At 62.4% G+C, this 225,228-nt stretch carries 211 protein-coding genes, 3 tRNA genes, 1 pseudogene and 2 riboswitches (2 of these 217 cut by a window edge); of the genes and pseudogenes, 125 read left to right on the forward strand and 90 right to left on the reverse strand.

Annotated features, from left to right (window positions below; genetic code table 11):
- The 4 genes from LSG43_RS03605 to LSG43_RS03620 all read right to left on the reverse strand — a co-directional run.
- Positions 1-763 carry the 5' portion of a DMT family transporter gene (locus tag LSG43_RS03605; protein WP_231801348.1) on the reverse strand. 125 nt of this gene lie to the left of the window's left edge, so the window shows 763 of its 888 coding nt (coding positions 1-763); it begins with the start codon at positions 761-763; its stop codon lies beyond the left edge, outside the window.
- Between the two features lie 95 nt (positions 764-858).
- Positions 859-1,009: riboswitch (FMN riboswitch) on the reverse strand.
- Positions 1,010-1,429: 420 nt separating this feature from the next.
- A complete protein-coding gene (locus LSG43_RS03610) occupies positions 1,430-2,314 on the reverse strand; it encodes a hypothetical protein (protein ID WP_231801350.1) in 885 nt (294 codons plus the stop codon).
- Positions 2,314-3,195, reverse strand: a complete 882-nt coding sequence (locus tag LSG43_RS03615) for an ABC transporter ATP-binding protein (RefSeq protein WP_231801352.1) — start codon at positions 3,193-3,195, stop codon at positions 2,314-2,316. Before LSG43_RS03615 ends, LSG43_RS03610 begins: the two co-directional genes overlap by 1 nt.
- The gene (locus tag LSG43_RS03620; protein WP_231801360.1) at positions 3,188-3,550 is read right to left on the reverse strand and encodes a GntR family transcriptional regulator; all 363 of its coding nucleotides are present in this window, start codon (positions 3,548-3,550) and stop codon (positions 3,188-3,190) included. The genes LSG43_RS03615 and LSG43_RS03620 overlap by 8 nt, the downstream gene beginning before the upstream one ends.
- A gap of 139 nt (positions 3,551-3,689) precedes the next feature.
- Here LSG43_RS03620 and LSG43_RS03625 point away from each other — a divergent pair, with 139 nt between their 5' ends.
- Entirely contained in the window at positions 3,690-5,573 is a 1,884-nt protein-coding gene (locus tag LSG43_RS03625) for a monovalent cation:proton antiporter-2 (CPA2) family protein (RefSeq protein WP_231801361.1), read from the forward strand.
- A gap of 7 nt (positions 5,574-5,580) precedes the next feature.
- On the opposite strand, the gene LSG43_RS03630 is transcribed toward LSG43_RS03625, so the two are convergent.
- Positions 5,581-6,678: an ATP-dependent DNA helicase gene (locus LSG43_RS03630; protein ID WP_231801372.1), complete on the reverse strand. Its 1,098-nt coding sequence runs from the start codon at positions 6,676-6,678 to the stop codon at positions 5,581-5,583.
- A 102-nt stretch (positions 6,679-6,780) separates the two neighbouring features.
- On the opposite strand from LSG43_RS03630, the gene LSG43_RS03635 reads away from it, so the two are divergent.
- Both LSG43_RS03635 and LSG43_RS03640 read left to right on the forward strand, forming a co-directional pair.
- Positions 6,781-7,323 (forward strand): DUF924 family protein, encoded by a 543-nt coding sequence (locus tag LSG43_RS03635; protein ID WP_231801373.1) that lies wholly within the window; start codon positions 6,781-6,783, stop codon positions 7,321-7,323.
- An 89-nt stretch (positions 7,324-7,412) separates the two neighbouring features.
- A complete protein-coding gene (locus LSG43_RS03640; protein WP_231801374.1) occupies positions 7,413-8,669 on the forward strand; it encodes a DUF3422 family protein in 1,257 nt (418 codons plus the stop codon).
- Here the strand turns inward: LSG43_RS03640 and LSG43_RS03645 are convergent.
- Positions 8,666-9,598: a sugar kinase gene (locus LSG43_RS03645; protein WP_231801375.1), complete on the reverse strand. Its 933-nt coding sequence runs from the start codon at positions 9,596-9,598 to the stop codon at positions 8,666-8,668. The genes LSG43_RS03640 and LSG43_RS03645 overlap by 4 nt on opposite strands.
- Positions 9,595-10,437: a polyphosphate kinase 2 gene (gene ppk2, locus LSG43_RS03650; RefSeq protein WP_231801376.1), complete on the reverse strand. Its 843-nt coding sequence runs from the start codon at positions 10,435-10,437 to the stop codon at positions 9,595-9,597. Before ppk2 ends, LSG43_RS03645 begins: the two co-directional genes overlap by 4 nt.
- Positions 10,438-10,573: 136 nt before the next feature.
- On the opposite strand from ppk2, the gene LSG43_RS03655 reads away from it, so the two are divergent.
- The 8 genes from LSG43_RS03655 to LSG43_RS03690 all read left to right on the forward strand — a co-directional run bounded on the left by LSG43_RS03655 (position 10,574) and on the right by LSG43_RS03690 (position 19,575).
- Entirely contained in the window at positions 10,574-11,845 is a 1,272-nt protein-coding gene (locus tag LSG43_RS03655; protein ID WP_231801377.1) for a sensor histidine kinase, read from the forward strand.
- Positions 11,846-12,143: 298 nt separating this feature from the next.
- On the forward strand, positions 12,144-13,175 hold the full coding sequence (locus LSG43_RS03660; RefSeq protein WP_231801379.1) for a PstS family phosphate ABC transporter substrate-binding protein: 1,032 nt from the start codon (positions 12,144-12,146) through the stop codon (positions 13,173-13,175).
- Between the two features lie 129 nt (positions 13,176-13,304).
- A complete protein-coding gene (gene pstC, locus LSG43_RS03665; protein WP_231801381.1) occupies positions 13,305-14,681 on the forward strand; it encodes a phosphate ABC transporter permease subunit PstC in 1,377 nt (458 codons plus the stop codon).
- A 2-nt stretch (positions 14,682-14,683) separates the two neighbouring features.
- On the forward strand, positions 14,684-16,051 hold the full coding sequence (pstA, locus tag LSG43_RS03670; protein WP_231801383.1) for a phosphate ABC transporter permease PstA: 1,368 nt from the start codon (positions 14,684-14,686) through the stop codon (positions 16,049-16,051).
- Between the two features lie 38 nt (positions 16,052-16,089).
- Entirely contained in the window at positions 16,090-16,917 is an 828-nt protein-coding gene (gene pstB, locus LSG43_RS03675; RefSeq protein WP_369412457.1) for a phosphate ABC transporter ATP-binding protein PstB, read from the forward strand.
- Between the two features lie 13 nt (positions 16,918-16,930).
- The gene (gene phoU / locus LSG43_RS03680; RefSeq protein WP_231801387.1) at positions 16,931-17,635 is read left to right on the forward strand and encodes a phosphate signaling complex protein PhoU; all 705 of its coding nucleotides are present in this window, start codon (positions 16,931-16,933) and stop codon (positions 17,633-17,635) included.
- A gap of 65 nt (positions 17,636-17,700) precedes the next feature.
- Positions 17,701-18,399, forward strand: coding sequence for a phosphate regulon transcriptional regulator PhoB (phoB, locus tag LSG43_RS03685; protein ID WP_231801388.1), 699 nt, complete (start codon positions 17,701-17,703; stop codon positions 18,397-18,399).
- A gap of 669 nt (positions 18,400-19,068) precedes the next feature.
- Positions 19,069-19,575, forward strand: coding sequence for an SRPBCC family protein (locus tag LSG43_RS03690; RefSeq protein ID WP_231801389.1), 507 nt, complete (start codon positions 19,069-19,071; stop codon positions 19,573-19,575).
- On the opposite strand, the gene LSG43_RS03695 is transcribed toward LSG43_RS03690, so the two are convergent.
- The 3 genes from LSG43_RS03695 to LSG43_RS03705 all read right to left on the reverse strand — a co-directional run bounded on the left by LSG43_RS03695 (position 19,556) and on the right by LSG43_RS03705 (position 21,005).
- Positions 19,556-19,963 carry a fluoride efflux transporter FluC gene (locus LSG43_RS03695; RefSeq protein ID WP_231801390.1) on the reverse strand — a complete coding sequence of 136 codons (408 nt, stop codon included), beginning with the start codon at positions 19,961-19,963 and terminating at the stop codon, positions 19,556-19,558. The genes LSG43_RS03690 and LSG43_RS03695 overlap by 20 nt on opposite strands.
- Entirely contained in the window at positions 19,960-20,352 is a 393-nt protein-coding gene (locus LSG43_RS03700; protein ID WP_231801391.1) for a fluoride efflux transporter FluC, read from the reverse strand. The genes LSG43_RS03695 and LSG43_RS03700 overlap by 4 nt, the downstream gene beginning before the upstream one ends.
- A 95-nt stretch (positions 20,353-20,447) precedes the next feature.
- The gene (locus tag LSG43_RS03705) at positions 20,448-21,005 is read right to left on the reverse strand and encodes a GcrA family cell cycle regulator (protein WP_231801392.1); all 558 of its coding nucleotides are present in this window, start codon (positions 21,003-21,005) and stop codon (positions 20,448-20,450) included.
- Between the two features lie 514 nt (positions 21,006-21,519).
- Between LSG43_RS03705 and LSG43_RS03710 the strand changes: the two genes are divergently transcribed.
- From LSG43_RS03710 to LSG43_RS03730, 5 genes are all read left to right on the forward strand, one after another.
- The gene (locus tag LSG43_RS03710) at positions 21,520-22,710 is read left to right on the forward strand and encodes an aspartate aminotransferase family protein (protein ID WP_231801393.1); all 1,191 of its coding nucleotides are present in this window, start codon (positions 21,520-21,522) and stop codon (positions 22,708-22,710) included.
- Positions 22,711-22,749: 39 nt separating this feature from the next.
- Positions 22,750-23,676, forward strand: coding sequence for an ornithine carbamoyltransferase (gene argF, locus LSG43_RS03715; RefSeq protein WP_231801394.1), 927 nt, complete (start codon positions 22,750-22,752; stop codon positions 23,674-23,676).
- A 63-nt stretch (positions 23,677-23,739) separates the two neighbouring features.
- Positions 23,740-24,726, forward strand: coding sequence for an Hsp33 family molecular chaperone (locus LSG43_RS03720; protein WP_231801395.1), 987 nt, complete (start codon positions 23,740-23,742; stop codon positions 24,724-24,726).
- A gap of 172 nt (positions 24,727-24,898) precedes the next feature.
- On the forward strand, positions 24,899-26,302 hold the full coding sequence (locus LSG43_RS03725; RefSeq protein ID WP_231801397.1) for an efflux RND transporter periplasmic adaptor subunit: 1,404 nt from the start codon (positions 24,899-24,901) through the stop codon (positions 26,300-26,302).
- A 2-nt stretch (positions 26,303-26,304) separates the two neighbouring features.
- The gene (locus LSG43_RS03730; protein ID WP_231801399.1) at positions 26,305-29,460 is read left to right on the forward strand and encodes an efflux RND transporter permease subunit; all 3,156 of its coding nucleotides are present in this window, start codon (positions 26,305-26,307) and stop codon (positions 29,458-29,460) included.
- Here the strand turns inward: LSG43_RS03730 and LSG43_RS03735 are convergent, their stop codons facing one another.
- A complete protein-coding gene (locus LSG43_RS03735; RefSeq protein WP_231801401.1) occupies positions 29,461-30,903 on the reverse strand; it encodes a TrkH family potassium uptake protein in 1,443 nt (480 codons plus the stop codon).
- Between the two features lie 34 nt (positions 30,904-30,937).
- Complete coding sequence (metZ, locus tag LSG43_RS03740) at positions 30,938-32,143, reverse strand: O-succinylhomoserine sulfhydrylase (protein ID WP_231801403.1); 1,206 nt, start codon at positions 32,141-32,143, stop codon at positions 30,938-30,940.
- A 38-nt stretch (positions 32,144-32,181) separates the two neighbouring features.
- A riboswitch (SAM riboswitch) is annotated at positions 32,182-32,262 on the reverse strand.
- Between the two features lie 104 nt (positions 32,263-32,366).
- Between metZ and LSG43_RS03745 the strand changes: the two genes are divergently transcribed.
- The 3 genes from LSG43_RS03745 to LSG43_RS03755 all read left to right on the forward strand — a co-directional run bounded on the left by LSG43_RS03745 (position 32,367) and on the right by LSG43_RS03755 (position 34,565).
- Complete coding sequence (locus LSG43_RS03745; protein WP_231801405.1) at positions 32,367-33,497, forward strand: 2'-deoxycytidine 5'-triphosphate deaminase; 1,131 nt, start codon at positions 32,367-32,369, stop codon at positions 33,495-33,497.
- 84 nt (positions 33,498-33,581) lie between these two features.
- Positions 33,582-34,103 (forward strand): hypothetical protein, encoded by a 522-nt coding sequence (locus LSG43_RS03750; RefSeq protein WP_231801407.1) that lies wholly within the window; start codon positions 33,582-33,584, stop codon positions 34,101-34,103.
- Between the two features lie 9 nt (positions 34,104-34,112).
- The gene (locus LSG43_RS03755) at positions 34,113-34,565 is read left to right on the forward strand and encodes a DUF421 domain-containing protein (protein WP_231801409.1); all 453 of its coding nucleotides are present in this window, start codon (positions 34,113-34,115) and stop codon (positions 34,563-34,565) included.
- A 68-nt stretch (positions 34,566-34,633) separates the two neighbouring features.
- Here the strand turns inward: LSG43_RS03755 and proX are convergent, their stop codons facing one another.
- The 3 genes from proX to LSG43_RS03770 all read right to left on the reverse strand — a co-directional run bounded on the left by proX (position 34,634) and on the right by LSG43_RS03770 (position 37,927).
- A complete protein-coding gene (gene proX, locus LSG43_RS03760) occupies positions 34,634-35,647 on the reverse strand; it encodes a glycine betaine/L-proline ABC transporter substrate-binding protein ProX (RefSeq protein WP_231801410.1) in 1,014 nt (337 codons plus the stop codon).
- Positions 35,648-35,748: 101 nt separating this feature from the next.
- On the reverse strand, positions 35,749-36,681 hold the full coding sequence (locus tag LSG43_RS03765; RefSeq protein ID WP_231801411.1) for an ABC transporter permease: 933 nt from the start codon (positions 36,679-36,681) through the stop codon (positions 35,749-35,751).
- Positions 36,674-37,927 carry a quaternary amine ABC transporter ATP-binding protein gene (locus LSG43_RS03770; protein ID WP_231801412.1) on the reverse strand — a complete coding sequence of 418 codons (1,254 nt, stop codon included), beginning with the start codon at positions 37,925-37,927 and terminating at the stop codon, positions 36,674-36,676. Before LSG43_RS03770 ends, LSG43_RS03765 begins: the two co-directional genes overlap by 8 nt.
- Positions 37,928-38,293: 366 nt before the next feature.
- Here LSG43_RS03770 and LSG43_RS03775 point away from each other — a divergent pair.
- Positions 38,294-38,367, forward strand: a tRNA-Gly gene (locus tag LSG43_RS03775).
- A 60-nt stretch (positions 38,368-38,427) separates the two neighbouring features.
- On the opposite strand, the gene LSG43_RS03780 is transcribed toward LSG43_RS03775, so the two are convergent.
- The gene (locus LSG43_RS03780; protein ID WP_231801413.1) at positions 38,428-40,458 is read right to left on the reverse strand and encodes an acyl-CoA dehydrogenase family protein; all 2,031 of its coding nucleotides are present in this window, start codon (positions 40,456-40,458) and stop codon (positions 38,428-38,430) included.
- A 94-nt stretch (positions 40,459-40,552) separates the two neighbouring features.
- Between LSG43_RS03780 and LSG43_RS03785 the strand changes: the two genes are divergently transcribed.
- The 4 genes from LSG43_RS03785 to LSG43_RS03800 are packed head-to-tail and all read left to right on the forward strand — an operon-like array spanning position 40,553 to position 44,857.
- The gene (locus LSG43_RS03785; RefSeq protein WP_231801414.1) at positions 40,553-42,412 is read left to right on the forward strand and encodes a feruloyl-CoA synthase; all 1,860 of its coding nucleotides are present in this window, start codon (positions 40,553-40,555) and stop codon (positions 42,410-42,412) included.
- A gap of 1 nt (position 42,413) precedes the next feature.
- Positions 42,414-43,661, forward strand: a complete 1,248-nt coding sequence (locus LSG43_RS03790) for a thiolase family protein (protein ID WP_231801415.1) — start codon at positions 42,414-42,416, stop codon at positions 43,659-43,661.
- 3 nt (positions 43,662-43,664) lie between these two features.
- Positions 43,665-44,426: an SDR family NAD(P)-dependent oxidoreductase gene (locus LSG43_RS03795; RefSeq protein WP_231801416.1), complete on the forward strand. Its 762-nt coding sequence runs from the start codon at positions 43,665-43,667 to the stop codon at positions 44,424-44,426.
- A gap of 8 nt (positions 44,427-44,434) precedes the next feature.
- Positions 44,435-44,857 (forward strand): acyl-CoA thioesterase, encoded by a 423-nt coding sequence (locus tag LSG43_RS03800; protein ID WP_231801418.1) that lies wholly within the window; start codon positions 44,435-44,437, stop codon positions 44,855-44,857.
- A 1-nt stretch (position 44,858) separates the two neighbouring features.
- On the opposite strand, the gene LSG43_RS03805 is transcribed toward LSG43_RS03800, so the two are convergent.
- Positions 44,859-45,329 (reverse strand): MarR family winged helix-turn-helix transcriptional regulator, encoded by a 471-nt coding sequence (locus tag LSG43_RS03805; protein WP_231801420.1) that lies wholly within the window; start codon positions 45,327-45,329, stop codon positions 44,859-44,861.
- A gap of 195 nt (positions 45,330-45,524) precedes the next feature.
- Here LSG43_RS03805 and LSG43_RS03810 point away from each other — a divergent pair, with 195 nt between their 5' ends.
- The 4 genes from LSG43_RS03810 to LSG43_RS03825 all read left to right on the forward strand — a co-directional run bounded on the left by LSG43_RS03810 (position 45,525) and on the right by LSG43_RS03825 (position 49,529).
- Positions 45,525-46,325: a crotonase/enoyl-CoA hydratase family protein gene (locus tag LSG43_RS03810; RefSeq protein WP_231801422.1), complete on the forward strand. Its 801-nt coding sequence runs from the start codon at positions 45,525-45,527 to the stop codon at positions 46,323-46,325.
- Positions 46,326-46,555: 230 nt separating this feature from the next.
- Positions 46,556-47,095: a TRAP transporter small permease gene (locus tag LSG43_RS03815; RefSeq protein ID WP_231801424.1), complete on the forward strand. Its 540-nt coding sequence runs from the start codon at positions 46,556-46,558 to the stop codon at positions 47,093-47,095.
- Positions 47,092-48,414, forward strand: a complete 1,323-nt coding sequence (locus LSG43_RS03820; protein ID WP_231801426.1) for a TRAP transporter large permease — start codon at positions 47,092-47,094, stop codon at positions 48,412-48,414. Before LSG43_RS03815 ends, LSG43_RS03820 begins: the two co-directional genes overlap by 4 nt.
- Positions 48,415-48,503: 89 nt before the next feature.
- Positions 48,504-49,529, forward strand: coding sequence for a TRAP transporter substrate-binding protein (locus tag LSG43_RS03825; RefSeq protein WP_231801428.1), 1,026 nt, complete (start codon positions 48,504-48,506; stop codon positions 49,527-49,529).
- Between the two features lie 67 nt (positions 49,530-49,596).
- Here LSG43_RS03825 and LSG43_RS03830 read toward each other — a convergent pair whose 3' ends face one another.
- Genes LSG43_RS03830 through LSG43_RS03840 form a run of 3 tightly spaced genes read right to left on the reverse strand, consistent with a single transcriptional unit; the run spans position 49,597 to position 52,373 of the window.
- Positions 49,597-50,568 carry a PDR/VanB family oxidoreductase gene (locus LSG43_RS03830; RefSeq protein WP_231801429.1) on the reverse strand — a complete coding sequence of 324 codons (972 nt, stop codon included), beginning with the start codon at positions 50,566-50,568 and terminating at the stop codon, positions 49,597-49,599.
- Positions 50,569-50,580: 12 nt separating this feature from the next.
- Positions 50,581-51,324: a GntR family transcriptional regulator gene (locus LSG43_RS03835; protein ID WP_231801430.1), complete on the reverse strand. Its 744-nt coding sequence runs from the start codon at positions 51,322-51,324 to the stop codon at positions 50,581-50,583.
- Positions 51,325-51,326: 2 nt separating this feature from the next.
- Positions 51,327-52,373 carry an aromatic ring-hydroxylating dioxygenase subunit alpha gene (locus tag LSG43_RS03840; protein ID WP_231801432.1) on the reverse strand — a complete coding sequence of 349 codons (1,047 nt, stop codon included), beginning with the start codon at positions 52,371-52,373 and terminating at the stop codon, positions 51,327-51,329.
- 209 nt (positions 52,374-52,582) lie between these two features.
- Here LSG43_RS03840 and LSG43_RS03845 point away from each other — a divergent pair, with 209 nt between their 5' ends.
- The 11 genes from LSG43_RS03845 (at position 52,583) to LSG43_RS03895 (ending at position 68,579) form a co-directional block, all read left to right on the forward strand.
- Entirely contained in the window at positions 52,583-53,170 is a 588-nt protein-coding gene (locus tag LSG43_RS03845) for an ANTAR domain-containing response regulator (RefSeq protein ID WP_231801433.1), read from the forward strand.
- Between the two features lie 16 nt (positions 53,171-53,186).
- On the forward strand, positions 53,187-54,419 hold the full coding sequence (locus LSG43_RS03850) for a CmpA/NrtA family ABC transporter substrate-binding protein (protein WP_231801434.1): 1,233 nt from the start codon (positions 53,187-53,189) through the stop codon (positions 54,417-54,419).
- 382 nt (positions 54,420-54,801) lie between these two features.
- Entirely contained in the window at positions 54,802-56,196 is a 1,395-nt protein-coding gene (locus LSG43_RS03855) for a CmpA/NrtA family ABC transporter substrate-binding protein (protein WP_231801435.1), read from the forward strand.
- Between the two features lie 68 nt (positions 56,197-56,264).
- Positions 56,265-57,341, forward strand: a complete 1,077-nt coding sequence (locus tag LSG43_RS03860; RefSeq protein WP_231801436.1) for an ABC transporter permease — start codon at positions 56,265-56,267, stop codon at positions 57,339-57,341.
- A gap of 9 nt (positions 57,342-57,350) precedes the next feature.
- Positions 57,351-59,084, forward strand: a complete 1,734-nt coding sequence (locus LSG43_RS03865) for an ABC transporter ATP-binding protein (protein WP_231801437.1) — start codon at positions 57,351-57,353, stop codon at positions 59,082-59,084.
- Between the two features lie 362 nt (positions 59,085-59,446).
- Positions 59,447-60,730, forward strand: a complete 1,284-nt coding sequence (locus LSG43_RS03870; RefSeq protein ID WP_231801438.1) for an MFS transporter — start codon at positions 59,447-59,449, stop codon at positions 60,728-60,730.
- A gap of 28 nt (positions 60,731-60,758) precedes the next feature.
- Positions 60,759-63,206: a nitrite reductase large subunit NirB gene (gene nirB, locus LSG43_RS03875; RefSeq protein WP_231801440.1), complete on the forward strand. Its 2,448-nt coding sequence runs from the start codon at positions 60,759-60,761 to the stop codon at positions 63,204-63,206.
- 5 nt (positions 63,207-63,211) lie between these two features.
- On the forward strand, positions 63,212-63,547 hold the full coding sequence (gene nirD, locus LSG43_RS03880) for a nitrite reductase small subunit NirD (protein ID WP_231801442.1): 336 nt from the start codon (positions 63,212-63,214) through the stop codon (positions 63,545-63,547).
- Between the two features lie 3 nt (positions 63,548-63,550).
- On the forward strand, positions 63,551-66,190 hold the full coding sequence (locus LSG43_RS03885) for a nitrate reductase (RefSeq protein ID WP_231801444.1): 2,640 nt from the start codon (positions 63,551-63,553) through the stop codon (positions 66,188-66,190).
- Entirely contained in the window at positions 66,162-67,598 is a 1,437-nt protein-coding gene (gene cysG / locus LSG43_RS03890) for a siroheme synthase CysG (protein ID WP_231801446.1), read from the forward strand. The genes LSG43_RS03885 and cysG overlap by 29 nt, the downstream gene beginning before the upstream one ends.
- 66 nt (positions 67,599-67,664) lie before the next feature.
- Entirely contained in the window at positions 67,665-68,579 is a 915-nt protein-coding gene (locus LSG43_RS03895; protein WP_231801447.1) for a LysR family transcriptional regulator, read from the forward strand.
- Positions 68,580-68,583: 4 nt separating this feature from the next.
- Here LSG43_RS03895 and LSG43_RS03900 read toward each other — a convergent pair whose 3' ends face one another.
- Positions 68,584-69,219 carry an NrsF family protein gene (locus tag LSG43_RS03900; RefSeq protein WP_231801448.1) on the reverse strand — a complete coding sequence of 212 codons (636 nt, stop codon included), beginning with the start codon at positions 69,217-69,219 and terminating at the stop codon, positions 68,584-68,586.
- Entirely contained in the window at positions 69,219-69,761 is a 543-nt protein-coding gene (locus LSG43_RS03905; RefSeq protein ID WP_231801449.1) for a sigma-70 family RNA polymerase sigma factor, read from the reverse strand. The genes LSG43_RS03900 and LSG43_RS03905 overlap by 1 nt, the downstream gene beginning before the upstream one ends.
- 212 nt (positions 69,762-69,973) lie before the next feature.
- Between LSG43_RS03905 and LSG43_RS03910 the strand changes: the two genes are divergently transcribed.
- From LSG43_RS03910 to LSG43_RS03935, 6 genes are all read left to right on the forward strand, one after another.
- Positions 69,974-70,285 (forward strand): BufA1 family periplasmic bufferin-type metallophore, encoded by a 312-nt coding sequence (locus tag LSG43_RS03910; protein WP_231801450.1) that lies wholly within the window; start codon positions 69,974-69,976, stop codon positions 70,283-70,285.
- 80 nt (positions 70,286-70,365) lie between these two features.
- Positions 70,366-71,232: an MNIO family bufferin maturase gene (gene bufB / locus LSG43_RS03915; protein WP_231801451.1), complete on the forward strand. Its 867-nt coding sequence runs from the start codon at positions 70,366-70,368 to the stop codon at positions 71,230-71,232.
- Entirely contained in the window at positions 71,229-71,999 is a 771-nt protein-coding gene (locus LSG43_RS03920) for an HvfC/BufC N-terminal domain-containing protein (protein ID WP_231801452.1), read from the forward strand. Before bufB ends, LSG43_RS03920 begins: the two co-directional genes overlap by 4 nt.
- Complete coding sequence (locus tag LSG43_RS03925) at positions 71,996-72,478, forward strand: DoxX family protein (RefSeq protein ID WP_231801453.1); 483 nt, start codon at positions 71,996-71,998, stop codon at positions 72,476-72,478. The genes LSG43_RS03920 and LSG43_RS03925 overlap by 4 nt, the downstream gene beginning before the upstream one ends.
- Positions 72,479-72,648: 170 nt before the next feature.
- Positions 72,649-73,083: an FKBP-type peptidyl-prolyl cis-trans isomerase gene (locus LSG43_RS03930; RefSeq protein ID WP_231801454.1), complete on the forward strand. Its 435-nt coding sequence runs from the start codon at positions 72,649-72,651 to the stop codon at positions 73,081-73,083.
- A 224-nt stretch (positions 73,084-73,307) separates the two neighbouring features.
- On the forward strand, positions 73,308-74,510 hold the full coding sequence (locus LSG43_RS03935) for a GNAT family N-acetyltransferase (protein ID WP_231801455.1): 1,203 nt from the start codon (positions 73,308-73,310) through the stop codon (positions 74,508-74,510).
- Positions 74,511-74,516: 6 nt separating this feature from the next.
- Here the strand turns inward: LSG43_RS03935 and LSG43_RS03940 are convergent, their stop codons facing one another.
- Positions 74,517-75,473 (reverse strand): helix-turn-helix domain-containing protein, encoded by a 957-nt coding sequence (locus LSG43_RS03940; RefSeq protein WP_231801456.1) that lies wholly within the window; start codon positions 75,471-75,473, stop codon positions 74,517-74,519.
- A gap of 138 nt (positions 75,474-75,611) precedes the next feature.
- Here LSG43_RS03940 and LSG43_RS03945 point away from each other — a divergent pair, with 138 nt between their 5' ends.
- From LSG43_RS03945 to LSG43_RS03965, 5 genes are all read left to right on the forward strand, one after another.
- Positions 75,612-77,696 carry an ABC transporter substrate-binding protein gene (locus LSG43_RS03945; RefSeq protein ID WP_231801458.1) on the forward strand — a complete coding sequence of 695 codons (2,085 nt, stop codon included), beginning with the start codon at positions 75,612-75,614 and terminating at the stop codon, positions 77,694-77,696.
- 65 nt (positions 77,697-77,761) lie between these two features.
- The gene (locus LSG43_RS03950) at positions 77,762-78,775 is read left to right on the forward strand and encodes an ABC transporter permease (protein WP_231801459.1); all 1,014 of its coding nucleotides are present in this window, start codon (positions 77,762-77,764) and stop codon (positions 78,773-78,775) included.
- On the forward strand, positions 78,768-79,955 hold the full coding sequence (locus LSG43_RS03955) for an ABC transporter permease (protein WP_231801461.1): 1,188 nt from the start codon (positions 78,768-78,770) through the stop codon (positions 79,953-79,955). The genes LSG43_RS03950 and LSG43_RS03955 overlap by 8 nt, the downstream gene beginning before the upstream one ends.
- Positions 79,956-79,968: 13 nt before the next feature.
- Positions 79,969-81,630, forward strand: a complete 1,662-nt coding sequence (locus tag LSG43_RS03960; RefSeq protein WP_231801463.1) for an ABC transporter ATP-binding protein — start codon at positions 79,969-79,971, stop codon at positions 81,628-81,630.
- Positions 81,631-81,648: 18 nt separating this feature from the next.
- A complete protein-coding gene (locus LSG43_RS03965; protein ID WP_231801465.1) occupies positions 81,649-83,013 on the forward strand; it encodes an alpha-glucosidase/alpha-galactosidase in 1,365 nt (454 codons plus the stop codon).
- A gap of 168 nt (positions 83,014-83,181) precedes the next feature.
- On the opposite strand, the gene LSG43_RS03970 is transcribed toward LSG43_RS03965, so the two are convergent.
- The 6 genes and pseudogenes from LSG43_RS03970 to LSG43_RS03995 all read right to left on the reverse strand — a co-directional run bounded on the left by LSG43_RS03970 (position 83,182) and on the right by LSG43_RS03995 (position 87,589).
- On the reverse strand, positions 83,182-84,723 hold the full coding sequence (locus LSG43_RS03970; protein ID WP_231801467.1) for a tryptophan halogenase family protein: 1,542 nt from the start codon (positions 84,721-84,723) through the stop codon (positions 83,182-83,184).
- 115 nt (positions 84,724-84,838) lie between these two features.
- The gene (locus tag LSG43_RS03975; protein WP_231801469.1) at positions 84,839-85,132 is read right to left on the reverse strand and encodes a type II toxin-antitoxin system RelE/ParE family toxin; all 294 of its coding nucleotides are present in this window, start codon (positions 85,130-85,132) and stop codon (positions 84,839-84,841) included.
- Positions 85,120-85,392 (reverse strand): CopG family ribbon-helix-helix protein, encoded by a 273-nt coding sequence (locus tag LSG43_RS03980; protein ID WP_231801471.1) that lies wholly within the window; start codon positions 85,390-85,392, stop codon positions 85,120-85,122. Before LSG43_RS03980 ends, LSG43_RS03975 begins: the two co-directional genes overlap by 13 nt.
- 103 nt (positions 85,393-85,495) lie before the next feature.
- Positions 85,496-85,789, reverse strand: coding sequence for a HigA family addiction module antitoxin (locus LSG43_RS03985; RefSeq protein ID WP_231801472.1), 294 nt, complete (start codon positions 85,787-85,789; stop codon positions 85,496-85,498).
- Between the two features lie 8 nt (positions 85,790-85,797).
- Positions 85,798-86,080 (reverse strand): annotated as a pseudogene (locus LSG43_RS03990) (type II toxin-antitoxin system RelE/ParE family toxin).
- A 66-nt stretch (positions 86,081-86,146) separates the two neighbouring features.
- Positions 86,147-87,589 carry an alpha-glucosidase/alpha-galactosidase gene (locus LSG43_RS03995; RefSeq protein WP_231801473.1) on the reverse strand — a complete coding sequence of 481 codons (1,443 nt, stop codon included), beginning with the start codon at positions 87,587-87,589 and terminating at the stop codon, positions 86,147-86,149.
- Between the two features lie 104 nt (positions 87,590-87,693).
- On the opposite strand from LSG43_RS03995, the gene LSG43_RS04000 reads away from it, so the two are divergent.
- The 8 genes from LSG43_RS04000 to LSG43_RS04035 all read left to right on the forward strand — a co-directional run bounded on the left by LSG43_RS04000 (position 87,694) and on the right by LSG43_RS04035 (position 97,458).
- Entirely contained in the window at positions 87,694-88,563 is an 870-nt protein-coding gene (locus LSG43_RS04000) for a helix-turn-helix domain-containing protein (RefSeq protein ID WP_231801474.1), read from the forward strand.
- A 110-nt stretch (positions 88,564-88,673) separates the two neighbouring features.
- A complete protein-coding gene (locus LSG43_RS04005; protein WP_231801475.1) occupies positions 88,674-89,603 on the forward strand; it encodes an ArsR/SmtB family transcription factor in 930 nt (309 codons plus the stop codon).
- Between the two features lie 119 nt (positions 89,604-89,722).
- Positions 89,723-91,234 (forward strand): arabinosylfuranosidase ArfA, encoded by a 1,512-nt coding sequence (gene arfA, locus LSG43_RS04010; protein WP_231801476.1) that lies wholly within the window; start codon positions 89,723-89,725, stop codon positions 91,232-91,234.
- A gap of 402 nt (positions 91,235-91,636) precedes the next feature.
- A complete protein-coding gene (locus tag LSG43_RS04015; RefSeq protein ID WP_231801477.1) occupies positions 91,637-93,547 on the forward strand; it encodes an ABC transporter substrate-binding protein in 1,911 nt (636 codons plus the stop codon).
- Between the two features lie 106 nt (positions 93,548-93,653).
- On the forward strand, positions 93,654-94,658 hold the full coding sequence (locus LSG43_RS04020) for an ABC transporter permease (protein WP_231801478.1): 1,005 nt from the start codon (positions 93,654-93,656) through the stop codon (positions 94,656-94,658).
- Between the two features lie 3 nt (positions 94,659-94,661).
- A complete protein-coding gene (locus LSG43_RS04025; protein ID WP_231801479.1) occupies positions 94,662-95,522 on the forward strand; it encodes an ABC transporter permease in 861 nt (286 codons plus the stop codon).
- On the forward strand, positions 95,522-96,550 hold the full coding sequence (locus LSG43_RS04030) for an ABC transporter ATP-binding protein (protein ID WP_231801481.1): 1,029 nt from the start codon (positions 95,522-95,524) through the stop codon (positions 96,548-96,550). The genes LSG43_RS04025 and LSG43_RS04030 overlap by 1 nt, the downstream gene beginning before the upstream one ends.
- Positions 96,547-97,458 carry an ABC transporter ATP-binding protein gene (locus LSG43_RS04035; RefSeq protein ID WP_231801484.1) on the forward strand — a complete coding sequence of 304 codons (912 nt, stop codon included), beginning with the start codon at positions 96,547-96,549 and terminating at the stop codon, positions 97,456-97,458. The genes LSG43_RS04030 and LSG43_RS04035 overlap by 4 nt, the downstream gene beginning before the upstream one ends.
- On the opposite strand, the gene LSG43_RS04040 is transcribed toward LSG43_RS04035, so the two are convergent.
- Both LSG43_RS04040 and LSG43_RS04045 read right to left on the reverse strand, forming a co-directional pair.
- Positions 97,455-97,763: a hypothetical protein gene (locus LSG43_RS04040; RefSeq protein WP_231801489.1), complete on the reverse strand. Its 309-nt coding sequence runs from the start codon at positions 97,761-97,763 to the stop codon at positions 97,455-97,457. The two genes, LSG43_RS04035 and LSG43_RS04040, sit on opposite strands and share 4 nt — an antisense overlap.
- 107 nt (positions 97,764-97,870) lie before the next feature.
- Positions 97,871-99,721 (reverse strand): glycosyltransferase, encoded by a 1,851-nt coding sequence (locus LSG43_RS04045; RefSeq protein ID WP_231801491.1) that lies wholly within the window; start codon positions 99,719-99,721, stop codon positions 97,871-97,873.
- Between the two features lie 105 nt (positions 99,722-99,826).
- Between LSG43_RS04045 and LSG43_RS04050 the strand changes: the two genes are divergently transcribed.
- Positions 99,827-100,645: a transporter substrate-binding domain-containing protein gene (locus LSG43_RS04050; protein WP_231801493.1), complete on the forward strand. Its 819-nt coding sequence runs from the start codon at positions 99,827-99,829 to the stop codon at positions 100,643-100,645.
- Between the two features lie 16 nt (positions 100,646-100,661).
- Here the strand turns inward: LSG43_RS04050 and LSG43_RS04055 are convergent, their stop codons facing one another.
- Positions 100,662-101,066 (reverse strand): tellurite resistance TerB family protein, encoded by a 405-nt coding sequence (locus LSG43_RS04055; protein ID WP_231801495.1) that lies wholly within the window; start codon positions 101,064-101,066, stop codon positions 100,662-100,664.
- 125 nt (positions 101,067-101,191) lie between these two features.
- Positions 101,192-101,851, reverse strand: a complete 660-nt coding sequence (locus LSG43_RS04060) for an NAD(P)-dependent oxidoreductase (RefSeq protein WP_231801497.1) — start codon at positions 101,849-101,851, stop codon at positions 101,192-101,194.
- 142 nt (positions 101,852-101,993) lie between these two features.
- Between LSG43_RS04060 and LSG43_RS04065 the strand changes: the two genes are divergently transcribed.
- Complete coding sequence (locus tag LSG43_RS04065; RefSeq protein WP_231801499.1) at positions 101,994-102,860, forward strand: LysR family transcriptional regulator; 867 nt, start codon at positions 101,994-101,996, stop codon at positions 102,858-102,860.
- Positions 102,861-102,957: 97 nt separating this feature from the next.
- Positions 102,958-104,568 carry a lysine--tRNA ligase gene (locus LSG43_RS04070; protein ID WP_231801500.1) on the forward strand — a complete coding sequence of 537 codons (1,611 nt, stop codon included), beginning with the start codon at positions 102,958-102,960 and terminating at the stop codon, positions 104,566-104,568.
- 125 nt (positions 104,569-104,693) lie between these two features.
- Here the strand turns inward: LSG43_RS04070 and LSG43_RS04075 are convergent, their stop codons facing one another.
- Together LSG43_RS04075 and LSG43_RS04080 are read right to left on the reverse strand one after the other, a co-directional pair.
- Positions 104,694-104,900 (reverse strand): helix-turn-helix domain-containing protein, encoded by a 207-nt coding sequence (locus LSG43_RS04075; RefSeq protein WP_231801501.1) that lies wholly within the window; start codon positions 104,898-104,900, stop codon positions 104,694-104,696.
- Between the two features lie 10 nt (positions 104,901-104,910).
- Entirely contained in the window at positions 104,911-105,468 is a 558-nt protein-coding gene (locus LSG43_RS04080; RefSeq protein ID WP_231801502.1) for a DUF2975 domain-containing protein, read from the reverse strand.
- Positions 105,469-105,592: 124 nt separating this feature from the next.
- On the opposite strand from LSG43_RS04080, the gene LSG43_RS04085 reads away from it, so the two are divergent.
- Positions 105,593-106,006 (forward strand): hypothetical protein, encoded by a 414-nt coding sequence (locus LSG43_RS04085; RefSeq protein ID WP_231801503.1) that lies wholly within the window; start codon positions 105,593-105,595, stop codon positions 106,004-106,006.
- 22 nt (positions 106,007-106,028) lie between these two features.
- Here the strand turns inward: LSG43_RS04085 and LSG43_RS04090 are convergent, their stop codons facing one another.
- The gene (locus LSG43_RS04090) at positions 106,029-106,670 is read right to left on the reverse strand and encodes a S24 family peptidase (RefSeq protein ID WP_231801507.1); all 642 of its coding nucleotides are present in this window, start codon (positions 106,668-106,670) and stop codon (positions 106,029-106,031) included.
- 137 nt (positions 106,671-106,807) lie between these two features.
- Between LSG43_RS04090 and LSG43_RS04095 the strand changes: the two genes are divergently transcribed.
- Positions 106,808-107,152 carry a DUF952 domain-containing protein gene (locus tag LSG43_RS04095; protein WP_231801514.1) on the forward strand — a complete coding sequence of 115 codons (345 nt, stop codon included), beginning with the start codon at positions 106,808-106,810 and terminating at the stop codon, positions 107,150-107,152.
- Positions 107,152-108,252 (forward strand): quinone-dependent dihydroorotate dehydrogenase, encoded by a 1,101-nt coding sequence (locus LSG43_RS04100; protein ID WP_255713985.1) that lies wholly within the window; start codon positions 107,152-107,154, stop codon positions 108,250-108,252. Before LSG43_RS04095 ends, LSG43_RS04100 begins: the two co-directional genes overlap by 1 nt.
- Here the strand turns inward: LSG43_RS04100 and LSG43_RS04105 are convergent.
- The 5 genes from LSG43_RS04105 to LSG43_RS04125 form a co-directional block, all read right to left on the reverse strand.
- Positions 108,249-109,586, reverse strand: a complete 1,338-nt coding sequence (locus LSG43_RS04105) for an MATE family efflux transporter (RefSeq protein WP_231801516.1) — start codon at positions 109,584-109,586, stop codon at positions 108,249-108,251. The genes LSG43_RS04100 and LSG43_RS04105 overlap by 4 nt on opposite strands.
- A gap of 117 nt (positions 109,587-109,703) precedes the next feature.
- Positions 109,704-111,641 (reverse strand): methyl-accepting chemotaxis protein, encoded by a 1,938-nt coding sequence (locus tag LSG43_RS04110; protein ID WP_231801519.1) that lies wholly within the window; start codon positions 111,639-111,641, stop codon positions 109,704-109,706.
- A 99-nt stretch (positions 111,642-111,740) separates the two neighbouring features.
- A complete protein-coding gene (locus tag LSG43_RS04115; protein WP_231801522.1) occupies positions 111,741-112,508 on the reverse strand; it encodes an SDR family NAD(P)-dependent oxidoreductase in 768 nt (255 codons plus the stop codon).
- Positions 112,509-112,616: 108 nt separating this feature from the next.
- The gene (locus LSG43_RS04120) at positions 112,617-112,820 is read right to left on the reverse strand and encodes a dodecin family protein (protein WP_231801524.1); all 204 of its coding nucleotides are present in this window, start codon (positions 112,818-112,820) and stop codon (positions 112,617-112,619) included.
- 69 nt (positions 112,821-112,889) lie between these two features.
- A complete protein-coding gene (locus tag LSG43_RS04125; RefSeq protein ID WP_231801526.1) occupies positions 112,890-113,201 on the reverse strand; it encodes a DUF6460 domain-containing protein in 312 nt (103 codons plus the stop codon).
- A gap of 76 nt (positions 113,202-113,277) precedes the next feature.
- Here LSG43_RS04125 and LSG43_RS04130 point away from each other — a divergent pair, with 76 nt between their 5' ends.
- On the forward strand, positions 113,278-115,779 hold the full coding sequence (locus LSG43_RS04130; protein WP_231801527.1) for a ligase-associated DNA damage response DEXH box helicase: 2,502 nt from the start codon (positions 113,278-113,280) through the stop codon (positions 115,777-115,779).
- A gap of 7 nt (positions 115,780-115,786) precedes the next feature.
- Positions 115,787-116,461, forward strand: coding sequence for a ligase-associated DNA damage response endonuclease PdeM (gene pdeM, locus LSG43_RS04135; protein WP_231801528.1), 675 nt, complete (start codon positions 115,787-115,789; stop codon positions 116,459-116,461).
- Here the strand turns inward: pdeM and LSG43_RS04140 are convergent.
- From LSG43_RS04140 to LSG43_RS04155, 4 genes are all read right to left on the reverse strand, one after another.
- Positions 116,458-116,907: a DUF3429 domain-containing protein gene (locus LSG43_RS04140; RefSeq protein ID WP_231801529.1), complete on the reverse strand. Its 450-nt coding sequence runs from the start codon at positions 116,905-116,907 to the stop codon at positions 116,458-116,460. The genes pdeM and LSG43_RS04140 overlap by 4 nt on opposite strands.
- Before the next feature lie 11 nt (positions 116,908-116,918).
- Positions 116,919-117,677 (reverse strand): TIGR02186 family protein, encoded by a 759-nt coding sequence (locus tag LSG43_RS04145; protein WP_231801530.1) that lies wholly within the window; start codon positions 117,675-117,677, stop codon positions 116,919-116,921.
- Positions 117,674-118,606, reverse strand: a complete 933-nt coding sequence (locus LSG43_RS04150) for a sulfite exporter TauE/SafE family protein (protein ID WP_231801531.1) — start codon at positions 118,604-118,606, stop codon at positions 117,674-117,676. The genes LSG43_RS04145 and LSG43_RS04150 overlap by 4 nt, the downstream gene beginning before the upstream one ends.
- A gap of 79 nt (positions 118,607-118,685) precedes the next feature.
- Positions 118,686-122,117, reverse strand: coding sequence for an SEL1-like repeat protein (locus tag LSG43_RS04155; protein WP_231801532.1), 3,432 nt, complete (start codon positions 122,115-122,117; stop codon positions 118,686-118,688).
- 225 nt (positions 122,118-122,342) lie between these two features.
- Between LSG43_RS04155 and LSG43_RS04160 the strand changes: the two genes are divergently transcribed.
- Positions 122,343-123,116, forward strand: a complete 774-nt coding sequence (locus tag LSG43_RS04160) for a DeoR/GlpR family DNA-binding transcription regulator (protein ID WP_231801533.1) — start codon at positions 122,343-122,345, stop codon at positions 123,114-123,116.
- A gap of 63 nt (positions 123,117-123,179) precedes the next feature.
- Positions 123,180-124,667, forward strand: a complete 1,488-nt coding sequence (glpK, locus tag LSG43_RS04165) for a glycerol kinase GlpK (protein ID WP_231801534.1) — start codon at positions 123,180-123,182, stop codon at positions 124,665-124,667.
- A 57-nt stretch (positions 124,668-124,724) separates the two neighbouring features.
- Here the strand turns inward: glpK and LSG43_RS04170 are convergent, their stop codons facing one another.
- Entirely contained in the window at positions 124,725-125,237 is a 513-nt protein-coding gene (locus LSG43_RS04170; protein ID WP_231801536.1) for a cytochrome P460 family protein, read from the reverse strand.
- Positions 125,238-125,445: 208 nt separating this feature from the next.
- Between LSG43_RS04170 and LSG43_RS04175 the strand changes: the two genes are divergently transcribed.
- On the forward strand, positions 125,446-125,895 hold the full coding sequence (locus LSG43_RS04175) for a MerR family transcriptional regulator (protein WP_231801537.1): 450 nt from the start codon (positions 125,446-125,448) through the stop codon (positions 125,893-125,895).
- A gap of 114 nt (positions 125,896-126,009) precedes the next feature.
- The gene (locus LSG43_RS04180; protein ID WP_231801538.1) at positions 126,010-126,666 is read left to right on the forward strand and encodes a response regulator; all 657 of its coding nucleotides are present in this window, start codon (positions 126,010-126,012) and stop codon (positions 126,664-126,666) included.
- A 5-nt stretch (positions 126,667-126,671) separates the two neighbouring features.
- Here the strand turns inward: LSG43_RS04180 and LSG43_RS04185 are convergent, their stop codons facing one another.
- Positions 126,672-127,097 (reverse strand): VOC family protein, encoded by a 426-nt coding sequence (locus tag LSG43_RS04185; protein ID WP_231801539.1) that lies wholly within the window; start codon positions 127,095-127,097, stop codon positions 126,672-126,674.
- Positions 127,098-127,166: 69 nt separating this feature from the next.
- Between LSG43_RS04185 and LSG43_RS04190 the strand changes: the two genes are divergently transcribed.
- Positions 127,167-127,766: a TetR/AcrR family transcriptional regulator gene (locus LSG43_RS04190; protein WP_231801540.1), complete on the forward strand. Its 600-nt coding sequence runs from the start codon at positions 127,167-127,169 to the stop codon at positions 127,764-127,766.
- Here the strand turns inward: LSG43_RS04190 and LSG43_RS04195 are convergent.
- Positions 127,763-129,376: an ATP-binding response regulator gene (locus tag LSG43_RS04195; protein WP_231801541.1), complete on the reverse strand. Its 1,614-nt coding sequence runs from the start codon at positions 129,374-129,376 to the stop codon at positions 127,763-127,765. The genes LSG43_RS04190 and LSG43_RS04195 overlap by 4 nt on opposite strands.
- A 156-nt stretch (positions 129,377-129,532) precedes the next feature.
- Here LSG43_RS04195 and mscL point away from each other — a divergent pair, with 156 nt between their 5' ends.
- On the forward strand, positions 129,533-129,970 hold the full coding sequence (mscL, locus tag LSG43_RS04200; protein ID WP_231801542.1) for a large conductance mechanosensitive channel protein MscL: 438 nt from the start codon (positions 129,533-129,535) through the stop codon (positions 129,968-129,970).
- A 456-nt stretch (positions 129,971-130,426) separates the two neighbouring features.
- A complete protein-coding gene (locus LSG43_RS04205) occupies positions 130,427-131,062 on the forward strand; it encodes a response regulator transcription factor (protein WP_231801543.1) in 636 nt (211 codons plus the stop codon).
- A gap of 4 nt (positions 131,063-131,066) precedes the next feature.
- Here the strand turns inward: LSG43_RS04205 and LSG43_RS04210 are convergent, their stop codons facing one another.
- Positions 131,067-131,711, reverse strand: coding sequence for a cation efflux transmembrane domain-containing protein (locus LSG43_RS04210; protein ID WP_231801544.1), 645 nt, complete (start codon positions 131,709-131,711; stop codon positions 131,067-131,069).
- 67 nt (positions 131,712-131,778) lie between these two features.
- Between LSG43_RS04210 and LSG43_RS04215 the strand changes: the two genes are divergently transcribed.
- Positions 131,779-132,177, forward strand: a complete 399-nt coding sequence (locus LSG43_RS04215; protein WP_231801546.1) for a MerR family transcriptional regulator — start codon at positions 131,779-131,781, stop codon at positions 132,175-132,177.
- Positions 132,178-132,185: 8 nt separating this feature from the next.
- Here LSG43_RS04215 and LSG43_RS04220 read toward each other — a convergent pair whose 3' ends face one another.
- Together LSG43_RS04220 and hemA are read right to left on the reverse strand one after the other, a co-directional pair.
- Positions 132,186-132,677: an HIT family protein gene (locus tag LSG43_RS04220; protein ID WP_231801548.1), complete on the reverse strand. Its 492-nt coding sequence runs from the start codon at positions 132,675-132,677 to the stop codon at positions 132,186-132,188.
- Between the two features lie 18 nt (positions 132,678-132,695).
- Positions 132,696-133,976, reverse strand: a complete 1,281-nt coding sequence (gene hemA, locus LSG43_RS04225; protein ID WP_231801550.1) for a 5-aminolevulinate synthase — start codon at positions 133,974-133,976, stop codon at positions 132,696-132,698.
- Between the two features lie 542 nt (positions 133,977-134,518).
- On the opposite strand from hemA, the gene LSG43_RS04230 reads away from it, so the two are divergent.
- The gene (locus LSG43_RS04230) at positions 134,519-135,184 is read left to right on the forward strand and encodes a YiaD family glycine zipper/OmpA-like lipoprotein (protein ID WP_255713989.1); all 666 of its coding nucleotides are present in this window, start codon (positions 134,519-134,521) and stop codon (positions 135,182-135,184) included.
- A gap of 64 nt (positions 135,185-135,248) precedes the next feature.
- Here LSG43_RS04230 and LSG43_RS04235 read toward each other — a convergent pair whose 3' ends face one another.
- On the reverse strand, positions 135,249-135,962 hold the full coding sequence (locus LSG43_RS04235; RefSeq protein ID WP_231801552.1) for a L,D-transpeptidase: 714 nt from the start codon (positions 135,960-135,962) through the stop codon (positions 135,249-135,251).
- 601 nt (positions 135,963-136,563) lie between these two features.
- On the opposite strand from LSG43_RS04235, the gene LSG43_RS04240 reads away from it, so the two are divergent.
- On the forward strand, positions 136,564-138,861 hold the full coding sequence (locus LSG43_RS04240; protein WP_231801554.1) for a Tex family protein: 2,298 nt from the start codon (positions 136,564-136,566) through the stop codon (positions 138,859-138,861).
- Positions 138,862-138,983: 122 nt separating this feature from the next.
- Entirely contained in the window at positions 138,984-139,745 is a 762-nt protein-coding gene (locus LSG43_RS04245) for a hypothetical protein (RefSeq protein ID WP_231801556.1), read from the forward strand.
- Between the two features lie 58 nt (positions 139,746-139,803).
- Here the strand turns inward: LSG43_RS04245 and LSG43_RS04250 are convergent, their stop codons facing one another.
- Complete coding sequence (locus LSG43_RS04250; protein WP_231801558.1) at positions 139,804-140,274, reverse strand: hypothetical protein; 471 nt, start codon at positions 140,272-140,274, stop codon at positions 139,804-139,806.
- Between the two features lie 587 nt (positions 140,275-140,861).
- Here LSG43_RS04250 and LSG43_RS04255 point away from each other — a divergent pair.
- Positions 140,862-141,254: a septal ring lytic transglycosylase RlpA family protein gene (locus LSG43_RS04255; RefSeq protein WP_231801560.1), complete on the forward strand. Its 393-nt coding sequence runs from the start codon at positions 140,862-140,864 to the stop codon at positions 141,252-141,254.
- 121 nt (positions 141,255-141,375) lie between these two features.
- On the opposite strand, the gene LSG43_RS04260 is transcribed toward LSG43_RS04255, so the two are convergent.
- Positions 141,376-141,450, reverse strand: a tRNA-Thr gene (locus LSG43_RS04260).
- A 427-nt stretch (positions 141,451-141,877) separates the two neighbouring features.
- On the opposite strand from LSG43_RS04260, the gene murA reads away from it, so the two are divergent.
- The 8 genes from murA (at position 141,878) to LSG43_RS04305 (ending at position 147,518) form a co-directional block, all read left to right on the forward strand.
- Entirely contained in the window at positions 141,878-143,170 is a 1,293-nt protein-coding gene (murA, locus tag LSG43_RS04265) for a UDP-N-acetylglucosamine 1-carboxyvinyltransferase (protein WP_231801562.1), read from the forward strand.
- Positions 143,171-143,277: 107 nt separating this feature from the next.
- Positions 143,278-143,730, forward strand: coding sequence for a DUF2948 family protein (locus tag LSG43_RS04270; protein ID WP_231801564.1), 453 nt, complete (start codon positions 143,278-143,280; stop codon positions 143,728-143,730).
- Between the two features lie 32 nt (positions 143,731-143,762).
- Positions 143,763-145,055, forward strand: coding sequence for a histidinol dehydrogenase (gene hisD / locus LSG43_RS04275; RefSeq protein WP_231801566.1), 1,293 nt, complete (start codon positions 143,763-143,765; stop codon positions 145,053-145,055).
- A gap of 6 nt (positions 145,056-145,061) precedes the next feature.
- Positions 145,062-146,021 carry a UPF0262 family protein gene (locus tag LSG43_RS16675; protein WP_439651996.1) on the forward strand — a complete coding sequence of 320 codons (960 nt, stop codon included), beginning with the start codon at positions 145,062-145,064 and terminating at the stop codon, positions 146,019-146,021.
- A gap of 173 nt (positions 146,022-146,194) precedes the next feature.
- Positions 146,195-146,413: a translation initiation factor IF-1 gene (infA, locus tag LSG43_RS04290; RefSeq protein WP_231801568.1), complete on the forward strand. Its 219-nt coding sequence runs from the start codon at positions 146,195-146,197 to the stop codon at positions 146,411-146,413.
- A 19-nt stretch (positions 146,414-146,432) separates the two neighbouring features.
- Entirely contained in the window at positions 146,433-147,071 is a 639-nt protein-coding gene (locus tag LSG43_RS04295; RefSeq protein ID WP_231801570.1) for a Maf-like protein, read from the forward strand.
- Between the two features lie 3 nt (positions 147,072-147,074).
- Positions 147,075-147,287 carry a DNA gyrase inhibitor YacG gene (yacG, locus tag LSG43_RS04300; protein ID WP_231801571.1) on the forward strand — a complete coding sequence of 71 codons (213 nt, stop codon included), beginning with the start codon at positions 147,075-147,077 and terminating at the stop codon, positions 147,285-147,287.
- 155 nt (positions 147,288-147,442) lie between these two features.
- Positions 147,443-147,518, forward strand: a tRNA-Phe gene (locus LSG43_RS04305).
- 159 nt (positions 147,519-147,677) lie between these two features.
- Here the strand turns inward: LSG43_RS04305 and LSG43_RS04310 are convergent.
- The gene (locus LSG43_RS04310) at positions 147,678-148,262 is read right to left on the reverse strand and encodes an ImmA/IrrE family metallo-endopeptidase (RefSeq protein ID WP_231801572.1); all 585 of its coding nucleotides are present in this window, start codon (positions 148,260-148,262) and stop codon (positions 147,678-147,680) included.
- The gene (locus LSG43_RS04315; RefSeq protein ID WP_231801573.1) at positions 148,246-148,611 is read right to left on the reverse strand and encodes a helix-turn-helix domain-containing protein; all 366 of its coding nucleotides are present in this window, start codon (positions 148,609-148,611) and stop codon (positions 148,246-148,248) included. Before LSG43_RS04315 ends, LSG43_RS04310 begins: the two co-directional genes overlap by 17 nt.
- 128 nt (positions 148,612-148,739) lie before the next feature.
- Here LSG43_RS04315 and LSG43_RS04320 point away from each other — a divergent pair, with 128 nt between their 5' ends.
- The 8 genes from LSG43_RS04320 to LSG43_RS04350 all read left to right on the forward strand — a co-directional run bounded on the left by LSG43_RS04320 (position 148,740) and on the right by LSG43_RS04350 (position 161,350).
- Positions 148,740-148,964: a DUF2188 domain-containing protein gene (locus LSG43_RS04320; RefSeq protein WP_231801574.1), complete on the forward strand. Its 225-nt coding sequence runs from the start codon at positions 148,740-148,742 to the stop codon at positions 148,962-148,964.
- A 36-nt stretch (positions 148,965-149,000) separates the two neighbouring features.
- Positions 149,001-149,252, forward strand: coding sequence for a multiubiquitin domain-containing protein (locus tag LSG43_RS04325; protein ID WP_231801575.1), 252 nt, complete (start codon positions 149,001-149,003; stop codon positions 149,250-149,252).
- On the forward strand, positions 149,212-150,417 hold the full coding sequence (locus LSG43_RS04330) for a ThiF family adenylyltransferase (protein ID WP_231801576.1): 1,206 nt from the start codon (positions 149,212-149,214) through the stop codon (positions 150,415-150,417). Before LSG43_RS04325 ends, LSG43_RS04330 begins: the two co-directional genes overlap by 41 nt.
- Positions 150,414-150,821 (forward strand): ubiquitination-like system serine protease family protein, encoded by a 408-nt coding sequence (locus LSG43_RS16580; RefSeq protein ID WP_500797058.1) that lies wholly within the window; start codon positions 150,414-150,416, stop codon positions 150,819-150,821. The genes LSG43_RS04330 and LSG43_RS16580 overlap by 4 nt, the downstream gene beginning before the upstream one ends.
- A gap of 244 nt (positions 150,822-151,065) precedes the next feature.
- Positions 151,066-153,915, forward strand: coding sequence for an SNF2-related protein (locus LSG43_RS04335; protein WP_231801577.1), 2,850 nt, complete (start codon positions 151,066-151,068; stop codon positions 153,913-153,915).
- A 27-nt stretch (positions 153,916-153,942) separates the two neighbouring features.
- A complete protein-coding gene (locus LSG43_RS04340) occupies positions 153,943-157,422 on the forward strand; it encodes a site-specific DNA-methyltransferase (RefSeq protein WP_231801578.1) in 3,480 nt (1,159 codons plus the stop codon).
- A gap of 3 nt (positions 157,423-157,425) precedes the next feature.
- On the forward strand, positions 157,426-158,079 hold the full coding sequence (locus LSG43_RS04345) for a hypothetical protein (protein WP_231801580.1): 654 nt from the start codon (positions 157,426-157,428) through the stop codon (positions 158,077-158,079).
- Entirely contained in the window at positions 158,072-161,350 is a 3,279-nt protein-coding gene (locus LSG43_RS04350; protein WP_231801581.1) for a DEAD/DEAH box helicase family protein, read from the forward strand. The genes LSG43_RS04345 and LSG43_RS04350 overlap by 8 nt, the downstream gene beginning before the upstream one ends.
- Positions 161,351-161,432: 82 nt before the next feature.
- Here LSG43_RS04350 and LSG43_RS04355 read toward each other — a convergent pair whose 3' ends face one another.
- Together LSG43_RS04355 and LSG43_RS04360 are read right to left on the reverse strand one after the other, a co-directional pair.
- The gene (locus tag LSG43_RS04355; RefSeq protein WP_231801582.1) at positions 161,433-161,645 is read right to left on the reverse strand and encodes a hypothetical protein; all 213 of its coding nucleotides are present in this window, start codon (positions 161,643-161,645) and stop codon (positions 161,433-161,435) included.
- A 75-nt stretch (positions 161,646-161,720) separates the two neighbouring features.
- Positions 161,721-162,047 (reverse strand): helix-turn-helix domain-containing protein, encoded by a 327-nt coding sequence (locus LSG43_RS04360; protein WP_231801583.1) that lies wholly within the window; start codon positions 162,045-162,047, stop codon positions 161,721-161,723.
- Between the two features lie 86 nt (positions 162,048-162,133).
- Here LSG43_RS04360 and LSG43_RS04365 point away from each other — a divergent pair, with 86 nt between their 5' ends.
- A complete protein-coding gene (locus LSG43_RS04365) occupies positions 162,134-162,424 on the forward strand; it encodes a hypothetical protein (RefSeq protein ID WP_231801584.1) in 291 nt (96 codons plus the stop codon).
- A gap of 456 nt (positions 162,425-162,880) precedes the next feature.
- On the opposite strand, the gene LSG43_RS04370 is transcribed toward LSG43_RS04365, so the two are convergent.
- The 5 genes from LSG43_RS04370 to LSG43_RS04385 all read right to left on the reverse strand — a co-directional run bounded on the left by LSG43_RS04370 (position 162,881) and on the right by LSG43_RS04385 (position 166,350).
- Positions 162,881-163,186 (reverse strand): HigA family addiction module antitoxin, encoded by a 306-nt coding sequence (locus tag LSG43_RS04370; protein WP_231801585.1) that lies wholly within the window; start codon positions 163,184-163,186, stop codon positions 162,881-162,883.
- Positions 163,152-163,418, reverse strand: coding sequence for a helix-turn-helix transcriptional regulator (locus LSG43_RS16435; protein ID WP_369412440.1), 267 nt, complete (start codon positions 163,416-163,418; stop codon positions 163,152-163,154). Before LSG43_RS16435 ends, LSG43_RS04370 begins: the two co-directional genes overlap by 35 nt.
- Positions 163,419-163,562: 144 nt before the next feature.
- The gene (locus tag LSG43_RS04375) at positions 163,563-165,368 is read right to left on the reverse strand and encodes a bifunctional DNA primase/polymerase (RefSeq protein WP_231801586.1); all 1,806 of its coding nucleotides are present in this window, start codon (positions 165,366-165,368) and stop codon (positions 163,563-163,565) included.
- A 53-nt stretch (positions 165,369-165,421) separates the two neighbouring features.
- The gene (locus tag LSG43_RS04380; protein WP_231801587.1) at positions 165,422-165,655 is read right to left on the reverse strand and encodes a helix-turn-helix transcriptional regulator; all 234 of its coding nucleotides are present in this window, start codon (positions 165,653-165,655) and stop codon (positions 165,422-165,424) included.
- 194 nt (positions 165,656-165,849) lie between these two features.
- On the reverse strand, positions 165,850-166,350 hold the full coding sequence (locus LSG43_RS04385) for a hypothetical protein (protein ID WP_231801588.1): 501 nt from the start codon (positions 166,348-166,350) through the stop codon (positions 165,850-165,852).
- 173 nt (positions 166,351-166,523) lie between these two features.
- Between LSG43_RS04385 and LSG43_RS04390 the strand changes: the two genes are divergently transcribed.
- Positions 166,524-166,814 (forward strand): addiction module antidote protein, encoded by a 291-nt coding sequence (locus tag LSG43_RS04390; RefSeq protein WP_231801590.1) that lies wholly within the window; start codon positions 166,524-166,526, stop codon positions 166,812-166,814.
- Between the two features lie 21 nt (positions 166,815-166,835).
- Here the strand turns inward: LSG43_RS04390 and LSG43_RS04395 are convergent, their stop codons facing one another.
- The 5 genes from LSG43_RS04395 to LSG43_RS04415 form a co-directional block, all read right to left on the reverse strand.
- On the reverse strand, positions 166,836-168,032 hold the full coding sequence (locus LSG43_RS04395) for a tyrosine-type recombinase/integrase (RefSeq protein WP_231801591.1): 1,197 nt from the start codon (positions 168,030-168,032) through the stop codon (positions 166,836-166,838).
- Between the two features lie 84 nt (positions 168,033-168,116).
- Positions 168,117-169,421, reverse strand: coding sequence for a TIR domain-containing protein (locus LSG43_RS04400; RefSeq protein WP_231801592.1), 1,305 nt, complete (start codon positions 169,419-169,421; stop codon positions 168,117-168,119).
- Positions 169,422-169,531: 110 nt separating this feature from the next.
- Positions 169,532-170,593 carry an ABC transporter substrate-binding protein gene (locus LSG43_RS04405; RefSeq protein ID WP_231801593.1) on the reverse strand — a complete coding sequence of 354 codons (1,062 nt, stop codon included), beginning with the start codon at positions 170,591-170,593 and terminating at the stop codon, positions 169,532-169,534.
- Positions 170,590-171,984, reverse strand: coding sequence for a sensor histidine kinase (locus LSG43_RS04410; RefSeq protein ID WP_231801594.1), 1,395 nt, complete (start codon positions 171,982-171,984; stop codon positions 170,590-170,592). Before LSG43_RS04410 ends, LSG43_RS04405 begins: the two co-directional genes overlap by 4 nt.
- Positions 171,981-172,661 (reverse strand): response regulator transcription factor, encoded by a 681-nt coding sequence (locus LSG43_RS04415; protein WP_231802789.1) that lies wholly within the window; start codon positions 172,659-172,661, stop codon positions 171,981-171,983. Before LSG43_RS04415 ends, LSG43_RS04410 begins: the two co-directional genes overlap by 4 nt.
- 287 nt (positions 172,662-172,948) lie before the next feature.
- Here LSG43_RS04415 and LSG43_RS04420 point away from each other — a divergent pair, with 287 nt between their 5' ends.
- Genes LSG43_RS04420 through LSG43_RS04430 form a run of 3 tightly spaced genes read left to right on the forward strand, consistent with a single transcriptional unit; the run spans position 172,949 to position 175,983 of the window.
- Positions 172,949-173,905 carry a Bug family tripartite tricarboxylate transporter substrate binding protein gene (locus tag LSG43_RS04420; RefSeq protein ID WP_231802791.1) on the forward strand — a complete coding sequence of 319 codons (957 nt, stop codon included), beginning with the start codon at positions 172,949-172,951 and terminating at the stop codon, positions 173,903-173,905.
- Positions 173,902-174,441 carry a tripartite tricarboxylate transporter TctB family protein gene (locus LSG43_RS04425; protein ID WP_231801595.1) on the forward strand — a complete coding sequence of 180 codons (540 nt, stop codon included), beginning with the start codon at positions 173,902-173,904 and terminating at the stop codon, positions 174,439-174,441. The genes LSG43_RS04420 and LSG43_RS04425 overlap by 4 nt, the downstream gene beginning before the upstream one ends.
- Before the next feature lie 12 nt (positions 174,442-174,453).
- Positions 174,454-175,983 carry a tripartite tricarboxylate transporter permease gene (locus tag LSG43_RS04430; protein WP_231801596.1) on the forward strand — a complete coding sequence of 510 codons (1,530 nt, stop codon included), beginning with the start codon at positions 174,454-174,456 and terminating at the stop codon, positions 175,981-175,983.
- A 73-nt stretch (positions 175,984-176,056) separates the two neighbouring features.
- Here LSG43_RS04430 and LSG43_RS04435 read toward each other — a convergent pair whose 3' ends face one another.
- Genes LSG43_RS04435 through LSG43_RS04455 form a run of 5 tightly spaced genes read right to left on the reverse strand, consistent with a single transcriptional unit; the run spans position 176,057 to position 181,549 of the window.
- A complete protein-coding gene (locus LSG43_RS04435) occupies positions 176,057-177,496 on the reverse strand; it encodes a M81 family metallopeptidase (RefSeq protein WP_231801597.1) in 1,440 nt (479 codons plus the stop codon).
- A gap of 10 nt (positions 177,497-177,506) precedes the next feature.
- Complete coding sequence (locus LSG43_RS04440) at positions 177,507-179,426, reverse strand: beta-N-acetylhexosaminidase (protein WP_231801598.1); 1,920 nt, start codon at positions 179,424-179,426, stop codon at positions 177,507-177,509.
- Between the two features lie 8 nt (positions 179,427-179,434).
- Entirely contained in the window at positions 179,435-180,211 is a 777-nt protein-coding gene (locus LSG43_RS04445; RefSeq protein ID WP_231801599.1) for an SDR family oxidoreductase, read from the reverse strand.
- 56 nt (positions 180,212-180,267) lie between these two features.
- Positions 180,268-181,131 carry a MurR/RpiR family transcriptional regulator gene (locus tag LSG43_RS04450; protein ID WP_231801600.1) on the reverse strand — a complete coding sequence of 288 codons (864 nt, stop codon included), beginning with the start codon at positions 181,129-181,131 and terminating at the stop codon, positions 180,268-180,270.
- Positions 181,132-181,159: 28 nt separating this feature from the next.
- On the reverse strand, positions 181,160-181,549 hold the full coding sequence (locus tag LSG43_RS04455; protein ID WP_231801602.1) for a RidA family protein: 390 nt from the start codon (positions 181,547-181,549) through the stop codon (positions 181,160-181,162).
- A gap of 112 nt (positions 181,550-181,661) precedes the next feature.
- On the opposite strand from LSG43_RS04455, the gene LSG43_RS04460 reads away from it, so the two are divergent.
- Genes LSG43_RS04460 through LSG43_RS04470 form a run of 3 tightly spaced genes read left to right on the forward strand, consistent with a single transcriptional unit; the run spans position 181,662 to position 184,788 of the window.
- Positions 181,662-182,165, forward strand: a complete 504-nt coding sequence (locus tag LSG43_RS04460) for a hypothetical protein (protein WP_231801603.1) — start codon at positions 181,662-181,664, stop codon at positions 182,163-182,165.
- Between the two features lie 36 nt (positions 182,166-182,201).
- Positions 182,202-183,692, forward strand: coding sequence for a M81 family metallopeptidase (locus LSG43_RS04465; protein WP_231801604.1), 1,491 nt, complete (start codon positions 182,202-182,204; stop codon positions 183,690-183,692).
- A 28-nt stretch (positions 183,693-183,720) separates the two neighbouring features.
- Entirely contained in the window at positions 183,721-184,788 is a 1,068-nt protein-coding gene (locus LSG43_RS04470) for a D-TA family PLP-dependent enzyme (protein WP_231801605.1), read from the forward strand.
- Between the two features lie 4 nt (positions 184,789-184,792).
- On the opposite strand, the gene LSG43_RS04475 is transcribed toward LSG43_RS04470, so the two are convergent.
- The 5 genes from LSG43_RS04475 to LSG43_RS04495 all read right to left on the reverse strand — a co-directional run bounded on the left by LSG43_RS04475 (position 184,793) and on the right by LSG43_RS04495 (position 190,301).
- Positions 184,793-185,932 carry an ABC transporter ATP-binding protein gene (locus LSG43_RS04475; RefSeq protein WP_231801606.1) on the reverse strand — a complete coding sequence of 380 codons (1,140 nt, stop codon included), beginning with the start codon at positions 185,930-185,932 and terminating at the stop codon, positions 184,793-184,795.
- A gap of 104 nt (positions 185,933-186,036) precedes the next feature.
- Complete coding sequence (locus LSG43_RS04480) at positions 186,037-187,266, reverse strand: ABC transporter substrate-binding protein (RefSeq protein ID WP_231801607.1); 1,230 nt, start codon at positions 187,264-187,266, stop codon at positions 186,037-186,039.
- A 45-nt stretch (positions 187,267-187,311) separates the two neighbouring features.
- Positions 187,312-188,154 carry a carbohydrate ABC transporter permease gene (locus LSG43_RS04485; protein ID WP_231802793.1) on the reverse strand — a complete coding sequence of 281 codons (843 nt, stop codon included), beginning with the start codon at positions 188,152-188,154 and terminating at the stop codon, positions 187,312-187,314.
- A 92-nt stretch (positions 188,155-188,246) separates the two neighbouring features.
- Positions 188,247-189,128, reverse strand: coding sequence for a carbohydrate ABC transporter permease (locus LSG43_RS04490; RefSeq protein WP_231801609.1), 882 nt, complete (start codon positions 189,126-189,128; stop codon positions 188,247-188,249).
- 12 nt (positions 189,129-189,140) lie between these two features.
- Positions 189,141-190,301: a Gfo/Idh/MocA family protein gene (locus tag LSG43_RS04495; protein ID WP_231801611.1), complete on the reverse strand. Its 1,161-nt coding sequence runs from the start codon at positions 190,299-190,301 to the stop codon at positions 189,141-189,143.
- 422 nt (positions 190,302-190,723) lie between these two features.
- On the opposite strand from LSG43_RS04495, the gene LSG43_RS04500 reads away from it, so the two are divergent.
- The 6 genes from LSG43_RS04500 to LSG43_RS04525 all read left to right on the forward strand — a co-directional run bounded on the left by LSG43_RS04500 (position 190,724) and on the right by LSG43_RS04525 (position 197,415).
- A complete protein-coding gene (locus tag LSG43_RS04500) occupies positions 190,724-192,340 on the forward strand; it encodes an OpgD/OpgG family glucan biosynthesis protein (protein WP_231801613.1) in 1,617 nt (538 codons plus the stop codon).
- Complete coding sequence (locus LSG43_RS04505) at positions 192,337-192,516, forward strand: hypothetical protein (protein ID WP_231801615.1); 180 nt, start codon at positions 192,337-192,339, stop codon at positions 192,514-192,516. Before LSG43_RS04500 ends, LSG43_RS04505 begins: the two co-directional genes overlap by 4 nt.
- A gap of 4 nt (positions 192,517-192,520) precedes the next feature.
- The gene (gene mdoH, locus LSG43_RS04510; protein ID WP_231801617.1) at positions 192,521-194,314 is read left to right on the forward strand and encodes a glucans biosynthesis glucosyltransferase MdoH; all 1,794 of its coding nucleotides are present in this window, start codon (positions 192,521-192,523) and stop codon (positions 194,312-194,314) included.
- A complete protein-coding gene (locus LSG43_RS04515) occupies positions 194,307-195,488 on the forward strand; it encodes an OpgC family protein (protein WP_231801619.1) in 1,182 nt (393 codons plus the stop codon). Before mdoH ends, LSG43_RS04515 begins: the two co-directional genes overlap by 8 nt.
- Positions 195,489-195,566: 78 nt before the next feature.
- On the forward strand, positions 195,567-196,676 hold the full coding sequence (locus LSG43_RS04520; protein ID WP_231801621.1) for a DUF4432 family protein: 1,110 nt from the start codon (positions 195,567-195,569) through the stop codon (positions 196,674-196,676).
- A 97-nt stretch (positions 196,677-196,773) separates the two neighbouring features.
- Positions 196,774-197,415: a TetR/AcrR family transcriptional regulator gene (locus LSG43_RS04525; protein ID WP_231802795.1), complete on the forward strand. Its 642-nt coding sequence runs from the start codon at positions 196,774-196,776 to the stop codon at positions 197,413-197,415.
- On the opposite strand, the gene LSG43_RS04530 is transcribed toward LSG43_RS04525, so the two are convergent.
- The 5 genes from LSG43_RS04530 to LSG43_RS04550 all read right to left on the reverse strand — a co-directional run bounded on the left by LSG43_RS04530 (position 197,405) and on the right by LSG43_RS04550 (position 202,218).
- On the reverse strand, positions 197,405-198,103 hold the full coding sequence (locus LSG43_RS04530; RefSeq protein ID WP_231801623.1) for a TetR/AcrR family transcriptional regulator: 699 nt from the start codon (positions 198,101-198,103) through the stop codon (positions 197,405-197,407). The genes LSG43_RS04525 and LSG43_RS04530 overlap by 11 nt on opposite strands.
- The gene (locus tag LSG43_RS04535) at positions 198,054-199,577 is read right to left on the reverse strand and encodes a tripartite tricarboxylate transporter permease (RefSeq protein ID WP_231801625.1); all 1,524 of its coding nucleotides are present in this window, start codon (positions 199,575-199,577) and stop codon (positions 198,054-198,056) included. Before LSG43_RS04535 ends, LSG43_RS04530 begins: the two co-directional genes overlap by 50 nt.
- 17 nt (positions 199,578-199,594) lie before the next feature.
- The gene (locus tag LSG43_RS04540; protein WP_231801626.1) at positions 199,595-200,131 is read right to left on the reverse strand and encodes a tripartite tricarboxylate transporter TctB family protein; all 537 of its coding nucleotides are present in this window, start codon (positions 200,129-200,131) and stop codon (positions 199,595-199,597) included.
- A gap of 75 nt (positions 200,132-200,206) precedes the next feature.
- Positions 200,207-201,244: a Bug family tripartite tricarboxylate transporter substrate binding protein gene (locus tag LSG43_RS04545; RefSeq protein WP_231801627.1), complete on the reverse strand. Its 1,038-nt coding sequence runs from the start codon at positions 201,242-201,244 to the stop codon at positions 200,207-200,209.
- A gap of 119 nt (positions 201,245-201,363) precedes the next feature.
- Complete coding sequence (locus LSG43_RS04550) at positions 201,364-202,218, reverse strand: sugar phosphate isomerase/epimerase family protein (RefSeq protein ID WP_231801628.1); 855 nt, start codon at positions 202,216-202,218, stop codon at positions 201,364-201,366.
- A gap of 125 nt (positions 202,219-202,343) precedes the next feature.
- Between LSG43_RS04550 and LSG43_RS04555 the strand changes: the two genes are divergently transcribed.
- From LSG43_RS04555 to LSG43_RS04590, 8 genes are all read left to right on the forward strand, one after another.
- Positions 202,344-203,495, forward strand: a complete 1,152-nt coding sequence (locus LSG43_RS04555; RefSeq protein ID WP_231801629.1) for a Gfo/Idh/MocA family protein — start codon at positions 202,344-202,346, stop codon at positions 203,493-203,495.
- Positions 203,496-203,508: 13 nt separating this feature from the next.
- Complete coding sequence (locus LSG43_RS04560; protein WP_231801630.1) at positions 203,509-204,675, forward strand: dihydrodipicolinate synthase family protein; 1,167 nt, start codon at positions 203,509-203,511, stop codon at positions 204,673-204,675.
- 4 nt (positions 204,676-204,679) lie between these two features.
- A complete protein-coding gene (locus LSG43_RS04565; protein ID WP_231801631.1) occupies positions 204,680-206,113 on the forward strand; it encodes an enolase C-terminal domain-like protein in 1,434 nt (477 codons plus the stop codon).
- The gene (locus LSG43_RS04570) at positions 206,110-206,937 is read left to right on the forward strand and encodes a sugar phosphate isomerase/epimerase family protein (RefSeq protein ID WP_231801632.1); all 828 of its coding nucleotides are present in this window, start codon (positions 206,110-206,112) and stop codon (positions 206,935-206,937) included. The genes LSG43_RS04565 and LSG43_RS04570 overlap by 4 nt, the downstream gene beginning before the upstream one ends.
- A gap of 133 nt (positions 206,938-207,070) precedes the next feature.
- Positions 207,071-207,862 (forward strand): 3'(2'),5'-bisphosphate nucleotidase CysQ, encoded by a 792-nt coding sequence (gene cysQ, locus LSG43_RS04575; protein ID WP_231801633.1) that lies wholly within the window; start codon positions 207,071-207,073, stop codon positions 207,860-207,862.
- A gap of 94 nt (positions 207,863-207,956) precedes the next feature.
- Complete coding sequence (locus LSG43_RS04580) at positions 207,957-209,753, forward strand: sodium:proton antiporter (RefSeq protein WP_231801634.1); 1,797 nt, start codon at positions 207,957-207,959, stop codon at positions 209,751-209,753.
- A gap of 60 nt (positions 209,754-209,813) precedes the next feature.
- Positions 209,814-210,296 carry an MgtC/SapB family protein gene (locus LSG43_RS04585; protein WP_231801636.1) on the forward strand — a complete coding sequence of 161 codons (483 nt, stop codon included), beginning with the start codon at positions 209,814-209,816 and terminating at the stop codon, positions 210,294-210,296.
- A 59-nt stretch (positions 210,297-210,355) separates the two neighbouring features.
- Positions 210,356-210,538, forward strand: a complete 183-nt coding sequence (locus LSG43_RS04590; RefSeq protein ID WP_231801638.1) for a DUF3008 family protein — start codon at positions 210,356-210,358, stop codon at positions 210,536-210,538.
- 9 nt (positions 210,539-210,547) lie between these two features.
- On the opposite strand, the gene LSG43_RS04595 is transcribed toward LSG43_RS04590, so the two are convergent.
- Entirely contained in the window at positions 210,548-210,925 is a 378-nt protein-coding gene (locus tag LSG43_RS04595) for a response regulator (protein WP_231801640.1), read from the reverse strand.
- Between the two features lie 226 nt (positions 210,926-211,151).
- Here LSG43_RS04595 and LSG43_RS04600 point away from each other — a divergent pair, with 226 nt between their 5' ends.
- The 3 genes from LSG43_RS04600 (at position 211,152) to LSG43_RS04610 (ending at position 213,361) form a co-directional block, all read left to right on the forward strand.
- Positions 211,152-211,376 (forward strand): hypothetical protein, encoded by a 225-nt coding sequence (locus tag LSG43_RS04600; protein ID WP_231801642.1) that lies wholly within the window; start codon positions 211,152-211,154, stop codon positions 211,374-211,376.
- Between the two features lie 177 nt (positions 211,377-211,553).
- Positions 211,554-212,360, forward strand: coding sequence for an aminoglycoside phosphotransferase family protein (locus LSG43_RS04605; protein ID WP_231802797.1), 807 nt, complete (start codon positions 211,554-211,556; stop codon positions 212,358-212,360).
- Positions 212,361-212,425: 65 nt separating this feature from the next.
- Positions 212,426-213,361: an AEC family transporter gene (locus tag LSG43_RS04610; protein ID WP_231801644.1), complete on the forward strand. Its 936-nt coding sequence runs from the start codon at positions 212,426-212,428 to the stop codon at positions 213,359-213,361.
- Positions 213,362-213,364: 3 nt separating this feature from the next.
- On the opposite strand, the gene LSG43_RS04615 is transcribed toward LSG43_RS04610, so the two are convergent.
- From LSG43_RS04615 to LSG43_RS04630, 4 genes are all read right to left on the reverse strand, one after another.
- Positions 213,365-214,159, reverse strand: a complete 795-nt coding sequence (locus LSG43_RS04615) for a transglutaminase family protein (RefSeq protein WP_231801646.1) — start codon at positions 214,157-214,159, stop codon at positions 213,365-213,367.
- A gap of 12 nt (positions 214,160-214,171) precedes the next feature.
- Positions 214,172-215,116, reverse strand: coding sequence for an alpha-E domain-containing protein (locus tag LSG43_RS04620; protein ID WP_231801648.1), 945 nt, complete (start codon positions 215,114-215,116; stop codon positions 214,172-214,174).
- Positions 215,117-215,382: 266 nt separating this feature from the next.
- Positions 215,383-216,804 carry a circularly permuted type 2 ATP-grasp protein gene (locus LSG43_RS04625; RefSeq protein ID WP_231801650.1) on the reverse strand — a complete coding sequence of 474 codons (1,422 nt, stop codon included), beginning with the start codon at positions 216,802-216,804 and terminating at the stop codon, positions 215,383-215,385.
- 106 nt (positions 216,805-216,910) lie between these two features.
- Positions 216,911-217,261: a cupin domain-containing protein gene (locus tag LSG43_RS04630; protein WP_231801652.1), complete on the reverse strand. Its 351-nt coding sequence runs from the start codon at positions 217,259-217,261 to the stop codon at positions 216,911-216,913.
- 152 nt (positions 217,262-217,413) lie between these two features.
- On the opposite strand from LSG43_RS04630, the gene LSG43_RS04635 reads away from it, so the two are divergent.
- Positions 217,414-219,051 carry an alpha-glucosidase family protein gene (locus LSG43_RS04635; RefSeq protein WP_231801654.1) on the forward strand — a complete coding sequence of 546 codons (1,638 nt, stop codon included), beginning with the start codon at positions 217,414-217,416 and terminating at the stop codon, positions 219,049-219,051.
- On the opposite strand, the gene LSG43_RS04640 is transcribed toward LSG43_RS04635, so the two are convergent.
- Together LSG43_RS04640 and LSG43_RS04645 are read right to left on the reverse strand one after the other, a co-directional pair.
- Positions 219,048-220,082: an AbrB family transcriptional regulator gene (locus LSG43_RS04640; RefSeq protein ID WP_231801656.1), complete on the reverse strand. Its 1,035-nt coding sequence runs from the start codon at positions 220,080-220,082 to the stop codon at positions 219,048-219,050. The two genes, LSG43_RS04635 and LSG43_RS04640, sit on opposite strands and share 4 nt — an antisense overlap.
- A 12-nt stretch (positions 220,083-220,094) precedes the next feature.
- Positions 220,095-221,264, reverse strand: coding sequence for a M20 aminoacylase family protein (locus tag LSG43_RS04645; protein WP_231801658.1), 1,170 nt, complete (start codon positions 221,262-221,264; stop codon positions 220,095-220,097).
- A 123-nt stretch (positions 221,265-221,387) separates the two neighbouring features.
- On the opposite strand from LSG43_RS04645, the gene LSG43_RS04650 reads away from it, so the two are divergent.
- The 5 genes from LSG43_RS04650 to LSG43_RS04670 all read left to right on the forward strand — a co-directional run.
- Positions 221,388-222,014, forward strand: coding sequence for a class I SAM-dependent methyltransferase (locus tag LSG43_RS04650; protein ID WP_231801660.1), 627 nt, complete (start codon positions 221,388-221,390; stop codon positions 222,012-222,014).
- 64 nt (positions 222,015-222,078) lie between these two features.
- Positions 222,079-222,534: a DoxX family protein gene (locus LSG43_RS04655; protein WP_231801661.1), complete on the forward strand. Its 456-nt coding sequence runs from the start codon at positions 222,079-222,081 to the stop codon at positions 222,532-222,534.
- A gap of 153 nt (positions 222,535-222,687) precedes the next feature.
- Positions 222,688-223,446 carry an electron transfer flavoprotein subunit beta/FixA family protein gene (locus tag LSG43_RS04660; RefSeq protein WP_231801663.1) on the forward strand — a complete coding sequence of 253 codons (759 nt, stop codon included), beginning with the start codon at positions 222,688-222,690 and terminating at the stop codon, positions 223,444-223,446.
- Positions 223,446-224,396, forward strand: coding sequence for an electron transfer flavoprotein subunit alpha/FixB family protein (locus LSG43_RS04665; RefSeq protein WP_231801664.1), 951 nt, complete (start codon positions 223,446-223,448; stop codon positions 224,394-224,396). The genes LSG43_RS04660 and LSG43_RS04665 overlap by 1 nt, the downstream gene beginning before the upstream one ends.
- A gap of 76 nt (positions 224,397-224,472) precedes the next feature.
- On the forward strand, positions 224,473-225,228 hold the 5' portion of the coding sequence (locus LSG43_RS04670) for an amino acid aminotransferase (protein ID WP_231801665.1). It continues 429 nt past the right edge of the window; the window shows 756 of its 1,185 coding nt (coding positions 1-756); the start codon lies at positions 224,473-224,475; its stop codon lies off the right edge, out of view.

Raw genomic sequence — 225,228 nt, forward strand, 5'->3', positions numbered from 1 at the left:
GCAGCTTCAGATCCTCGAACGGCTGAAGGTAGGCAGCGTCGGCTGCTGCATAAGCACGCGTCAGAAGATATTGTGCCGCCGCGGTCAAAACGCCGGCAGTCAGCAATATCGTCCAGCCCTCGATCGCCGGCACTTCGAGGCCCGCGCCCAGATAAAGCGCGAAATTGATCGGCGAGAGAAGGAAAAGAAGGTAGAGCGCGATCGACTCCGGACGCTCACTCCTGGTCAGTTCCTTGGTGATCAGCGAAGCGCCGGCCCAAAGCGCCGCGGCAACGACCGGCAGTAGGGAAAACGCAGTGAATGCTTCCGACCAAGGCGCGATGATGATCAGCGCGCCGATGAAGCCTACGAGCGTAGCGCCGACCCGCTGCAGCGTGACGCGTTCACGCAGGAACAGCGACGCGCCCGCGAGCACGAAAAAGGGCGAGGTCATCGAAAGCGCGATCGCCTGCCACAATGGCACATGCGCGAGCGCAAACACCCAGACTTGGACGCCGGCGGCCGACAAAGCGACACGGGCAAGGTGCAGAACCGGCCGCTGGGTACGCATGGCCCCGAAGCCGCGCCGCCACACGAGCGGCAACGCGAAAAGAAAGGCGAGGAAATACTGCCAGAACGCGATCGTGGTCGAGGATAGCCCGCTGACTATTCCGGCCCATTGAACGGTGATGTTGATGCCGGCAAAGGCAATGCCGGCCAAAAGCATCAGCCCCGCGCCCGTAAGCGCCGAACCGTGGGGAAGTGAGGAGGTCGTCTGGCTCATCTGTCGATCCTTTCGCATGCCACCAGTGACCTCAGGGGATGCGGGATCGACGGCACGACGCCTCCGCTAGCGCGGAGCACGTGCCTTAATGTCATTCCCGTTCTCTTCCATCCGGACTGTGACCGTCGGCTTCGGAATTGCACCGAATCTGCTGACCTTCATGTCGGGGACATGAAGCGCTCGCGGGCTTCGGACCTGTGGTCCGTTACCGCCGGTGGGGACTTTCACCCCGCCCTGAGAACATTATCGTCGACAGTCCATCGTGAAATGCCGATGGGACAGAGATAGAGCGCTCCGTGCGCCGATGCAAGCGCGAACGGAAAGAAAAAAGGACCGCCCAAGCTGAGCGGTCCTTCCATGAAATCGCCACAGCGAGTGGCCTGAACCCCTTGCAACCAAGTGGTTCGGAGAGGAGATCTATTTCAGCGAGGGCTGCCTCGCCAAAATCACCTCACACCCAAAGCCGCTCCCGCATGCGCGGATCTCACTAGACATTGGATCACCTCCTTTCACTTGGTTGAAACCACCTCGATGGTGCATGGCTTTGCTCGATTTGGCAAGCCGGGCCCACTCCCCAACCCACGCAAACTAATGTGAGTGGGTATCCGATATCGATGGCTTCTCAAGCCCTTAGAGATGATTCATACTTCGCCGTCCGTCGAATCGTCAGGTAAGGACGCACCGCCGCCGGTATTCGCTTGCGGCGTAAATCAGCAGCACGGCGACGGCCAGTCCGCCAGCCATCGCGATCCAGTCGATCTGCATGAGCATCTGCGTAATCACTGGCCCCGCTTGAAGGCGGGCCTGTCCTTCCCAGACGGCTTCAAGATCGATCGCATCGACGTTGAAGGTCAGCCTGTTCTCAAGGAACCGCCACACATAGCCGCCGCTGCGCTCGAAATTGCGCATTGCGATCGCTTCAAACAGCGATATGACGCCGGGGATGAGGACCGACAACGGGATCGACCAGCGGCCGAAAACCGTGCCCAGCAATCCGATCCAGCCGTAGAACGGCAGGTACCATAGCAACGATGTGACAAACAGCATTGTCGCGATGGCGACGACGTTGAGGAGCGTTACGGCAACCTCTGCCGCCGACGGTGGGCTGAAGCCTGCCAGGAGGTTGGCCACGGTGTAGGTGGGCAGATAGGCGATCAGTGCCGTAAGCACCGTCGCAACAAGGATCGCCGCGGGGAAGATCGTCAGCCCCGCAGCAACCTTGCTCGAGAGGATCTTGAGGTCCGACTGCGGCATGGACTTCCAGAACAGCATCGCATTGTTGCGGCTGTCCGCGGAAAAGGCGTTGGCATAGTAAAACATCAGCGTGACGAGCAGATACAGCCACCAGCCTGCCACGGTTACCGAAAGCAGAGCCTCATAGAGCCGCAACGCGCTCGAGGGCCCGTCCGAAAAGCTTGCGTCGACCGAGTGACCGACCATGCCGTAAAGCGCCGCAGCGAGCATGAGGCCGATCAGCACCATCGGCGCAACGACGAACGCGAGCCTGTGTTCGAGATATTCGCGCTTGATAAGAGCTACAAAGGCGCGCATCAGGCGGCTCCCGCGTTGAACGTTTCGCGCTGCATCAACGCAACGAAAAGGTCCGACAACGTCGGGGTCGACACCTGCCCCAGGGCCTTGAGTTTGGCACGGTCCACGCCATCGAAAATCATTACCGTCTGGCCGAACCGGCCTTCGAGGTAAATCGGGCCCAGCGCCTTGGCGCTTTCGGCATGCGCGGCGTTGGAAACGACAAGCTGGGCGTATTTCTCATTTACCGTTTCCATTTGCATGTGCACGATCAATTCGCCGTCGCGGATGAACATGATGTCCGAAAGCATGAATTCGATCTCGTCCACCTGGTGGGTGGTGATCAAGAGCGTACGCTCTTCGGTCATGTAGTCTTCCAGCAGCCGGCGGTAGAACCGTTTGCGGTAGGTGATGTCGAGCCCCAGCGTCGGTTCATCGAGCACCAGAAGTTTCGCATCGATCGCCATCACCACGGCGAGGTGAAGCTGCGCGATCATGCCCTTGGAGAGGTTCTTGATCTTCGCTTCGGGCCGGATGTCGGTTCCAGAAAGGAACTCGCGTGCCTTGTCCTGGCTGAAGTTGGGATGAATGTTCGAAAGAAGTGCAAACAGCTCGCGCACTCTCAAAAACCGGGGCAACGACGCGACGTCCGAAATGAACGCGACGTTATTCATCAGCTGCGTCCGGCTTGCGAACGGATCGACCCCGAGAACCTCGATCTTCCCTTCGCACTGGGTCAGACCCAGGAGCGCGTTGAGGGTTGTGGTCTTGCCTGCCCCGTTATGCCCGACGAGCCCGTAGATGCGGCCCGCAGGGATGTCGAAATCCAGCCCATGCAGAATCTCGGTCTTGCCGAAGCGTTTGCGGAGTCCCCGTGCCGAAACGATTGGCTGTTCACTCATCACCCTTGCCCTCACGCTTGAGAAGATCGTCGAGGCTCAGCCCGAGCGACGCTATGCGCTCCTTGATCACAGGCCAATCCTCCTCGAGAAATTTTTGACGTTCATATGTGCGCAGCTTTTCGCGCGCGCCTGCGAGAACGAACATGCCGAGGCCCCTCCGCTTTTCCACGATTTCCAGATCGACGAGAGACTGATAGGCCTTGGTAACGGTCAGGGGGTTGACCGACAGGTCGGTCGCCACCTGCCGGACGGAGGGCAGGGGATCGCCCTCGCCTATCGTCCCGCCAAGGATCATCCCGATCATCTGCTGCCGGATTTGGATGAAGATCGGCGTATCGTCTCGCCATTGTGTCATGCATTAACTCTCATAGTGTGTTACATGAGTAGTACACTAAATTGAATTTGACAAGCGATATTTGCGAAGGGGTCACTTGCCCGGTGTATGGGCCCGTTCTACGGTCGCGGGCGAGACGTTGCAATTCATCGGAGGACGCATGGCAGGCGACGCAGCACACGCAGCGGGAGAAGCCGCTGCGCATGGGTTTGATCTGTTCCCCGTCGTTGCCATTCTGGCCGCCGGTGTCATTGCCGTGCCCATTTTCAAACGGTTCGGGCTGGGTTCGGTTCTCGGCTATCTCGCCGCAGGGCTCGCCATTGGCCCATTCGGCCTGCGCATCGTCAGCGAGCCCGAAACCATCCTTCACACGGCCGAACTGGGCGTCGTGATGTTCCTGTTTGTGATCGGGCTCGAAATGCAGCCGCGACGGCTTTGGAGCCTGCGCAAGGAGATATTCGGGCTGGGTGTGCTCCAGGTCGCGACCTGCGCCGCGCTGCTGACGGGGGCCGGTGTTGTCATCGGCCTGCCGCCACTCGTCGCGCTCATTGCCGGTCTGGGGTTCGTTCTCACCTCCACCGCCATCGTCTTCCAGGTCCTTGAGGAGCGCGGCGAGATCGCTGCGCCACCGGGTCAAAAGATGGTTTCCGTGTTGTTGCTCGAGGACCTTGCCATTGTCCCGCTCCTGGCCTTCGTGGCGTTTATCGCCCCGCAGGCGGAGGATGTCTCGTTCGTCGAGCGGGTGACGGGGATCGCTATCGCCATCGCTGCTATTGCAGGGCTCGTGATCGTTGGGCGGTTCCTCCTCAACCCGCTGTTCCGCATCCTCGCCAACGCGCACGCTCGCGAGGTGATGACCGCCGCAGCACTGCTTGTCGTGCTCGGTGCAGCCCTCGCAATGGATATGTCCGGTCTCTCCATGGCCATGGGCGCTTTCCTGGCTGGCGTTCTGCTTTCCGAATCCACTTTCCGGCACCAACTCGAAGCCGATATCGAACCGTTCCGCGGCATTCTCCTGGGACTGTTCTTCATCGCGGTCGGCATGTCGCTGGACCTTGGTGTGATCGCCCAGAGCTATCCACTGATTTTGCTCGCGGTGGTTGCCTACATGATCGTCAAATCGGCCGGCATTTACGCCGTCGCGCGGTTTCTGCGCTCCTCGCATTCCGAAGCCGTCGAGCGCGCTGTGCTGATGGCGCAGGGGGGCGAGTTTGCTTTCGTGCTCTTTTCCTCGGCGCTGTCGGTCGGGATTTTGGACGCCGAGATTGCGGCCATCCTCAACGCCACCGTCATCGTTTCGATGATATTGACCCCATTGGCAATCATGGCGATGACGCGGATGCTGCCCAAACCCAAGGCCAACCTCGAGGGTGTCGAGGAGGTTCCCGATGGGCTGTCGGGCTCCGTGCTGATGATCGGCTTTGGCCGTTTCGCGCAACTGGTCAGCCAGCCGCTGCTCGCCAAGGGTGTCGACGTCTCGATCATCGATAACGACGTCGAGATGATCCGGGCTGCCGCCGACTTCGGCTTCAAGGTGTATTATGGCGACGGTACGCGTCCAGACATTCTCCACGCCGCTGGAGCGGGTAATGCAACGGCGATCCTGGTGTGCATCGACAAGCCCGACGATGCGACCCGGATTGCCGAACACGTCAAGTCCGAATATCCGCTCGCCAAGCTCTACGTCCGGGCCTTCGACCGGCAGCACGCGCTCGAACTTGTTCGGCTCGGCGTGGACTATCAGATCCGCGAAACCCTCGAATCCGCTCTCGTCTTCGGCACCGAGGCCCTGATGGCACTTGGTGTTGATGCCGGCGAGGCCCGTGAAATCGTGGACGATGTCCGCTTGCGCGACGCCGAACGTCTCGAGATGCAGATGGCTGGTGGCTTCATGGCCGGCGCCGATCTGCTCCAGGGCAATACGGGCGTTCCCAAGCCTTCGCCATTGACCAAGCCGCGCCGCCAGGGCGCGGCGATCAATCCCGAAGCCGAGGAGATCGTCTCAGCGCGGGAGCGCGGGACGGCAAAGGAAGAACGGGCGTGAGCGCTTCTCACCGCACGACGGTGATCCGCTCCGCAGCGCGTGTGATACCGGTATAAAGCCACCGCTGCGCCTCCTCGCGGAAGACGAAGCTCTCATCGAAGAGATAGACGTGGTCCCACTGGCTGCCTTGCGCCTTGTGGACCGTCAGGCAGTAGCCATAAGTGAATTCGTCGTATTGCCGGCGGAGTTGCCAGCTCATCTCCGCATCGTCGCCGGTAAAAAAGCCCAGGTGCGTGCGTACTTTGGTCTGGACCGAGGTGCGGTCGCTGTCCTCGGGATCGATGGTGAGTTCGAGCGTGCCGCCGGCGCGCTTCTTGATTTCGGCGACGGACCAGATTTGCCCGTTCAATAGCTTTTTCTGCGGATTGTTCCGCAGGCATACGAGCCTGTCGCCCTTGACCGGTATGTTCGCCGGCAAGCCCTTAAGCTCGCGAATGCGGTTGTTGTAGTGCAGCCGCGTCTTGTTGCGCCCCACGAGCACCTGATCGGCGGCGAGAACTTCCGCCTGATCGACATCCCGGCGCGACACGACCTTGCTCTCGCCATATAGGCCATAGTCGAGACCACGCCCTTCGCGGATGTCGAGCGAGAGCCGCACAATAGGATTGTCGCGCGCCTGGCGGTGGATTTCGGTGAGCATGACGTCGGGTTCTTCGGCCGTGAAGAAGCCCTGGCCCTGCACCGGCGGCAATTGAAAGGGATCGCCGAGGACGAGAATCTTGGTTCCGAAGCTCAAGAGATCCTGTCCGAGCGCCTCGTCCACCATCGAAACCTCGTCGATGACGATGAGGTCGGCGTCTGCCGCGGGCGATTCGGGATCGAGCACGAAGCGCGGCTCGCCTTCTTTCTCGCTTACGCGCGTATAGATCAGCGAATGGATGGTCGAGGCGCCTTTGCAGCCGCGCTTGCGCATGACAAGCGCTGCCTTGCCAGTGAACGCGGCGTATTTGACCGTGTCGACGTCCTGCGCCAGATGACGCGCCAAGGTCGATTTGCCGGTGCCGGCCCATCCGAAGAGCCGGAAAACCTGCTTGCCATTGGGATCGTTGAGCCAGTCCGAAACCGCCTTGAGCGCATCGTCCTGCTGGGTGGACCAGACAACCATTTATGCGCGACACTCCGGGCGGACAATGCAAAGAATCATCGAGGCGAGCCGTGACATTAGCGCGGCATCGGCATGACTGACCAGTTTGGATGAGGAACGACGATGCAACCCAAGGACGTCCTGGACTTCTGGTTCGAACAATACGGCCCGGATGACTGGTTCGGCGGCGACCGCGCGTTCGATCGTGCGTGTCACGAGGCCCTCTCGGAAGTTCATGCGAAGGCGGTCCGGGCCGAACTTTGGACCTGGCGCGAAACGCCCGAGGGGCGCCTCGCCGAAATCATCCTGCTCGATCAGCTTTCGCGGCAGCTCTATCGCGGCCAGCCGCAGGCCTTTGCATCCGACACCATGGCGGTAAGCCTTGCGCAGGAAATCGTCTATCGCGGGCTCGACACCGGGTTTGACGCGCACCAGCGGCTCTTTGCCTATATGCCCTTCCAACACGCGGAGTCGCTTGTCATCCAGGAGGAGTCGGTGAGGCTGTTCAAGTCGCTCGACAATGAAGACCTACTCAAATATGCGCTCGACCACCGCGACGTCATCGCCCGCTTCGGGCGCTTCCCCAAGCGCAATGCCGCCTTGGGCCGCGTTTCAACGCCTGAGGAAGAGGCCTATATCGCGGAGCGGTCCGAAAGCGTCTTCTGAGCCGCCGAACGCACAGGACCAAAGGCGCATTTGTCGCAGCATCCCCAAGCGCTAGAGTGCCCGCCGAACCGGATACAGGGGAAACATCCGTGGGCACGCCTTATCCCGACCTCCACCCCGATCGAGACGCGGCGCTCTCCGAGTTACACGCGCGTCCGCTGCAACTCGTCGACGCCGGCATCCGTGTGCGGCGGATCGTATTGGCGGTCGCGCCGGTGGCCGGAGCGATGCAGGCGGCCATCGAGCGCTTCCGGGACTTCGCCGCGCCACTCGGAATCGATTGCGGGCACCACGGGGCACGTCAGTACAGCTTCGAAACCGAAGAACGCCATGTCACCTGGGAATTTCATACCGAGTTCATCACCGTCACCTGGCGCGCCTCGCTCGCTGACAACGAGAATTGGCCCGACGATGTGGGGCTCGACGCTTTGGGCGGCGCCAGGCTCGTCGGCGCGACCCGGGTCGATCTGATTGAAGCGGCAACTCTGCCCGGGCCGCTTCTGGCAACATTCCGCCCCGAAAGCCTGTGCGCCGCGGCCGTGGAGGCTGGCAAGGCGCAGGTGGCGACCGATTTTGTGCCCGACGCCGACGGCTTCACGCGTTTCGAATTCGCCTCGGGCGGCCTGTCGGCCTTCCGCCGCTCGATCACCTTGCGCCGCCTGCTCGAAATCGAAACCTATCGCACCATGGCGCTCCTCGCTCTGCCCCTGGCGCGCACAACCGCCCCCTCCCTGAGGGCCGTCGAAACGGACCTGGCAGGTCTGATCGAAGGGCTTTCAGATGCAACGACGCCGGAACAGATCCAGGAGCGGCTCGCCGGTCTGCACGCTTTGTCGGTACGTTCGGGCCAGATTTCTGAAAAACTCGGCTACCGCTTCGCGGCGGCCGAGGCGTACGGGGAAATCCTGCGGATGCGGTTGGCGAAGCTGCGCGAAGTGGCGCTGGGACAGGGCTCGTCGCTGACCACGTTTATCGGCAATCGCGTTGAGCCCGCGCTGGCCACCTGCGAAGCGCTCAACAAGCGGATCGCGGTGCTTTCGGCCAAGATCGAGCGCGGCATCGAGCTGTTGAATTTGCGCATCGGGCTCGACATGCAGATCCAGAACACCAAGGTGCTCGAAACCATCGCCGAAACCGCCAAGAGCCAGTTCCGTCTGCAGCGGACGGTCGAAGGGCTCTCGACGATCGCGATCACCTACTACCTGCTCGGCATCATAGGTTACGCGCTGGCCGGACCGCTTTCGATGCTGGATTGGGACAAGACCCTGACGCTATCCATCGCCGCGCCATTCGCGCTTCTGGGTGTCTGGCTCGCGATGCGGGCAATCCGCAAGAAGGCGCATTAACCGCCTAGCGATTGGGCGTTCAGGGCGAACGCGTCCCGCGGCACGAGTGCGCCATGATGGCCGATAACCACGCCTGCCGTCGCATGGCCCTGGCGCGCTGCCGCCTCGGGGTCGGCGCCGCAGAGCCTTGCGGCAATATATCCGCCATTGAAGCTGTCGCCCGCGCCGGTAGCATCGACCACGCTGTCGACGCTGTCCGCCGGCACGCTGACGCGCCGCTCCCGCGTGACGACCAATGCAGGGTCGCCCCCGTTTTTGACCACGACTTCGTCGGCGCCGCCGGCAAGGTAGCGGTCGGCCGTAGCGCTCGCATCCGTGTCGCCGAAATAGCGGACTTCGTCGGCATGGGTGGGCAGGACGAGGCTCGCAACGCGCGCCGCGGCCGTAAGGGCGTCCCGCACGGCATCGTCGTTTGACCAGAGCGCGGGCCGGATATTTGGATCGAACGCCACCATCGCGCCGGCGCGCCGGCGTGCGCCGATCGCGGCGATGAGGCGCTCCCGGGCTTCGGGCGCAAGGATCGCAAGCGTGATCCCTGAAAAGTAGATGACCTGCGCGTTTCCGAGCGCGGCGTCGAGCCGATCTTTGTCGTCCGCCAGCAATTTGGCGGCGGACGTATCGCGCCAGTAGGTAAAGTGCCGGTCGCCATCGGCCTGGTGGATCATATAGAGGCCGGCACGCTTGCCGGCGATCCTGGTGATAAGTTCGGTACCGACGCCGCTTGCGGCGATATGGGCGACCATCCGTTCGGAGTAGATATCGTCCCCGACCGCCGTGAAATAGTCCACCTGCCAGTCGGCGGCCAGCGCGAGCCTGAGGTAATAGGCGGTGTTAAGGGTGTCCCCGGCGAACCCCAGCCGGTAGGTGTCCTGCTGTCCGCCGCTCAGCTCCACCATGGCCTCGCCGACCGAAATGATAAGTTTGCTCATTGCGCCGCCGAAGCGAGATAGGCTTCGGGCGACATGACGATCTTGTCGTCGATGTCTCCGATCGCGCCGAAATCCTTGCCTTCGTAGGAGATCGCCCAAAGTACGGACTGGATCGCGGCAAGCCGCGCGCGTTTCTTGTCATTGGCCCGAATGACCGTCCAGGGCGTATCCGGCGTGTCGGTCGCGGTGAACATCGCATTACGCCGCTCAGTGTATTCTGACCACATGTCGAGCGCGCGCAGATCGACGGGCGACAGCTTCCAGACCTTCACCGGATCGTGCCGCCGCTCGTGAAAGCGCTTCAACTGCATCTCGCGCCCGATCTCGAGCCAGAATTTGAACAAGTGGATGCCGTCATACTTGATCATGCGCTCGAATTGGGGCGCCTCTCGCAGGAATGCTTCGGTTTGCGCTTCCGTGGAAAAGCCCATGACCGGTTCAACGACGGCGCGGTTGTACCAGCTGCGGTCGTAAAGCACGATTTCGCCCCCTGCCGGAAGATGGGCGACATAGCGCTGGAAATACCATTGCGAGGCTTCGCGGTCGGACGGCTTGGGCAGGGCCACCGTGCGCGCGTTGCGCGGATTAAGGTTTTCAAGGATCCGCTTGATCGTCCCGCCCTTGCCCGCCGCGTCGCGGCCTTCGAACAGCGCGAGCACCCGCTCGCCGGTTTCGTGAAGATGGCGCTGGAGCTTGACCAACTCGATCTGCAAGGCTCGCAGCCGATCGTCGTAGTCGTCGCCATCCAGAGTTTCGTCGTACGGATAGCCGCCACTCTTCAAGGCGTTCTTTTTGATCGACTTGGGGAGGTTGGGGTCGTCGAGATCGAATTCTGGCATGAAACGCGTCCGTTGCTCGTCAGGGTGTGGATATCTTTGTACATCTCGCACGTGGGTCTGGTCTTCCCGGACCAATATCATGGCAATGTCATATGGCCACGATAAGCGCAATGACACTATGGATGAGTCTGTTGCAATGAACCGGAACCGGACCGACAGGGCAAAGCTGCGCTCCCATTTCGGAGGGCCTGTCAGCCCTGAGCACGCCATTGGCCTCGGGGCCTCGGCGATCGTTCTGCTGCTGGCGTTCTTTGGGCGCCTTGCCTGGTCCGATGCGGTTCTGGGCGTTCTTGCCGTTATTGCGATAACGCTGGTGGCGACACGCCTCGTTGTGCGGCCTGCAGCGGAAAACGAGGATGCGAACGACAAACCGGGCATCGCGCCGCCGGTCGCCCACTTCGCCGATACGCTCACCCAGCCCTGTCTGGTCATCAACGATCGGGCAGTCCTGATCTATCACAACCCGGCCGCGGCGCAGCAGTTTCCGCGCGCGCGGGCCGGCGATCCGCTTGCCTTCACGCTGCGCGATCCCGACCTCGTCGAAGCTATCGACAGGGCACTGCTGACCGGCGCGGCCCAGCACGTTGAAGTGCACCTGACGGTACCCAACGACACTTGGTACCGCGCCGCCGTCGTGCCGTATCGCACCGAGGGCGATGACGGCGAAGACTATGTCACGATTACGCTTTTCGACTTCACCGAGCAAAAACGCACCGACCGGATGCGCGCTGACTTCGTCGCCAATGCGAGCCACGAATTGCGCACGCCGCTAACCTCGCTGATGGGGTTCATCGACACATTGCAAGGATCTGCCGCCAAGGATGAGGCGGCCCGCGCCCGGTTCCTCGGCATCATGCGCAATCAGGCCGAGCGGATGTCCGGACTGATCGACGACCTGCTCTCGCTCTCGCGCATCGAATTGCGCCAGCACGTCAAGCCGACCACCGAAGTCAATCTCAACCTGCTGCTGCGCGAGGTCGCCGAAGGCCTTGAGCCGCGTCTGGAGGATGCTGGCATCAAGCTCAGTCTCGACATACCGGACGAGCCGATTACGGTGATCGGCGACCGCCAGGAACTGTTCGAAGTCCTTGAGAACCTTGCGGACAACGCCATTAAGTATGGCGGGGACGGCGGGCGGATCGACATCGGGCTGACCCCCGGTGCGAGCCGTACGGGAGCCCATCACGCCATTGCCGTTACCGACTACGGGCCCGGTATCGCGCAGGAGCACGTGCCGCGCCTGACGGAACGCTTTTACCGGGTCGACGCGGAATCGAGCCGCAAGAAGAAAGGCACCGGCCTGGGCCTTGCCATCGTCAAACACATCGTATCGCGCCATCACGGCGAGATGACGATCCGTTCGACGGTGGGCGAGGGGACGCGAGTCGAAATTCTCTTGCCGCGCTAGTAGCGCATCGCTGTGAGCGCGCGATCCGCCGGAGTCGGTCTTTGGCGGAATGCGTTGAAATTTCTGTAACAAAAGGCGGCATGTTCGCGCATCCGGTCCTGCGCGGATCGAGTTTGCCGTTATTTCCCAGTCGCTTAGATTGTCATCCAACTGTCACCTGAGTGACATAGAAGCGTTAGGGGCCGGTTTTAGGGTGCGCCTCCGTCAAGGGTCGAGATCATGCAAAATGCTGGTCTCGTCAGTTTTTCCAAAGGGGGCGCAAGGCCCTGAAATGCTTTTCAAAGGAAGGCAAGAGATCATGAAGACCGCACTTATGACGAGCGCCGCTGCACTCGTTGTCGCCACGCTCGGCGCGACCGCTGCGCAGGCGCAGAGCCGTGACACCATCCAGATCGCTGGTTCCTCCACGGTCCTCCCCTTCGCCTCGATCGTTGCTGAAGAATTCGGCGCCGCTTACCCCGAATTCAACACCCCGGTCGTCGGTTCGGGCGGTTCTTCGGGCGGTCTGCGCCAGTTCTGCGAAGGCGTCGGCGAAAACACCATCGACATCGCGAACGCGTCGCGCAAAATCCGTGAAGGCGAAATCGAGGCTTGCCACGCTGCAGGTGTTGAAGACATCCGTGAAATCGTGATCGGTTACGACGGCATCGTCTTCGCCGTTGGCGCCGACAAGGCCGATTTCGCTCTTGAGCCGATCCAGGTCTACAAGGCCCTGGCCGCTCAGGTCCCGATGGACGGCGAAATGGTCGACAATCCCTACACCAACTGGTCGGAAATCGACGCTTCCCTGCCTGATCAGGCGATCGCCCTCGCCATCCCGGCCTCCAACCACGGCACCCGCGAAGTGTTCGAGGAAAACGTCGTGCTGCCGGGCTGTGAAGCTGCCGAGCTGCCCGAAATGGGCGAAGACGAAATGGAAGCGGCTTGCCTTTCGTTCCGCCAGGACGTTGTGGTCGAGATCGCCGGTGACTACACCGAGACCCTCGCTCGCCTCGAAGCCAACCCCGACACCATGGGCGTCTTCGGTCTTTCGTTCTACGACCAGAACCGCGACACCCTGAAGGTTGCGACGGTTTCCGGCGTCGAGCCGACCATGGACACGATCGCTGCCGGCGAATACCCGGTGTCGCGTCCGCTCCAGTTCTACGTCAAGGGTCAGCACGTCGGCGTGATCCCGGGCATCGAAGAGTACGTTGCTTTCTTCCTTTCCGACGCGATCGCCGGTGCCGGCGGCCGTCTGGAGGAAGCTGGTCTGATCCCGGCCTCGGCTGATTTCCGCGCTCAGGAAGTTGCCAACTTCAACGAAGGCATCCAGGCTGGCGAAGAATAAGCCGCCGCTTGCATGACATAGCGGAAGCGCCCCGCGGCGCTTCCGCACCCCGCTTTTCTTAGAGCATTGCTCGAAACGCCATAATACAGGCCCGTGCCAAGGGCTGCGCACAACAGGAAGGCAAACGGAATGAATGCGTTCATCGTCGCAGCGGTGCTCCTTGTCCTGCTCGGTCTTTCCTATCAGATGGGCTGGTCGAAAAGCCGGGCCATCGCCGGCACGGGGCAGCGCCTGCATTCCCGTCCTGCCTATCACGGCGCTCGCGTCGCCATATGGGTTCTGGCGCCCGCCATCCTGATCGTCGGCCTCTGGGCCCTTTTCGGTCCGGGTGTGACCGACGGCTTCATCCGGTCGCAAATTCCGGCCGACATCGCCGCGACACTCGAGCCGGGCCAACTCGTCAATTCGGTCAATCGCATCAAGGCCATCGCGTCCGGCTATGGCATCATCGGCGAGCCACAGCCCTACGAGGCGGCCGCGGCCGACGCATTGGCCCAGTTCCAGCTCTACAGCTTCCTCGTCGTCATCATTGCGGCTGCCGGCATCGGCATCCTGGCGCTGCTTTATGCACGCAGCCGGATCGTGCCGGGCCTGCGCGCCCGTAACCAGGTCGAGCGCGTCGTAACGCTCGGCCTGCTATTGTGCTCGGCGGTTGCCATTCTCACCACTCTGGGCATTGTCGCCTCGCTGCTTGTCGAAGCGATCCGGTTCTTCACCTTCATCAATCCGCTGGACTTCTTCTTCGGGACGGTCTGGAACCCGCGCTTTTCCACAACGGGCACCGGCGGTGAAGGCGATTATGGCCTCATCCCGTTGCTCTGGGGCACGATCATGGTTGCGACGATCGCCATGCTCGTCGCTGTCCCGGTCGGACTTATGGCCGCGATCTATCTCTCGCAATATGCCCACCCCCGCTTGCGCAATGCGGTCAAGCCGATCATCGAAATTCTCGCGGGCATTCCGACCATCGTCTACGGCTTCTTCGCGCTAGTCACGGTTGGACCGTTCCTTTCGGGTCTGGGCGATGCTGTCGGGCTTGATATCCGCGCGACCAGCGCGGCGACGGCAGGCCTCGTGATGGGGATCATGATCATCCCCTTCATCTCCTCGCTTTCGGACGACATTCTGCGCCAGGTGCCGACGTCGCTTCGGGATGGCTCTTTCGGCCTGGGTGCCACGAAGTCCGAAACGATCCGCCGGGTCATCCTGCCCGCTGCCCTGCCAGGCATTGTCGGCGCGTTCCTGCTCGCGGTTTCGCGCGCTATCGGCGAAACGATGATCGTGGTTCTGGCGGCAGGTAACAGCCCGATCCTGCGGTTCAATCCTTTCGAGCCGACATCCACGGTTACCGTGACCATCGTGAACCAGCTGACCGGCGACAGCGACTTTGCCGGGCCTCAGTCGCTCGTGGCCTTTGCGCTGGGGCTGACGCTCTTTGTTCTGACCCTTATCCTCAACGTTGTCGCACTCTACATCGTGCGCCGCTTCCGGGAGCAGTACGACTAGCCATGACGGACGCAACCCAGACACTCACCGGCGACGCGGCGACACAGGCGCGTATTTCCGCGATCCGCTCAGGCCTTGCGAGGCGCCATCGTTCCGAAGCGATCTTCCGCGGACTTGGGATCGGGGCGATTCTCCTTGCGCTCGCTCTGGTCGGCACGCTGTTCTATCAGGTGTTTTCCAAGGGCACGCCGGCCTTTTTCCAGGCGACCTTGCATCTTGACGTGACCTTCTCCGAGGATGTCGTCACCGTCGGGCCGGCGCCGCAGCGGGAACAGGGTATGTCGAACGCCGAGTTCCAGGCGGCGATGCTCGATTGGCGGCGCGGGCTCGCGCTGGTCAACTGGAACGGGTTGATCGAAGGCGCCGTGCGCGAAAAGGCGCCCGGTTTCGAGATCGATGCAGGCGACATCCGGCAACTGGTGGATAACAATGCGGGACTGACCCTGCGCTCGATGTTCGAGAACGATCCAAGCCTATTGGGCCAAACCGTTCCCGTAAGCCTGCTGGCCTCGGCAAATACCGACAACTGGCTCAAAGGCACCATCGACCGCAGCCTGCCGGACGACCGGCAGCAGCTGTCCGCCCCCACCCGCGAACTCGCCGACAGGTTCCGCGCCAACGGCGTCATCGGCATGGATTTCGCCTGGCACATCTTCACCAATACCGACTCGCGCACCGCGCCGGCAGCGGCCGGTCTCGCCGGTGCCTTTGTCGGCTCGCTCTACATGATGGTGGTGGTGATCCTGCTCGCAGTGCCGATCGGGGTCGCAAGCGCGGTCTATCTCGAGGAGTTCGCGCCGCAGAACCGGGCGACGGACCTTATCGAGGTCAACATCAACAACCTCGCGGCCGTGCCCTCGATCGTATTCGGCCTGCTGGGCGCGGCGGTGTTTATCAACTATTTCCGCCTGCCGATCTCCGCACCCATCGTCGGCGGCCTCGTGCTCACGCTGATGACGCTGCCCACCATCATCATCGCGACCCGCTCCGCGCTGCGTCAGGTCTCGCCTTCGCTGCGTCAGGCCGCGCTCGGGCTCGGGGCCTCGCGCACGCAGATGGTGTTCCATCACGTGTTGCCGCTCACCTTTCCGGGCATCCTCACCGCGACCATCATCGGCGTCGCGCAGGCGCTGGGCGAAACCGCCCCGCTGCTTCTGATCGGCATGAACGCCTTCGTTGCCTCGATCCCCGCGACGCCATTCGACCAGTCCACGGCGCTGCCGGTGCAGATCTATCTCTGGCAAGGCAACGAAAACCGCAATTTCTTCGAGGCACGGACCTCGGCTGCGATTATGGTCCTTCTGGGCCTGATGATCCTCTTGAATGCCATCGCCATCTTCTTGCGCACACGATTGGAGCGCCAAAAATGACAGTCGAAACCACTATGGACAGGAGCGCCACGCCTCCGATGGACCAAAGCAACGCAGCGGTCGGTGAGACCGGCTATCAAACCGTGCGTACCCCCGACGATACCGGGCACCCCGCACGTCTCAAGGCGAACGGCGTTTCGGTTTTCTACGGTGAAAAGCAGGCGCTGTTCGACGTTTCGATCGACATTCCCGAAAAGGCCGTCAGCGCCTTTATCGGCCCCTCGGGTTGCGGCAAGTCCACCTTCCTGCGCTGCATCAACCGCATGAACGACACGATCGAGGGGTGCCGCGTGGCCGGCAGTGTTACCCTCGATGGCGAGAACCTCTACGATCCGAGCCTCGACGTTGTCGAACTGCGCGCACGGATCGGCATGGTGTTCCAGAAACCCAACCCGTTCCCCAAGTCGATCTTCGAGAACATCGCCTACGGTCCCAAGATCCACGGGCTCGTGCGCAACAAGACCGATCTTGAAGAGATCGTCGTCTCGTCCTTGCAGAAAGCCGGGCTCTTCAACGAGGTCAAGGATCGCCTGCATTCGCCGGGCACTGGGCTTTCCGGCGGTCAGCAGCAGCGCCTGTGCATCGCGCGCGCCATTGCGGTTGGTCCCGAAGTCATCCTGATGGACGAGCCTTGCTCGGCGCTCGACCCGATCGCCACCGCGGTCATCGAGGAACTGATCGACGAGCTGCGCGAGAATTATACGATCGTCATCGTCACTCACTCGATGCAGCAGGCCGCTCGCGTCTCGCAAAAGACCGCGTTCTTCCACCTGGGCAAGCTCATCGAAGAAGGGCCGACCGAAGGGATCTTCACCAATCCCAGGGACAAGAAGACCCAGGACTATATTACCGGCCGTATCGGTTAGCAGGGGAACCAACATGCCGACCAACGAACATATCGTCGCGTCCTACGAGGACGAACTGACCGAACTGGCCCGCTCGATCTCCGAGATGGGCGGCCTTGTCGAAAAGGCCATCGCCAACGCCGCCGAAGCCCTTGTCCGCAACGACAAGGAAGTCGCGCTCGCGACCGTCGCCGCCGACAAGAAGGTCGACGCGATGCAGCAGGAGATCGACGAGATGGCCGTGTCGATCATCGCACGCCGTCAGCCCATGGCCTCGGACTTGCGGCTCGTCATTGCCTCGATCCACGTGGCGAACGATCTCGAGCGCATCGGCGACATGGCCAAGTCGACGGCCCGCCGCTCGACTGAAATCGACGGGCTCGCCGCCTCGACCCAGTTCAAGAACGGCATGCGCCACATGTCCGAACTGGCGCTGCGTCAGGTCAAGCTCGCGCTCGATGCCTTTGCGTCCAAGGACAAGGACATGGCCATCGAGGTCGTTGAACGCGACACCGAGGTGGACGCGCTCTACGTCTCGCTGTTCCGCGAACTCCTCACGTACATGATGGAAGACCCGCGCAACATCACCATGTGCACCAATCTTCTGTTCTGCGGCAAGAACCTGGAACGTGTCGGCGATCACGCCACCAATATTGCCGAGCAGGCCTATTTCCTGGCCACCGGCAAAACGTTGACGGCGGATATCGAGGACCTCAAACGCGAGCAGATCAAGAGTTAGAGCGTTTTCGGGAAAAGTGAATACCGCTTTTCCGGTTCGAAAACGCACCCACGGATGGAATAACCATGGTGCCACACGTATTGGTCGTCGAGGACGAGACCGATCTCGTCGAACTGCTGCGTTACAATCTCGAAGCCGAGAATTTTGCAGTTTCGACGGCTGAAGATTCCGACGAAGCGATGCTGCGCATCGCCGAGAACCGCCCGGATCTGATCCTGCTCGACTGGATGCTGCCGGGGACATCGGGTATCGAGATCTGCCGCCGCCTGCGCGCCCGCGAGGAAACCGCGCGCGTGCCGATCATCATGCTCACCGCGCGCGGCGAGGAAGAAGAGCGCGTGCGCGGCCTGGCGACCGGGGCGGACGACTATGTGGTCAAGCCCTTCTCGCTGCCGGAACTGATGGCGCGCATCAATGCGCTCCTGCGCCGTTCCAACCCGCAATTGATCGCGGCGATCCTAAAGGCGGGGGACATCGAACTCGACCGCACCACGCACCGCGTGCGCCGTTCGGGCAAGGAAGTGCATCTGGGGCCGACCGAATACCGGTTGCTCGAATACCTGATGGGCAATCCCGGCCGCGTCTATTCACGCGAGCAACTGCTCGACGGCGTCTGGGGCACGGACGTCTATGTCGACGAACGCACGGTGGACGTCCATGTCGGCCGTCTGCGCAAGGCGATCAATCGGGGCCGGGCCAAGGACCCGATCCGGACGGTGCGCGGCGCGGGATATGCGTTCGATGAGAAGTTCGTCACGCCCTAACGCCAGGCGCGTTTCGAGCGTGCTCAATCGTCCGACGGCCGTGAAGCCTCGGTCTTTAGGGTAGGGCGGTATGCGGCGAGACGTGGCCTCATACTGAGTAGATATAGATGTGGGAGGCACGCCTCGCCGCATACATCCGGGATTTTCGGCTTATGGATACCCCGCCGGGGACGATCCCCTCCCTCTTTCGAGGGTATGGCGCGCTGATCCTGGCCCGACGCATCGGGGGACGTGTCGCCTTGGCGCGAGTGAGCACCCTTTGGGCCTCCGCTGGAGCGACCTCCATCGGACCCGAACCGGCCTGGCGGACAATCCCGGAGCGCCGCGGGATCAAATGAGGTCTCGGCTCAACCCCACGCATCCCGTCTCTCCAATCCTGCCCTCACCGGAAGCTCGTATGCATCCTCGCCCTTGGTGCGGCCGTGAGGAGAAGTATGGCAGGGGTTTTGGGGGCGGGGATAAGTTTGCGGCAAGGTGCTGGGATTGTTGCTGAAATCCCCGCATTTCCGTCTTGCGCCAGACGGAAGTGGGCCTGGTCAATCAAGGCGGTACCGAGGATATGGCCGAGGGTGTCGGCACATAATCGACGTTTGCGGTGCAACGCGATAGCCTGAGCGCCTGTTCCGATTCCATCGAACCGGAAATCTCCTGCGGGCAGGGAGCCCATCTATGGCTCATACGACTGTGACTCAAGCGATAGACATCGCCGCTTCTCCTCAAGCGGTATGGGACGCGCTGATTGACCGGGAGCGGGGCCTTGTCTGGCGCAATGCGGACTATGACACCGATTGGCAAGCGGGTTCTCCGATTGCAATATCGGCGCAGATCGGGCCCAAACGCTACCGGGACAAGGGGACCGTGCTGGCTGTAGAGGAGCCAGTGAGGCTCGTTTATACGTTTTGGCCGCGTGTTTCTGGCTTACCCGACAGCCCGGAGAACTATTCGGTCGTGACGCTGCAACTGGTCCCGCAGCTGGCCGCAACGACACTCAAGGTCGCGCACTCCGTCCCGCCTTCTCCGCCGCGCCGAGGCAAGGGGTTTGAAATCGGTCCCGAATCCGGTTGGAAACACGTTGAGTTCTACTGGCGCACGACCTTGCCGCTGCTGCGCGACCTCATTGAGGGTCGCGATAGTCCTGCGCTGCGTATTGCAAGGCTCAACGCCCGCGCCGATTGACCAGCGCGCCTGCCTGGGCGCCAAGCCATACCGTGCCAAGCCACGCCCCAAGTGAAAGCACGACATAGCCGAGCGCCATGCCGACAGCTCCGGCACGCGCCAAGGCAACGGTTTCGAGGCTGAAGACGGAAAACGTCGTGAACCCGCCGCAAAACCCGGTCATCCAAAAGTGCCGCCCGGTCGAATGGAGCGGCCAGCGTCCCGAAGGCGCGCCGATAACAGCGATGAAGCCGATAAGGAGCGAGCCCAGCCCGTTGACGATGAGCGTTGCCCAGGGCAATCCGGCACCGAACGGGACGGGGACGGCTAGCGAGATGAGCGCCCTGCACACCGCCCCGATAGCGCTCCCGGCGGCTATGGCCAGTGAAAACCGTGCCGCGGTCCTCACAACGCCCACCCGAGCCAAAGGCCAAGAGCAGCCCCCGAGATACAGGCGGCGAATGATGCCGCGATATATCCGAGCGCGTGGGCATACTTGCCCGAACCGGACAGTTCGAGCACCTGCAGCGAGAACGATGAAACGGTCGTATAGCTGCCCAGAGCCCCGGTCGCCAGCAGCGTCCAGTGCGCCTGTCCGCCGGTCGCCAGCGTGTCGGGGGCGAGCGTCAACCCGGCGATGAGGCCGATGGCGACAGTTCCGGTGGCATTGACGACAAGAAAACCCCAGCTTGCGTGTCCGAGCCAGTCTGTCGTCAGGCGCGCTACCCAGTAACGCAGCACTCCGCCCGCCGCCCCTCCGAACGCAACGAGCAGCAAAGAGGGGAGCAGGGTGATCATAGCAGTAGCCAGGCTGGGTTCGCCGTAAGCTAGTCGATTGTCTTGAAAAGAAAAACCCCGGCGGTGGCCGGGGTCAGGTTCGTCGGGAGGAACGATCAGCGCTTCTTGCGGTCGATCTGATGATAGGCGCGCCGCGAATGGAAATCGCAGTAGGGTTTGCCCTCGTCGGATTCGCGTCCGCAGAAATGGAAGTCGGAGTTCATCGGATCGCCGATCGGCCACTTGCAGGTCTTTTCCGACAGCTCGAGCAGCGAGATGCGCTCTTCGGGCGGGATGACCAGTTCGGCGACCTTGTTTTGAACCTCGACCTCGACTTCGAGGGTCTCTTCGATCTTGAGCGCGGTCGCGCCCATCACAGGCGCGGAGGTCGTGCGGCGCTGGCTGGCCGCATAGCTGGTGCCCGATCCGCCGCTTCGGCTGCTGCCACCTGATCCGCCCGAACCGGGCCGTCGCGGGGTGCTCGCGCGCGGTGCCTTGGCGCGCGGGGCGACATTGGTCGGCTTGGCCCGCGCCGACAGCTTAAGCCGGTGCACCTTGCCAATCACCGCGTTCCGCGTCACGCCATTGCTCAATTCAGCAGCGATCTGGCTCGCACTCAGCCCTTCCATCCAGAGCTTCTTGAGCAGCGCAACGCGCTCATCCGTCCAGGTCATGGTCTAGCTCCACCGCAATTAACTTTTATAGAGTCCGTTCCCGCACCGCCAATCGCCACTGGCAGTAAAAGCACTACGTGTCGTATGATGATGGGGTCCGCCACACGAGATGTCGTGTACCCAATGACTTCATCCTACACAGGCGGCGGAATCGGTTTCAAGTGAGAGAACCGAGTTTCCCCCGGGTTATCCCACCACAAAACGCACTGCCGTCGCCGAGAAGCCCTTCGCTGTTGCACGCGGTCCACAGCGCGCGACCGGGACGTGCTAAACTGCGAATGTGGCACCGATGAGTCGAGCCGGTGGCCGTGCTGCCCCAAACGCCGAAATCCGGGGCCCCACATTGACTTTTCACCCTCCGGGCAGCATAAGCAGGGCGATAACGGCGTACCTGAACGCTGGGCGGTTCCGTGATAGTGCGACGGGGCGGCGCCAGATAAAGGTGCGCGTTTTTCATTTGGGCCCGCACGGCCTCTCCCGCGTTTCCGAGACAAATAGAAAAGGTCCTCGTCCCATGTCTGCGCTCTATGGCACGTATGCCCGGTCCGAACTCGCTTTCGAGCGGGGCGAGGGCGTGCGATTGTTCACGGGCGACGGGACCGGCTACCTCGATTTCAACTCGGGAATTGCCGTCAATGCGCTCGGGCACGGGGACGCTCATGTCGTTGCGGCATTGAAGGCACAGGCCGACAAGGTCTGGCATGTCTCCAATATTTTCCGCATTCCCGAGCAGGAAAAGCTCGCCGAACGGCTGGTTGCATCGACCTTCGCCGATGCTGTCTTTTTCACCAATTCGGGCGCCGAGGCCGTCGAATGCGCTATCAAGACCGCCCGGCGCTATTTCTACGACAATGGTGAAAAGGACCGCTACGAGATCATCGCCTTTACCGGTTCGTTCCACGGCCGGACGATGGCGACCATCGCGGCTGGCGGCAACCCCGGCTATACCGAGGGTTTCGGCCCGGTCGTGCCCGGTTTCAAGCATACCGCGCCCGGCGATCTCGCCGCGGTCGAAGCGCTCATCGACGACAAGACCTGCGCGATCCTCATCGAACCGGTGCAGGGCGAGGGCGGCGTGACCGCGATGCCCGATGCGTATCTGAAGGGGCTTCGGGCGCTCTGCGACAAGCACGGCATGTTGCTGATTTTCGACGAGATCCAGTGCGGCTATGGCCGGACAGGCAAGTTCTTTGCCCATGAGTGGGCCGGTGTAACCCCCGACATCATGACCGTCGCCAAGGCGATCGGTGGCGGATTTCCTCTTGGTGCCTGCCTTGCGACCGAAGAGGTCGCCAAATGCATGGTGCCCGGCACGCACGGCTCGACTTATGGCGGCAATCCGCTCGCCTGCGCGGTGGGCAATGCCGTGCTCGACCGTATCCAGAGCCCCGGCTTTATCGAGCACGTTGAGGAGATGGGCAAGGTTCTCGCCTGGCATCTCCAGCAACTGGCGCAGAAATACCCGCAATACGTCACCGAGGTGCGCGGCAAGGGTCTGATCGCGGGGGTCAGGATTACCCCGCCGGTCCGCGATTTCGTCGCACGGCTGCGCAACCACAAGCTGCTTGCCGTGGCCGCCGGCGAGAACGTGCTGCGCCTTCTGCCGCCGCTCATCGTCGAAAAAGAGCATATCGAAGAAGCGATGGAAAAGATCGCCAACGCCTTCGAGGAACTCGACGCCGAAACGGCCAACGCGGCGCAATAGGCTTTTCATCTCCTCTTAATTTGCCAGGACCCTGTCGCAATGACCGGACAGCCAAGACATTTTCTCGATCTCAAGGACATGCCAGCCGAAACGCTGCGGGGCATCCTCGATTTCGCCCATGAACTCAAAGCAAAACTCAAGGAGGGCGAGCGTCCGGCGCTCTTGGAGAACAAGGTTCTCGCGATGATCTTCGAGCGCCAGTCGACGCGCACGCGCGTGTCCTTCGATGTCGGCATGCGCCAGCTCGGCGGCGAAACGCTGATGCTCACCGGCCAGGAAATGCAACTCGCCCGCGAGGAGACGATCGAGGACACGGCGCGGGTCATGAGCCGCTACGTCGATGCGATCATGATCCGCATCCTCTCGCACGACGATCTGACGGATCTGGCGGGCGCGTCCTCGGTTCCGGTCATCAATGGCCTGACGCGCCGCTCCCACCCCTGCCAGGTCATGGCCGATATCATGACCTACGAGGAACATAACGGCTCGCTCAAGGGCAAGAAGGTCGCCTGGATCGGTGACAGCAACAACGTGCTGGCGTCCTGGGTCCACGCGACGGCGAAGTTCGGCGCGACGCTCGCGATCGCCTGCCCCAAGGAGTACTGGCCCGACCAGGGGCTCCTGTCCGATATCGCGGAAGTCGGCGCATCCGTGACGCTGGGAACCGATCCGGTGGAGGCGATTTCGCACGCCGACCTCGTGATAACGGACACCTGGGTTTCGATGGGCGACACCGACGAGGGCGAGCGTCGCCGGATCTTGAAACCCTTCCAGGTCAACACCAGATTGTTTGCCAACGCCAAATCCGACGCGCTCTTCATGCATTGTCTGCCTGCCCACAGGGGCGACGAGGTCACCGACGAGGTGATCGACGGGCCGCAGTCGGTTGTCTTTGACGAAGCCGAAAACAGGCTTCACGTTCAGAAGGCCATACTGTGCTGGGCCTTCGGGATCGAAACGCTTTAGCGCTTTCAGGAAAAGTGGCCCCCACTTTTCCGGTTCGAAAGCGCGACAGATTAAGGAACCGCCATGAGCGAGACTTCCCTCGAACAGTTCGGGCTCGATAGGCCCGAAAGCGGTGACGATGTCGTCGTGCCGTTCACGCTTGAAACCCTCGACAGCCGCGGGCGTGTGGTAAGGCTCGGCGATGCCCTCGACACCATCATTAACCGTCACGGCTATCCCGAGCCGGTCGCACGGCTTCTGGGCGAGGCAATTACACTGACCGCGCTGATCGGCACCTCGCTCAAATTCGAGGGCCGGTTCATCCTGCAGTCGCGCACCGACGGCCCGGTGAACCTGCTCGTCGTCGACTACGATACGCCGGATGGCCTGCGGGCCTATGCCCGGTTCGACCAGGACCAGCTCGATGCGCTGATTGCCGAGGGCACCACCAAGCCCGAAGACCTTCTTGGCAAGGGTATCCTCGCCCTGACTGTCGATCAGGGCGTCCACATGGACCGCTATCAGGGCATTGTGGCGCTTGAGGGCGAGGGGCTCGAGGAGGTGGCGCATACCTACTTCCAGCAATCCGAGCAGATCCCGACACGGGTGAGGCTCGCCGTTGCCGAATACTCCGAACGCGGCCAGCCGCGCCCGAGTTGGCGCGCCGGTGGCGTGCTGCTCCAGCATTTGCCCGAGCATGGCGGCCGTACGATGCCGGACCTGCCCGGCGACGGCGATTTCGAGAACGACGAGACAGCGGACCGCGACTTCGTCGAGGATGACCGCTGGACCGAGGCCAAGGCACTCCTGGACACGCTTTCGGACGCCGAACTCGCCGATCCCGAGCTCTCTTCCGAGCGGATACTGTTCCGCCTCTACCACGAGACGGGCGTGCGCGTGTTCGAGCCGCAGATCCTCGTGGAGCGCTGCACCTGCTCTGCCGAGCGCGTCGAGCAGATGATCAACGACTTCACGCCCGAAGAACGCGACGACATGGTTGTGGAGGGAGAAATCGAAGTGGTGTGCGAGTTCTGCTCGACCCACTACAGTTTCAATCCGAACCAGTTCTGACCGGGTCGGCCACCGTCGGCTGGCTGCGCAAACCTTTCCAAGTCTTGCCAAAAGTTCATTTGAGCGGATGCGCGAGCGCGGCTAGTTTTAGCCGTGCTTCGCGCCGCGAACCTGTGTTCTCGCGCGATGGTGCCTCCCGAGATCCGCCCGGTGGCTGGCAAGGAACGGTCCGTTGGACAAGACAAACACACTCGAACTGGACCCTCCGCCCGACCGTCACGATGGGCTGCGTATTCAGGCGCGTCCGAAACGCCGCTTCGGGCTTGTGAGCGCGCTGGTGCGTATCGCGATCGCGATCGCGATCGTCGGTGCCGCTGGCTATGCGGTCTATCAGATGGTTTCAAGTCGGCCCGAGGCGCCCATGCGGCGCAATATCGAACGCACGTTCACGGTGAGTGCCGTGGAGCCCGTCTACGGCACCTATAGCGCCAGCGTTCTGACTTATGGCGTTGTCACTGCGGCACGCACGATCGATCTGCGGGCACAGGTCGAAGGCCAGGTCGTCGAAGTCTCGCCGGACTTTGCCGCCGGGCGTGAGGTCGACGAAGGACAGCTTCTCGTGCGCGTCGATCCCTATGCCTATGACGGCGCCGTCATCGAGGCCGAGGCGGCGCAGGCGGATGCCGAATTGGCGCTCGCCGAGGCCCGGCAGGCTTATGCGCTCGAACAGAGCAATCTGGAGGTCGCGCAGGCATCTCTCGCCGCCGCGCAGAACGATCTTGCGAACGCACGCCGTCTTCTCGAAAGCGGCGCGGCGACCCAGCAGAGCGTCGATACCGCCGAATTGACGGTCTCCGAACGCCAGCAGGCGGTAAACCAGAGCCAGACGGACCTCTTTACGCTCGAAGCGGGAATAACGCGCCAGCAGGCGGCCGTCGCACAAGCGCAATACAACGTCGAAACGGCCCGGCGCGACCGGGCCAATACCGAAGTCACCGCCCCATTTACCGGAATTGTCACAAGCGCCGCGGCAACGGAAAGCGGCTATATCAGCGCCAACGAGGTGCTTGGCACACTTTACGATACGAGTGCGCTCGAGGTGAGCTTTACCGTTTCCGACAGGGAATATGGCACGCTCGCCGGCGCGGGTCTCGCGGGCCGCCCGCTCTCTGTCACCTGGAACCTCGAAACCGCATCGGTCACCGTCCCCGGCACCATCAGCCGTTCTGCCCCGGAGGTCGACGCGGCAACGGGCGGGGTAACGCTCTATGCGCACCTCGATACCGACGCCGCGGCGCAACTACGCCCAGGTACCTTCGTCTCCGTGGAGATCGAAGGCGTTGCCCACGAAAATGCGCTGCGCATCCCCGAAACCGCCGTCTATGACGACGACCACCTTTATGTCATCCGCGACGGCCGAATGGCCGCCATCGACGTTACAATTCTCGAGCGCGACAATGCCGAATTGATCGTCGCCGCCGATATCCCCGAGGGCGAGCGCATCATCACGACCCGGCTGTCCCAGGCCGGTGAAGGCGTTGCCGTCGTTGTCGAGGGCGAGGAAGACGAGCAGTCGGCTGGCGGGTCTGGAGACGGTCCCGGCGGCGGTGCTGTCGTGCGCGGGCCGGGGGGCTAACCATGCGTCCGTCGCCCGAACAGTCGCGCGGCGTTCTGGCCGCTATGGTCCGGCACCGCAATGCCGCCAACCTCTTCATGCTGTTGTTCGTGCTGTTCGGTATCTGGGGCATCAATAGCCTCAACCGGCAGCTCATGCCGAACACCGAAGTGAAGTCGGTCAACATCTCCGTCGCCTGGAGCGGGGCGTCTGCCGAGGACGTAGAGGCCAATATTCTCACGCTGATCGAGCCTGTGGTCAGCGGGCTCGACGGCGTCACCTCGATGGAGTCGTACGCCCGGGAAGGCGGCGGCACGATCTCGCTCGATTTCGAGCGCACGACCGATATGGCCGACGCGGAGCGGCGCGTGCAGACGGCGGTCGACGGGGTCAACAATCTCCCCCAGAGCGCCGAAACCCCGTCTATCTCGGCTCCGCGTTTCTACGACCCCGTTGCCGCAATCGGCATATCCGGGCCGTTCCCCGAGGAAACGCTGCGTCGCTATGCGCGCGAAATCCGCGATGGCCTTCTCGACGCAGGCGTCGACAAGGTCGAATTCACCGGCTATCGCGACCGGCAACTGCTCATAGAGGTCGATGACGCGCGCCTGCGGCAACTTGGGCTGACGCTCACGGATCTTTCCGACGCGCTCGAGCCCAATTTCTCCGACCAGCCCTCCGGATCCCTCTCGGGCGACTTCGACGCCCAGATCCGCGCGGCCGCCAATGAACTGTCTGTCGCCGAGATCGAAAGCACCGAAATCCTGTCATCAGCCAACGGTGACTCGCTGACCTTCGGCGATATCGCAACGATCACAGATACCTACGCATCCGATACGCCGCTGGGTTATATGCGCGGCGAGCCCGCGATCAAGCTCCAGATCTCGCGCTCCGCGACCGCCGACACAGTGACGACTTACGAAACCGTCCGCAACTACGTGGATGCCCTGCAACCCAGGCTGCCGCAATCCCTGAACGTCGTGGTTTTCGATGCCGCAGCCGAGCAGGTCAATCAGCGCCTGGCGCTGCTGATTTCAAACGGCATCGCCGGATTTGTGCTCGTGCTTGTCGTGCTCTTCGTCTTCCTCGACGGCCGTGTCGCGTTCTGGGTCGCCATGGGGATCCCGGTCGCGATCCTCGGGACGCTCGGCGCGATGTATGTGATGGGCCTGACTATCGACATGATCTCGATGTTCGCCCTGATGATGGTGCTGGGCATCATAGTCGACGACGCCATTGTCGTGGGCGAGCACACGGCGACGCTCTATCGCGAAGGGGCATCGCGCGCCGAGGCTGCCATTCAGGCCGCCCAGCGCATGGCGGCGCCCGTCATCGCCTCGGCGCTGACCACGATGGCCGCTTTCGCGCCGATCTGGCTCGTCGGCGATGTGGTCGGACAGATCATGTCGCCGCTACCCATCGTCGTGGTCGCCGTGTTGGCGGCGAGCCTCATGGAGAGCTTCTTCATCCTCCCCGGACACCTCGCCCACGCCATGCCGCGCGAACGCAAGCGGCCCGGTCCCTTTCGCCGCCGCTTCGACGCGGGCTTCAATGTCTTCCGCGACAGGATTTTCGGCACGCTGGCGCAATGGTCCTACACCTGGCGTTATCTGACCGCGGCGATCGCAATCGCGATCACGCTCGGTGCGCTCGGGCTCATCATGTCCAACCAGCTGCGCTTCGAATTCTTCCCCACCTCCGAAGGCGAGAGCTTCAATGTCTCCGCACGGTTTCAAGCTGGAACACCCCAGTCGGAGATGGCCGCCATCGTTCACGACATCGAGGCCGCAGTCGGCGCCGTCGAGCGCAGCCTGACGCCCGATGGGGAACAACTGATCGTGACGACCTATGCGGGCCTCGATCTCGACGAGGGCGAGGCCGACTTCAACGTCTATCTCACCCCGTCCGAGGAGCGTTCGGTCCGGACATCCGTGATCACGCAGGCGCTCGAGGACAACCTTCCAGCGGTCGCCGGGGTCGAGAACATCGGCATCCGTGAGTTTCGAGGCGGACCTCCGGGCCGGGCGGTTGACGTGCGCTTTGTGGGCTCGGACGCAGCGACCCTCAAGCAGGCGTCCGAAGAGCTGCAGGATGTGCTCGAGGGCTTCCCCGAAGTCACCGGCACCTTCGATACGCTCTTCTACGGCAGCCCCGAGCTCGTGATGAACATCAACGACCGTGGCACGGCGCTCGGGTTCAATCTCACGACGCTGGGCACGCAAGTCCGTGACGCCTTCGAAGGGCGCGACGTCGGCACGGTCATAACCCAGGACGACGAAATCACCGTTGTGCTGCAACGCGTCAGCGACGTCTCCGGCTCTCAAGCCTTGCGGTCGATGTGGGTGCGCACGCCGGAGGGCACCTACGTGCCTTTAACCTCCGTCGTCGATTTCTCCGAGCGTGACGGCTTCCGTTTCATCGCGCGCGAGCAGGGCCGAACCGCGGTTTCCGTGCGCGCCGATGTGGACGACAGCGTCGATAGCGGTGAAATACTCTCGCGGCTGGAAAGCGACTACCTGCCCACGATCGCCGCGCAGTACGGTATTTCCTACGAACTCGGCGGCCGCCAGGCCGAGCAGAACGCCGCGTTCGCCGATCTGGGCGTTGGCGCGATCTTCGCCATTGCCGTGATGTACATCATCATCGCCTGGATTTTCGCGTCCTATTTCACGCCGATCGCGGTGATGGCGATCATCCCCTTCGGGCTGGCCGGTGCGGTGTGGGGGCACTATCTGCTGGGGCACAATCTCACCATCGTCTCGCTGATGGGCATGCTTGGCCTCGGCGGCATTCTGGTGAATTCCTCGATCGTCCTGATCGCCCGCATGAACGAAAGGCTCGCCGGCGGCGAGGGGCTGCGCGAAGCCGCACTCGGTGCCGCGCGCGACCGGTTGCGCGCCGTGATCCTGACGTCGCTGACGACAATTGGCGGGCTGACACCGCTTCTGTTCGAAAAGAGCCTTGTTGCGCAGTTCCTGATCCCCATGGCGGTAACCATCGTTTCGGGCCTGGCGCTCGCCACGCTGCTCGTCCTGTTCCTCGTGCCGGCGCTGCTGGGCATCGGCGCCGATGTCGGTGCCTTCCTGCGCTGGGTGTTCCTGACCCCCAACGCGCCGACCTTCAAAGAGCTTGTCGCAGGCCGCCATCACGACGTTCCGCCGCAGGCCCCGGCCGAATAGCTATGCCCGCCAGAACCGCGGCGTAAACAGTACGAGCACGACGAGGACTTCAAGCCGTCCCACAAGCATGCCGATGGTGAGGAGCCATTTGGATGTGTCATTGAGCCCCGCGAAATTGCCTGCAGGCCCGATCTCGCCAAGGCCGGGACCGACATTGGCGAGGGCCGTCGCGCTGCCGCTGATCGCCTCGAGCGGTGCCATTCCGCTTAGGGAGAGCAGCACCGCGAGGATCAGGAAGCTCGCGAAATAGACGAAGACGAAGCTTTGCACCGAGGTCGAGACGTTATCCGGCAGCGGGCGGCCATTATAGCGCTTCACGTATATCATCGACGGGAAAACGATTTGCCGCACGTGCTGGTAGAGATCGCGCGCAAGAACCTGAAACCGGAATATCTTGATACCGCAGGACGTCGAGCCGGTGCAGCCGCCGATGAACATGATGACAAAGAAGATGGCCATCGAAAGCGGTCCCCAGGCACCATAGTCTGCAATTCCGAACCCGGACCCTGTGATGACCGAGACGACGGAAAACAGCGCCTGCCGGAATGCGGTCTCGCCTTCATGATGGTTTCCCGCGATCTGAACCAGCGCGACAAGGACCGTCGCGGCCCCCACGAGGGCCAGGAACAGCCTGACCTGGGAATCGCGTACGAGTTGCACCACGCTGCCTTGCAGAACGCCAAGATAGAGGACGAAAGGCAGGGCGCCCAGAATCATGAAGACCGTCGACACATAGTGAACAGCCGGCTGGGGGAAAGCCGCAAGCGAGGCGTCGCGCGTCGAGAAGCCGCCCGTCGCCACTGTCGACAGCGCATGCGCAACGGCATCGAACGCCGGCATCCCCGCCACCCAGTAGCAGACCGCGCAGGCGAAGGTGAGGAGCACATAGATGACGGTCATTGCCGAGGCTATCTGGGCGGCCTGCGGCAGGATCTTGTCGGGTGTTTCGAAAGCCTCGGCGCGGAACATCTGCATGCCGCCCACGCGCAGCATGGGCAGGACCGCGATGGCCATGACGACGACGCCCAGGCCACCGAACCATTGCAGCAATCCCCGCCACAAAAGGATGCCCGGCGGCGCCGTGTCGAGCGTGGTGATAACCGTGGCGCCCGTCGTGGTTATTCCCGACATCGCCTCGAACATCGCATCGGTGAACGTCAACCGCAGGTTCGAAAGATAGATCGGCAATGCGCCGAATGTCGTCAGGACCACCCAGATAAGGGTGGTCATCAAGAAGGCCTGCCGCAGGCTCAATTCCGACGTGCCGCCGGTCGAAGCGGCCCACAGGCCTCCACCGAAGATCGTCGTGATCAGCGCCGAGGTGAGAAAGACGAGCCAGTCCTCGTTGCCGTAGACGAAATCGGCCAGCGCCGGCAGGAGCATGGATGCGCCCAGCGCCGCAGTCAGTGCGCCGATCGCTGAAAAGATAGTGCGGAAATCCATGCTCTGCCTGCGTGCGCCGACGTCGGAAGGAAAACTAGACTTGATCGAGCGCGAACGCCAGATCGGCGATGAGATCCTCGGCATCCTCGAGCCCGACCGAAAGCCGCAGCAACCCTTCGGTGATCCCCATCTCGAGCTTGTCCGCGTCGGAGAAGCGCTGGTGCGTCGTCGTCGAGGGGTGGGAGATGATCGACTTGGCATCCCCCAGGTTGTTGGAAATGGCAATGACCGCCAGCGCATCCGCGGCTTTGAAGGCAGCCGCCTTGCCGCCCTTGACCGAGAATGCGACCAGCGTCGAGCCCGCGCCCATCTGCCGTTTGGCGAGTTCATACTGCGGATGGCTCTTGTGCAATGGATAGCGCATCGTTTCGATCTTGGGGTGGTCGGCCAGGAAATCGGCGATCTTTGCGGCGCTCTCGGTCATGGCCTTGACGCGCAGCGGCAGCGTTTCGAGACCCTTGAGCATCACCCAGGCGTTGAACGGGCTTATCGAGGGCCCGGTCTGCCGGATGATGGTATGGATATCGGCTTCGATCAGCTCTTTCGACCCCAGGATGATGCCGCCCATCGCGCGTCCCTGACCGTCGATGTGCTTGGTCGCGGAATAGGTGACGATATCGGCACCGAGTTCCAGCGGCTTCTGCCAGATCGCGGTGGCAAAGACGTTGTCGACGATGAGCAGGGCGCCATGCGCATGCGCGATCTTTGCGACCGCCTCGATATCGACGAGTTCGAGTGTGGGGTTGGTCGGCGTTTCCACGAAAATGAGCTTGGTATTGGGCCGCATCGCCTTTTCGAAGTTGGCTGGATCGCGGCCGTCCACGAGCGTGGTGTCGACGCCCCAGCGCGGCAGGTAATCCTCGATCACGAACCGGCAGCCGCCGAAGAGCGCCCGCGCTGCGACCGCGTGGTCGCCGGCACGCACCTGCGCCATGACGGCGGTCGTTACCGCGGCCATGCCCGTTGCCGTGGCGCGGGCGGCCTCCGCGCCCTCCAGAAGCGCCATGCGCTGCTGGAACATTTCGACGGTCGGATTGGAAAAGCGCGAATAGATGTGTCCCGGCTCATCGCCTTTGAACCGCGCCTCGGCACCGGCGGAGGTGGGATAGACAAAACCGGAATTGAAGAAGATGGCTTCGGAGGTTTCCCCATGCTGGCTGCGCTCCATGCCACCGTGGACCAGCATCGTCTGCGCCTTGCGCTTCTTGGGGTCGGAGAGCGGATTGCCGGCGTGGGACATGGGATACCTCGAATACAAAAAAACCGGCGCGCGAAATGCGGCCGGTGCGGATGGTCGCTTTAGCAGTCTTGTTTAAGGTGGCCTGCAATCGGACCGGCCAAATCACCACCTGATTGCCGTTTTCCGGCAATCTCCTCTGACTTACCGCCAAAACGCGCTTGGCGTCAATCGCTGCGATTGCTAACCAGTCTGAAGCAGACTGTGTGGGAGGCGTCGCAGAACTATGAGCCAGACCTGGCCCCAGGGCATCTTCTCGGCCCGCCTTATCAAGGATCTGGCTAAAAGCGGCGCCATCGCCTCGGGCAAGAAGTTCGATGCGGACCAGATTCAGCCTGCCAGCCTCGATCTGCGCCTCGGCGAGAAGGCGCTGCGCGTGCGCTCGAGCTTCCTGCCCGGTCCCAACCGGACCGTTGCCGAGCGCGTGGAAAACCTCAAGCTCCATGAAATAGACCTCAAGAACGGCGCCGTGCTCGAACGTGGCTGCGTTTATATCGTGCCTTTGCTCGAAAGCCTGGCGCTGCCGCCGGAAGTCGCCGCCGCCGCCAATCCCAAAAGTTCGACCGGGCGCCTCGATATCTTCACGCGCGTCATCGCCGACAACGCCCGCGGCTTCGATATGGTCCCGGCCGGCTATCATGGCCCCCTCTATCTCGAGATTTCCCCGCGCACCTTCCCGGTACTCGTGCGCACCGGCTCGCGGCTTTCCCAGATGCGTTTCCGCGTCGGCAATCCGCGTTTGACCGCCGCCCAGCACAAGGCGGTGCATAAAAAGGAAACGCTGGTCTTCGATCCCAACATGGACGTCGGGGAGGGCGTTTCGCTCTCGATCGATCTGATGGGCGAGGGCCGGGGCGGGCTCATAGGCTTTCGCTCCAAGCGCCACACGGCGGTTGTCGACGTGGACAGGAAAGACGCGCTCGACGTGCTGGATTACTGGGAGCCGCTTTACAATCGCGGCGACAACGAGCTCATCCTCGACCCTGACGAGTTCTATATCCTCGTCTCGCGCGAAAGCGTCCACGTGCCGCCCGATTACGCCGCCGAAATGGTTCCGTTCGATCCGCTGGTCGGCGAATTCCGGGTCCACTATGCAGGATTTTTCGACCCCGGCTTCGGGCATACGGACGCCGGCGGCGAGGGCAGCCGCGCCGTACTCGAGGTCCGCAGCCGTGAGGTGCCTTTCCTCCTGGGACACGGCCAGACCATCGGGAGGCTTGTCTACGAAAAGATGGCCGAGCGCCCGCAAATGCTCTACGGGTCCGCGCTGGGTTCGAACTATCAGGCGCAAAGCCTCAAGCTCTCCAAGCATTTCAAGTCGTTTGAGGGTTTGCCGGGGGTCACGCGGAGCGACTGAGGCGCGCATATCCCCGGCATTGCCTTGCCGGTCGGGGAACTCCTGATATGCGACATCGTTACCTGCCTGAAGGCGGTTTGGCCGATGGGCAGGAAAAAGTACGGAATTGCGGTTCCGCGCGTGCGGGACGATGGATTGCAGGTGGAAGATTCGACCCGTGCGCAGCGCATCTTCTGGGTTGTCGAACGCTGCGGTTGGGCGCTCTTTGCGGCGCTTCTCCTTCTGGCCATGTTCGGGCTCACAGGCTCCGGTGGACCGTTCGCACGGGCCGTCGTGCAGGATGGCTCTGGCAGGGTGGACTATCCTGCCATTGCCCGTTGGCACACGTCTGACGATCTACGCGTGACATTCGCTGGCAATGCAACGACCCATACGCTGGAGGTCTCGCAGGCGTTTGTCGACGCATTCGAGATCGGCAGCATGCAGCCGCGGCCGGCGACCAGCACGACGTTGGCGGATGGTATGCGTTTTACTTTTGAGGCCGGGCCGGACGCCGGCGTATCCGCGTCCGTGTTCGTGACCCCTCTCAATGTTGGATGGATGGACTATGCGGTCCGAATCGACGGCGGTGCGTCGCAAGAGGTACGGACGCTCGTCCTGCCGTAGGAGGCGACGATGGAATCGGTATTCCGGGGTGCTGCCATTTACGTGATCATGCTGATCGTTGTCCGCCTTTCGGGACGCCGAACATTATCGCAGCTGACGGCATTTGACTTCGTGCTCCTGCTTATCGTGGCCGAAACCACGCAGCAGGCCTTGTTGGGAGACGACTTTTCCATCTCCAACGCGGTCATCCTGATCCTGACGCTCTTCGGTATCGATATCCTGCTTTCGCACGTCAAGCGGCACCTGCCCCTGGCCGGCATCGTGATCGACGGCACAACGACCGTTCTGATCAGCAAAGGAGAGCCGGACTGGCGTGCCATGGCGCGGGCGCGCGTGCAGATCGGCGACGTGCTGGAAGCAGCGCGCATTCAGCATGGCCTTGCGCGCCTCGATCAGATTGACTTCGCCGTGCTCGAGGCAAGCGGCAACATATCGATTATACCGGCAGGAGCCGGAAAGTAGATCGAGGCACAGTTCAACGAAAAAGGCCGGGGCGAACCCCGGCCTTCGTTTCCAAACGGATGATCCGTTTACATCGCAGCGGCCGCGCGGGCCTCTTCGAGCCAGCCGTCGACCATGTCGCGGTTGTCTTCGATCCAGGTGGAAGCCTGGGCCTCGATGTCGTCGTCGCCTTCATTCATCGCGGCATTCTGCTCGAAGATATCGCCGAGCGGAATCTCAACGGCGTTGAGCAGAGCGCCCACGGCAGGATTGGCCTCGAGGAATTCCGTGTTGGCGACCGGGACGATGTCGTTGGCAACAAAGCCCATCCGGCACGGATCGGAGACGCAGTTTTCGATGCCTGCAGCGGCCTCTGGCGTTTCGACGCCTTCAGCTTCCGGCACTTCGATCCACACAACGTCTTCGCCCGGCTGGAGCTCGTTCACGGTCCAGTTGGGGGTCCAGGTGTAGAACAGGATGTGGTCGCCCGAGTCATAGGCGGCGATGGCGTCTGCCATTGAGGCCGAATAGCCCGCCTTGATCGGGTTGATGTGATCGCGAAGATCGTAGTCATCGAGATGACCTTCGATCACGACTTCACAGCCCCAGCCCGGAGGACACGCAACAAGATCGGCCTTGCCGTCGCCGTTGCGGTCGAACGCTTCCTTGACTTCGTCACGCTTGAAGTCGTCGAGCGAAGTGATGCCGAATTCCTCGGCGGCAGCGGTATCGATGAGATAGCCCTGAAGCGCGCCGCCCCGTGCAACAGCACCGACGATCTCGGCGCCCTGGCTGAACACGTCTTCATACGTGCTGTGCAGCGGGAACCAGCCGTTCACCCAAAGCTGAACGTCGCCCTGGGAGACCGCCTGATAGAAGGCCGGCGCATCGAGCGTCGTGATCTGGGGCACGTCGTAGCCGAGCTCCTGGAGGAGCTGGCGATAGATCTCGGCGTGGAAGAAGCCGGTGTCCCAGGTGGCCTGGGCCATGTTGACCGTGGTGCCTTCGCCGGGGGTGTCCTGGGCGACGGCGGGTGCGAGTGCGCCGACACCGACAAGGGCGGCGACGCCGAGCGTTGCAAGGGAGGATTTGAGACTGAACATGATGATCGCGTCTCCTTTTTGTTTTCGACAATTTGGACGGGCATCGGGCCCGCCATGCGAAAGGCGTGGGGCCTCGGCCCCAGCCTCTGGTTCGGGCGGGCTTAACCCGCCTTCTTTGTTTCGCCCTCGGGCTGAGAGCCCCTGGAGCGAAAGAGGTTCATCAGCGTTTGCCGCAGTGAAACCGTGTTGACACCGTTGGCCTCGCCCATGCCCTGCGTGATGCGGTCGAGGATGATGGCGAGGATGACGATGCCCACGCCGCCCGCGGTCGCGCCCCCCACATCGAGGCGTCCCAGGCCGGTATTGACCACGAGGCCGAGCCCGCCGGCGCCGATAAGCGCCGCGATCACGACCATCGAAAGCGCCAGCATCAGCGTCTGGTTGAGCCCGGCCATGATCGTGCGCAGCGCCAGGGGAATTTGGACATCCCAGAGCATCTGCCAGCCCGTCGACCCGAACGCATTTGCCGCCTCGATCAGATCGCCCCGCACGTTGCGGATCCCCAAATTCGTGAGACGTACGATGGGCGGCAACGCGAAGATGATGGTCGCGATGATCCCCGGCGTCGTCCCGACGCCGAACAGCATGACGATCGGCACGAGATAAACGAAGGAGGGAATGGTCTGCATGATGTCGAGAATGGGCCGCGTCACGGTCCAGAGCTTGTTGCTCCGCGCCGCAAGAATGCCGAGCGGGACACCGATCACGGCACAGAACAAAACGGCCGTGATGATCATCGCAAGCGTCGTCATCGTCTCGGGCCAGAGTTCGATCATGTCGATAAAGAACAGGCCCAGAACTGCAAAAAGGGCGATGCCGCGGCCAGCCCATTTGAGCGCCGCGAGCGCAAGCAGTGCCGTTGTGACGAGCATGGGGATCCACTGAAAGAGCCCATCCAGCCCATTCAGTGTCGCAGTGATGGGTACCTGTGCGGCGCGGAATACATCGCGGAAATTGGGAACGAGGAAGCCGCGGACGAAGGTATTCACCCAGTCGTCGAACGGAATGACGAGAAGATCGGCGGGACTAAACATTGGCGTCCCCCTTGCGCTGCATGGCCGGATCGGATGGCTTGTCGGCGTCGGGTTCGGATGTCTCGTCGCCCGACAGCTGTGCGAAGACGGACTCCGGCTCGACGATGCCGATCAGCCGGTCCTTTTCGTCGGTGACCGCGATTGGCAGGCCGGCGCTGGCCGCCCCGTAAAGGTCCGCGAGCTGATGCTCGCTTTCGGCCGTGGGATAGTCGGTAATCAGCACTTTGCTCAAGATGTCTCCGTCGACGCCGTTCTCGCGTGTGGCCGTCGCGAGGTCCTGGTACGTGACGACCCCCGCCACCTTCTTGCCGTCGAGAACATAGAGCGCGTTGCGGTTGAGCTCTTCCATCCGCCGCATCGCGACATCCGCGGTGTCCTTGCCCAGAACGACGGCCTCGGGGTCGTTAAAGACCGTATCGGCCGTAAAGACCCGACCGCGGTCGATATCGGCCACGAACGCGGCGACATAATCGTCGGCGGGCTCGGAAACGATCTCCTGCGCGGTGCCGACCTGCACGAACCTGCCGTCCTGCATGATCGCGATGCGATCGCCCAGAAGCAGTGCCTCGTTGAGGTCGTGGGTGATGAAGACGATGGTCTTCTTGAGCGTTTTCTGCAGCTCGAGCAACTCATCCTGCATTTCGCGGCGAATAAGCGGATCGAGCGCGCCGAAGGGTTCGTCCATCAGGAGAATCTGCGCGTCGGTGGCCAGCCCGCGGGCCAGCCCCACGCGCTGCTGCATGCCGCCCGAAAGTTCGGATGGCTTGCTGTCGGCCCAGGCTGTGAGGCCCACCTGGCCGAGCGCCTTGAGCGCGCGTTCGCGGCGTTCGGAGGCGCCGACGCCCTTGATCTTGAGCCCATAGGCAGCATTCTCCGCCACGGTCCAATGCGGGAAGAGCGCGAAATGCTGGAAGACCATAGTGATCTTGGAGCGCCTGATGCGCCGCAGCGTTTCCGCATCGCAACTGGCGACGTCTTCGCCGTCGATCAGGATTTCTCCGGAGGTTGGTTTGATCAGGCCGTTGAGCATGCGCACGAGCGTGGATTTGCCCGAGCCCGAAAGTCCCATGACGACGAAGATCTCGCCTTCCCCGACATCGAAATTTGCATCCTGCACGCCCACGGTCGAGCCGGTCGCTTCGAAAATCTCTTCCTTGGTCTCGCCCCGTTCCAGCCGCTCACGGGCTTCATCGGGTGCGTCGCCGAAAATCTTGAAGACATTCCGGACGGATAACTTGGCTTGCATAAGCTCCCTTACAGTTGTTCGATCGTATTTAAAGACACGAATCGAGAAAAGCAGAAATAGTTATTCGGCACGAAACATCGCAAGGCCAGAATTCTTATGAATACCAGCCCGGCAACGCACGTGAAATGATGTTCTGAATGCACAATAAGGCTGCGCTTGACTCAATTCAACCGCCGAATGGTCAAAAATCTACATAGCGCGCAACCCGAAACGGCTCGAAACCCCCGGAAACTCTTCGATTGCGGAGCGCTTCGCATCCGCGCCGAGCCGCTGCCGGGCTGCCTTAACCCAACCATGAGAGCGATCTTGACGGCGCGCCGGATTTGCCGCAAACAAGGCGCGCTTCGTGCCGCGCACGCAGCCTGAGCGGGTGTAGCTCAATGGTAGAGCAGAAGCTTCCCAAGCTTACGACGAGGGTTCGATTCCCTTCACCCGCTCCAGTCCGCTCTCTGGCGCTATTCGATATAGCATTGACGTAGCCGATTTGGCGTTTCGCGTGCCTATTTGAAGGGATGCGCGTAGCCTTGCGGCTCGAGGGTGTTCAGCAGGCTGCTGCGGTTTTCCTGCGCGTCGAGGCCGACCTTGCCGATCGCCTGGCGTAGGGCTTTCAAATTGGCGCCACCCAATTCGAAAGAATTTGCCCGCACCCGCTCGCGCAGGAGCAGTGATTGCAGCGATGCGATGTGCCATTGGCTGCTGTCCTGAGTGGCGGCATGGTGGCAGATCGCGAGGATCGAGACGAGCCATTCGATGCGCTGTCCAAGCCGCTGCAGTGCCACTTGCGCCGTCGTCAGCTCGAGTTGCAGAGCCACGCTCAGGCGCAGATGGTGCCAGCGGATGCGGCGAAGCTCTCTTTCTGCAAAGCGGGCGTGCGGCCTGAGTTCTCGGGGCAGGGACCGATAGCGCGGGTGGACCGCCGCCGGTATGAGGCGGCCGGCTGCACGCAAGAGATCACCGCAGCCGTTGCGTGCAATCCAGCCAAGCAGTCTATAGGCGGCGCGCGAGGTGACGATGCTGAGAAGAAGCCGGAAGGCCGGGGCGGGGTGCTTGAGGAAGTCGCGCCAACCAAGGCGCAGGAGCCGCCGGTGCTCGGGGACCGCATTGCCGTCCGCGTCCGTATTGATGGCCTGCACCTCGCCAAGGAGCGGTGCGAGATAGGTTTCAACGAAGCGCTGCGTGACGTCGCGCACGGCGCCCATGCGGATCATCTCATCCTCGCCCTCGACCACACCGAACAGGTGCAGATTGGGCCGCGCGGCATTGATCCGGCTGTTGCGGTCGAACGCCCGGCCGCCAAGAACGTGCTCGCAGGCCACCATCGAGTCGAGCGCGGTTTGTGAGGCCGCGGATTTGGTGAAGTCACGGAGCCCGGCGAGGTCGGACCTGGCCTCGTCCTGGGAAAGCGCGAGGAAAGCGAGCGCGCGCGCCTGCAGCGAGCCGCCCAGCATGCGTCCAATGGCAAGCCGGGGCAGTTCGTGCCGGATCACGAGGCCGCCGACACCCTGGCGCTCTCTGGCGTAGTGGACGGCATCGCGCGCCAGCATGCGCTGGTATCCCGCCGACATCGCCGCAAGCATGCACCGGCCGAGCCGCAGGCAATAGAACAACACTTCGACGCCGTCGCCGGGGATGCGGTTTTGTGCCGGTATCGGATAGTTGGCGAAGTGCAGCCGCGAATTGTAGTTGGCCGTGAATGCGTCGACGCCCGAAGGTTCGCAGCGGAATTCCCAGCCATCCTCCTCGATGGCGACGTCCGCTTGGGGAAGCTGGGTGACGAAAAGTCCCAGTTCCTTTCCCGTCTTGCCGATGCGCGCGGCGATTGCGACGAGCCCGCCATGGGTGGCGTTGGTGATCCAGAGTTTGTTGCTCGCGCCTTCGGCAAAGAGGCGATAGTTCCCATCCGCATCGGTTTCGACATAGGCCCGGATCTTCTTGGCGTTGATGCCGGTTCCAACCTCCGTGAGGGCAAAGCCCATGAGCGCGCCCTCAGCGACAAGCGGCAGAAACGTGCTGCGCTGGGTTTCGCTGCCGTATCCGAGCAGCGCGCCGGCGCCGATGGTCAATTCGCCCGAGAGTTCGACGGCGAGCGGCCCCAACCCATTGGCCGCGAGCGCCTCTTCTATGCTGGCAAGGCGCAGATAGCTCGCTTCGGTCCCGCCATAGCTGCGCGGAATTGTGAGCCCATAGGCACCGGCCCTGGCGAGCGCGTCACGCAGTTCGCCCGAGAGCTTGCCGTCGGCGGTGAAGGCGACGCCTTTTTTCAACACCCCCATTGCAGCGGCAAGGACCGGATCCGTCTGCTTTTCGAGCGTAGCGCAGATGCGTCCGCCGGCTTGCAGTTCTTCGATCTCGGGCGGCGGTCCGTAGATCAGACGTTCGACGAGACCGGCCCGTTGCGCGGAGAGCTTCCGGCTCACCGCGCTTGCCGCATCGTCGAGCGCTCCGATGTCGCGTGCCCCTTCCGCGTCGCCCGCAGCACCAAAGGCCGCGGCGGTGGATGATATCTTCGTTTCTCGCGCCGGCTCTTGCATCCTATCCTCCCCGCTCCAAGCCATGCCGAAATAGCGGCTTGATCTGCGTATCCGATATTGTTATGAAATATAACAATTGGCAAGGGAGGAGAGCATGGCCAAGGCGTCAGGCTATCGGCATGTCCGGATGGGGCGGATGGACGTCACCCTTAAGAAGGGGGAAGGTGGCGTCATTTATGCGCGTTCCACAGAGCCGCTCCCGGCTGCGGCGCGGAGCATGACCGACCGGCTGGCCCATTGGGCTCGGGAAAGACCCGACGCCGTTTTTCTCGCCGACAGGGGCGAGGACTGGGCATGGCGGCGCCTGACATACGGCGAGGCCTGGGCAGCGATCCAGCCGATCGCGCAGCGACTGCTCGATGCAGGATTGAGTGCGGAACGGCCTCTCGTCATTCTTTCGGGCAACGAGATCGAGCATGCTCTGCTGGGCCTTGCCGCTATGCTTGTCGGCGTGCCCTACGCGCCACTCGCTCCGGCCTATTCCATCGTCTCCAAGGACTTCGCCAAGCTCCGGCACGTCGCCGACCTGCTCGAGCCGGGCATGATCTACGCAAGCGACGGCGAGCGCTTCGCGCCCGCAATCGATGCGGTATTTGATCGCGATATCCCGGTGATCGTACGCAAGAATCGTCTCCAGAACCGCCCGTGCGAACGTCTGGACGACATTCGGGCCGGGTCGGCGGCCGATGCCGTCGATGGGGCCAGTGCTGCCGTCGGTCCCGATACCATTGCGAAGTTCCTCTTCACCTCCGGTTCGACCGGCATGCCCAAGGCGGTTATCACCACCCAGCGCATGCTTACCTGCAATCAGGAAATGATCCGCTCCGCGCTCGCTTTTCTCGCGGACGAGCCGCCGGTCATGGTCGACTGGATGCCCTGGAACCACGTCGCCGCCGGCAGCCACAATTTCGGGATAGTGCTCTATAATGGCGGCACGTATTACATCGACGACGGCGTAGCGACCCCTGAGGGTATCTTGCGCACGGTCCGCAACCTTGAAGAGGTTTCGCCGACCTTTTACAGCAACGTCCCCAAGGGCTACGAGCTGCTGGTCGGGCACTTGAGCGACAACCCGCGCCTGCGCGAGAGCTTTTTCAAAGACCTCAAGGTACTCCAATACGCCGGGGCCAGCCTGGCCCAGCACGTATGGGATGGGCTCGACGCCGCCGCGACGTCGGCCACCGGCGAACGCATCATGATCATCACCGGATACGGCTCGACCGAAACGGCTCCCTTTGCGTTCACGACGACCTGGGCGGTCGACCGGGCCGGCCTTGTCGGGCTCCCCGCAGCCGGGCTTGAAATCAAGCTGGTGCCCAACGCCGAAAAGCTCGAACTGCGTCTCAAGGGGCCATCGATCACGCCGGGCTATTGGAAGCAGCCCGACAAGACCGCCGAGTCGTTCGACGAGGAAGGGTTCTACAAGATCGGTGATGCGCTCAAATTCGCCGATCCCGACGACGTCTCGCGTGGCTTTGTCTTCGACGGCCGGGTGACGGAGGATTTCAAGCTCTCCACCGGCACCTGGGTGAATACTGCCGGCGTGCGGAGTGCGGCCATTGCGGCGTGCAAACCGATGATCCGCGATATCGTTCTGACCGGCGCCGACAGGAATTACCTCGGCGGGTTGATTTTCCCGGACCTGGACGCCTGCCGGAGACACGCCGGGCTCAACGGAAGCGCCCGCGATGCGGAGGTGGTGACGCACCCCGAGGTCATCGCCTTTTTCCAGGATGCCTTGGATGCGCTCGCCGCGCAGGCTACCGGCAGCGCCAGCCACATAGCGCGGGCCGTGCTGCTTGATAGCCCGCCCAGCATGGAGGCCAGCGAAGTTACGGACAAAGGTTCGATCAACCAGCGCGCGGTGATGGCCGCCCGCGCCGACAAGTTCGAGGCACTCTACGCCGATCCCGCGCCGGAGTGTGTTCTCCAATTCAAAAGAAAGGGTGCCTAGGGTGACGACAGCATCGCACGGCCTGCACGCAAAGTTCGAAAACGCCTACCTCATAGATGGCGCCCGGACGCCGTTTGTCGATTATCGCGGTGCGCTCTCGATGATCTCGCCCATCGATCTGGGCATCAAGTCAGCCCGGGCGGCAATCGCCAAGGCCGGTGTGCCCCCCGAAGACGTGGGGACGACGATTGCCGGGTCGATGGCCCAGGCATCGTACGATGCCTACGTCACCCCGCGTCACATCGGGCTTTATGCCGGCGCGCCGGTCGAACGGCCCGCGCATCTCGTCCAACGCATCTGCGGCACGGGCATCGAGGTCCTGAGCCAGGCCGCGGACGCGGTTTCGCTCGGGCGCGTCGAGCTCGCTCTTGGCGTGGGCACCGAATCCATGAGCCGCAACCCGATCGCGGCCTATACTCACCGCAACGGCTTTGCCATGGGGCAGGTCGAATTCAAGGATTTCCTCTGGGAGGCCCTGCTTGATCCTGCCGCGCGCTGCTCGATGGGCGATACCGCCGAAAACCTCGCCCGCGATTACGGGATTTCGCGCGAGGAGGTTGACCGCTATGCCTCGCGCAGCTTCGAACGCGCCGTAGCGGCGCAGGAGCGCGGAATTCTGCGCGAGGAGATCGTTCCGGTCGAAAACGAGGCGTTCGAGCGGGAAGGGCTGGAACCGCGCGGCATCAAGCTTGGGCGGGGCGTCGAGACCGTCGATGCGGACAGCCATATCCGGCCCTCACCACTTGAAGTGCTCTCAAAGCTGCGCCCCGCTTTCGGCGGTGTCCAGACGGGCGGCAACTCCTCGGCGATTGTCGATGGCGCCGCCGGTGCTCTGGTTGGGTCCAAAGCCTATTGCGACCGCAATGGTATCAAGCCGCTTGCGCGCATGATCTGCAGCGCGGCCGTTGGCGTGCCGCCGCACATCATGGGTATCGGTCCGGCCCCGGCGATCCGCGCGGTGCTCGACGCCAGCGGGCTCAGCCTGGGCGAAATCGATCGCATCGAGATCAATGAAGCCTATGGCGCGCAGGTTCTCGCCTGCGTCCGAGAACTCGGGCTCGACGAAGACAAGCTCAACGTCAATGGCGGCGCCATCGCGCTCGGCCATCCGCTCGGCGCGACCGGGGTTCGTCTTACCCTCACGCTGGCCTATGAATTGCGCCGCACGGGGTTGCGGTACGGCATCGCTTCGGCGTGTATCGGGGGCGGGCAGGGCATTGCGTTGCTCATCGAGAACATGGAGGCCTAAGCGATGCAGGTTGAAAACCGTCTCGCCATAGTGACCGGCGGCGGATCCGGCCTTGGCGCTGCCACGGCGCGCGCGCTGGCCGCAAAGGGTGCCAAGGTCGCGGTTTTCGATCGCGATGCAGAAAAGGGTCAGGCTCTTGCTGACGACATCGGTGGCCTCTTGTGTGCATGCGACGTCGCCGATCCCGGCGGCGCAGAAGCTGCCATCGAGACCGCTACAGCGGCGTTCGGTCCACCAGCAGTGCTCGTCAACTGCGCCGGCATCGGCACCGCTGGCCGGGTGGTCGGTCGCGAGGGGCCGATGCCGCTTGAGAATTTCGAGCGCGTAATCCGGGTCAACCTCGTTGGGACGTTCAACATGATCCGGCTCGTCGCGGCACGCATGAGCCTTGCCGAACCCGACGCCGGGAATGCGCGCGGTGTCATCGTGTCGACTGCGTCGGTCGCTGCTTTCGAGGGGCAGATCGGGCAAGCCGCCTATGCCGCGTCGAAAGGCGGCATTGCCGCGCTCACCTTGCCGGTGGCGCGCGAACTGGCACGTTTCGGGATCCGTGTGCTGACCGTCGCGCCCGGGCTCTTCAAGACGCCATTGCTCGAAGAATTGCCCGAGGAGACCCAGGCGGCTCTCGGTGCCGCAATTCCATTCCCCGCGCGATTGGGCGATCCCGGAGAGTTCGCGGGTCTCGTCCTGGCGATGATCGATAACGACTATCTCAACGGCGAGACCGTGAGGCTCGACGGCGCCTTGCGGATGCAGCCCAAATAGGACGCCCGATGCTTGTTCATACGCGCACAGTCGAGATCGAATTCGGCGACTGCGATCCTGCCGGGATCGTCTATTATCCCAATTACTTCAGGTTGTTCGACGCATCCACCGCCCATCTTTTCGAGGCGGCCCTCGGGAAAAAGAAGATCGCATGGACCAAGGAATTCGGCATTGTGGGGATTCCGATGGTCGATACCGGCGCGTCGTTTTCCCGCCCCGCGCGCTATGGTGACGTGGTCTCGATCCAGTCGCGCATCAAGGAATTCAAGCGCTCGAGCTTTACGGTCGAGCACCGTCTCTTCCACGGCGACGACGAGGCCATCACGGCCCACGAGGTCCGGGTCTGGGCCGAACGTCACCCTGACAAGCCCGATGCGATCCGGGCCGCGCCGATCCCTGCCGAGGTGATCGCCGCATTCGAGGGGAAATGACCTACAGGTCGGCGAGTTTGCGCAGCAGAGCGACGAGCTTGTCCCGCTCGGCGTCTCCGCCAAGCCGGTCGACGCAGACCTGCTCGAACTCGGCCTGCAACGTGTCGAGTTCCGCGATGAGTTTTTCCCCTGCCGCGGTAAGAAACAGCGCCTGCGAGCGCTTGTCGCCTTCGGCCGCATGCCGCTCGGTCCAGCCGCGTGCATCGAGGCGGTTCATGAGCGCTGCGAAATTGGCGCGCTTGATCCCCAGGACCCGCGCAATGTCGATCTGCTTGCAGCCGGGGTTGTGTGCGATCAGCGTGAGCACCGAATATTCCGCCGGGCGGATGTCGTGCTCTTTGAAATGCTGCTGGAAGCGCTGGAAAACGCTCAGCTGCGCACGGCGGAGCTGGAACCCCAGGATCGAGGTGACCGGCGTTGCCGCAAACCCGCCTTTCGGCTTGCGTGCCGGACGATTTGCAACGTCTGTCATAAGCTCCGCTCCTGATCGATTCCATTCCCGGGACCAAGCTTATCCCGGCACGGGCGGGCAAAGGCAAGCAGCGCAAGGGAGATTGGGCGATCCGCCGCGTGCGCAAAGTCCCGACGGGGTACATTCATGACTGGCACTCTTTATTGTTATGTATTATAACATTCTCATAAACAGCCGCGCGGGTCAAAGCCGCATATGGACAAGAACGACGAGGAGAGGCGGGTGACCGAGAGCCAGCCGGTATTGGAAACGCGGATTGAAGGCGAGATTGCCTATCTCACCTTCAATCGGCCTGAAAAGCGCAACGCGGTCAACGATGCCGTTGTCGATGCCCTCCGTGCGTTCTTCTCTGACATTCCCACAGGCGTTCGCGTTGCGATCCTTTCGGGCAATGGGGGGCATTTCTCGGCGGGGCTGGACCTTTCCGAGCAGGTGCGCCGCGAACCGCTCGAAGTCATGCGCCACTCGCGCAACTGGCACGCGGTCGCCCAGCTCGTTCAGCTCGGCGGTATCCCGGTGGTCGCGGCCATGACTGGCGCGGTGATGGGCGGCGGGCTTGAGATCGCCGCGGCGTGTCACGTCCGGGTCGCCGAACCCGACGTCCGGTTCCGCATGCCCGAGGGGCAGCGCGGTATCTTCGTGGGGGGCGGCGCGTCGGTCCGCGTTGCCAGGATCATCGGCGCCGACCGGTTGACAGAGATGATGCTGACCGGCCGCGCCTATTCCGCCGAGGAAGGCGAACGCATCGGACTGGTGCACTATCTCGCCGAAAGCGGCGGCGCGCTTCAGAAGGCCGAGGAACTCGCGCGCCAGATCGCGTCCAATTCGCGCGCAGTCAACTACCTCGTCATCCAGTCGATAGCACGAATCGCCAACATGTCGGCCGAGGACGGTCTTTATACCGAGAGTCTTGCTGCCGCGTTGAGCCAGACCGGCGCGGATGCGGAGGAAGGGTTGCGGGCATTTCTGGAAAAGCGCCAGCCGAAGTTCGGATGATCCTTGCATGGCAGCGCCGCTTACCCGAGAGAGGACGGAACGGTGCGCCAAAAATGGAGGATGCGTGATAGCGCGAAGGCCGACTGTGGTTTCGGGCAAAAGAATAACGCTCAGGTTATCGTTCCTGCCGGATGTTTTCATTTTACGATACTGAGGGTTGCGAACACTATGAGGCGATTTCCGGTGGCCGAGGCACCGGTTGTTGTAATCGGGGAGGAACCATCGTGGAGATGGACCGAACAATCGTGGGACGCGCTGTCGCCGGGCTGGCGAAGCTGACCGCCATTGCCGGGGGGATCGTGCTTTTGCTGCTCGCGGTCCTCGTGGTTGTCAGCGTTACAGGACGGGCGCTGATCTGGGCCGGCCTGCGGCCTGTGACTGGAGATTATGAACTCGTTGCCGCCGGCGTTGGCTTCGCCGTTTTCGCGTTCCTGCCCTGGGCCCATCTCAATCGCGGGCATGCCGTCGTCACCATTTTGAGTGATACATTCGGTCCGCGCGTGAACGCATGGATTCTGGTCGTGACCGACTTTCTGATGCTCGCCGCTGCGATCTTTATCGCCTGGCGGCACGGGCTTGGGATGATCGACAAGTTCAACTACGGGGAAACCACGATCCTGCTGCGCATGCCCCTGGGCTGGGGCTACGCCTCCGGGCTGGTGGGTGCTGTGGTCTTCGTCATCGTCGCGTTTTACGTCCTTGTCCGCTCCATCGCAGACGCGCTCTCCGGCCGCGGACCGTCGGCCCATGAGGGAGGGGCGGGACATTGAGCAACGTCGAACTCGGTCTTTATGCCTTTCCCATCGTTCTCGCGCTGATCTTCCTGCGCGTACCCATTGGTCTTGCGATGCTCGGGGTCGGCGTTTTCGGATCCTATTTCATTCTCGGCTCGTTCAATTCGGTTCTCGCCCAGTTCAAGAACCTTACCTACGGCACCTTTGCCAGCGAGTCGCTTTCCGTTGTGCCGCTCTTTCTGCTCATGGGGCAGTTCGCGACCATTGGCGGCATGTCTTCGGCACTGTTCGAGGCGGCGTCAGGGTGGCTTGGACACAGGCGCGGCGGGGTTGCGATGGCCGCGGTCGGGGCTTGTGCGGGCTTCGGCGCCATCTGCGGGTCGTCTCTCGCGACAGCGGCCACGATGGGTCACGTCGCCCTGCCGGAAATGCGCAAGCACGGGTATTCGGGTGCGCTCGCCACGGGCGTCGTCGCCGCGGGCGGTACGCTCGGCATCCTCATTCCGCCCTCGGTCATCCTCGTCATCTTCGCGGTCCTGACCGAGCAGAACATCGCCAAGCTTTTCATGGCCGCCTTCATTCCGGGGATTCTCGCGGCCATCGGCTACATGATCGTTGCGGCGGTCTATGTGCGGGTCGACCCCAAATCCTCCGGGCTGCGCGAGCGCGTACCCTATTCCGAACGCTTCCGGCAGCTTCTGCGTATCTGGCCGGTACTTGTGATCTTCATTCTGGTGATCGGCGGCATCTATACGGGCATTTTCACCCCTACCGAAGCGGCTGCCATCGGCGCCGCGGGCACAGGGCTCATCGCGCTCGCATCGGGCAGCCTCAACCGTGAAAAACTGGTTGCCGCCCTCCTTGCCACGGCATCCTCGACCGCGATGATTTTTCTCATCGTTCTGGGAGCGGCTGCGCTCAACGGTTTTCTCGCACTCTCCCAACTGCCGCAATTCGCGTCGGGCTGGGTGGCCGAACAGGGCTTCAACCCGTGGCTCGTTCTCGTTGTGGTGCTGATCTTCTACCTCGTGATGGGCTGCGTCATGGATTCGCTCTCCATGATCCTTCTGACCGTCCCCATCATCTTTCCGATGATGACGGGCCTCGATTTCGGTTTGACGCCGGACGAATTCGCCATCTGGTTCGGAATTCTGGTTCTGATTGTCGTCGAGGTCGGGCTGATTACGCCGCCTGTGGGTATGAATCTGTTCATCATCTCGTCGATGGCGCGCGATACCAAACTGTCCGAGACGTTTCGCGGGGTATTGCCGTTCGTGGCGAGCGACATCGTCCGGACGGGCATTCTGATTGCGTTCCCGAGCCTCACGCTCGGGCTCGTATGGCTCTTGTATTGAGTAGGGAGACTTCGAAGCGCCGGGAAAAGCAATAGAACCGGTCTTCGGGACGATCGCAAAGCGACGCGATCAACAAAGGGAGAAAAGGCATGAAACTGTTCAAAACCATGACGGGCGGCGCGCTGGCGGCGGTGCTGCTTTCAACAACCGCTTTGGCGCAGGAGGTGACGCTACGCGTGCACCAGATGTTGCCCGCGCAGGCGACGATCCCCGCCCAGGCTATTGAGCCGTGGGCCGAGCGCGTCGAGGAGCAATCGGACGGACGCATCCAGGTCGAGCTCTATCCAGCCATGCAACTGGGCGGCACCCCGCCGAGCCTTTATGACCAAGCGCTCGATGGCGTTGTCGACGTCATCTGGACTGTGCTGGGCTACACGCCGGGCCGCTTCCCCAAATCGGAGGTGTTCGAGCTGCCCTTTATGCTCACCAATGGCGAAGAAACCTCCGCAGCGTTCTACAACTATGTCCAGGAAAACGCGATGGACGAGTTCGCTGGCGTCCACGTGATCGCGCTGCACACACATGGCCCCGGGCTTTTCCATACCGATGAGCCTATCGAGACGCTTGAAGACCTCGAGGGCATGAAGATCCGCGGCGGTTCGCGCATCATTTCCAACATGCTGGCAAGCCTCGGCGCCGAGCCCGTCGGCATGCCCGTACCGCAGGTTACCGAAGCGCTCTCGCGCGGCGTGATCAACGGCACCACTATCCCCTGGGAGGTGACGCCCGCGCTGCGCGTTTCCGAACTCGTCGACAATCACACCGAATTTTCGGGCGATCGCGGACTTTACACCCAGACGTTCGGGTTCGTCATGAACCAGGCGAGTTACGATAGCCTGCCGGACGATCTCAAAGCGGTCATCGACGCCAATTCGGGCCTGGAGACGTCACGCGAATTCGGTCGGGTCATGGATCAGGGCGATGTCGTCGGCCGCCAGATCGCCGAGGAAGGCGGCAACAACATCATCCTGCTCGATGACGAGGAAACCGCCCGCTGGCGCGAAGCAGCGCAGCCGACGATCGACCAGTGGTTTGCCGACATGGAAGCCGTCGGGATCGATGGCCACGCCCTTTATGAGGCGGCGCAGGCTGCGCTTGCCGCCGAAACCGAGTAAGCGGGCGTTCACCGCAAATGAAAGGGGCGCCGGTTTCGGCGCCCTTTTTGTATCCGCCATGGAAAAGCTACGGCCTGTAGCCGATGTCGATTGTCGCGCTGCCCGAGGCCAGACGTGATACGCAGGCGCACATGCGCTTGCCCTGCGCCTTTTCCTCGGCGCTGAAAAACACGTCGCGATGGTCGATCTCGCCGGTCCGCTCGATCACCTCGACCGCGCACAGTCCGCATTCGCCGCGCTGGCAGTCGTAGATCATGTCGATTCCCGCCCCCATCAGCGCCTCAAGCAAGCTCTGATCCGGCCGGACCGCAACGGTCATGTTCCGGTTGGCGACTGTAACCTCGAAGGCCTCCTCGGCGAAGGCGCCGCTATCGCCGAAAACCTCATAGCGTAGCCGGCCCAGCGGACGTCCGGCGTCCTCCCATGCGGCCTTTACGGCATTGAGCATCGGGATGGGGCCGCATACATAGAGTTCCCCGTTTTCCGGAAGCGCCGCGATTTCACCGGCGATATCGATGAACTCGTCCTTCTCGCCATCGCGGAGCACGACGGCATCGCCCAGCTCCGTCGCAAGATTGTCGGCATATGCCATCAACGCCTTGCTGCGGGCGCCGTAAACGAGCCGGAAGGGAATGCCGCGCTCCTTGAGCGTCAGGGCCATGCCGTAAATCGGTGTGATCCCGATCCCGCCGGCGAGCAAGAGGTAGTAAGGCGCGCGCCACGAGAGCTCGAACCGGTTCTCCGGCAGGCTCATGGTAACCGCGTCACCGGGCGCGAGGCCCCACATGAAGCGCGAGCCGCCCCGGCTTTTTTCGTGCAGTTTGACAGCAACCCGAATTTGCCCCGCATGCGGGGTGGGTACGCAGCTGTAGGTCCGCGTGACCGGCGCACCGGAAATCTCCGTCTGGAAATTGACATGCGAGCCGGGATCGAACCGCGGAACGAACCCTTCGACTGCGAAATCGATCTGCCGCACATCGGCCGCGACCTCGCAAACCGCTGCAACGCGCGCCTGGCGCCATTCAAGCTTGCTGCGCATGAGGTCTCCTCCTCACTCGTTGACCAGAGCCAGCGCGGGGACCCGCGCCAGCAGGCTCCGGTCCTCCTCCATGACATATTCGAGATTGGCGCGGGCCAGCCGCGCGTGTTCGCGCGCCAGCGCCTCGGCACGCGTGCCCTCGCGCATCTCGATCGCCTCGACGATGGCGCGGTGCTGTGCCTGGCCGGTGACAAGCGACCGCCGGAACGCGGGAACGTCCGCCTGCTTGTCGAGAAAGGCACTCGGCGATGCGAACGGCAGGTTCTTCACCCGCTCGACCTCCCGCCGGATCGTTTCGCTCCCCGATAGCCCCGCCAGTGTGTCGTGGAACGCGGCGTTGAGTTCGACATAGCGGTCGAAGTCAAGCGCTTCCGGCCAGTCCGCCACTGCGCCGTCCAGCTCTTCGACAATCGCCTTGAGCGCTGCGAGCCGGTCGGGCGGCGCGCCGCGTTCGGCGGCCAGTCGCGCCGCCGTGCCCTCGAGGACGCCTCGCAGCTCGATGGCATCGCTCACCTCGCTGCGCGAAAAGCGCCGCACGGCGTACCCGCCCGAGGGCAGGATCTCGACAAGACCTTCCTGCTCGAGCCGCGCGAGCGCCGCGCGGATCGGCGTACGCGAAATCCCCAGGCGTTCGGCGATCGCAACCTCGGAAAGGCGTGCGCCCGGCGTGACCGCGCCGCCGAGCACGAGGTCGCGGATGCCCATGAGGGCCTTGAGCGCCTGGGGCTGCTGGCGGAGTGGATGCGCTGCGCCCATCGCTATTCCGCCGCGTTCTGGACCGCCTGCTCCTCGGCGATCATCCGGTCGATCAGCTTGCGCGCCCACATCGATCCCGCGTCGATATTGAGGTTGTAGATGACGTGGTCGGGATTGGCGTCGATGGCGATCTGCTGGGCCTCGAGAATGGCCTCGTCCTCCCGGAAGATCGACGCCACACCCTCGCGCAGCTCGTGGGTGCGGCGCTGCTCGTCGAGCTTGTAGTTGCGCGCGAACGCCCAGAAATAGTGGCACGTCTTTTCGGTTTCCGGCGTGATCGTATTGAGCACGAACCCGTTGACCCCCTGACTGCGGTCGCCTTCGGGCGCGCCGGTGCCGTGCGGCGCTACACCAACGTCGATGGCGATGGTCGCCGGCGCCTCGAAATTGATGATCTGCCAGCGGTCGACATTGCCGGGCTTGCCCAACTGCGCGCGCCAGAACGGCGGCGGATCGATATCGGTCATCCAGCGTGTGATCGTCGCGGTTGTGTCCGAATGCGTTGCGGTGAACGGCGCTTCGGCCACGGCCCGGTTCCCGATCGACGATCCGTGCACATAGGTCTCGTGCGTCAGGTCCATCAGGTTGTCGATCACCAGCCGGTAGTCGCATTTGACATGGATGGTCTTGCCATCCGCCGCCCAATTTGGATCGTCGTTCCAATGAAGGTCCGGTACTTTGTCGGGGTCCGCCAGCGCCGGATCGCCCATCCAAAGCCAGATGAAGCGATGCTTTTCAACCAGCGGGTAGGCTTTGACGCAGGCTGACGGGTTTATCGTGTCCTGCGAGGGCATGTATACACAACGGCCCGTGTCGTCGAATTCGAGCCCGTGATAGCCGCAGATGACGTTGTCCCCGTAAAGCTCGCCCATCGAAAGCGGCAACAGCCGGTGCCAGCAAGCATCGGCCAGTGCGACGGCAGAGCCGTCTTGCCTGCGGTACAGAACCACGGGCTTTCCGCAGATTTTGCGCGGCAGTAGCGCACGTTTCACTTCGACGTCCCACGCCGCTGCATACCATGCGTTCAAGGGAAATGTCTGGTCGCTCATGCCCGGCCTCCTCTCCGATACATGCAAAATGTATTGCTACATAACAAAATGTATACATCGTCGATAGCTGGAATGCAATGGGCGCGGCGTCATCGGGAGTAGCTGCCGGGCAGGCCCCATCCTGGGCGGTCTGGCGGCAGGTTCGATTGCACAATAATTGTGCATGCAATTGCATTGCCTATCGGGTAAAGCTGCGTCATAAGGCGCGCATGCCTCACGAACTCTCGATATTGGTGGTCGACGATAATCGCATCCGGGCCTCGATCATCGAGGATGGGCTGCGCGAGGCAGGGCATGTCAACGTCGTCGTGATCACCGAGGTGAACGAGGTCGCTGCCCGGATCGGCGAGATTGCGCCGGACGTCGTGATCATCGACCTCGAAAACCCCAACCGCGACATGCTCGAGCATTTCTTTGCGCTCTCCCGGGCGCTTCAGCGCCCCATCGCGATGTTCGTCGACAAATCCGATATCGGCTCGATGGAAGCCGCCGTGGATGCCGGCGTCTCGGCCTATGTGGTCGACGGGCTGCGCAAGGAGCGGATCAAGCCGATCCTCGATATGGCCATCTCGCGGTTTCGCGCCTTCTCGCGTTTGCGGGACGAACTCGCCGCGGCCAAGTCCGAGCTCGAGGATCGCAAGACTATCGAGAAAGCCAAGGGCATTCTGATGAAGACCCGCGGGCTCTCGGAGGACGAGGCTTATACGCTGCTGCGCCGGACCGCGATGAACCAGAACCGCCGCGTCGTCGAGATCGCGCAGAGCCTCATCACCGCCGCCGGGCTGCTCGAGCCATGAGGGGAAAGGAAACGCAATGGGACTGACCCATATCTCCGTCGGCTACGTGCCTCTCCTCGATAGCGCTGTCTTGATCGCGGCGCAGGAAATGGGATTTGCCGAGACCGAAGGCCTTGCCCTGTCGCTGACTCGGGAGACTTCATGGGCCAACATCCGGGATCGCGTCGCCATCGGGCATTTCGATGTAGCGCATATGCTTGCGCCCATGCCGCTGAGTGTGAACCTCGGACTGGCACCTCTCGATGTTCCGATGGTTGCGCCGATGGCGCTGGGGCTCGGCGGCAATGCCGTCACGGTATCCGAGGCTTTGTGGTCAGCGATGAAAGAGCACGGTGTACCCGAGGGGGTCGATGCCGCCGCCGCCGGAGCCGCGCTCAAGCGCGTCATTGAGCGCCGGACCGCAACCGGCCAGCCGCCGCTGCGCTTCGGGGTCGTCCATCCCGAAAGTGGACATAACTATGAACTGCGCTACTGGCTTGCCGCGTCCGGTATCGATCCGGTCCGCGAAGTCGAAATCGTCATCGTGCCGCCGCCGTTCTTGCCCGACGCGCTGGGGGCAGGGCGGATCGATGGCTATTGCGTGGGCGAGCCGTTCAATTCGGTCGCTGTCGCGAGGGGGGGCGGGCGCATCGTCACCACCAAATCGGCGATCTGGCGCTCCAGTCCCGAAAAAGTCCTCGGCACGCGCGCGCAATGGGCCGAGCGCTATCCCGAGCAACTCTCTGCGCTCATTCGTGCAGTCACCCGTGCTGCCCGCTGGTGTGGCGATCCGGCCAATCACGACATGCTTGCCGGTATCCTCGCGCGCGAAGACCGGCTTGGCATCGGGGCCCCGGTCCTGACCCGGGCTCTTTCCGGCCGGCTTGATCTGGGAGGGGGTGAGACCTTCCTCGTCCCCGAATTCTTCATCCCGTTCGAGCGCGCCGCCAATTTCCCGTGGATATCCCACGCCCTCTGGTTCTACGCGCAGATGGTGCGCTGGGGGCAGGTGACCCATAGCGCAGAGAACGTCGCAAGGGTCACGGCGACCTACCGGCCAGACATCTACCGCGCGGCGCTTGCGGGGCAGGGCGTTCCCGTTCCTGCCGCCAACGCCAAGGTCGAAGGCGCCCTTACCGAACCGACGCCCCTTGGTGCGATGACGGGAACCCTGATCCTGGGGCCAGATGGGTTCTTCGATGGCACGCAGTTCGATCCCGACGCGATCGACAATTACATCGCGGCCCAGGCGTCGGGTGTCGCCGCCTAAGCGTCTGCCAACGCAATAATCATCGTGGCCTTTTGCGCAAAATATAGTCACCAAGCGTGAGTCTTGTGCGATAGCACGCATGACCAGGGCCAACGTGCTTTCCTGCCCACAATGACAGACGCTTGAAGTTCAAGCGTTTTCTGGCATGGCTCTGAATTGGCATGCTTCCTGCTTGGCTGTCGCCGAATGAGCTCCTCCCACGACGGCTCATGACAAATCTGGCGTCCAAGGGCGGGCGCCGCGAAATGGCAAAGCTGCCAACTGGTGCACGTGTCCGGGCCTTGGTGTCCGGTTCGCGCTTCGGTTGGTGGCTTTTTTGCGTTCTTCGCGGTGCGCTCCGGAAACCGCCGGAAAAATACGGTGCAAACGACGGAGACGACAAATGAACTGGACAAGGGGCAAGGCCGCAATCGCGGCGAGCGTGCTTCTGGCTGCCTCGGCGCTGGGCGCCGGGGGCGCCAACGCCGAAATGCTGGACCTCGAAAAGGACGAACTCACCTTCGGCTTTATCAAGCTGACCGATATGGCGCCGCTGGCGATCGCCTACGAGAACGGTTATTTCTGGGACGAGGGGCTTTATGTGACCCTTGAAGCCCAGGCCAATTGGAAGGTGTTGCTCGACGGCGTGATCACGGGCGAACTCGACGGCGCGCACATGCTCGCCGGCCAGCCGCTCGCCGCAACCATCGGTTATGGCACCGAGGCCCACATCATCACCCCCTTCTCGATGGACCTGAACGGCAACGGTATCACCGTTTCCAACGAAGTCTGGGAGTTGATGAGGCCGAACCTCGAAATGAACGAAGACGGCTTCCCGGTTCACCCGATCTCGGCCTCGGCACTTCAGCCGGTTATCGAGGAATACCGGACCAGCGGCCGCCCCTTCAACATGGGCATGGTTTTCCCGGTCTCGACCCATAACTACGAACTGCGCTACTGGCTGGCCGCCGGCGGCATCAACCCCGGATTCTATGCCGGCGGTGACGATGTCACCGGCCAGATCGGTGCCGAAGCCTATCTTTCGGTCACCCCTCCCCCGCAAATGCCAGCGACGCTGGAGGCCGGCACGATCGACGGCTATGCTGTCGGGGAGCCGTGGAACCAGGCCGCTGTCTTCAAGGGCATCGGTGTGCCGGTCATTACCGACTACGAGCTGTGGAAGAACAATCCCGAAAAGGTCTTCGGCATCACCGCCGAGTTCGCCGAGGAGAACCCCAACACCACCCTCGCCATCGTCAAGGCGCTGATCCGCGCGGCCCAATGGCTCGACGAGAACGACAACGCCAACCGCCAGGAAGCGGTCGAAATCCTCTCCGAGCCGCAATATGTCGGCGCGGACGCGGAAGTCATCGCGGCCTCGATGACGGGCACGTTCGAGTATGAAGCCGGCGACGTCCGCGAAATCCCGGATTTCAACGTCTTCTACCGCTACTACGCGACCTACCCCTATTACTCGGACGCCATCTGGTACCTCACGCAGATGCGCCGCTGGGGCCAGATCAACGAAGACAAGCCCGACGACTGGTACGCAGAGGTCGCCGCCTCCGTTTATCGCCCGGACATCTATCTCGAAGCGGCGCGGATGCTGGTCGAGGAAGGTTTGATCGACGAAGCCGACATTCCCTGGGAAACCGACGGCTATCGCGAACCCACCGACGCCTTCATCGACGGCATCATCTACGACGGCCGCCAGCCCAACGCCTACATCGACAGCCTCGAAATCGGGCTCAAAACCGGCGAAGTCGTCGAAGGTAACGAGATCGTCGCCGCCAACTAGTCGTTCCTCACCACTCCGGCGGCCGGGTTAAGACCGGCCGCCTTGCAACCGCAAAGGATGTTTCGACCATGAGCATCGCGAGTGACACTTCGGATAACGCAGGCGCGGGCCGCCGCGAGAAGCTCTTCGCGGCCATCAATCGCGCGTCGGCCTGGCTCGGCGCATTGGGCTTTGGCTGGCTCACCCCACTGCTCAAGATTGCCGCCGGCGACGATCCGCGCCAGCAGATGGGCGAATTGCGTGACACGCTTCTGTTCCCATTGATGGGCATCGCCATCTTTGTCGCCGGCTGGGCGATCCTTGCGCCGCAGGTTCAGACTTCGCTCGGCGCCATTCCGGGTCCTGTGCAAGTGTTCGAAGAGGCCGGGGGGCTCTGGGAGGACCACGTTGAAGAGCGCGAAAAGGCGGACCGGTTCTACCAGATGCAGGCCGAGCGTAACGCAGAGCTCGAGGCCGAAGGCGAAACCGACAGAATCAAGTGGCGCCAATATACCGGCAGTCCGACCTTCATCGACCAGATTTTCACATCGTTGAAAACCGTCGGCCTGGGCTTTCTGATCGCGACGATCGTTGCCGTGCCCCTCGGTATAGCCTCGGGGCTCAGCAAGCCCTTCAACGGTGCGCTGAACCCCATCGTTCAGCTTTTCAAACCGGTCTCCCCGCTTGCCTGGTTGCCGATCGTCACCATGGTGGTGTCGGCGGTTTATGTCGATGCATCCGAAGCGCTGCCCAAGTCGCTCGTGATTTCGGCGGTGACGGTGACGCTCTGCTCCCTGTGGCCGACGCTCATCAACACCGCGCTGGGCGTGGCATCCATCGACAAGGATCTGGTCAACGTTTCCAAGGTGCTGCGTCTTTCGACAGCGAAGACGGTCACCAAGCTGGTGCTCCCCTCCGCGCTGCCGCTGATCTTCACCGGGCTGCGCCTGTCGCTGGGGGTTGGCTGGATGGTGCTGATCGCGGCCGAAATGCTCGCGCAGAACCCGGGCCTGGGCAAGTTCGTCTGGGACGAATTCCAGAACGGCTCGTCCTCCTCTCTCGCCCGCATCATGGTCGCCGTGCTGACCATCGGCATCATCGGCTTTCTGCTCGATCGGGTGATGTTTACCCTGCAGACCGCCTTCACCTTCTCGTCCAAGCGCTAGGAGACACGGATGTCGATCATTCTCGAACTCTCCGACGTTGCCAAGCACTATGGCGAAGGCGCCAAGCGCAACGGCGTTCTGGACGGGCTGAACCTCAAGGTCGAGGACGGCGAATTCGTCGCCATCCTCGGCTTCTCGGGCGCCGGCAAGACGACCCTGATTTCGCTGATGGCCGGGCTTATCGAGCCCGACCGGGGTGGTGTGCTCTTTAAAGGCAAGGAGATCGACGGTCCCGGCCCCGAGCGCGGGGTGGTGTTCCAGTCCTATTCGCTCATGCCCTGGCTCACGGTGGCGGGCAATGTGGATCTCGCGGTCGATGCCGTGCACGCGAAAATGAATAAGGCCGAGCGGGTCGCGTTGCGCGAGCGCTACGTTGAAATGGTCGGCCTTTCCCACGCTGCGGACCGGCGTCCCGCGGAGCTTTCCGGCGGCATGCGCCAGCGCGTGGCGGTGGCCCGCGCGTTGGCCATGCAACCCGAAGTGCTGCTGCTGGACGAGCCGCTCTCGGCGCTCGACGCGCTCACGCGCTCCAAGCTCCAGGACGAATTCGCCGAGATCTCGCAGGCCGAGAAAAAGACCATCGTTCTCATCACCAATGACGTTGACGAGGCGATCCTTCTCGCCGACCGCGTCATCCCGCTCACCCCCGGGCCGGATGCAACGCTTGGCCCGTCCTTCGCGGTCGATATCGAGCGCCCCCGGGATCGTGGCGAACTCAACGGCGACGACCGCTTCATCGCGCTGCGCCGCGAGATTACCGAATATCTGATGGACGCGGGCGCTGAGCGCAATATTGCGGTCGAGCGCGAAATCCGGTTGCCCAACGTAGTGCCGATTTCCATCGGCAAGTCTCATCCGCCCAGGGCCTACACGGATGCTGCGGCCGGGCCGGCCTCCGAGCGGTACCTTGAGTTCGCCGAGGTCAAGAAAGTCTATCCCACGCCCAAGGGGCCCCTCACTGTCGTCGACGGGTTCGATCTCAAGATGAAGAAGGGCGAATTCGTCACGCTGATCGGCCATTCGGGTTGTGGCAAATCCACCGTGCTCTCGATGGTCGCTGGGCTCAATGAGATCTCCTCGGGCGGCATCATCCTCGATGGTACGGAAGTCGTTGGTGCGGGACCGGACCGGGCAGTCGTCTTCCAGGCGCCATCGCTGATGCCGTGGCTGACGGCGCGCGAAAACGTCGCGCTTGGCGTCGATCGCGTCTATCCCCAGGCCAGCGCCGCCGAGCGCCGCGATATCATCGAATACTATCTCACCCGGGTCGGGCTGGGCGACGCCATGGACCGCAGCGCCGGTGATCTCTCTAACGGCATGAAGCAGCGCGTGGGCATTGCGCGCGCCTTTGCGCTCTCGCCCAAGCTGCTCTTGCTCGACGAGCCCTTCGGCATGCTCGACAGCATCACCCGCTGGGAACTCCAGGACGTTCTGATGGATGTCTGGACCAAAACGCAGGTTACCGCGATCTGTGTCACGCACGACGTGGACGAGGCCATCCTTCTGGCCGACCGCGTGGTCATGATGTCGAACGGACCCAACGCCAAAATCGGCAACATCATGGACGTCGACCTGCCGCGCCCGCGCTCGCGCAAGGCCCTGCTCGCCCACAAGGACTACTACGCCTACCGTGAGGAGCTTTTCGACTTCCTCGAAGCCTATGAGGGCGGTGCCAATCCAGACGCCGAAACGCTCGACCGCATCCGGTCCAAACGCGCGCAACGCGCGATAGCGGCCGAGTAGGTGTGGGGCGACCAGATGGGTATGCGGCAACTCATGCCCAAAAATGCGTCAGAATGCGTGTCCCGTGTGCGGTCGCATCGGATCGGAATCGAGCGCCACCGGGCATTGGGAGCCGCTAAAAGACGATAAATAAAGGTTTTTCCGGGTCATCGAGAAACTGGCACGCTTCCTGCTAGGTATCTCGCAAATGAGCTCCTCCCAAGACGGCTCATAACATCAGGCGTCCAAAGACGGGCGCCACGATATTGGCAACGCCGCCAACCGCAAGGCACTCGTCTTTTTGGACTGAGGTCACCTTGAAGGTTGGCGGCGTTTTGTTTTTTGGCACCATCCCGGGTTCCGCCCGGACAAAGGAGAGCAAATTGGCATTGCCCTCGACCGAGAAAAACGCCGAAGCGACGCGGGCGTTGTCGCTTTCGACAATCGCCTTTACCGCCTGCTTTGCAGCGTGGACGATTTTTTCGATCATCGGTATCCGCATCAAGGGCGAGATGGGTCTCTCTGAGGCCGAATTCGGCCTGCTCGTCGGTACGCCCGTTCTGACCGGCTCGCTGGTCCGCCTCGTCCTTGGCGTCTGGACCGACCGTCTCGGTGGCCGTATCGTCTTTACCGGCACCATGCTTGCCGCTGCGCTGGCGACGTTTCTCCTCAGCCTGGCTCAAAGCTATCCGATGATGCTGATCGCCGCGCTCGGTGTTGGTCTGGCCGGCGGCTCGTTCGCTGTCGGTGTCGCCTATGTCTCGCGCTTTTATCCCGCCAACAAGCAGGGAACAGCACTCGGCGTCTTCGGTGTGGGCAATGTCGGAGCCTCCGTAACCACATTCCTCGCGCCGCTCGTCCTCGTGGCGTTTGGCTGGCAGGCGGTTGCCCAGATCTGGGCGGTTGCGCTCGCAGCGATCGCCATTGCGTTCTGGTTCCTGGCCAAGGACGATCCGGTCATCCGCGAGCGCAAGTCGACCGGCGGCAAGGTCCGCAGCTTCGCCGAGGAGTTCGCGCCGCTCAGGAACCTCCAGGTCTGGCGCTTCTCGCTCTATTATTTCTTCGCTTTCGGCGCGTTCGTCGCCCTGGCGCTGTGGCTGCCGCGCTACCTCATCGAAGTCTACGGCTTCGACATCCAGACCGCCGGCATCATTGCAGCCTTCTATTCCGTCCCCGCGTCGATCTTCCGGGCCCTTGGCGGGCACCTTTCCGACCGTTTCGGCGCGCGTGCGGTCATGTACTGGGTGCTTGTCGTGTCGGCGGTCGCGACCTTTCTGCTCGCCATCCCACAGACGGAAATCGTCATGTCCGGCGTCAACGGCCCGATCGTTTTCGATATTGCCATCGGTGCCGTCGGCTTCGTCGCGCTGATCTTCGTTCTGGGGTTCTTCATGAGCTTCGGCAAGGCCGCGGTCTACAAGCATATCCCCGTCTATTACCCCCAAAGCGTCGGCGCGGTCGGCGGCCTCGTGGGGATGATCGGCGGCCTCGGCGGCTTCATTCTGCCGATTCTTTTCGGTGTGCTCAACGACATCACGGGCGTCTGGACGAGCTGTTTCATGCTGCTTTTCGCGATCGTCCTCGGTGCGCTCGTGTGGATGCATCTTGCCGTTAGAAAAATCGAGGCGGACAGCGCCAGCGACGCTGTACCCGCACCGGCCCAGTAATGACCCTCACCCTAAGAGAGTTGATCCCATGACTGAGAAACTCGTTGTCATCGGTGCCGGCATGGCCTCAGGCCGCATGCTCGAGCACCTCTTTGACGCCGATCCCGGCGCCTACGACGTTACCCTCTTTGGCGCGGAACCCCGCGGCAATTACAACCGCATCATGCTTTCCCCTGTGCTTGCGGGTGAGAAGACCTATGAGGAAATCGTCACCCACGATGCGAACTGGTACGCCGAACACGGCGTCAATTGCCAGTTCGGCAAGACGGTCACCAAGATCGACCGCAACGCCAAGACGGTGTTCGCCGATGGCGTCGAAACGCCCTATGACAAGCTGGTGATTGCCACCGGATCGGCACCCTTCATCATTCCGATTGCGGGCAAGGACCTGCCGGGCGTTATGGCTTTCCGTGACCTCGACGACGTCAACAATATGGTCGCGGCGGCGGAAAAGCCCGGCGCCAAGGCCGTCGTCATCGGCGGCGGGCTGCTGGGGCTCGAAGCTGCCGCCGCACTCAACAATCGCGGCATGGACGTCGTTGTCCTGCACCTGATGGGCCATCTGATGGAGCGCCAGCTCGATCCTGCTGCCGGTTACCTGCTGGAAAAAGAACTCGAAAGCCGCGGCATCAAGATCCACTGCAAGGCGCAGACCAAAGCCATACTCGGGGAGGAGCGCGTCGAGGCGGTGCTGTTGGAGGACGGCACCGTCTACGACGCGGATCTCGTGGTTATGGCCGTCGGCATCCGGCCCGAAACACGCATCGCCACCGACGCCGGGATTGCGGTGGAGCGCGGTATCGTCGTCGACGACGCCATGCAAACATCGGATCCGGATATCCTCGCGCTCGGTGAATGCGTCGAACACAACGGTATGGTCTATGGCCTTGTTGCGCCCCTCTACGATATGGCCAAAGTCGCTGCAAAGACGCTGACGGGTGCCGAGGCAGCGTTCAAGCCGGTTCAGACCGCGACCCAGTTGAAGGTCACCGGCGTAAACCTCTACTCGGCAGGCGATTTCGCCGAAGCCGAGGATCGCGAGGAGATCGTGCTCCGCGACGCCGCAGCGGGCGTCTATAAGCGCGTGGTCCTAAAGGAAGACAAGATTGTCGGCGCCGTGCTCTACGGCGAGACCGGAGATGGCGCGTGGTTCTTCGATCTCTTGAAGCGCGCCGAACCGATTACGGAAATGCGCGACACGCTTATCTTTGGCCAAGCCTATCAGGGGGGTGCCCAACTGGACCCTACGGCGGCCGTTGCAGCCTTGCCGGATGATGCGGAAATCTGTGGCTGTAACGGCGTATGCAAATCCACGATCACCGGCGCGATCGCGGAAAAGGGTCTGACCAGCCTCGATGACGTCCGGGCGCACACCAAGGCTTCGGCCTCGTGCGGCTCGTGCACAGGGCTTGTCGAAAAGCTCCTCATGGCCACGCTCGGGGATGCCTATAACCCTGCTGCCATCCAGCCCATGTGCCCGTGCACCGAGCTTGGCCACGATGAGGTTCGCCGCCTGATCGTTGCCAAGGAGCTCAAATCCATCCCGGCGGTGATGCAGGAACTCGAATGGAAGACCTCCTGCGGCTGCGCCAAGTGCCGTCCGGCCTTGAACTACTATCTCGTGGCCACCTGGCCGGGTGAATACGAGGACGACAACCAGTCCCGTTTCATCAACGAGCGCGTCCACGCCAACATACAGAAGGACGGTACCTACTCGGTCGTCCCGCGCATGTTCGGTGGGCTCACCAACCCCAGGGAACTGCGCGCCATCGCCGACGTCGCGGACAAGTTCAACATCCCGACCGTCAAGGTCACCGGCGGCCAGCGCATCGACCTGCTCGGCGTCAAGAAAGAAGACCTCCCGGGCGTTTGGGCGGACCTGAACGCTGCCGGCATGGTCTCTGGCGCCGCCTATGCCAAAGGCCTGCGTACGGTGAAGACCTGCGTCGGCTCGGACTGGTGCCGCTTCGGCACGCAGGACTCCACCGGGTTGGGTGTTCGCATCGAAAAGTTCATGTGGGGCGCCTGGACCCCGGCCAAAGTCAAGATGGCGGTCTCGGGCTGTCCGCGCAATTGCGCGGAAGCCACCTGCAAGGACGTTGGCGTCGTGTGCGTGGATTCGGGCTACGAAATCCACTTCGCCGGGGCCGCGGGCCTCGACATCAAGGGCACTGAGGTTCTCTGTCACGCCAAGACCGAGGATGAGGCGATGGAGATCATCGTTGCCCTCGTCCAGCTTTATCGCGAGCAGGGCCGATACCTTGAGCGGATCTATAAATGGGCCAGGCGCGTGGGTTCGGACTCGATCAAGGCCAATATCGTCGAGGATACCGAAAAGCGCCGCTACTACTACGAGCGCTTCGTTTACTCCCAAAAGTTCGCGCAGGTCGATCCGTGGGAAGAGCGGGTCAATGGCAAGGACGCCCACGAATTCGCCGCCATGGCCGAGTTCGGCATGCCCCAGGCAGCGGAGTAAAGCGAATGAATGATTGGGTCGAAATCGGTAAGCTTTCCGACATTCCCCGGCGCGGCGCCCGCTGCGTCAAAACCCCCCTTGGCAAGATCGCGGTGTTCCGCACTGCAACCGACGAGGTGTTCGCAATCGACGACCAGTGTCCGCACAAGGGCGGTCCGCTGTCGCAGGGCATCGTCCACGGCGCACAGGTGACGTGTCCCCTGCACAACTGGGTGTTCTCGCTCGAAACCGGCGAAGCCCAGGGCGCGGATGAAGGCGCGGTGCGCACCTTTGCGCTCAGGCTCGATGGCGAGAAAATCTTCATGGACGCGAATATCCTGCTCGCGGTCGCGGCGGAGTAAGCCATGGCGGGCGAGACGATCCGGACCACCTGCCCCTATTGCGGCGTCGGCTGCGGGGTCCTCGCGACTCCTCAATCCGATGGCTCCGTAAAAATCGCGGGCGATCCGGATCATCCGGCCAATTTCGGACGGCTGTGCTCGAAGGGCTCCGCGCTTGGCGAGACGCTCTCGCTCGAGGGCCGGCAGTTGCGGCCCATGGTCGATGGGACCGAGGTCGATTGGGACACGGCGCTCGACGCGGTGGCCGACCGGCTTCAGGGTGTGATTTCCCAATACGGCCCTGATGCTGTTGGACTTTATGGCTCGGGCCAGTTGCTGACCGAGGACTATTACGTCGCCAACAAGCTGATGAAGGGCTTCATCGGCACAGCCAATATCGACACCAACTCGCGCCTGTGCATGGCCTCCTCGGTCGCCGGTCACAAGCGCGCTTTCGGGTCCGACACGGTCCCCGGCTGCTACGAGGATTTCGAACAGGCGGATCTCCTCGTTCTCGTCGGCTCCAACCTCGCCTGGTGCCACCCTGTCCTCTACCAGCGCATTCTTGCGGCCAAGGAAGCCCGGCCCGATATGCGCATCGTCGTTATCGATCCCCGCCGTACCAACGCCGCTGAGCAGGCCGACTTGCATCTGCCGATCGCGAATGATGGCGATGTGGCCTTGTTTTCGGGCCTTCTCGCGCACCTCGCGGCGGCCAATGCAGTTGATGGGCGGTTTGTCGAAAAGCACACCACGGGGTTCGATACCGCGCTTGAGATGGCCGAACCCTGGACGATCGCCCGCGTCGCCGAGGCCACGGGGCTTTCGACCGCCGATGTCGCTATGTTCTTTGACGTTTTTGCCGGTACCGAAAATGTCGTCACGATCTTCTCGCAGGGCGTGAACCAGTCGGTTTCGGGCACTGACAAGGCCAATGCCATCATCAATTGCCACCTTGCGACGGGTCGGATCGGGCGCCCGGGAATGGGGCCGTTCTCGATCACCGGCCAGCCCAACGCGATGGGCGGGCGCGAGGTGGGCGGGCTCGCCAACATGCTGGCCGCACACATGGATTTCGACAAGGCCGACATCGTCGAACGCTTTTGGGGTGCTCCGAATATTGCGCGAAAACAAGGCCTTAAGGCCGTCGAGCTTTTCGCGGCGCTTCAGGAAAAAAAGGTCAGGGCGGTCTGGATCATGGCCACCAATCCGGTGGTTTCGATGCCCGATGCCGACAAGGCCCGCGAAGCCCTTTTGGGGTGCCATACGGTTATCGTTTCGGACATGTATGCGACCACTGACACCGCGCGCTGCGCCGATATCTTCCTGCCTGCCTCCGGGTGGGGCGAGAAGGCCGGGACGGTCACGAATTCCGAACGTCGCATCTCGCGCCAACGGGCGTTTTTAGCTCATCCGGGCGACGCGCGGCCCGACTGGTGGATCATTTGCGAGGTCGCCAAGCGGCTCGGTTTCGGCGAGGCGTTCGCCTTTACATCGCCCGCGGAAATCTTCGCCGAGCACGCCGCGCTCTCGGGCTTCGAGAACGACGGAACGCGCGACTTCGACATCTCCGGTCTGGTGGAGATGGACTACGAAACGCTGGCTCCCGTTCAGTGGCCGGTCCGGGCCGGTTCGGCGCCCGTTTCCCGGCACTTTTCGGACGGCGGGTTCTTCACCCCCGACCGGCGCGCGCGCTTCGTCGCCACCCAGCCACCGCCGCCAAAATCGACAGCCCCGGGGCAGGTGATCCTTAATACCGGGCGCGTGCGCGATCATTGGCACACGATGACGCGCACCGGGAATACGCCAAGGCTTTCAGGCCATTACGCCGAGCCATTCGTTGAGATCCATCCCAGCGACGCCGATCATCTGGGCATTCGCGGCGCAACGCTCGTCCAGCTCGAAAACGCGCTCGGGCGCGCCATCGTGCGGGCCCAGGTGACCGACCGCCAGAGGCCCGGCACGGTCTTTGCGCCCATGCACTGGACCGGCGCCTACTCCTCCGAAGGGCGTGTGAACGCGCTCGTTAGGCCCCTGACCGACCCGGTTTCCGGGCAGCCTGGGCTCAAGATGAGCGCCGTGAGTCTCTATCCGGCCAAGGTCGCGCTTTACGGGTTCGCGGTGTCCGCCGAACGGCCCGATTGCGATGGTGCGGACTACTGGGCGGCGGCCCGCGCCGAGGGCGGATGGCGTACGGAACTGGCGCTTTTCGAACCTGTCGACGATGCCGCGGCCCTTGCCGCTGCGCTCTTTGGCGACACCGCTGGCCTCGACGTTCTCTCGTTTGCGGACGCCAAATCCGGACGCGCCAGCCTTGCCGGGTTTGCCGGGCCCCGGCTGGTTTTCGCGCTGTGGCTATCGCCCGATCCGGTGCTCGTTTCACGCCAATGGGCGACCGCGCAGCTGACCGAGACCCACGACATGCCGATGGCCCGAAACGCCGTGCTTTCCGGGCGTCCGGGGGCGGACAGGCCCGATCCCGGGCCGCTTGTGTGTTCGTGTTTCGGGGTGGGCGCCAACCAGATCGCGGCGCTTGCCGCGTCGGGTGAGGCGACGACGGTGGATGCTGTCGGAGCGGCGCTCAAGGCGGGGACCAATTGCGGCTCTTGCCGTACGGAAATCAGGAGAATCATCGATGCGCATCGTCTCCAGGCAGCCGAATGACCGACGCCGGATGGGCGAACTCGCCTGTCTGCCTGTCTTCTTTACGCTCAAGGGTAAATCTGTGCTCGTCGCCGGTGGTTCCGAGGCGGCGGCGTGGAAAGCCGAACTGCTCGCTGCGGCGGGCGCGAAGGTGCACGTTTTCGCTGACGACAATGAAACAATCGATGACATGCGCGAACTCGCAGACGCGGGCGTTGTCGCGCTTCACGATTCATCGTGGGAGGACGCTGACTGGTCGATTATGGCGCTTGCGGTCGGCGATTGCGGGGAGGAGGAGGCGCAGGGCTTCGTCGATCGCGCTTTTGCCGAAAGCGTGCCGGTCAACGTGATCGACAAGCCCGCCTTCTGCCAGTTTCAGTTCGGCTCCATCGTCAACCGCTCGCCGGTCGTCGTCGGCATTTCGACAAATGGTGCCGCGCCGATCCTGGGGCAGGCCGTCCGGCGCCGGATCGAGACGCTTCTGCCCAAAACGCTGGCGGCCTGGGCGCAACTCGCCCAGACGGTCCGCGCCCGCGTCACCGAAGCGCTCGCCCCCGGCGCCGAACGGCGCGCGTTCTGGGAACGGCTCTCCGATTATGCCTTCCGCGCGGACCCCGGGGATAACTCTCCCGAAGGCTGGATCGAAAAAGCCCAATCGGCGCCCGCAGGCCGGGTGACGCTCGTCGGAGCGGGGCCGGGAGATGCGGAATACCTCACCATCAAGGCGGTGCGCGCGCTGCAGGCGGCGGACGTGATCCTCTTTGACGATCTGGTCTCCGACGACGTCCTCGAACTTGCCCGGCGCGAGGCCAAGCGCATTCTCGTTGGCAAACGTGGCGGGCGCCAAAGCTGCAAGCAGGACGACATCAACGCCATGATGCTCTCGCTCGCGCGGCAGGGGCGCAATGTCGTGCGCCTGAAGTCCGGCGACCCGATGATCTTCGGGCGTGCGGGCGAGGAGATTGCCGCGCTCGAGGCGGCAGATATCCCCCTCGAGGTGGTGCCAGGGATCAGCACGGCTTTTGCGCTTGCGGCACAGCTTGGCATTTCGCTCACCCATCGCGACCACGCACAGTCGGTGCGGTTCGTCACCGGCCACGCGCGCAACGGCAGGCTGCCGGGCAATCTCGATTGGACCGCCTTGGCCGATCCGGCGACGACGCATGTCTATTATATGGCCGGGCGGACCTCGCGGGAGTTGGCCGGGAAGCTGGCGGAGGCCGGGTTGGCGTTATCGACGCCGCTCATTGTGGCGTCCTCGGTCTCGCGGCCGGAGCAAACCGTGGCCTTCGGTACGCTCGCCCAACTGCGGGACGGCGCGATCAATGTCGATTTCAGCCAGCCGACGATCATCGCCATTGGCGCTGCGGTGGCGCAAAGAGGCGCGGTGCTGGGCGATGCGCCGCAAACCGCGCGCCAGACTGCCTGAGATAGCGACCCCGACACCAATCGGGCTATAGTCCGGCATCTCACCGAGATTCGGAACGCCGCCCCCATGTCCCATTTCGACCCCGTCACCGCCCGCCTCGTCCTGGCTCTCGCGCGCGACGGGTCGATTGCCAGGGCTGCCGAGCATGAGGGAATTGCGCCGTCGGCGATTTCGCGCCGCATTGCCGATCTCGAGGCGCGGCTCGAGGTCGTGCTGTTCGACCGCTCGGCCTTCGGGGTGACGCCGACGGCGGCGGGAGAGGAGTATGCGCAGGGGTGCCGGCGGATCTTCCGGGAGATCGCGGACCTCGAAACCGCGATGGGCGGTTATGCCGACGGCAAGGCAGGGGAATTGCAGATCGCCTCGTCCTCCTCTGCGCTTTCGGGGCGGTTGCCCGAGCTTCTGGCCGAATATACCCGCGCCAATCCCGGCGTGGCGCTTGAAATCAAGGAAATGGCTGCACGGGCGTCGCTTTCGGCGCTCGAGGACGCGCAGGTGGATCTCGCCATCGTGGTGGACAGCTACGATTTTTCGCGCTTCGACGTTTCGCCCTTCGAGGACGACCACGTCTGGGTGATCGCCTCGCCCGATCATCCGCTCGCCGCGCGGATGGGGACGCGCAAGTCGCTGCGGTTCGCCGAAACCGTCGCGCATGAAGTGGTGCGCGTGCATCATACAGGAGCGCTCTACCGGCTTTTGAACGACGCGGCGCAGAAGGCGGGGCAACCGCTGCACGGGCGGGTGAACGTCGAAGGCTTTCCAGCCATGGTGCGCATGGTCGAGGCGGGGTTCGGAATCGGGTTCCTGCGCAATTCCTCGATCCACCTGCTGGCGGGAACCGATCTTGTTTACGCCCCGCTGGGGGAGGATTGGGCGAAGCGGCAATTGCTGATCGCGCGGCGGAAGAAAGGGCCGGTTTCCGCACCGGTCGAAGCGTTTCTGGAATTGAGCGCGAAAACGTATGCGCCGATGCCGGGGTGAACGGCTACCAGCGCGCGAAAATCCGCCCTAGGATCGCGCCCAGCGCCACCAGCATTGCAATCGCGATCGGATACCACGTCATGACGAACAGCGGGGAATCGTCCGTGCAGTGGGCGGCATAGAGCGTTGCGGCGATGCCGCCGGCCAGGAGCCCGGCGATCCCGCCCGCGAGCGCCGGGCGCGTGGGGGCGCCGCGGCGCAGGGCGAGGATGAGCGCCCCGACGGGGGCGAGGCCGATGAGCGGGATGTAGGTGAGGCAGACGAGCGCGTTCTTGCCCGTCTGCGCCATTTGCCAGGCGCCGGCAGGGAGAACGAACAGCTCGAGGAGGACCGCGCCGATGCCGAGCGCGGGCGCCAGGGCGAGGACGCTCCAGTGCGGGCGGTTGGCGCCAGGAACGGCGAGGGCGCGGAGCATAAGGAAGCTCGTAACCGCCAGAACGCCGGTCAGAACGAACTTGAAGTCGAAACGGACCGTCTGCGCCGCGCTCCAGAAATCCGCGCGCGGGCCGATGGTGCCGAAAAAGACCGCGGTCGCCAACACGCCCGCGCAGGCAAGCGCGACGGCCCATACGGTATCGAGGCGCGGCCCCGTCCGGGGCGCGTCGGCAGCCAGGGCAGCGATGAGATCCTCGGTCTTCATCAACTCGTCTTTCCAAACTTCGCCGCGATAGCCGCCAGCCCCCTGTGGAGCGCCACGCGGACCGCGGTTTCTTTCATTCCCAGCGCGTTTGCCGTCTCGGATATCGAGCGGCCCTCGACGCTGATGGCGGCAACGACCCGCCGCTGGCCCTCCGAAAGGCTCGCCAGCGCGCGTTCGATATCGCGCTCGCTGGCGGTTTCGGATTCCTCGGCGGCCAAAACGTCTGCGAAGGCGTCGATATCGAGGCTGATCCTTTGCCCGCGCCGCCGGAAGGCATCGATGACCTTGTAGCGCGCGATGGCGTAAATCCAGGGCAGGATCGGCGCTTCCGGACGCCATGTATGACGTTTGAGATGCACCGCCAAGAGCGTTTCCTGCACAATATCCTCGGCATCGACCGCCGATCCGGGCCCGAGCTTGCGGGCGACCAGGCCACGCACCAGCCCTGCGATGTCGCGCAGGAGCTGGTCATACCCCGTCGTGTCCCCGGCTATTGCCGCACGCATGCGTGCGGCCAGCTCTTTGTCCTTTTGCGGCGTCACCACCACTCCTCAATTCGTTCGCGTCCCAACCGATGTTACGCGGCGGCGTGCAAAATCGACGAAACCCCATTCACAAGGCAATCACAAGCCCGTGACGCGCGAAAGCGTGCCGTAACAAACGGCGGCGGGTTTCGAAATGGCGGGTATGGCGCCGGACTTCGCCGGTGGCCACTCATCGACAAACGTCAAATGCAGTCAAAGGAAGAGACCTCATGAACCGTCACATTACCTCGCTCGCCCTGGCAACGTCGCTGGCCGCCGCCATCGGCGCCGGTTCGGCCGTCGCGCAGGATTCGATGTCCTCTGATGCCATGGAAGGCGATATGGTGCAGTGCTACGGCGTGGCGATGGCCGGTCAGAACGACTGTGCCGCCGGCCCCGGCACGACCTGCGCCGGTACCTCCACCGTCGACTACCAGGGTAATGCCTGGAAATACGTGCCCGCCGGCACCTGCGAGACCATGGAACTCGACGGCGGCCGCATGGGCAGCCTCGAACCGCTCGACCGCGACCTGCCGGCCTAAGGCCCGGTTTCGAAGGGTGGAGCTGCGGGGCGTATCCGCGTGGCCCCACCCTGCCAACATCTTCGTCGGAGGGACGGATCATGCCGCTTTCAGCACCCTTGCCCCATAGGGCAGGGCTTGGATTGAAGCCTGAACACTACGCGCAGATCCTCGAACACAAGCCCGAACTGGGGTTCTTCGAGGTCCACGCAGAAAACTACATGGGCGCGGGCGGGCCGCCCCATCATTACCTCGAGGCGATCAGCGCGCATTATCCGCTGTCGCTCCATGGCGTGGGGCTCTCGATCGGCGGGGAAAACCCGCTCGATAAAGAGCACCTCAAGCGGCTGCGGTTCCTTATTGAAAAATACAGCCCCGCCTCGTTTTCCGAGCATCTGGCGTGGTCGACCCACGATTCGGGCTATTTCAACGATCTCCTGCCGCTGCCCTATACGCAGGCGACGCTCGATCAGGTCTGCGCTCATGTGAGCGAGGTGCAGGACGCGCTCGGGGTCAGGATGCTGCTCGAAAATCCCTCGACCTATGTGCTTTTCGAGGAAAGCACCATCGACGAGATCGACTTCATGGCGGCGATTGCCCAGCGGACGGGATGCGGGCTGCTGCTCGACGTCAACAACGTCATGGTCTCCGCGGTCAACCACAAGCGCGACCCCTATGCCTATATCGAGGCCTATCCCATCGACGAGGTGGGGGAGATCCACCTTGCGGGCTACGACGAGACCCAGGACAGTGCGGGGGAGCGGCTTCTGATCGACGCGCACGGGTCGGCGATCCGGCCCGATGTGTTCGAGCTGTTCGTCTTCACGCTCAAGCGGACGGGTCCCAAACCGGTGCTTGTCGAATGGGACAACGATGTGCCCGACTTCGATACCCTTTATGCTGAATCCCGGCGCGCGCAGGCCGCGCTCGATGCGGCCGCCGGGCCAGATGTGAAAGCTGCGCAATGAGTGCGGCAGTCTCCCAGGACGCGTTCGCCGCCGCGCTCGCGGACCCGGCGCGGGCGTTGCCGGCAGGGGTCACCTCGGCGCGCGGCGCGCCCGACCCGCTGCGCTTCGCCGTTTACCGCAACAACGTGCATGTGAGCCTCGTCGAGGCGCTCGCGAAAGGGTTTCCCGTCACGCGGCGGCTGGTCGGGGACGAATTCTTCAAGGCCATGGCGCGGGTCTATGTGGGAAAGACAAAACCCGCTTCGCCGGTCATGCTCTTTTATGGCGACAGCTTTCCCGATTTCATCGCCGGGTTCGAGCCCGCGGCGGGGCTGCCGTATCTGCCCGACGTGGCGCGGCTGGAATACGCATGGACGCAGAGCTACCACGCCGCCGATGCGCCGCCGCTGGGGCTGTCCGATGTCGCCCGGATCGCGCCGGACGCGCTGGCGGCCGCACGGCTCGAACCACACCCGGCGGCGCGCCTTGTCCGCTCGTCTTTTCCGGTGGGCGCCATATGGGCGGCGCATCAGGGCGATGCGGTGGGCAGGCTCGCCGAAAAAGCAGGGCAAACCGTGCTCGTTGCGCGCCCCGGGGCCGAGGTGCGGGTGACGGTGATCCCCGCCATCGACGCGGACTTTGCCGCCGCGCTTTTTGCCGGGTTTACGATCAACGACGCGAGCCTCACAGGAGCCGCAGCGGCGGGTTTCGACGCCGGGCGCGCGCTTGTCGGGCTGATCGGCCTTGGCGCATTCGGCGCCATTTCAAGGGAGCAGACAAGACGATGACCGCAGTTCATTCTTTCCGCCCGGGGCTTATCGGGCTCGTCCAGCGCGCCGACGCGCTTTTGGGTGCCATCCCGCTCTCGCTGTCGCTTCTTGCATTGCGCGTCGCGCTCGCGGTGCCGTTTTTCCGCTCGGGGCTGACCAAGTGGGACGGGTTCCTGGACCTCTCGGCGTCCGCGCGGCTGCTCTTTGCGCAGCACTTCAAGCTCCATATCTTCGGGGCGGCCTATGCCTATCCGTTTCCCGGGCTGATGGCGTGGGTGACCGCGATTGCCGAAATCGTCCTGCCGATCCTGTTGGTGCTGGGGCTCTTTACGCGGTTCTCGGCGCTGGGGATCCTGCTGATGACGGCGGTCATCCAGCTCACGGTGCCCGACGGTTGGGCGAATTTTCACCTGCCCTGGGCAGCCATGGCGCTGGCGCTTGTCACGCTCGGGGGCGGGAAAATTGCTGCCGACCGGGTCTGGAAGCAGGGAACTTAAGGCGCTCTGACGGTTTACATCTATATTCTGAGGCTTACAGTCAGAGGTATCGTCCGCGCTGGCGCCTCCAAGGTGCCATTGCGGACTTTCGCGGGAACCGGCCCGTTCTGGCGTGCGCGAAGCGCGCTGTGCCGGTCCCAAAACAAACGCAAGCACATAAAGGACACAGCATGACCCAGGCTAAGCACGGGGACACTGTGCGTATCCACTATACCGGCCGGTTGACCGACGGGACCGAGTTCGATTCCTCGGCGGGCCGCGAGCCGCTCGAGTTCCAGCTCGGGTCGGGCCAGATCATTACGGGCCTCGACAACCAGGTGCAGGGCATGAACGAGGGCGAATCAGCAACCGTGACGATCCCCGCCGACGAGGCCTATGGCCAACATCGGGCCGAGGGCGTCCAGACGGTGCCGCGCGAGCGCATCCCTGAAGGCGTGGACGTTTCCCCCGGCGCACGCCTGCAGGCAACCGGCGCGGACGGCCGCGCGATGACCCTTACGGTCGTCAATTCGAACGCCGAAGAGGTGACGGTCGACGCCAACCACCCGCTCGCGGGCAAGGACCTGGTGTTCGACGTCGAACTCGTCGAGGTCGTGAACGGCTGACCGCCGCCGGCCGGGCCCCGCGCCCGGCAAGGCATGCAAGGCCCGCCCGGCGTGCGCTCGGCGGGTCGTTGCGCCCGCGCTTGGGCTTTTGTTAACCACAAGGGCCGGTTTGCCCGTGGTTCATACAGCTGTTTTCAGCTTTCCCTAGCATTTGTCGTCCAGGATGCGCCCGCGATTCAATTTTGCGGTGCGGCAATTCCGGTTCGAACGGACAGGTGCAATCAATGGCCATGCAGGCGGCTTACGAGCAGACGGCAGCAGCCGGCTTCACGATCGACGCGGTCGAGGGACTGGACGTCGCGGTTTTCGACACGCTCGAGGCGGTCGAACCGATCTGGCGCGAACTCGAGACGCGGGCGGTCCTGACGCCCTACCAGACCTTCGACTGGATTAATGCCTACCAGGCCACGGGGTTTTCCCCCGAGGCCAGGATCCGCGTGATCGTCTGGACGGACAACGGCCGGCCGGTGGCCTTGCTGCCGCTGGCCATCGGGTCGCGTTTCGGCGTGCGGGTCGGCCAGGTCATCGGCATGGAGATCTCCAACGGCGACAGCCTCGTCTTCGATCCCGCCTATGCCGAGAAGATGACCCCGCGCGCGATCAGGGCCGCGCTCAAGGTCCTCGGCAAGACCGGCGCAGGCGTCGATATCGTCAACTTCCATTGCCTGTTCGCACACGAGCCCGACCAGCCCAACCCGCTGCTCGCCTTCCCGCACGCCCCCGCACCCGATCATTTCTACTGGTGCGCCTTCGAGGAGGCAGAGGGGTCCTATATCGACAAGGTCCTGCCCCATAAGCGCCGCACCAACATCCGGCGTTCGATGCGCCGGCTCCAGGAGGGTTTCGGGGAGCTGCAGTTGCGGCACGCTACGAGCGAGGAAGAGATCGCGGCGCTCCACGACGTTTTCGTCGCGCAACGCGGCAAGCGCTTCAAGCAGATGGGCGTCGAGAACATTTTCGCGCGTCCGCAATTTGCGACGCTGTTCAAGACCGCCGCGCGCACCGGCATCGAACGCGGAACGCCCGTGCTGCGCTATCACGCGCTTTACGCCGGCGAGACTGTGGTCGCGACGAGCATCGGGGTTTATTCGGGGAAACACTATTCCCAATACATCAATTCGACCACCGACGGGCAGGCCGCCAAATATACGCTCATGGGCGTGACGCTCTCGCTGCTGGTCGATGAATTGCGCGCCGAGGGCATAACAACGTTCGATATGGGGCTCGGGGATTTCGAGTACAAAACCGAATGGACGTCCCGCTACACGGTTTACGACAGCGTCGTACCGGTATCGTTGTGCGGGCAAATGGCGGCACCGATGCTGCGCGCGGCGCGGCAGGCAAAGCGAACCATCAAGCAGACGCCGGCACTCTGGAACCTCGCGCGCAAGGTCCTTGCCTTGAAGGCGCGGCGGGTCGACGGGTAGGCCAGCCTAGTACATCTTCTCGCTGCCCGGCACGTAGCCGCTCATCGCGAGGCTCTTCTGCATTTCGCGCGGGGTCATGCCGTAGGCCGAGCGGAAATGCGCGTAGAACTGGCTTTGCGAGGAAAAGCCGGATTCATAGGCAACGTTGGCGATCGACATCGAGTTGGCGAAAAGCAGCGAGCGCGCGCGGATGAGCCGCATGCGGATGACGAACTTCTGCATCGCGATGCCCATCACGCTCGTGAAGAGATTGAGCGCGTAGTTCGGGTGCAGCCCGACCACCTCGGCGACGTCCTTGCTCGTCAGGGGCTCGGAGAGGTTCTCGAGGATGTGCCGCACCATCGCCACCACGTAGCGCAGGGGCGTGCCGGTGCGGGTGCCTTTGGCATCGGGCTCGATCCAGGGATCGAGCAGCGTATCCCAGCCCACCATTGCCGTGCGGCGCAGCATGCTCGCGATTTCCGACTTGAGAATATCCGTCCGCTCGGCATTGCCGCTGCGGTAGTCCCCGTACCATCGTTCGAGCAGCGGCGTATCGACGGCGTCCTCTGGCAGCATGATGACGCCGCCACCCATCATGGTTTCGGTGAGGGTGCCCAGGTTCGGCATATAGAGAAAGGCATCGAGCGAGAGATAAATATTGCACTGGCGTGCTCCCGCCGACGGCCCACGGTCGAGGGAAACGGTCTGGTGGGGAATGCCGGCCCAAAACATGATCAGCCGGCCGGAGGGAACCGTGACGGGCCGTTCATCGACAAGGTAATCCATTTGGCCCTCGGTGAGCCAGTTGAACTCGATATGCCCGTGCCAGTGCTCGCGGGGCATGATCTGCGGATCGAACCAGCGGATGCCGAAGCGCCCGAAGGCGCGGCTGTGCGCGTAGAACTTGCGGTCCGGCCGGGGAACGGGTGCAGAGGGAGGCGATTTGGCCGTGCGCGGTGCCGAGGGTGTAATCGCTGTCATTGTAGAATTCTTTAAAATCCGGAAGAACTGTTTCAGAATACGAATTGTCATACTTTTTGCAAGCCCTACCATCTCGTGGTGTAGCGTTGGGACCGAGGAGATCCCGGCGCCCATCAATCGTATGGATTGGGAGGAGTTATGCGAAAGCATCCGATCGCCCTTACCGGGGCAAGCCTGCTTATGGGGATTTCGGCCTTTGCCGTTTATGCCCAGTCGGTCGAACCGACGACCCCGCCACCACCGCCGGAATTCGCGGCCCAGAGCGAGCCGAACTTCGTCGGTGTGTCCGACATTTTCGAATACCGCGCGCTCGACAGCTATTCCGAGCCGTCCTGGATCACCGAGAACTTCGTCAACGAAGGCAGGCTACCGCCGGTCGAGGAGCGCCTTCCCGTCGAACCGCTGGTCTACAAGACGGCGAACATGCCCGACGGGATCGGCGAGTATGGCGACGTCATGCGCCACGTCATCGGCGGCCGGCCAGAGGGCTGGAACTATATCGGCGGCCAGTCGCAGGGCTGGGGCGGCATCGACATCGGGCTGTCCGAATGTCTCACCCGCACCGGCCCCTTGTTCATGGTCCGCGCCGAGGAACTCGAACCGCTCCCCAACCTCGCAAAGAGCTGGGAATGGTCCGAGGATGGGCATGAACTGACCATGCATCTGATCGAAGGCGCCAAATGGTCCGACGGCGATCCGTTCGACTCTGAAGACATCATGTTCTACTGGGAGGACAACGTCCTCGACCCGAACGTCTCGCCCCTCAACGGTGCGACCCCCGAGAGCTTCGGGGCGGGAACGACGCTCGAAGCCATCGACGAATACACGATCAAGTGGACCTTCGAAGAAGCGTTCCCCACCCAATACCTCTACCAGATGGCCTATGGCACCTTCTGTCCTGGCCCGAGCCATGTCCTCAAGCCCGAACATCCGAACTATTCGGACAACACCTATGAGGAATACAAAAACGCGTTCCCGCCCGAATATCTCAATATGCCGGTCATGGGTGCATGGGTTCCGGTCGAATATCGCCCCAACGACATCATCGTGATGCGGCGCAATCCCTACTACTGGAAGGTCGACGAGCAAGGGAACCAGTTGCCCTATCTCGACGAGATGCATTACCGCCTCTCGACCTGGGCCGACCGCGACGTTCAGGCGGTTGCCGGCTCGGGCGACTTCTCCAACCTCGAACAGGCCGAAAGCTATGTCGAGGCCTTGCGGCGCTCGGCTGATGAAGATGCGCCGGCCCGCCTGCAGTTCGGCGCCCGGACCATCGGCTATGCCTTGCAGATGAACATGTCCGGCAATGGCTGGGGCAATCCCGACGAGCGGGAGCAGGCGGTTCGTGAACTCAATCGCAACCTTGACTTCCGCAAGGCGATAACGATCGCAATCGACCGGCAGCGTCTCGGCGAATCCCTCGTGCGCGGTCCGTTCACTGCCATTTATCCGGGCGGGCTTTATGCCGGCACGACCTATTACGACGCGGACTCGACAGCCTATTTTGAGCACAGCCTCGAGACAGCGAATGCGCTTCTGGATGAAATCGGCCTGATCGATACCGACGGCAATGGGGTTCGAAACTTCCCCGAAGGCACCGCTGGCGGTCAGGATGTCGAGATCACCGTTCTCGCCAATACCGACTATGCGACCGATACCAACCTCGCCGAGGGCGTTATCGCCATGATGGAGCCGTTGGGCATACGGGCCATTGCGAACTTCCAGTCCGCCAATGCCCGCGACGACATGGCCGATTCCGGTCAGTTCGACTGGTCGGTCGTCCGGCAGGGCGCGGAATATGTATCGGTTGTCCAGGGTACGGTCGATCTGGCCCCGACCGGACCGCGGAACCATCAGTTCCACCGCGCCGGCGAGGACGGCACGCTCGACCTGCTGCCGTTCGAAGAGGAACTCGTCGACATCGTCAACGCGTTCGTGGCTTCCAGTGACGCCGAAGAACGTGCCGAACTGATGCGCGAGTATCAGCGCATTTTCACCGAAAACGTCTATTCGGTGGGGCTGACCCAATATCCGGGCGCGCTGATCATCAACAAGCGCTTCGCAAATATCCCCGAAGGAGCACCGATCTTCATGTTCAACTGGGCTGAAGACAGCATCATCCGCGAGCGCGTGTACGTGCCGGCGGACGCCCAGCCCGGTCATGAGCTTCACCCGCAGACGCTGCCCGACGCTCCGGGCGGCAACGGGCCGGTTTCCTAGTTCCTCCCTGACCAGAGACAGGGGGATCCGTTCCCCTGTCTCGCTACTGAATAGAGGCCTCGGACATGTTTCGCTTTCTGGCTGCCAGAATATTGGGAGCGATACCGCTTCTCCTGCTTCTGAGCGTCGTCACCTTTGCCATCATTCAGGCCCCCCCGGGCGACTATGGCGACTACATCCGCTCAATGCTCATGAACCAGGGTGGCGCGACCGCCGAACAGGCCGAGGCGCAGGCCGAGGCCTATCGCGAGGCCAACGGGCTCAACGATCCGCTCATCGTCCAGTATTTCCGCTGGATCACCGGCATCGTGACGCGCTTCGATTTCGGCCACAGCCTTTACTACAACAAGCCCGTCGGCGACGTGGTGGCCGAGCGTTTGCCCGCGACCATCATTCTGGCGCTGACCTGTCACATTCTTGCGTCGATTTTCGGCATCACGCTCGGGATCGTCGCGGCCACCCGCCAATATAGCTGGGTCGATACGCTTCTGGGGTTCTTCTCGTTCCTTGGCATGACGATCCCGCGCTTCCTCCTGGCGATCATCATTCTCTACATCCTCGTCTTCCGATTGAACGTCTCGGAAGTGGGCATGTTCTTTTCCGCGCGCTACGGCGGCGCGCCATGGAGTTGGGACAAGTTCGTGAACCTCGTCCAGCATGTCTGGCCGGTCGTCCTCATCGCGACCTTTGGCGGGCTCGCCTACAACATGCGCGTGATGCGCGCCAATCTGCTGGACGTTCTGAACGCGCAATATGTCGAAACCGCGCGCGCCAAGGGGTTGCCCGAGGGAACTGTCATCATGCGGCACGCGGTGCCCAACGCGCTCCACCCGCTGGTCGCCTATCAGGGCGTCGTGATGCCCTATATGCTCACCGGCGAAATCGAGGTCGCCATTGTCTTCGGACTTGCGACCGTCGGCCCGGCCATCGTCGGCTCGATGGGTGTGGGCGACGTCTTCGTCACCGCGACCTTCATGCTGGTGCTCGCCACGACGCTGATCATCGGCAACATCATCGCCGACATCCTGCTGGCCCTTCTCGATCCCCGTATCCGTCTCGGAGGGGAGAAAAATGACTGACGTCAAGCATCACACCACCCCGCCGCTCCCGTCCGACGCCGGCATCGGCGCCGCTCCCGGACCGCAGATCGCCGAAGACATCGATACGCTCGAGGACCGTTTCGCGCACGGCAATGAAGGCTATGCCAAGCTCGTCTGGCGGCGCTTCCGGCGCTCGACCATGGGCATGATCGGCCTCGTTCTCGTTATCGTGTTGCTGGTTATGGCGGTTTTCGCGGATTTTTTCGCTCCCATGGATCCCAAACGGTCCGAACTGCCGTTCGCGCCGCCCGACATGATCGCGTTCCAGGATCCCGAGGGCAATTTCAGCCTCATTCCCCACGTTTATCCCATCGGGGAAACCGGCGAATTCGATCCCATCACCTTCCAACCCCTGACCGGGCCGGTATTGGATGACCCGACCCCGGTCAGGCTCTTTGTCCAGGGATATGAATACCGGATTTTCTGGCTGATCCCCGCCAATATCCATTTCCTGGGAACCGCGGACGGCCGGCCGATCCACTTTCTGGGGACCGACAAGTTCGGGCGCGATATTCTCTCGCGCGGCATCGTCGGCTCGCGCATCTCGCTGATGATCGCGTTGGCGGTGGTGACGATCACCACCGTTGTCGGCACCCTTGTGGGTATCACCTCGGGCTATATCGGTGGCACGTTCGACACCTGGCTGCAGCGGTTCGTCGAGTTCGTACTCGCCTTCCCACAATTGCCGCTCTATCTGGCGCTGACCTCGCTGATCCCCGTGACGGCGCCGACAAACATCTTCATCGCTTTCGTCATCGGGGTGATGGCCGCCATCGGCTGGGCGCAGTTGAGCCGCGAGGTCCGCTCCAAGACGCTTGCGCTCGCGCGGATCGAATATGTGCGCGCGGCGATCGCGGTGGGTTCGGGCGATCTGCGCATCATCTTGCGGCATATCCTGCCCAACGTGCTTTCGCATGTGATCGTCGCGGTGACCATCGCCATACCCACAGTCGTGCTGCTCGAAAGCTTCCTGGGCTTTCTGGGCTTTGCCGTGAAACCGCCGCTCATCTCCTGGGGGCTGATGCTCCAGGATACCGGCACCTTTTCGGTGATCGGCTCGTACCCATGGATTCTCTCCCCCGTGGTGTTCGTGCTGATCACCGTTTTCGCCTTCAACGCGCTCGGCGACGGCCTGCGCGATGCCATCGACCCGTATTGAGGAGGACTGCGATATGACCCAGGATACTCTTGCACCCTCCGAACGGCACGATATCGGCACGCACGGCCGCGAACTGATCCTCGACGCGCGCAACGTCGCTGTCGACTTCAAGGTCGAGGGCGGGACCGTGCATGCGGTCAAGGACGTCTCCTTCCAGCTCCATAAAGGCGAGACCATCGCGCTTGTGGGGGAATCCGGATCGGGCAAATCGGTGACCGCGCGGACTGTGATGCGGCTTCTGACCAAGCGCGCGACGATCCTGCCGGGGACGCAGATCACATTGAAGGGGCAGGACATCGTCGCCATGAGCGACAAGGACATGCGCAAGCTCCGGGGCAACGACGTCGCGATGATCTTCCAGGAGCCGATGAGCTCCTTGAACCCGGTCTATACCATCGGCCAGCAGCTCTGCGAGATCCTGCATCTGCACAACAAGATGTCGCGCAAGGAGGCGATGGACCGGGCGCGCGAACTGCTCGAGGAGGTTCAGATCCCCGAGCCGGCAGCGCGGCTAAAACAGTACCCGCACCAGCTCTCGGGCGGGCAGCGCCAGCGCGTAATGATCGCCATGGCGCTCGCCAACCGCCCCGAGGTGCTGATCGCCGACGAGCCCACGACGGCGCTGGACGTCACGGTGCAGGCGCAGATTTTGCACCTGATCAAGGATTTGAAGGACCGCTACGGCATGGCGGTGATCCTGATCACGCACGATCTGACGATCGTCCGGCAATTCTCCGAATACGTCTATGTGATGCAGAACGGGGCGGTGCAGGAGCACAACGAGACCGAAGCGCTTTTTGCCAATCCGCAGCATGCCTATACGCGGCACCTGCTGGCGTCCGAACCCAAGGGCGTGGCCAATCCGCTTGTCGGGGCGCACGATACCGTGCTCGAGGGCAAGGATGTGCGGGTGTCGTTTACCTTGAAGCGCGGCGGGTTCTTCAAGCCCGACTATTTCGACCTCGTTGCCGTCGACAATCTCGACATCAAGCTCCAACGCCACGAAACGCTCGGGCTTGTGGGCGAGAGCGGATCGGGCAAGACAACGTTCGGGCAGGCGCTCATTCGGCTGATCGGCAATCAGGGCGGCGAGATCTTCTTCGACGGCGAGCCGATCCATACGCGCGACCGCAAGGCCATGCGGCCCTTGCGCTCGCGCATGCAGGTCGTGTTCCAGGACCCGTTCGCCTCATTGAACCCGCGCATGTCGATCCGCCAGATCATCGAGGAGGGGCTGATCGTCAATGGGATCGGCGCCAATACCAGGGAGCGCGTCAATCGCGTGCGGCAGGCGCTGGTTGACGCGGGGATGCCCGACACCATCCTCAACCGCTTCCCGCACGAATTTTCGGGCGGCCAGCGCCAGCGCATCGCGATCGCGCGCGCCATCGCGCTCGAACCCGAATTCATCCTGTTGGACGAGCCGACCTCCGCGCTCGACCTTTCGGTACAGGCCCAGATCATAGCACTCCTGCGCAAGCTGCAGGACGAGAAGGGTCTCTCCTACGTCTTCATCTCGCACGACCTCAAGGTCGTCCGCGCCCTTTGCCATCGGGTGATGGTCATGCAGTTCGGCAAGATCGTCGAAGAAGGGCCCGTCAGCGAGGTGCTGACCAATCCAAAAACGGACTATACGGCCCGGCTCGTCCGCGCCGCGTTTGAAATCGCCGCCTAGTATTTCGGAGACTTTCCCATGGCACACCCCAAAATTGCATTCATCGGCGCCGGCTCGACCGTCTTCATGAAGAACATCGTCGGCGACATCCTCCAGCGCGAGGCGCTTTCGGGCGCGCATGTGGCGCTGATGGACGTCAATCCGACCCGGCTCGAAGAGAGCGAGATCGTCGTCTCCAAGATCATCAAGACCCTTGGCGTATCCGCGACCGTCTCGACGACGCTCGACCGGCGCACCGCCCTCGAGGGCGCGGATTTCGTCGTCGTCGCCTTCCAGATCGGCGGCTACGAGCCCTCGACCGTGATCGACTTCGAGGTGCCCAAGAAATTCGGGCTCCGCCAGACCATCGCCGATACGCTCGGTGTCGGCGGCATCATGCGCGGGGTCCGGACGGTGCCGCATCTCTGGGCGATCTGCGAGGACATGCTCGAGGTGTGTCCCGAGGCGATCATGCTCCAGTATGTGAACCCGATGGCGATCAACACCTGGGCGATCGCGGAGAAATACCCGCAGATCAAGCAGGTCGGGCTCTGCCACTCGGTGCAGGGCACGGCGCACGAACTCGCGCGCGATCTCGGCATTCCGCTCGAAAAGATCCGCTACCGCTCGGCGGGCATCAACCACATGGCGTTCTACTTGAAGTTCGAGGAGCGCATGGAGGACGGGTCTTACCGCAACCTCTATCCCGACCTTCTGCAGGGCTATCTCGAAGGCCGGCTGCCCAAGCACCGCGCCATGTCGCGTTGCCCCAACAAGGTGCGCTACGAAATGCTGCGCCGGCTCGGCTATTTCGTCACCGAAAGCTCCGAGCACTTTGCCGAGTATACGCCCTATTTCATCAAGGAGGGCCGCGAGGACCTTATCGAGAAATTCGGCGTGCCGCTCGACGAGTATCCCAAGCGCTGCATCGAACAGATCGAGCGTTGGAAAGTCCAGGCCGAGGAATACCGCAATGCCGACACCATCGAGGTCAAGGCCAGCCACGAATATGCCTCGGAGATCGTCAACGCGGTCTGGACCGGCCAGCCGGCGATCATCTACGGCAATGTGCGCAACAATGGCTGCATCACGTCGCTGCCGGCCAACTGCGCGGCCGAAGTGCCGTGCCTCGTCGACGCATCGGGCATCCAGCCGACCCATATCGGCGAATTGCCGCCGCAACTGACGGCGCTGATGCGCACCAACATCAATGTGCAGGAATTGACCGTCAAAGCGCTCATGACCGAGAACCGAGAGCATATCTACCACGCAGCGATGATGGACCCGCATACGGCCGCGGAACTCGATCTCGACCAGATCTGGCAGCTGGTCGACGCGCTTCTTGAGGCGCATGGCGACATGCTGCCCGCCTGGGCGCGGATCGATCGCAAGCACGTGGCTTAGTGATAGGGCACGATTACGGTCTTGCCGTCCCCACCCCTAACCCCTCCCCACAAGGGGGAGGGGGATGAGGCGGTGCACGTTGCAATGCATTGCCCGGCCGCAAATAGAGCTCAGTCTCCCTCCCCTTGATGGGGAGGGACTAAGGGTGGCAGCGCGTTTGGGACTGCGCTACCCCATCTCCCGCACGAGCCGCAAGAACTCCGCGTGCCCCAGGGCCTTGGTCGCGGCCTGCTTGTACTCCTTGACCAGCCCGTCATAGGTCTTTTTCGCAAAGCTCCGCAGCTTCGGGTCGCGCGCCATCTCCGCTTTCGCGACATCCCTATCGAGAAGTCCCAGCCCGTCGAGGACGGGATAGTAAAGCTGCGTTTCGATATGCGGCAGGCCGTCGAGGTAGTCGGGAAAGTGCGACCGGCGCGGCATGTCTTGCTGCCAGCGGTCATGCCGCGCGCGGGTTTCGGGGTGGATACGGTGGGCGCGGACGTCGCGCCAGAAGGGCGTATCGTCGCGCTCGGTCATGTAGTGCATGTTGACGAAGGTGCGGAAATCGTCGACCTGACGGCCGACGCGGGCGTTGTAATCGTCGCGGTTGGCGGGTGTCATCTTCTCGGGGTCGTCGAGGAAGCGGCCGGCGAAAAGCATCATCTGGACGATCGTGCCGTGGATCGAGGTGGATTCGAGCGGTTCGAGGAAGCTCGAGGAAAGCCCCACCGCGAGACAGTTGCCGATCCATGGCGTTTCGAGCCGCCCGATGGAAAAGGGGATATCCCCGCGCGTCTCGACGGGGTGCCCGAGCGCCGCTTCGACTTCGGCTTTCGCTTCGTCGGGGGTGAGGAACGCATCGGAATAAACGTAGCCGCAGCCATAGCGGAACTGCGTGGGGATCTGCCACATCCAGCCCGAGCTTTGCGCCCAGGCGCGGGTATAGTTGGCGATCTCGGCGCCCTCTTCAATGTCGATCCAGAAGGGCAGGGCGCGGTTGACCGGCAGTTCCTGGGCATAGGATTTCCACGCCGCGCCGAGTTCCTTGACGATAAGCTGCTTGCGGAAGCCGGTGGCGTCGATGAAGAAATCGGCGGGAAGCCTGCCGCCGTCATCGAGAACGAGCGCGGCGATATCGCCGGTTTCCGTGTCGCGCTCGACGCCCGAAACCAGCGCATCGACCACCTCGACGCCCTTGGACTTCGAGGCGAAGAACTTGCCCACGAGCGCCTGGTCGAAATGATAGGCGTGGTGGAAGGGGCCGAGGGGGATGAGCGATCCGTCGGGCTTTTGCGCGTAGGGGGCTTTTTTGCGTTCGAGCAAGGGGCCGAACATGTGCATGTCTGCGACCGGCTTGCCGGCGGAGACCGCATAGACGTTGAGATAGTCGTCGGGTGTTCCCGGCGGGACGGCCACGACCTGATGGGGGTCGTCTATTGGGCCGAAATAGCTAAACCCCTTCCGCCGCCAATCCTCGTGCTTGATGCCGAGCTTGAAGGTGGCTTCGGTCTTGCGCAAGAATTCGAACTCGTCGATGCCGAAATGCTTGATGAGCACGCGGAAGGCCGCTGTCGTCGCCTCGCCGACGCCGACGGTGGGGATTTTCGAGGATTCGACGACCTTGATCCTAAGATCGAGCTTTTTACGCCGCGCGCTGTCTTGAATGATGAAGGCCGCGATCCACCCCGCCGTGCCGCCCCCGACAATGACGAATTCGATAGGCTTTGCCATACGTTATCCTCTTCCCGTCCGGGAAGATTATGGCGACCCGGAATGGGCGGCAAGGGTGCGGATGATGGCAGGATGCGGTTTCTTTAGAACCCGGAAAAACTGGCGCAAGCGCCGTTCAATATCCGGCTTCCTTCTGGTGCCGGAAAGCGAGGATATACACGGCATCATGTGAAGGAGCATGGCGATAAAGCGCGACGTATCCCGTATCGCCGAACGGGATGACGAGCTCTCGCAAATCCACTTCGCCCTCGAATGGCCGACCGATGTCAGGACTGTGCTGCAGTTGCAAAAAGTGGTCCTTGATCGCCTTTGCAGCCCGACCGGACGCTAACGAAGTCTTGCCCGCAAGAAATTCGAGACACCGGGCAATGCCGCGTCGTGCGTCTTCGGTAACAATCAGGTGTGGCACTCAGGGGCGTCCTGCTCGTCGTCAGTGCCCCAGGTATCGAGCCAGGCAAAGACCTCCTCGCCTGTGAGGTGCAATCCCGTTTCCTGGAAGTGGGCCCAAGACGCCAAGGCCTCTTGCTTGAAGCTTTCGCGCGCCTCCTCGCGCTCGACATATTCCCGGATCGCCTCGCGCATGATCCAATGCGCGGACCGGCGGCGTTGGCCGGCGAGCGTTTGCACGCGCGCCTTGAGGTCGTCGTCGATCTTGACCGAGGTTGCCATCGCATTTCTCTTTATCGAGAAGTAATACCTTTCGATAAGATAGCGTCTTTATGTGGCTTTGTCGAATGAGAGGTGCGTGCCAATTTGCGGGATCGGCGCCCTTTCAGGCCGCGTGCGGCCGGATGGTTTCGGCGATCTGTGCGCCTACCGCGTCACGCGCGGTCTCCAGATCGTACGTTGTCTGCATGCCGACCCAGAACTCTGCCGTCGTGCCAAAAAACCGCGCAAGGCGCAGTGCGGTATCGGGCGTGATCGCGCGCTTGCCGTGGACAATCTCGCTGATGCGGATCTGGGGCACGTTAAGGGCCCTGGCGAGCGCATATTGGCTCAAGCCCATTGGCTTGAGGAAATCTTCCAAGAGAACTTCGCCGGGGTGAACTGGACCGAAATCAGGCATAACACACCTCAATGATATTCGACGATTTCGACGTCATAGGCGTCGCCGTCACGCCACTCGAAACATACGCGCCACTGGTCGTTGATGCGTATGCTGAACTGGCCGGCGCGATTACCGTGCAGCGCCTCCAGTCTGTTGCCCGGGCGGGACGCGAAGATCAGTCAGCTCGCGGGCATTGTGGATTTGCATCAGCTTGCGGTAACCATCCTTGATAACGTCTTCGGGAACACCTTTGACGAAGCGGCGCTGCCACGCCGTTTCGGCAGCCTTGTTCCCGAACGACTTTATCATGAGGGTATGCTAACGCATCGCGTGTGCTATCGCAATGCGTTAGGTGTGCGTCTGTGGCGCAGCGTCTCACCCCGCGCTGCGCAGTTCCTCGACGCTCCGCACTTTCCGGCGCGCGGCGCCTTCCCATTCGCGGGTCTTGACCGTGGATTTCGCCATGCGCTCCTTCGCCGCCGGGACGGCATCGGCATATTGCGGCAGCCATTCGGCTTGGGCGACGACAAGTTCGTCCACCATGGCCCAGACCTCGTCCGGAGTGCAGATGGCGCCCACGAGCGGGTCGTGCAGGACGGCGAGCTTCAGAAGGTCGATATCGCCGGTCATCGCCGCTTCGACGCTCATGCGCTGGACGGAGATGGACGCCGAGCACGTCGCCGCGCAGGCGAGCGGCAGTTCGATGCCTTCGATCATGTTGAGGCCGAACCGATCGACGAAGCCGGGACTTTCGATGATGGCGTCTTCGGGCAGGTTGCGGATGATCCCGTTGTTGCGGACGTTGAAATGCCCGCGATAGACCCGGCCGGTTTCGATGGCCTCGATGATCCAAGAAGCGTGCTCGGAGGTGCGCTTGTGATCGGAAAGCGGCTTTTCGGCCTCCTTGAGGAATTTCGGGAAGTCGGTTTCGAACCAGTTGCGCTGCTCGGTGGTGTGGCGCAGATAGCCGCCGGTTTCCCCATGGATCCAGTCGCTCATGTCGATCCAGCGGTCGAGCTCCTCGGGGCGCTTGCGGTACCAGGGGAGGTATTCCGAAAGGTGCCCGTTGGATTCGGTGGAATAAACCCCGAAGCGTTTGAGGACGTCGATGCGGAGCTTTTCCTGCCTGGAATAGACAGGATGCTTTTCGAACCCGGCGATCAGTTCGTCCTTTTCGATCTTCCGGCCCCTGGCCCGAATGTCGATGTACCAGGTCTGGTGATTGATGCCCGAGCAGACATAGTCGAGCTCGTCGAGTTCGACGCCCAGGACCCGTGCGATCTGCTCGGCGCCGTGCTGGACGCCGTGGCACAGACCGATGGTCTCGACCCCGCCATGGGCGTTGGCCGCCCAGGTGTTCATGGCCATGGGATTGGCGTAGTTGAGGAACTTGGCGCCCGGTTCGGCGACCTCCCGGATGTCCTTGCAGAAATCGAGAATGACCGGGATGTTGCGCTGACCGTAAAGGATGCCGCCGGCACACAGCGTATCGCCCACGCACTGGTCGACCCCGTATTTCAGCGGGATGGAAATGTCCGAAGAGAACGCTTCGAGCCCGCCCACGCGCACGCAGCTCATGATGTAGCGCGCGCCGGTCAGCGCCTCGCGGCGGTCGGTCGTGGCGGTGACCCTGGCCGGCAGGTTGTTGACCGAAACGATCTTCTCGATGATCTGACGGATCATATCGAGATTGTGCGGATTGATATCGGTCAAAGCGATTTCGATATCAGCGAATTCGGGAACCTTGAAGAGGTCCGAAACCAGCCGCTTGGTGAACCCGACCGACCCAGCGCCGATGATGGCGACCTTGAAGCTCATGAGCTTTCCTCCATGCGATATCCGGCCTTGCGCCGTCTTGTCCAACCCCTAGCGCAGCGGCGCGCGGCGGTGTAGACAAAGGTTGTGCCAAATAGGGTAATTTCATGCTATCCGACCTCATCGCACACGGCCACGGCATGCGTCAGCTCTCAAGCGGGAAATCCGATGTCGGGCTTTTCTGCATGGCGGCGGGCGCGGGCTATGAACTGCGTGTCAACGAGATCTATTCCTGGGATGGATTGCGGCGCGGAGACACGCCGTTCGCACTGATCCAGCACACCATATCGGGCGAAGGCCGGCTCGTTTTTGCGGGGGCCAATCACCGACTCGGGCCGGGCGAGACAATGCTGCTGACATTCCCGCACGCCAATCGGTACTGGCTCGAATATGGCAGGAGCTGGGAGTATTTTTGGATCATCCTCGCAGGCCGGGAAGCGTTGCGCGTGGCCGGTGCGGTGCTGTCGGCGCGCGGACCGGTGCTGAGGCCCGCACAGTCGGCCGTCGACCGGATGGCGGACGGTTGCCTCAAGCTGCTGGCGCGAACCGATGCGACGCCCGGGGAGACATCGGCCGCCGCCTACGGCGCCATAATGGCGCTCTATGACGAGGCGTTCAGTACACCCGCGCCGGTGGATGCGCCGCCCCCGCGGATCGAGCGCGCGGCCCGCTTTGTCCATACCCATCTTTCCGGACAACTCGACGTCGACAGCCTCGCGCGGGTGGCCGGAATGAGCAGGGCACATTTCGTGCGCGCGTTCGCCGCTGCGATGGGCACGCCTCCGTCCGACTACGTCTTCGCCGCGCGCGTGGCGCGCGCCGAGCGCATGCTGCTGGCGACCGATGCGACGGTGAACGCGGTGGCGCAGGCGTGTGGATTCGCGAACGCCAACTATTTCGCCAAGGCCTTTCGGCGGGTCCACGGCAGTTCACCGAGCGAATTCAGGCAGAGCAGGCGCCGCGAAGGGACGTCCTGAGACCGAATGCGACAGTTTTGTTGCGGCGGACTGGATTCTATCAGAAAAGCTGATACACCTCTTTGCGTGACATGTTCGGAAGCGAAACCGGCTTGGGGGCTGGATATTTTATGACGCGTAATTTTCTTGTCGTTGATCCCGAGGAGGGGATGGCGGTGCTCAAGGGGCTCGCCTCGCCGGTCCGGGTGAAAATATTGAAGCTGCTCCACGAAAGGGGATCGCAGAACGTCAACGACATCGCCCGCATCCTCGATCTGCCCCAGTCGACGATATCGTCCAACGTGTCGATCCTCGAGGAGGCCGGATTGGTGCGCTCCGAGACCCAGAAGGCGCGCAAGGGCAACCAGAAGATCTGCCACTCGACCTTCGACGAGGTGCTCGTTGCCTTCAAGGAGGATATCGCCAAGGTGAAGGGCGGGCACATCGAGGTCTCGATGCCTTTGGGGCTCTATACGAGTTGCGATGTGCTGGCCCCGTGCGGTCTGTGCACGCCGGACGGCGTGGTGGGGCTTCTGGACGTGCCCGACACCTTTCTCGACCCCGAGCGCATGCGCGCGGCGCTGATCTGGTTCACCCGCGGGCACGTGGAGTATCAGTTCCCGAACAATGCCAAACTTTCCGATACGGAAATCGAGGCCATCGAATTTTCCATGGAGCTGTCGTCCGAAGTGCCGGGCACAAGTGCGGATTGGCCTTCCGATATCACCATCTGGGTGAACGGCACCGACATCGGAACCTGGACCTCGCCGGGGGATTACGGCGACAAGCGCGGCGTCTATACGCCGGACTGGTGGAAGCTCAAGGGTTCGCAATACGGCAAGCTCAAAACCTTCCGCGTAACCAGGGACGGCAGCTATGTCGACGGGATGAGGATCTCCCCGGTGAACCTTTCGGACCTCGATATCTCCGCGCACCACTCGATCCGTCTGCGCGTGGGTATTCGCGACAACGCGACCCGCCCGGGCGGCATCAATATCTTCGGGCGCGGCTTCGGCAATTACGACCAGGACATCGTGATGCGGATCTATCAGGCGCGCTAGCGCCGGTCCGCACGCCAAACTTTTTTATCCCCGCCCGCAATCGGCGCGTTGACAAGCACGACCTTATCAATCATTAATTCCGATACATATCGAAAAACCTGCGACAAAGGGGAGGGGCAATGAAAGCCACTGCGGTTGCTCATAAAGATTTCACGATTTCCACGATCGACGATCGCGTGTACGGCGCGTTTCTCGAGCATCTCGGGCGCGCGATCTATTCGGGCATCTACGAGCCCGATCACCCCAGTGCCGATGAAAACGGCATGCGCACTGACGTGATCGATCTGGTCAAGGAACTCGACGTCCCGGTGGTGCGCTATCCCGGGGGGAACTTCGTGTCCGCCTACAACTGGGAAGACGGCATCGGGCCGAAGGAAGACCGCCCGACCCGGCTGGATCTCGCATGGCATACCTCCGACAGCAACGAGGTCGGCGTGCATGAATTCGCCGATTGGTGCGCCTCTGTCGGTACCGAGATGATGCTGGCGGTGAACCTGGGTTCGCGCGGGCTCGATGCGGCGCGCAATTTCGTCGAATACGTCAACCACCCCGGCGGCAGCTACTGGAGCGATCTGCGCAAGAAGAACGGTCGCGAAGAGCCCTGGAACGTCAAGCTCTGGTGCCTGGGCAACGAGATGGACGGCCCCTGGCAGATCGGTCACAAGGATGCCGAGGAATACGGCAAGCTCGCCGCCGAGACCGCCAAGGCGATCCGGGCCTTCGATAAATCCCTCGAGCTCGTGGTGTGCGGGTCAAGCCATTCCAACATGCCCACCTACCCCCAGTGGGAAGCGACCGTGCTCGAGCACACCTATGACGAGGTGGACTACATCTCGCTGCACATGTACTTCGGCAACCGCGATAACAATACGGCCAAGTATCTGGCGCTCAACGAGAAGCTGGACGATTACATCGAGTCCGTTGCGGGCGTCATCAAATACATCAAGGCCAAACGGCGCTCCAAGAAGGACGTCTATATCTCTTTCGACGAGTGGAACGTCTGGTACCACTCCAACGAGCAGGACCGGAAAATCCTCGAAGGCAATGAGGGTTGGCCGCATGCGCCGGCGCTGCTCGAGGATATCTACAATTTCGAGGACGTGCTGCAGGTGGGGCTCATCCTCAACACGTTCATCCGGCGATCCGACGTGGTCAAGATCGCGTGCATTGCCCAGCTCGTGAACGTGATCGCACCGATCATGACCGAAAAAGGCGGGCCGGCCTGGCGCCAGACGATCTACTACCCCTACTACTTCGCCTCGCGGTACGGCCGTGGCACGGCGCTCGATGTAACGGTGGATTGCCCGACCTATGACAGCGAGGACTTCAAGGGCGTGCCCTATGCCGACGTCTCGGCGGTGCACGACGAAGAGGCCGGGACGATCACGGTCTTTGCGGTCAACCGGCACGACAGCGAGGCGGTGGATCTGGCCCTCGATCTGCAAGGGTTCGGCGACCTCAAGGTCATCGACCATCAGGTCATGACCCATGCCGACCTCAAGGCGGTCAACTCCAAGAGCAAGATGGACGAGGTCGCGCCGAAAAAGGGCGAGGGCGCGTCGGTTTCCGGCGGGAAACTGGCGGTTTCGCTGCCCGCTTATTCGTACCAGATGGTGCGGTTGGGGCGGTAAGAATAGGCTGGCGCGGGATGCCCGCGCCAGCTTGCGGTCTCCTCCCGCCCGTCACCGCCCGGCATGCCCGGGTGATCCAGGCAGCGCACGCGCCAAGCTCCGACGTGCGTCTCTCCCTGCCATTGGATCACACCGATAAATCGGGTGGCGACGGGGTCGGGAGGGGGGTGCGGCGCCGCCAAAGGAGCGCCGTGGGGCGGCTCGAAGGGCCGGGAGCCTTCACCGCACCAGGCCAGTTAGACGTTCGCGTTCAAGGCGCGGGAGGCACATCGCTTCCCGCGCCGTTTTGCTTTCATATCAAAATAGCCGATTTATATCATATAATATGTTGACAGGATCGCATCCTGCGCTAGCATGTCTTAGTGGAATGCTGAGGAGGCATTCTTCTTAAGGGAGGATATTATGCGAAACGTGACGACGCTTTTGGCGTCCCTCGGTCTTGCCGCATCCTTGTTTTCCGCGCCGGTTCTGGCGCAGGAAGACGGGGCAGTGCCGCAGACTGACTTTCCCCGTGAAGAGACGCTGATCGTACACAACCCCGAACCGGCGGCGACGAACCCGTCGATGTTCAACCTGTGGGTGGCCGGTGGCGGCGGTAACGTGTCGAACGGGCTGCAGCAGCTCATGATGGACACGCTGTGGTACATCGATCCCGACGCCGGGCTTGACGGCGCGATCTACAATTCGCTCGCAAGCGATCTCTGGCAGTACAACGACGACTTCACCGAAATGACGGTGAATTTGCGCGAAGGGATCACCTGGAGCGACGGTGAGCCGTTTACGGCCGACGACGTGGTCTTTACCGTCGAAACCCAGATGGCCAACCCGGGGCTTGCCTGGAGCGCGATCCTTAGCGAGAACGTCGAGAGCGTCGAGGCCGTTGACGACCATACGGTCCATTTCACGCTCAGCCAGCCCAATGCGCGCTTCCATTCCATCTTCTCGGTGCGCTGGAACGCGCTCTGGATCATGCCCGAGCACGTCTTTGCCGAGGTTGAGGATCCGCTCTCCTACGACTTCAACGAACCTGTCGGTCTCGGGCCCTATACGCTCCATTCGTTCGATCCCAACGGGTTCTGGTATATCTGGGAAAAGCGCGACGACTGGGAAAACACGACCGTTGCCCAATATGGCGAACCCGGTCCGCAATATGTGATCTATCGGTCGATCCCGGCGATCGACAATCGCCTGATCGACATGGTCAATGGCGACCTCGACATGATCCACGACCTGACACCCGAGGGCATGTTCTCTCTGGTCGAGCAGTCCGAAACGTCGCGTGGCTGGTTCCCGGGCTTCCCCTATGCCCATCCCGATCCGACGCTTCCGATGCTGATCTTCAACACCCAGAACGAGTTGTTCTCGGACAAGCGCGTCCGCTGGGCGCTCGCGCTGATGCTCGACGCGCGCCAGATCTCGATGGCGTCCTATCGCGGTGCGGCGACGCTCTCGGCCATCGCCATCCCGCCGACGGGAACGCATCCGGCGGACTACCATGCGCCGATGGAAGAGTGGCTCGTCAACTACGAGCTCGATCTGGGCAATGGCGAGACCATCCAGCCCTACAATCCCAACACCGGTGCTGAGATTGCCGACATGGTGCGCCCGCAGTTTGAGGACGTGCCGACCGACGAGGCCGCGATCAAGACCGCCTTTGGTTACGGCTGGTGGAAGCAGGATATTGAAGCGGCGACTGCGCTGCTTGAATCCGCCGGCTTCACCAAGCAGGGTAACCAGTGGATGACCCCGGACGGCGCGCCGTTCGCGTTCACCCTCAAAACCTTCGAGGAAGGCGTGATCAACCGCATGGGCACGATGGTCGCTCAGCAGTGGAGCCAGCAGGGCGTTCAGGTGACCCCGGAAGTCGCACCGCAGATTTTCGGTCAGGATCTCCCGCTGGGCGAGTATGAAGTGGCCACGGCCTGGTCGATCGAGACCTGGGGCGGACACCCCGATCTCTCGTTCTTCCTCGATAGCTGGCACTCGGACTTCGTTGTCGAGCCTGGCGAACGTCAGCCCTCGCGCAACTGGCAGCGCTGGGAGCATCCTGAACTCGATGCCCTCATCGAACGCATGCGTGTGACCGAATTCGACTCCGAAGACAACCTGCAGATCGGCCGCGAATTCGTGGAACTGATGGTTGAGGAAATGCCGGTCATTCCGGTCATGAGCTACAACGTGTTCTCCGCCTATGACACGCGGTATTGGACGGGCTTTCCGACTGCAGAAGAAAACCCCTACGCCAACATCGTCACCAACTGGGCGAACTCCAGGTATATCCTGACGCAGCTCGAACCGGCTGGCGCGGAATAAGCGATCCGCCGGTGCCCGGGCTCAGGCCCCGGGCACCGGCTAAGTTCTCTCGCGCGTTTTCGAACACGTCGGAAACGCATAACCGACCTGAGGATCAATCGGGCCGATGCCGAGCTTCATACTTTTCGCATTCAAGCGTTTCCTGCAACTTGCCGCAGTGATCTTCGCGGGCACTTCGCTCGCCTTCGTTGTCGCAAAACTCAGCCCGATCAGTCCGGTGGAAACGATTATCGGGCGTGTGACCAATCGGGCGTCCATGAGCCCCACGGCGATTCAGTCGCTACGCGAGACCTATACCGAACTCTTCGGGCTCGATATTCCACTCTGGCAGCAATATCTCAATTTCTGGGGACGCCTGTTCACGGGCGATTTCGGGCCGTCCCTGGTCGCCTATCCCACGCCCGCGATAGATCTTATTCTTCTCGCCCTGCCGTGGACCGTGGGGCTTCTGACGGTCGCGGTGATCCTCACCTGGATCATCGGCAATCTGCTGGGCGGGCTCGCCGGCTACTATCAGAATTCACGCCTTCTCAAGGCCGTCGGGGTGGTCGCCATCGGCATCCAGCCGATCCCCTATTATATTGTTGCGTTCCTGATGGTCATCATCTTCGGTTATCTCTGGCCTGTCCTGCCGATCTCGGGCGGGTTCGCGATGAACGTCCGGCCCGGCTTCACGCCCCAATTCGTCCTGTCGATCCTCCATCACGCCATCCTGCCGGCGTCTTCGCTGGTGCTGGTGGGGATGGGAACGTGGTTCTTCGGGATGCGGGCGCTGGTCTCCAACATCGTCACCGAGGACTACGTGACCTATGCCGAGCTCGCCGGGGTCGAACAGCGCAAGATCGTCTCGTCCTATGTCATGCGCAATGCCATCGTGCCCCAATTGACCGCGCTGGCCATGGCGCTGGGCGGCATTTTCTCCGGGACGATCATCACGGAGCAGGTTTTCGCCTATCCGGGGCTCGGGACGCTTCTGATCCGTGCCGTCAATGGCGGTGACACCACGCTGGTTCTGGCCGTCTCCTGCATTTCGGTGATCGCGGTGGCAACGGCCATCTTCATCGTCGACCTGCTTCACCCCTTCCTCGATCCGCGCGTAAGGGTGGGCTAAGCCATGTGGACGATTATCAGGGACCTTATCCGCTACAATATCGAGTTCGCCATCGGCGCGATGCTGGTCGGCATCATCGTTATATTCTCGCTTTTGAGCTTCTTTTCGCCTTACGCGCCGAACGACATTTACGTCGTTTTTCCCGACCAGCCGCCCAGCGCCGCGTTCTGGTTCGGCACCAACTCGCGCGGCCAGGACATGTTCTGGAACCTGACCTTCGCGTTCCGCAACACGCTGTTCTTCGGGATCATGGTGGCGGTGCTGTCGCGCATCATATCGATCACCGTCGGACTGCTCGCGGGCTATCTCGGCGGGTGGGTCGACAGGAGCATGATGTTTGTCAACGACATCTTCGTCGCGCTGCCGATCTTCCCGATCCTGATCCTTTTCTATTTCGTGCTGCGCAGCGATCTCAACATGTTCACCCTGGCGCTCATCATGGCGGGCCTCGGCTGGCCGTTCGATGCGCGGCTGATCCGGTCCGTGGCGATTGGGTTGCGGCATCGTGAGTTCACGCGCCATGCCGTCTTTGCAGGCATGTCGCCGGCCAAGATCATGTTCGAGGAGCATCTGCCCTACGTGATGCCGATCGTCTTTTCCACGGCGATGGCGAACATGATCTGGTCCATCGGCTTCGAGGTGACCCTCGGGGTTCTCGGCTTTACCAACCTCAACGTTCCGACGATCGGCACGACGCTTTACTGGGCCAACAATCACTCGGCAATGGTGGTGGGAACCTGGTGGTGGATCATCATTCCCGTGGCCCTGATCATCGCGACATTCCTCGGACTGTTCCTTCTGGCGGTATCCATGAACGAATATATCGATCCGCGTTCGCGCCTGCGGCGCATGGGAGGCGAATGATGGGCGACGTACTCACCGTTCGCAATCTCAAGGCCTACTACCAGATGGCGTATTTCGGCGTCGACCGCGAGGTGCGCGCCGTAGACGATGTTACGCTCACAATTCGCGAGAACGAGATTTACGGCATTGCCGGGGAAAGCTCGTCGGGCAAGACCTCGCTGATCAAGACCTTCGCCGCGGCGATAAGGCCGCCGCTGAAGATCGTTGACGGGTCGATGACGTACCGGTTCGGCGATCTCGAGATCGATCCCTATAAGGCGAGCAAGGAAGACGTCGACGCCATCCGCTGGAAGCACCTTTCCTATATCATGCAAGGCTCGATGAGCCTTCTCAATCCGGTGCGGCGGGTCAAAAAGACGTTCGAGGATTTCGCCTTCAAGCCCATGGGGCTGCCCAGGGCCGAATTCTGGTCGAAGGTGCGGGCGCACCTCGAGCGGTTGGGGCTTTCGCCCAACGTCCTCGAGGCCTATCCGCATCAGCTTTCGGGCGGCATGCGCCAGCGCGTCGTGATCGCGCTGGCGACGGTCTGCCAGCCCGAGTTCGTCATCGCCGACGAACCGACGACGGCGCTCGACGTCGTTGTACAGAAGGACGTGCTGGCCATGATCCGCGACGTGCAGCGTCAGATGCGCTCATCGGTCGTGTTCGTCACCCACGACATGAGCGTGCACGCCAATATCACGGACCGGATCGGCATCGTCTATGCGGGGCGGCTTGTCGAGGAGGGGCCGACGCGGACGCTTTTTACAGCGCCCAAGCACCCCTATACCGCCCACCTGGTCGCTTCCCTGCCGCGCATCGGGGATACGACGCCCAAGGCCGCGCTCGAAGGCCGGCCGCCCAATCTCGCCGATCCGCCCAGCGGCTGCCGGTTCCATCCGCGGTGCCCGCTCGCCATCGAAAAATGCAAGACCGACGTGCCGCCGCTCGAAACCGTGGGGTCCGACCACCGTTCCGCCTGCTGGCGGTCGGACGAGGTGCGCCCGCTCGCGAAAATCGGAACGCCGGAACCGGAGGTAGTCGCATGAGTACCCTGCTCGAGGTCTCCAACGTCTCCATGCGCTTCGTGATGGGTGGGCTCTTTTCGCGCAACCATATCGACGCGGTGGTGGATGCCAACTTCACGCTCTCGGCGGAGAACCCGGAAATCTTCACGATCATCGGCGAATCCGGATCGGGCAAGACGACGCTGGCGCGCATGATCCTGGGGCTCGAAAAGCCGACGGCCGGCGATATTCTCTTCGAGGGCAAGAGCGCCGCCGAGCGCAATACGCGCGCGGCCAGACTCGCGTTCATGCGCCGGGTGCAGCCGGTGTTCCAGAACCCGTTCGAGACCTTCAATCCTCTAAAGCAGGTCGACCGCTATCTCGAGGCGACCGCGCGCTCACTGCTGGGGGCCAGGTCCAAGGCGGATGTCGACGCGGCGATGGACGACGCGCTTCAGAAGGTGGGGCTGAGCCTCAAGGAGATCGCCGGGCGTTACGCGCACGAACTTTCGGGCGGCCAGCTCCAGCGCGTCGCCATCGCCCGCGCGCTCATCCCCAACCCGGCGCTTCTGATTGCCGACGAGCCGGTCTCGATGGTCGACGCCTCGCTGCGCATGTCGATCGTCAATCTGCTCAAGGAATTGCGCGATACCCTCAAGGTTTCGGTGATCTACATCACCCACGACCTTGCGACTGCGTACTACATCTCCGACCGGATCATCATCATGCAGAAGGGCCATGTGGTCGAGATGGGGCCGGCGCGCACCGTGCTCGACACGCCCGAACACCCGTATTCGCAGTTGCTCAAGTCCTCGGTGCTTTCGATCGACGCGGCGGGGATGGGCGATCTGCGGCCCGCCGACCGCGCCATGGCCGAGGCGGCCTGGTCCCGCGCCGGACAGGGGGCGCTGGTCGCCCGCGACGACGGCCGCATGGTGCGCACCGCCTAGAAGCCGGTCACATGCAGGACGAACCAGACCGCGCCGGCCGCCGGCAGCGGTACGAGTGCGACGAGGACCCAGCGCGAATACCCCGCAAGCGCCGTGTTGGCGGTCAAGAGAACGAGGACGAACGCACCGCCGATGTAAACGAGCGTGGCAACGACCAGCGGGAAGATCGAAAGCTCCAGCGCAGGCGAAAAGCTCGCGCCGATGGCGACAACGACGCCCAGCGCCGCTGCACCGAGAAGCCAGCCGCTGCATCCCGGCTTCGCGCCGGGTTCGTTTTGGTTCGGGTCGTCCGGCGTCTCTGCCATTCTCTCTCGCACCGCGTTCCCAATGCCAGGCTTCGAGCCTACGCCATCGGGGCCGGGCTGCATCACCGGCAATCGGGATTTGCCGCAAACGGCGAGCGATTGCAACGTTAGAATGGCCGGCGCCTGCTTGCGCGCAGCGGGCTGGGGAGAAGCCGGCCGAGGCCCAGATGCCGCGTTTTCTCCCAATGGAAGGGCCGATGGACGAGCTCCAGCGTCGCGCGGACAACGGCTGCCCAGGCGAGAAGCCAGTAGACGGGCAGCAGGCAAAGCCACGGCGCGAGGTCCATACGCCCGATCCGCGCGAGCCCGATCAGGTTGATCGCGGCGGTGCCGCTATAGCCGAGCGCGAGGATGCCAGCATGTACCAGCGTCCAGGTATCGACAATGCCGTACTGGGTCAGATTGACGGCCGCGCGCCCGATGACTGCGGAAAGAAACAGCCCGTGCAGTGCGATCGAGAACACCATGCCGCCCACAAAAATGTTGAAGGCGAGAAAATCGCGCCAGCCCAGGTCGTTGAGCAACTGACGCGGGTGCGCATTGTGAACGAGGAAGGTCTGCACCCAGCCCTTCATCCAGCGCGTGCGCTGTTTGATCCAGGCATCGACGGTTTCGGGCGCCTCCTCGCTCGTGAGTGCGGCAAAGCTCGCACAGCGCAGGCCCAGCCGGGCGAGCCGGATGCCCAGATCGGCGTCCTCGGTGACGTTGAACGCATCCCACGCGCCGATGGTCTTGAGTTCTCCGGTGCGGAAATGATTGGACGTACCCCCGAGCGGCATGGGCAGGCGTGTGCGCCCGATCGCCGGCAGCAGAACCGCGAAATGCCCGGCATATTCGCCCGCAAAGAGCGCCGTGAGCCAGTTGTGGTGGCCATTGGTGACGAGCAGTTCCGCCTGGAGGCACGAAATGCCGGGATGGCGCGAAAAGAGCGTGGCGGCGCGGCGCAGCTGCAGGCGTTCGGGCACGTCCTCGGCGTCAAAGACGACCACATGATCGCCGGTGACGAGCGGCAGCGCATAGTTGAGCGCCTTGGGCTTGGTGAACGGCGCGCGGCGCGGCACGACGACAAGCGAAAACCGCTGGTCGTCGAGTTCGGTCTGCACGGCGCTAACCGTTGCAGGGCTCGTGCTCTCGACCACGAAGACGATCTCGAGCTTTTCGGCCGGATAGTCGAGCCGCCGCATCGCCTCTGCGATCTGCGGCACCATGTGGGCCTCGTCGCGCAGGGGGATGAGCACCGAATAGGTGGGGAGCGCGGCATCGTCCAGAAGCTCGGGCGTGTCGAGAACGCCGATACGGTCCGCCGTGGCGGCGGCCCAGATGCGGAAGATCGAGGGAGCGGCAAGGACGATAGTGAGGAACGGCAGAAACAGCGCCTGGACGATCAGCGGAGAAAAGAGGGCCAGTGCCATGAGCGTATAAAGCGCGAGCGTGAAGGCGATCCTGAGCGCCGGGGTCAATTCGAGATGCGAATTGCCCAGGGGGAAGCGCCGCGCGAGGCGCTGTACGGAGGCATCGAGCAGCGCCGCGGCGTTGGCATCGGCGAGCGCCTGCCGCAGAGCACGCGGCGGAACGACGACCAGCCGGCCCGCGAGGCCGGGATCGCGCGAGATGGCCGTCTTGAGGGTCGCGAGAGAGCGGAAATCCGGCGCGATGAAAAGCACCGGATCGCCCGCAACGGTCCCGCGCGCGGTGGAGAGGGTCGCCAGCACATCAAGATCGGCATCCGGGTCGAGACGGGTGACGAAATGCGTCGCTGTTGCGCGAAAGCCGACGCCGAGATAAGTGGCCATGCGTTCGTAAAGGATCGCCGGGCCGATGCCGAACGTCGCCGAGATGACCGCCGCCGGATCCACCCCGAGCGCTTCGGCACGGGCAAGAACCGCCGCCGCGTCGTGCTCGCTCACGCCATCTCCGGCCAGCGCCCTGACGAGCGCGGTATCATGCTCCTGCGTCACAGATGGCCAAGCCCCCAATTGGCATCTGGCGGCAAGCGTATCAATTTGTCAGGGATTGGGCCATAAAATTTGACGAAAAGTGTAACGGGCTGCGGGACGAATACAATGACGATGCTGCGTGTGCTGACCGGTTTCGTGCTTGCGCTTGCGCTTGCCCCGGCCGGCATCCTGGCGCAGGCGCTGCCGCTGCACGTCGATCCCGGCGCGCGCGAGGACCTTGTCGACCCTCAGACCGTGCCCGCGCTGCGGTTCCTCACAACGACCGACTTTCCGCCGTTCAACTACGAAGACGGGGATGGCGCGTTGATCGGCTATAACGTCGATCTTGCCAGGGCGATCTGCGGCGTGCTCACGGCGCGCTGCACGATCCAGGCGTGGCCGTGGGACCGCGCGCAACAAGCGCTCGCGGACAATCAGGGCGACGCCCTGATCGCCGGGCTCGCCATAACGGAAGCCTCGGGCGAGCGCTTCGACTTTTCACGAATATATCTCCAGCTGCCCGCACGGTTCGTGACCGCGCGTGCGGATGCCGGTGCGTTCGATGCAGGTGCCTATGAGGGCGCCATCGGCGTCCGCGCGGGGTCGGCACATGCGGACCTTTTGGCCGACATGCGGCCCGATCTCGAGCAGGTCGCTTATCCCACCGAGTTCGCCGCGCTCGAAGCGCTGGCCGCCGGGGAGACCGGTGCCGTCTTCGTTGACGGCATGCGGGCTTCGTTCTGGCTCAACGACAACCCCGGCTGCTGCGCGTTTGCCGGCGAGCCCTATTTCCGGCCCGACTATTTCGGCGCCGGCCTGTCGATCGCGGTGCCCGCCGGGCTCGACAACGTACGCACGGCGCTCAACTGGGCGCTCGTGCGGCTCGCGCGGGACGGGCGGATGGCCGAACTTTATCTGCGGTGGTTCCCGGTGGGGTTTTATTGAAGGCGCTGTGCCGGCATCACAGCCGGCGGTGGCGGATGCGGGCGGAGGTTTCGATTGCCGCGGTGGTGAGCCGGTCGATGGAAAAGGCGTCGCGGATCATCTCGAGGAGCCGCAATTCTTCCTGGTTGAGCGTCAGATCGACCGTCGTGATCTCGACCGCGAGCGCATAGGCGGTTTCCTGCAGGCGCGGCTCGAGCGCGTCGGAAATGGCAACCAGCAGTGCATCGAGGCCCCCCTTGTTGATCAGTTCGACGCAGTCGGTCGCAACCTGCGGCAGGCGCGCGATGTCGAAGCTCTCGAACACCGGCCAGCGGCTGATGAGTGCCGCGAAGCGGTCGATTTCGCGGTCGGTGATGTCCCTGTCCGATACGGCCGCGATGACCATGGAATAAACGAGGGCGTCGATGGGCGAGAGCTGCATGCGGGAAACCTGTTTTTGGGCGGTAGAGCGACGTTAAGAGATGGCGCATTGCGGTGCAAGCGGGTAAGGGGGAGGCGGTGAGCGGGCTGGCAGCTTTTGGGAGGATCGGCGAAATCGCCTGTCCATTATCGGCCTGAGGGGCTTTCAACCCCTTGTCCCCGATCCCGGGGGCCAGATACGCCATAGACCTGAAAGCCGGACGGGGACCTATGGACCGTATCGACAAGAAACATGGCAAGGCCCAAACGCGCCACGGACGAGCCATCAACGGGTAGAGACCCGGGTTCGGCACGATATCGCGTTTCGTTTCTGTCGGTTAGAAACCCACACCGTGCCACGACGACATCGAGGTTTGCCGCGCTCAGTTTGCGCTCCATGAGGATCGCGCTCTGCACGACATTGCGCACGACCGCCATCAGGAACCTATCGAGTAGCCGCCTGGGTGGAAAAAGGAGCGCGCTGGAGGTGACGAGAATCTTCCTGACGCCGGTTTGTGACGTAGCTTCAATTATCGCGTCCGCAGACCTGTAATAGATCGACGTTGCCCTTTTTGTCGGCCGCCGACCGCCAAGCGCCGAGATCGCGGCATCCTGTCCCCGAAACACCCCAGAGAGAAATTGCGGATCGCAGGGATCTCCGACGGCAACGCTTAACCGGTTGTGCCGGATCGCCGGGCGTTTCGCATCCGAGCGCACGACCGCGGTGACAATCGCACCCTTGTCGAGCGCCTCTCGAACCACAAGTCCTCCGGTACGGCCATTGGCACCCAACACTACGAGCTTCATTATTTCTGTCCTTTTCGGGTCCGCCGGTGTCATCACGGGTTCGGCGGTCCTGCCTGGACTCGATGTCTATCGATACATTTTTTGCTAGTAAATTGTCTATAAATGTAGGCTGAGTATACGGAAATAGCATACAACCGATGGCATGTCGTTTGATTGGAATCTGGCGAAGACACTGCTAGCCGTTGCCGAGGAGGGGTCTCTGTCGGCCGCCGCCCGCGCGCTTGGTCAGACGCAACCCACGGTCAGTCGGCAGATTGCCGCTCTTGAGCATTCCTTGGACGTCACGCTGTTTGAGCGCACTGGACGGTCGGTCACATTGACGCGGGCAGGGTTGGAGTTGCTGGATCACGTGCGTTCCATGGCCAGCGGCGCCAATATGCTATCGCTGGCAGCTTCGGGGAAATCCCAGTCGATCGAAGGCAAGGTGCTCATTACCGCGTCCGAGCTGATGTCAGCCTATGTCCTGCCGCCGATCCTGAGCGAACTGTGTCGGAAAGCGCCGTTGCTGAAGATCGATGTCGTTGCCGACAACGGTGTCAGAGACCTCATGCGTCGCGAAGCCGATATCGCGATCCGGCATACACCGTCCGATCAGCCCAACCTGATTGCCAGAAGCGTTCGCGAGCAGATCATGCGCTTTTATGCCAGCCCCACCTATCTTGAGAACAACGGAGAACCCAGAGAGGACGATTTTTCGGGGCACCAGATCGTCAGCTACATCGAAGCCGACCGGATGCTCGGGTACCTGGTGCCGGCGGGGCTCAATCTCACGAAAGCGAATTTCCGCCTGAGTTCATCGTCTCAGGTCGCGGCTTTGCAGATGGCGTGCGCCGGTTTGGGCATGATCATCTTGCCCGACCAAATCGCGATGTCGATTTCCGGACTTGTTCCAGTCTTGAACACTCTCAAAGCCTTCAGCGTGCCGACATGGCTCGTCGCACACAGGGAACTACGAACGAGCCGCCGCATCAGGCTGGTGTTTGATCACCTTGCGGACAACCTGTCATAACAGTCTGCACCGCCCTGCCATTGACCTTTCCGGGCCGATAGTGCAACACCGGCGTCGCTTGATCTTCCACCATTGCAAACCATAAGGATGGGCACCCGTGTCCGGCACGCTGTCACCACTCGATCCCGCCGCCATCGAAGCGGCTTCCAACGCGCGCGCATGGCCTTTCGAGGAAGCGCGTAAAGTCGTTGCTCGGGTCGAGAAATCGGGCAAGGGCGAGGCCGTGTTCGAGACCGGGTATGGACCATCGGGGTTGCCGCATATCGGAACGTTCGGGGAGGTCGCGCGGACGACCATGGTGCGCACGGCGTTCCGGCTTCTGACCGGAGACAGGATCCCGACCCGGTTGATCTCTTTTTCCGACGATATGGATGCGTTGCGCAAGGTGCCGACGAACCTGCCCAATCAGGAGATGCTGGCAGGGTTTCTTGGCTATCCGGTTTCGCGCGTGCCGGATCCGTTCGGCAACGAATATCCAAGCTTTGCCGCGCACAACAACGCGCGGCTGCGGGCGTTTCTCGACGATTTCGGGTTCGAATATACGTTCGCGTCTGCCGCCGAATATTACGGCTCGGGCCAGTTCGACGCGGCGCTCATGCGCATGCTCGAAGTCTATGACGAGGTGATGGAGATCATTCTCCCAACCCTCGGAGAAGAGCGCCGGGCGACCTATTCGCCCTTCCTGCCGATTTCCCAGACGACGGGCAAGGTGCTGCAGGTGCCGATCGTGGCGCGCGATGCGGCCTCGGGGACGATCGTCTATCTCGATCCCGATACCGGCGCGCATATCGAAACCACGGTGACCGGCGGCAAGGTCAAGTGCCAGTGGAAGGCCGATTGGGCACTGCGCTGGTACGCGCTCGGGGTCGATTACGAGATGTCCGGCAAGGACCTCATCGACTCGGTGCGGCTTTCGAGCCGGATCGTTTCCGCGCTCGGCGGCACACCGCCCGAAGGGTTCAACTACGAGCTCTTCCTCGACAAGGAAGGCGCCAAGATTTCCAAGTCCAAGGGCAACGGCCTCTCGATCGAGGAATGGCTGCGCTATGCCACGCCAGAGAGCCTGTCGCTCTTCATGTTCCAGAAGCCCAGGGCGGCCAAGCGGCTGCATTTCGACGTCATCCCCAAGGCGGTGGACGAATACTATGCTTTCGCCGCGGCCGCGCAGGATCAGGACGCCGCGCAGCTTCTGGAAAACCCGGCCTACCACATCCATTCGCACAGGCCTCCGGCCTACGACGTGCCGATCTCGTTCGCGCTGATGCTGAACCTCGTTTCGGCGGCGAACGCGGAGGACGAGACGGTGCTCTGGGGCTTTATCGAGCGCTACGTGCCGGGTGGAACGCCGGAAAATCACCCCGAACTCGCCAAGCTCGCGACCTTCGCGATCCGGTATTTCGAGGATTTCGTGAAGCCCGAAAAGGCGTTCCGGACACCGACGGACGTGGAAGCGGCGGCGCTGCGCGACCTTTCCGAGGCGCTCGCGCCCCATGCCGGGTCGACGGATGCGACGGAACTCCAGAACATCGTCTACGAGATCGGCAAGACCCATCCGTTCGAGAACCTGCGCGACTGGTTCAAGGCGATCTATCAGGTGCTGCTCGGACAGGACCAGGGCCCGCGCTTCGGCTCGTTCATTGCGCTTTACGGGGTGGAGAACACCCGCGCGCTGATCGAGAAGGGCGTGAGCGGGCAGCTTGCAGCCTAGGCGACAGGCGCGCCTGGGGCTGCTGTCTTGATGGAATCAGTATAGAAGCTCCAGGTCCTCGTCTTGTCGCGCTTCCGCACCGAATAAGTGGTGCCCGCTTATTCCGGAAGCGCTCCAGCGCGCGCCTATTCTTCGGCGTATTCGAGAATATCGCCGGGCTGACACTCGAGATAGGCGCAGATCGCCGCGAGCGTTTCAAACCGCACGCCTTTGACCTTGCCCTGCCGCAAGAGCGAGAGGTTGGCCTCGGTGATGCCGATGTGTTCGGCGAGGTCCTTGGATTTGACGCCGCGCTGAGCCAGCACGACGCCGAGGTTTACCTTGATCGGCATGGCGGCATCCTCAAACGAACTGCGCGTTTTCTTCGGCCAGCAAAGCGGCTTGCTGCATCGCCCACGCCATGGCTGAAATGGTGCCGGCAAAAAGCACGAACAGGATCGTGTCCGAGGAGACGTAGAAGGCGATCATGCGTTGGCCCGGCGGTGCCGACCAGCTCAAAACGAGGCTCAGGAGCGCCCCGATGAACGGCTTGATCAGCGCACTGGCGCCGATGGCGATCGCAAAGTCGCGCAACCCGCCGCTCGCCGCGCTCGAAAAGATGGCGCCTGAAAGAAAGGCGGCAAGGCAGGCACGGAGCCGGATCAGCCCGAAGACAAGGATGCCGAGCGGGATCATCGAAAGCCCGAACCCGGCGCCGCGCTCCAGAAGACCGACGGGACGCGGTGCGCCTGCGGGGATATGGAGAAGGTTCGCCAGCCCGGAGCGGTCGAGCGTGAACCAGAAGAGGGCCATGCCCACAGGCAGTACGATCGCGGCGACGAGCGCGCCCAACCGCAGTGCGGCAATGCCCGTGCGGACGGGTGCGGAAAGGGGCGCGGAGATGGGTACGGTGGCGGTCATGCGCAAAGGGTCCATTCGAGTTCGTCAGTGGATGGTCCGAATGTGAAGCAAAAATTATCGTTTGACAATAATTAGTTTTCGCAAAACGATAGTTCCTGTCTCTAACCAGGCCAGGAGCCTTGCAATGTATGCTTCCCCTTTCACCCTTCACCGCCGCTTAAAGCGGTTCGCTCTGAGCGTTTTTGTCGCCATCGTTGCGCTGCCGGTAGCCGGGCTGGCACAGTCCCTGGACCGCACGGTGCAAGGCCATGTCTCGGTCGCCACGGTCGCGAATATGATCTCGGATGCGGCGAACGACAGCGCCGCGCGCGACCGCCTCAGCCTCTATCTCACAGGGATTGGCGAGAGCGCGGGATATCTCGTATCGATGGCCGGGGACGCCGGGATGGACCTCGAATGCCCCCATTCATTCAGCCTGGGCAGCGATACGGCCTGGGCTGCCATTGCCGCGGCGGCACCCGACAGCGGCACATGGGCACAGACGCCCGCCGCTCCGATCATTCTTTCGGATATGCTCGAACGGGCCGGTTGCCGTTAGGCGGCGGCAGGGCGGGCCAGGCCTACTGGCTCGCCCACAGGATCCGGGCGATCCAGTCGATCTCTTCGGGCTTGAAGATTCGCGGAGCGTGGTCGGGATTGATCGAATGCAGTTCGATCTGCTTTTCGGTGCGCCGATAGAGGATCTTGGCCATCACCTCGCCATCGCGCGTGCGCGCGACGACACGGTCGCCGCGCCGCAATTGCTCGGTGGGCGAAACGATAAGGACGTCCCCGTCGCGATAGAGCGGCTGCATGGAGTCCCCGGTGACCTCGAGGGCGTAGGCCGTGCCATCTGAAAAGCCGGGGAAGCGCACCTCGTCCCAGCCCTGGCCGGCGGGGAAACCCGCGGCGTCGAAAAAGCCGCCCGAGCCCGCCTGCGCGAAGCCCAGCAAGGGCACGGTCGGCGACGAGACACGCGCGGGGGCTTGCGAATAGGGCATCGAGCCCGAAAGGAAGCTGTCGAAGGTCTCGTTGGTGGCCTCGAGCACCTTGGCGATGGACTCGGTCGACGGCCAGCGCTCGCGCCCGTCCTTCGAGACGCGCTTTGAGGGGTTGAACGCCGTCGCGTCGAGCCCGGCGAGTTTGGCCAGGCCCGATGTCGAAAGCTGATGCCGCTCGGCAAGGGCGTCGAGGGCAGCCCATATGGCGCGGTGCGAAAGCATGGTAGAGGAATGAAGTCTCCAATAAAGGGAAACAAATCCTATTTCTTCCTATAGGGTGTTAACCTTTTTGTAAAGTCAAAACGCGCCTTGGCAGTGCACCGGTCCGCCTGTAGGGTCCCGCTGACAAGGAAGCGGACATGGCAGAACCGATCTATAAAATCGCCAGCAAGGCCGACTGGGAGGCCGCGTGGGTGGCCGGCGAACTCAAGGGCACGGCGGTTGACCTTGCCGACGGCTATATTCACTTTTCGACCGCAGAACAGCTCGCCGAAACCCTCGACAAGCATTATCGCGGGCAGTCGGGACTGGTGCTGGCGACGATCGACCCGGACCTTCTGCCCCATCCCCTCAAATGGGAACCCTCGCGCGGCGGGGCGCTGTTCCCGCATCTTTATGCCCCCCTGCCCATGGCGGCGGTGATCGCCGAGCGCCCGCTCGATGCGCGCGGGGATGGCGGGTTTGACCTGCCGGAGATCGACTGATGGGGCTGGCGGACTTCCTGCGTCACAAGGGCATTCAGAAATTCACCCGCGAGGCGCTCTTGAAGATGGAGCCCGAGACCGCGCACCGGGCGACGATCAACGCGCTGAAGTACGGGCTCGCGCCGAAGGGCGAACCGGACCCGCAGAGCCTCTCGACGGAACTGTGCGGACTGAAGCTACCCAATCCGGTCGGCATGGCGGCGGGGTTCGACAAGAACGCCGAGGTGCCAGGGCCGCTCGCCAGGGTCGGTTTCGGCTTTGTCGAGGTGGGGACCGTGACGCCGCGGGCACAGACGGGCAATCCGACGCCGCGGCTGTTCCGCATTCCCGAGGCCATGGGGGTCGTCAACCGGCTCGGGTTCAACAACGAGGGCCACGCCGCCGCGTTCGAGCGGCTGGCGGATCGGGACCGCAGCCTGGTGATCGGCGTCAATGTCGGCGCCAACAAGGACAGCGAGGATTTCGTCGCTGACTATGTTCTCGGGGTGAGGGCGTTTTCGCCCATCGCCGACTATCTGACGGCCAATATCTCCTCGCCCAACACGCCGGGGTTGCGAAACCTTCAGTCCGACGAGGCGCTGACGCGGCTTTTGGGCGCGATCACCGAGACACGGGCCGCGCAGCCGCGCCAGACGCCGGTTTTCCTAAAGATTGCGCCCGACCTGACCGAGCCCGAGATGGACGGTATCGCGCGGGTGGTGCTCGAAAGCGGGATCGACGGGCTGATCGTGTCCAATACGACGCTGTCGCGCGAGCCGGTCGCGGGGATGGCCAATGCCGGGGAAACGGGCGGGCTCTCGGGCAGGCCGCTCTTCGCACTCGCGACCCAGAGGCTCGCGCAAATGCGTCAGCGCGTGGGGCCGGAATTTCCGATCATCGGGGTTGGCGGCATCCATTCGGGCAAGAGCGCGGTGGCGAAATTCGAGGCGGGCGCCAATGCGGTGCAGCTTTATTCGGCGCTGGTCTATGGCGGGCTCGAGATGATCGACGAGATCAAGGCCGGGCTCGCGCAGGCTGTTGCCGAGCGTGGGCTGACCTCGGTGGCAGGGCTCACCGGGACGGCGATCGACGACTGGGCCCTGGGGCGCGCAACGCATTAGGTGAAGAGGTCGGCTTTTCGTCGTTCGATGGCGACCGCATAGATGCCCGCCCGGGTGAGCAGAAGGACATGCAGCGCCAGCCAGAGGCCCCAGAGCCCCAAGAGCGGCTGGAGAATAATCGCCGTGGCGAGATAGATGGCCAGCGAAGCGAGCATGCCGTTGCGCATGGTGACGTTCAATGTCGCGCCAATCATGATGCCGTCGTAAACGAACGCGGTCATGCCCGTGAGCGGGGTCAGCGCCGCCATGACGAGGTAGGTCCGCGCGTTTTCGCGGACGGCGGCATTGGTGGTCATCAGGTCGATGGCGACCCAGCCGAAGGTGAGGAGGATAATCGTCAACGCGCCGCCGATGACAAGGCCCCAGAGGAGGCTCAGCCGCACGGAGGTCTCGAAGGCCGGACGCCAATTGGCGCCGACGGCGCGGCCGCAAAGCTGTTCTGTTGCCGTGGCAAGGCCGTCGAGGAAGAACGCCGAGATCGCGAACAGCTGCAAAAGGATGGTGCTCGCCGAAAGGATCACCTCGCCCATCCGTGCGCGCTGGGCGGCGAAAAAGGCGAAGGCACCCATAAGCGCCGCCGAGCGGATGATGAGATCGCGGCTGATCCCCACCATGCGCTGGATCGCGGTGAGGTCGAGCAGCGCGGCGCGCGGTGTGGCGGCCAGAATGCCGGCGATGCCGCCATAGTGCCGCACGGCGATGACGAGGCCGATGGCGCTGGCGCAAACCTGGCCGATAACAGTTGCCGCCGCGACGCCGACGACACCCCAGCCGAGCCCGAAGACGAAAGCGATCGAGAGGACGATGTTGACGACGTTGATAAGGATCTGCAGCACCATGCCGGTCTTTGCCGCGGCGCGGCCATAGAACCAGCCCAGGAGCACGTAATTGATGAAGACGAAGGGTACCGACCAGAGGCGGGTGAAGAGATAATCGGCGAAGGCGGCCTGGGATTGTTCCGGCGGCGCCAGCGTGGCGGCGAAGAACCAGTAGACCGGCACCGATAGTGCGAGTAACGCAAGGCCGAGAACGACAGCGACGAGCATGGCGCGGGCCAGATGCAGAAGCCCGTCTTTGGGATCGTGCGCGCCGACGGCCTGAGCGACGAGCCCGGCGGTGCCGAAGCGCAGGAAGAAGGCCAGCGCGAAGATGACGCTGAAGGCGACGGTACCGAGCGCCAGCCCGCCCAGAAGCCCCGCATCGCCCAATTGCCCGATGACGGCGGTATCGACCACCCCCGCGACCGGTTCTGTGATGAACGCGAGCGAAGCGGGCAGGGCGATAGCCCAGACGTCCTTGTTGCGGACGGTGAACGGGTGTTGCGGGCGGGACATGGATGTGGCCGGACGCGGTGCTTTGAAACGAACCGGAACGCTATCCGATTCTCGGACTGCAGAAACGGAAAAGGCCCGGCGATGCCGGGCCTTTCGCCTGGTTGAATATGCGCGGGGTCAGAATTCTGCCCAGTCGGTGTCGATCGCGGCGTTGCCGGCCGAGAGATAGCTTCGGGCCGCTTGAGAGGCCTTCTTCTGAAGGCCGCGGGCGTCGGACTTCAGCTGCGCGCCGGCCCCATCATTCGCCGCGCTATTGGCCGCATCGATCGTGAACACCTCGACGATGCCGTCAAGCTCGGTGGCCTGGGCTTCGGTCTGCTCGATGGCCGCATTCGTCTCTTCGACGAGCGCGGCGTTGTGCTGGGTCATTTCGTCCATCTGCCGGATGGCGGTGCTGACCTCGCGGATGGCGTCCGTCTGTTCGCGATTGGCCTCGGAAATGCCCTGCATCAGTCTGGCGTTCGACTGCACGGCCTCGAGAATGTCGGCGAGCTTGGACGCCGCATCGGCGACCAGCTTGGAGCCGCCGGCGACTTCTTCGCCGCTCCTTTCGACAAGCGTTTTGACTTCCGCCGAAGCGTCGGCGGCCGACTGCGCGAGGCGCCGCACCTCGATGGCGACGACCGCAAAGCCCTTGCCCGCTTCGCCGGCGCGCGCGGCCTCGACCGAGGCGTTGAGCGCCAGAAGATTGGTCTGGAAGGCGATGTCGTCGATCATGCCGATGATGTTGGAAATCTGTGAAGAGGACGACGTGATCCGCTCCATGGCCGTGGTGGCCGCCTGCATGGTGCCGCCGCCTTCGCTCGCCAGCTTTGCGGCGGTCTGGCTGCCGGCGTAGGCCTCATCGGCCTTTTCGGCATTCGCGGTGACCGCGCTCGTCAACTGATCCATCGCCGCCGAGGTTTCCTCGATGGCTGCGGCTTGCTTGGTGGTGCGTTCGGACAGATCGTTGGCGCCCGCGAGGATTTCCCCTGTCGCGGCCTTGAGCGCCCGCGAGGTCGTACGCAGCTTTGCGACGACGTCGCTCAGCTTGTCGGCGGTCGCGTTGAAATCGTCCTTCAGCCGCCGTGCCTTTTCAGGAAGCGTTTCGGTGATCCGGTAGGTGAGGTCGCCCGAGGCCAGGGCGGACAGCCCTTTGGCGAGGCTTTCGACGGCGGCCATGTCGGCCTCGGCCTCACGCGCCTTGTCTGCCTGGGCGCTGGCGCGTTCCGCCTCGCTTGCGGCACGCTCCGCCTCGCGTTGCTGCCGGGTCTCGGCCGCTTCGGCTTCCATGGCCTCTTTGTCGATCGCCGCCTGCTTGAAAACCAGCACCGCGCGGGCCATGTCGCCGACTTCGTCGGTTGCCCTGGTGGCGGGGATGTCCACCGAATTGTCGCCCTCGGCGAGCCTCCCCATGGCGGCGGTCAGGGCATTGACCGGCCTGGTGATCGAGCGGGTGATGACGAACGCTGCGGCGCCCATGGCAATAAAGCCCGCGACCAGGGCGGCGCCGAGCAGGGCGGCGTTTTCCCAGAACAACGCCGAGAGGTCGTCCGTATAAACGCCCGTACCCACGATCCAGCCCCATTCGGTGCCTTCCACGTGCGAGAGCTTGGGCTGGGGTTGATCGCTGCCGGGTTTGGGCCAGAGGTAGTCGACGAAGCCCGAGCCGCTTTGCGCGACAGTTTCAACGAAGGCAGGGAAGATACGCTTGCCATTGGGGTCTTCCAGCGTCGAAAGATCCTGGTTCTCCAGTTCGGGCTTGATAGGATGCATAACGACCGTCGAATTCATGTCGTTGATCCAGAAATATTCGCTTCCGCTATAGCGCATGGGGCGAATGGCCTCGATGGCGCGCGCCTGCGCCTCCTCCACACTCAGCGTGCCGTCCTCCGCCAGCGCCGCGTACGCCGCGATTGTCGACGTCACGGTGTCGGTCATGCTGCTAAGCATGGTCTTGCGCTCTTCGACGAGCTTGTTCTGAGTGTTGAGGACGCTGAACAGCGTTCCGACGGTCATCATCCCGAGCGCAATTGCGCCCATGATGTACAGACGAGTGGAGATACGAAATTTCATGATGGGTGCTCTGGGACCTTTCTGGTGTGCCCAGAGATTATGGCGGTTAGGGTAAAAAAGCTCCTAACCGTCATTTTTGTTGACGAAACGCGAGGCCTGTCAGTTTTCGAAGTCGTCGCGCTTCAGGATCACGGGCCGGGACGGCACCTGGCAGACCGGCATGATCTCCATCACGTTGATGTTGACATGGTCGGGCAGGGTCGCGACCCACCAGACGGCCTCGGCGATATCTTCGGGCATCAGGGGATCGTTGTCCGCGTACATCTTCTCGTTGGCATCGAAATCCCCGCCCGTGCGCACGGCGGTGAATTCGGATTTCGCGTGGCCTGGTTCGAGCGAGGTGATGCGGATGCCGGTGCCCGCCAGATCGGTCCGCAGGTTCATCGAGAACTGATGCACGAAGGCCTTGGTTGCGCCGTACACATTGCCGCCGGCGTAGGCGAAGCGCTGGGCGATCGAACCGGTGTTGATGATCGACGCGCCCTTGCCCACCTGCTTGATGAGCGGCAGGAGGGCGAGGGTGGTATGCAGGAGGCCCATGACGTTCGTTTCGACCATGGTGCGCCACTGTCCGGTGTCGACATCGGGGATCGGCTGAGTGCCCAGAGCGAGGCCGCCATTGTTGAACAGGCACGTGACCGGTTTGAAGCCTTCGGGGATGGCGGCGACGGCGGCATCGATGCTCGCGGCATCGGTCAGGTCCATCGTGATGCCGTGAACGATGCCGGGAAATTCGTCCTCGAGCGCGTTGAGCCGATCGACCCGGCGGCCCGTCGCAATCACCTTCCAGCCATTGGACGCAAACTTGCGCGCTGTGGCCTGGCCGAAGCCGGAGGTGGCGCCGGTGATAAAAATGACGGGCTGCATGGTGATCGATCCCCCGAAAACAAAGACAAGTCGGGTGTAAACGAGTCGCCGGCCAGGGCAAAGCGACCCGTTTTACAATGGGAGGGTGGCTTGTCTTGAAGCGTGCAGCTAGTCCTCGAGAACGAAGGTGACCGACAGGTTGACGCGATAGTGGGAAATCTTGCCGTCTTCGATCTCGACGTTCTGGTCCTTGACCCAGGCGCTCTTCATTCCGCGCAGCGTTTTCGACGCTCGTGCGATCCCCTGCTGGACCGCGTCGTCAAAGCTCGTCGGCGAGGTTGCAGAGATTTCGGTTACCCGTGCAACAGTCATTGTTCCGTCCTCCTTGATCGGCATACGCTTCTCAGGAACGGATCGCCGCCGCGGGAAGTTCCCGGAACGTCAGCGTTTTTTGCCCATTGCGAGGATGCGCAGGACGATCCAGATCGGCACGACGATGACCGCGCCGGTGAGGATATACGCGGCGACCTGCCGGAACGCGGCGAAGCCGTCGTCGAAAAGGCCCGAAACCATGCGCTGGATGCCGCGCAGGAGGTCTTCGGGGCTGACCCCGAAAATAGCCATCATGAAGCCTACGAGCAGGCTTAAGAGCACGAGCCGGATAAAGACCCGGCTCGGGGTGTCGCCCAAAAGCGCGGTAAGACCGTTCCCTGACCGGGGCTCGCGCCGATTGAAACTCTCTGCCAAGTTCATGCCCTCGCGTTCGATTCCCGCTATGCTATGCCGCATATGGGGCTAAACCGTATCCGTTGCAAAGGTTCCGCCGCGCTTGTCCGAACTTTCTCCCATCGTCGCCGACTGGTTCAAGGGCAAGGGCTGGCACGCGCGGCCCCATCAGCTCGCCGTTCTCGACGCCGAGCGGGCGGGCAATTCGGTGCTGCTGATCGCGCCAACGGGCGCGGGCAAGACGCTGGCGGGGTTCCTGCCCTCGATCGAGGATCTGATCGCAACCCCGCATGAGGGCCTGCACACGCTCTATATCTCGCCCCTCAAGGCGCTCGCGGTGGACGTGGCCCGGAACCTTTCCGATCCCATTGCCGAGATGGGATTGAAAATCAAGGTCGAAACGCGGACCGGGGACACGCCGGCGTCACGGCGGCAGCGGCAGCGGTTCGACCCGCCCCATATCCTGATGACCACCCCCGAGCAGATCGCCCTGTTGCTCAGCCATCCCGACAGCGCGCGGCTTTTTGGCAGTCTCAAACGTATCGTGCTCGACGAATTGCACGCCCTTGTTACCTCCAAGCGCGGCGACCTGCTTTCTCTTGGTGTAGCGCGGCTCGCGCGGCTGGCGCCGCAGGTGCAGATCACCGCGCTTTCAGCGACGGTCGCGCAACCTCAAACTCTGCGCGAGTGGATCGCAATGCCGGTGGCGCCGCGCCCCGCGGTGCTGCTCAACGCGCCCGGCGGCGCGACGCCGGAGCTTTCGATCCTGAGGAGCGACGATCCGATGCCCTGGGCCGGGCATTCGGCGGCCTATGCGGTGCCTGATCTTTATCGGATCATCAGGGACCACGGGACGACGCTTTTGTTCGTCAATACCCGGTCGCAGGCGGAGATGCTGTTCCAGAACCTCTGGGCCATTAACGAGGATAACCTGCCTATCGCGCTCCATCATGGTTCGCTCTCGGTCGAGCAGCGGCGCAAGGTGGAAAGCGCGATGGTTTCGGGGCGACTGAGCGCAGTGGTGTGTACCTCGACGCTCGATCTGGGCATCGACTGGGGCGATGTCGACCTCGTCGTCCAGATCGGCGCGCCCAAAGGCGCCTCGCGCATGCTCCAGCGCATCGGCCGGGCGAACCACCGGCTCGACGAGCCCTCCAAGGCGCTGTTCGTGCCCGCCAACCGGTTCGAAGTGCTCGAATGCGAGGCGGCGCTCGAGGCGGTGGCGATGGGTGCCCAGGATTCCGAAACGCCGCTCCCCGGCGGGCTCGACGTGCTCGCCCAGCATGTTCTGGGACTGGCGTGTTCGGCGCCGCTCGACCCCGACGAGACCTTCGCCGAGATCACATCGGCCTGGCCCTATCGCGAGCTGACGCGGGAGAAATTCGACAAGGTGCTCGATTTCGTCTCGACCGGGGGCTACGCGCTGCGGGCCTACGAGCGGTTCGCCAAACTGCGGAAGACCCCGGAAGGGACGCTCAGGATCGCCAACCCGCAGATCGCGCAGCAATACCGGCTCAATGTCGGCACCATCGTCGAGGAGCCGATGCTGAAGGTGCGTCTCGTGCGGGCGCGGGGGATCAAAAAAGGCGCGACAACGGGACCGATCGGACGCGGCGGGCGGATGCTCGGGGAGATCGAGGAATATTTCATCGACCAGCTCGTGCGCGGGGACACCTTCATGTTCGGCGGCGAGATCGTCGCATTCGAGGGCGTGGTGGAGACCGAGGCCTATGTTTCGCGGGCGTTTTCCGACAATCCGAAAATCCCCTCCTACATGGGCGGGAAGTTTCCGCTCTCGACCTATCTCGCCGATGGAGTGCGGCGGCAGTTGGCCGATCCGGAAAGCTGGCGTGTGCTGCCCGATCAGGTGCGCGAGTGGCTGGAAATCCAGCGCGCGGTTTCGGTGCTGCCCGGGCGGGACAGCCTGCTCGTCGAGACCTTCCCGCGCGGGGGCAAATACTACATGGTCTGCTACCCGTTCGAGGGGCGGCTGGCGCATCAGACGCTCGGGATGCTGTTGACGCGGCGGCTGGAGCGCGAGCGCGCGCAGCCCCTGGGGTTCGTCGCCTCGGACTATTCGCTGGCGATCTGGTGCGCGAGTGACATCGGCGGGCTGATCCGCACCGGGCGGCTTTCGCTCGACCAGCTCTTCGACGAGGACATGCTCGGCGACGATCTTGAGGCCTGGCTCGACGAATCCGCCTTGATGAAGCGTACCTTCCGCAACTGCGCGATCATCGCCGGACTCATTGAAAGGCGGCATCCGGGCAAGGAGAAGTCGGGGCGCCAGATGACGATGAGCTCGGATATCATCTACGACGTGCTCTATCAGCACGAGCCCGACCATATCCTCATCGAGGCGACCCGGCGCGACGCGGCGCGCGGGCTCCTCGATATCGAACGGTTAGGGCATGCGCTGAGGCGCATCCGGCGGCATATCCAGCATAAGCCGCTGGACCGAATCTCTCCGCTTGCGGTACCTGTGATGCTCGATATCGGCAAGGAGCCGGTTTTCGGCGAGGCGCGCGAGGCGGTGTTGCGCGAGGCTGCCGACGAACTGATTGCGGAGGCCATGCACATTGACAAGCGCGCTGCCACGAGATGAGGCCGAGGTGACCCCGCTCATTGGTTTCGCCGGTGCCCAATTCGTGCCGCTGGTCTCCGGGGCGCTCTACTGGCCCGAGCTCGACGCGCTTCTGGTCGCCGATCTGCATCTTGAAAAGCATTCGAGCTTTGCCCGGACGGGGCAGTTGCTGCCCCCCTACGACACCGGCATGACGCTGCGGCGGCTCGAACGCGATCTGATGCTGACGCGGGCGGAGCGGGTCTTCGCGCTTGGGGACAGCTTTCACCGCGACGAGGGGACTTCGACGCTGCTTCCGGGGGACCGGGCGCATCTGCAAAGCTTGACCGACCGGGCGGAATGGACCTGGCTTTCGGGCAATCACGACCCGGCGCCGCATACGCTGGGCGGGGCGTGCTGCGCCGAACTGGGCGTGGCGGGGTGTCACCTGACGCATCAACCGCGGCGGGGCATTCCGGGCCTGATCGCAGGGCATTTGCATCCGGCGGCGCGGGTGGCGATGAACGGAAAGTCGTCGCGGCGCGCGTGTTTCGTGTGGGATGACGAGTTGATGATCCTGCCAGCCTATGGCGCCTCGACGGGGAGCCTCAACGTGCTGTCGCCAGCCTTCCACGGTCTCATCGACCGCACGCGGATGCAGGTGATGCTGCTCGGGCGTGGACGGGTCTATCCCGTGGGCGCCAGCCGGCTGGTGAACGGTTAGGCCAGCCGTACAACGATGGTGAGCGCAAGGATCAGGCATACCAGAAGCGTCATGACCGAGCGGATGCGGCCGTAATCCGAGGGCAGCGCGCCGGTATAGCCGGACCATACATCCCATATGCCGTAAATCACGAAGCCGACGATCAGCATGCTCAACCCGATGCTCACGGGCATCAGGATGGTAACGAACCCCAGGATCGAGCCCAGGATGCCGGCGACGTAAGTCAGCTCCGACCCCGCACCGCTGCCCAGCCGGACGCCCCAGCGCACGCCGCCCAGAAACGAGAGGATCGCCGCGCCATAGCCAAGCATGGCGCGCTCGTAGATCACCGCCTCAATGGGCAGGAGCGTGGGGAAGATGGAAAAGTACAGCCCCGCGAGGAAGGGCAACAGGCCCAATAGCGCGGCCAGTCCGGTGATTGTCGAAAAGCTCTTGATCAGCCCCATGCCCTTGTCCCCTAACGTCTGAACAGAACCCCGCCCAGCCAGCCGGTCAAAAGCGCAAGCAATACGCACGCAATGCCGTAAAGCAGGGGCTGGTTACGTGCCGCATCGCCCAGAAAGCGCTCGAAACCCGTTTTTTCGACAAAAAAGCTCTGGCTGCGCTCGGCGACGATCTCGCCATTCCTGACGACGAAAACCTGCGCAAGAAACCGCCCGTTGGGCACGTTGGCGGGAAGCCCAACCCGGGTCGCGAAAAATGTCGGCGAGAGAAATGAGATGGCGCGTCCGTCGGTACGGAAGAGATCCGCGGTCTCCATGAGACGGATCGCTTCGGTGTTGAAAAGCTGGACGTTGCCGGTCGACGCGGTGAGTGTCCGGTCGACCTGATCTTCCATTGTGACGATCCGCTCGCCGATAACCGCCGGATCGATGATCGTGTCGATCGGCCGACTTGAGAGGACGCGGTAAAATGAGGGGAGGCGCTCATAGAGCGCGTAGTCGGCGTTGAGCATGATGCCGAACTGACGCGACTTGCGTCGAACCACGCGGTCGACCAGCGGACCCCGCACCACGAGGACGACGTCGAACGGCCCGGCGGCGATGGTGCCTTCGATCGAAGGTTCGATATTGCCGAAAAAGGTGATCGTCGCGCCCGAGAAATTCGACGTGATCGAAACGATGGGGTCGGAGCTGGCGAAAACGACGCCTTGTGCGCCCGCCGGCCTGGCGAAAGCCAAAAGCGCCAGAAGAACGAGAAGAAGCCGCGCGCTCATACGGATTCCCCGAAGCTCAGCACCGCCATCGAGAAGGGATCTTCGGGGGTCAGAAGCAACGAGAGGGCAAACCGGATGGCGACCCCCAGAACGATGATGGCAAGGAGCGCGCGCAACTGGTCGCCGCGCAGATACTGACCCGCCGAAGCGCCGAATTGCGCGCCGACGACGCTGCCCACCATCAGGCAGAAGGCGAGCAGAATGTCGACGCTCTGGCTCTGCGATGCGTGCAGGATACAGGTCACGGCCATGACCGCCAGCACATGCAACAGCGAGGTGCCGATGACGACAGCGCCGGGCACGCGCAGGATGTAGACGAGCGCCGGAACGAGAATGAACCCGCCGCCGATCCCCAGCAGCGAGCCGATGATGCCGATGAGGAACCCGATACCCATGACGGGCAGCACCGAAATATAGAGCTTGGAGCGCTTGAAGCGCATCCGCAGCGGCAGCCCGTGCACCCAATTGTGCTGTCCGGGCAGCCGGCGTTGCACTGGGCCGGCCTTGCGCGAGCGGATCAGCGAGCGCACCGCCTCGACCAGCATGAGCGTGCCGATGGACCCCAGAAAGATCAGATAGCCGAGCGAAATGGCGAGATCGAGCTGGCCAAGATTGCGCAGCAGGTCGAAGATCCACACCCCGACGGTTGCCCCCAGTGCGCCGCCAATGACGAGAAACAGCGCGAGCTGCAGGTCAATGCCGCCGCGCCGCCAGTATGAGAGGGCTCCTGAAGTGGATGCGGCGACGACCTGGCCGGTGACCGATGCAACCGCGACCGGCGAAGGCACGCCTGAAAAGATCAGCAGCGGTGTGAGAAGAAAACCGCCGCCGACGCCGAACAGCCCAGACAGAAACCCGATAGCGCCACCGATCCCGACAAGGAAGAAGAGGCTGACCGAGATTTCCGCGATAGGCAAATAGATTTGCACTGCCGGCAACCCATGCGAAGCGCATCACAGGGCGGCATCGCGTCCCGCGTGCAGGTTGGTAAATGTCCAACCGATCCGGTCAGACCGGCTGGCTGCCCAGGACGGCAAGCAGTCGCGGATTGATTTCACCGCTCTCGCTCATGCCGGTGGCCTGCTCGAAGGCGGTAATCGCGGCACGCGTCAAGGGACCGACTATGCCGTCGGGTGTTCCAACATCATAGCCCAATTTGTCAAGAAGCTCTTGAACGCGCTTGATGACATCCGCATTGCCGATTTCGCGGCCGGGATCGAATTCTTCGTCCCAGGTGCCGATGGGTGCGAAATTGGCCGCCATGTCGATCTCGACGGGAATCCAGCTTTCAATGGTCTGGTTGAGCCGCTGAACCGTATCCGCATCGAGTGAACGGGCAACGTCGTCCCGTGCGGCGGCGGCATCCTCGTCGCCGGATCTGGCTGCAAGCGAAAACCAGATGTAGGAATTCTCAAAGCTTTGCTCGACGCCGAGCCCGCGCGCGTAAAGCATGCCCAGATTGAACTGGCTGTCGGTAAGCCCGCGTGCTGCGGCTTCCTCGAACCAGTGCGCCGCAGCATCGAAATCCTGGCTCGAAAGCTCGCCCCCCGCATAGAGCGAGGCAAGGTTGTGCATGGACATACGGTTGCCCGATTCGGCGGCGCGCTGATACCAGAGCCGCGCCTGCTCGAGGTCCTTGTCGACGCCCTGTCCGTTCTCGTAGAGATTGCCCAGCCGGTATTGCGCCGGAGCGAAGCCCTGCGCCGCGGCGCGCTCGTACCATGCGGCAGCCTGGCTGAGATCCTGCTCGACGACATGGCCCTCGGTGAGGATCGCGCCAACCTCGAACTGCGCACGTGCGTCGCCCTCCTCGGCGGCCTCGCGCAATTGGGCCGGTTGGATATCCTCGGGCACGGTGGTGGCAGGCAGGTTGGCAAGCGTAATCGGCGCGGTAGTCAGCGGCCCGGTGCTGGCGCTCTCGATATAGCGGTCCGGATCGGGCGGGATGGCCGCGGTCTCGGTGGCGTCGACGCCAAGATCGCCCATCATCGCGGCGATATCGGGCTGAGCGCTCGCAAGCGCCGGGCTCTGGTCGATCATGCGGACGTTCGAAGTCAGTGCGCCGTCCGCATCTCCGGCGGACGAGGGCGTGGTTTTGCCGGGCGCGGCAGCGTCAGCACCGCCTGCATCGGACGTGGGCACCTCGCCGGTTTCCGCTGGCACGGTCGATTCAGCCGGTGCGGGCGCAGGGGCAGGTACCCGGTTGCCCTGGCCGCGGGAAATCACGAGCTGGGCGGTGAGCAGCAGGACGACTACGAGCGCCGTGCCCAAAAGCAGCGGCCGCTTGTTGCGCGCGATAAATCCGGGACGCTTGGCATCCGGATCGACGTCGTCGTCGACCCCGCCGAAGCCTTCGAATTCGGGTTCCGCAGGTGCTTTTTCGGGCTTGGACTTGGCGGCCTGCTCGTCCGGCATCTCATCCGCGTCGTCCTCGCTGGCTTCCGATCGCTGAAAGCGCGCGAGGGCGCGGCCGATCAGCGATTTGGGCTCGGCGCTGTCGTCTTCGGACACGTGTTGCCGCGCCGAACGGCGCGCCGCTTCGATGAAGCTCGCGCGGCTTGCATTGGCGCTTTGAAGGTCCGGTTCAGTTTGGTCCCTTGTCGGCTCGAGCGGTTCAACGTTCGGCGTCTCGTCTCCAAGGTCTGAGCCGAGGCGCGACTGTGGCTTGGCCGGACGCTCGACCCGCTCGGGATCGAGCGTAAAGGTCGGCCCGGCCTCGTGGCGCGGGGCATCCCGGACCGGTTCGGGTTCGAGCAAAGGTGCGGGCCCAGCAAGCGGCGCTTGCGATAGCGCCGAGAACGGCGCTCCGGCGGCCTCGACCTTGCCGGCCGCTCCCGAGGCCGGATCGTTCGGCATCGCGTCGCTGGCGGCGCGCCGGGGCGGCTGCGCCGGCCGCGGCGCGGGCTCAGTCTCGGCGGTCCTTGCCTGTTTGCCGTTGAGCATGGCCTCAAGACGGGCCAGACGGCTATCAACTTGGGCGATGCCGTCCTTGACGCCGGAAAGGTGTTCGTCCGGGTGCCCACCGGCATCACTTTCGCGCGCCAGCAGACCCGAAAGCCGCGTTTCCAGCGCCTCGAGATCGGCCCGCGCAATGGCATCCGCAGTATCGGATCCCGGCGACGGCGGGTTATGCGCGGCGATCGCGCGCGCCAGTGCGTCGATGTCGATACCGTCGGTGCCGTTCTCCTGGGTCTCATAGAGACCGGCGAGCACTTTGAGTTCGGCACCGGTCTCCTCGACCCGCTGGGACAGATGCCGCAACTGCGCCTCGATCCCGGAAAGATCCTGCGGTGCCGCAGTGGCACCGTCGAGCCGCGTCCCCAGATCGTCGATGCGTGTCTCGAGCGCCGAAAGGCGGGGGTCGATCGCTTCGGTGACCGCGTCGCGCAACATGCCGGCATCGTTCACGGACCCTTGCGGCGCCGTCTCGAGCTTGGCGATCCGCGCACCCAGCGCATCGATCTTTCCGACGAGCAGTTCGGTGTCGCTGTTGTATTCGATCGTCGCGGCCAGCGCGGCCAGGTCCTTGCTCAGCCTCTCGAAGGCATCCGAGCCGTCCGGGCGGGCCTTTTCAAGCGCATCGATGCGGTCGTAGATGCTGCGCACGCTCTCTTCGATGACGCGCATGCTGTCAGCCTGGCGCGCCTCCGCTTGCGCGTCGCGCCCGGCATTCTGAACCTGATGGGTTGCGAGTTTATCGATGCTCTCGGCGAGCGCCTCCACTTGTGCCGCAATCGCGTCCGGGCCGCCGCTGTGACCGCGCGAAACCTCGTCGGCGAGCTGCGCGATCTGGGTCTCGAGCCGCTTGACCTGCCCGCTTTCGCCGACGGCGTTGGCAAGGAGCTCGATCACTTCGCTCAATTGCGCGATCTGCCCGGCGACGTCGCCGCTCTGGTCGAGGCTATCGAACCGCTCGGAAATCCGGCTTTCGAACTGCGTGATCCGGTCGCCAAGCTGCGAAACCGCATCGGCAAATCCGGCGAGTTCGCGCGCCGAACTAGCAGCAGCCGGCGCTTCTGTCTGTAGCACCGGTGTCTGTGGCTCCGGCGCGGGCGGAATATCGCGCGGCGCGCTCTGCGCGGCCTGGTGCGTCTGCCGGCCCTGCCGGGCACGGATCTGATTGATGGCTTCGGTCACGCTGTCGGGCTTGGCCGCTCCGGCATCCGCGTCACCGCGTTCTGCCAGCTTGTCGACCGCGAGCCGCACCGAGCGCAGCGCCATTTCGTGCCGGGATGCCTGTTTTCCCGTTGGTGCTGGGGGCATTTCGGGCCGCTCGGGCGCCGGTGATTTCGGCGCCGGGGCCTTGTGCGATGTGCCGATCTGATCTTCAACCTGGTCGAGAAGGGCGACGAGTTCGTTTCGAAGGCTTTCCCACTCGGCGTTCGTTCTGGACGCGGAGTCCGTTTGTTGCCAGTCGTTGTGCGGTTCGGTACGCGCCATTGCAAATTCCCAAAGCCAGGCCGTTCGCCGGCGCGTCATCGCGCCTATCTCTTATGGATTCGCCTAGTCTGACTGTTGGGAACTTATGGTAAATATCGCGTTAATCTCCGTTGCAAACTGCATCGGGTTATCGCTTTTCCAACGTTTCCGGCATAGCGGCGGGCTTGCGCTTTCGTTTAAACCGTGGCGTAGTTCGCGCTTCAAAACGAAACAAAAGCGAAACCGATGCAGGCACCGAACCCGAGGCATGACGAAATCCTCGCGCTCGCCAGGACCGACGGGCGCGTTTCCGCCGAGGCGCTGGCCGATACGTTCGGGGTTTCGGTGCAGACGATCCGCAAGGATCTCAATGCGCTATGCGCGGACGGCAGGCTCACACGCGTGCATGGCGGCGCTCTTTACCCCTCCGGCATCGAGAACCTCGAATATGAGGCGCGCCGGCAGATCGCTGCGGAGGAAAAGGCGCAGATCGGCCGTGCAGTTGCCGCGCTCATTCCCGACAACGCGTCGCTCTTCATCAACATCGGCACGACGACCGAAGCGGTGGGTCAGGCACTGGCCGGGCACAAGGGGTTGATGGTCATTACCAACAACATCAACGTTGCCAATCGCTTGCGCGTCCTGAAAGATTGCGAAGTGGTCATCGCCGGCGGCGTTGTGCGGGGATCGGACGGGGGTATCGTGGGCGAGGCCGCCGTGGATTTCATCCGTCAGTTCAAGGTGGACTATGCGGTGATCGGGGCGTCGGCGATCGATGCGGACGGCGCGCTGCTCGACTACGATTTCCGCGAAGTGAAGGTCGCCCAGGCGATCATCGATAACGCGCGTCACGTGATCCTCGCTGCGGATGCCACCAAGTTCGAACGCGCCGCGCCGGTACGGATCGCCCATCTGAGTCAGATTTCGACTTTCGTCACCGACCACTGCACGAGCGAGGCCGTCCGCGCCGTATGCGCCGAGCATGACGTCGCCCTCATCGAGGCGGGCGCCGGTGATTGACCGCCGTGCGCTTTCGTATAGTTTTCGGTTCAGTTTCGTATAGGCCACCGGGAGGAGAATGCCGTGAGCGCTTATGTCGTTGCCATCGACCAGGGAACAACCTCGACGCGCGCCATGGTGTTCGACGGCGCCATGCAGGCTGTTGCAACCGCGCAGACCGAGTTCACCCAGCATTTCCCGCGCTCGGGATGGGTCGAGCATGACCCCGAGGAAATCTGGAAGACGACGGTCTGGGCGGTGAAGACGGCGCTTGAGAAGGCGGGCGTTTCAGCAGGCGATGTCGCGGCGCTGGGAATTACCAATCAGCGCGAGACGGTGGTCGTCTGGGACAGGGCGACGGGCAAGCCCGTCCACAACGCCATCGTCTGGCAGGACCGGCGCACGGCGCCGACCTGCGAGCGGCTGCGTGCCGACGGGCATGAGGCTGTGTTTGCGCAAAAGACCGGGCTGCTTGTCGATCCCTATTTCGCCGGGACGAAGGTCAAATACATTCTCGATGAGGTTGAGGGTGCGCGCGAGAAGGCGGAGCGGGGCGAGTTGGCCTTCGGTACCATCGACAGCTTTCTTATCTGGCGGCTGACCGGCGGGGTCCGGCACGTGACCGACGCGACAAACGCCAGCCGGACGCTGCTTTACAACATTCGCGAAAATGCCTGGGACGACGAATTGTGCGCCATCCTCGATGTGCCGCAGGCGATGCTGCCCGACGTGCTCGATTGCGCGGATACGTTCGGTGAAACCGACCCGGAGCTTTTCGGCGCGGCGATTCCCATCCGCGGGGTAGCGGGAGACCAGCAGGCCGCCGTAATCGGGCAGGCGTGCTTCACCCCGGGGATGATCAAATCGACATATGGCACCGGGTGCTTCGCGCTCATCAATACCGGCGAGGAGTTCGTGCCGTCGCAAAACCGGCTGCTGACGACGATCGCCTACCGGTTTGGCGGCAGGACGACATACGCGCTCGAAGGTTCGATCTTCATTGCCGGGGCGGCGGTGCAGTGGTTGCGCGACGAACTCGGGATCATCAAGGCCGCCGAGGAGACCGGTGCGCTGGCGGCGCAATCGGACCCGCACCAATCGGTCTATCTGGTACCCGCTTTCGTCGGCCTCGGAGCGCCCTGGTGGGACGCCGAGGCGCGCGGCGCGATCTTCGGGCTGACGCGGGCTTCGGGCGCCGCCGAAATCGCGCGGGCGGCGCTGGAATCGGTCTGCTACCAGACCCACGACCTGCTTACGGCCATGTACAAGGACTGGGCCTCGGGCGATGCGAACACGGTGCTGCGCGTCGATGGTGGCATGGTCGCCTCGGACTGGACCATGCAATGCCTCGCCGACATCCTCGACGCGCCGGTGGACCGGCCCAAAATGCTCGAAACCACCGTTCTGGGCGCCGCATGGCTCGCGGGGTCGGCCGCCGGTGTGTGGCCGGGGCAGGACGAATTTGCCAAAGGCTGGGCGATCGACCGGCAGTTCACACCGAAGCTGGACGCAAAGACACGCCAGACCAAGCTGGCCGGCTGGGCGGACGCAGTCAAACGGACGCTGAGCTAGCCAGCGTTTATTTAAGTCGTCGTGCGGCCGCAACCGGACCGGGGCACGCGCGCAGGATCAGTCGTTGGCAAAGACCATGTCGCCGTCTGCGGCGCCGCTATGACATCCGATGCAACCCGCGGCCTGACCCGCGAGCGAGACGCCGTCGGGCGTCTGGTCGAGCGACCCATCGGGGAAATACTTCGCCCAGAACCATCCGCTTTCCGTGTCGGGCTGTTCGAACATCACCGTTATGGCATCGAGTGCCGCGTCGGGATCATCCCAGACGGTTCCCGGCGTCAGCCCCTCCGCCATATGGTTGCGTTTGACGATCAACTGGCCTTCCTGGCCGTTCATCTCGAACGGCATGTAGAACGTTTCGAGCACCGCGCCATGGGGCTCGGTGCCCGCATAGGGCAGGGTGTGAATCGCGCCTTCGCCAGCCAGCCGCGCATCGATCATGGCCTGCCACAACGCGGCGGCCATATCGACGTCATCTTCCGTTCCGAACATGGCATCTTGCGCGACGGCGCCGCCGCCGGCAGCGCAAACAGCAATCAATGCCGCTCCGAGTTTGAGCTTTGGTCCCATACCGTCTCCTCCTCTTTTCGGCTCGCCCGCCGCAAAAGCTGGCTAACCGCAAGGTAAAACACTGCGAATGGGTACTGCGTTCCCAGAATCCCGTTCCCGATTTCGTGATCGGAACGTATAAGCGGTCGATAGGCTGCGCTTGCACCGCGCCGCTCAATCGTACACTTTGTAAGACCGAGAAAATTCCGGATTCGCGAACCGTTAGATTATGACCAATGCCGCCCGGAAGGACCGCGCGCAGCGACGGAGTGATGGCCCGGCCATCTATACCATCGCCGAGCTCGCAGAAGCCTTCGACGTGACCCACAGAACGCTCCGCTTTTACGAGGACAAGGGCATGCTGCGCCCGCGTCGCGTGGGCAACAAGCGCCTGTACACCAACCGCGACCGCCGCCGCCTGCGGATCATTCTCGACGGCAAGCAGGTTGGGCTGACGCTGCGCGAGATTCAGGAATATCTCGATACCTACGACCTGCGCGACGGCTCCTACGATCATCTGCGCAAGGCGCTCGACAAGGTGCACCACCAGCGCCACCTCCTCCAGCAGCGCCGCGCGGCGATCGAAAAGTCCTTAAGCGAGCTGGTGCGCGTCGAGCAGATCATCGAGGGCATGCTGGCCGAGCCGCAGGACCCCGACGGGCGGGGGGATATTATCTAGCGGTGCCCCGAAAACGGACCCGATCCTAGACCAAAGGCGATCCCGGCGGCGCTTGTGTCCGCCCCCCGCATCCGTTAAACGCAAAAAAAGCTTGTTCGCGGGACATTTGGCACTATGGGCCATCGCATTATTATCGTCGACGATCATCCTCTCTTCCGCGCGGCGTTACGCCAGACGCTCGAAGGTGAGGAGAACGGTTATGCGTTCGAGGAGGCCGGGGATATCGACGGGCTCCTGGAGGCGCTTGAGACGGACCGGGATTGCGACCTCGTGCTGCTCGACCTCAATATGCCGGGGGTGCGCGGGTTTTCGGGGCTTCTGCTGCTGCGCGCGCAGTTTCCCGAAATTCCGGTGATGATCATTTCGGCGGTTGAGGACCAGGCGGTGATCAAACGCTGCTTCGACCTCGGTGCGGCTGGCTATCTTTCGAAATCCGAAGGCGCCGAGGCGATACGATCGTCGATCGATACGGTGCTTTCCGGCGAGCTTTGGGTGCCCGAGGGCATATCGCTCGAAGGCGAGGACGAGCAGACCGAGATGCTCGCCCGGCTCGCCACGTTGACCCCGCAACAGGTGCGCGTGCTGATGATGCTCTCGGACGGGCTGATGAACAAACAGATCGCCTACGAGCTTTCGATCTCCGAAGCGACGGTCAAGGCGCACGTCTCGGCCATCCTGCAAAAGCTCAATGTCGACAGCCGCACCCAGGCCGTGATCGCCGCCTCCAAAATCGAGCAGGGACAGTTCGCCCAGCTCGTCGACGGCGAGTGAAGCGCTTAGTCCGGAAGCGCGCCATCCGCGTATTGCGCCGCAAATTCAGCGCTGGGCGGTATGGGTTTGATCACATCGATCAGGACGCCGTTGGGATCGGCGGTGATGAAGTGACGCTGGCCGAAATCCTCATCGCGTAGGCTCAACAGGATCGGCAGGCCGGCCGCCGTCAGCCGTTCATACTCGGCGTCGACGTCCTCCACCTCGAAATTGAGCAGGAGACCGCTCACCTTGCCGCGTCCGGAAGCGGGGATGGTCTCGTGGCCGCCTTCGAGCACGGCGAGGTTGACCGCCGGATCGCTTTGCGACTGCAGGTGCACGTACCAGCCGCCATCGAACGCCGCATCAAAACCGAAATGCGCGCGATAGAATGCAGCGGTCTCGGCCACCCTGTCGGTCATGATGACCGGATAATAGCTCGTCGTTTTCATGGCTTTCCTCATGTCGAAAACAAACATACAGTATGTATGTAGATAGAAATTAACATACAGGCTGCATGTATGCAACGAAATGAATCGCGACGATCCAACAAGGACCGGTCGGACGCAACCCGTGGCGCCCTGATGGCGGCGGGGCGGACGCTGTTTATCGCGCGTGGCTATGCCGAAGTGGGAACGCCCGAACTCGTCGCCGAGGCCGGGGTGACGCGCGGCGCGCTCTACCATCACTTTGCTGACAAAAAGGCGCTGTTCGCCGCCGTGGTCGAAGCGGAGGCCGCCGCGGTGGCTGCCGAGATCGATGCCGCCACGCCCGCTCAAATGGAACCGGTCGCGGCGCTCGTCGCCGGGGGGAAGGTTTATCTGGACGCCATGCAGACGCCCGGGCGAACCCGGTTGTTGCTCCTCGAGGCGCCGGCTGTGCTCGGATATGCCGAAACCCGCGCGATCGATGAGCGGCACGCCGACCGCACCTTGCGCGAAGGGCTCGAAGCGGCAATCGCGGCGGGCGCCATCCGGGCGCTGCCGCTCGACGCGCTGACGCAAATCCTGTCCGCAGCGTTCGACCGCGCCGCGATCGCCGTATCCGCCGGTGTCGCACGGGAGGACGCCGAAGCCGTCATCCTCGCTGTCGTCGAGGGGCTGACCGCGCGCGGAGCCTAGCCCCGGCGCGTCACCTGGGTGATAAGCGCCCGCAACGCCGCCGGTTTCACCGGCTTGTTGAGCACGGCCGTCCCGCGTGCCTCCGCGAGCTGCCGCACGGCGTTGGTGCGATCCGCCGTGACGAGGATCGCCGGGAGCTGACCGCCGGCGACCTGCTTGAGCCACTCGATGGCGTCGAGGCCGGAGGACTGTTCAAGGTGATAGTCCATCAGCACGAGGTCGGGCACCCAGCCTTCGAGCATATTGGCCTGCGAGATATCCTTGAGCGAGGTTGCGACGCGCACGTCGCAGCCCCAGTTCTCCAGGAGCCCCGACATGGCATCGAGGATCGAACGCTCGTTGTCGACGCAGAGGACCTGTAAACCCGCAAGCCGCGACTCCGGCCGAGCCGCCGGATTGTCCTGGACCGCCGCGACAGGCTCGCTTTGGGCAATGCGCGGCACCGTCACCGAAAAGCGCGAGCCCTTGCCCACGATGCTCTCGATATTGAGCGGATGATCGAGCGCGGCAAGGATGCGCTGGACGATAGAGAGTCCCAGCCCCAGCCCCTGTGCGATCCGCGCGCCCTGTTCGAGCCGCGAAAACTCGGTGAAAATCAACTGGTGCTGGTGGCTGTCGATGCCGATGCCCGTGTCGATCACGTCGATCCGGACGGTCTCGCCGCGCTTGCGGCAACCCACGAGCACGCGGCCGCCGGGCTTTGTGTATTTGATGGCGTTCGAAACAAGGTTCTGGATGACACGCGCCAGCAGCATGCGGTCGGACCGCACGAGGAACGACGCGCCGACGACGCGCAGATCGATGTTCTTTTCTTCCGCAAGCGGCTGGAACTCGATCTCGACCTTCTTGAGCAGGTCGAGGCTGTTGAAATTCGACCGCGTCACCTTGAGCGCGCCGCTATCCATTCGCGAGATGTCCAGGAGCGTCGACATGATGTCCTCGACAGCGTTGAGCGATGCGTCGATCGAGGCCGCGAGGTCCGCCATCGGCGTGCCGCGCGTACGCTCGAAGAGCGTCGAGGTATAGAGCCGCGCCGCATTGAGCGGCTGCAGCAGATCGTGGCTCGCCGCGGCGAGGAAGCGCGTCTTTTCGTGATTGGCCGCGTCGGCCTTGGCGCGGGCCTTTTCAAGCTCGGCGTTGAGCAGCGTCAGGGCCCGCGTACGGTCGTCGACGCGCTGCTCGAGCGTGTGGTTGATCTGTTCGAGCGCCGTTTCGGCCTTGGCGCGGTCGGTGACATCGGCGAGCGAAATGACAAGCCCGCCGCCCGGCGCCTGGCTGGTGTGGATTTCGATGTAGTGGCCCAGAACCGAAAGCCGCTGGGTGAGCGTTGTCGGCTGTGTCGTGATCAGACGCCGGCGCTGATCGGCGAGAATTTCCGGCGTTCCCGGGCCCAGATCGCCGCGCCGGGCGACGAATAGGAGGATTTCATCAAGGCTCGTGCCCTCTCTCACAAGGGTCTCGGGCAGGGCAAGAACCTGCGCGTAGGTCGGGTTGGCGACGACGAGCCTCAGATCGGCACCAAAGAGCGCAATGCCGTATGGCAAATGGTCGACCGCGACGCGCAGATACGCGTCCTGCCTTACCGTGTCCGAATGCGATACTTCGCTCACGCCGGCGACCTTTCCGTTTGCGCGCTACCGCCTTGGTCGGCCCGCAAGGCGGTGCTGTCAAGTTATTCCAATGGACAATTGCCGTTGCATCGGGCTAACTTTTTCCAAGCATTCCAGCGCGTTGGCTCGGATTTTACGACAGATATGGAGAGGCAGATGTCGTTAATTAAAGAATTCAAGGAATTCGCCGTTAAGGGCAATATGGTCGATATGGCCATCGGTATCGTCATCGGCGCCGCGTTTACCGCCATCGTGACCTCTCTGGTTGACGATATCTTCATGCCGGTGATCGGCCTGATCCTCGGGGGTATCGACTTCTCGAACCTGTTCATCGTCCTGTCGAACCCTGAAAACGTCGCTGTTCCCTCGCTTGCCGTTGCGCAGGAAGCCGGGGTGGCGACGCTCAATATCGGGCTTTTCATCAATGCGATGGTGAAGTTTCTCATCGTGGCTTTTGTGCTCTTTCTCTTGGTCAAAGGCATCAACAACCTGCGCCGCGAAAAGGCTGAGGAGCCCGTGCCCGAAGTCACACCCGCACCGCCGCGCGAAGAGGTGCTGCTGACCGAGATCCGGGATCTGCTCAAAACGCGGTAGGGTGAGTCGCGTCTGACAAAAAAGGCGGGCTGGGCCCGCCTTTTTTGCGTGTGGCGCGAGGATGCGCAGAACACCCGTCGGTAAATCTACGGATTGTCACGCCGACGCAAATAGGTCTATAGTCCTATCGTAGGTAGTCGCTCCTAGGGGATCATCCGCTCGGCACGGCCGCCTACCTATCGCAAAATGCGTGCGCGATTCTTCTGAGGGCGCATGCGGCGGACCTGAAGGATAGACATTGAGGGGATTTGACGCGGGCCGGCACACAGCCGGACGGCGAGCGCTCTCCTCATGTCCGAACCGCTTCGGCATGGCTCCCGGCCGTTCCTTGGGACCTGGACCGGAGAGGGACGCGCGGTTTCGGGAGCGGACGCGCGAGAAGGGGCTGTCCGGTCCGTGAAGCCAGTCATACCAAGTCGGGTGTCCCGGGGGCGCCTCTCATGTCTGGAGGATACGATGAACACGGAAATTTCCTATCGCTCTTTTCTCAATCGCGACCGGCTGATCCACATCGTCGATAGCGACGCCAACACCTGCGAGGCGCTGACGCTCCTGTTCCGGCTCGAGGGGTTCCAGACCGCCCTTTCGCTCGATCTTACCGATTTCCTGGGCCGGTTCGATGAGCGTAAACCCGACGTCGTCGTGCTCAACGCAGCCATGGACGGTACCTCGGCGCTGCCCGTGCTTGAAGAAATCAAGGCGCTGCGGACCGGCATTCCCGTCTTCGTCATCTCCGATACCTCGGACGTCGACATGACGGTCGACGCCATGCGCCTCGGCGCGGCCGACGTCTTCGTCAAGCCCATCGATACCGAGCGCTTCGTGCGGGCGGTGCGCGAAACGCTCCGGCGCGACGTCCACATCGGGGCCATTCGCGACGGTCAGCGCGCGGTGGAAATCCGCGGCTTTACCCAACTGACCCCGCGCGAACGCGAAGTGCTGCAATTGATCACAAACGGGCAATCCAACAAGGAAGCAGGACGGGAACTCGGCATTTCTCCGCGCACGATCGAAGTGCACCGCGCGCGGGTGATGGAAAAGCTTGGCGCCCGCAATACCGCGGATCTGATCCGCATCGTCTTGACGAGCTGAGGCGCTATTCCGCTGGAACGGCGCGCGCCGGGCGCAGCTCGCTCAGCGCCTGCCGGGTGACGATCACCGCGCCCTGTATGGCAAGACTGCCCATGATGGCGGCAACGACGATGTCGGGCCATCCCGAGCCCGTGCCAAAGACGCCGAGCGCGGCCAGAAGGACGGCGAGATTGCTCACAACGTCGTTGCGCGTGCAGATCCATGCCGATCGCATGTTGGAATCGCCGGCACGGAAACGCCAGAGCAGGCCGAACGATGCGGCATTGGCCAGGAGCGCGCTGAACCCGACAACGCCCATCGTATAAGCATGCGGGGTCGTGCCGGCATAGATATTCCACGCGGCCACGCCGATGACCCAGACCCCCAGAACGCCCATTGTCATCGCCTTCGCGAGTGCGGCGCGCGACCGCCATTTGAGCGCGAGCCCAACAACAAACAGGCTGATCGCGTAGTTCGCGGCGTCGCCGAGAAAGTCGAGCGAATCCGCAACGAGCGCCGCGGAACCCGAAGCAAGCCCGGCGCCGACCTCGAAGACGAACATCGCTGCGTTGATTGCCAGAACGACCCACAGCACGCGGCGGTGGATCGCCCGTTGGCGCCTGTCGTCAATCTCTGCGTGATGATGCGTATCGCAGCAGGAAGCACCCATTCCAACGACCTTTCGTTTCCGTTCGCGGGCATGATAAAATCTCTAGCCGCTATAGGAGCAAGCGCTCATGACCCAGAATCTCTCGATAGGTGCCGTGGCACGCGAAACCGGCATCAGAATCCCGACGATCCGCTACTACGAGCAGATCGGACTTGTTCCCGAGCCGCCGCGAACCCAAGGCAATCGCCGCCTTTACGATCGCAACACGATCGAACGGCTGAACTTCGTCCGGCGCTCGCGCGAGCTGGGGTTCGACATCGAAGCCATTCGCGCGCTTTTGTCCCTGCAGGATCAGCCGGAGACATCGTGCGAACGCGCCGACACAATCGCCACCGAACGGCTGGCCGAGGTCGAGAAACGGCTCGCACGGCTCTCGGCGCTCAAAAAAGAGCTCAAGGCGATGCTCGCCGAATGCCGGCACGGCCGCGTGGCGCAATGCCGTGTGATCGAGGCGCTGGCGTCATAGCGGACGGGTCAGAGAGCCGCGTACGCGGCGCCGATTTTCGACGCCATCGCTTCCATTTCTGCCTCGGGAATGTCGAGTATCCCATTTTCGGCCATTAGCGCGTGATACTGTTGCTTTTCGAGCGGGATGCCCGGTGGTAGCGGGACGACGTGAAAATGAAGGTGACTGTTGGCCTGCTGGCTGCCGAGCGAAAGGACATATATGCGTTCGGCGCCAAAGAGCGTTTTGAGGACGCCGGATAGCCTGTGGACGTGCGCTTGCAGGTCGAGATATTGCCGGCGCGGTAGGTCGGCCAGGTCTTCGAGATGCTCCCTGGGACAGACGAGACAATAACCGCGTAAGGTCGGGTACTTGCTCAGGAAGATGATTGTTTCGTCGTCTTCGAAAACAACGTGATGCCGAAACGCCGGGTCACGGTCCACGAGTTTGCAGATAAAGCATGGCTGCTCCGCGATGCTGCGGATATAGGCATCAAGGTCGAAAGGCTTGCGTTCGTCCATCCGTCCTGCCGGGCGGGCTTACCCGCCCACGGTCGGAAGCGTCAGGTCGCCTGCGATGAGCTTGGTCTCCATCAGCCGCGACATGTCAAAGTCGCGCGGCAGGTCGAGGGTCTGCCAGACTGCGATCAGGGCGTCGCACAATTCGGCGACCATGTCGTCGCTGTGATACGGCGTCGGGGTGATGCGCAGCCGTTCGGTGCCTTTGGGGACCGTGGGATAGTTGATCGGCTGGATGTAGATATCGTGCCGCTCCATCAGCATGTCGCTGGCGGCCTTGCACTGGCGCGCATCGCCGACGATGAGCGGGACGATGTGGGTGTCGGTCGGCAGCACCGGCAGCCCGGCCTCGGCGAGCACGCGCTTGACGCGGCCGGCCTGGCGCTGATGGGCCTCGCGTTCGGCGTTGGAAACCTTCAAATGCTCGATCGATGTCCTCGCTGCCGCGCAGAGCGCGGGGGGCAGGGCGGTCGTGAAGATGAATTCGGGCGCATAGGAACGGACCGCGTCGACGATCGACTTGTTGGCGGTGATATATCCGCCCATGACGCCGAACCCCTTGGCCATGGTGCCTTCGATGATATCGATCCGGTCCATCAGCCCTTCGCGCTCGCAGATGCCGCCGCCGCGCGGGCCGTACATGCCGACCGCATGAACCTCGTCGATATAGGTCATCGCGTTGAATTCCTCGGCGAGATCCGCGATTTCCTTGATCGGTGCGATGTCACCGTCCATCGAATAGACGGATTCGAAAACAATGAGCTTGGGGCGCTGCTTGCCTGCGGCGGCGAGCAGTTCGCGCAGGTGCTCAAGATCGTTGTGCCGGAAGATCTTCTTCTCCATGCCCGACTGGCGCACGCCCTGGATCATGGAGGCGTGGTTGAGCTGATCGGAGAGAATGAGGCAGTTGGGAATGAGCCGGGCGACTGTCGAGATCGTCGCCTCGTTGGAGACGAAGCCGGACGTGAAAATCAGTGCGGCTTCCTTGTGATGCAAGTCGGCGAGCGAGCGCTCAAGCTCGACCAGCGGGCGGTTGGTGCCCGAGATGTTGCGCGTTCCGCCCGCGCCCGCGCCGAGCTTGCCGGCGGTCTCCTGCATGGCGGCGATGACCTTGGGATGCTGGCCCATGCCCAGATAGTCGTTCGAGCACCAGATGGTGATCTCGCGGGCATTGTCGGCACTATCGCGATAAATGGCCCGCGGGAAGCTACCCGCAATGCGTTCGAGATCGGCAAAAACGCGGTAGCGCTTTTCTATCCGAAGCGCGTCGAGCGCGTCCTCGAAAATACCGCGATAGTCCATGAGGCCTACTCCAAATCCGGCGCTTTTCCGTCCGGGACGAGCCCGCTCGGTCCGCGCTCCTGTTCAATTATACCATGCCGCCCGCCAAACTGCGGCATATGAACTGCAGTGTGAGCGTTTCTCGCAACGAATCAACCCTAATCGGGGCCGCGTTTACACAGAATGATCTGGATCCATGACTGCCAAATCGGTCCCCATACACGCGAACGGCAACTCCTGCCGACGATCCGGTCACGCGATTTTCCCAATTTATGCGTTTTACGACGGCTTCGCCAGCGTGACGCAATGACGCTCCGGCCGGATCGGGCAGAAATGCGGCACGCATCCGGCTGTGACATGGCCGGAAAATAAGCTAAGGTCCACCCTCGCGGGGAGGCATCAACACGGTGCTGCCACAATTGCACCTAGAGTGACGTGCGAGAGAGGACTTGGGGCGCGATGCTCTAGACTTTTTGCTTTTGCGTGGCGCGCCGGAGAAGGACAAGTCCAGGCCCGGCAACCACCCCCAACGCAGGCACCATCAAAAAATCGGTAGAGTCATCATGAAAAACAAGGCAATTGCACTTTCCGCCGTTGCGGCGCTGACCCTGGCGGGTTGCACGACGAACCCCTTCACGGGGCAATCCCAGATTTCCAACACCGCGGGCGGCGCGCTGATCGGTGCGGGCGGTGGTGCCATCGGCGGCGCGGTGATCGGCTCGGCGGTCGGCGGCGATCCGCGCATCGGCGCACTCATCGGCGCCGGTGTCGGTGCCCTCGCGGGCGGCGCGATCGGCAACTACATGGACCAGCAGGAAGCCGCGCTGCGCGCCCAGCTCCAGGGTACGGGCGTCTCGGTGACCCGCGTCGGCGACCAGATCATCCTCAATATGCCGTCCAACATCACCTTTGCCACCGACCAGGCAACGGTGCAGCCGCAATTCCAGAACACGCTGACCTCGGTCGCGCTGGTGCTCCAGGAATACAACCGGACGCTTGTCGATATCATCGGCTATACCGACTCCACCGGCTCGGACAGCTACAACCTGACGCTCTCCCAGCAGCGCGCGACGGCAGTCGCACGCGTCCTCAGCCAGAACGGCGTCGATTCGCGCCGCTTCTTCGTCGAGGGCCGCGGCGAGGCGAACCCGGTCGCGTCGAACGATACCGAGGCCGGCCGCGCGCAGAACCGCCGCGTCGAAATCAAGATCATCCCGATCCGGAGCTGATCCCGTCGGTTTCAACCCCTCGCAAGAGACGAAAGGCGCGCACGATGCGCGCCTTTTTTGTTGGTCAGACCTTGAGCGGCATGACCGTGTCGCCGGGTTCCTGAAGAACGACGATCTTCGACCCCCACGCGACCCGGTCATAGAGATCGATGATGTCCTGGTGCAGGAGCCGGACGCAGCCTGACGAAACGGCTTTGCCGATCGACCAGACCTCGCCAGTGCCATGCAGGCGGTAGAGGGTGTCGCGATTGCCCTGGTGGATATAGAGAGCCCGCGCGCCCAACGGGTTTTCGAGCCCCGGAGGTTGGCCTCCGCGCCATCGTTCGAGTTCCGGCTGGCGGCCGATCATGTCGGCCGGCGGCGTCCAGACCGGCCATTTCCGGCCATAGGCGATGTGCGCGCGACCGCCCCAGGCAAAGCCTTCCCGGCCGATCCCGACGCCATAGCGCATCGCGGTGCCACCGTCCTGGACGTGGTAGAGAAAACGGTTGGGCGTATCGACGACAACGGTGCCGGGCGCTTCGGCAGTCGGATAGTCGACGACCTGGCGGTAGTAGACCGGGTCAAGCTGGGTAAGATCGATCGCAGGAAGCGGGAACGCCTCTTCGGGCATGGCCCGGTACATGAGCCGGGCATGGTCCGGTATGGGCGGCGGTGCCGGCTGGGCCGGAACGCTCGGCGCCGTGGTCGTCGTACAGCCGGCGGCGGTCAGCGCCGCGAGGCTGGCGGCGCCGGCAAGAAAGCCGCGCCGGTTCAGGGCAGGAGACTTCTGAAACATAGGATGCTCGCAATGAGATGTTGCGCGACGCGCGCGCGGTGATTGTCAGGGATGCGTTTGCGAACAGGTCAGGCTTTGGGGGGAGGTGGATCGAAGCCGGGCGCTACAAAAGGGATAGGGACGATCGCTGTGATTTGATGCGATTCAGGCACCCGGGCCGGTCCGGGCACGTCGGCATCGGTCAAGATCGCGCGTTCTGTCGGGCAGGATGGAAGAACCTTTCCCAGCCCGATCTTTTTCCAGCATCGGGCTCCGGGTGTCGAAGGCTCAAAGCTGGCCTCGGCGGCGACCGCTTCGCATACGATGCGCTCCGCATCATGTGCGGCGGCTGGCGTGCTGGCGGATGCCAGGGCGCCAAAAACCAGCAAAAAGCCCGCGGCCAGAAGAAGGATCGGTAGGAAACGTGACATGCCTTTGCGCTTAGCAGGGCAAACAGGGCGAGATCGGGGCAGAATTGGGTCACGGTGTAGTGATTGTACGCGGGCCACCCGGTACGTTGCCATGATGCAACACCCCGTCCTGTGGATGGTGGGCCGCAAAGGCTTGGCGGGCCGCGTGGAGCCCGCATATTGTCCGGCTCCTTATCGATCAAGAGGGTCCCATGAGCGCAAACGAGACAGCCATCGCCGCGACAATCGCAAAAGACATTGCCGCGCGGCCCGAACAGGTTACCGCGGCGGTCAGGTTGCTCGACGAAGGCGCCACGGTGCCTTTCATTGCCCGCTACCGCAAGGAGGTCACCGGCGGCCTGGACGATGCGCAACTGCGCACGCTCGGGGACCGGCTGACCTATCTGCGCGAACTCGAGGCGCGCCGCGCCGCCATCCTGCAGTCGATCGATTCCCAGGGCAAACTGACCGGCGCGCTGGCCGCCGAAATCGCCCGCGTGACGACGAAGGCGGAACTTGAGGATATCTATCTGCCCTATAAGCCCAAGCGGCGCACCAAGGCTGAGATCGCGCGCGAGCGCGGGCTCGAGCCTCTGGCCGATGCGGTGTTCGACGATCGCAGTCTCGTACCGCTGGAAGTCGCCGGAAGCTACGTGACCGACGAAGTGCCTGATGCGAAAGCCGCGCTCGACGGTGCACGCGATATCCTTGCGGAGCGGTTCGCCGAGGATGCGCACCTGATCGGTGCGCTCCGGACCTATATGGAACAGAAGGCGCTGCTACGCTCACGCGTCGTCGAAGGCAAGGAGGACGCCGGCGCCAAGTTCTCCGACTATTTCGATCATGCCGAACCCTGGAGCAAAGTGCCCAGCCACCGCGCGCTCGCCATGCTGCGCGGGCGCAACGAGGAGGTCCTGGCCGTCGATCTGGAACTGGACGCGGACGCCGAGGGGCGGTTCAAGCCCGCCGAACTGATGGTGGCGCGCCATTTCGGGATCGATGCCGGCGGCGGGCCGGCCGACCAGTGGCTGATGGAGGTGGCGCGCTGGAGCTGGCGGGTAAATCTCTGGCTGCACCTCTCGGTCGATCTGATGACCCGCCTTCGGGAGCGGGCAGAGGAGGAAGCGATTGCCGTTTTTGCGCGCAATCTCAAGGATTTGCTCCTTGCCGCGCCAGCGGGCAGCCGCGCGACGCTGGGTCTCGATCCCGGCATCCGCACTGGCGTGAAGGTCGCGGTGGTCGACGCGACGGGCAAGGTGCTCGAGACGACGACCGTTTATCCCTTTGCGCCCCGGAACGATATGCAGGGCAGTCAGGCGGCGCTAATGGCGCTTATCGCCCGCCACAAGATCGAGCTCATCGCCATCGGCAACGGAACGGCCAGCCGGGAAACCGAACGGTTGGTAACGGATATGCTGGCACGAATTCCCGCGCCCAAGCCGATGAAGGTGGTGGTGAGCGAAGCGGGAGCTTCGGTCTATTCAGCGTCTGAAGCCGCGTCCAACGAACTGCCCGATCTCGACGTGTCGCTGCGCGGTGCCGTTTCGATCGCGCGGCGGCTACAGGACCCTCTGGCGGAATTGGTGAAGATCGACCCCAAGTCGATCGGTGTGGGGCAGTACCAGCACGACGTCGACCAGCACAGGCTCGCCAAGTCGCTCGATGCGGTGGTCGAGGATGCGGTGAACGCGGTGGGCGTCGATTTGAACACCGCTTCGGCCGCGCTCCTTGCACGGGTTTCAGGCCTCGGCGCATCGCTCGCCGAAGCCGTTGTCGCGCACCGGAATGCCAATGGCGCATTCGCCGCCCGCAGTGACCTCAAGGCCGTGCCAAGGCTTGGCCCCAAGGCCTTCGAGCAGGCCGCCGGTTTTCTGCGCATCCGCGACGGCGCCGAGCCGCTCGATGCGTCCTCCGTGCACCCGGAGGCCTACGGCGTGGCGCGCAGGATCGTCGCCGCGTGCGGGCGGGACATCCGCACGTTGATGGGCGACAGCAAGGCTCTCAAGGCGCTCGACCCCCGGCAGTTCGTGGACGAACATTTCGGCCTGCCGACCGTGCGAGACATTCTCACCGAACTCGAAAAGCCCGGGCGCGACCCGCGCCCGGAATTCAGGACCGCGCAGTTCGCCGATGGCATTGAGGAGATCTCGGATCTGAAGCCGGGCATGATGCTCGAGGGCACGGTCACAAACGTCGCCGCCTTCGGAGCCTTCGTCGATATCGGCGTGCATCAGGACGGCCTCGTCCACGTCTCCCAACTCGCCGACAGGTTCGTCAAGGATGCCCACGAGGTCGTCAAGACCGGCGATGTGGTGAAGGTCCGCGTGGTGGAGGTCGACGTGAAACGGAAGCGGATCGGGCTTTCAATGCGCAAGGACGCCGCGCCGGGACCGGACAGAAGGCCGGCACCCGATAGGGCTGGAAAGCCGCGCGGCAAGGGTCGCAGCGATAGCGGCGGGCAGGGGGCTTTCGGGGCGGCGCTATCTGATGCGATGCGGCGCAAGCGATAGAGTATCGCGTTGGCAAACGCTGGTGCGCCAAACCTGGCGAGGCACGTAAAATTTGATTTAGATTTTGGGAGCATAACGCTAGTAAACGACAGATGCAGAGGGACGAACAGGGGGCGCACTGCATGTCACAGCCTGATTGGGACAAGTATACCCAATGGCACGAACTCTTTGATGCGCTATGCACGGAGCAGGGGCATTTCGACAATGCGCGCCTTGCCAGCATGTTCTGCGAGGTGACGGCCAATAACGGGCAGGCCAATTACGATGCTGCGGTCAAGAACCTCGCCAACTGGCGGCGCGGCGTTCACATTCCAAGCCGGAAGAATTTCCTGGCGCTTTCCAGGATGATCGAACTCAATGGCGCGGACGGCCTGCGTGAGCGCTGGAACCGCCTTTACGCCGAGGCGCGCCGCCCGGTGCAAGGGGCACCTTCATCGACACCGGTCACGCCGGCCGATGAAAGTCACGCCATAAGACACGCCGTGTACGCGACGCGCTGGCTCAGTGGCGTGACGCTGCTGGTCGTTCTGCTGGTCGTGGGCGGCGTGTGGTTCCTGCTTAGCTCGGGCTACTACATATCCGCCAGCGGTGTCCGTGCCATCGATGTCGAATACAGGCGTTCGATATCGCTGCGGGTCGGTGAATCAAGTGTGGTGCACGGCGCGCGCAGCAACTGCGGCGAACGGGCGCCCGATTGGGAAACCACGCTGTCCCGGCTGCCCGTGCTCGACATCGGCACCTGGTCGGATGGCGGCGAAGGCAGGCGCTATAGCCGCGCTTGCGGCGGTCCGACCCCGGCACGGGGCGTTGTCTTTACCGCCACCCGGCCGGGGCTGGTGGAGTTTACGCTCTACGGCGACCCGGTCACGATCCACGTCGAGTGAGGACAGGCCGGCGGGACGAATGCGCGTCCCGCCGTCATTCCGCCGGCCCCAGGTCCGCCTATCTGATTGTGTTCGACGCGGAATCGAAACGGCCCCACCTGACGGTTTCGGTTTCGCCGTTCGCCTGCACGGTAAACCGGTAGTCGGAGTCGAGCCGTCCATTGGTCGTGTTGCACGGTGGCAGGAAGCCGTAGTTGACGGTGGTCGTTCCCGAGCCGTCCGAAAGCACGCGTGTGCTGCGATGATTATAAGTGCTGCCATCGCTCAGGTAGTCCGTCAGGCTGACGCGAATGGGTACGCCAGCGGTCGCAGTATGCGAAATCGTGAGCGTAGGCGCCTGTCCCTGTCCGCCGAGATCCCGGCACAGATTGGCCTTGGTCATCGATGACACCTTGGCGCTGGCAATGGCGAACGGCTCGGTGGAGGTGGCGGACGTATCGGCAGTGCCGCCCGTCGTCGACGAACAACCGGCAAGCGCCGCGACTGCTGCGAGGGTCAGGAATGTGCCGGTGAGTTGCTTGAGGGGCATAAGATCTCCTATGCATCAATTAATAATTGGAATGTCGGGAACGGCGTTCAGCCTGTTGTCCGCTGAGTGCGGATCGTTTGCTGATTTGCGCGTGACCGGATGCTGGGTATCTTTCCGGGATCTGTCATGCCGAAAAACTCGAAAAATCCGAAACCGGCGAAGTCTGCTTTCAGTTTTCGTCGTAAATTCAAACGACTGCGCGAGTAGTGCCGCTGGAGTGTCGGTTGGTGGCCCGCCTATCTGCGTGGGCAGACGTAAGGCGACGGCCCCACAAAATGCGCGTAGCGCCCGATCAGCCGCGGCGGTTTGCGCCCCCCATCGTTTGGCCCAATCAGGCGTTAATATCTTGCTGGACTTGTAAGAACAGTACCCACGTCCGCCCGGGGGCTCAGTCCCGAGGGAATGCATTTCCGTCTAAAAATATTCGGACTTCTAGTAAACATTGAATACAAGCGTATCGCTTGGGTTTATGAACGATTTCACCTGGTGCGACCTTTTGCCCATAGATTTTGGGGTTGAGCTCCAAATGTCGTCACAACTTCTTGTAGAACGCTGGCCACATCACAACAATATCAGGCTAGCAACACATGAAGATCAAAAAGACGGTCGCAATTTTGGCGATCACCCTTGCTTGGGCACTTCCTCTCTACTCTCCTGCCGCATCCGCGGCCGAGCCTTCTCAGATTGTCCAAACCGTAAATGGCGTCGCGTCGTGGTATGGCGGCCGGTTCCATGGTCGTCTCACCGCCAATGGCGAGCGGTACAATATGTATGCGCTGACCGCAGCGCACCGCTCGCTGCCTTTCGGCACCCAGGTGCGTGTGACCAATCACACCAACGGCCGCAGCGTTATCGTGCGGATCAATGATCGCGGGCCTTATGTCGGCAATCGTGTGATCGATCTGTCCCAGCAGGCTGCAACTGAAATCGGCATGGTCAATGCCGGCGTCGCCAATGTGACCATCGACATCCTCGGATAGTTTTTCCCCCAGAAGAGAGGCGGGATGATTCCCGTCTCTCGCGGCGGTCCGATCCCGGATCCGCTGCCTTGCGGCGACACGCTCACCCAGGTGGCATCGTTTAGAAATGACGAAGGGGAAATGGTGCTGCTGGAGAGATTTGAACTCTCGGCCTCTCCCTTACCAAGGGAGTGCTCTACCCCTGAGCTACAGCAGCTTGGAACGGCGCATGATTGCGCCCCGCAAGGCGGCGGCGCCGATGCGCGCTTCTACTGCCACAGACCCCTTATGGACGCAAGGGCAAAAAACTGCGATTCTCCGGGCAATGAACAACCCCGTTTCTTCGCAAAATGACGAACCCTGACCGCAATCAAAGATTGGCCGCAAAGCTTCGTGAAAATCTCAGGCGCCGCAAAGCGCAGGCCAAGGCGCGCGCGACACACGAGACTGACGACAAAGTGCTGGGGAAAGACGATGACGCGCAAGCCGGGCAAAAATCCAGCGAGACTTCGCGATAGCAGGACCTCCCCCGATCTCTGACGGTTTCTTGCAGCCGCCGATACGCTGCGGTACCAGAGCGTTTGCACTGGCGCCTGCTGCTTTCTTTTTGATTCGCGCCGCGCGCGCATTCTAGGAGTACCACCATGGACCGGATTCGCATTGTCGGCGGCAACGCCCTGAACGGCGAGATCGAAATCTCGGGCGCCAAGAACGCCGCTTTGCCCCTGATGATCTCCGCGCTGTTGACCGACGAGCCGGTCTCGCTTTTGAACGTGCCGCGCCTTGCCGACGTCAAGCAGCTCGAACGCATCCTCGAAAATCATGGTGTCGACATCGCCGTTCACGGCCGGCGCCGCGGCGACAGGGAAATGGGCGGCCAGCGGATAACGATTACCGCCGGGGACATCGTCGATACGACGGCGCCTTATGAGCTGGTGTCGAAAATGCGTGCGAGTTTCTGGGTCATCGGCCCGCTATTGGCGCGCGAGGGCCGGGCACGCGTATCGCTGCCGGGCGGTTGCGCGATCGGCACCCGTCCTGTCGATTTCTATCTCGACGGCCTGCGTGCCCTCGGAGCGGATATCGAAATCGATGGCGGTTATGTGGTCGCGACGGCGCCGGCCGGGCGGCTCAAGGGCGGCCATGTCGTCCTGCCCAAGGTGTCCGTTGGCGCGACGCATACGCTCATGATGGCTGCCTCGCTTGCGGAAGGCACCACGGTGATCGAGAACGCCGCGCGCGAGCCCGAGGTGACCAACCTCGCCGAATGCCTTGTTTCGATGGGCGCGAAGATTGCGGGCATTGGCACGGACCGGATGGTGATCGAAGGCGTCGAGCGTCTGCACGGCACAAGCCATGAGGTGCTGCCCGACCGTATTGAAACCGGCACCTACGCCATGGCGACGGCCATGACCGGCGGCGACGTCCTTTTGCGCGGAGCGCGGAGCGAACTCTTGCAGGCTGCGCTCGATTCGCTTGGCGAAGTCGGCGTCTCGATCAGCCAGGAAGACGATGGGCTGCGCGTCAGGCGCAATGGCAACGGGCTTACTGCGATCGACGTCGAAACCCAGCCGTTCCCCGGCTTCCCCACCGATCTGCAGGCCCAGTTCATGGCGCTGATGACGCGCGCCAACGGTACCTCCGCGATCCGGGAAACGATCTTTGAAAACCGCTTCATGCACGTGGCCGAACTCGCCCGTTTCGGTGCCGATATCCATGTCGACGGGCAGACCGCGACGGTTAGAGGTGTGCCCGAACTGAAGGGGGCTCAGGTGATGGCGACGGATTTGCGGGCTTCCGTCTCGCTCGTCATTGCCGGCCTCGCCGCGCGGGGGGAAACGGTCGTCAATCGCATCTACCACCTCGACCGGGGCTTTGAGCGTCTCGAAGACAAGCTCAGCCGCTGCGGCGCTGAAATCGAGCGCGTCACCGGTTAAGCACCAGGCGATTTGTCCCTCGCATCGGACACAAGGACACGCTAGGAAGGCGTGGCCTTGCAGGCCCATGCCGTATACCCCAGATATGCGGCATGCCCGATGTGCAAATGTCTGATGCCAAGGATGCCATGACCGACCTCAAGCTGCTCGCTCTCGATAGTGAAGACCTCGATGTGCTCTCCGCACACCTGCAGGACGCCGTGGTGCGGGTGGGCGACATGGGTTACGCAAAGGCCGACCGGCGTTTCGTGCTCCTGATGAATCGCTTCGCCTGGGAAGCCGGCGATTCCCGCGGCCGCGGCCAGCGCAAGCGCGCGGGGCTCCATTTCGATTACGTCACCAACGCCCATGCGGAGGGTTTCGATATCCGGGCCAAGGATGGCGTACTCGAACTGCTCGCCGTGCGGTTCCTCGCCGGCGACGAGCCCGCAGGGCAGGTGCTGCTGACGTTCGCCGGCGGTGCGACCGTCAAGCTCGACGTCGAATGCCTCGAAGCACGCCTCAAGGATCTGGGCGGCGTCTGGGCCGCCAAGGCTCAACCCCGGCACGAAGTCGATTGACCATTCGTGCAGGCGAGGCTATTCGCCGGTCTATGACCGTTTTTCTCGACACGGCCGATCCCGGCTTCGAACGCGCCTTTGCCGACCTGCTCGGCTCCAAACGCGAATCCTCGGTGGAAGTCGGCGAAACTGTCGCGTCCATCGTCGCGGACGTGCGTGAACGCGGCGATGCAGCGCTGATCGAGCTCACGAAGAAATTCGACAGGCTTTCCCTTACGCCCGAGACGCTGCGGGTTTCCAAGACCGAGATTGAAGCGGCCTGGGACGCGACGCCGCCGGAGGTGCGCGAGGCGCTGGAATTCGCCCACCGACGGATCACCGCGCACCACGAAAAGCAAAAGCCGCACGATCATATCTATACCGACGAAATCGGCGTGACGCTGGGCACGCGCTGGACGCCGATCGAGGCGGTGGGGCTCTACGTTCCCGGCGGGCTGGCGTCTTATCCCTCTTCGGTGCTGATGAACGCGGTGCCGGCGAAGGTCGCGGGCGTTGAGCGGCTGGCCATGACCGTGCCGGCGCCCGGCGGCGAGATCAACCCGGCCATTCTTGCAGCGGCCAGAATTGCCGGCGTCGATGAAATCTATCGGGTCGGAGGTGCTCAGGCGATCGCCGCATTGGCATTCGGCACCGATACGATTGTACCGGTCTACAAGATCGTTGGACCGGGCAATGCCTATGTCGCCACCGCAAAGCGGCAGGTATTCGGCGCGGTCGGCATCGACATGATTGCGGGGCCCTCCGAAGTGCTCGTCATAGCCGATGAGACCGCCAACCCCGCCTGGGTCGCCGCCGATCTTCTCGCACAGGCCGAGCATGGCGCCGGAGCGCAGTCCATCGTGATGACGACCAGCCGCGAACTCGCTGGCGCGGTCGTCGCGGAAGTCGGCCGTCAGGTTGCCACGCTACGCGCGCCGGACAACGCTCGCGATGGCTGGGAAGAATTCGGCGCGGTGATTGTCGCGCGCGACCTCGATGAGGCTGCGGACCTGGCAAACCGCGTCGCCTCCGAACACGTCGAACTGGCTGTCGACGACCCGCAGGCGCTGATGCCAAAAATCCGAAACGCGGGAGCGATTTTTCTTGGTCACCACACCCCCGAAGCCATTGGCGACTATGTGGGTGGTTCCAACCACGTGCTACCGACGGCCCGATCGGCGCGTTTTGCTTCCGGACTTGGCGTGCTCGACTTCGTCAAGCGAACCTCCGTACTGGGATGCACGCCCACAGCGCTCGGCGCCCTGGCCGACGCAACGGTCACCCTCGCCGAAACCGAAAGACTCGAGGCGCATGGCCGCTCCGTCTCCATAAGGCTGAACCGGTAAGGCGCGATGGATAAGCGGGCGTTCGATGCAAAGACCGACAGGATCGTCACGGTCACGCTCGACCCCAACACCATCACTTCGGTCGATCCCGACGAAGTGCACGAGTGGCGCATTGCGACTTACGATCTCGTTGATACGAACAAGTTCTACCCCGCCCGGGTATCCGCCAAAGGGCCGTATGCGCTGCACCTTTCGATCATCGGCAACCATGTCGTTCTCGATGTGCGCGATCCTGTGGATTTCAGTCCCATCGCCGCGCACTACCTTTCGCTGACCCCGTTCCGTGGGCTGATCCGTGATTATTTCCGTATCCGCGAGAGCTATTACGAGGCGATCCGTTCGGCCTCGACCTTCCAGATCGAGGCGGTGGATATGGGCCGTCGCGGCCTGCACAATCAGGCCGCGGAGCTTCTCATCGAACGGCTCGATAACAAGCTCGTCATGGATCTCGAAACGGCACGGAGGCTCTTCACGCTCATCTGCGCCATTCAACCCTACGCCGCCCGCGTATCCGAGAGGGACAGCGAGCTGCCTACCGTGCTTTTCGTCTGCTCGATGAATTCGGTACGCTCGCCCATTGCGGCGGCGCTGGCGCGCAAGCACTTCCCGGGCCGGCTGATCGCCCGCTCGGCGGGTGTGCGTTCGGGCAAGGCAGACCATTTCGTCCATCAGGTGATGGAGGAGATCGGCATCGACATGTCGGTCCACACGCCCCATACGATGGACGAACTCATGGCCAGCCGGTTCGATCTGGTCGTGACGCTCGCCCCGGATGCGAAAAAAGCCGTCCTCGAACGCGGGTTGGAGGCTGGCGAGATGCTGCACTGGGACATTCCGGACCCCTCGGAAGTCGAGGGTCAGCGCGCGACGGTTCTGGCTGCCTATCGCGATTTGCGCGAGGATCTGGACGCGCGGCTGCTCAAGACGCTCCCGCAATTTCTCGCAGGCGCGGGACAGGAGGTCTGACCCCTTTTATTTGCGGGCAATTCCGTTTAGTTTGCGCGCCAAATCGCCGCCAGGTGGAATAGCCAGGCTGCGGGCATCGCGCTATACGCGGTGCCCGGCATTTTTTGTTGGATCGCGGTCGCGGCCAAGCACGTGCGTTTTCTGCTTGCCGACCGCCATTGTCAGGAGACCCAATGGCAAAGGAAGAAGTGCTCGAATTCCCGGGCGTTGTTGTCGAATTGCTTCCCAACGCAACCTTTCGCGTCAAGCTCGAGAACGATCACGAAATTATCGCCCATACGGCCGGGCGCATGCGCAAGAACCGCATCCGCGTTCTGGCGGGCGACAAGGTTCTTGTCGAGATGACGCCTTACGACCTGTCCAAGGGCCGCATCACCTACCGCTTCAAGTAGGCGCAGGCAAGGAGGCGACATGCGGGCAGCCCGTCCCGAACTCATTCTGGCCTCGGCCTCCCCGCGCCGGCTCGCCCTGCTCAACCAGATCGGCATCGAGCCCGATCACCTCATCCCCGCCCATGTGGACGAGACCCCCGAGCGCGGCGAACTCCCGCGCCGGCTGGCGCAGCGCCTCGCCCACTCAAAGGCCGTCGCGGTGCAGAAAAAGGCCAAACAGGCCGGGATGGCCGCCGGCGCCATCGTTCTGGCCGCCGACACGGTGGTGGCCGTCGGCCGCCGCATCCTGCCCAAGGCCGAAACCATGGACGAGGCTGCCGACTGCCTCAAGCTGCTCTCGGGGCGGGCCCACCGGGTCTTCACCGGCATTTGCGTCCTCTCGCCGGGCGGTCACGCGCACCAGCGCGTCGTCGACACGCGCATCCGGTTCAAGCGGCTCTCGAACAAGGATATCGAGGCCTATCTCGCGTCGGGCGAATGGAACGGCAAGGCCGGCGGTTATGCCATCCAGGGGATCGCCGGAGCCTTCGTGCTCAAGCTTGGCGGTTCCTATTCCGCCGTTGTCGGCCTGCCCCTTTATGAAACGGTGACGCTGCTCTCCGGTGAAGGCTACCCCGTCCAGTTCGGCTGGCTCAACCCGGTCGCAACCGGAGCCTGATCCATGCCCGACAATGTAACCCGGCTGCGCAATCCCAAACCCTGCCCCATCTGCGGCAAGCCATCGGTGCAGGCTTATCATCCCTTCTGTTCGACCCGCTGCGCCGATCTCGATCTCGGCCGATGGCTCAAAGGCAGCTATGTCATTCCCGGCAAGTCGTTGACCGAAGGGCTCGAAGACGACGAGACACCCACCTTCGAGGACGACGACGAATAAAGGTCTGAAGGCGGAGCGCGGCCCGTCCGCGTACGTGTTGTGAAAAGTTCAAAATGCCGCGATTTTTCTCATCGCGCCCGCTGGACAGGCCCCTGCCAAGCCCCTATAAACCGCCCGACCAACACGCGCTGATGCTTTCACACGGCGCTTTGGATGCCCAGGTAGCTCAGTTGGTAGAGCAGCGGATTGAAAATCCGCGTGTCGGTGGTTCGATTCCGCCCCTGGGCACCATTTTTCTTTAATGGAATCAGCGAGTTGAGTTTCAGGAACCGTTACGCTCGGGCGGGTGATATCGCACCGGGTGTCATTTTGGGTAACAGTGGCAAGCGCTAGGGCAGGTTGGACTAACTCGGAACCAAGCACATCGCTTGTCTTCTGCAGCGGCATCCTTCATTCGGCGGCAGTCCCATACTTCCTTCGCGTGTTCTTTGCGGCTCGAAAGGCATCAGTTACTTGTGCGCGAAACCGGTACAAGCTCTCGCTTACACCGTATTCATCTCGAACGGCTTCAATTGGCATTCCGTTGAGAATGACGTGAATCAAAGCTTTTTTAGGCAGCAAAAGTGTCGCCCCTAGCCACTTTGCCTCCTCTTCTATAGCACGATCATAGTCACGTTCGCCGTTGGCTTTGATAGGTGCCGTTAGAGTGTGGCCGAGCACAATATGCGCGAGCTCATGGGCGATATCTGAGTTTTGTCGCCTTGGGTGATGAAAGTCGTTGTAGACGATTTCTTTGTAAGTTCCGTCGTTTATGGTCACGCCTGAAAAGGTATCCTCGCCATTAGTTTGCCAGAACGTCTTTATTTCATCCGGGACGCCATCATGTGTGGAAAGCGGCCTCACAGGTATTTCGAGATGTTCGGCGAGCGTTTTAGCATGCATCGGCGCATGTGGTGCTAAGGACAGTTCCTTGCGGAAGACGGAGGCATAAAACTCCGACTCGGACTTAAAGCCGTGTCTAAACTTGTTCGTCACGACGCTTCCTCATCTCTTCATAAAGGGAGATGATCATTCGTTCCATCATAGCTGACCCCTCCTTGCCCAATTCGCGATCTGCCCGTAGCAGCGCCGTTATCTCCGCAAGCGTCTCCGGCCTACTGGGAGCCTCTCCTTCTCTAAGGTAAAAACTCTTCACGTCGATGCCTGACCATGAGGCGAGCGCCGCAAGGCTATCAACGTCGGGCCTCTTCCCTTGACCCATTCGCGTTAGAGTGGAGGGGGAGACGCCGGTTTTCTCAGCGACCTTTTTCCATGTGATGCCCTTTGCGTTTCGATGAGCGTCAAGCGCAGCATAGAAACCTTCCGCATCAAAAAAATTCGACATATGCTCCTCGATTGCGTTCTTGCAATTATCCTCGAATCGGGTATCGTTCGGGAAATTGCAATCTAGCAATTGCAGGTCAAAGTCGCAATGGGTCGCGTCGGGCGACCAGTCTGGTGAAGGGAAATCAAATGGCTGGGAAGAACCAGTATGTCGTAAGAAACGGCACAAATTGGGGCGTTCGCGGTGAAGGCAATGCACGCCTCACACGGACCTTCGAAACGCAACGCGAAGCCATCGAACATGGCCGCGAGATTGCGCGTAGTCAGGGCTCTGAGCTTCGCATTCAGGGGCGCGACGCCCGGTTCCGCGAAGCGTGGAGCTATGGCAACGATCCTTTTCCACCGAAGGGCTGAGATCGAGAAGCCCCACACTACTACGAGGTAACAACCATGGCCGGAAAGCCCGAGAAAACTGTCACCATCACGGTCAACCAAGATGATCATGATGTGCCCAAGGAGAAGATCTCGTATGACGAGGTTGTAGCCCTTTACCTATCCGACGGCGGGGCAGGGTCCACCGAATACTTGATCAAGTATTCTCGTGGTCATTCCAACAATGTGAGCGGGACACTCGCACCTGGTAACGAGGTAATGGTGAAAGATGGAATGCGGTTCAGAGTTTCGGGTACTGGCGAGTCGTAATCCGTTCGTTCAGGACCTAGAAGAGCAAGGTTATCTGGTTGATTTCATCGGGGGATACTTCCTGATCTATGGCCTGCCCTATCTCAATGATAGGGGCGAACTTGCACATGGCGACTGGGCAAGTCCGGTTGATTTGTCCGCCGAAGGACTTCTCGATCCACCGAAGGATCACCAGGCTTGGTTCCGAGGGGGGCGCCCGCATGACCAGAATGGTCGCCAACTGCGGCTTGGCGGTGGGGCGAACAAAATCAAGGTCGGAGAGGGCTTTGAGACAAACTATTCGTTCTCCTATAAGCTGCTCGACGCAGCTGGGCGGGCACGCCCATACGCCACTTTCGGAGAGAAAGTGCAGACCTATCTAGACACGATCACTGGTCCCGCATTGGCAGCGTTTCCGGACGCGACGCCACTGGGAGCCATTAAGGCGAAGGCCGCAGAGCAAGGTACGCCACTGCGCTTCCCCGATACGTTGTCCTCAAGGTACCACATGAACGACTTGTCGCGGTTGCTCGAAGGCAAGAGGGTCGCGATTGTTGGGCTTGGTGGGACAGGCTCATACATCCTCGACTTTATTGCGCGCACTCATCTCGCTGAGATTACCTTGTTCGACGACGATAAAGTGCACGTGCATACTATCTTCCGCTTTCCGGGGTTCATTTCGGGAGCGATCGGTATGCTCAAGGTCGATGCCTTATTTAGGCACTATGCAAACTGGCATTCCAACATCACGGCCGTCCCCGAGCGAGTCACAGAGGCAAACATTGATCGGGTCCAGGGTTTTGACTTCGTGTTCCTGGCGATTGATCATGGTCCATCTCGCATTTTCATCGCCGATTGGCTCAGCAGGAATGATATTCCCTTTGTGGATTGCGGTATGGGGCTGAACCGGGCGCCAGTCGGCTTGAATGGCGTGGTCAGAGTCACTGGCGCTGATCGCGCGGCTTATGAGGCCACGGCGCGAACAGTTTTCCTCCCTGGCGACGATCCGCAAGGTGGCGAATATCGTCGGCAAGGCCAGATCGCCGAATTGAACGGCCTGAACGCAGCGCTGGCAGTGGTCAGGTTTAAACAGCACTTTGGAATCTATGACCGCCTGGATGAAGCGGCATCGACCATCTTTGAAACGTCTTCCTTTGAAATAGACAGGTCGGAAGTTACGCCATGAGATATCGTTATCAATTGGTGGACCGTATCCCGAAGCAGATGCAAGAAGGCGTCGTCTACCACACCGAGGAGTATGAACTGGCCGGGTTGCTGTGTGCCTGCGGCTGTGGTCATCGTGTCACGCTTCTGGTCCCCGATAGTCACCAAGTTTGGGACGAAGGTGGGTACGCAACTATCCGACCTTCGGTTGGGGTTTTCGACGCGCCTTGCAAGTCGCACTACATTATCAGCACTGGCAGCGTTCAATGGCTCCCCGCATTTACGGGGGACCAAGCGGCAAACATTATGCATGCGCAGATCGCGCGGCACGTTGTGAGAGACGCCAAGCCGGCCACATGGTGGCGACGCGCCAGCGCTACAGCGTTCAGACTGCTCAACAAGTTGTGGAGCCTTTTCACAAGGTAATGCTCGCACCCTTCTGACCTGCATAAATATGCGGTTGGGCAATAGTTTTCTGTCAGCCCACGGATGCAGGTGTCGCCGTCCCTGGTGGTTGAAACGCGAAACGCTCGGTGACCATGGATCAATGTTCCCTCTGATCCCGGTCCCCATTCACACAGCTGCCACGCTCGCCTTGGTGCATTAAGTGTCAGGTCCACCTAGTATAACCATCGGCTTTGATTGATTCTTACTAGGGGCGGAGAGTTTTTTGACAACGGCATTTCACGCGAAGCTTTTTGCGCATGAGTTGAGTAAGCGGCATTCTGTGGCGGATTCGGAGAAGCTCGCTGGTGCTCTTTTGGATGCCCAGGTCGATTTGAACCCGCACCAGGTTGAGGCGGCGCTGTTTGCGTTCAAATCGCCATTGGCCAAAGGTGCAATCCTCGCGGACGAGGTCGGACTCGGCAAAACGATCGAAGCTGGGTTGGTTCTTGCACAGAAGTGGACAGAGCGTAAGCGTCGTATCCTCGTCATCACGCCCGCGAACTTGCGCAAGCAGTGGTCACAAGAGATTGAGGAAAAGTTCTTCCTTCCAACGATGATCCTCGAGGCCAAGAACTATAACAAAATGGCCAAGGATGGTGTGCGCCGCCCATTCGAGCAGAAGAAGCTGGTCATTTGTTCTTTTCAGTTTGCCGCCCGCCATGCCGATGAGTTGATGACCATCCCGTGGGACTTGGTCGTCATCGATGAAGCCCATCGGCTCAGAAATGTTTATCGACCGGACAACCGGATCGGTCGTGCACTGAAAGATGCATTGGCGAACGTTCCTAAAGTTCTGCTGACGGCGACGCCACTTCAAAACTCCCTGATGGAGCTCTACGGGCTTGTCAGCCTGATCGACGACTACACATTCGGCGATGCGAAGAGCTTCCGAGCCCAGTATTCACGCCTTACCGGAGATGGGCAATTCGACGAGCTAAAAGGGCGTCTGGCCCCCGTTTGTCATCGCACCCTGCGCCGCCAGGTACTCGAATATATACGCTACACCAATCGCATCCCGATCACTGAGGAGTTCGTTCCGAGCGACGCGGAGCAGGCATTGTACGACATGGTGTCAGAGTATCTCCGCCGACCAACCCTCCAGGCGTTGCCAGCCAGTCAACGAACGCTGATGACGTTGATTATGCGTAAGCTCTTGGCTTCCTCAACCTTCGCCATTGCTGGTGCACTCGATTCCCTCGCCCGTAAGCTTGAGCGCCAGCTTAAGGACGACAAGAACCTTCGGGAAAAGCTCGAAGAGGAGTTGTCGGAAGACTACGAAGAATATGAGGAGACGGCCGATGAGTGGTCGGACGGCGAAGGTGAACCGGAGCTTCTTACCGCTGAAGACGTTGCCGTCATCAAGCAGGAGATCGCCGATCTTCGTGAGTTCCGTGACCTTGCCGTCTCAATCTCGGAAAATGCAAAAGGGCAGGCGCTATTAAGCGCCCTACGCGCAGGATTTGCGAAGACCCAAGAGCTTGGTGCCGCCGAGAAGGCCATCATCTTCACCGAGTCTCGCCGGACGCAGGAATATCTGGTGAGGCTGCTTTCGGAGAACGGCTACAACGACAGGCTCGTGCTCTTCAACGGGTCTAATAGTGACCCGCAGTCTAAGGCCATCTATGGGGCGTGGCTCGAGAAGCACAAGGGAACCGATCGCATTACGGGTTCCCGCACCGCTGACATTCGCGCCGCGCTAGTCGAGTACTTCCGTGAAAATGCGTCGATCATGATCGCGACAGAAGCTGCAGCCGAAGGTATTAATCTGCAGTTCTGCTCCATCGTCGTAAACTACGACCTTCCATGGAATCCTCAACGGATTGAGCAGCGCATCGGGCGCTGCCATCGGTATGGGCAGCTCCACGACGTTGTCGTCGTCAATTTTCTCAACAAGAAGAATGCCGCTGACCAGCGCGTCTATGAGCTGCTAGCGGAAAAGTTCCAGCTATTCTCCGGCGTGTTCGGCGCGTCGGACGAAGTGCTTGGAGCGATCGAGTCTGGCGTGGATTTCGAGAAGCGGATCGTCTCAATCTATCAGAATTGCCGCTCGACCGAGGAGATCGAAACGGAATTTGAGCTACTGCGTGCCGAGATGGACGAGAACATCAACGCGGCGATGGAGGATACCCGGCGCAAGCTGCTCGAGAACTTCGATGCCGAAGTCCACGATCGTCTCAAGATTAATTTGGATAAGAGCAAGGAGTATATTGGCCGATACGAGCGCATGCTGTGGGCGCTAACTCAGCATGAGCTGCGCCAGTATGCTCGCTTCGATAACGAGCATCTTACTTTCACGCTAACCCGAGCGCCGGAGGATGTGGACGTCCCGACCGGTGGCTACGGTATCGCCAAGAACGGCCTGAGTGAGCACAGATACCGCTTGGGACACCCACTGGCACAGCATGTTGTCGCCAAGGCATGCAACCGCGATCTCGAAGGCGCAACTATCGTATTCGACTATTCCGGTTGGCCTGCCAAGGCGGTCAGCATCGAGCCCCTGGTCGGTCGCTCCGGCTTCCTTTCTGTCCGCTGCCTTAGCTTTTCAGGCTTTGATGAACAGGACCATATTCTGTTCGCTGCGAGGACGGATGATGGAGAGGACGTCGACCCCGACATCATACGGCGCTTATTCGATATGCCGTCCCGTTTAGCCGAGGGCGACATCGGGAGCGGGAGTGCTGGGCTAAACCTCGTTTTGGCTGAACGTGAGCGCGACGTGATTGAAGCGTTGAAACGTCAGAACGCCCGATGGTTCGCCGATGAAAGCCAGAAGCTGGAAAAGTGGGCAGAAGACAAGGTTTTCGCGGCCGAAAAGGAACTGAAGGATGCTAAGGCTCGCGTTCTGGAACTTAAACGCGAGGCGCGCACGGCTGAGTCACCTGAGCAACAGCACCGCATCCAGAATCAGATACAGGAGCTGGAGAAGTCAAAGCGTCGGCTGCGCCAACGCATCTTTGAGGTCGAAGACGAAATTATCGAGGAACGGGATCAGATGATCGCGGACCTTGAAGCGCGCCTCAAACAAGATATCAGCAAACAAGAGCTCTTCACCGTCCGATGGACAGTCGCGTGAGCTGCGAAAATCGGGGGATACCACCATATGCCGAACGTCGAGAAACAAAGAGAACGCCTGGTCAGCCTGCTGAAGGAGCTGTTCCAGCTCGATCAGCCTGACCTGGATTTCGGCTTCTATCGCATCATGCATGCGAAGGCCGGTCAGGTGACGAAGTTTCTCGAGGAGGACCTGCTGGGCATCATCCGCGATGCCTTCGGCGAGGCGGACGGTGCCCGTGTCGAGCAGGCGAAGGCGGCCTACGCCGCCGCGCGCAAGCAGGCTGAGGAATTCGGCGCACCCGATCCTGATGCCGCTCCGAAGGTGAAAGAGGCCAAGGCGGCCTTGGATGCGGCCAAGGACAGCGGCAGCAACGAAGGCGACGTCTACGACCACCTCTACCGCTTCTTTGAGCGCTACTACGACAGCGGCGATTTCATGAGCCGCCGCTATTTTGCGCGCGAGACGGACGGCAAGGCGGCACCCTATGCTGTCCCTTATGATGGGCGTGAGGTCTATCTGCACTGGGCCAATCGCGACCAGTACTACATCAAGACGTCCGAGTACCTGACCAACTTCACCTTCGATCCAACCCAGGCGAAGGAATTCCAGGCGCATCACGGCGCGCTGGTCGAGCAGAAGCCCCTCAAGGTCCACTGCCGGATTGTCTCGGCATCCGAGGGCGAGCACAACAACGTCAAGGCGTCCGAGCAGACCGAACGCTATTTCATCATCCACGAGCCGGAGCCGGTGAAGATCGAGACAGGCGACACCGGCGAGCCGGAGCTGGTGATCCAGTTCCAGTACCGCCCGGACCCGGAAAAAGTCGGCCAAGAGGGAACGTGGCGCAAGTCGCGCCTTGCCGAGGCTGCCCAGAAGGTGAAGGCGCAGCTGCCCACGCTTGAGGGCGCGGGCGACTACGTGACCGCGCTGATGACGCCGGCGCCGACTGAGGCAGAGAAGGATCGGACGCTGCTGGAGAAATACCTGGCCCAGTACACCGGCCGGAACACGATGGACTACTTCATCCACAAGGATCTGGGCGGTTTCCTACGGCGCGAGCTGGACTTCTACATCAAGAACGAGGTCATGCGGCTGGACGATATCGAATCCTCCGATGCGCCGCGCGTGGAATCCTATTTGGCCAAGGTCAAGGTGCTGCGCCGCATCGCCCAGCACCTGATCGATTTCGTCGCCCAACTGGAGGACTTCCAGAAGCGGCTTTGGCTGAAGAAGAAGTTCGTCGTCGATACGCAGTACTGCATCACGCTCGACCGCATCCCCGAGGAGTTCTATGTAGACATTGCGGCCAGCGAGGCACAGCGCGAGCAGTGGATAGAGCTCTTTGGGATTGAGGAGTTCCAAGGCTACTCATCCCCTCTTTCAGAAGAGTTCCTAAGACACAATGACAGATTGCCTGTCGACACGGGGCTCTTCTCAACGGATTTTCGTGACCGTCTGATCTCTGAAATTGACGATGTTGACGGAGTCACAAACGGACTTCTTCTCCATGGCGACAACTTTCATGGAATGAGGCTCCTAACCAAGAAGTATGCGGAAAGCGTGAAGCTGGCGTACCTCGATCCGCCCTACAACACAAACGTCAGCGCTATTCCCTATAAGAACAATTACCGACACTCATCTTGGGCATCGATGATGCAGGATAGGCTCGGTGAAATTAAGAAGGCATTGCAGCCTGCGTCGGCGGTCTATGTAAGCATCGACAAGAATGAACGAAACTCGCTTGAAGGCGCCATGGATAGTGTCTTTGGGAAAGAAAACAAGATTGAGGAGCTGATCTGGTCACAGAACACAAACGATGGCCGCTCGCCCAGATTCTCGACTAATCACGAATATGTAGAAGTTTATTCGAAGTCTCGGCCCGCCGCAGAGGCTGATGTCCGTATGTTCCGTGAGCCGAAGCCTGGATTCTCGGACGTAATGGATTTGATTAAGTCAATTGAGCCCGAATATCCTTCGATTTCGGAAATCCAGAACGCTCTGTCGGATTTGTACGCCAAGCGGAAAGCGGAGTATAAGGCGCAGATCTTGGCAGAAGGACTGGACTGGGAGACAGAAAAGCGGAACGACGAATGGAAGGGGTTGTATCCATATAGATTCGCTGAGTACCGGGACGCGTCTGGTCGCTACGTCGAGGAATCCCGAGCGCGGGACGCCGAAGCTTCAATATGGGTATTTCGCGAAAGCGATTGGACCATAATGGAGTCCGATCAAAAACAATCTGCCACCACCAAGGATCCGGAGCACCCCAACTACCGCTATTATGAGGTGCACCACCCAGTTACGGGGAAGCCATGTGCGATGCCCTCTCGTGGCTGGAAAGGAACAAAATTCCGCGATCCCGACTATCCCGACAGGAACTCTCTAGAGTCTCTTATGGCCGATCATCGCATCGCATTTGGTGAGGATGAGAATAAAGTCCCTCAGCAAAAACGTTTTCTTCATGAAGTAGAAACAAACGTGGCGAAAAGCATCTTTGTTGATTACTCAGATGGCGAGAAAGAGACGTCCCAGCTTTTTGGGAGAACTGGAGTATTCCTTGCGCCAAAGCATACCGGATTTGTGTCGCGCTTCATTCGGCAGGTGGCCGAAAAAGAAGATATCGTCATTGATATTTTTGGAGGCTCAGGGAGCACCGGGGGCGCTGTAATTCAGTCAAACAGAGAAGATGGTGGTGTTCGAAAGTATATTTTGATGGAGGCGAATACGTACTTAGACAACATTATTATTCCGAGAATAAAGAAGACCGCCTTTGCATCGAAATGGCAAGGTGGCAAACCAAAGTCCAAGGACAGCCTAAGCCAAATTGTCAAGTATATGAGGGTAGAGTCCTACGAAGATGCACTTAACAATCTGGCGCTCCGGCCGAACGGAAGCCTTGCTTCGGTAACTAGCGATTTCTCCCGCGACTACATGCTGCGCTATTGGCTCGATTTTGAGACCAAGGGTAGCCCGTCGCTCTTGAACATCGAAGATTTTTCCGACCCTACAAGCTATACACTGAAAGTGAAGCAGGCAGGCACGGATGCCAGTGTCGATAGAACCGTCGATTTGGTCGAGACGTTCAATTGGCTGATCGGCCTCCATGTCGAGCATCTGGACCGATGGCGCGGTTATGACGCCGCCTTCAAGCGTGAGGTCGATCCCGAGCTGCCGGACGACGCGAACACCAGACTGATGCTCGACGGGGCGCTGAAGGAGACCGACGACGGCGCCTGGCGCTTCCGCAAGGTCGAGGGCTACACCCTGCGCACCCCTGGGGATCACAACGACCGGGAGAAGGTGCTGGTCGTCTGGCGCAAGCTCACTGGCGATCTCGAGCAGGACAACCTGATGCTGGACGAGTGGTTCCGGAAATACCGCCTCTCTGCGCAGGACACCGAGTTCGACGTGATCTACGTGAACGGCTCCAACAACCTGCCCAGTCTCCTCCAGGCCGACGAGACCTGGAAGGTGCGCCTGATCGAGGAGGCCTTTCATCAGGCGATGTGGGACGTGGAGGGCTAGGCGTTGGTGGAGGTTCCGGAACAATCTAACCAGCCAATTGCAGAAGCGGGCAAGAGCACCGTGGATGCTGCCAACCCGCTGTTGGATCTTCTTTCTCAAGTGCTGGCAGAAGTCTGGGCAGTGGTTGCTGCGGCTGTGCTTGGAGCAATCGGATGGTTCGGAAAATCGGCATTTGATGGGTGGCAGAAGTCACGGTTGCCTTACAAGCAAGATCGGGACCGTTACCAAGCCGTCATCGAGGCGGTCGACCCGGCGCATCTTCATTATTTCAAGGAGACCCCGCTCAACTTAATTGGGAGCAGGGCTGTTGATGGGATAGATGATGGGTACGAGGCAATGTCATCGATCCGGAAGAGCAGGCCAATATACTTACACCGAAAGCTTCTGCCGCTTGAAGAGGAGCTCTTTCTAGCACTCGGAGAGTTATGCAACTTCCTTCCAAAAAAACTTTTCCCGCATCGCATGAACGCGCACGTCTACACGATGTACTGGGATCAGTTCGATGAATGGAGTGATGAGCACAATCGACGTTTCATGGCAATAAAAGACGAACTTTTTCAAAAGATTGACCGTTCTATTCGTGCCTATGAGGCCTATCGGGACGCTGGCAACCGGTTGTTTGCGGACAGGCTCGTGAAGGAGAAGCCCGGTGGCTAAGGCTACAAAGCAAAAGCAACTCCCCTTCGGCCACAAGTTGGTGCTCAACCAATGGATCGTCAGCTTGTTCGGTTTCGATCCGCTGAAAGATCACAAGGACGGTAAGCGCACCCTGCGGCCGGTGCAGCCGTTGGCCAAGACTGTGAAGGATGCGCAGGAGGGCATGACACCCGAAAACCTGCATCACTTCTACAAAACGCTTGATGTTCACCTGCAGGAGGGCGCGCAGATCACCCGGGCCGACCTGCTGCGCTACGAGCACAACATCGTTAGCCACACGCTGGCGATCAACGAGAAGCGCGACCGGCCGATCGTCTGGAAATATTACCAGTGGCTCTCTCTGCTGTTCGCCGAGATTTATCTCGACCGCTTCTTCGCCGACCGTGAAAGGCTGCTTGAAGCGTTGAACGACTATGTCGTTGCCTTCAACACCTACTGGACTGGTGAGGGCTACGAAACGGGCATCACGCCCTACGAGCTCGAAGACCTGAACAAGCTCTGCCTCCAGAACGCGACGGGATCGGGCAAGACGCTGCTGATGCACGTGAACTTCCTCCAGTTCCGGCACTACGCGGCGAAATCGCCCCTCAAGCACGACCTGACGCGGACAGTGCTCATCACGCCCAATGAGCAGCTTTCCCTTCAGCACGCGCGCGAGATGAAGGGCAGCAATATCGTCGCGGCGCGCCTGCTGACCGACAGTGGCGATCTGTTGTCGTCGGGCAAGAACGGGCTGCGCCAGGTGGACTTCACCGAAGTGACCAAGCTCGGGGACACCGACGGGCCGAACGTCATTGCGACGCGCAATCTGGGCGACCAGAACCTGCTGCTCGTTGACGAAGCTCATCGCGGCATGGGTAGCCAGGAAGAGCGCGGCTGGTTCCGAAGCCGCGCCCGCCTGTCCGAGAAGGGTTTCGTCTTCGAGTATTCGGCGACGCTGAAGGAGGCTGTTTCAGCGGCAAAGCGCGCGGAAATCGAGGCGTCCTACGCGAAAACGATCCTGTTCGACTACTCGTACCGGTATTTCTACGAGGACGGCTATGGCAAGGACTACCGCATCTTCAATCTTCCGCGGACCTTCTCCCAGCTTGAGTTCTCTTACCTGACTGCGTGCCTTCTGAGCTTCTATCAGCAGCTGAAGCTTTACGAGGACAAGCACGGCATTTATGCGCCCTACAACATCGAGAAACCGCTCTGGGTTTTCGTCGGCTCCAGCGTGACCAAGGCGGTTGAACGCAAGAAAAACAAGAAAACCGGCGCAATTACAGTGAGTATAGACGAGACGGTCTCGGACGTCGGCAGAATTCTCGCCTTCATCGCGAAGTTCCTGAAGAGCGAGGGTACGTCGGCCGCTGAGATCGAGCGGATTCTTACCGGCAACGCTCAGGAGACCGGTCTGCTCGACGAGAACGGCGGCGACATCTTCGCCGGGGGTTTCGTCTACCTTCAGCAGCTCATGCTTCGGGAAGGCTGGAAGCCCGGCGACCTGTTTCGCGACATTCTCGAAAAGCTCTTTCAGAACCGGGCCGGTGGTGAGTTGTCGATCGCCCGGGTCAAGGGCGACGAGAACGAGATCATGCTGCGTGTCGGCCAGGCCGAAAAGCCTTTCGGACTCATCAACGTCGGCGATGCATCTGGCTTGGCGACCCATATCGCTGGGCAGGAGTTCGACAACGTCGCGGTCCTGGAATCCGAGTTTGCCGAAACCATGTTCGGTCAGATCAACCTGTCGACCTCGCCCGTGAACCTGCTAATTGGTTCCAAGCGCTTCGTGGAAGGCTGGGATTGCTGGCGCGTCAGCACGCTCGGCCTTATGCATGTCGGCAAGAGCGAGGGCTCGCAGATCATCCAGCTTTTCGGTCGCGGCGTCCGGCTCAAGGGGTATGACTGGTCGCTCCAGCGCAGCGGCTTTGCCACCCCCACCCATCAACCGGAGCTCATACAGTACGTCGAGACGCTGAATGTCTTTGGGATCGAGGCCGATTTCATGGAGCGCTTCCGAAAGTTCCTTGAAGAAGAGGAGCTGCCGCGAAACGATCAGAAGCAGGTGTTCACAGTCCCCCTGACCGTCACCTACGATTTCGGGCAGCGCCTCAAGGTCCTGCGCCCACGCAAGAAGCGGGACGATGGTCGGGAATATGACTTCAAGAGAGACGGCGCTGTGCCTGCGTTGACGATTGTACCAGACAAGATACGACACAAAGGCGTCGCCATAGACTGGTACCCCCGCATTCAGTCTCTGGAGTCCAAGAAAGGCACAAAACTTGGGAGCAAGGAAGAAACCGTCTTCGATGACGGCCACCTCTCGTTCCTGGATTATGATGACCTGTTCTTCCGGCTTGAAAAGTTTAAACGTGAGCGCACCTGGCACAACCTCAATATCTCCAGGCCAATGATCAAAGCGCTCCTTGCGGATCGAACCTGGTACAAGGTCGTGGTCCCGTCGGGGAAGATGGGGTTCGGCGATTTTTCTAATGTCGCCCTTTGGCAGGAGATGGCAGCTGAGCTTCTGCAAAAATTCTCTGAAGAGTATTACAACTATTGCAAGGCTGCGTTCATCGAACCACGGCTCGAGCTCCGGGAGATTGAGGCTGGCGATGGAAGCCTACCGGAAGCCGACGAGTACCAACTGATCGTCGATGCAAGCGAAGCGGCTCTCATCAACGATATTCAAAGCCTCACCAATGACATAGCCGCACGGAAATCTGGGGTTCTCCGAGCTGGTGACCTGAAGGGCTGCCTCTTCGGTTCTCATCTCTACGAGCCCGTGCTTCATGCTGCTCAGGGGAGCAGGGTTCAAATTGCGCCCGTATCTCTGAATGATAGCGAATTCCAGTTCCTCGATGACCTGCGCCTCTACATAGAACGGGATCAAGCGAGGTTAGCGTCCGAAGGAATTGAGTTGTTCCTGCTCCGTAACGAGAGCCGAGGACGAGGGGTAGGTTTCTTCGAGGCGGGGAATTTTTATCCCGATTTCTTGTTGTGGCTCGTGAAAGACGGAAGGCAACACCTGGCCTTTGTTGAACCTCACGGCCTTCAGCATGAAGGGCCTGGCCACAAGAAGATCGAGTTCCATCAGGTCATCAAGGACATACAGGCTAGGCTTGCCAGTGAAAACGTCGTCCTGAACAGCTTCATCGTCACACCAACGCGGTTCGGCAAGCTGAACTGGGGTAAGACGATCCAAGAGCTGGAAGACATGCACGTTCTCTTCATGGAAGATCAACGCGATACATATGTGAGGTCGATTATTAGTCGGATGGTCGCCTAACAGAGCCTTGAGTGTGACAAATAAGCCCGCCCCTGCAAATCTTGGCGAGGGGCGGGTAAGCGATGGTACTAGCTACAAGACGTTAGTTCTTGAAGGCTTGCCGCGCCTCCTTCTCTGCGGCCGATCCTTTCGCCCACTGCCAGGGTGTGCGGGGCTTGTGCATCTTTGCCAGCTCGGGGTTCTTCTTTGCATCGCGGGCGGCAGCGCGCAGGCGCTCGCGAGCGTCACGAGGGTCAACCTTCAACTCGGCGCAGAGCTGCTTGAGCGTGACGATTTCAGGGGTCTTGTCAGTCATTGATCGTCTCCTTTGGTTTCAAGACGATCCTTCTATTAAGATAGCCAATACGGGCGTGTCAGGGAAAACCCTAGATCAACCTGATCGCAATTTTACGATCGCCTCCGCACATGCCGCCAAGATCTCCCGGTCGTCATTGCCTAGCGCGGCCACGGCGGAATTGATCTTGGCGCGTAGCGCATCACCACCGTTGCTTCCGATCTCCTCAAATCCCAAAAGCACATTTGGCGTTGTTTCCAGAACGCGCGCGATGCGGACAAGTGTCGCGAGGTCCGGTTCACGTCTGCCGCTGACGTAGTTGCCATACCGACGCTCTGTAAGCCCCGCGCGTCGAGCAACTTCGGCGTTGGAAATTCCCAAATCCGCCGCGCGTCTTCTGAGGGTATCTGAAAATGAATCCATAAGAACAAAGTGTTCCTGACAGACACCACGGGTCCATGTACAATATGGCGGCATAGAAACCGACAGATCGTGGTCCCATGGAAAGCATGCTCGAATTCATTCGATCCTATCCGGCTGTTCCGGTTCTCGTTGTGCTCGTTGGTGGGGTTGCAGTGTGGCACGTGTGGGAATTCCGCATTCGCCCCCTGTTTATTCCGAAACCCGAAATCGATGCGGTTGTGGATGCACTGATCGAGAAGCACGGCCCAGACGCCGAGGATTGGGCGCGTGGTTACGAAGAAGAAGGTTGGTACAGGTCGGACACCTACTTGCAGGGAAAATGGCGACGGGTACGCCGTGAGCTTTGGCGGCGATACGAGGCAGGCGAATGGGATTAGCATCTGCAACGAACCGATCCGGCAGGCGGACTTCCGCGCGTACGGCCGCGTTGGAATGGCACTTGGAGAAGTGCCGGTCAGGAGAACAAGTAGAACACCTCGATGTCCGCGTGGGCCTTTGCACGCGCCACGGCGGCGATTGCACGCCAATGCCGAGGGCGACTGCCGGTGCCAGGGAAACAGCGCCTCATGGCTCGATTTTGAGCACTTTCAGCGCCTATATGTTACCCGATGGATGGTGTTCCCGTCATGTTCGGGTCGGACCGATTGTAAACGTTCGACTTTCGGCCGCCACGATCGGCACGACGGCTTGACGATATATCAGCGTGTCGGTCTTGGGACTGGCTCTGCTGGGAGATGCGATCGATTGAAGAGGGGAATGGGGGAAGGCGTTTTTATGAGCGATCTCTCCGGGCGCGGACAAGCGGGCATAGAGGCTGCCAAGAGTTTGATCCGCTAGCCGCTACCCGATTCGTCTCTTGGCTTAATGGTGCTCAACTCGTCCTCGATTTCGCGACGCCTCCACATTAGGTCGAAATCCACCTGCAGTCCGAGAAAGAAGCCCTCAGACATGCCCAAGTAGCGTGCAAGGCGTAAGTCGATGTCGGCAGTCATCCGGCGCTTGCCTTGTACAATTGCGTTGATGCGGCGCGACGGTACGTGCACGGCCTGGGCAAGCGCAATCTGGCTGAGGCCCATCGGTTTTAGGAATTCCTCCAGCAGGATTTCACCGGGGTGTGGGATCGGTAGTTCCTTGGTCATCACGCTCCGCCAGCTTCCTTTCAATATGCGCGTGGATTTCTGCGCCGACCCACGCGACGCTTCCGGGTGAAAGATATACTCGCCGGGGGAACCGGCCAGCTGCCTCCTGCCGCAGCAACGTGGAATTTGAGAAGGTGATGCCCAGCCGCCGGAGATCGGCCCGCGTGTAGAGGATCTTCTGAGGGACTTCAGCCTGTTTCATACTCGCTATCCTTCTGTTGTTGCGTGGCATTTCATAAGATAGCGGGCGGCGTACGGGAACAGCGCGAGACCTCTGTTCACCGACCAGCACTTGCTCAGAATTGCACTACGTAAGCGAATTGTGAGCAAGTGGACGACGGAAAAAGTCGGGCGTAGTGGCCGTGCGATTTCGGAGTCAGGAATTACCGCCGGTCGGCAGATCGTCGTTATCCGGAAGACGCCACATCGAACGCCCCTTCTCGCCCTTGAATTTGACGATGCCGAGTTCGCTTTCCGCCCGGCGCAGCGTGGCGAGCGCTATCCCCCTGGGTTCCGCCATGCGTTCGAGCTTGCGCTTCTCTATCGGTCCGGCTGAGAGAGCTTGCCGCAGAAAGTCCTTCGCAAAGTCCCGCTCAGTGCTGGGGCGTCCACGCTGCCCCTCCGGCTTGTCTACGATGTCGTATTCGCTAAGGTCGGGCCGGAGGTCGTGCCAGACGACCTTGGAGGGCTTTCGCTCTCCGGTACTCGCCAACTCGAACACGATGCTCGGTCCTTGCATGGAATAGTTGGCCTTAGCGTGTGCGACGAGGCGCAGATCGCCGTCCTCGGGATGCGTGCCGAGCATCAGAGCCGACCGTACCCGCGCGGCAAGCGCGATCGAGCCAACGCCGCGGTGCATGGGCGTGTCGGTCTTGGCCTTGCGGAAGTGGCGCACAAGCAAGATGCAGGTATCAAATTCACGCGCCAAGTAGTCGAGCTTTACGATGAAGCGCATGGTATCGTTGGCACTGTTGCCGTCGATGTCGGAGTCCATGTAGGCGATGACCGGATCGATAACGACCAGAGCAGGGCGATGCGCCTCGACTTCTTGGCGGAGTAGGAACATGCCCTTGTCGTCGAGGGTAAAGGGCTGGTTCTGGAACCGGATGCGCGAAACGTCGGCGCCGTTGGCCACTAGCCTCGGCTTCAACGCCCGAGCCGCATCATCTTCCGCAGAGAGAAACAGAACATTGCCCTGTTCAATTTCAGTCAGGAAGGGTGGCGGTTTTCCGGTCGTCACCGCCGCTGCCAGCGCTGCCGTAAACGTGGATTTTCCTTGCCCCATATGGCCGTCGAGCAGATTGGCAGCACCACGTACCAGGTAGGGATAGGCAAGATATTGAACGTCTTCCTCCTCGATATCGGCCAAGGACAGGAAGGCATCCTCGCTGCCGACCTCGTAGCGCCCAACGCTTTCGGCGATCTTCGCAACTTCGCTATCTGGAAGAGGTGGGGTGCAGACTTCACCGTTTAGAGCCTGAAGCACTCTTTCGAGCGCATTCTCGGCCAAGCCGCGATACCGCAGGAATCCCGCAAAACTCGTTAGTATGGAGTTTCGTCCGCCCTGGCCTACACGCAATGTAGATTCCGAAAAGTTCACGGTACGTGATGCTGATTCCGGGGCGGCGAAGAAGTCCTTGGGTAGTGTCGCAATTCTGCGCGGACCAGACCGATTCCAACGGTAACGCTTGCCACCCGCATGGTCGCTAGGCGACGTAACGAGGTATCCGTTGCCGGTCTTGATATCGATACCGTCGAGACACGGCAAACGGTCGGGCAGCGGTCCGTCGTATCGGAAATAGTAGTGCGCTCCGCGACCCGTATTGACGTGCGCTGTCTTCGGTAGCCGCAACGACCTATACGTCTTCGCGCCTGTTAGGCCATCGACATCGAGCACCACGAGTCCCTCGGGCGGCACAATCGCCAGATTGGCGTCTGGGTACCGCCTGAAAGCACGTCGGATTCTCGGGCTACTGGTGGTCGCACTCTTGTGCCCGTTTGGAAAGGCAAGGCCGATAGGATGCTTGCCAGCATTTCCGCAATCCGGATTGCCGCAATCGCATACGCCATTGTCGACACCCCAAACGGCAAGAACGCGCACGCCACGCTTTGCCCATGCGAGCGCTGCTTTTTCTGCAGACGAGGAAAGTAGATCCCCGTCGATGCGATCCGTGATCGTCATCGCTCGTGTTCCTTATTTGAGTGACAGAAATAGAAGAGAGACGCTGAGGCCCCTCAGTCATGGATCGGATATTCCCGCGACTGGCGCTCAGCCGCCTTTGCTTCGAGGAATTCGAGTATCTCGTCCTCGAACCAGGCTATTCGCTGTGGTGAAAGATAAAGCCGCCTCGGGAAGGCGTTTTTTGCCTCAAGCCGATAGATGTGCTCACGGCTCCACGGAATGCCCATGGCTTTCAGCTGTTTATAGTCTACGAGACGGCGGGCTACCCCGCCTTGAATCGCGCTCATTTGATCACCTCCTTTCACGATGTGGACAGGAAGGTGGCGCAGTTTTTCAGGCTTGAAATCGTGGTTTATTTCATTGCTGGGGACGATTTTCGGGATAATTTTGGACGCCCAGGTTTGTCCCAATTAACGCCAGACAACTTGATGGCTTCAGTCCATGCGTCGTGGAACGGTTGCTTGCCGATCTGAAACCGTCGTTAGGCTTTAGCGAACAACTCCGCCTTGGTTGGGCGCTTGCTATCAGTCGGATGGTTGACCATCAGGTCCCGCAACCAGTCGCGGCACTGCCGGTAGCGCTCATCTGAGGACAACGTGCCCGTCCGAGTGTGACGATACCTTTGCAGGAAATCAGCAAGCTCCTTCGCATTGACGAAACACCTGAAGGCCTCGCCCGGCCATCTACCCAATTTTATCGTGTTACTCTCTAGGTCGATCTTTGAAGCGAAGTGATAGAGATCCTTAGGGTCGAGGGGAATGCGCTGATCGTGGTCTTCGAGATGCACGGTCACCTCGGTACTGTCGAGCACCTTCCGCAGGTCTTTATAGACCTCCCCAAGAGTGCTATCCACCTTTCGGTCGCGGTCGAGGATAGCGTCGTGCCAATCGTCCCCTAGCAACTCACGCCCGATCTCGCGGGCGGTGTCACGCAAGCTCAGCCAGGTTTGGTTGGTTAGCGCTCCGGGCATCAAGAAATCCATCCAATGATCCCGGCGAGTTTCTACAAAGTCTGCCGGCTTCTCAAGATGCGTGCGCCGTTCTGTTCGCAGCAGCCCTGTTGCTCTCGGTTGCGAAGGCTTGCTTTGCATCTCTAAAGTTGACAGATCGTGATTTTTAAATCACAGATCGATTTGGCCGCATGGAAAGATTGAAAATGGCAGAAAAGTTCTACGATTATGATCCTGCCGATGCGCTGAAGTCGGACGAGGCGATCGAAATCTTTCTTAGCGATGCCTTCGAAAGTGGAGATGCTCACTATATCGCGAAAGCCCTGGGTGTGGTCGCGCGCGCAAAGGGCATGACCAAGATTGCGCGTGAGACCGGACTGGCACGGGAACAGCTATATAAGTCGCTTAGCGAGAACGGTAATCCGACGCTGGAAACGACGCTGGCGGTGCTAAAGGCGATCGGTTTCGGAATCACAGGTAAACGTCACGCGGCATAGCATGGCGTACCGAAGCCGGTATTACGCAGACTCAATCAGGCCCTGATCGACAGGCCCGTCATTCACGGGCGCTTCGGAGGCGTGCGCTAGCGCCTCTACGTAGTCTGCCCACGTCTCAAGCGCTTTGCGCTTCTCTTTTTCGTAGCCATACCGGTTATAGATGGCTGCCACCCCGGAGATAACTCCGGACTTGTGGTTCAAAACCTTTTCAACAACGTGGGGCGGGATCGACATCCGCGCCATGCCCGAGGCGACCGTGCGCCGCAAGTCGTGCGTCCGCCAGTCACTGGCGCCTACAGCGTCGTCGATCCGGTCCTTGGCGCGACCGAAGCCGCTAATAGGAGTTCGCCCTGTGGTCGTAAAAACGAAATCGGAGCCGAGAAAGCGCGGCACGCTTTTGAGGATCGCCACCACCTGAGGCGCGAGCGGTACGTCGTGGGATTGCTTGTTCTTCGACCGCGCAGACGGGATCGTCCAGATAGCCCGTTCCAGGTCGATCTCGGACCAGCGCATGCCCGACACCTCTCCGCGCCGTTGACCTGTCAGAGCTAGCACCTTGAACAGGTCGCCGAACGGATATCCTTCCGTATCAGCGGCGTCCATAAGGGCCTCAAGTTCGGTGTCAGTCAGGACACGCTCGCGCGCCGCCTCTGTATGCAACGGAGATAGCCCTGCGACCGGATGAACATCAACCATTCCCCTGTCCAGCGCCCACGCAAACAGCTTTTTGATGGCCGACAAGGCGCGGTTTGCACGATAAGGCGTTCCGGAGGCGATCAGATCGTCCAGGATGCGCACGACATCAGCACGCCTTATTTGATCAAGCGGCTTGTTCGAGAGTGCCTGGAACTTGTCCAGAAGGATACGCTCGGTCTCCTTCCAGCCTCGGTTCCTCGGCTTAGCGTATAGCTTGATGAACATCGGTACTGTTTCGTCGAAAGTCAGCGTCTGCTCCTCAGGTTCCTCGTCGAGGATTCCGAACTGGGCATCGCGGATGATCTCGCGTGCCCGCTCCCGCGCTTCCCTTAGGGAGACGACCGGATAGGTGCCGATTGTTTTTCGCTTCTGTTCGCCTCGGACGCGCACCATGACGAAGAACGACTTGCGGCCGCTCGGGTAAACACGCAAGCCGAAGGCGGGCAACGTCAAGTCCCACACCTCTCTGCGCCGATTGTCACCGGCTTTCAGATGTTCGACTGTCTTGGGCGTGAGCTTCATCTTCATACGCCGAATAATGACGAGGAGACGAAGGTCTGTCAGGGTTCACTATGTGGCCAGAAACCTGAGGGTGAAGAACGTATTCTAATTGTCGCCTATCAGCTTTTCTCTTTCGAGAACGCGCCGTACTTCCTCGAACGCGGCGCCGATGTTTCCTCTTGGGAAGCGTATCTGACCAAGTCCTTGAATATTGCTGAACTCTTCGCAGCCTTCTTCGAGTAGGACTATGGCCCTTGTGAAGCCTAGTCGACCTTGGAATAAACCTGCCTCGTGGATTACGTTCATTCGCGCCTGCATGCCACCGTCGGCCAATTCATCTTCCGCGGTCAGTACAAGCAAGGCAACGGCAGCAGCGTCCAGCATTTCCGAAAGGCGAGCAATGTTTGTCACTCCAGCCACGGGTACCCGGTTGAACTCATCCCACGGCAGACCAAGTCGGTCTTGAACGAAATCTTTCAATTCGCGCCATGCACCGGCTCTGCCGTGACCAATGAACACGTTTGTGCCAACTCGTTCCGCTGCCGCGTTTCTTCGGCTCTTGCGCTCCAAGTGCGAAGCAGCCTTTGCTGCGATGTCAGCCGCGTTCGTGCAAATTCCGAATGAATGACGGATAGAGGCGACCTCAGCTAGCGGCTCAATGTGAGGCGGCACCTGTGTTCTCTGACCCATCGCTACCATGTCTCTGGTCATGATCTGCCCACTTGGGGACCAATGCTGCACTACGTCACCTACGGACATGGGTTTAAGCGCCTCAAGTTCATCCAAGAGGGCTTGAAGGAACCGGTCTGGCTTCTGCTCGAGTTGATCGCCAAGGATCGACAATATATCTGACTTGCAAGATCTAAACGTTTCAATCGCTTTTTCGGCCGCCTCTCGCTGTGCTGTAAGGTCAGGATTGCCAGCAAGGTCGGCAATATGTCCCTTGACGGTTTCGGCGTCGAATTCTCGCCAGTCACCGTGTGAACCCATGTCCCCAAAAAGTTCTTTAAGGCCCCACTCTTGGCTGAAGTTAGCGCCCGGTGGTGCCGGAACCAGATTGGCGTAATAAACCCGCGAGTGATAGCCAAGCCACGATCCCGAGAATGACTTCTGGACTTTATTTGCGACGGCCTGCAATGCCTCAAGTGGGGCGTTGAACTCATCACCATGCCCAAGTTCAGCGGTGCTACGCAGATTTTCGGCTAGCGAGAATAACTCCTCAAAATCTCTCATTGAATTGCTCACAGTTGAATTGCCGATTTCACGATGCCCCCGCATCGACCTCGTCAAAGGGTAACAGTGGGGAATCAAAACTTGAGGCAATTGATAGTCGGAGCTGGTCTCACGTAGCAACGCTCGATCGGTGCGGACGCTGGCATTGCTTGCTATCCATTGTGCCGTATGCAGCATGATGTCGACGGCGATCCGAAGCTACGGTCACGTTGAAAATCCGCGTGTCGGTGGTTCGATTCCGCCCCTGGGCACCATTCCCCCGCTTTGTCCGACATAATTTCCAATGCTCAGGGTAGACTCATCGCGTCGCGCCAGTCGGCCAGAAAGCGGGCCCGTTTGGCCTGGTCGAGGGTGACCAGTAGCGAAGGGCCCAGCACGATCGGGCGGTAGAACGTCGCACCGCCCGATTCGTCGGCGGCAAGGACATTCTCGGGCGGCGGCCGGTCGAAAGCAAAGAAGAACGAGGATTGCGCGGCGACGTTCTGTCCGCGTTCGGAGAGGAGGTAGTCGAGAAACCGGGCGCCGGCTCTTGGATTTTCCGCGTGCGGCGGAATGAGCGCAGCGCGCGAGAGCACGATGGTAAAGTCGTGCGGCAGAACGATGCCGATCGGGGCGCCCGCTGCGAGCCGGCCATAGGCGTAGGACCCCAGAAGGTTGTAGCCGATCAGCACTTCGCCGCTTTCGATCTGATCGAGTATCGCGCCCGTGGTGGAGGCGAGCACGGCGTCGGCGCGGCCGAACCCTTCGAGCAGCCGGCCGAAGACCGAGGACTGCTCGGCATCGAAAAACGCAAAGAGATAGCCGATACCCGATTGGGTGATGTCGTAGGTGCCCACCCGGCCATTGTAGATGTCAGGCTTGGTACGCAAGAGTTCGACCAACGCGTTGCGGGTCAGCGGGACGTCGCTTTCGGGAACCAACGCGCGATTGAAGACGATGACGGCAGGCTCGAAGGAAAACCCGAAGGCTTCGTTACGCCAGTTCGCCCAGTCCGGAATGGCCTCGGTGGCGGCGGATTCGTGGCGCTGGGCGCACCCGTCATTGGTGAGCTTGGCGATGTGGTCGACCGACGAGGTGATCATCAGGTCGGCAAACACCGTTTCTTTGCGGCAGGCCTCGAGTGCGGCGGCGAACACGTCGTTGGTCAGAGAATCCGCGTACTGGATTGTCACACCCGGCTCGATCTCTTGAAAATCCCGGATGAGCGGCTCGATAGCGACGAGGTCGGCCGAGGCTTCGATCACGAGCGTTTCAGTTTCCGGCCCCGGGGCCGGAAACATGTAGACGTCGCGCGCGGCCGCCGGCGTTGCGAGGCACAGGGCAAGAAGAACGAAGGTCGAAAGCTTCATCGGATCGCCTTTCGGGAAAAGACGATGGCGATGCCGAAATCGCCATTGGGAGCGGTGAGGGTTTCCAGCCGCGCGGCATGGGCGCGGACCACATCGGAAACGATGGCCAGCCCGAGGCCCGAACCGGAGCCGCCGAGCTCGCCGCGCACATAGCGGGCGCGCAATCGCTCCCAGTCCGCTGCGGCAATGCCGGGGCCATCGTCATAAACCGCCAGGGTCGCGGCTTCCGGGCCGTCCTCGAGCCGGACCGTTATGCGCGTCGGGGCGCCATAGGCCAGCGCGTTCTCGACAAGATTGCGCATGGCCTCACGCAGGGCGACGGCATCGCCGCGGATCATGACCGGCCTATCCGGGACGTCGACGCGAACCGTGAGATCCCGCTCTATCGTCTCGAGCATCGCATCGGACACGGCGTTACGAGCGATCTGCGCAAGATCGATGATATTGGGTAAGACGGCCTCGGCGCGGTGGATGACCGTGGCGTGACTTAGAAGCTGGTTGGCCAGCCGTCCGACCTCGGTGACGCGTTTGCGCAGCCGGGCGGTCGCGGCGTCGCGCCCCTTGGCGTCCTTCGCGCGGTCGAGCAATTCGACCTGCGCGGAAATGCCCGTCAGCGGCGTGCGCAATTGATGCGCAGCGGTTTCGATATACCGCTGCATGGCGCCGAGGCGCTCGGAGAGCCGTGCCATGAAGCGATTGATGGCCTCAACGAGCGCGTCCACTTCAAGCGGCGTATCCACGTCGAGCGGCTTGAGGTCGTTGGGGTCGCGCTTCAAAAGAGCCTCTTCGAGCCGCCGCAGGGGGCGTAGACCAAACCGGACAGCAGCCATCAGCGCGATGAGCGCCAGGATGCTCATCGCAAGCACCGGCAGCAGGCCCCCCAGGGTCAGTTCCCAGGTCAACGCGTTGCGCGCTTCGCGCGTCTGCGCCACCGTAATCCGCACCCAGCCCGTCGCACCTTGTTCGGCGAGGTAGCGCCAGACGGAGGCATGTCGGATGTCGTGTCCCAAAAACCTGGCATTGCCGACCACCGCGTCGTCCGACGGCATCGCGCCGTTGCCGGGAAGTGGCAAGTCGTCATATCCGGTGATGATGGCGCCGTCAGGCGCGGCGACCTGATAGTAAACCCGGTCGGAGCGCGAGATGGACAGCGTTTCGAGCGCGGAAATGGGCACATCCACAGTGACAGCCCCCGCGTCGGCCGAAACGGTTTCGCTGATCTGGCGTGCAGCACCGATCAGCAGCCGGTCATAGGCATTGTCGGCGGCGACCCGGGCATAGGACCACGCGGCGAACGTGAGCGCCGCCGCGCCCGCGACCAGCACCAGCGAGATGATCCCCGTCAGACGCCAGAAGAGAGAGAAGCGGCGCGGCGACCGGGTCTCGGTCATGCCCTGGGCGCCTTGTTCACGACGATTTGGTAGCCCATGCCTCGCAGCGTACGGATCTCAGCGCTGGCGCCCGCGAGCTTTTTGCGCAAACGCCCGATATAGAGCTCGATCGCGTTCGGTCCGGCCTCGTTCTCGAAGCCATAGAGCTGGTCGAGGAGATCGGACTTGGAAAAAACGCGATCCGGCTGGCCGATCAATATCTCCAGAAGTGCGATTTCGCGGCGGGTGAGTTCGACCGGGCGGCCATCGAGGGTGACAGCGCGCGATCTGGGGTCGAGCACGACATTGCCGGCCGAAAGCGTCGTTGTCGCGCTCCCTTGCCGACGGCGGAGAAGGGCGCGGGCCCGGGCTTCGAGCTCGCGGAAGTCGAACGGCTTGACCAGATAGTCATCCGCGCCCGTATCGAGCGCGTCGACCCTGTCGTCCACCAGCGCGCGCGCCGTCAGAACCAGAACAGGGGTCTGCAGACCCTTCGAGCGTATTTCCGCGAGCAGGTCGAAGCCGCTGCCATCCGGCAGGTTGATATCGAGAACGATGAGGGCATAGTCCTGAACCGCCAGGGCGTCCGCCGAGCCGGCACGCGTTTTCTGCCAGTCGACGGCATGGCCCAGCCGTGTAAAGGCGCCGACCACTGCCTCTCCGACGTCCTCGGTGTCCTCCACCACAAGAATACGCAGTGAGTGTCCTCCCTTGACAGGTTGATGACAGCTAGCGGGCTTATTGTGCTTTCCAGGAGCTTGCCGCGCCGTCTCAATTGTTCACTTTTGCGGGTGAAAGGGCGGCTTGGCAAGAGGGAGAACTGGGAGGAAAGCGCCGGAAACCGGTGCTTTGCGCCGGCCTGTTTCGCCTGGGCGGAATTGGGCGCCTACGACACGTTTTCTCTCTCTTTTGTGCTCCTCGCCTCGCCCGGACCCGAACGTGGACGGGCGCGAATGAACCCTTGAGGAGGAAAACAGTGAACTTCATTTCCCGTTTCAAACTCGCCGGTGCCGTGTTCGCCGGAGCCGCGCTTATGGGCGCCCCGGCGATGGCCATCGACAGCCTGTCGATCATGGCGCCGGCTTCGCCGGGCGGCGGTTGGGACCAGACCGCGCGCACGATTCAGGCGACGCTCCAGAACGAGGGCCTCGTTTCCAACATTCAGGTCGAGAACGTCGCGGGTGCGGGCGGCACCATCGGATTGCAGCAATTCATCAATCAGTCCGCCGGAGACCCGACCGCGACCATCATTGGCGGATACGTAATGGTGGGGGCAGTGATTGCCAACGATTCCCCCGTCGGGCTCGACGACATCACGCCGCTTGCGCGGCTGACGGGCGAATACGAGATCGTCGTCGTCCCCGCCGACAGCCCGATCCAGAACGCCGACGACCTCGCCGAAATGCTGCGCAACGATCCCGGCTCGGTAACCTGGGCCGGCGGTTCCGCGGGCGGCGTCGACCATATTGCAGCCGGCATGTTCGCCAAGGCAGCCGGCGTCGATCCGGCGCTCATCAACTACATCCCTTATTCGGGCGGTGGTGAAGCGCTGGCCGCGATCCTTGGCGGCCAGGTGACGGCCGGCGTCTCCGGCTACGGCGAATTCGCGGCTCAGATCGAAGCAGGCGAACTGCGTCCCATCGGGATCACCGCGCCTGAACGGCAAGAGTATACCGATGCGCCGACCTTCGTCGAACAGGGCTATGAGGTCGATGTCCAGAACTGGCGCATGATCGCCGCGGCGCCAGATATCACCGATGAGGAAAAGGCCGAACTCGTCGATTTGATCCAGACCATGGCCGGCTCGCAGGCCTGGAATGATGAGCTTCAGACCCGGGGCTGGGTCAACACCTACATGGACGGCCCTGCGTTCGAGGAATATCTCACCAACGCGATCGCCTCGACGACGGCGATCCTGCAGGAACTGGGTATCTCCGAGTGAGCACCGAAACCCCACATGGCGGGGAGGCCGGCGCGAGCCGGTCTCCCTATCCTCACAAGACCGCGCGGGACCTTGGCGGCCTCGCGATCGCGGTCGCGCTGTTCCTGTTCGCCGCGCTCATTGCCTGGGACGGTGCGACTTACCCGGCCCGGCGCTCCTACGCGCAATTCGGTCCTGAGATCTTTCCGTATCTGGTTGCCGCAGGATTGGCCATTTTCGGCGTCGCGACAGTACTGATGGCGCTACGCAACAGCTTTCCAGAGCGTGAGCCGATGAACCTCCCGGCAGTCGCCTGGGTGATCGGCGCGGTTCTGGCCGAAACCGTCCTGCTTTATGCCGGCGCCGGCTTCATTCTCGCCTCTGGCGCGCTCTTCGGCTTTGCCGCGCGGGGCATGGGGCGCAAGCCGGTCTGGCTGACGGTGCTCGTGGGGATCGGCGTTTCCGCCGTGCTTTACGTGCTGTTCAAGCACGGGCTGAGCCTGTCGCTGCCCGCCGGTCCGCTCGAGCGCGTCATAGATGGCGCGATCCGGGGTTAGGAGACAAAAGATATGGATACCTTCGGTCTTTTGCTCGAGGGGCTGCTCGTCGCCGCACAGCCAATGAACCTTGCCTTCGCGCTGGTCGGCGTGCTGTTGGGCACCGCGGTCGGCGTCATGCCGGGGATCGGCCCGGCGCTTACCGTGGCACTCCTGCTGCCGATTTCGCTCTCGTTCGGCGCAACCGGCTCGCTCATCATGTTCGCGGGCATCTACTACGGCGGCATGTATGGCGGGGCGATCTCATCGATATTGCTCAATACGCCCGGGGAAACCGCATCGATTATGACCGCGGTCGAGGGTAACAAGATGGCCCGCGACGGACGGGGCGGCAAGGCGCTGGGCGCGGCGGCGATCGGCTCGTTTTTCGGCGGTACGGTGGGAACGCTCGGGCTCGCGCTCGTTTCGCCGTTCATGGTCAAGGTCGCGCTTTCATTTGGCCCGGCGGAGTATTTTGCGCTGATGGTGCTGTCGTTCGTGACCGTCTCGGCGGCCTTCGGCGGCTCGGTGGCGCGCGGATTGACGGCACTCTTTGTCGGCTTGGCAATCGGCCTCGTCGGCATCGACAAGCTCACGGGGCAGGCGCGGCTGTCTTTCGGTATTCCCGAACTGCGAGACAACATTTCGATCGCGATCGTCGCGGTGGGGCTTTTCGCCATCGGCGAGACGCTGTTCATCGCCTCGCGCAAGATCGGCGGTGACGACAAGGTCGAGGCGATCAAGGGGTCGGTCTGGCTTTCCTGGCTCGACATCCGGCGTATCATCCCCTCCTACTTCCGGGGCGCGGGACTCGGCTTCATGTTCGGGCCGTTGCCCACCGGCGGTGCGGAAATCCCGACCTTCCTCTCCTATTCCGCCGAGCGCAAAACCGCTCGCGGCGTCGCAAGAGAGGAGTTCGAATCCGACAAGGGCGCCATCGAAGGCGTTGCCGGTCCGGAGGCCGCGAACAACGCTTCGGCAGCGGGGACGCTGATCCCGCTTCTGACGCTCGGCCTGCCGACCTCGGCGACCGCGGCCATGATGCTGGCGGGCTTCCAGCAGTACGGGCTCCAGCCCGGCCCGCTGCTGTTCACCAACGATCCGGGGCTCGTCTGGGGCCTGGTGGCGTCGCTCTTTATCGCCAACCTGATGCTGGTGGTTCTCAACCTGCCCTTTGTCGGGGTCTGGGTGCGGCTTCTGATGATCCCGCGGCCCTGGCTCTACGCGGGCATCCTGACCTTTGCGACGCTCGGGACCATCGGCGCGCAGGGCTCGGTATTCGCCCTCGTTTTGCTGCTCGGCTTCGGGCTCCTGGGCTTCGTCATGCGCCGGTTCGGCTATCCGCTGGCACCCGTTCTGGTCGGTGCGATCCTTGGACCGCTGGCCGAGGAGCAGTTGCGGCGCGGGTTGATGATCAACCGGGGCGATTGGTCGTTCCTGGTCGATTCGCCGATTGCGCTGACGATCTACGCCATCGCCGCAGCCGCGCTCCTGGGGCCGTCGATCTGGCGTATGCTTGCGAGCGATAAGACCAAGACCGTCTTTGCCATGGACGGCGACTGACCGGGCGATTGCCGATTTGGAAGACATACGACCGGCGCGGGCAGCAATGCTCGCGCCGGTCTCGTCTTACCGGTTACCGCGCCTTGCGCGCCGACGCGTAGACCTTCGGCTGCCACAAAAAGTCCCTGTCGAAGGGAAAGGTCGGGACGGTCTTCTTCTCGCGTGCCAGCCGCTCGACATGCTGATCGACGGCGCCGGGCGAAAGCGCCATCAGCACCGGGTTGGCGATGGGGGCGAGCTCGGGGGAGAGATAACCCGATTTCACCACCACGATCCGCGCCTCTCGGGGATCGAGCCCCAGGCGTTCGAAGTCCGCGAGGTTGTGGTAGGGCCGGCGCCGGGCGGAAACGACCGCAAGGATACTTCCGATCCGCAGCACCGCCTCGCGCTCGGCGGGCGTCTCGGTCTGCGCCAGAAAGACCACCTCTGCGTCCACTTCAATCGGCGCGCTTGCGGTGGGATCGAGCGATGCGCCGATGCGCGTGTGTACCGCGCTGCCGACACCTGCCGCATAGGCCGCTTCCGTTGCTGGGCGGTCGGCAATGGCCGCGAGGACAACCCCCTGGGCGTCGGCGGTGATGAGCGCGCCGAGCACATCCGCCCGATCCCCGACACCCCCCGCGGTGGGGTTGTCGCCCGAATCCGCCAGAATGACCGGCGCGGTTTCCGATGCCATCGCCCAATCGACGCATTCGGTTATCGTGCCGGTTTTGACCGCGAAGGCGAAATCGTTACGCGCGTTCCAATAGGCGGTGGCGAGCTCGATGGCGGCCGCTTCCATCGCCTCAGGATCGGTGCCGGTGATGACGGAAGCCGCCGTGGCGCGGGCCTGATCGGCCCAGACATAGCCCACCATCAGAGAGGCATCCCAGATGCCGTCGCGCGCATCGATCTCCGGCAGCGGTGCATAAAGGCTCCTGGCGGGCTCGTCGGTGGTTGCGGATTTTTCCCCCGGCATCACGACGGGAACCGGACACCAGACTATGTGCGGCATCTCGCCGGTTTCAAGGTGCCGCACCAGCATGGTCACCGCGCGCCGCATCGTCTCCTCGACGTCGATATGCGGCGCGGTGCGATAGGTCGAGTACATGTCGAGGTCGTCGATGATCGGCTGGGAGAGATTGCCGTGGAGGTCGTAGCTCGCGGCGATCGGACAATGCGGGCCGACTGCCGCGCGCGCCGCGGCAATAAAGTCGCCCTCGGCGTCCTCCAGCCCTTCCACCGACGCCGCGCCGTGAAGCGCAAGATAGAGACCGTCGATCTCCCCATAGGAGGTCAGACGGTCCAGAAACTCGGCCTTGAACGCGTCATAGGTTGCCCGGGCGATAGGCCCGCCTGGCACCGCGCGGGCGTGGAAGGTGGGCAGGAAGTCCGCATCGTAGTCGCCAAGGAACGCAAAGTATGGGGCTTCAAGGAGGTCGGCCCCGCGGAGGATGACGAAGTCCTCCGCGGTCGCCAGAACCCGATTGTAGGTGCTCGACTCGGTATGAAAGCCGCCGACTGCGATTCGCATGGGGCTTTCCTCAGAGCAGCGGCATCAGGGGTGCCAGCGCAGCAAAGCGCGGCCACGCCTTGTTGGACGTATGCGTCCATCCAGCCTCGGCGACAGCCGAGAGCCGGGGGAAGACCAGCCGGTTGAAGAGCCCGTGATTGAAGAGGTTCTCGGTCCAGATACAGGCCTGAACGCCCTTGAGCTTGCCGGCGAGCTCGGCGGGAAATTCGCCCGCTGCCTCATAGGTGTAGCTGTGCTCGACCGGCACCGTGCCGGCCCAGCTCGCGCCCGGCTCGAGCCAGGCTTCGGCCTGAACCATATCGAGATAGTAGGCCTGGCCGGGCGTCATCACGACTTCATAGCCCTGCTCGGCGAGCATGACGCCGTTTTCCGGCTTCTGCCAGGCCATCAGCAAGGTGCCCTCGGGATCGACGCCGCCGCCGTGAGAGACTTCATCCCAGCCCGACATCTTCTTGCCGCGGGCGGTCAGCATGGTTTTGACCTTCCCGAGCAAATACGCCTGCAAGCCGAACGTGCCCTCGAGCCCTTCGCGCGCCATCAAGCCCTTGGCGAGAGGCGAAGCGAGCCACGAGCCGTCGGCCACCTCGTCGCCCCCGATATGGATGTAGTCGGATGGGAACAGCTCCGCGATTTCGCCCAGAACGGTTTCGAGGAACGTATAGGTGTCCTCGATGGCCGGGTTCAGGGCATTGTTGGGATAACCCTGTACCGAATGGTAGCTGTCGGGAGCCTCCTGCCCGTCGGCCAGGTCCGGCAGGGCCTTGAGCACGGCCGTGCAGTGACCGGGGATGTCGATTTCCGGGACGATCTCGATATTGAGCGCTGCCGCATGCGCGATCAGGTCGCGCACCTCGTTCTTGGTATAGTACCCCCCATACGGTTCCGCTGCCGAGCCGAGCTGCGGTACGAGCGCTTCGGCGTGACCGCGCTTCGCGCCGATGTCCGTGAGCTGCGGATAGGCGTCGATCTCCAGCCGCCAGCCTTCGTCGTCGGACAGGTGCCAATGAAAGATGTTGAGCTTGTTCCAGGCGAGGATATCGATGAAGCGGGCGACGTCGGCGATGGGGTAAAAATGCCGGGAGACGTCGAGATGACTGCCGCGCCAGCCATAGCGGGGCGCATCCTCGATGGTGCCTGCGGCCGGAAAAGCGAAGCGCGCGGTGTCGGCGCGGGCGCCGTAGATCAATTGCGCCAGCGTGATGAGCGCATAGCGGCAACCGGCATCGGTGCTGCTGGCAAGTGCGACGCCGTCGGCGCCGAATTCGACGCGATAGCCCTCTTCGGGCAGGCTTTCATCCACTCCGAACGCAATCGGCAACCCGCCCTCGACCGGCACCAGCGAAAACGGCGTGGCAAGCTCGGGAAAGAGGCGATCCGAAAGCGCGGCGATGTCGTGGAGAGCAGCGCGCGCGGCGCGGTTTGTGCCTTCTGCGCAATAGAGCGCCACCGGGGCCGGCCGCGTTTCGGAGATCGTTACGCCGTTGGGCCAGGGCAGCATGAAGAGCGGCTGATCGAGCCTGCCTTCGGGCAAACGCGGGGCAGGGGGCGTCGCTTTGGCGCCCCTGAGGACGAGGTCCCCCACCACGACCGGCAGTGTGCTGCCATCGGCCCGCGCGACATAAGCGCTCTTGGCGCCGTCGGTTATGTGCTTGGCGGGCCGGTTCAGTCCCTCGACCGTGAAGGTCCACGCCTCCCCGTCAGGGATCGCCGTTCCTGGCGGAGGCGCGTACTCATGGAAGTTGGCGATCACCTGCTTGAGCGTCGCGTTTTCGCAGGTGTGATCCTTCTGCGTGCGCGTGAGGGACGAGTAGGCGAGGGTGAAGTTCTCGAGCGTGGCGCCGGTAAAATTGGCAAGCGTGAAGGTGAACCTGCCTCCGGGCGTGGCTGCAGGTTCCCATTGGGATTCGAGGCGCAGGGCGGGGTAGGGCATTTGCGTTCCTAGAAGTCGGTGGATTGAGCGAAGGTTCTGGCGAGTTCGGCCTGGCCGGCGGAAAGCCCGCAATCGACCGGCAGGCAAACGCCGGTGATCGCGGCGGCTTCCGGGCCGGCGAGGAAGGTGACGGCATTGGCGATGTCTTCGGGACGGGCGATGCGCTCGAGCGGATACCAGCGGCGGGCTTCTTCAAAGACGTTCGGATTGGCCTGCGCCCGCTCTTCCCAGGCCTGCGTGCGCACTGTGCCCGGCGCGACGGCGTTGGCGCGGACGCCGAATTTGCCATATTCGACCGCGATCATGCGCGTGAAATGGATAAGGCCGGCCTTGGCGGAACTGTAGGCGGGGTGCCCGAACGTGCCGGTTCCGTTGACCGATGCGATGTTGACGACGGCGCCCGCATTGGCCTTGAGGTGGTCCGCGGCGGCGTGAAAGCAGTGGAATGCGCCGTTGAGATTGAGCGCGACGTCCTGCGCCCAGCTCTCGGGCGTCGAGGACTGGAGGCTGACGCCCAGCGAGGCGCCGGCGTTGTTGACCAGAAGATCGATACCGCCATGCCCGGACGCCTCGGCAATCATGGCGGCGACGGAGGTTGGGTCCGTCACGTCGCAGGCGATGGCAACGCTGCAACCATCGTGGGAAAGTGCCGCAGCGCTGCGATCCGCCGCATCCTTGTCCTTGTCCGCAAGAACGACGACGCGGTCCGCGCGCATCAGCTTGCGCGCAATGGCCCGGCCGATATCCCCGCCCGCTCCGGTAACAATGGCAACCGATGCACTCATGGCGTCTCCGATGTCGTTACGATGGACACGATGAAAAGAACGATGAACGCCCCCGGCTAGTCACCCAGAACCTCGCTGTCGTCCTTGTCGCGATAGGTGACGAGTTGCTGTTTGATCCGCCGCAGCGGTTCGACGGCGGCCTGGTTGCGTTTGACCGCGACGAGGTTGGCCAGGATGTCGACGAGGATCAAAAACGCATACCGGCTCGAGGTCGGACGCATGATCCGCACGCCCTCGCGCAGATCGACCGGCAGCACGATATCGGCGGCGGCGGCGACCGGGCTGTCCGGCCGCGTCAGGGCGATCGCGAGCGCCTTGTATCCGCGCGCGGTTTCGATGGTGCGCACCAGCTCCATGTTGCGGCCCGAGAACGAGGACGCGATGATGACGTCGTCGGGCTGCATCGCCGCGGCGAGCATGAGTTGCATGGTGTGGTCCGCGCTTGCGGTAACCCTCAGGCCGAGCCGGAACAGGCGGTTCTGAAGTTCGTTCGCCAGCATCGCGGAATTGCCCCCCGACCCGAAGGCGTAAACCATGCCCGCATTTGCGACCTTTGCCGCGGCTTTCTCGATGAGGTCGACGTCGAGGTTGCCATGCACCGAATAGAGCGCCGACTGCGCCTTGGTGACGATGTTCTCGGCGATGTCGCGCGCCGACTGTGCCTCGGTTTCGGGATTGAGGTAGCGCGTGCCGATATAGGCGGTCTGGGCGATGCGGACCTTGAACTCGGAAAAGGACTGGCAGTTCAGCCGCCGGCAGAAGCGCGTCACGGTCGGCGGCGACACTTCGGCCCGCGCGGCAAGCTCGATGATCGAGGCGTTCATCGCAAAGCTGGTGTCCGACAGCACGATATCGGCAATCCGCTGTTCCGAGCGGCTCAGATTGTCCATTTCGTCCTGCAATGTGGCCATGATGTCCATATGTCGCTCCTCCCGTGGGCCGCTCCGGTCAGTCCTTTTCGGACTTATAGGCAACACAGTCGATTTCGACCTTGCAGTCCACCATCATACGCGATTGCACACAGGCGCGGGCCGGCGGATGTTCGCCGAAATAGCTCTTGTAGACGCCGTTGAACGACCAGAAGTCGCGCGGATCGTCGAGCCACACGCCAACGCGCACGATGTGCTCGGGCCCGTACCCGGCCTCATCGAGAATCGCCAGGACGTTCCGGATCGTCAGGTGCGTCTGTTCGACGATATTACCGTTGATGATCTCGCCGTCCTTCATTGCGACCTGACCGGAAACATAGAGCCAGCCATCCGCTTCGACCGCACGCGCGAAGGGCAGGTTCTGCCCGCCGGCCCCGCTCTTTTCCGCGCCATACCGCTTAATGGTCATATTCGCCCCTTCTACGCGACAATTTTGTAAATCATTTTCCTGTTTGGTTGACATCTGACCAGATTCAGGGGATTTTCGCTAGGAAAAATCGCAGATCGTGTAAAAAATTTCAATGACAGACCCATTCGCCAATCCATTTGCCGCTACCGACGCCGACCGGCGTGCCATCTGGGAGATGCTCGTGCCGCGCGACATCGATGCATTCCTTTCCGCGAACTGGAGCATGGTCGCGGACGACTTTGTCGCGGAGGGATTCATCGGCATCGACGGCCGGCGGGCGCCGAACCCGGACGACTGGCGGCTCGGATTCCCGTCCCTCGATGCCTATCGCGACGAATGGCTGCGTCAGGCTGCCGACTTCGCGCAGCAAGAGTTTGCCGAGGACCCGCGCGCGGCGATCTTTGCAACGACGAACCTGACCGAGATCGAGATCGCCGGCGATCTGGCGCTCGCGCACAAGAAATTCAACGGCGGCATCAAGCGCGCCGACGGGGGATATGACGAGATGCGGTGGCAAACGCTCTACTATTGCCGCCGCCATGAGGAGCGCTGGAAGATCTCCGGCTTTACCGGCTATATGCCTTATCCGATGGGAGGCGGCAGCACGACGGCCTGAGAGCCGCGTCAGCATCGCTCGACAAGGAAGAACCGCTTGCGCCTTTTCGTTGCCGTCCTAGCAACCGAAACGAACACCTTTTCCCCCATCTGCATCGACCGCAGGGCGTTCGAAGCCTCGCTCTATGCGCCCCCCGGCACCCATCCGGCGACACCGACCCTGTGCTCCGCGCCCCTGACCGTCGGGCGCGTTGTCACGAGGGAACTCGGCTGGGAGCTGATCGAAGGCACCAGCGCCTGGGCCGACCCCGCGGGTCTCATAAACAGGCAGACCTACGAATCCCTGCGCGACGAGATCCTCGATCAACTCCGCGCGGCGATGCCCGTGGACGGCGTGGTGCTGGGGCTGCACGGCGCCATGGTCGCCGACGGCTACGACGATCCCGAGGGCGATCTGCTCGAGCGTGTGCGTGCGATCGTGGGCCCGGACATCCTCGTATGCGCCGAACTCGACCCCCATAGCCACCTGACCGCGCGCCGGTGCGCGGCGGCCGATTTTTTCGTCGCCTTCAAGGAATTCCCTCACACCGATTTCGTCGAACGCGCGGAGGATCTCTGGCGCATCGCGGCGGGGCGCCTCAAAGGCGAGGTCGAACCCGTCATGTCGGTCTTCGACGTCAGGATGATCGACGTCTTCCCGACCTCGCGCGAGCCCATGCGCGGCTTCGTCGAAAAGCTGATGCGCATCGAGCGCGAGGACCCCGACGTGCTCTCGCTCTCGGTCATTCACGGGTTCATGGCCGGGGACGTTCCGGAGATGGGTACCAGGATCGTCGCCGTCACCAACGGCAACCGGCAAAAGGGGGAGGCGCTTGCCGAACGGCTCGGCATGGAGCTCTTTGCCCTGCGCGGCACCTTCCTCATGCCGCAAGCGGACGTCGCAACGGCAGTGGACGAGGCGCTGTCGGTATCCGGAGGGCCCGTTGTGATTGCCGACATGTGGGACAATCCCGGCGGCGGCACGGCGGGCGATGCGACCATCGTCCTTGCCGAACTCCTCAGGCGTGGCGTCACCAACGCCGCCCTCGGCACGATCTGGGATCCGATCGCCGTCCAGATCTGCATGGCGGCGGGCGAGGGGGCCCATATCCCCCTGCGCTTCGGCGCCAAATCAGCGCCGGGCACCGGCGATCCCATCGACGCCCATGTCCGCATCGCGCGTGTGGTCCCCAAGGCCGAAATGCGCTTCGGCGACAGCTTCGTGCCGATGGGCGACTGTGCGCTCGTCGAGGTCGAGGGGATCGATGTCATCCTCAACTCGACCCGCGCCCAGAGCTTCGACCCGAGCCTCTTTTCCGCGCTGGGGGTCGATCCCGGCGCCAAGGACATACTCGTGGTCAAATCGACCAACCATTTCTACGATTCGTTCTCGCGCATCGCGAGCCGCATCATCTATTGTGCGGCCGGAACGCCCTATCCGAACGATCCCGCGAAGACGCCCTATCGCAAGGCCCGGCGGGATATCTGGCCGATGGTCGCCGATCCGCACGGGCTTATGGAAAAAATCCCCGAACCGAGCGAGAAATAGTGCCGTCGTCCCCACTTCGAGCCGAACAATGACCGTCGGAACATCTATCCTTGACCTCTCGACCCCGGTGCCGGTGATCGACGAGGCCGTCGTTGCCGCCAATATCGCGCGCGTCCAGGACTATATGGACGCGCATGGGATCGCCTTCCGGCCGCACATCAAGACCCACAAGCTCCCGGCCCTGGCCGGGGCGCAGCGGGACGCGGGGGCAAGCGGCATCAACTGCCAGAAAATCTCCGAGGCCGAGGTTTTCGCCGATGCGGGCTTTGAGGATATCCTCATCACGTTCAACATACTCGGCGCGGAGAAAACCGCCCCGCTCGCGGCCCTGAATGCCCGCACGAACCTCAAGGTCGTTGCCGACAGCCTGAAGACGGTCGAGGGGCTTGCCGCCGCATTCTCCGCGGACCGCCCGCTAACGGTGCTTGTCGAATGCGATACGGGAGGCGGTCGCTGCGGTGTGCAAACCCCCACCGAAGCCCTGGCGCTAGCCCAGGCGATCGCCGCCGCGCCGGGCCTGCGTTTCGGCGGGGTTCTGACCTATCCCCGGCCGTCCTCGGAAGACACGGTGGAAGCCTTCTTCTCCGCCACCCGCGCTGCGCTCGCCCAGGCGGGGATCGACTGCCCCGTGGTTTCGACCGGCGGTACGCCCAGCCTTTTTTCCGCCCACAAGGTGCCCTCGGCGACAGAGTACCGGGCCGGAACATATATCTATAACGACCGCGCCATGGTGCGCGCAGGCCATGCGGGCCTCGATCGGTGCGCCATGCACGTGCTCGCGACCGTCGTGTCGCGTCCTGCCGAAAACCGGGCGGTCCTCGATTCCGGCTCCAAGGCGCTGACTTCGGACCTGCTCGGCTTTGACGACTACGGCCTGATCGTCGACTACCCGGATGCGCGCATCACCACGCTCTCGGAGGAGCACGCCGTGGTCGACCTCTCTGCGTGCGGGAAAAAGCCCCGGATCGGGGATAAGCTCCGCATCATCCCCAACCATACCTGCGTGGTTTCGAACATGTTCGACGCCGTCGTGTTTCACCGCGACGGCGTCGTGACGCGTACCCTCCCGGTCGCTGCACGCGGCCGGGTCTGGTAGGGGCCTACGCCGCCGTGTGATCGACCAGAGCCTCGTCGGCTTGGGAAAGCTCGATCTGCCGCTCGAGCGCCTGCCCGTCCTCATCGAAGAGGTGGCAGTCGGCCGCGTTGATGCCGACGGTCGCCGCCCGCCCGTCACGGATCGCCGCTGTTCCGTGAAAGAGCCCGCAGAAGTTGTTTTCGCCGGACGATCCGACCGTGCCATAGGCCACAGAATGGATGCCCAGCCGCTCGATGACGCCCGGCGTGAAGGCGAGTTCCAGATCGCCTGACCCCAGATGCACGTGTTCGGGGCGAATGCCCAGCGTCAGTGTCCTGCCCACGAGGTCTTCGTGCGGGGCGACCGGGATCACAGCCTCGCCCGACCCGTCCAGTGACACCGTGACGCCCGCGGCGCCGGCGCCGGTGCAGGTGACCTCCAGGAAGTTCATCTTCGGGTTACCGATGAAGGAGGCGACGAACGTGTTCGCGGGCTTGTGGTAAAGCTCGAGCGGCGAGCCGACCTGGGCGATCTCGCCGAAATTGAGCACGACGATCCGGTCCGCCATGGTCATGGCTTCGATCTGGTCGTGGGTGACATAGATCATCGTCGCGCCGAGCTTTTTATGCAGATTGGTCAGCTCGATCCGCATTTCGGCGCGCAGCGCGGCATCGAGGTTCGACAGCGGCTCGTCGAAGAGGAATATCTTCGGCTCGCGCACGATGGCCCGCCCGATCGCCACGCGCTGGCGCTGGCCGCCCGAAAGCGTGCCGGGCTTTTGCTTGAGCCGTGTGTCGAGCTGAAGGACGCGGGCGGCCTCGTTGACCTTGGTATTGAGATCGGCCTCGTTCATTTTCTCGACGCGCAGCGGGAAGGCGATGTTCTCGAAGACCGACATGTGCGGATAAAGCGCGTAGGACTGAAACACCATCGCGATCCCGCGCTTGACCGGCGGCAGCTCGTTGACCCGCTTGCCGGAAATGACGATGTCGCCGCCCGTGGCTTCCTCGAGCCCGGCGATCATGCGCAAGAGCGTTGACTTTCCGCAGCCCGACGGCCCAACGAACACGACGAATTCGCCTTCCTCGACATCGAGGTCGACGGTCTTGATGACTTCGATGTTGCTGAACGACTTTCTCAGTTTCGATAGCGTTAGCTGGCCCAAGGCGATACTCCTGTTGGCTTGGGAACCCGGCATCTGGCGCCGGTCGCTTGAGGAATACCCCCACGCGGGTCGAGCCGCGCGGGGGCCAGGGTCAAAGAGACGACCTACTTGTATTCCTCGAGATCGGCTGCCGCCGTCGCGATGGCGTCTTCCGCCGTCGCTTCGCCGAGCACCACGGACTGCACCATGTCGATCATGACATCCTGGAAGCCGCGATAGTCCACGAACAGCGGTTCGGGACCGCCATTGGGAATGCCGTCGATAAAGGGCTTCCAGGTCGGGTCTTCGGCCACCAGTTCATCGACGCCCGGAACCGGACGCAAGGGCGTCAGCCCGTGGACGGATTCATAGGCGAACTGATTTTCCGGATTGGTGAGGAAGCGGGCGAATTCGATCGCCAGGTCTTCATACCCGGTGCCGTTGAAGACCGCGAGGCTATCGGTGATCAGGAGCGTGCCCGGTCCGGTCGCGCTCGGCCCGGTCGGCAGCGGCGCGACGCCCCAGTCGATGCCCTCGTTGAAGCGCACGCGTTCCCACGGACCCGACTGCAGGAAGGCAAGCTGCTCGTCATTGAAAAGCGCACGAAGCTCGGCCGATTCATAGGCGGTCGCGCCGGGCTCGGAAACCGGAACCATCCGTCCGAGCGCCGCGAGCGCCTCGATGGCTTCGGGGCTGTCGAGGGTGATGTTGCCGTCTTCGTCGATGACGCTGCCGTTATTGGTGTAGAGCCAGTTGAGGAAGTGGTGCGCGGTGGAATCGAAGCTCTTGGCGATGAGGCCATAGCCCGAAACGCCGGTTTCCTCGGCGACGGCCGCGGACATCTCGTAAAGCTCGTCCCAGGTCGTGGGCGGCGTTTCGGGATCGAGGCCGGCCGCTTCCATCAGGCCCTTGTTGTAGTAGAGCGCCTTGGTCGAGAACGCCGTTGGGAAGCCCCATTGCTGGCCGTCGAAGGTGACGGTATCGACGATGTGCGGATAGTAGGACGCCTTTTCTTCCTCGGTCATCGGGATGGGGACGATAAGGCCGTTGAGGGCGAGCTGCTTGAGCGTGCGCGAACCCATATAGGCGAGCCCGACCGGATCGCCGGCGGCGGCGAGGGTCGTCGCCTTGTCCTGGCACTCGCCCCAACCGACGACTTCGACCTCGACGGAGACGCCGGGGTGGTCGGCCTCGAACTGCTCGATGAGTTCGGGGTAGGTCTCGGCGATTTCGTCGCCGCACTGGATGAACCGGATGACCGTGTCCTGGGCGAATGCCGATCCGATCGGCAGTCCCGCGGCAAGGATCGCAACGGCGGAGGCACCTGCCAACACGCTGGGCGATAGTGCTTTCATAATGATGTTCCCTTTTCTCCTTAGGTAGTCGGTTTCGGCGCTTTGTTATTGTTTGACTGCGCCGGCGGTCATGCCTGCAACGAGGTAGCGTTGCAGGAAAACGAACATCACGAGCACCGGGGCGATCCCGGTAATGCTCGCGGCCATCAGTTCATTCCAGATCACTTCCTGCCGCCCGAAGAACGAGAAGAGGCCGACCGAAAGCGGCATCAGTTCGGATTTGGAGTTGAATGTCAGAGCGAAGATGAACTGCTGGGCGAAGGACGTGATGAAGGCGGTCAGGGCCACGACGACGACGCCGGGCATCGCCAGCGGCAGCACCACGCGGCGGAAGATGTAGAACCGCCCTGCGCCGTCGACCCACGCGGCCTCCTCGAGCTCGCGCGGGATGCGCAGCATGTAGGTGCGCAAGAGCCAGATGCCGGTGGGCAAGAGGAACGCCGTGCCCGGGATGATCATGGCCCAGTAGGTATTGAGGATGCCGAAGGTGCGCATCAGCCGGTAAAGCGGGATCAGCAGGACGGCGCCCGAGAACATGCTGACGGCGAGAAAGCCGCCGAGGATGAGCCCGTGGCCGGGGAATTCGAACCGCGCAAGCGCATAGGATGCCGGAACGATCAGCAAGAGCGCCAGCGCCGTCTGCACCAGGGCGATGAACAGCCCGTTGGCGATATAGCGCCCCAGAAGCGGAACGCTTTGCCACATGGTGACATAGGCGTCGAACGATGCGTTTTCGGGGAAGAAGTTGTAGGGGCGCGAGAACAGGTGGCTCAAGGGCTTGAGCGAAACCAGCCCCGCCTCGATGAACGGCATCAGGATGAAAATGAGGAACAGCCCGGCGCCGGCGTAAAGCAGCGCTTTTTCAACCGGTCCGTAGCGGTCGATCATCGGCGTGTCGCTGGTCCTGGGGGGCGCCTGCGTTGCGGGCACGACGGGCGTGTCCTCGGTGGCGACGTCCCGCACGATGCTCTCTGTGCTCGTCATGCCCCTTGCCTCGATACTTTGTTGATCAGCCGGAAGTAGAAGTAGCAAAAGACCGAAAGGAACAGGCAGATCATCACCGCCCGCGCGGCACCGGCGCCGTATTTGTAACTGCCGATGGCGGTCTTGTAGGTGTCGATGATCATCGTCGTGGTCTGCCCGCGCGGCCCGCCGCCGGTCAAAATCCAGATGATGTCGAACGAATTGAAGGTGAAGATCAGCGACAGCGTGGACATCGTCGCGATCGCGGGCAGCAGCATGGGGAGGGTGATGCGCCGGAAGCGGTAGAACCGGCCGGCCCCGTCCGTCCATGCTGCTTCGTAAAGGTCCTTGGGGATCGACTGCACCGCGGCGAGCAGATACATCGTCACCATCGGCACGCCGATCCAGACGTCGGTGACAATGGTCGACCAGAAGGCGGTGTTGCCGTAGGCGAGAAATTCCGTCGGCCCGCTGGTAAGCCCGAGCCCTTCGAGCATCGCCGAGATCATCCCGAACTGCCCGTTATAGAGCCAGCCCCAGGCAAAGACGCCGATCGGGATCGGAATGATCCAGGGCGGCATGGTGAGAATGCGAAAGAGCGTCCGGCCCGGGATTGCGGCGTTGAGCAGCAGCGCGCCGCAGGTGCCGATCAGGATCTTGAGCCCCACCGAAAAGGTGGTCCAGACGATCGTGCGCACGATGATGCCGCCGAACTCGGCATTGAAGATATCCTGGTAGTTCTCCCAGCCGACGAAATTGACGGTCGGGCGCAGAGAGGCGTCGGTGAACGAGAGATTGATCGTGTCGATGAGCGGATAGCCGACGATCGTCAGGATATAGATGAGGGCGGGAAGCAGCAGGAGCCAGGCGAATGTGATGGCGCTCCGGGTTCCGGTCATCGTCGCTTCCCCTCAGGCTGCGTTGGCGGAAAGCGCGAGATCGAACCGATCCCATATCTCGCGCATCTCAATGACTTTGCGGGTCCGCCGCGCCTCGTCCATCGCCATGGCGAGCAGGCCCGCCTCGAGCGCGTCGATGGCCGAGACCGGAAGCGGTGCTCCGTCGAGAACATGGGCTGTGACGTCCGCGGCCATCTGCTCGTCCGCGCCGTAATGCTGGGAGAGCGCCGTGCGCGCCGCGTAGTGCTTGTCGATGAGATGCGCGTTCGTCCGCGCCTCATGGACGCTGAGATAGCCGCGGATGAAATCGCCTTCGGCCATGCCCTTCGCGCCGATAACGCAAAAGCGCCGGAACTGATCGGGCACATTGAGATTGGTGTGAAACGTCATCGACACGCCGTTCTCGTATTCGACAATGGCGGTCTGGAAATCGACGATATCCCCGTCGCTGTCGAAAACCTTGTCGCTGCCCATCCAGCCCGAAGGCTTGGCGTAGTAGACCTCGAGGTCGTTGGCCCCGTCATTGGCCGGCGCGTTCTGCGGGGTGAAACTCTTGCGGCCGCCGAAGCTGGCGACCCGTTCGGGCCGTGCGCCGACGACGCCATTGTAAAGATCGAGGTCGTGGCAGCATTTTTCGAGCATGAAACCGCCGGCATACTGCTCGTAGCGGCGCCAGTCGCGCATGAAAAATGCGCCGTGACCCGGTTCGATGTGTTCGGACGCCTCGATGGAGACGATATCGCCCAGCAAGCCCTGCGCCTGTGCTGCTCGCAGGTCCTTGTACATGGGCGCGTACCGCAGCACGAGCCCGACCATGAGCCGGTCGCGCCCATATCGCGCGATCAGACGCGCAAGCGCGTAACTTTGTTCGACGGTCGCAACGATCGGCTTTTCGCTAAAGACCCTGCACCCCGCCTCGAGGCCCTGCCGGATGTGGTCGAGATGCATGTGGTTGGGCGAACCGATCATCAGAAGATCGATCTTCTCGTTGGCCAGCAACGCCTCGACGCTCTCGTAGGAGGCGCCGGCCGCAACGCCTTTTTCGCGCATCGAGGGCAGACCGGCGGGGGCGGGATCGACATAGCCGGCGACCTCGAAATTGCGCCCCATCTCCGTAAACACATGGGCCAGATAGCCCATTCTGAAGCCGAGCCCTACAATGCCAACCCTCATTGCGACGCCTGTCCCGTTCCCTCTGGTTTGTAATTTATTTTCGTAAGCTGATCAAAAACCCACCCATTGTCAACATTGTTTACGGGGATTTGGCGTCAAACCTGAAATTCCTTTTCATTTCTGTCGGATCGGTCATGTGGCGCGTCCGGCATGGCTTTTGAAATCGCGCCCGCGGAGGCTTTTCCCGATATCGCCGGCGTTTTCCCACGCTCGAACGGTGTCCTTAAGTTTGCCTCAAACCGGACGTAGCCCTCCCGGCGCCGAAACCGGACCGGCTAGGGGTATGATTTTCGACGACAATTCAGTCATGCGACAGGCGCAGAGGAGGTATGCATGAACTTCATGGGGCGTTGCGCGTTTGCCGCTAGCGCAGTTCGACGCGCCGGTGTTTACGTCGAGAGGTTTTTCTAGAGTCAGATTTCATGCCTTTGTCATCCGCCCCCTTTTCTCCCCGCCGCCGCTTCCTTTTAGGTGTGCTGCCCGTCAGTCTGCTGCTCTCTTCGACCGCCGTCCCTGCCTTGTTCGCTCAGGAAAACGCCCCGCCCCAGGAGGCCGCTCCGCCGGCAGGGGAGGCGTTCTCGTTCGACATCCTGACCGAAGCCATGCGTGCGCGCGCAGCCGAGTCTTTCACGTCCGCCGCAATCGAACTGCCGCCGTTCATGGCGGATATGGATTACGACGCCTACAGGCATATTCACTTCCGCCCCGACCAGGCGCGGTGGTCCGACGAAACCAGTCCGTTCCGGATGCACGCCTTCCATCTCGGCTGGCTCTACAACGAGCCGGTGCACCTTTACGAGGTTGCCGACGGTCAGGCGGTTCCGTTCAGCTTCACGACGGCCGATTTCGACTATCGCGGCGACCTCGCCGACAGCGTTGCGGACGACACGCAATTGCCGGGCGTAGCCGGGTTCAGGCTCAATTACCCGCTCAACCGGCCGGACCTCTTTGACGAAGTCATCGCCTTTGTTGGCGCGAGCTATTTCCGGGCCCTGGGGCGCGGCAATTTTTACGGGCTGAGTGCGCGCGGGCTGGCAATCAATACCGGTCTCTCCGAAAGCGAGGAATTCCCGCGCTTTTCGGCCTTCTATCTGGAACGACCCACGCCGGGCGCGCGCAATGTTGTCGTTAATGCCGCCCTCGAAAGCCAGAGTGCGACCGGGGCGCTCCGGTTCGATATCCGGCCTGGTGCGGAGACGGTCATTGATGTCACCGCGCGGTTCTTCTTCCGCAGGGACGTCGAACAGATCGGCATCGCGCCGATGACCTCGATGTTCCTTTACGCCGAGAACAACCGCGCCCGGTTCGACGATTTCCGTCCGCAGGTCCATGACAGCAATGGACTGAAAATCCTGCGCAATGACGGGGACGTGCTTTGGCGCGCGCTCAACAATCCGCCGCGGTTGGCCAGCTCGTATTTCGCCGAGACCAATCCCCGCGCGTTCGGCCTTTTCCAGCGCGACCGGAACTTCGACGACTATCAGGACGCCGGCGCCCACTACGAGCGGCGTCCCTCACTCTTGATCGAGCCGCTTGGCGATTGGGGAGAAGGCAAGGTCCGGCTCGTCGAAATTCCCTCCGACATGGAAACCAACGACAACATCGTGGCCTTCTGGGTGCCGGAGCAGGGCGTCGCGGCCGGCGACGAGCGCGAATACCGCTACCGCATGCGCTGGGGCAACCTCGATGCCGATCCGTCCGCCGATCTGGCTTATGTGCTCGAGACGCGGACCGGTCATGGCGGGGTCTCCGGCGTCGAAAATGAACCGGATCTGCGCAAGTTCGTTGTTGACTTCAAGGGCGGCAAGCTTGGCCGCCTGCCTGCTGAAACAGAAACACCGCCCGAACCGGTCGTTTCGATCACCGGCGGCGAGATCGTGCATACCGCGCTTGCCAAGATCGACGGGACCGATGTCTGGCGTCTCGTGATCGACGTCCGGTTCACGGGCGAGCAAACGATCGAACTTGTCGCCCATGTCGCGGGGTTCAACCAGCGCTTGACCGAAACGTGGCTTTATCAATGGATGCCGACCGCATGAGTGCCCTTCCCCTCTCTGAAACCGAAGAGTCTCGGAACGATGCCGTTACGGGGCAATTGCCTTACGCCCCCTTGCCCATGCCGCGGCAGCGGCTCGAGGCCGAAAGCTGGCTGCTGCGCGATATCTTCGGTCGCATGATGCGGCTGCCGCTTTTCGCAACGCGGCGCGGATATTAGGACGATGGGCGTTTCCGCCGGCCGTGCTGGGGGATACAGGGGTGCGGCGCTGGCCTTGAGTGTCGTGCTGAGCGCTGCGGCGTCTTCGCTTTTCATCCAGTTCGCCTCCGCCGACGGCCTCGGCACGCTCGATTTCCTGCGAACGGCCCTGATCGCCGTGAGCACGCTCTGGCTGGCCTGGGGCGCGAGCCAGAGCGTCATCGGGTTGTTTTATCGCCAGCGGGTCCACGACCGCGCGTTGACCGGTGCGCCGATCCGGGGCCGGACGGCCATTCTGGTGCCGGTCTACAATGAAGACCCCATCGAGACCTTCTCGCGCATCGCCGCGATGGATGCCTCGCTTGCCGCGACCAATATGGGCCACCTCTTCGATTTTGCCGTGCTCTCGGATACCCGCGACGCGTCCATCGCCGAGAGCGAGGAGAAATGGTTCGCGCGCCTTGTCGCCAGCCGGAATGCCCGGGGCCGCATGTTCTACCGGCGCCGCAAGGACAACGCCGGCAAGAAGGCCGGCAATATCGAGGATTTCATCACCCGTTCGGGCGCAGCCTACGAATTCGCCCTGATCCTCGATGCCGACAGCCTCATGGAAGGGGAAACCATTGTCGAAATGGTACGGCGCATGGAGGCCGAACCGAAACTCGGGCTCCTGCAGACCCTGCCTGCCATTGTCGGAGCCCGTTCGCGCTTCGGCAAGGCGATGCAGTTCGCCGCCAATTTCTTTTCGCCCGTCTTCGCCCGCGGCATTGCGCTGATGCAGGGCCGTGAGGGGCCCTTCTGGGGGCACAATGCAATGGTGCGCACGCGTGCGTTCGCGGCCAGTTGCGGCCTGCCTCAGCTCAGCGGCAAGCCGCCGTTCGGCGGTCACGTGCTGAGCCACGACTATGTCGAGGCGGCGCTTCTGGCGCGCGCCGGATGGCTGGTGCGGCTCGATCCCGATCTCACAGGTTCCTATGAGGAAGGACCGGAAGACCTTATCGCGTTCGCCAAGCGCGATAGACGCTGGTGCCAGGGCAATCTCCAGCACGGACGGCTTCTGTTCGCGCCCGGGCTCAGGACCTGGAACCGGTTCATTTTTCTCCAGGGCATCCTCGCCTACCTGTCTTCGCCGGTCTGGGCGCTTTTTCTGTTCCTCAGCCTTGCCGCTGCACACTTTACCCCGCCACCGGATTATTTCCCCGAGCCCTATCAGCTGTTTCCGGTCTTCCCCGATAATCAGACCTCAAAAGCGATGGCGCTGCTCGTCGGCATTTTCGGGCTGCTGATCCTGCCCAAACTGCTTATCCTTGTCCGCGCGATCATGTCCGGAGACGTCCGACGGTTCGGCGGCGCGGTGCTGGCGGGTATGTCGGTTGCGGCCGAACTGCTGCTTTCAAGCCTTTTGGCGCCGCTCATGCTGATGTTCCAGACCCGGTCGGTCATCCAGGTTTTCCTCGGCCTCGACGGCGGATGGCCGCCGACGCGGCGCGACAGCGCGATCGTATCGCTGCGCGACGCCTGGGCGGCGACGAACTGGATCGTTCTCACCGGTGTGTGCTGTCTGACCGGCGCCGCCTATTTTCTGCCCGAAATCGTGCCTTGGCTCCTGCCGGTCGTTGTTCCGATGACGGTGGCGCCGCTGCTTGTCTCCTGGTCATCCCACCCGGAAACGAGTGCGCTTTTCCGCTCGCCTTTCGAAGTCTCACCCAGTCCGGTTCTCCTCGAACGCGAGCGCGCGCTGCTGGCCTGGACCGGCCCGCAGGGCATCATGGAAATCGTGGAGAACAAGCAGGCGGCCGGCGCCCACCGCCATGCATGAAAGCGTAGCACAAACACGCGGCGCGGTGCCTTCGGGCGTTGTGCAACCGGCGGCGTCCACAGCCAAGAGCCCGCGCGATGCGCGGATCGACGTGTTCCGGGGCCTGGCGCTCGTGATGATTTTCATCAATCACGTGCCCGGGACCGTGTTCGAGCACTTCACCAACCGCAATTACGGGTTTTCCGACGCAGCGGAGGCTTTCGTCTTTCTCTCCGGCGTCGCGGCCGCGCTCGCATATTCGTCCCGGCTGCACGCGGGCCCGCTCTGGCCCGCGATCGCGAGGGTCTGGGCGCGGGCGCGCACGCTCTATTTCGTCCATCTTTCGACGACAACGATGGCCATGGGTATCATGGCGGCCGCTGCGCTCCATTTCGGCCTGCCGGAGTTGCTGACGACCATAAACTTGGCTCCGATCTTCAGCCATCCGCTTGGCGTCATGATCGGTATCCCGACGCTGGGTCACCAATTGGGATATTTCAATATCCTGCCCCTTTATACCGTCCTGCTGCTCGCGGCGCCGGCAATGATCCTGCTGGGCGGGAAACGGCCGTTCCTGCTGCTCGGGATATCCATATGCGTCTGGGCCGCTGCCGCGCAGTTCCGGCTCAATTTCCCGGCCTATCCCAATCCGGGCGGATGGTTCTTCAACCCGCTCGCCTGGCAGCTCCTTTTCGTCCTGGGGCTTTTGACCGGCATGGCGATGAAACGGGGCGCGCGCTTCGTACCGGAGATCGGATGGCTCAAATGGACCGCGGGTCTCTTTTTGCTGGCCGTGCTCATCTGGCGCCTCGAACCCGAGGTCGCGGCCATCGGCCGCGCGGGTCTGGGCGCGCTTTACGATCTCGGGGCGCCATACTACCTCGTCGGGTTCGACAAGACATTTCTGGCGCTGCCCCGAATGCTGCACTTTCTGGCGCTCGCCTATTTCCTCTCGACGCAGGGCTGGGTCGAGCGGTTCGCCCGCAGCCGATCGATGGCGCCGTTCGCGCTTCTGGGCCAGCACGGGCTTGCCGTCTTTGCCACCGGCTCGGTGCTTTCGATCCTGATGCAGGCGATCAAGGCCGGCATCGGCGATCACCTCACGACGGACGCCCTGCTGCTTGGAAGCGGCCTGGCGGTTCAGTTCGCACTCGCCTACGGTCTCCGGCGGACCGCGCGGATGAAGGCGGCCTAGGACGGTATCGCGCTTGGGCGCAGCGCCGCGTTATGCTACGCCCCCGGTTCGGGTTTGTGGAGGGAGTGCGGAGGGGCCATGGCCGATCCTGAGATGACGGCGGACAAAGCTGTAACGGTGCATCTGACCGAGGCCCAGTTCGGCGAGCGCGAGCGTGAACTGGCGCGGTGCGGCGCGCTGGCTGCGAGCACCTTCCGCTACGACAACGGCATCGCGGCGCTGCGCGTCGCCAATGCCCGCGGCGAGATCGTCATGCTGCCTTTCAAGGGCCAGCAGATATGGCGCGCGCGCTTCGACGGGCGCGATCTGACGATGAAGTCGATGTTCGACACGCCCCGCCAGACGACCAATTACCTCGAAAACTACGGCGCGTTTCTGATCCATTGCGGCATGTCCGCCATTGGCGCGCCGGGCCCGCAAGACGATCATCCCCTGCATGGCGAAGTGCCCAACATGGTCTTCGACAGCGCCTTTTTGCGGTTCGATCCGGCGGCAGGGACCGTCACCATCGGCGGCGTCGCGCGCTACAGCAAGGCCTTTGCGATCGATTATAGACTGCGCACCGAGGTGACGCTTGGCGCCGACGCTGCCGTCCTGGACGTTGCGGTGACGGTGGACAACCTCATGGGCACCGAGATCGCGATCATGTATCTGGGGCATGTCAATTTCCGGCCTGTCGACGGCGCGAAACTGGTGTATTCGGCTCCCTATACGCCCGAGGCGATCCGGGTCCGCGAGGCGATACCGCGCCATATCACGCCCAGGCCCGGATACCCGGAATTTCTCGCCGCGCTGGCGAAGGATCCGGGGCTGCATCACGACATCAAGCCCGATCTCGCCTTCGATCCCGAAGTCGTTTTCGACATCGCCATGCAAACCGATGCGGAGGGCTGGGCGCATGCGCTCCAGCGGCATCCGGACGGAACCGCCGATTACGTCGCCCACCGCCCGGCGCAGCTTTCCCGTGCCATCCGGTGGATTTCCCGCACAGGCGACCAGGACGCGCTCGGGCTCGTGCTGCCCTCGACCTCGGGCACCGAGGGACGCACGGTCGAAAAGGCCGCCGGCCGCCACGCTACGGTGCCGGCGCACGGCACTTGGCACGCGGGGTATCGGACGGGCCTTTTGACACCCGGCGAGGCGGCCGGGATGGCGGCGCACATCGACGCGATCTGCGGACGCGACTGAGCCGCCTTCCGGCGCGCCTTTGTGTTGGCGCGGCAACTCGTTTAATGGTTCGTGGTGCAGGCAAAGGACGAAGCAGGGTTTGGGGCAGACCGGAGAGATGGACGCAAACGGCGGCGCAAGAACAGGCAAGCGCGACCCCGAACGCACGCAGGCCGCGATCCTCGAGGCGGCGACGGCCGAGTTCGCCGCCAAGGGCATCGGCGGCGCGCGGGTCGATACCATCGCCGAGCGCGCGGGCACCAACAAGCGCATGCTCTATCACTATTTCGGCGACAAGATCGGGCTCTATACCGCGGTGCTCGAAGCGGCTTACCGCTCGATCCGGACCGCCGAGCACGAGCTCGATCTCGCCCACAAGCCGCCCGTCGAAGCGCTGTCGGAACTCGCCCGTTTCACCTGGACCTATTTCCTCCACCACCCCGAATTCATCAGCCTGCTCAACACCGAGAACCTCTATGAGGCCGAGCACCTCAGGGGGTCGGAATATCTCATGGAGATGCATTCGCACTTCATGACCGAACTGGCCGACGTGCTCGAGCGCGGCGCCGCCGAGGGCGTCTTCCGGCGTGGCATCGATCCGCTGACGGTATATCTCACCGTCGCCGCGATGTGTTATTTCTACCTTTCCAACAAGCACACGCTGTCGGCGATCTTCGATCGCAACCTTGAGGACCGCGAACGGCTCGCGGGCTGGGAGCAACACGTGGTCGAAACGACGCTGGCGTCCGTCAGGGCCTGAGATGGTCGAGCACCATCTCGACCGCATGGGCCTCGCGCGCGTCGATCTGGCTCGCGCTTGAAAGATCTGTCTCGAAAATGACCGAGAGCGTGGCGTTGTTCGAGACGTAGAAATATCCCAGCGCCGCAATCGAAATGTAAAGCTGCACCGGATCGACGTCGCGCCTGAACACACCCGTTGCGCTGCCGCGGGCGATCAGCTTGCCCAATTGCTCGACGAGCGGGGAATGCAGCCCGTGCATTTCGGGCAACGTCTTGATGTAGCGCGCCTGCAGGAGGTTCTCGTTGGTCAGAAGCGCGATGAACCACGGGCTCTGCAAGAAGTGCCGGAAGGTGAAGCGCACCAGCCGCGAAACGGCCTCGACCGGTTCGTACTGGTCGAGTTCCAGCGCCCGCTCGCCCTGCCGGATCTGCCGGTAGGCCTCGACAAGGACGGTTTTGTAAAGACCCTCCTTGTTGCCGAAATAGTGGTAGAGCATCCGCTTGTTGGTTCTGGCGCGTTTCGCGATCGCATCGATGCGCGCGCCCTCGAACCCGCGCTCGGTAAATTCCGCCCGCGCAGCCGCGAGGATCGCGGCCTGCGTACGCGCCGCGTCGCGGGGGCGGGCTTTAGGCGCCGCCCCGCCATCCCCTCGTCCGCTAGCCGGACCGGCCTTGCGGGAGGAGGCGCTTGAAGAGATTTGCGACACTTTCATTGGCCTTGGGAATGCTCATCACAATGGTGATCACGATGACGATCCAGAGAACGGCGCTGATCGGGCGCGTGAAAAAGGGCGTCGGATCGCCATCGGTGATCAGCAGTCCGCGCCTGAGATTGACGTCGAGCAAATCGCCCAGAATGATCCCCAGGACAAGCGGCGCCATCGGGTATTTCATTTCGCGCAGGATGAACCCGATGAGCCCGAACGCGATCATCACATAGACGTCGAACATGCGCTGCGTGATCGCGAACGAGCCGACAACGCAGAGAACGAACACGACCGGCATGAGCTTTTCGCGCGGCACCGTCAGGACGCGGACCAGAAGACGCGTGAGCGAAAGGCCATAGATGGTGATCGCGATCGTCGAAAGCAGAAGCATGCCCACGACCTGATAGACGAATTCCGGGTTCTCGATCATGATCTGCGGACCCGGACGGATGCCGTGGATCAGCATCGCTGCAATCAGAACGGCAGCGGCGGCCGAGCCGGGCAGGGCAAGGGTCAGTGTCGGAATCATCGCGCCGGGGATCACCGCGGAATTGCCGGTTTCCGCCGCGACCAGCCCCTCGATCGATCCCTTGCCATAAAGCTCCTTCTCCTTGCTTGCGCGGCGGGCCGCGGCGTAGGACGACCAAGAGCCGATATCCTCGCCCACACCGGGGATAATGCCGGCGATCGTCCCGATAATGCCCGAGCGTATCGTGGTCCACCAATGCTTGGTAATATCGCCGAGCCTTGGAATGACGCGGTCGGTGCTTTGGGCCATTTCAGGCACAACCTTGCGCTTCATGACCGTAAGGATCTCTGCAAAACCGAATGCCCCCACCATCGCGGGGATAAGGTCGATGCCGGCTCCCAACTGGCTTATGCCGAAGGTGAAGCGCTGGTGCGCATGGAGGTTCTCCATGCCGATCATGGCAAACAGCAGACCCACGATGCCGGCGATATAGCCCTTGATCGGATCGTCGATCGCCGTCAGGCGCCCTGAAATGATAACGCCGAACAAGGCCAGCCAGAAAAATTCGTAGGATTGGAATCGGAGCGCGAATTCTGCGAGCAACGGTGCGATCAGCGCCAGAAAGAAGACGCCGACCACGGTGCCGAGCGCCGAGGAGGTGGTCGCGATCCCCATCGCCATTCCCGCCTTGCCCATTTTGGCAAGCGGAAAGCCGTCGAGCGTCGTGGCCGCGCTGGCGGGGGTGCCCGGAATGGCGAGAAGGATAGCCGACCGGCTGCCGCCATAGATCGATCCCACATACATCGCCATGAGGCTCAGGATCGCCTGATCGGGAGCCATCTTGTAGGTCAGCGTCACCAGAAGCGCCACGCCCATTGTGGCCGTCAGGCCCGGCAGCGCGCCGATGACGATGCCCAGAAGGCTCGCCCACGCGAGGTTGAACAGCGACTCCGGCGTCAGGAAATGGGTGACGCCATTGGCAAGGAGAATAAGGCCATCAAACATCTAGTCGTCTCGCAGGGCTAGGGCAGGCGGACAAGGAAGCCGTACTGGAACACAGCCGTCACGAGGCCGGCCACGATGGCGGCCTGAACAGCGGCGAAAACAGCGGACCGCAGCAAGGGTTTGGGCGCGTCGTTGAGCCAGACTTCAAACGCGACGATAAGGGCGAACACGAACAGCGTGGTTGCCAGCCAGAACGGTACGCGCCCGACAAGGATCAGGGCATAGGCGAGGCACAAGCCGGAGACGACAGCGAAACGGATCGCCTGCTCCGACGCGAAAACCGCCATGAACGCGCGCCAGCCGGCTTTTCCGCGAATGCGCACCAGAGCTTTGGCGCCCAGCAGAATACCGCTGATCGCGAGCAGTGCGCCAAGGAGCCCTGGAACGAGGCCGGGAACCGTCGAGGGGTGAATGCCTCGGATTTCCAGGCGCGGCATGATCCACGACAGGTATATGATCGTGAATCCCAATAGCGCAAACGCAACTCCCGTGAGGAAATCGGCGCGGTTCATCCAGTCGGACTGGCGTTCGGGTTCAGGGGTCTGCTCGTCCATCGCTACATCCGTAGAATTGGAAAAAGGGTACCCGGAATGGACCGGATACCCGAAGACGCGGTTGCGTCGGAATGGCTACATTTCGGTGCCGGTTTCGCAATCGATCCCGATTGTCGAGGGGTCGTTGACTTCAAGCCCACGCTCTTCTGCGGCACAGGCTTCCATGATCACGACCGGCATCGAGTTGGCGCGGGCCTCCTCGCCATAGGACGGTGCGAACACGGCGCCGTTCGTCTCCGCGTATTCGCGAAGCGAATCGGAGTTCATGACATGCTCTTCCCAGATCTGGTTGACGGTCTCGACAACCTCGTCAGGAACGCCCTGCGGAATGAAAATGCCGAAATAGTCCGGAGCGATGGGGAACTCGGGCATCCATTCGGTGATCGGCGGGATCGGATCGACACCTTCGATCGTCAGCGCCTGGTCCGAAAGGACAGCCAGCGGACGAAGGCGTCCGCCGCGGATGAGTTCGGCCTGTTCCACCGCAAGCTGGGTGGTGACCATGGCTTCTCCGCCAGCCGTCGCAATCGCGGCCGGCCCGCCGCCGTCATAGGTCACCATGCGGTATTCAAAATCGCCCTCATGGCCGAGTCCGGCGATGGCCATGCCGCCCGACGAGGTGACCCCGGCGGTTGCGACCGTGATGGCGTTGCCGTGCTCGGACTGGAAGGCTTCAAGCAGCTCGCCGAAATCCGCAAACTCGCTGTCGGCCGGAACCGAGACCACCGGGACGTTGGCGACCGAAAGGTAAACGTGCCAATCGTCGATATTGGTGTCGGGCACGAGGCCGGTCACGGTATAGGTTGCGTTGTTGGCGATGGCGTTTGCCGTCCAGGTGTAACCGTCCTTCGGAGCGTTCAGCACTTCCTGGGTGCCCACCGCGCCCGAAGCGCCCGGCTGGTTGACGACGACGATCTCGGTGCCCAGCTGTTCAGCCAGGATCGGCGCGGTGACACGCGTCACCTGGTCGGTCGACCCGCCTGCTCCCCAGGGAACGATGATGTTGATCGGGCGATCGGGTTGCCAGGAATAATCCTGTGCGAATGCCCCCGTCGCGGTGAGGGCAATGGTCGAGGCGGCTGCGGTAAGCGCAGCCTTGGTCAAAAGACGCATGATTTCCTCCCAAAAGTTCATGTCGCGCCACGGCGTCTCTGCGCGCAACGCTGGGACAGGACTCTGACGATAGAGTAGAAGCCTGTCAAGAAGTAAGTAACTGGTTAGTTCCCTTCGTGTCACGGGGTGCCGGGCACGCGTTCGGCCTCCAGCACTCCGCGTACATAGCCGATTGCCCGTGCCGCGCAGCCCGGACCGTCGGGGACATAAACGAAAGGCTCCATGGCAACCGCGCCACTATACCTGATTGCCGAAAGCCTTGCCATCAGCGGCGCGATATCGTCGCGTGCGGCGGGGTCGTCGGACTGCCCGGGGCCCTGCCGGTTGATGGCATTGAGCTGGACGTGAGCGAGCCTGCCGTTGGTCCAATAGCGCTCGGCAAGGGCGGCAAGCGGTTCGCTTTCCTCCTGCGCGGCGTGGCTGACATCCAGCATCAGTTTAAGCGCCGGTGCGCCCGCTTCCTCGATGATCGCTTCGGCCTGCTCCAACCGGTTGATGAAGTTGCATTCGGTCCTGTTGATGGCCTCGATGCAATAGGTGAGCCCACATGCCCCTGCATGTGCTCCCAGCGCCGCAAAGTGCGCGATGGCGATGGCCCGCTGGCGGACGGGATCGTCATCGAACCGCCTTTGGGCAGGTGAGCCGTGCACCAGCGTCTTGGCGCCAAGGCCGGCCGCCAGATCGACGATGCGCAAGAGCGCGTCGCGCGTTCTTTGTTGTGTCGGGCTGTCCAGAGCCGTGATCGACAGCCCTTTTGGCGCCATCGCCAACCAGTGCAGGCTCGAGACGACAAGGCCGTGATCCTCGACGATCGCACGCGCGTCCGCTATGTCCCGTTGTGAGAGGGCCGTCGGGTCTTCGGCCAGAGTGAACGGCGCGATTTCGAGCCCGTCATAACCCAGCGCCGCCGTAAAGGCGCACTGCTCCTTGAGGTTCATGGGTGCAAGCACCTCGTTGCACAGGGTTAGTTTCAACAGCCTTTCCCTCCTCATTCGTTGTTCAACCAAAGACGGGCCCGATGCGGCTTGACGCCTCCGGAATCGTCTAGTAAGTAACTGGATAGTTACAACGATACCAGCACAAAGGGTGGAGGTCCGCAATGGCGCAGCGCCGCATCGGCATCATCATGCACGGCATTACCGGCCGTATGGGTTACAATCAGCATTTGGTCCGCTCGATCCTGGCGATCCGCGACCAGGGCGGCATCGCTCTTGCCAATGGCGATACGCTGATGGTGGACCCCATCCTGGTCGGCCGCAACCTCGACAAGGTCAAGGCGGTCGCCGAAAAGCACGGCGTCGCGCGGTACTCGGACGATCTTGATGCCGCCCTGGCCAACAAGGACGACGAGATCTTCTTCGATGCGGGCGCAACCAAGGTTCGTGCCGGTCTGCTCGAAAAGGCGCTGGCTGCCGGCAAGCATATCTATTGCGAAAAGCCGACATCGGACGATCTTTCGGTCGCTATCGACATCGCCAAGAAGGCGATGGCGTCGGGGCTGAAGCACGGCGTGGTGCAGGACAAGCTCTTCCTGCCGGGTCTCATGAAGCTCAAGATGCTGCGCGATTCCGGCTTCTTTGGTGAGATTCTCTCGGTGCGCGGCGAGTTCGGCTACTGGGTGTTCGAGGGCGACTGGCAGAAGGCCCAGCGTCCGTCCTGGAATTACCGCAAGGGCGACGGCGGCGGCATCATCCTCGATATGCTCCCGCACTGGCGCTACGTGATGGACAACACCTTCGCGCCGGTCAAATCCGTCTCGTGCCTGGGTGCCACCCATATCGGCAAGCGCGTCGATGAGAATGGCAATGCCTATGCGGCGGACGCCGACGATGCGGCCTATGCGACCTTCGAACTCGAAGGCGGCATTATCGCCCAGATCAATTCGAGCTGGACCGTGCGCGTGCGCCGTGACGATCTCGTCACCTTCCAGGTCGATGGCACGCACGGCTCCGCCGTCGCGGGGCTGCACAAGTGCTGGACCCAGCACCGCGTCAACACCCCCAAGCCCGTCTGGAACCCCGATCAGCCCCAGACCATGGACTTCTTCGACGATTGGGAGGAGGTGCCCGACAACTGGCCCGCGGATAACGGATTCAAGGTCCAGTGGGAGCTGTTCCTCAAGCACGTGGCCGAGGACGGCCCGTGGGAATACGGCCTCGAGGCCGGCGCCAAGGGCGTGCAGCTCGCCGAACTGGGGCTGAAGTCCTGGGAAGAGCGCCGCTGGCTCGACGTTCCGGATCTCGGCCTGTAAGGAGGCTTCACGCATGGTGAACCTGCCCAACCCCGATGGATCGGTCTCGGCCTACGCCATCAAGAACGCGCCGGTCGAAATCAAGAAGCGCGAGGCCTCCGGCTTCAACCGCATCGCCTATGCCGCGGCTCACGTCGTCGCCGACCCGTTCGCCGACAACGACCCCTGGCTTGCCCCGGCGATCGATTGGGATCGAACCCTGGCGTTCCGTCACCACCTCTGGGACCTCGGCTTCGGCGTCGCCGAGGCCATGGACACCGCCCAGCGCGGCATGGGGCTCGGATGGCCGGAAGCCAAAGACCTGATCGGCCGCGCGCTCAAGGAAGCCTCGAGCCGTGACGATGCGCTGATTGCGTGCGGGGCGGGCACGGACCACCTTGCTCCGGGCCCGGACGTCACCATCGAAGACATCATCAAGGCCTACGAAGAGCAGATTGAAGCGGTAGAGGCGCATAACGGCCGGATCATTCTCATGGCCTCGCGCGCGCTCGCAGCGGCGGCCAAGGGACCGGACGACTACAAGCGCGTCTACGACCGCATTCTCTCGCAGGTCAAAGAGCCGGTGATCATTCACTGGCTGGGCGAGATGTTCGATCCTGCCCTCGAAGGCTATTGGGGCAAGGCCGACCATATGGCGGCCATGGACGTCGCGCTCGACGTGATCGCGGCAAATGCAGCCAAGGTGGACGGCATCAAGATTTCCCTGCTTTCCAAGGAAAAGGAAATCTCGATGCGCCGGCGTTTGCCCGACAGCGTCAAGATGTATACCGGCGACGACTTCAACTACGCCGAACTCATCGCCGGTGACGAAGCCGGGTATTCGCACGCGCTTCTGGGCATCTTCGATGCGATCGCCCCGGCTGCGTCGGCGGGGCTCGAGGCGCTCGGCAGCGGCGAGACGCAGAAATTCTTCGACATCCTGGAGCCGACGGTTCCGCTTTCGCGACACATCTTCAAGGCGCCGACGCGGTTTTATAAGACCGGCGTCGTGTTCCTCGCTTACCTCAATGGTTTGCAGGACCATTTCACCATGATCGGCGGGCAGGAATCGACGCGCTCGACCCAGCACCTGGCCGAGCTTTTCCGGCTGGCCGACACCGCACGCGTGCTGATGGACCCCGACCGCGCCGAAAAGCGCATGCGCGAGGTCATGTCGGTCCGCGGGATCGCGCAAGGATAGGGCGGTGAGTTCGGCCGTTCCCATACGCGTTCTCGAAGCCGAGGCCTTCGAACGCCCGGTGCCGTTCCGCTTCGCCTTCCGCTTCGGCGTGGCGAAGGTCGAAGCGGCCAGCCAGGCCTTTCTGCGCGTGCGGATCGCGGACGCGACCGGGCGCGAGGCCTGGGGTTGGGCAGCCGAAATGCTGATGCCCAAATGGTTCGACAAAAGCCCCGACCTGACCCCCGCCGCGAACGTCGAACAGTTGCGCACATCCCTGCGGCTCGCCATGGACGCCATCGGCGCGGCCGGAGAGGGGACGGCGTTCGGGTTGCACGCAGCCATTGAAGCCGACCACCATGCCGCGTGCGCCAAGGCAGGGCTGAACGGGCTCATCGCGTCTTTCGGGCTCGCGCTCGTCGATCGCGCCGTGATCGACGCCCTGGGGCGTCTCGAAGGTGTGTCGGCGGAGCGGCTCGTTGCCACCAACCGGCTCGGGATCACCGGCGCCACGGCGCGCGATCTTGCGGATTTCCCATTCGCCGATTTCCTCGCCGGCCTGCGGGTGCCCCAATCGATCCACGTGCGGCATACGGTGGGGCTGGGCGATGCGCTCGACAACGCCGACCTCAACGGTAACCGGCTCAACGACGGCTTGCCCGAAACGCTGCAGGAAGTCATCGCCGCCTATGGGCACAGCTATTTCAAGCTCAAGGTCTCCGGCGACATCGACGCCGACATCGCGCGTCTCAAACGCATCGCCGCGATCGTCGAACGGCTCCAGCCGGATTATCGCGCAACGCTCGACGGCAATGAGCAGTTCGAGAACGAGGCGCACGTCGTCGCGTTTCTCGACGCCCTGGAGGCGGCGCCCGAACTCGCCAGCCTGCGCGAAAAGCTCATCTTCCTCGAACAGCCCATCGCCCGTGCCAGGGCGCTGTCGGCACCGGTCGAAAACATCGCCAGGCGCGTCCCGCTCGAAATCGACGAATCCGACGCCGATATCGATGCTTTCCTTCGCGCCCGCGACCTTGGCTATCGCGGCATTTCCTCGAAGTCCTGCAAGGGGTTCTATCGGGCCATTCTCAACCGCGCCCGCATCGCGCGCTGGAACGCCGAAGCCAGGGATGCGCTCTATTTCATGTCCGCCGAGGACCTTACCACCCAATCCGGCATTGCCGTGCAGCAGGACCTCGTTCTCTCCGGATTGATCGGCGCCCGGCACGTCGAGCGCAACGGCCACCATTTCGTCGACGGCATGGCCAATGCGTCGGAGAGCGAACAGAGCGCCTTTCTCGCCGCCCATGGCGACCTTTACGAAACCCGGCTGGGCAGGACCCGGCTCAAAATCGAAAACGGTAACGTGGCGCTGAAATCGGTCCGCGCGGCCCCCGGACTGGGGTCGAGCGTGTCGCCCGAATTCGACGCCATGGCACCCCTGCAACCGGGAGGAGACACATGAACCTCGAGGGCCTGTCCATCAATCTCGCCACCACGCGTGGCGCCTGGGGTTTTGCCGATGCGGTGGATGGATGCCTCCGCCACGGCATCACGACGATTTCCCCCTGGCGCGACCAGGTCCACGAGATCGGGTTGAAAGAAGCCGTGCGGATCGTCGAAAGCAACGGCATCAAGCTCACCGGGCATTGCCGGGGCGGAATGTTCCCCGCGGCGGACGCCGCCGGGTTCGAGGCCAATATCGACGACAACAAGCGCGCCATCGACGAAGCCGCCGCGCTCGGGGCGGACTGCCTCGTGCTGGTCGTCGGGGGGCTTCCCGGTTCCTCCAAGGACATCGCCGATGCCCGCAAGCAGGTGACCGACGGCATCGCGGCCATTCTGCCTTACGCCCGCGCCAACAATGTCCCGCTCGCCATCGAGCCGTTGCACCCCATGTACGCCGCCGACCGCGCCTGCGTGAACACCCTCGGTCAGGCCCTCGATATCTGCGTCGAACTGGGCGACGGTGTCGGCGTCGCCATCGACGTCTACCACGTCTGGTGGGACCCCCAGCTCGAAGAGCAGATTGCCCGCGCCGGCCAGATGGGCGCGATCTTCGCCCACCACATCTGCGATTGGCTGGTCCCAACCAACCACCTGCTGCTGGACCGCGGCATGATGGGCGACGGTGTCATCGACCTGCCGCGTATCCGCCGCTGGATCGAGGCCGCCGGGTTCAAGGGCGCGCAGGAAGTGGAAATCTTCTCGCAGGACAATTGGTGGAAACGTCCCGGCGATGAAACGCTCGCGACCGTCGTCGAGCGCTTCAACACCGTCTGCGGATGACCATTGGCGCGCGGGCACCATTTTCTCCCGCGCGCGCTCGAAACAGAACCGGTTGCCATCGCCGAGCCTTGCGCCGAAACAGCGCATGGCTTACCTCTCAGGGCACTTCCCTTCAGGTATTCCAGGCGATCCATTGAGACCAGATACGAACGCGCTTATCGGGCTGGCCATCGAGGCCGGCGCAGAAATCCTGAAGGTCTATGGTGGGGATTTCACGGTCGCGATCAAGGATGATTCCTCCCCGGTCACCGAAGCCGATGTGCGCGCCGAAGCCATCATCCTTGCAGGTCTGAGCACGATCGCGCCGGACGTCCCCGTCGTCGCCGAAGAGTCCGTCTCCGCCGGGCGCGTGCCCGAACACGCGGACGCGTTCTTTCTGGTCGACCCGCTCGACGGCAGCAAGGAGTTTATCTCCCGCAACGGCGAGTTCACGGTCAATATCGCGCTGATCGAAAACGGCGTGCCGGTTTTCGGCGTCGTTTATGCGCCTGCGCTCGGCCATATCTGGTGGGGTGGCGAAGGCGAGGGCGCCTTTCATGCAACCGTCGTGGACGGGGTCGCAACCGGTGCGGCGAAGATCGCCTGCCAGCCCTGCGGTACGAGCGGCTTCCGCGTGGTGGGCAGCCGTTCGCACGGAACGCCCGAACTCGATACCTATCTCAAGACCGTCGAAGTCGCAGATTTCGTTTCCGTCGGATCGTCGCTCAAATTCTGTCTTCTCGCCGAAGGCCGGGCCGATCTCTATCCGCGCTTCGGCCGCACCATGGAATGGGATACCGCCGCCGGCGATGCGGTGTTGCGCGCGGCGGGCGGTCGCGTGCGCACCCTTGGCGACGAGCCGCTCGTCTACGGCAAGCGCGATCAGGCCGACGACACCGATTTTGCCAATCCGTTCTTCATTGCGGACAGCCGGTCGGGCAATTGAAGCGATTAGGGGCGGACGCGATGGTGCAAAATAGTGCGTTCACGCGGACCTGCACTTCCAATAGGATGCCCGACGGACCAAGCGGAGGGCGAACTTGATCGCTAGCCTTGTCGAGCCATTCGGCGCCCTGATCGTTGCGGCGGTCGTTGCCGTACTGTTCCTCGCTTTCGCCCGCGAATGGCGTTCGCCCGAAGTCAGTGCCGCCGTTGCGGTGTCGGTGCTCCTCGTTATCGGCATCATTTCGGTCGACGACCTTTTGGGCGTCCTCTCCAATAGCGCCCCCGCGACCATCGCCGGCATGTTCATCATCTCCGCGGCTCTGGTGCGCACCGGCGCGCTCGAAGCCTTTGCGAGGCGCGTAACGGCGCGGGCGAAATTACACCCCCAGCGCACCTTGCTTTTCTTCCTGGTCGCGATCGCGGTGATGTCGGCGTTCATGAACAATACGCCGCTCGTGATGCTCATGATCCCCGTGGCGGTTTCCATGGCGCGCGAAATGCAAAGCTCGGCCTCCAAGCTGCTCATTCCCGTCTCGTTCTCGGCCATTCTGGGCGGCACCTGCACGCTGATCGGCACCTCCACCAATATTCTTGTCGACAGCGTCGCCCAGCAGAACGGCATGACGCCGTTCCACATCTTCGAGATCGCGCCGCTCGGCATCATCGTTGCCACGGTAGGGATCGGTGCCTTGCTGCTCTCAAAGCGGCTGTTGCCCGACAGGACAACCGTCTCGTCTCTGTCCGTATCCGAAAACAACAAGAAGTTCGTCCTCGAAGCCGTGATCGAGGATAACTCGCCCCACGTCGGCAAAAAGGCGCGCGACGTGGCCGCGTTCAACCGCCCAGACCGGCAACTGATCGACGTCCTGCGCGCGACCTTCTCGCTGCGCCGGCATATGCACGACGTCGTGCTGCAGCCCGGCGACGTGGTCGTTCTGCGTACATCTGTCGCCGAGTTGCTCTCGATGAAAGAGGAGGGCGACCTTACCACCGCGCCCGAGACCGAGCATATGCAATCGCTCGGCGCACGTGCGTCGACGGTCGTCGAAGTGCTGATCGGCCCCGATTCCGGCATCCTGGGCAAGACATTGCGTCACCTGCGGCTGCGCCGGCGTTACGGCGTCTATCCGATCGCGCTGCACCGGCGCGGCGCCAATCTCGCCGAGCGGTTCGAGACTACGGCGCTCGAGGTTGGCGACACGCTGCTCATCGAAGGCGCGCAGGAGGATCTGCGCCGCCTCGTCGAAGACTACGACCTCGTGAACGTCACCGAGCCCGCCGCCCGCGGCTTTCGCCGAGCCAAGGCGCCCCTGGCCATCGGCGTGATGGTCGCCGTGGTCGTGGGCGCCGCGCTCGGTGTGATGCCGATTGCCGGGCTGGCCGTCATCGGCGCCGCGACGGTTCTCGTCACGCGGTGCGTCGAGGTCGATGAGGCCGTTCAGGCCGTCGACTGGCGTATCCTCGGGCTTATCATCGCCATGCTCGGGATCGGCGTGGCCATGGACAAGGTCGGGCTTGTGCAGGGGATCGTGGCGATCATCGCACCGGTGCTCAACGGCCTTTCGCCGCTTTTCGCGCTGGGTGTCATTTACATCATCGCCTCGGTCCTCACCGAAGTCGTCACCAACAACGCCGTCGCCGTTATTGTCACGCCCATCGCGATTGCGCTGGCCACGAGCCTGGGCATCGACCCGCGTCCTTTCGTCGTCGCCGTCATGTTTGCCGCCAGCGCCAGCTTCCTGACCCCGATCGGGTATCAGACCAACACGCTGGTCTATAGCGCGGGTGGTTACAGGTTCTTCGATTTCGTGCGGGTCGGCGCGGCGATCAACCTCGTCGTTTTTGCCATGTGCATGATATTTATTCCGATATTCTGGCCGCTTGTGCCCTAGCGGGCGCGGAACTGCCTCCGGTTACCCGCGTTTGAGCTATCAAAGGGAACTGGAATATCCATGGACACGATCATAGCGCTGGCCGGAAACGCGACGCACACGCCGCTTGGCGTTATCGCCACACGCATGCTCGTCGCCGCCGTTCTGGGTGCGCTGATCGGGCTCGAGCGTGAACTCAAAAATCATTCCGCGGGTCTGCGCACACACATGCTGACGTCGCTTGCGGCCGGCCTGTTCACCATCATGACCTTCGAGATCTATCACGAAATGGTCGAACTCGGCGGCGATACCGCGCGTCTCGACCCCATCCGCGTGATCGAGGCTGTCACGGCCGGCGTCGCTTTCCTCGCCGCCGGCGCGATCATCCGTTCGGGCGCGGAGGTGAAGGGGCTTACCACCGGCGCGACCATGTGGATGGCCGGCGCGATCGGGGTGGCCTCGGGGGCGGGCTTCTTCACGATCGCCGCCATCGCCGCAATTCTCGTGGTCGTGATTACGCACATCATTGGGCGGTTCGAAAAGCGGTTCATCAACAAGGATTGAGGGTGGGAACACCGGACAGTTCCGTGCGTTTACCGGGCACACGACGCTGGGAGGTAGACATGCCGGCAAACTCGAAGGCCCAACAGAAAGCCGCTGGCGCAGCACTTGCTGCCAAGCGCGGCGAAATGTCCAAGAGCGAACTCAAGGGCGCGGCGCGCGAGATGGAAGAGTCGATGACCGAAAGCGAACTCGAGGATCTCGCCGAGACCAAGCGCAAAGACCTTCCGAAAAAGAAGTCCTGACCAGCCGTTCTATGCGGCCAGATGCCGAAGCGCGCCGAGCCGGGCGAGAAGCCTCCGGGCTTCGGCCGGCTTGTTTGCGACCGGAACATCGCGAAAATCCGTGCGCAGAATTTCGCGATCCGCGTGCCCGGTGTGAAACATGAACGGGACGCCGCGTTTGCGCAGGATACGCGCGACTGGGAAGACCTCCTCTCCCTCAAGATCGATATCGAGAAGCGCCAGATCGATGCCCGTCGCGCGCGCAGCGTCCATGGCATCGCCAAGCGTATGGTACGGCCCCTCAACGATCGCGCCGCCCTGCGCGAGGTTTTCGGCAAGTTCGAGCGCTATGAGAATGTCGTCTTCCACAACGAGCACACGTGCTCCGTCGATACTGCCAGTCTCCATGCCTGCCATCCTTTCCGCCGAAGGGCACTCCGGAAACTCCCGCTGACTGGACGTCAACGCGGAAACATCTGCATTTATCCGCCTAATTTCTGAAAATTGCGCTGAAAGGGTTACCCGATCGTTATCCCTGTCGCCGCCCACTTGTGCATCGCCAGATGCTGCCGCTGGTCCGACTCATTTGACGGTCATACCCAGTAGGCATGCAAATGAACCAGGAGTAGAACCCGTGCCGTCCGCCTATATCCTCGCCAAGGACAAGCTTGAACAGGCGCGCGCATTGATGGCCAACGAGGTCTGGCAGGATGACCAGATCGACCGCGTGCTCGACATCGCAATTGCGCGCCTTATCGACCTCGACAGAAGCCTCATCGATGGCAATCTTCATTGCGCCTCGCACGCGGGGCAAAGGCCTCTGGACGTGATCACCTGGTCGTTCCGGCCCCGGCGCTGACACCCGATTGCACGGGTTCTGCCATAAATTGGAACCACTTGCCGTCGACAAACTTGCTCAAAACAGAAACACTACCGGCAGTGTCCAACTGATTCTGCCGGGTTTTGGCAGAGCTGACGTCAGACGGGGGCTAAGATCGGTACCCAACCGAACGAAACCATTCTCAACAAGGCGACGATACGCTGGAGTCTCTCCAAGCTCGCGCCGGTCGCCGAAACAGCGTCCCACTGGGTCTATCGCGTCCAGCGCGAGGACAACAGCCGTGCCGCGCTTCGCATCTTCAAGACCCCCGACGGGACTGCGGAGCGCTCCGGCGCGCTGCTCGATTGGTACGGCGGCGATGGTGCCGTCCGGCACTACGGTTCGACCCCCGAATGCCTTTTGACCGAATGGGTCGAAGGCACGACGCTCGCGGTTCCGGCAAAGGACGGCAAGGACGCCCAGGCCATGACCGCCATCGCGAACCTTGTCGGCATGCTTCACGTCTACCGGCCCGACCCGCCGGCCGATCTTGTGGACCTGCGGGACCATTTCAAGGATTTCTTCGCCGCGGACGTGCGCTTCTGGCCCGATACCGCGCGGGATCTCTTCGCGCGTTCCGTCGGCATAGCCTATGCGGTTTTCGACAAGCCGCACGCCCAGATCCCGCTCCATGGCAACGTTTACCATAATGACGTCTTTCTTGCCGAGCGCGGCTGGATCGCCGGCGTTCCCACCGGGCTTCTGGGCGATCCCGCCTACGATCTGGCCCCAAGCTTCCTGCACCCTTGGGGAGAGGTGAAGCTGGCCGCCGACCCCACGCGCATCAACGCCATGGCGGACCTTTATTCCGAAAAGCTCGGCCTCAAGCGCAAGCGTATCCTGGCCTTCGCGGCGATCCATGCCGCCAATTCGGCCTGCCGGGCGCTGGCAGCCGGCGAATCGATCAACTGGCAACTCGCCGTCCTGCCGAATTTGCTCGCCGTCTACGACGCCGCCGACTGAGCATTGACGCGGACGCCTAATCCGTATCATGTCGGGGAACCGTCCCGGCAGCGTCTTTTTCGTTAATGCTTTCAGTCCTCAACGTCGTCGCCCCCGTCTTTGCGCTCATTGCGCTCGGCTATGCTGCCGTGAGGCTGCGCATTTACCCGCGTGAGGGGGTGGGCGGGCTGATCAGCTTCGTCAATACGTTCGCGGCGCCCTGCCTTCTGTTCCGCGCGATGCTGACCGTTGATTTCGGCGCCGCTTTCAATCCGGCGATCATCGGGTCGTTCTATCTCGGCGCCGTGCTGATGATGATCTTTGGCGCCCTGGCCGCCCGCAGGATTTTCGGACGCAGTCCCGGCGAGGCGGTCGCGGTCGGTTTCGCGGCAATGTTCACCAATACCGTCCTCGTCGGCCTGCCGATCATGCAGCGCGCCTACGGCGAAGACGCCATGCCCGTGGTTTACTCCATTATCGGCCTGCACGCCCCGCTGCTGATGACCGGCGGCATGCTTTATATGGAACTCGCGCGGCGCGATGGCGGCAAGCTTTCGACAGCGCTTTTGCAGGGCGTGAGGAGCGCGGTCACCAACCCGCTTCTGATCGGCATCGCGCTCGGGGTCGCCGGCAATCTCCTGGGCATCCGGCTTGTGGGTGTGCTCGAGGACACGACGCTGCTGCTGGCCTCGTCGGTGATGCCGGTGGCCCTGTTCGGCCTCGGCGGCGCGCTCAACGAGTACAAGCTCGCAGAGAACCTTTCGCAGGCCGCGGTCATGAGCGCGCTCAAGCTGATCGCCCATCCGCTCATCGCCTGGGTGGTGATGGTGCCTATCCTCGGCGTCGACCCGCACATCGCACGCTACGGCGTGCTGCTCGCCGGTATGCCGACCGGCATCAACGCCTATATCTTCGCGACCTACTACAGCCGCTCGATCGACGTTGCGACCAACACGATCCTGCTCTCGACCGTGGCGTCGGTCATAACGATTTCCGCATGGCTGTTGCTGCTCGGCCCCTGAGGTCTACTGCTGCTGGTTCATCATGACCTGCGAGACGCGGACCGTCTCGTCGCCCTCGGGCGAAAGATCGGGGATGAGCCGAACCGGCGCTGTGGTCTCCGCGTCGAGCCCGGCGGCGAGCCGCACATAGGCTTCGGTGGGGCACAGATTGGCCGAGGCGTCGAAGCCGATCCAGCCGAGCGAGGGATCGTAGGCCTCGGCCCAGGCGTGCAGCCGGGCAGGGGTGCCTGCGTCCTTGAGGACGTAGCCCGTCACGAACCGCGCTGGGATGTCGATGCCGCGCAGCGCGGCGACGAAGACGTGGGCATGGTCTTCCGCAACGATATCGAGGGGCTCTTCTTCGTCCTCGTCATCGTCTGCCTGTGCCACCCGGGCTTCGTATAATGTGTTCATGAGCCAGTGGAAGAGGTCGACCCGGCCCATCCCGCCCTTGATCTGCGCCCTGAGCCGGTTGACGAGGTGCCCGTTGGGCCGCGTTTGCACGGTCGTGCGCTTGAACAGCGCGACATTGGGGTCGTTCTCGATCCAACCGACGACCCCGCTCGTGTCGTGCGTATCGACGACGCCCGTCACCGCGATGAAAAGATCCTCCTCCGGCCGCCTCTGGCTTACCAGATGCGCAGTGTTTCCGAACGCATCGACGAATTTCGCGGCGCCATCGATCCCCGGCATGGCGATGGACCACTCCGCGATCGCCTGGGCCTTGGTCGGCGTTGGCGTCAGCAGGAGATGCTGGACCGCATGCTGGGTGCCTTCGGGGCAGGCGAAGCGGAATTCGTGGCGAATGGATATGCGCATTGTCCCGCTCCCCTAATAGAAGTTGTAGCTTTCGGAAATCGACGTCGTCAGCGCATTGTTCGACGCGATGAAGCCGGTGAGATATTCGTGCAGCCCCTCGGAAAAGACCTTGTCCATGCTCCCGGTCGTCAGGTGTTGCGCCATCCTAATCGCGTCGTCATGGCAGCTCGAGGGTTCGCCATAGACCTGCTCGAGCATCCCCAGCATGGCGGTCACAGAGGTCACGCAGAACGCGAGTGAGCGCGGCATTTCCTTTCGGAAGATCAGGAAATCCGCGATGTTCCAGGCCTTGTAGCGGTCGTGGTAGACATGCCGGTAGGCGCGGTGCGCGGACGCAGCCCTCAAAATCATGGTCCATTGCTGGATGTCCACGTCCCCGCCCACCATCGAGGTGCGGGGCAGAAGGACGTAATATTTGACGTCGAGAATGCGCGCGGTGTTGTCGGCCCGCTCGATGAACCCGCCGGTCTGCGCGAAGGCGAACCCGTCGTCGCGCAGAATGCTGCCTAAAAGGGCGCCGCGGAATTCGTGCGAACTCTGCTTGACCCATTGCAGGAACCCCGGAAGCTTGTTGCCCAGGACCTGGCGCGGCTGGATCTGCGAAAAATGCAGCCACGTCGAATTGAGGCTTTCCCACATGTCCGACGTGATCGCGGTGCGCACGGCCTTTGCGTTCGTCCGTGCCTTTTCGAGGCACGATTTGACCGAATTGGGATTATCGGTATCGAACAGCATGAAGTGCGCGACCGAGGCGACATCGGTCACCTCGTGCTTCTTGGCGAAGTCCTCGTCCACCTCGGCGGCCAGCATCATCGAGGCGAGGTACTCGCTCGTGCCCTCTTCGCTTCGCTCGGTCAGACTCATGCGGTAGCCGACTTCGAGGAGCCGGGCGATGTTTTCGGCGCGCTCGACATAGCGCGACATCCAGAAAAGGCTAGCGGCGGTTCTTCCCAGCATTAGTGCCGTCCATCGGATAGAGGCGCGTCATGAGACGGCCAGACGGAGTGCGTGGCTAGGCGCGACGCTGCAGGCGGTGTTGCCCACCGCCAAAGCGGCGGAACGACGTCGACGGGCTTCGTCTGGCCGCCCTGCGGGTCGATTTTCGCCGCGTATCTGGTGCGTTGACGCGCTTGCCCGATGCCCCGCATCGCGCTGCGCGCGGCGCCTGCCATATCCGGGCGAAAATTCGATCTCATGATGCACCTCTTTTCGATGGACGGCACTCAGTCCTCCAGGACCCAGGTGTCCTTGGTGCCGCCCCCTTGCGAGGAGTTGACCACCAGAGACCCTTCCTTGAGGGCCACGCGCGTTAGCCCGCCTGGCGTTATGCGGATCTTGTCGCCCACAAGAACGAACGGGCGCAGATCGACGTGCCGGGCCGCGATGCCCTTGCCGGTGAAGGTCGGGCAGGTCGAAAGCGCCAGTGTCGGCTGAACGATGTAGTTGTCCGGACGCGCCTTGATCTTTTCGGCAAATTCGGCGCGCATCTTTTTTGTCGAGGCGGGGCCGACGAGCATGCCGTAACCGCCCGAGCCGTGCACTTCCTTGACCACCAGCTCTTCGAGATGCTCGAGCACATAGGCGCGCTCGTCCTCGTTCGAGCAATTGTAGGTGGGCACGTTTTTGAGGATCGGCTTCTCCCCGAGATAGAACTCGATAATCTGCGGCACGTAGGTGTAGACGGCCTTGTCGTCCGCGATCCCCGTGCCCGGCGCGTTGATCAACGTGACATTTCCCGCCCGGTAGGCATCGAAAAGTCCCGGCACCCCGAGCATGGAATCGGGCCGGAAGGTGAGGGGGTCGAGATAGTCGTCGTCGATCCGGCGGTAGATGACGTCGACCCGTTCTGGCCCGAGGGTCGTGCGCATGAAGACCTTGCCGCCCTCGACGAAAAGATCGTGCCCCTCGCACAGCGTCGCGCCCATCTGGTCGGCGAGAAAAGAGTGCTCGAAATAGGCCGAGTTGTAGATACCCGGCGTCAGCACCACGAGATTGGGCGACCCCGTGCAGCTTTCCGGCGCAACGCTTTCGAGCGTGCGGCGCAAGTTCTCGGGATAGGTCTCGACCGGGGCGACCTTCAATTTATGGAAGAGGTCCGGCACGAGGTGCATCATCGCCTCGCGGTCCTCGAGCATGTAGGAGACCCCCGAGGGCGTGCGCAAATTGTCTTCGAGGACGTAAAAATCGTCCGGCCCCACCCGGACGATATCGACCCCGATGATGTGCGAATAGATGCCCCTGGGCGGATTAAGTCCCATCATCTGCGGGCAGAACGCCTCGTTCTGCACGATAAGCTTTTCGGGAATGCGCCCGGCCCGGACGATCTCCTGATTGTGGTAGAGATCGTAAAGGAACATGTTGAGCGCCTTGACGCGCTGCTCAATGCCCTTTTCAAGCCGCCGCCACTCGGCCGCCGAGATGACCCGCGGGATCACGTCGAAGGGAATGAGCCGCTCGGTCGCTTCGGTCGACCCGTAGACCGCGAAGGTGATCCCGAGCCGGCGGAAGATGGTTTCGGCATCCCGCGAAAGCTGCTTGAGGGTCTGCCGGGGTTGGCTCTCCAGCCACTCCCCAAGGATGCGATAAGGATCGCGGACCGAACCGTCCGCATTGAGCATTTCGTCAAAGTACTTTTTATCGCTCATGCGTTCCTGTCGAACACGAAGCACTTCCCTACGCGCAAAGTCATTGGTGCATATTTATTGTACGGCGTCCAGCGGGCACGAATTGCCCACCTCCGGCCGGGCACGGCTATGCGTCCCCTTCGCCCAGAAACGTCTGGATGATGGTGCCGCTATCGTGGATGCACACCATTTCCAGGCGATCGTCCCCGATGTTGGTGAACCCGTGCGGTGTCTCCGGTTCGACGATGAAGATATCGTTCGGCCCCGCCTCGTGGCTCTCGCCGGCCGCCGTGAACCGCACCGAGCCCGATTTCACGATCCAGATCTCGGTATAGGGATGCACGTGAAGCCCCACATGGGCGCCGGGACCCGAATCGACGGCGAAAAACGATATGTTTGCGCCGAACCGGTCCCCCTCGAACGTGATCGTGCGGCTGGCGTTGGGGTCGCGATCGGCGGCGCGCAGAATATGGGGCATTTGTGGTCCTCCTCGTTGTGATCGCCTTTACACGGGCACGCGGCAATACTCTTCTCCAACAAGACGGTCCTCGATTCGAAAACCGACACTTGCATTTCCACAAGGCGCCGCTACGGTGCCGCCAAACCGCTTTGGATGCTTGGGGAAACAATATGAACGACTGGTGGCGCGGCTGCGTTATCTATCAGATCTATCCGCGCTCCTTCCAGGACAGCAACGCCGACGGCGTCGGCGATCTGCGCGGCATCCTCTCGCGGCTCGAGCACGTTGCCGGCCTCGGCGTTGACGCCGTCTGGCTGAGCCCCGTCTTCACCTCGCCCATGGCGGACATGGGTTACGACGTCTCGAACTATACCGACATCGACCCGCTTTTCGGCACCCTTGAGGATTTCGATGCGGTCGTCGCAAAGGCCCACGAACTCGGTCTCAAGGTGATCATCGACCAGGTCGTCAGCCACACCTCCGACAAGCACCCCTGGTTCGTCGAATCCAAGGCTTCGCGGACAAATCCGCGCGCGGATTGGTATGTGTGGGTCGAGCCGGGCAAGGATGGCATGCCGCCCAACAACTGGCCATCGGTTTTCGGCGGTCCGGCATGGGAGTGGAACGCCACGCGGCGCCAGTATTATCTCCACAATTTCCTGACCGGCCAGCCTGACCTCAACTTCCACAACCGCGAGGTGCAGGACGCCGTCCTCGACGTGATGCGCTTCTGGCTCGAACGGGGCGTCGACGGCTTCCGGTTCGACACGGTCAACTACTATTTCCACGACAGGAAGCTGCGCGACAACCCTCCAGCGCCCAAGGACAAGAGCAGGCCGCCGGCGGACAACCCCTACGACATGCAGCTGCACCGGTATTCCAAGAACCGGCCGGAAAACATCAAGTTCCTCAAGCGCGTCCGCAAGCTGATGAACGAATTTCCCGGAACAACGACGGTGGGCGAAGTCGGCGAGGCGCACCGCGCCATCGAGATTATGGCCGCCTATACGGCGGGCGAAAACCTGCTGCACATGTGCTATTCGTTCGACATGCTCGGGCCCGACTTCGCGCCCGGGCATTTCCGCTCGCGCATCGAGGAATTCTTCAAGGGCGCGCCGGACGGCTGGCCGTGCTGGAGCTTTTCCAACCACGACGTCATGCGGCACGTCTCGCGCTGGGAGGCCCATGCGGTGACCCCGGACGCCATGGCGCGGCTCGCCGCGGCCATGCTGCTCTCGTTCAGAGGCTCGGTCTGCATCTATCAGGGCGAGGAGCTGGGACTGCCCGAAGCCGAGCTCGAATACGAGGAGTTGACCGACCCGCCCGCGATCCGCTTCTGGCCCGCCATCAAGGGGCGCGACGGGTGCCGCACACCCATGCCCTGGAGCGATGCGGCGAACGGCGGGTTTTCCGAAGGCAAGCCATGGCTCCCCGTCAAACCGCCGCAGCTTTCGCGCAATGTCGCCGCCGAAGAGCGGGACCCGGCCGCGCCGCTCCATTTCTACCGGGCCATGCTCGCCTTCCGCCGGGCGCATCCGGCGCTGATCGAAGGCGACATGCATTTTTACGATGCCAAGCCGCCGATCCTCGCCTTTGCGCGCAGTGTAGGGGAAGAAACGCTCCTCTGCGTCTTCAATCTTTCGGCCAAGGCGCACACGGTGGCGTTCAAGGGGCTTCCGGACGGCGTTGGTCTCGATGCAATATCGGACCGCGCGGCGCTCAAGGGCGGGATGTTGACGCTCGAGGGCAACGGCTTTGCCTTTGTCGGCCTCGATGCAGGGTTCGACCCTGCGGCGCTCTCGATCTAAACCTCGCGGATCTTTCCGCGAACGAGAAACACGACGGTCGGGATCGCGAAGGTGAGCATCAAGAGCCGCGCGACGTGATGCGCGGCGATGAACGCCGTATCGTAACCCAGCGCGATCCCGAGCGCGCCCATGGATTCCAGCCCGCCCGGCGAAAGCCCAAGCCACAACTGTCCTATGGGCATGTCGACCCATTGCGAGACGAAAAGCGCGGTCGCGGTAACGATGGACACCGTGACCCCGGTCGTCACCAGCCCGCCGATCGCGGCTTTGGCCAGCTCGGGACGCGTGATGCCGGCAAAGCGCGACCCGATCAGTGCCGCCATGCCGATAAAGGTGATCTCGACGAGCAGGGGCGGCAGACCGCCGTCGAAATGGCCGGTCAGCTTCATCGTCGTGGCAAAGGCCATCGAACCTAGAACATAGCCGGCGGGCACCTTGAGACGGGAGAAAATCCACCCGGCGGCGATAGACCCCAGCGCGATGACCACGAGGGTTTGCGGCGTGGCGACGCCGGTTGCACCGGCACCGGAAAAATCCCCCACGGGCAGGAAGATTGCGCCGACCGGCGCGCACAGCGTCAGGATCATCACGCGCAGTGTCTGGATAACGACGATCTTGCGCGGTTCCCCGACCCCAGCGGATGCAATGGCCACGATAAACGACAGATGTCCGGGAAAGGAACTGAGATAGGCCGTGCCGCGGTCGAGCGCGAAGAGCTTCTGGAGGATGAAGCCGCAGGCCATGACCACCAGAACGAGTTCGATGGCGAGCGCGGCCATCGTGATTGGCCATTGCCCGATCAGCGAAAGCGTTTCGGGCGCCACGTTGGCGCCCATTGTCATCCCGACAAGAACGAACTGGGCATCGCGCAGACGCGTCGGAAAAGTCGCCCTGAACCCCAAAACCGCCGCAATGGTGACGGTCAGCGCACCGCCCATCAACAGGCCCGCCGGCATGCCGATCGCGTTGAGCGCAAGGCCGCCGGCAGCGGCCAGCGCCAGCGTTGCGAGGGTCAGGAGCGTGACGCGCATCCGGGGCTGGGCCTAGCCGGCGGGCAGGGCGCGCTCGGCCAGCCGCACCCAGTAGCTCACGCCGTAAGGGATCGCCTCGTCGTTGAAATCGTAGGTGTCGGTGTGGAGCTCTGAACTCGCGCCATTGCCAAGGAAGATATAAGAGCCCGGCCGTGCCTGCAGCATATAGGCGAAATCCTCCCCGCCCATCGTGGGATCGACGCCGGGGTCCACCATGTCGGCCCCTGCGATCTCGCGGGCGACCTCGGCGGAAAAGCCCGTCTGATCGGGCGCGTTCACCGTCACCGGATAGCCGCGGCGATAGGTGATCGCCGCCTCGGCGCCGTAAGCCTGCGCGAGTTGCGGGACGAGGCGGTTGATGCCGGCTTCCATCTGGTCGCGGACGGCCTCGTCGAGCGTGCGCACCGTGCCGGTGATCTTCGCGGTGCGGGGGATGATGTTGTGCGCGGTTCCGGCATTGACCGTGGTGACCGAGAGCACCGCGGAACGGATCGGATCGAGATTGCGCGAGACGAGCGTCTGGAGGCCCGTGACGATGTGAGCGGAAACGACGATCGGGTCGACGGCAAGATGCGGCATCGCCGCGTGTCCACCGTGACCGGTGACCGAGATGATGAACTCGTCGGTCGCCGCCATGATGCCGCCTTCGCGGATGGCGAAGCGCCCCAGCGGAATGCCGGGCATGTTGTGCATGCCGAAGACCTCCGAAATGCCAAACCGCTCCATCAATCCGTCCTCAATCATCGCCTTGCCGCCGGCGCCGCCTTCCTCGGCGGGTTGGAAGATAACGGCGACCGTGCCGTCGAAATTCCGCGTTTCGGCGAGATAGCGCGCGGCGCCCAGGAGCATCGCGGTGTGCCCGTCATGCCCGCAGGCGTGCATCTTGCCGCTGTTCTGCGAAGCGTAGGGCTTGCCGGTGCGTTCGGTGATCGGCAGCGCGTCCATGTCCGCGCGCAGGCCGATGGTCCTGCCAGATTCGCCGGTTCGCCCCCTGATGATCCCGACGACGCCGGTCCGGCCAATGCCGGTGACCACCTCGTCGACGCCGAAGCTCTTGAGCTTTTCGGCGACGGTCCGGGCGGTGCGGTGGACGTCGTAGAGCAGTTCGGGATTGGCGTGGAGATCGTGCCGCCACGCGGCGATATCGGCCTGGAATTCGGCTACGCGGTTGATGATGGGCATAAGGAACCTGAGGAGAAATCAGTCAGCGCGCACTTTCTGCCCCTCGCTTGCCCCAGTCAATGGCGGACGCGGGGATTTCGATAGGCTTTGACGCCGCGCCGCGCTTCCGGCAAGGGATCTGGTATGGAACACGAGCTCGAGATCGACTTCGTCGGCGGCGCCGTCGGCTATCGGCTGCGGCAGGGAGAGGGGCGCGGGCAGGCGCTGCCCCGGGCCATCGGCATGGCCAAGGGGGCGAACCCGTTCGTCGTCGATGCGACTGCGGGGATGGGGCGTGATGCCTTTCTGCTCGCCAGTCTCGGCGCAAAAGTGACGCTGATCGAGCGCAGCCCGGTCGTCCACGCCGCGCTCGCGCGTGCTCTCGAAGCGGCGCGGGATGCAGGGGAGGACTATGCGCAGATCGTCGGGCGCATGACGTTGCTGCACGGAGATGCCAAAGCGCTGTTGCCGGCCCTCGCGCCCGACGTCGTCCTGGTCGACCCCATGCACCCCCCGCGCGTTAAATCCGCGCTCGTCAAAAAAGAGATGCGGGTGCTGCGCGATATTGTGGGGACAGATCCGGATGCGCGCGAGCTGATGGACGCCGCGCTCGCTTCGGGCGCGCGCCGCGTCGTCCTCAAATGGCCCCTGCGCGCCGACCCTCTGCCCGGCCTGCGCAAGCCGTCCCACCAGATCGTGGGGAAAACCACGCGCTATGACGTGTTTGTGATCGGGGATGTGCCGGAAAAGACCGACATTACAGCAATGTAACTTGAGAATGTCCCGGCCGGCCCCTTCTTCTCGATCATCGTCAATCGCCAGAGAGGGCATATCCGTGACTGACATCTCCCAATCGCAGGAACCGCGCTTCATCGTCCCGGCCCTGAGCCGCCTTTACGCACTGGGCACGCCGATTGCCGAAACCGTTCTGCGCGTCGCCACCGGAGCGGCGTTGATGATGCACGGCTCGGGCAAGATCCTTAATCCGCTCGGCTCGGCGGGCATGATCGAAAATATGGTCGGCCTTTACCCCGGCTGGTTCTGGGCGCCGCTGCACGCGGGCGCCGAGTTCATCGGCGGCGCGCTGCTGATCCTTGGGCTTCTTACCCGCCCCGCGGCTTTTGCGGCCATGATCGTGCTCCTCGTCACCGTCTATCTCCACTGGGTGGTGATGGGGCAGGGCTATTCGGGAGCCGAATTGTCGATCCTGTGGTCGGCGATCCTCTTTTACTTCGCCATGCGCGGCGGTAACCGCTTCTCGGTCGACGCGAGGATCGGACGCCAGTTCTGATCTGTTCATTCTGGCCGCGATCTCCCGGCTCGGGGATTGACGTTCTCCAAACCGGCGCGGAAATGGCGCGATTTTTCAGGGGCGCCTGCTTGCCGCATGCGCCCCGATTTGTAAAAAAATGCCCGGACTTCGTGATCGGGAGCGTCTGGGCAAATGAAAATTCTCGTGGCCGTGAAGCGGGTTGTGGACCACACCGTGCGCATCCGCGTCCGGCCTGACGGGTCGGGCGTCGATACCGATAACGCCAAATTCTCGATCAACCCCTTCTGCAAGCACGCTGTCGAGGCCGCCGTGCAACTCGCCGAGCACGGTCACGCCGACGAGGTCGTCGCCGTCACCATCGGGCCGGCCAAGGCCAACGACGTGCTGCTCGTCGCGCTCGCCATGGGCGCCGACCGCGGCATTCACCTCGTGACCGAAGAACGCACCGAACCGCTCGCCGTCGCAAAGCTCTTGAAGGCCGTTGTCGAGGAGGAAAAGCCCGACCTCGTGCTCCTGGGCAAGCAGGCGGTCGATGACGACGCCAATCAGACGGGCCAGATGCTCGCGGGCCTTCTCGACTGGCCGCAGGCGACGTTCGCCTCGGCCATCGAAGTCAATGGCGACGGGCTCAAGGTTACCCGCGAAGTCGACTATGGCCGCGCAACCTATGCGCTCAAGACCCCGGCGATCGTCACGGCCGATCTGCGTCTCAACGAACCGCGCAACACTGCGTTGCCGCAGGTGATGAAGGCCAAGAAAAAGCCGGTCGATACACGCACGGCGGCCGAACTCGGGATCGATATCGCCCCGCGTCTGATGGTCGAAAAAGTCGCCCCGCCGCCCGATAGGGCCGGAGGGCAGGCTGTGGGTTCGGTGTCCGAACTCGTCGATATCATCGCGGAAGTCGCCGCAGGCGGGGAGCGCGCATAATGGCCGTCGCCCTTCTTGCAGAACATGATCTGAGCCAGCTTTCCGAAACGACCGCGCGCGCCGTCGCGGCACTCGGGGCTGTCGGCCTGCCTGTCGATATTCTGGTGATCGGGGCCAATGTCGGGGTCGCCGGCGGCCAGGCCGCCGCAATCGAAGGCGTGCGCAAGGTGCGCGTGCTGGACGATGTGGCGCTTGAAGCGCGGGGCGCGGAGGCGCTGGCGGAGATCCTCCTCTCTCTCAAGGATGAATATTCGCACTTCGCCGCCATCGCCGGCGCCATCGGCAAGGACGTGCTGCCGCGCTTTGCCGCCAAGCTCGATGTAAGCCCGGTGACGGACGTCATCGCCGTGCACGGTCCCAACCGCTTCGACCGGCCGATCTACGCGGGCAACGCTATTGAGACGGTCACGTGCAACGAGACGAAAATCGTTCTCACGATCCGCCCCTCGGCGTTCTCACCCGCCCGTTCGGACGGATCGGCGCCGATTGAACCCCTTGCAACTCCCGCCGCTTCGATAGCGGATGCCGCGGAATTCCTCGTCGCACACCGCACGTCGTCCGATACCCCGGACCTTTCGACCGCACGGATCGTCGTCGCCGGAGGCATTGCGTTGGGGTCGGTCCATCATTTCGAGATGATCGAAAACCTCGCCTCCGTCCTCGGCGCCGCCGTCGGTGCGACCCGCGCCGCGGTCGACGCCAGTTACGCGCCCAACGACTGGCAGATCGGCCAGACCGGCAAGGCCATCGCTCCGGACCTCTACATCGCCATCGGCATTTCCGGTGCGCTCCAGCACCTCGCCGGCATCCAGGGCGCACGCAAGATCGTCGCGATCAACACCGACCCGGACGCGCCGCTGATGCAGATTGCCGACTACCGGTTGGTGGGCGATCTTTTCGAGGTCGTACCGCAACTGACGGCGGAACTCGAAAAACGGCTCAATCGGTAAAGGCGCCATTGCAAACGGCTCCGCGCTCTCTATAACGGGCGCCGCGCACCCTTCCTCCTCGATTTCGAGAGGCACCATGTTCGAAACATTCTCCAAGGCACCCCAGGACAAGATTTTCGCGTTGATGGCGGAAATTGCCGCCGACGATCGGCCCGGCAAGATCGATCTCGGCATCGGCGTCTATAAGGACGACGAAGGCAATACGCCCATCATGAGCGCGGTCAAAAAGGCCGAGGAGCGCATTCTCAAATCCGCCAAAACCAAGAGCTATATCGGCGTCGCCGGCAACAAGGCCTTCTCCAAGGCGATGGTCGGGCTCGCGCTCGACGACGCCGTGCCCGCAGACCGCGTGCGCGCCGCGCAGGCGCCAGGCGGCACCGGCGCGCTCTGGGTGCTGATGCAGCTTTTAAAGCGCGGCAACCCTGATGCGACGCTTTGGGTCTCCGACCCCACCTGGCCCAACCACAAGCCGATGGCCGAGAATGTCGGCTTCACCGTCAAGACCTATCCCTATTTCGATCCCGAGACCGGCAAGGTCCGGTTCGAGGAGATGCTGAAAACGCTCGACGGGTTGGGCACGAACGACATCGTTCTCCTGCATGGCTGCTGCCACAACCCCACCGGTGCGAACCTCACGCCCGAACAATGGGACCAAGTGATCGCATCGCTTCAAAAGACCGGCGCGTTCCCCTTCATCGACCTCGCCTACCAGGGGTTCGGCGACGGACTTGAGGCCGATTCCTACGGCGTTCGTGCCGTTGGCGGTGTTCTGCCTGAAGTTGCGATCGCGACGAGCTGCTCGAAGAATTTCGGGCTCTACCGCGAGCGTGTC

The sequence above is a fragment of the Pelagibacterium xiamenense genome (assembly GCF_021166475.1).
Lineage (GTDB): Bacteria > Pseudomonadota > Alphaproteobacteria > Rhizobiales > Devosiaceae > Pelagibacterium > Pelagibacterium xiamenense.

Excerpts from the sequence above, each read along its gene's own strand:
- LSG43_RS03810 (WP_231801422.1), top strand. The coding sequence starts at position 45,525 with ATGGACAAGAACGACGAGGAGAGGCGGGTGACCGAGAGCCAGCCGGTA.
- LSG43_RS04320 (WP_231801574.1), top strand. The coding sequence starts at position 148,740 with ATGGCTGGGAAGAACCAGTATGTCGTAAGAAACGGCACAAATTGGGGC.
- LSG43_RS03945 (WP_231801458.1), top strand. The coding sequence starts at position 75,612 with ATGCGAAAGCATCCGATCGCCCTTACCGGGGCAAGCCTGCTTATGGGG.
- LSG43_RS04460 (WP_231801603.1), top strand. The coding sequence starts at position 181,662 with ATGACAGACCCATTCGCCAATCCATTTGCCGCTACCGACGCCGACCGG.
- LSG43_RS03765 (WP_231801411.1), bottom strand. The coding sequence starts at position 36,681 with ATGTTTAGTCCCGCCGATCTTCTCGTCATTCCGTTCGACGACTGGGTG.
- LSG43_RS03840 (WP_231801432.1), bottom strand. The coding sequence starts at position 52,373 with ATGAGCGACCAGACATTTCCCTTGAACGCATGGTATGCAGCGGCGTGG.
- LSG43_RS04005 (WP_231801475.1), top strand. The coding sequence starts at position 88,674 with ATGACGCGTAATTTTCTTGTCGTTGATCCCGAGGAGGGGATGGCGGTG.
- LSG43_RS04025 (WP_231801479.1), top strand. The coding sequence starts at position 94,662 with ATGTGGACGATTATCAGGGACCTTATCCGCTACAATATCGAGTTCGCC.
- LSG43_RS04215 (WP_231801546.1), top strand. The coding sequence starts at position 131,779 with ATGACCCAGAATCTCTCGATAGGTGCCGTGGCACGCGAAACCGGCATC.
- LSG43_RS04235 (WP_231801552.1), bottom strand. The coding sequence starts at position 135,962 with ATGTTTCAGAAGTCTCCTGCCCTGAACCGGCGCGGCTTTCTTGCCGGC.
- LSG43_RS04360 (WP_231801583.1), bottom strand. The coding sequence starts at position 162,047 with ATGGATTCATTTTCAGATACCCTCAGAAGACGCGCGGCGGATTTGGGA.
- hemA (WP_231801550.1), bottom strand. The coding sequence starts at position 133,976 with ATGGACTATCGCGGTATTTTCGAGGACGCGCTCGACGCGCTTCGGATA.
- LSG43_RS04665 (WP_231801664.1), top strand. The coding sequence starts at position 223,446 with ATGGCCGTCGCCCTTCTTGCAGAACATGATCTGAGCCAGCTTTCCGAA.
- LSG43_RS04500 (WP_231801613.1), top strand. The coding sequence starts at position 190,724 with ATGCCTTTGTCATCCGCCCCCTTTTCTCCCCGCCGCCGCTTCCTTTTA.
- LSG43_RS03935 (WP_231801455.1), top strand. The coding sequence starts at position 73,308 with ATGGCCATGCAGGCGGCTTACGAGCAGACGGCAGCAGCCGGCTTCACG.
- LSG43_RS04040 (WP_231801489.1), bottom strand. The coding sequence starts at position 97,763 with ATGGCAGAGACGCCGGACGACCCGAACCAAAACGAACCCGGCGCGAAG.
- LSG43_RS04645 (WP_231801658.1), bottom strand. The coding sequence starts at position 221,264 with ATGCCCATCATCAACCGCGTAGCCGAATTCCAGGCCGATATCGCCGCG.
- LSG43_RS16435 (WP_369412440.1), bottom strand. The coding sequence starts at position 163,418 with ATGCCACGCAACAACAGAAGGATAGCGAGTATGAAACAGGCTGAAGTC.
- LSG43_RS03970 (WP_231801467.1), bottom strand. The coding sequence starts at position 84,723 with ATGGCAAAGCCTATCGAATTCGTCATTGTCGGGGGCGGCACGGCGGGG.
- LSG43_RS03655 (WP_231801377.1), top strand. The coding sequence starts at position 10,574 with ATGAACCGGAACCGGACCGACAGGGCAAAGCTGCGCTCCCATTTCGGA.
- LSG43_RS03785 (WP_231801414.1), top strand. The coding sequence starts at position 40,553 with ATGGCCAAGGCGTCAGGCTATCGGCATGTCCGGATGGGGCGGATGGAC.
- LSG43_RS03690 (WP_231801389.1), top strand. The coding sequence starts at position 19,069 with ATGGCTCATACGACTGTGACTCAAGCGATAGACATCGCCGCTTCTCCT.
- LSG43_RS04410 (WP_231801594.1), bottom strand. The coding sequence starts at position 171,984 with ATGACCGAGACCCGGTCGCCGCGCCGCTTCTCTCTCTTCTGGCGTCTG.
- LSG43_RS03735 (WP_231801401.1), bottom strand. The coding sequence starts at position 30,903 with ATGGATTTCCGCACTATCTTTTCAGCGATCGGCGCACTGACTGCGGCG.
- LSG43_RS16675 (WP_439651996.1), top strand. The coding sequence starts at position 145,062 with ATGGATAAGCGGGCGTTCGATGCAAAGACCGACAGGATCGTCACGGTC.
- LSG43_RS03900 (WP_231801448.1), bottom strand. The coding sequence starts at position 69,219 with ATGAAGACCGAGGATCTCATCGCTGCCCTGGCTGCCGACGCGCCCCGG.
- LSG43_RS04610 (WP_231801644.1), top strand. The coding sequence starts at position 212,426 with ATGCTTTCAGTCCTCAACGTCGTCGCCCCCGTCTTTGCGCTCATTGCG.
- LSG43_RS03930 (WP_231801454.1), top strand. The coding sequence starts at position 72,649 with ATGACCCAGGCTAAGCACGGGGACACTGTGCGTATCCACTATACCGGC.
- LSG43_RS04560 (WP_231801630.1), top strand. The coding sequence starts at position 203,509 with ATGGTGAACCTGCCCAACCCCGATGGATCGGTCTCGGCCTACGCCATC.
- LSG43_RS04185 (WP_231801539.1), bottom strand. The coding sequence starts at position 127,097 with ATGAAAACGACGAGCTATTATCCGGTCATCATGACCGACAGGGTGGCC.
- LSG43_RS04315 (WP_231801573.1), bottom strand. The coding sequence starts at position 148,611 with ATGTCGAATTTTTTTGATGCGGAAGGTTTCTATGCTGCGCTTGACGCT.
- LSG43_RS03950 (WP_231801459.1), top strand. The coding sequence starts at position 77,762 with ATGTTTCGCTTTCTGGCTGCCAGAATATTGGGAGCGATACCGCTTCTC.
- LSG43_RS03615 (WP_231801352.1), bottom strand. The coding sequence starts at position 3,195 with ATGAGTGAACAGCCAATCGTTTCGGCACGGGGACTCCGCAAACGCTTC.
- LSG43_RS04050 (WP_231801493.1), top strand. The coding sequence starts at position 99,827 with ATGACGATGCTGCGTGTGCTGACCGGTTTCGTGCTTGCGCTTGCGCTT.
- LSG43_RS03855 (WP_231801435.1), top strand. The coding sequence starts at position 54,802 with ATGAACTGGACAAGGGGCAAGGCCGCAATCGCGGCGAGCGTGCTTCTG.
- LSG43_RS04390 (WP_231801590.1), top strand. The coding sequence starts at position 166,524 with ATGGCAGAAAAGTTCTACGATTATGATCCTGCCGATGCGCTGAAGTCG.
- nirB (WP_231801440.1), top strand. The coding sequence starts at position 60,759 with ATGACTGAGAAACTCGTTGTCATCGGTGCCGGCATGGCCTCAGGCCGC.
- LSG43_RS04060 (WP_231801497.1), bottom strand. The coding sequence starts at position 101,851 with ATGAAGCTCGTAGTGTTGGGTGCCAATGGCCGTACCGGAGGACTTGTG.
- LSG43_RS04105 (WP_231801516.1), bottom strand. The coding sequence starts at position 109,586 with ATGTCCCGCCCGCAACACCCGTTCACCGTCCGCAACAAGGACGTCTGG.
- LSG43_RS04295 (WP_231801570.1), top strand. The coding sequence starts at position 146,433 with ATGCGGGCAGCCCGTCCCGAACTCATTCTGGCCTCGGCCTCCCCGCGC.
- LSG43_RS04255 (WP_231801560.1), top strand. The coding sequence starts at position 140,862 with ATGAAGATCAAAAAGACGGTCGCAATTTTGGCGATCACCCTTGCTTGG.
- LSG43_RS04180 (WP_231801538.1), top strand. The coding sequence starts at position 126,010 with ATGGGCCATCGCATTATTATCGTCGACGATCATCCTCTCTTCCGCGCG.
- hisD (WP_231801566.1), top strand. The coding sequence starts at position 143,763 with ATGACCGTTTTTCTCGACACGGCCGATCCCGGCTTCGAACGCGCCTTT.
- cysG (WP_231801446.1), top strand. The coding sequence starts at position 66,162 with ATGCGCATCGTCTCCAGGCAGCCGAATGACCGACGCCGGATGGGCGAA.
- LSG43_RS04455 (WP_231801602.1), bottom strand. The coding sequence starts at position 181,549 with ATGACCATTAAGCGGTATGGCGCGGAAAAGAGCGGGGCCGGCGGGCAG.
- LSG43_RS03800 (WP_231801418.1), top strand. The coding sequence starts at position 44,435 with ATGCTTGTTCATACGCGCACAGTCGAGATCGAATTCGGCGACTGCGAT.
- LSG43_RS03980 (WP_231801471.1), bottom strand. The coding sequence starts at position 85,392 with ATGGCAACCTCGGTCAAGATCGACGACGACCTCAAGGCGCGCGTGCAA.
- yacG (WP_231801571.1), top strand. The coding sequence starts at position 147,075 with ATGCCCGACAATGTAACCCGGCTGCGCAATCCCAAACCCTGCCCCATC.
- LSG43_RS04325 (WP_231801575.1), top strand. The coding sequence starts at position 149,001 with ATGGCCGGAAAGCCCGAGAAAACTGTCACCATCACGGTCAACCAAGAT.
- pstA (WP_231801383.1), top strand. The coding sequence starts at position 14,684 with ATGACGGACGCAACCCAGACACTCACCGGCGACGCGGCGACACAGGCG.
- LSG43_RS04440 (WP_231801598.1), bottom strand. The coding sequence starts at position 179,426 with ATGCCCTACCCCGCCCTGCGCCTCGAATCCCAATGGGAACCTGCAGCC.
- LSG43_RS04055 (WP_231801495.1), bottom strand. The coding sequence starts at position 101,066 with ATGCAGCTCTCGCCCATCGACGCCCTCGTTTATTCCATGGTCATCGCG.
- LSG43_RS04625 (WP_231801650.1), bottom strand. The coding sequence starts at position 216,804 with ATGAGCGATAAAAAGTACTTTGACGAAATGCTCAATGCGGACGGTTCG.
- LSG43_RS03780 (WP_231801413.1), bottom strand. The coding sequence starts at position 40,458 with ATGCAAGAGCCGGCGCGAGAAACGAAGATATCATCCACCGCCGCGGCC.
- LSG43_RS04020 (WP_231801478.1), top strand. The coding sequence starts at position 93,654 with ATGCCGAGCTTCATACTTTTCGCATTCAAGCGTTTCCTGCAACTTGCC.
- LSG43_RS03660 (WP_231801379.1), top strand. The coding sequence starts at position 12,144 with ATGAAGACCGCACTTATGACGAGCGCCGCTGCACTCGTTGTCGCCACG.
- LSG43_RS04535 (WP_231801625.1), bottom strand. The coding sequence starts at position 199,577 with ATGTTTGATGGCCTTATTCTCCTTGCCAATGGCGTCACCCATTTCCTG.
- LSG43_RS03645 (WP_231801375.1), bottom strand. The coding sequence starts at position 9,598 with ATGAGCAAACTTATCATTTCGGTCGGCGAGGCCATGGTGGAGCTGAGC.
- LSG43_RS04210 (WP_231801544.1), bottom strand. The coding sequence starts at position 131,711 with ATGGGTGCTTCCTGCTGCGATACGCATCATCACGCAGAGATTGACGAC.
- LSG43_RS04230 (WP_255713989.1), top strand. The coding sequence starts at position 134,519 with ATGAAAAACAAGGCAATTGCACTTTCCGCCGTTGCGGCGCTGACCCTG.
- LSG43_RS04035 (WP_231801484.1), top strand. The coding sequence starts at position 96,547 with ATGAGTACCCTGCTCGAGGTCTCCAACGTCTCCATGCGCTTCGTGATG.
- LSG43_RS03745 (WP_231801405.1), top strand. The coding sequence starts at position 32,367 with ATGAGCCAGACCTGGCCCCAGGGCATCTTCTCGGCCCGCCTTATCAAG.
- LSG43_RS04395 (WP_231801591.1), bottom strand. The coding sequence starts at position 168,032 with ATGAAGCTCACGCCCAAGACAGTCGAACATCTGAAAGCCGGTGACAAT.
- LSG43_RS03700 (WP_231801391.1), bottom strand. The coding sequence starts at position 20,352 with ATGATCACCCTGCTCCCCTCTTTGCTGCTCGTTGCGTTCGGAGGGGCG.
- LSG43_RS04175 (WP_231801537.1), top strand. The coding sequence starts at position 125,446 with ATGACCAATGCCGCCCGGAAGGACCGCGCGCAGCGACGGAGTGATGGC.
- LSG43_RS04085 (WP_231801503.1), top strand. The coding sequence starts at position 105,593 with ATGTATGCTTCCCCTTTCACCCTTCACCGCCGCTTAAAGCGGTTCGCT.
- LSG43_RS04485 (WP_231802793.1), bottom strand. The coding sequence starts at position 188,154 with ATGATCGACCGCTACGGACCGGTTGAAAAAGCGCTGCTTTACGCCGGC.
- LSG43_RS04545 (WP_231801627.1), bottom strand. The coding sequence starts at position 201,244 with ATGCGTCTTTTGACCAAGGCTGCGCTTACCGCAGCCGCCTCGACCATT.
- LSG43_RS04155 (WP_231801532.1), bottom strand. The coding sequence starts at position 122,117 with ATGGCGCGTACCGAACCGCACAACGACTGGCAACAAACGGACTCCGCG.
- LSG43_RS04190 (WP_231801540.1), top strand. The coding sequence starts at position 127,167 with ATGCAACGAAATGAATCGCGACGATCCAACAAGGACCGGTCGGACGCA.
- ppk2 (WP_231801376.1), bottom strand. The coding sequence starts at position 10,437 with ATGCCAGAATTCGATCTCGACGACCCCAACCTCCCCAAGTCGATCAAA.
- arfA (WP_231801476.1), top strand. The coding sequence starts at position 89,723 with ATGAAAGCCACTGCGGTTGCTCATAAAGATTTCACGATTTCCACGATC.
- LSG43_RS04330 (WP_231801576.1), top strand. The coding sequence starts at position 149,212 with ATGGAATGCGGTTCAGAGTTTCGGGTACTGGCGAGTCGTAATCCGTTC.
- LSG43_RS04570 (WP_231801632.1), top strand. The coding sequence starts at position 206,110 with ATGAACCTCGAGGGCCTGTCCATCAATCTCGCCACCACGCGTGGCGCC.
- LSG43_RS04245 (WP_231801556.1), top strand. The coding sequence starts at position 138,984 with ATGTCACAGCCTGATTGGGACAAGTATACCCAATGGCACGAACTCTTT.
- LSG43_RS03830 (WP_231801429.1), bottom strand. The coding sequence starts at position 50,568 with ATGCGCAGCAAGCTTGAATGGCGCCAGGCGCGCGTTGCAGCGGTTTGC.
- LSG43_RS04170 (WP_231801536.1), bottom strand. The coding sequence starts at position 125,237 with ATGGGACCAAAGCTCAAACTCGGAGCGGCATTGATTGCTGTTTGCGCT.
- LSG43_RS03630 (WP_231801372.1), bottom strand. The coding sequence starts at position 6,678 with ATGGTTGTCTGGTCCACCCAGCAGGACGATGCGCTCAAGGCGGTTTCG.
- LSG43_RS03955 (WP_231801461.1), top strand. The coding sequence starts at position 78,768 with ATGACTGACGTCAAGCATCACACCACCCCGCCGCTCCCGTCCGACGCC.
- LSG43_RS04635 (WP_231801654.1), top strand. The coding sequence starts at position 217,414 with ATGAACGACTGGTGGCGCGGCTGCGTTATCTATCAGATCTATCCGCGC.
- LSG43_RS03720 (WP_231801395.1), top strand. The coding sequence starts at position 23,740 with ATGAGCGAGACTTCCCTCGAACAGTTCGGGCTCGATAGGCCCGAAAGC.
- bufB (WP_231801451.1), top strand. The coding sequence starts at position 70,366 with ATGCCGCTTTCAGCACCCTTGCCCCATAGGGCAGGGCTTGGATTGAAG.
- LSG43_RS04620 (WP_231801648.1), bottom strand. The coding sequence starts at position 215,116 with ATGCTGGGAAGAACCGCCGCTAGCCTTTTCTGGATGTCGCGCTATGTC.
- LSG43_RS04400 (WP_231801592.1), bottom strand. The coding sequence starts at position 169,421 with ATGCTGCATACGGCACAATGGATAGCAAGCAATGCCAGCGTCCGCACC.
- LSG43_RS04405 (WP_231801593.1), bottom strand. The coding sequence starts at position 170,593 with ATGAAGCTTTCGACCTTCGTTCTTCTTGCCCTGTGCCTCGCAACGCCG.
- LSG43_RS04115 (WP_231801522.1), bottom strand. The coding sequence starts at position 112,508 with ATGCAGCCCGTCATTTTTATCACCGGCGCCACCTCCGGCTTCGGCCAG.
- LSG43_RS04205 (WP_231801543.1), top strand. The coding sequence starts at position 130,427 with ATGAACACGGAAATTTCCTATCGCTCTTTTCTCAATCGCGACCGGCTG.
- LSG43_RS03960 (WP_231801463.1), top strand. The coding sequence starts at position 79,969 with ATGACCCAGGATACTCTTGCACCCTCCGAACGGCACGATATCGGCACG.
- LSG43_RS04095 (WP_231801514.1), top strand. The coding sequence starts at position 106,808 with ATGGCAGAACCGATCTATAAAATCGCCAGCAAGGCCGACTGGGAGGCC.
- LSG43_RS04615 (WP_231801646.1), bottom strand. The coding sequence starts at position 214,159 with ATGCGCATATCCATTCGCCACGAATTCCGCTTCGCCTGCCCCGAAGGC.
- LSG43_RS04270 (WP_231801564.1), top strand. The coding sequence starts at position 143,278 with ATGTCTGATGCCAAGGATGCCATGACCGACCTCAAGCTGCTCGCTCTC.
- LSG43_RS04365 (WP_231801584.1), top strand. The coding sequence starts at position 162,134 with ATGCTCGAATTCATTCGATCCTATCCGGCTGTTCCGGTTCTCGTTGTG.
- LSG43_RS03750 (WP_231801407.1), top strand. The coding sequence starts at position 33,582 with ATGGGCAGGAAAAAGTACGGAATTGCGGTTCCGCGCGTGCGGGACGAT.
- LSG43_RS04220 (WP_231801548.1), bottom strand. The coding sequence starts at position 132,677 with ATGGACGAACGCAAGCCTTTCGACCTTGATGCCTATATCCGCAGCATC.
- LSG43_RS04000 (WP_231801474.1), top strand. The coding sequence starts at position 87,694 with ATGCTATCCGACCTCATCGCACACGGCCACGGCATGCGTCAGCTCTCA.
- LSG43_RS03795 (WP_231801416.1), top strand. The coding sequence starts at position 43,665 with ATGCAGGTTGAAAACCGTCTCGCCATAGTGACCGGCGGCGGATCCGGC.
- LSG43_RS04630 (WP_231801652.1), bottom strand. The coding sequence starts at position 217,261 with ATGCCCCATATTCTGCGCGCCGCCGATCGCGACCCCAACGCCAGCCGC.
- LSG43_RS04240 (WP_231801554.1), top strand. The coding sequence starts at position 136,564 with ATGAGCGCAAACGAGACAGCCATCGCCGCGACAATCGCAAAAGACATT.
- LSG43_RS03925 (WP_231801453.1), top strand. The coding sequence starts at position 71,996 with ATGACCGCAGTTCATTCTTTCCGCCCGGGGCTTATCGGGCTCGTCCAG.
- LSG43_RS04120 (WP_231801524.1), bottom strand. The coding sequence starts at position 112,820 with ATGACTGTTGCACGGGTAACCGAAATCTCTGCAACCTCGCCGACGAGC.
- infA (WP_231801568.1), top strand. The coding sequence starts at position 146,195 with ATGGCAAAGGAAGAAGTGCTCGAATTCCCGGGCGTTGTTGTCGAATTG.
- LSG43_RS04340 (WP_231801578.1), top strand. The coding sequence starts at position 153,943 with ATGCCGAACGTCGAGAAACAAAGAGAACGCCTGGTCAGCCTGCTGAAG.
- LSG43_RS03705 (WP_231801392.1), bottom strand. The coding sequence starts at position 21,005 with ATGACCTGGACGGATGAGCGCGTTGCGCTGCTCAAGAAGCTCTGGATG.
- LSG43_RS04110 (WP_231801519.1), bottom strand. The coding sequence starts at position 111,641 with ATGAAATTTCGTATCTCCACTCGTCTGTACATCATGGGCGCAATTGCG.
- LSG43_RS04520 (WP_231801621.1), top strand. The coding sequence starts at position 195,567 with ATGGCCGATCCTGAGATGACGGCGGACAAAGCTGTAACGGTGCATCTG.
- LSG43_RS03985 (WP_231801472.1), bottom strand. The coding sequence starts at position 85,789 with ATGCCTGATTTCGGTCCAGTTCACCCCGGCGAAGTTCTCTTGGAAGAT.
- LSG43_RS03940 (WP_231801456.1), bottom strand. The coding sequence starts at position 75,473 with ATGACAGCGATTACACCCTCGGCACCGCGCACGGCCAAATCGCCTCCC.
- murA (WP_231801562.1), top strand. The coding sequence starts at position 141,878 with ATGGACCGGATTCGCATTGTCGGCGGCAACGCCCTGAACGGCGAGATC.
- LSG43_RS03755 (WP_231801409.1), top strand. The coding sequence starts at position 34,113 with ATGGAATCGGTATTCCGGGGTGCTGCCATTTACGTGATCATGCTGATC.
- LSG43_RS03895 (WP_231801447.1), top strand. The coding sequence starts at position 67,665 with ATGTCCCATTTCGACCCCGTCACCGCCCGCCTCGTCCTGGCTCTCGCG.
- LSG43_RS03620 (WP_231801360.1), bottom strand. The coding sequence starts at position 3,550 with ATGACACAATGGCGAGACGATACGCCGATCTTCATCCAAATCCGGCAG.
- LSG43_RS04125 (WP_231801526.1), bottom strand. The coding sequence starts at position 113,201 with ATGAACTTGGCAGAGAGTTTCAATCGGCGCGAGCCCCGGTCAGGGAAC.
- LSG43_RS04590 (WP_231801638.1), top strand. The coding sequence starts at position 210,356 with ATGCCGGCAAACTCGAAGGCCCAACAGAAAGCCGCTGGCGCAGCACTT.
- LSG43_RS04490 (WP_231801609.1), bottom strand. The coding sequence starts at position 189,128 with ATGACCGGAACCCGGAGCGCCATCACATTCGCCTGGCTCCTGCTGCTT.
- LSG43_RS04065 (WP_231801499.1), top strand. The coding sequence starts at position 101,994 with ATGTCGTTTGATTGGAATCTGGCGAAGACACTGCTAGCCGTTGCCGAG.
- LSG43_RS04355 (WP_231801582.1), bottom strand. The coding sequence starts at position 161,645 with ATGACTGACAAGACCCCTGAAATCGTCACGCTCAAGCAGCTCTGCGCC.
- LSG43_RS03885 (WP_231801444.1), top strand. The coding sequence starts at position 63,551 with ATGGCGGGCGAGACGATCCGGACCACCTGCCCCTATTGCGGCGTCGGC.
- LSG43_RS04540 (WP_231801626.1), bottom strand. The coding sequence starts at position 200,131 with ATGGACGAGCAGACCCCTGAACCCGAACGCCAGTCCGACTGGATGAAC.
- LSG43_RS03710 (WP_231801393.1), top strand. The coding sequence starts at position 21,520 with ATGTCTGCGCTCTATGGCACGTATGCCCGGTCCGAACTCGCTTTCGAG.
- LSG43_RS04075 (WP_231801501.1), bottom strand. The coding sequence starts at position 104,900 with ATGCCGATCAAGGTAAACCTCGGCGTCGTGCTGGCTCAGCGCGGCGTC.
- metZ (WP_231801403.1), bottom strand. The coding sequence starts at position 32,143 with ATGTCCCACGCCGGCAATCCGCTCTCCGACCCCAAGAAGCGCAAGGCG.
- pstC (WP_231801381.1), top strand. The coding sequence starts at position 13,305 with ATGAATGCGTTCATCGTCGCAGCGGTGCTCCTTGTCCTGCTCGGTCTT.
- LSG43_RS04250 (WP_231801558.1), bottom strand. The coding sequence starts at position 140,274 with ATGCCCCTCAAGCAACTCACCGGCACATTCCTGACCCTCGCAGCAGTC.
- LSG43_RS04445 (WP_231801599.1), bottom strand. The coding sequence starts at position 180,211 with ATGAGTGCATCGGTTGCCATTGTTACCGGAGCGGGCGGGGATATCGGC.
- phoB (WP_231801388.1), top strand. The coding sequence starts at position 17,701 with ATGGTGCCACACGTATTGGTCGTCGAGGACGAGACCGATCTCGTCGAA.
- LSG43_RS04505 (WP_231801615.1), top strand. The coding sequence starts at position 192,337 with ATGAGTGCCCTTCCCCTCTCTGAAACCGAAGAGTCTCGGAACGATGCC.
- LSG43_RS04435 (WP_231801597.1), bottom strand. The coding sequence starts at position 177,496 with ATGCGAATCGCAGTCGGCGGCTTTCATACCGAGTCGAGCACCTACAAT.
- LSG43_RS04430 (WP_231801596.1), top strand. The coding sequence starts at position 174,454 with ATGGATACCTTCGGTCTTTTGCTCGAGGGGCTGCTCGTCGCCGCACAG.
- mscL (WP_231801542.1), top strand. The coding sequence starts at position 129,533 with ATGTCGTTAATTAAAGAATTCAAGGAATTCGCCGTTAAGGGCAATATG.
- LSG43_RS03610 (WP_231801350.1), bottom strand. The coding sequence starts at position 2,314 with ATGCGCGCCTTTGTAGCTCTTATCAAGCGCGAATATCTCGAACACAGG.
- LSG43_RS04450 (WP_231801600.1), bottom strand. The coding sequence starts at position 181,131 with ATGGACATCATGGCCACATTGCAGGACGAAATGGACAATCTGAGCCGC.
- LSG43_RS04525 (WP_231802795.1), top strand. The coding sequence starts at position 196,774 with ATGGACGCAAACGGCGGCGCAAGAACAGGCAAGCGCGACCCCGAACGC.
- LSG43_RS04160 (WP_231801533.1), top strand. The coding sequence starts at position 122,343 with ATGCAGGCACCGAACCCGAGGCATGACGAAATCCTCGCGCTCGCCAGG.
- LSG43_RS03845 (WP_231801433.1), top strand. The coding sequence starts at position 52,583 with ATGCCTCACGAACTCTCGATATTGGTGGTCGACGATAATCGCATCCGG.
- LSG43_RS04015 (WP_231801477.1), top strand. The coding sequence starts at position 91,637 with ATGCGAAACGTGACGACGCTTTTGGCGTCCCTCGGTCTTGCCGCATCC.
- LSG43_RS04370 (WP_231801585.1), bottom strand. The coding sequence starts at position 163,186 with ATGACCAAGGAACTACCGATCCCACACCCCGGTGAAATCCTGCTGGAG.
- LSG43_RS04380 (WP_231801587.1), bottom strand. The coding sequence starts at position 165,655 with ATGAGCGCGATTCAAGGCGGGGTAGCCCGCCGTCTCGTAGACTATAAA.
- phoU (WP_231801387.1), top strand. The coding sequence starts at position 16,931 with ATGCCGACCAACGAACATATCGTCGCGTCCTACGAGGACGAACTGACC.
- LSG43_RS04555 (WP_231801629.1), top strand. The coding sequence starts at position 202,344 with ATGGCGCAGCGCCGCATCGGCATCATCATGCACGGCATTACCGGCCGT.
- LSG43_RS03815 (WP_231801424.1), top strand. The coding sequence starts at position 46,556 with ATGGACCGAACAATCGTGGGACGCGCTGTCGCCGGGCTGGCGAAGCTG.
- argF (WP_231801394.1), top strand. The coding sequence starts at position 22,750 with ATGACCGGACAGCCAAGACATTTTCTCGATCTCAAGGACATGCCAGCC.
- mdoH (WP_231801617.1), top strand. The coding sequence starts at position 192,521 with ATGGGCGTTTCCGCCGGCCGTGCTGGGGGATACAGGGGTGCGGCGCTG.
- LSG43_RS03835 (WP_231801430.1), bottom strand. The coding sequence starts at position 51,324 with ATGGGCGCAGCGCATCCACTCCGCCAGCAGCCCCAGGCGCTCAAGGCC.
- LSG43_RS04470 (WP_231801605.1), top strand. The coding sequence starts at position 183,721 with ATGACCGTCGGAACATCTATCCTTGACCTCTCGACCCCGGTGCCGGTG.
- LSG43_RS04375 (WP_231801586.1), bottom strand. The coding sequence starts at position 165,368 with ATGACGATCACGGATCGCATCGACGGGGATCTACTTTCCTCGTCTGCA.
- LSG43_RS03825 (WP_231801428.1), top strand. The coding sequence starts at position 48,504 with ATGAAACTGTTCAAAACCATGACGGGCGGCGCGCTGGCGGCGGTGCTG.
- LSG43_RS04090 (WP_231801507.1), bottom strand. The coding sequence starts at position 106,670 with ATGCTTTCGCACCGCGCCATATGGGCTGCCCTCGACGCCCTTGCCGAG.
- LSG43_RS03805 (WP_231801420.1), bottom strand. The coding sequence starts at position 45,329 with ATGACAGACGTTGCAAATCGTCCGGCACGCAAGCCGAAAGGCGGGTTT.
- LSG43_RS03965 (WP_231801465.1), top strand. The coding sequence starts at position 81,649 with ATGGCACACCCCAAAATTGCATTCATCGGCGCCGGCTCGACCGTCTTC.
- LSG43_RS04145 (WP_231801530.1), bottom strand. The coding sequence starts at position 117,677 with ATGAGCGCGCGGCTTCTTCTCGTTCTTCTGGCGCTTTTGGCTTTCGCC.
- LSG43_RS04030 (WP_231801481.1), top strand. The coding sequence starts at position 95,522 with ATGGGCGACGTACTCACCGTTCGCAATCTCAAGGCCTACTACCAGATG.
- LSG43_RS03730 (WP_231801399.1), top strand. The coding sequence starts at position 26,305 with ATGCGTCCGTCGCCCGAACAGTCGCGCGGCGTTCTGGCCGCTATGGTC.
- LSG43_RS04080 (WP_231801502.1), bottom strand. The coding sequence starts at position 105,468 with ATGACCGCCACCGTACCCATCTCCGCGCCCCTTTCCGCACCCGTCCGC.
- LSG43_RS04385 (WP_231801588.1), bottom strand. The coding sequence starts at position 166,350 with ATGGATTTCTTGATGCCCGGAGCGCTAACCAACCAAACCTGGCTGAGC.
- LSG43_RS16580 (WP_500797058.1), top strand. The coding sequence starts at position 150,414 with ATGAGATATCGTTATCAATTGGTGGACCGTATCCCGAAGCAGATGCAA.
- LSG43_RS04585 (WP_231801636.1), top strand. The coding sequence starts at position 209,814 with ATGGACACGATCATAGCGCTGGCCGGAAACGCGACGCACACGCCGCTT.
- proX (WP_231801410.1), bottom strand. The coding sequence starts at position 35,647 with ATGTTCAGTCTCAAATCCTCCCTTGCAACGCTCGGCGTCGCCGCCCTT.
- LSG43_RS03635 (WP_231801373.1), top strand. The coding sequence starts at position 6,781 with ATGCAACCCAAGGACGTCCTGGACTTCTGGTTCGAACAATACGGCCCG.
- LSG43_RS03920 (WP_231801452.1), top strand. The coding sequence starts at position 71,229 with ATGAGTGCGGCAGTCTCCCAGGACGCGTTCGCCGCCGCGCTCGCGGAC.
- LSG43_RS03910 (WP_231801450.1), top strand. The coding sequence starts at position 69,974 with ATGAACCGTCACATTACCTCGCTCGCCCTGGCAACGTCGCTGGCCGCC.
- LSG43_RS03770 (WP_231801412.1), bottom strand. The coding sequence starts at position 37,927 with ATGCAAGCCAAGTTATCCGTCCGGAATGTCTTCAAGATTTTCGGCGAC.
- LSG43_RS04100 (WP_255713985.1), top strand. The coding sequence starts at position 107,152 with ATGGGGCTGGCGGACTTCCTGCGTCACAAGGGCATTCAGAAATTCACC.
- LSG43_RS04515 (WP_231801619.1), top strand. The coding sequence starts at position 194,307 with ATGCATGAAAGCGTAGCACAAACACGCGGCGCGGTGCCTTCGGGCGTT.
- LSG43_RS04595 (WP_231801640.1), bottom strand. The coding sequence starts at position 210,925 with ATGGAGACTGGCAGTATCGACGGAGCACGTGTGCTCGTTGTGGAAGAC.
- LSG43_RS04480 (WP_231801607.1), bottom strand. The coding sequence starts at position 187,266 with ATGAAAGCACTATCGCCCAGCGTGTTGGCAGGTGCCTCCGCCGTTGCG.
- nirD (WP_231801442.1), top strand. The coding sequence starts at position 63,212 with ATGAATGATTGGGTCGAAATCGGTAAGCTTTCCGACATTCCCCGGCGC.
- LSG43_RS03625 (WP_231801361.1), top strand. The coding sequence starts at position 3,690 with ATGGCAGGCGACGCAGCACACGCAGCGGGAGAAGCCGCTGCGCATGGG.
- LSG43_RS03865 (WP_231801437.1), top strand. The coding sequence starts at position 57,351 with ATGTCGATCATTCTCGAACTCTCCGACGTTGCCAAGCACTATGGCGAA.
- LSG43_RS04495 (WP_231801611.1), bottom strand. The coding sequence starts at position 190,301 with ATGAGGGTTGGCATTGTAGGGCTCGGCTTCAGAATGGGCTATCTGGCC.
- LSG43_RS03850 (WP_231801434.1), top strand. The coding sequence starts at position 53,187 with ATGGGACTGACCCATATCTCCGTCGGCTACGTGCCTCTCCTCGATAGC.
- LSG43_RS03995 (WP_231801473.1), bottom strand. The coding sequence starts at position 87,589 with ATGAGCTTCAAGGTCGCCATCATCGGCGCTGGGTCGGTCGGGTTCACC.
- LSG43_RS04650 (WP_231801660.1), top strand. The coding sequence starts at position 221,388 with ATGGAACACGAGCTCGAGATCGACTTCGTCGGCGGCGCCGTCGGCTAT.
- pstB (WP_369412457.1), top strand. The coding sequence starts at position 16,090 with ATGGACCAAAGCAACGCAGCGGTCGGTGAGACCGGCTATCAAACCGTG.
- LSG43_RS04660 (WP_231801663.1), top strand. The coding sequence starts at position 222,688 with ATGAAAATTCTCGTGGCCGTGAAGCGGGTTGTGGACCACACCGTGCGC.
- LSG43_RS04640 (WP_231801656.1), bottom strand. The coding sequence starts at position 220,082 with ATGCGCGTCACGCTCCTGACCCTCGCAACGCTGGCGCTGGCCGCTGCC.
- LSG43_RS03860 (WP_231801436.1), top strand. The coding sequence starts at position 56,265 with ATGAGCATCGCGAGTGACACTTCGGATAACGCAGGCGCGGGCCGCCGC.
- LSG43_RS04140 (WP_231801529.1), bottom strand. The coding sequence starts at position 116,907 with ATGGGGCTGATCAAGAGCTTTTCGACAATCACCGGACTGGCCGCGCTA.